Origin of the sequence: Erythrobacter dokdonensis DSW-74 (assembly GCF_001677335.1) — a bacterium.
In the GTDB taxonomy this organism is placed as follows: domain Bacteria; phylum Pseudomonadota; class Alphaproteobacteria; order Sphingomonadales; family Sphingomonadaceae; genus Erythrobacter; species Erythrobacter dokdonensis.
The window spans coordinates 1-221,957 of sequence record NZ_LZYB01000001.1 but is presented as its reverse complement, the minus strand read 5'-3'; the positions used below and the strand labels follow the sequence as shown (position 1 = coordinate 221,957).

General features: G+C 65.2%; 225 protein-coding genes, 4 tRNA genes and 2 other RNA genes (1 of these 231 running past the window's edge). 97 read left to right on the top strand and 134 right to left on the bottom strand.

What is annotated here, in order from left to right; genetic code table 11:
- Positions 1-4 carry the 5' portion of an A/G-specific adenine glycosylase gene (locus I603_RS01130; protein WP_068861986.1) on the bottom strand. It extends 1,034 nt beyond the left edge of the window, so 4 of the gene's 1,038 nt are visible here — the first part of the coding sequence; its start codon is at positions 2-4; its stop codon lies off the left edge, out of view.
- 29 nt (positions 5-33) lie between these two features.
- Here I603_RS01130 and I603_RS01125 point away from each other — a divergent pair, with 29 nt between their 5' ends.
- From I603_RS01125 to I603_RS01110, 4 genes are all read left to right on the top strand, one after another.
- A complete protein-coding gene (locus I603_RS01125) occupies positions 34-573 on the top strand; it encodes a DUF721 domain-containing protein (protein ID WP_068861985.1) in 540 nt (179 codons plus the stop codon).
- 11 nt (positions 574-584) lie between these two features.
- Positions 585-1,343, top strand: a complete 759-nt coding sequence (locus I603_RS01120; RefSeq protein ID WP_068861984.1) for a DsbA family protein — start codon at positions 585-587, stop codon at positions 1,341-1,343.
- Between the two features lie 89 nt (positions 1,344-1,432).
- Positions 1,433-2,179: a DsbA family protein gene (locus I603_RS01115; RefSeq protein WP_068861983.1), complete on the top strand. Its 747-nt coding sequence runs from the start codon at positions 1,433-1,435 to the stop codon at positions 2,177-2,179.
- 7 nt (positions 2,180-2,186) lie between these two features.
- Positions 2,187-5,609, top strand: coding sequence for a chromosome segregation SMC family protein (locus I603_RS01110; protein ID WP_068861982.1), 3,423 nt, complete (start codon positions 2,187-2,189; stop codon positions 5,607-5,609).
- Between the two features lie 9 nt (positions 5,610-5,618).
- On the opposite strand, the gene I603_RS01105 is transcribed toward I603_RS01110, so the two are convergent.
- The 5 genes from I603_RS01105 to rpmF all read right to left on the bottom strand — a co-directional run bounded on the left by I603_RS01105 (position 5,619) and on the right by rpmF (position 8,790).
- Positions 5,619-6,050, bottom strand: a complete 432-nt coding sequence (locus I603_RS01105) for a MerR family transcriptional regulator (RefSeq protein WP_068861981.1) — start codon at positions 6,048-6,050, stop codon at positions 5,619-5,621.
- A 20-nt stretch (positions 6,051-6,070) separates the two neighbouring features.
- Complete coding sequence (locus tag I603_RS01100) at positions 6,071-6,370, bottom strand: integration host factor subunit alpha (RefSeq protein ID WP_198157200.1); 300 nt, start codon at positions 6,368-6,370, stop codon at positions 6,071-6,073.
- Between the two features lie 139 nt (positions 6,371-6,509).
- Positions 6,510-7,484 carry a beta-ketoacyl-ACP synthase III gene (locus tag I603_RS01095; RefSeq protein WP_068861980.1) on the bottom strand — a complete coding sequence of 325 codons (975 nt, stop codon included), beginning with the start codon at positions 7,482-7,484 and terminating at the stop codon, positions 6,510-6,512.
- Complete coding sequence (gene plsX, locus I603_RS01090) at positions 7,481-8,575, bottom strand: phosphate acyltransferase PlsX (RefSeq protein WP_068861979.1); 1,095 nt, start codon at positions 8,573-8,575, stop codon at positions 7,481-7,483. Before plsX ends, I603_RS01095 begins: the two co-directional genes overlap by 4 nt.
- A 38-nt stretch (positions 8,576-8,613) precedes the next feature.
- A complete protein-coding gene (gene rpmF / locus I603_RS01085) occupies positions 8,614-8,790 on the bottom strand; it encodes a 50S ribosomal protein L32 (RefSeq protein WP_068861978.1) in 177 nt (58 codons plus the stop codon).
- Between the two features lie 239 nt (positions 8,791-9,029).
- Between rpmF and I603_RS01080 the strand changes: the two genes are divergently transcribed.
- Both I603_RS01080 and I603_RS01075 read left to right on the top strand, forming a co-directional pair.
- Complete coding sequence (locus I603_RS01080; protein ID WP_068861977.1) at positions 9,030-9,425, top strand: MAPEG family protein; 396 nt, start codon at positions 9,030-9,032, stop codon at positions 9,423-9,425.
- 1 nt (position 9,426) lies between these two features.
- On the top strand, positions 9,427-9,927 hold the full coding sequence (locus I603_RS01075; RefSeq protein WP_068861976.1) for a lipocalin-like domain-containing protein: 501 nt from the start codon (positions 9,427-9,429) through the stop codon (positions 9,925-9,927).
- Position 9,928: 1 nt separating this feature from the next.
- Here I603_RS01075 and I603_RS01070 read toward each other — a convergent pair whose 3' ends face one another.
- Both I603_RS01070 and I603_RS01065 read right to left on the bottom strand, forming a co-directional pair.
- Positions 9,929-10,594, bottom strand: coding sequence for an MBL fold metallo-hydrolase (locus I603_RS01070; RefSeq protein WP_269747000.1), 666 nt, complete (start codon positions 10,592-10,594; stop codon positions 9,929-9,931).
- 11 nt (positions 10,595-10,605) lie between these two features.
- On the bottom strand, positions 10,606-11,286 hold the full coding sequence (locus I603_RS01065; protein ID WP_068861974.1) for a LexA family transcriptional regulator: 681 nt from the start codon (positions 11,284-11,286) through the stop codon (positions 10,606-10,608).
- A gap of 124 nt (positions 11,287-11,410) precedes the next feature.
- Here I603_RS01065 and I603_RS01060 point away from each other — a divergent pair, with 124 nt between their 5' ends.
- Positions 11,411-11,614 carry a hypothetical protein gene (locus I603_RS01060; RefSeq protein ID WP_068861973.1) on the top strand — a complete coding sequence of 68 codons (204 nt, stop codon included), beginning with the start codon at positions 11,411-11,413 and terminating at the stop codon, positions 11,612-11,614.
- Positions 11,611-12,027: a hypothetical protein gene (locus tag I603_RS01055; RefSeq protein WP_232305206.1), complete on the top strand. Its 417-nt coding sequence runs from the start codon at positions 11,611-11,613 to the stop codon at positions 12,025-12,027. The genes I603_RS01060 and I603_RS01055 overlap by 4 nt, the downstream gene beginning before the upstream one ends.
- A 132-nt stretch (positions 12,028-12,159) precedes the next feature.
- Here I603_RS01055 and I603_RS01050 read toward each other — a convergent pair whose 3' ends face one another.
- From I603_RS01050 to fsa, 7 genes are all read right to left on the bottom strand, one after another.
- Positions 12,160-13,602, bottom strand: coding sequence for an aldehyde dehydrogenase family protein (locus I603_RS01050; protein WP_068861972.1), 1,443 nt, complete (start codon positions 13,600-13,602; stop codon positions 12,160-12,162).
- Between the two features lie 111 nt (positions 13,603-13,713).
- Positions 13,714-15,396 (bottom strand): acetolactate synthase large subunit, encoded by a 1,683-nt coding sequence (locus I603_RS01045; RefSeq protein ID WP_068861971.1) that lies wholly within the window; start codon positions 15,394-15,396, stop codon positions 13,714-13,716.
- A gap of 165 nt (positions 15,397-15,561) precedes the next feature.
- Entirely contained in the window at positions 15,562-16,500 is a 939-nt protein-coding gene (locus tag I603_RS01040; RefSeq protein ID WP_068861970.1) for a D-2-hydroxyacid dehydrogenase, read from the bottom strand.
- Positions 16,497-17,933, bottom strand: coding sequence for a cysteine--tRNA ligase (gene cysS / locus I603_RS01035; protein WP_068861969.1), 1,437 nt, complete (start codon positions 17,931-17,933; stop codon positions 16,497-16,499). The genes I603_RS01040 and cysS overlap by 4 nt, the downstream gene beginning before the upstream one ends.
- 32 nt (positions 17,934-17,965) lie before the next feature.
- Positions 17,966-18,640 carry a nitroreductase gene (locus I603_RS01030; protein WP_068861968.1) on the bottom strand — a complete coding sequence of 225 codons (675 nt, stop codon included), beginning with the start codon at positions 18,638-18,640 and terminating at the stop codon, positions 17,966-17,968.
- Positions 18,637-20,475, bottom strand: a complete 1,839-nt coding sequence (gene cobT / locus I603_RS01025) for a cobaltochelatase subunit CobT (protein WP_068861967.1) — start codon at positions 20,473-20,475, stop codon at positions 18,637-18,639. The genes I603_RS01030 and cobT overlap by 4 nt, the downstream gene beginning before the upstream one ends.
- 3 nt (positions 20,476-20,478) lie before the next feature.
- Positions 20,479-21,132, bottom strand: coding sequence for a fructose-6-phosphate aldolase (gene fsa, locus I603_RS01020; RefSeq protein ID WP_068861966.1), 654 nt, complete (start codon positions 21,130-21,132; stop codon positions 20,479-20,481).
- A 59-nt stretch (positions 21,133-21,191) separates the two neighbouring features.
- On the opposite strand from fsa, the gene I603_RS01015 reads away from it, so the two are divergent.
- Complete coding sequence (locus I603_RS01015; protein ID WP_068861965.1) at positions 21,192-21,848, top strand: DUF2490 domain-containing protein; 657 nt, start codon at positions 21,192-21,194, stop codon at positions 21,846-21,848.
- A gap of 34 nt (positions 21,849-21,882) precedes the next feature.
- On the opposite strand, the gene I603_RS01010 is transcribed toward I603_RS01015, so the two are convergent.
- A complete protein-coding gene (locus I603_RS01010) occupies positions 21,883-22,581 on the bottom strand; it encodes a DUF4197 domain-containing protein (protein WP_068861964.1) in 699 nt (232 codons plus the stop codon).
- Positions 22,582-22,635: 54 nt separating this feature from the next.
- On the opposite strand from I603_RS01010, the gene I603_RS01005 reads away from it, so the two are divergent.
- The 3 genes from I603_RS01005 (at position 22,636) to I603_RS00995 (ending at position 27,577) form a co-directional block, all read left to right on the top strand.
- Positions 22,636-24,801 carry a primosomal protein N' gene (locus I603_RS01005; RefSeq protein WP_068861963.1) on the top strand — a complete coding sequence of 722 codons (2,166 nt, stop codon included), beginning with the start codon at positions 22,636-22,638 and terminating at the stop codon, positions 24,799-24,801.
- 35 nt (positions 24,802-24,836) lie between these two features.
- On the top strand, positions 24,837-26,396 hold the full coding sequence (locus I603_RS01000; protein WP_068861962.1) for a cryptochrome/photolyase family protein: 1,560 nt from the start codon (positions 24,837-24,839) through the stop codon (positions 26,394-26,396).
- A gap of 110 nt (positions 26,397-26,506) precedes the next feature.
- A complete protein-coding gene (locus I603_RS00995) occupies positions 26,507-27,577 on the top strand; it encodes a hypothetical protein (protein ID WP_068861961.1) in 1,071 nt (356 codons plus the stop codon).
- A 13-nt stretch (positions 27,578-27,590) separates the two neighbouring features.
- Here I603_RS00995 and I603_RS00990 read toward each other — a convergent pair whose 3' ends face one another.
- The gene (locus tag I603_RS00990) at positions 27,591-27,968 is read right to left on the bottom strand and encodes a nuclear transport factor 2 family protein (protein ID WP_068861960.1); all 378 of its coding nucleotides are present in this window, start codon (positions 27,966-27,968) and stop codon (positions 27,591-27,593) included.
- Positions 27,969-28,080: 112 nt separating this feature from the next.
- Between I603_RS00990 and I603_RS00985 the strand changes: the two genes are divergently transcribed.
- Both I603_RS00985 and I603_RS00980 read left to right on the top strand, forming a co-directional pair.
- Positions 28,081-28,716 (top strand): glutathione S-transferase family protein, encoded by a 636-nt coding sequence (locus tag I603_RS00985; protein ID WP_068861959.1) that lies wholly within the window; start codon positions 28,081-28,083, stop codon positions 28,714-28,716.
- Between the two features lie 22 nt (positions 28,717-28,738).
- A complete protein-coding gene (locus I603_RS00980) occupies positions 28,739-29,677 on the top strand; it encodes a c-type cytochrome (protein WP_068861958.1) in 939 nt (312 codons plus the stop codon).
- A gap of 12 nt (positions 29,678-29,689) precedes the next feature.
- Here I603_RS00980 and ada read toward each other — a convergent pair whose 3' ends face one another.
- Positions 29,690-30,739 (bottom strand): bifunctional DNA-binding transcriptional regulator/O6-methylguanine-DNA methyltransferase Ada, encoded by a 1,050-nt coding sequence (ada, locus tag I603_RS00975; RefSeq protein WP_068861957.1) that lies wholly within the window; start codon positions 30,737-30,739, stop codon positions 29,690-29,692.
- 91 nt (positions 30,740-30,830) lie between these two features.
- Here ada and I603_RS00970 point away from each other — a divergent pair, with 91 nt between their 5' ends.
- On the top strand, positions 30,831-32,411 hold the full coding sequence (locus I603_RS00970; protein ID WP_068861956.1) for a S1 family peptidase: 1,581 nt from the start codon (positions 30,831-30,833) through the stop codon (positions 32,409-32,411).
- Positions 32,412-32,435: 24 nt separating this feature from the next.
- On the opposite strand, the gene I603_RS00965 is transcribed toward I603_RS00970, so the two are convergent.
- Positions 32,436-33,263 (bottom strand): TauD/TfdA dioxygenase family protein, encoded by an 828-nt coding sequence (locus tag I603_RS00965; protein WP_068861955.1) that lies wholly within the window; start codon positions 33,261-33,263, stop codon positions 32,436-32,438.
- A gap of 205 nt (positions 33,264-33,468) precedes the next feature.
- On the opposite strand from I603_RS00965, the gene I603_RS00960 reads away from it, so the two are divergent.
- From I603_RS00960 to I603_RS00920, 9 genes are all read left to right on the top strand, one after another.
- Positions 33,469-34,023 (top strand): F0F1 ATP synthase subunit delta, encoded by a 555-nt coding sequence (locus tag I603_RS00960; protein ID WP_068861954.1) that lies wholly within the window; start codon positions 33,469-33,471, stop codon positions 34,021-34,023.
- A gap of 12 nt (positions 34,024-34,035) precedes the next feature.
- Positions 34,036-35,565, top strand: coding sequence for a F0F1 ATP synthase subunit alpha (gene atpA, locus I603_RS00955; RefSeq protein ID WP_068861953.1), 1,530 nt, complete (start codon positions 34,036-34,038; stop codon positions 35,563-35,565).
- Positions 35,566-35,577: 12 nt separating this feature from the next.
- Positions 35,578-36,447 carry a F0F1 ATP synthase subunit gamma gene (locus I603_RS00950; protein WP_068861952.1) on the top strand — a complete coding sequence of 290 codons (870 nt, stop codon included), beginning with the start codon at positions 35,578-35,580 and terminating at the stop codon, positions 36,445-36,447.
- Entirely contained in the window at positions 36,447-36,980 is a 534-nt protein-coding gene (locus tag I603_RS00945; protein WP_068861951.1) for a hypothetical protein, read from the top strand. Before I603_RS00950 ends, I603_RS00945 begins: the two co-directional genes overlap by 1 nt.
- A 36-nt stretch (positions 36,981-37,016) precedes the next feature.
- A complete protein-coding gene (atpD, locus tag I603_RS00940; protein WP_068861950.1) occupies positions 37,017-38,474 on the top strand; it encodes a F0F1 ATP synthase subunit beta in 1,458 nt (485 codons plus the stop codon).
- 90 nt (positions 38,475-38,564) lie between these two features.
- The gene (locus I603_RS00935; protein WP_068861949.1) at positions 38,565-39,299 is read left to right on the top strand and encodes an FkbM family methyltransferase; all 735 of its coding nucleotides are present in this window, start codon (positions 38,565-38,567) and stop codon (positions 39,297-39,299) included.
- A 35-nt stretch (positions 39,300-39,334) separates the two neighbouring features.
- Positions 39,335-39,592, top strand: a complete 258-nt coding sequence (locus I603_RS00930; protein WP_068861948.1) for an ATP synthase F1 subunit epsilon — start codon at positions 39,335-39,337, stop codon at positions 39,590-39,592.
- A gap of 128 nt (positions 39,593-39,720) precedes the next feature.
- Complete coding sequence (locus tag I603_RS00925; RefSeq protein WP_068861947.1) at positions 39,721-41,868, top strand: prolyl oligopeptidase family serine peptidase; 2,148 nt, start codon at positions 39,721-39,723, stop codon at positions 41,866-41,868.
- A 244-nt stretch (positions 41,869-42,112) separates the two neighbouring features.
- Positions 42,113-42,352, top strand: a complete 240-nt coding sequence (locus I603_RS00920; RefSeq protein ID WP_068861946.1) for a DUF1153 domain-containing protein — start codon at positions 42,113-42,115, stop codon at positions 42,350-42,352.
- 15 nt (positions 42,353-42,367) lie between these two features.
- Here the strand turns inward: I603_RS00920 and I603_RS00915 are convergent, their stop codons facing one another.
- From I603_RS00915 to glmU, 3 genes are read right to left on the bottom strand one after another with little or no spacing between them, the layout of a single operon-like run.
- Positions 42,368-42,652: an HNH endonuclease gene (locus tag I603_RS00915; protein ID WP_068861945.1), complete on the bottom strand. Its 285-nt coding sequence runs from the start codon at positions 42,650-42,652 to the stop codon at positions 42,368-42,370.
- The gene (locus I603_RS00910) at positions 42,642-43,304 is read right to left on the bottom strand and encodes a hypothetical protein (protein WP_068861944.1); all 663 of its coding nucleotides are present in this window, start codon (positions 43,302-43,304) and stop codon (positions 42,642-42,644) included. The genes I603_RS00915 and I603_RS00910 overlap by 11 nt, the downstream gene beginning before the upstream one ends.
- Before the next feature lie 5 nt (positions 43,305-43,309).
- Complete coding sequence (gene glmU / locus I603_RS00905; RefSeq protein ID WP_068861943.1) at positions 43,310-44,680, bottom strand: bifunctional UDP-N-acetylglucosamine diphosphorylase/glucosamine-1-phosphate N-acetyltransferase GlmU; 1,371 nt, start codon at positions 44,678-44,680, stop codon at positions 43,310-43,312.
- Between the two features lie 76 nt (positions 44,681-44,756).
- On the opposite strand from glmU, the gene I603_RS00900 reads away from it, so the two are divergent.
- Both I603_RS00900 and I603_RS00895 read left to right on the top strand, forming a co-directional pair.
- Positions 44,757-45,452 (top strand): HAD-IA family hydrolase, encoded by a 696-nt coding sequence (locus I603_RS00900; RefSeq protein ID WP_068861942.1) that lies wholly within the window; start codon positions 44,757-44,759, stop codon positions 45,450-45,452.
- A gap of 135 nt (positions 45,453-45,587) precedes the next feature.
- Positions 45,588-46,517, top strand: a complete 930-nt coding sequence (locus tag I603_RS00895; RefSeq protein ID WP_068861941.1) for an SDR family NAD(P)-dependent oxidoreductase — start codon at positions 45,588-45,590, stop codon at positions 46,515-46,517.
- 66 nt (positions 46,518-46,583) lie between these two features.
- Here I603_RS00895 and I603_RS00890 read toward each other — a convergent pair whose 3' ends face one another.
- The 4 genes from I603_RS00890 to I603_RS00875 are packed head-to-tail and all read right to left on the bottom strand — an operon-like array spanning position 46,584 to position 49,644.
- A complete protein-coding gene (locus I603_RS00890) occupies positions 46,584-46,949 on the bottom strand; it encodes a DUF2794 domain-containing protein (protein WP_084439742.1) in 366 nt (121 codons plus the stop codon).
- Entirely contained in the window at positions 46,946-47,677 is a 732-nt protein-coding gene (epsC, locus tag I603_RS00885) for a serine O-acetyltransferase EpsC (protein ID WP_068861940.1), read from the bottom strand. The genes I603_RS00890 and epsC overlap by 4 nt, the downstream gene beginning before the upstream one ends.
- Before the next feature lie 47 nt (positions 47,678-47,724).
- Positions 47,725-48,384: an HdaA/DnaA family protein gene (locus tag I603_RS00880; RefSeq protein ID WP_068861939.1), complete on the bottom strand. Its 660-nt coding sequence runs from the start codon at positions 48,382-48,384 to the stop codon at positions 47,725-47,727.
- An 18-nt stretch (positions 48,385-48,402) separates the two neighbouring features.
- The gene (locus I603_RS00875; RefSeq protein WP_232305205.1) at positions 48,403-49,644 is read right to left on the bottom strand and encodes a heavy-metal-associated domain-containing protein; all 1,242 of its coding nucleotides are present in this window, start codon (positions 49,642-49,644) and stop codon (positions 48,403-48,405) included.
- Between the two features lie 121 nt (positions 49,645-49,765).
- Here I603_RS00875 and purM point away from each other — a divergent pair, with 121 nt between their 5' ends.
- The 3 genes from purM to I603_RS00860 are packed head-to-tail and all read left to right on the top strand — an operon-like array spanning position 49,766 to position 53,050.
- On the top strand, positions 49,766-50,887 hold the full coding sequence (gene purM, locus I603_RS00870) for a phosphoribosylformylglycinamidine cyclo-ligase (RefSeq protein ID WP_068861937.1): 1,122 nt from the start codon (positions 49,766-49,768) through the stop codon (positions 50,885-50,887).
- Entirely contained in the window at positions 50,880-51,845 is a 966-nt protein-coding gene (gene purN, locus I603_RS00865; RefSeq protein ID WP_084439740.1) for a phosphoribosylglycinamide formyltransferase, read from the top strand. Before purM ends, purN begins: the two co-directional genes overlap by 8 nt.
- A complete protein-coding gene (locus tag I603_RS00860) occupies positions 51,845-53,050 on the top strand; it encodes a sulfotransferase family protein (protein ID WP_068861936.1) in 1,206 nt (401 codons plus the stop codon). The genes purN and I603_RS00860 overlap by 1 nt, the downstream gene beginning before the upstream one ends.
- 63 nt (positions 53,051-53,113) lie before the next feature.
- On the opposite strand, the gene ndk is transcribed toward I603_RS00860, so the two are convergent.
- The 5 genes from ndk to I603_RS00840 form a co-directional block, all read right to left on the bottom strand.
- The gene (gene ndk, locus I603_RS00855) at positions 53,114-53,536 is read right to left on the bottom strand and encodes a nucleoside-diphosphate kinase (protein WP_068861935.1); all 423 of its coding nucleotides are present in this window, start codon (positions 53,534-53,536) and stop codon (positions 53,114-53,116) included.
- 135 nt (positions 53,537-53,671) lie between these two features.
- Complete coding sequence (locus tag I603_RS00850) at positions 53,672-54,181, bottom strand: hypothetical protein (RefSeq protein WP_068861934.1); 510 nt, start codon at positions 54,179-54,181, stop codon at positions 53,672-53,674.
- Between the two features lie 59 nt (positions 54,182-54,240).
- The gene (locus tag I603_RS00845) at positions 54,241-54,675 is read right to left on the bottom strand and encodes a DNA polymerase III subunit chi (protein WP_068862472.1); all 435 of its coding nucleotides are present in this window, start codon (positions 54,673-54,675) and stop codon (positions 54,241-54,243) included.
- The gene (locus I603_RS14200) at positions 54,672-54,824 is read right to left on the bottom strand and encodes a DUF2256 domain-containing protein (RefSeq protein ID WP_084439738.1); all 153 of its coding nucleotides are present in this window, start codon (positions 54,822-54,824) and stop codon (positions 54,672-54,674) included. The genes I603_RS00845 and I603_RS14200 overlap by 4 nt, the downstream gene beginning before the upstream one ends.
- A gap of 75 nt (positions 54,825-54,899) precedes the next feature.
- A complete protein-coding gene (locus tag I603_RS00840; RefSeq protein ID WP_068861933.1) occupies positions 54,900-56,360 on the bottom strand; it encodes a leucyl aminopeptidase in 1,461 nt (486 codons plus the stop codon).
- 120 nt (positions 56,361-56,480) lie between these two features.
- Here I603_RS00840 and I603_RS00835 point away from each other — a divergent pair, with 120 nt between their 5' ends.
- The 4 genes from I603_RS00835 (at position 56,481) to rsmA (ending at position 62,118) form a co-directional block, all read left to right on the top strand.
- The gene (locus I603_RS00835; protein ID WP_068861932.1) at positions 56,481-58,757 is read left to right on the top strand and encodes an LPS-assembly protein LptD; all 2,277 of its coding nucleotides are present in this window, start codon (positions 56,481-56,483) and stop codon (positions 58,755-58,757) included.
- A 169-nt stretch (positions 58,758-58,926) separates the two neighbouring features.
- Positions 58,927-60,294, top strand: coding sequence for a peptidylprolyl isomerase (locus tag I603_RS00830; RefSeq protein WP_068861931.1), 1,368 nt, complete (start codon positions 58,927-58,929; stop codon positions 60,292-60,294).
- Positions 60,291-61,298 (top strand): 4-hydroxythreonine-4-phosphate dehydrogenase PdxA, encoded by a 1,008-nt coding sequence (pdxA, locus tag I603_RS00825; protein WP_068861930.1) that lies wholly within the window; start codon positions 60,291-60,293, stop codon positions 61,296-61,298. The genes I603_RS00830 and pdxA overlap by 4 nt, the downstream gene beginning before the upstream one ends.
- On the top strand, positions 61,291-62,118 hold the full coding sequence (gene rsmA / locus I603_RS00820; protein ID WP_068861929.1) for a 16S rRNA (adenine(1518)-N(6)/adenine(1519)-N(6))-dimethyltransferase RsmA: 828 nt from the start codon (positions 61,291-61,293) through the stop codon (positions 62,116-62,118). Before pdxA ends, rsmA begins: the two co-directional genes overlap by 8 nt.
- A 6-nt stretch (positions 62,119-62,124) precedes the next feature.
- Here rsmA and I603_RS00815 read toward each other — a convergent pair whose 3' ends face one another.
- From I603_RS00815 to I603_RS00805, 3 genes are all read right to left on the bottom strand, one after another.
- A complete protein-coding gene (locus tag I603_RS00815; RefSeq protein WP_068861928.1) occupies positions 62,125-62,487 on the bottom strand; it encodes a hypothetical protein in 363 nt (120 codons plus the stop codon).
- Positions 62,488-62,500: 13 nt separating this feature from the next.
- Positions 62,501-63,025: a hypothetical protein gene (locus I603_RS00810; RefSeq protein ID WP_143736722.1), complete on the bottom strand. Its 525-nt coding sequence runs from the start codon at positions 63,023-63,025 to the stop codon at positions 62,501-62,503.
- Between the two features lie 74 nt (positions 63,026-63,099).
- Entirely contained in the window at positions 63,100-65,196 is a 2,097-nt protein-coding gene (locus I603_RS00805) for a malate synthase G (protein ID WP_068861926.1), read from the bottom strand.
- Between the two features lie 137 nt (positions 65,197-65,333).
- Between I603_RS00805 and I603_RS00800 the strand changes: the two genes are divergently transcribed.
- The 4 genes from I603_RS00800 to I603_RS00785 all read left to right on the top strand — a co-directional run bounded on the left by I603_RS00800 (position 65,334) and on the right by I603_RS00785 (position 69,260).
- Positions 65,334-66,530, top strand: coding sequence for a hydrolase (locus tag I603_RS00800; protein ID WP_068861925.1), 1,197 nt, complete (start codon positions 65,334-65,336; stop codon positions 66,528-66,530).
- Complete coding sequence (locus tag I603_RS00795) at positions 66,527-67,543, top strand: arginine N-succinyltransferase (protein WP_068861924.1); 1,017 nt, start codon at positions 66,527-66,529, stop codon at positions 67,541-67,543. The genes I603_RS00800 and I603_RS00795 overlap by 4 nt, the downstream gene beginning before the upstream one ends.
- Positions 67,544-67,663: 120 nt before the next feature.
- Positions 67,664-68,911, top strand: coding sequence for an N-succinylarginine dihydrolase (locus I603_RS00790; protein WP_068861923.1), 1,248 nt, complete (start codon positions 67,664-67,666; stop codon positions 68,909-68,911).
- 91 nt (positions 68,912-69,002) lie between these two features.
- Positions 69,003-69,260 (top strand): hypothetical protein, encoded by a 258-nt coding sequence (locus I603_RS00785; RefSeq protein WP_068861922.1) that lies wholly within the window; start codon positions 69,003-69,005, stop codon positions 69,258-69,260.
- A gap of 17 nt (positions 69,261-69,277) precedes the next feature.
- Here I603_RS00785 and I603_RS00780 read toward each other — a convergent pair whose 3' ends face one another.
- From I603_RS00780 to mscL, 3 genes are all read right to left on the bottom strand, one after another.
- Positions 69,278-69,934 carry a hypothetical protein gene (locus tag I603_RS00780; RefSeq protein ID WP_068861921.1) on the bottom strand — a complete coding sequence of 219 codons (657 nt, stop codon included), beginning with the start codon at positions 69,932-69,934 and terminating at the stop codon, positions 69,278-69,280.
- 105 nt (positions 69,935-70,039) lie between these two features.
- Positions 70,040-70,393: a transfer-messenger RNA gene (gene ssrA / locus I603_RS00775) on the bottom strand.
- 31 nt (positions 70,394-70,424) lie between these two features.
- Positions 70,425-70,853 (bottom strand): large conductance mechanosensitive channel protein MscL, encoded by a 429-nt coding sequence (gene mscL, locus I603_RS00770; protein ID WP_068861920.1) that lies wholly within the window; start codon positions 70,851-70,853, stop codon positions 70,425-70,427.
- Positions 70,854-71,029: 176 nt separating this feature from the next.
- On the opposite strand from mscL, the gene I603_RS00765 reads away from it, so the two are divergent.
- The 5 genes from I603_RS00765 to I603_RS00745 all read left to right on the top strand — a co-directional run bounded on the left by I603_RS00765 (position 71,030) and on the right by I603_RS00745 (position 74,618).
- Positions 71,030-71,632, top strand: coding sequence for a LemA family protein (locus tag I603_RS00765; RefSeq protein ID WP_068861919.1), 603 nt, complete (start codon positions 71,030-71,032; stop codon positions 71,630-71,632).
- Positions 71,633-71,637: 5 nt separating this feature from the next.
- The gene (locus I603_RS00760; protein WP_068861918.1) at positions 71,638-72,507 is read left to right on the top strand and encodes a TPM domain-containing protein; all 870 of its coding nucleotides are present in this window, start codon (positions 71,638-71,640) and stop codon (positions 72,505-72,507) included.
- Between the two features lie 3 nt (positions 72,508-72,510).
- Positions 72,511-73,185 carry a TPM domain-containing protein gene (locus tag I603_RS00755; RefSeq protein ID WP_068861917.1) on the top strand — a complete coding sequence of 225 codons (675 nt, stop codon included), beginning with the start codon at positions 72,511-72,513 and terminating at the stop codon, positions 73,183-73,185.
- Positions 73,186-73,297: 112 nt separating this feature from the next.
- Positions 73,298-73,819, top strand: a complete 522-nt coding sequence (locus tag I603_RS00750) for an NUDIX hydrolase (RefSeq protein WP_068862471.1) — start codon at positions 73,298-73,300, stop codon at positions 73,817-73,819.
- 1 nt (position 73,820) lies between these two features.
- Positions 73,821-74,618: an SDR family oxidoreductase gene (locus I603_RS00745; protein WP_068861916.1), complete on the top strand. Its 798-nt coding sequence runs from the start codon at positions 73,821-73,823 to the stop codon at positions 74,616-74,618.
- Between the two features lie 90 nt (positions 74,619-74,708).
- On the opposite strand, the gene I603_RS00740 is transcribed toward I603_RS00745, so the two are convergent.
- From I603_RS00740 to I603_RS14630, 3 genes are read right to left on the bottom strand one after another with little or no spacing between them, the layout of a single operon-like run.
- A complete protein-coding gene (locus I603_RS00740; protein ID WP_068861915.1) occupies positions 74,709-74,924 on the bottom strand; it encodes a PspC domain-containing protein in 216 nt (71 codons plus the stop codon).
- Positions 74,925-74,956: 32 nt separating this feature from the next.
- Entirely contained in the window at positions 74,957-75,070 is a 114-nt protein-coding gene (locus I603_RS14635; protein ID WP_198157199.1) for an enoyl-CoA hydratase, read from the bottom strand.
- A gap of 42 nt (positions 75,071-75,112) precedes the next feature.
- Positions 75,113-75,226 (bottom strand): enoyl-CoA hydratase, encoded by a 114-nt coding sequence (locus I603_RS14630; RefSeq protein ID WP_198157198.1) that lies wholly within the window; start codon positions 75,224-75,226, stop codon positions 75,113-75,115.
- A gap of 241 nt (positions 75,227-75,467) precedes the next feature.
- Between I603_RS14630 and recF the strand changes: the two genes are divergently transcribed.
- Entirely contained in the window at positions 75,468-76,556 is a 1,089-nt protein-coding gene (recF, locus tag I603_RS00735; protein ID WP_068861914.1) for a DNA replication/repair protein RecF, read from the top strand.
- 128 nt (positions 76,557-76,684) lie between these two features.
- On the opposite strand, the gene I603_RS00730 is transcribed toward recF, so the two are convergent.
- On the bottom strand, positions 76,685-77,398 hold the full coding sequence (locus tag I603_RS00730) for an arylesterase (protein ID WP_068861913.1): 714 nt from the start codon (positions 77,396-77,398) through the stop codon (positions 76,685-76,687).
- A gap of 59 nt (positions 77,399-77,457) precedes the next feature.
- On the opposite strand from I603_RS00730, the gene I603_RS00725 reads away from it, so the two are divergent.
- Positions 77,458-78,168: an ABC transporter ATP-binding protein gene (locus tag I603_RS00725; protein WP_068861912.1), complete on the top strand. Its 711-nt coding sequence runs from the start codon at positions 77,458-77,460 to the stop codon at positions 78,166-78,168.
- The gene (locus I603_RS00720; RefSeq protein ID WP_068861911.1) at positions 78,165-80,690 is read left to right on the top strand and encodes an ABC transporter permease; all 2,526 of its coding nucleotides are present in this window, start codon (positions 78,165-78,167) and stop codon (positions 80,688-80,690) included. Before I603_RS00725 ends, I603_RS00720 begins: the two co-directional genes overlap by 4 nt.
- Before the next feature lie 22 nt (positions 80,691-80,712).
- Here I603_RS00720 and I603_RS00715 read toward each other — a convergent pair whose 3' ends face one another.
- Positions 80,713-81,159, bottom strand: a complete 447-nt coding sequence (locus I603_RS00715; RefSeq protein ID WP_232305204.1) for an RDD family protein — start codon at positions 81,157-81,159, stop codon at positions 80,713-80,715.
- Positions 81,160-81,280: 121 nt separating this feature from the next.
- A complete protein-coding gene (locus I603_RS00710) occupies positions 81,281-83,917 on the bottom strand; it encodes a TonB-dependent receptor (RefSeq protein WP_068861909.1) in 2,637 nt (878 codons plus the stop codon).
- A 416-nt stretch (positions 83,918-84,333) separates the two neighbouring features.
- On the opposite strand from I603_RS00710, the gene typA reads away from it, so the two are divergent.
- The 6 genes from typA (at position 84,334) to I603_RS00680 (ending at position 90,377) form a co-directional block, all read left to right on the top strand.
- On the top strand, positions 84,334-86,172 hold the full coding sequence (gene typA, locus I603_RS00705; protein WP_068861908.1) for a translational GTPase TypA: 1,839 nt from the start codon (positions 84,334-84,336) through the stop codon (positions 86,170-86,172).
- Between the two features lie 153 nt (positions 86,173-86,325).
- Positions 86,326-87,795 (top strand): sodium/proline symporter PutP, encoded by a 1,470-nt coding sequence (putP, locus tag I603_RS00700; protein WP_068861907.1) that lies wholly within the window; start codon positions 86,326-86,328, stop codon positions 87,793-87,795.
- A 122-nt stretch (positions 87,796-87,917) separates the two neighbouring features.
- Positions 87,918-88,322 carry a thioredoxin family protein gene (locus tag I603_RS00695; RefSeq protein WP_068861906.1) on the top strand — a complete coding sequence of 135 codons (405 nt, stop codon included), beginning with the start codon at positions 87,918-87,920 and terminating at the stop codon, positions 88,320-88,322.
- A 12-nt stretch (positions 88,323-88,334) separates the two neighbouring features.
- On the top strand, positions 88,335-89,054 hold the full coding sequence (locus I603_RS00690) for a cytochrome c biogenesis CcdA family protein (protein ID WP_068861905.1): 720 nt from the start codon (positions 88,335-88,337) through the stop codon (positions 89,052-89,054).
- A 62-nt stretch (positions 89,055-89,116) separates the two neighbouring features.
- Positions 89,117-89,530, top strand: a complete 414-nt coding sequence (locus I603_RS00685) for a VOC family protein (RefSeq protein ID WP_068861904.1) — start codon at positions 89,117-89,119, stop codon at positions 89,528-89,530.
- Positions 89,531-89,648: 118 nt separating this feature from the next.
- Positions 89,649-90,377: an extensin family protein gene (locus I603_RS00680; RefSeq protein WP_068861903.1), complete on the top strand. Its 729-nt coding sequence runs from the start codon at positions 89,649-89,651 to the stop codon at positions 90,375-90,377.
- A 210-nt stretch (positions 90,378-90,587) separates the two neighbouring features.
- Here the strand turns inward: I603_RS00680 and I603_RS00675 are convergent, their stop codons facing one another.
- From I603_RS00675 to I603_RS00645, 7 genes are all read right to left on the bottom strand, one after another.
- Positions 90,588-91,208, bottom strand: a complete 621-nt coding sequence (locus I603_RS00675; RefSeq protein ID WP_068861902.1) for a response regulator transcription factor — start codon at positions 91,206-91,208, stop codon at positions 90,588-90,590.
- 142 nt (positions 91,209-91,350) lie between these two features.
- The gene (locus tag I603_RS00670; protein WP_068861901.1) at positions 91,351-92,097 is read right to left on the bottom strand and encodes a proteasome-type protease; all 747 of its coding nucleotides are present in this window, start codon (positions 92,095-92,097) and stop codon (positions 91,351-91,353) included.
- A gap of 92 nt (positions 92,098-92,189) precedes the next feature.
- Positions 92,190-93,041 (bottom strand): transglutaminase family protein, encoded by an 852-nt coding sequence (locus I603_RS00665; RefSeq protein ID WP_068861900.1) that lies wholly within the window; start codon positions 93,039-93,041, stop codon positions 92,190-92,192.
- Between the two features lie 5 nt (positions 93,042-93,046).
- The gene (locus tag I603_RS00660) at positions 93,047-93,991 is read right to left on the bottom strand and encodes an alpha-E domain-containing protein (RefSeq protein ID WP_068861899.1); all 945 of its coding nucleotides are present in this window, start codon (positions 93,989-93,991) and stop codon (positions 93,047-93,049) included.
- Between the two features lie 18 nt (positions 93,992-94,009).
- On the bottom strand, positions 94,010-95,440 hold the full coding sequence (locus tag I603_RS00655) for a circularly permuted type 2 ATP-grasp protein (protein ID WP_068861898.1): 1,431 nt from the start codon (positions 95,438-95,440) through the stop codon (positions 94,010-94,012).
- A 101-nt stretch (positions 95,441-95,541) separates the two neighbouring features.
- The gene (locus I603_RS00650) at positions 95,542-96,375 is read right to left on the bottom strand and encodes an esterase/lipase family protein (protein WP_232305203.1); all 834 of its coding nucleotides are present in this window, start codon (positions 96,373-96,375) and stop codon (positions 95,542-95,544) included.
- Between the two features lie 83 nt (positions 96,376-96,458).
- On the bottom strand, positions 96,459-97,001 hold the full coding sequence (locus tag I603_RS00645) for a DUF3617 domain-containing protein (RefSeq protein ID WP_068861897.1): 543 nt from the start codon (positions 96,999-97,001) through the stop codon (positions 96,459-96,461).
- A 132-nt stretch (positions 97,002-97,133) separates the two neighbouring features.
- On the opposite strand from I603_RS00645, the gene uvrB reads away from it, so the two are divergent.
- The 3 genes from uvrB to I603_RS00630 are packed head-to-tail and all read left to right on the top strand — an operon-like array spanning position 97,134 to position 101,433.
- Positions 97,134-99,329 carry an excinuclease ABC subunit UvrB gene (gene uvrB / locus I603_RS00640; protein WP_068861896.1) on the top strand — a complete coding sequence of 732 codons (2,196 nt, stop codon included), beginning with the start codon at positions 97,134-97,136 and terminating at the stop codon, positions 99,327-99,329.
- Positions 99,330-99,376: 47 nt separating this feature from the next.
- Positions 99,377-100,876, top strand: coding sequence for a S10 family peptidase (locus I603_RS00635; protein ID WP_068861895.1), 1,500 nt, complete (start codon positions 99,377-99,379; stop codon positions 100,874-100,876).
- The gene (locus I603_RS00630; protein ID WP_068861894.1) at positions 100,876-101,433 is read left to right on the top strand and encodes a hypothetical protein; all 558 of its coding nucleotides are present in this window, start codon (positions 100,876-100,878) and stop codon (positions 101,431-101,433) included. Before I603_RS00635 ends, I603_RS00630 begins: the two co-directional genes overlap by 1 nt.
- Here the strand turns inward: I603_RS00630 and I603_RS00625 are convergent.
- Entirely contained in the window at positions 101,360-103,462 is a 2,103-nt protein-coding gene (locus I603_RS00625) for a protein-disulfide reductase DsbD family protein (RefSeq protein WP_068861893.1), read from the bottom strand. The two genes, I603_RS00630 and I603_RS00625, sit on opposite strands and share 74 nt — an antisense overlap.
- Before the next feature lie 50 nt (positions 103,463-103,512).
- Between I603_RS00625 and I603_RS00620 the strand changes: the two genes are divergently transcribed.
- Positions 103,513-104,739 (top strand): UbiH/UbiF/VisC/COQ6 family ubiquinone biosynthesis hydroxylase, encoded by a 1,227-nt coding sequence (locus tag I603_RS00620; protein WP_068861892.1) that lies wholly within the window; start codon positions 103,513-103,515, stop codon positions 104,737-104,739.
- Between the two features lie 8 nt (positions 104,740-104,747).
- Here I603_RS00620 and I603_RS00615 read toward each other — a convergent pair whose 3' ends face one another.
- From I603_RS00615 to hemC, 4 genes are read right to left on the bottom strand one after another with little or no spacing between them, the layout of a single operon-like run.
- Complete coding sequence (locus I603_RS00615) at positions 104,748-105,107, bottom strand: hypothetical protein (RefSeq protein WP_068861891.1); 360 nt, start codon at positions 105,105-105,107, stop codon at positions 104,748-104,750.
- 14 nt (positions 105,108-105,121) lie between these two features.
- Positions 105,122-106,051 (bottom strand): hypothetical protein, encoded by a 930-nt coding sequence (locus I603_RS00610; RefSeq protein WP_068862469.1) that lies wholly within the window; start codon positions 106,049-106,051, stop codon positions 105,122-105,124.
- A gap of 49 nt (positions 106,052-106,100) precedes the next feature.
- On the bottom strand, positions 106,101-106,811 hold the full coding sequence (locus I603_RS00605) for a uroporphyrinogen-III synthase (RefSeq protein WP_068861890.1): 711 nt from the start codon (positions 106,809-106,811) through the stop codon (positions 106,101-106,103).
- Between the two features lie 2 nt (positions 106,812-106,813).
- Positions 106,814-107,755, bottom strand: coding sequence for a hydroxymethylbilane synthase (hemC, locus tag I603_RS00600; RefSeq protein ID WP_084439737.1), 942 nt, complete (start codon positions 107,753-107,755; stop codon positions 106,814-106,816).
- A 44-nt stretch (positions 107,756-107,799) separates the two neighbouring features.
- Here hemC and tsaD point away from each other — a divergent pair, with 44 nt between their 5' ends.
- The 11 genes from tsaD to I603_RS00545 all read left to right on the top strand — a co-directional run bounded on the left by tsaD (position 107,800) and on the right by I603_RS00545 (position 119,226).
- The gene (tsaD, locus tag I603_RS00595; protein WP_068861888.1) at positions 107,800-108,885 is read left to right on the top strand and encodes a tRNA (adenosine(37)-N6)-threonylcarbamoyltransferase complex transferase subunit TsaD; all 1,086 of its coding nucleotides are present in this window, start codon (positions 107,800-107,802) and stop codon (positions 108,883-108,885) included.
- Positions 108,882-109,898, top strand: a complete 1,017-nt coding sequence (locus I603_RS00590) for an NAD(P)H-dependent glycerol-3-phosphate dehydrogenase (protein WP_068861887.1) — start codon at positions 108,882-108,884, stop codon at positions 109,896-109,898. The genes tsaD and I603_RS00590 overlap by 4 nt, the downstream gene beginning before the upstream one ends.
- Complete coding sequence (locus I603_RS00585) at positions 109,895-111,439, top strand: lipopolysaccharide biosynthesis protein (RefSeq protein WP_068861886.1); 1,545 nt, start codon at positions 109,895-109,897, stop codon at positions 111,437-111,439. The genes I603_RS00590 and I603_RS00585 overlap by 4 nt, the downstream gene beginning before the upstream one ends.
- A gap of 69 nt (positions 111,440-111,508) precedes the next feature.
- Positions 111,509-113,170 (top strand): vWA domain-containing protein, encoded by a 1,662-nt coding sequence (locus I603_RS00580; RefSeq protein ID WP_068862468.1) that lies wholly within the window; start codon positions 111,509-111,511, stop codon positions 113,168-113,170.
- 101 nt (positions 113,171-113,271) lie between these two features.
- Complete coding sequence (locus tag I603_RS00575; protein WP_068861885.1) at positions 113,272-113,832, top strand: hypothetical protein; 561 nt, start codon at positions 113,272-113,274, stop codon at positions 113,830-113,832.
- A gap of 74 nt (positions 113,833-113,906) precedes the next feature.
- On the top strand, positions 113,907-114,263 hold the full coding sequence (locus I603_RS00570) for a response regulator (protein WP_068861884.1): 357 nt from the start codon (positions 113,907-113,909) through the stop codon (positions 114,261-114,263).
- 132 nt (positions 114,264-114,395) lie between these two features.
- Positions 114,396-114,716: a phage tail protein gene (locus I603_RS00565; RefSeq protein WP_084439735.1), complete on the top strand. Its 321-nt coding sequence runs from the start codon at positions 114,396-114,398 to the stop codon at positions 114,714-114,716.
- Positions 114,717-114,804: 88 nt separating this feature from the next.
- Positions 114,805-116,010: an acyl-CoA dehydrogenase gene (locus tag I603_RS00560; protein WP_198157196.1), complete on the top strand. Its 1,206-nt coding sequence runs from the start codon at positions 114,805-114,807 to the stop codon at positions 116,008-116,010.
- Positions 116,010-116,657: a maleylacetoacetate isomerase gene (gene maiA / locus I603_RS00555; RefSeq protein WP_068861883.1), complete on the top strand. Its 648-nt coding sequence runs from the start codon at positions 116,010-116,012 to the stop codon at positions 116,655-116,657. The genes I603_RS00560 and maiA overlap by 1 nt, the downstream gene beginning before the upstream one ends.
- Complete coding sequence (locus I603_RS00550) at positions 116,654-117,664, top strand: fumarylacetoacetate hydrolase family protein (protein ID WP_068861882.1); 1,011 nt, start codon at positions 116,654-116,656, stop codon at positions 117,662-117,664. The genes maiA and I603_RS00550 overlap by 4 nt, the downstream gene beginning before the upstream one ends.
- A gap of 110 nt (positions 117,665-117,774) precedes the next feature.
- Positions 117,775-119,226 carry an NAD-dependent succinate-semialdehyde dehydrogenase gene (locus tag I603_RS00545; RefSeq protein ID WP_084439733.1) on the top strand — a complete coding sequence of 484 codons (1,452 nt, stop codon included), beginning with the start codon at positions 117,775-117,777 and terminating at the stop codon, positions 119,224-119,226.
- Positions 119,227-119,491: 265 nt separating this feature from the next.
- Here the strand turns inward: I603_RS00545 and I603_RS00540 are convergent, their stop codons facing one another.
- From I603_RS00540 to I603_RS00490, 12 genes are all read right to left on the bottom strand, one after another.
- Positions 119,492-120,658, bottom strand: a complete 1,167-nt coding sequence (locus tag I603_RS00540) for an alpha-hydroxy-acid oxidizing protein (RefSeq protein ID WP_068861880.1) — start codon at positions 120,656-120,658, stop codon at positions 119,492-119,494.
- 132 nt (positions 120,659-120,790) lie between these two features.
- Positions 120,791-121,135: a thiol-disulfide oxidoreductase DCC family protein gene (locus tag I603_RS00535; protein ID WP_068861879.1), complete on the bottom strand. Its 345-nt coding sequence runs from the start codon at positions 121,133-121,135 to the stop codon at positions 120,791-120,793.
- Positions 121,132-121,266 (bottom strand): DUF2474 domain-containing protein, encoded by a 135-nt coding sequence (locus I603_RS14195; RefSeq protein ID WP_084439731.1) that lies wholly within the window; start codon positions 121,264-121,266, stop codon positions 121,132-121,134. Before I603_RS14195 ends, I603_RS00535 begins: the two co-directional genes overlap by 4 nt.
- Complete coding sequence (cydB, locus tag I603_RS00530) at positions 121,266-122,261, bottom strand: cytochrome d ubiquinol oxidase subunit II (RefSeq protein WP_068861878.1); 996 nt, start codon at positions 122,259-122,261, stop codon at positions 121,266-121,268. Before cydB ends, I603_RS14195 begins: the two co-directional genes overlap by 1 nt.
- Complete coding sequence (locus I603_RS00525) at positions 122,261-123,712, bottom strand: cytochrome ubiquinol oxidase subunit I (RefSeq protein WP_068861877.1); 1,452 nt, start codon at positions 123,710-123,712, stop codon at positions 122,261-122,263. Before I603_RS00525 ends, cydB begins: the two co-directional genes overlap by 1 nt.
- A gap of 125 nt (positions 123,713-123,837) precedes the next feature.
- Positions 123,838-124,467, bottom strand: a complete 630-nt coding sequence (locus I603_RS00520) for a peroxiredoxin (RefSeq protein WP_068861876.1) — start codon at positions 124,465-124,467, stop codon at positions 123,838-123,840.
- A gap of 191 nt (positions 124,468-124,658) precedes the next feature.
- On the bottom strand, positions 124,659-126,416 hold the full coding sequence (locus I603_RS00515) for a SulP family inorganic anion transporter (RefSeq protein WP_068861875.1): 1,758 nt from the start codon (positions 126,414-126,416) through the stop codon (positions 124,659-124,661).
- Positions 126,417-126,419: 3 nt separating this feature from the next.
- On the bottom strand, positions 126,420-127,646 hold the full coding sequence (locus I603_RS00510; RefSeq protein WP_068861874.1) for an NAD(P)/FAD-dependent oxidoreductase: 1,227 nt from the start codon (positions 127,644-127,646) through the stop codon (positions 126,420-126,422).
- Between the two features lie 24 nt (positions 127,647-127,670).
- Positions 127,671-128,090, bottom strand: a complete 420-nt coding sequence (locus tag I603_RS14625; protein WP_068861873.1) for a protein tyrosine phosphatase family protein — start codon at positions 128,088-128,090, stop codon at positions 127,671-127,673.
- On the bottom strand, positions 128,090-128,509 hold the full coding sequence (locus tag I603_RS00500) for a DUF6691 family protein (protein WP_068861872.1): 420 nt from the start codon (positions 128,507-128,509) through the stop codon (positions 128,090-128,092). Before I603_RS00500 ends, I603_RS14625 begins: the two co-directional genes overlap by 1 nt.
- Entirely contained in the window at positions 128,506-128,955 is a 450-nt protein-coding gene (locus I603_RS00495; RefSeq protein WP_068861871.1) for a YeeE/YedE family protein, read from the bottom strand. The genes I603_RS00500 and I603_RS00495 overlap by 4 nt, the downstream gene beginning before the upstream one ends.
- Positions 128,952-129,884: an MBL fold metallo-hydrolase gene (locus I603_RS00490; RefSeq protein WP_068861870.1), complete on the bottom strand. Its 933-nt coding sequence runs from the start codon at positions 129,882-129,884 to the stop codon at positions 128,952-128,954. The genes I603_RS00495 and I603_RS00490 overlap by 4 nt, the downstream gene beginning before the upstream one ends.
- A 73-nt stretch (positions 129,885-129,957) precedes the next feature.
- Between I603_RS00490 and I603_RS00485 the strand changes: the two genes are divergently transcribed.
- Positions 129,958-130,608 carry a peroxiredoxin gene (locus I603_RS00485; protein WP_068862465.1) on the top strand — a complete coding sequence of 217 codons (651 nt, stop codon included), beginning with the start codon at positions 129,958-129,960 and terminating at the stop codon, positions 130,606-130,608.
- Entirely contained in the window at positions 130,605-130,952 is a 348-nt protein-coding gene (locus I603_RS00480) for an ArsR/SmtB family transcription factor (protein WP_086621816.1), read from the top strand. Before I603_RS00485 ends, I603_RS00480 begins: the two co-directional genes overlap by 4 nt.
- Positions 130,953-130,956: 4 nt before the next feature.
- Here the strand turns inward: I603_RS00480 and I603_RS00475 are convergent, their stop codons facing one another.
- The 3 genes from I603_RS00475 to I603_RS00465 are packed head-to-tail and all read right to left on the bottom strand — an operon-like array spanning position 130,957 to position 136,724.
- The gene (locus I603_RS00475) at positions 130,957-132,381 is read right to left on the bottom strand and encodes an efflux transporter outer membrane subunit (RefSeq protein WP_068861868.1); all 1,425 of its coding nucleotides are present in this window, start codon (positions 132,379-132,381) and stop codon (positions 130,957-130,959) included.
- Complete coding sequence (locus I603_RS00470; protein ID WP_068861867.1) at positions 132,378-135,548, bottom strand: efflux RND transporter permease subunit; 3,171 nt, start codon at positions 135,546-135,548, stop codon at positions 132,378-132,380. Before I603_RS00470 ends, I603_RS00475 begins: the two co-directional genes overlap by 4 nt.
- Positions 135,549-135,551: 3 nt before the next feature.
- Positions 135,552-136,724 (bottom strand): efflux RND transporter periplasmic adaptor subunit, encoded by a 1,173-nt coding sequence (locus tag I603_RS00465; protein ID WP_068861866.1) that lies wholly within the window; start codon positions 136,722-136,724, stop codon positions 135,552-135,554.
- A gap of 299 nt (positions 136,725-137,023) precedes the next feature.
- Between I603_RS00465 and I603_RS00460 the strand changes: the two genes are divergently transcribed.
- From I603_RS00460 to I603_RS00435, 6 genes are read left to right on the top strand one after another with little or no spacing between them, the layout of a single operon-like run.
- On the top strand, positions 137,024-137,311 hold the full coding sequence (locus tag I603_RS00460; protein WP_068861865.1) for a BufA1 family periplasmic bufferin-type metallophore: 288 nt from the start codon (positions 137,024-137,026) through the stop codon (positions 137,309-137,311).
- A gap of 18 nt (positions 137,312-137,329) precedes the next feature.
- Positions 137,330-138,250: an MNIO family bufferin maturase gene (gene bufB, locus I603_RS00455; RefSeq protein WP_068861864.1), complete on the top strand. Its 921-nt coding sequence runs from the start codon at positions 137,330-137,332 to the stop codon at positions 138,248-138,250.
- Entirely contained in the window at positions 138,237-138,980 is a 744-nt protein-coding gene (locus tag I603_RS00450) for an HvfC/BufC family peptide modification chaperone (protein WP_068861863.1), read from the top strand. The genes bufB and I603_RS00450 overlap by 14 nt, the downstream gene beginning before the upstream one ends.
- A gap of 17 nt (positions 138,981-138,997) precedes the next feature.
- Positions 138,998-139,456 (top strand): DoxX family protein, encoded by a 459-nt coding sequence (locus I603_RS00445; RefSeq protein WP_068861862.1) that lies wholly within the window; start codon positions 138,998-139,000, stop codon positions 139,454-139,456.
- Positions 139,453-139,977, top strand: coding sequence for a sigma-70 family RNA polymerase sigma factor (locus I603_RS00440; protein ID WP_068861861.1), 525 nt, complete (start codon positions 139,453-139,455; stop codon positions 139,975-139,977). Before I603_RS00445 ends, I603_RS00440 begins: the two co-directional genes overlap by 4 nt.
- A 4-nt stretch (positions 139,978-139,981) precedes the next feature.
- Positions 139,982-140,626, top strand: coding sequence for an NrsF family protein (locus I603_RS00435; protein WP_068861860.1), 645 nt, complete (start codon positions 139,982-139,984; stop codon positions 140,624-140,626).
- A 62-nt stretch (positions 140,627-140,688) separates the two neighbouring features.
- Here the strand turns inward: I603_RS00435 and I603_RS00430 are convergent.
- The 6 genes from I603_RS00430 to aspS form a co-directional block, all read right to left on the bottom strand.
- Positions 140,689-140,765 (bottom strand) — tRNA-Met (locus tag I603_RS00430).
- Positions 140,766-140,878: 113 nt separating this feature from the next.
- The gene (locus I603_RS00425; protein ID WP_068861859.1) at positions 140,879-141,409 is read right to left on the bottom strand and encodes a 2'-5' RNA ligase family protein; all 531 of its coding nucleotides are present in this window, start codon (positions 141,407-141,409) and stop codon (positions 140,879-140,881) included.
- Between the two features lie 65 nt (positions 141,410-141,474).
- On the bottom strand, positions 141,475-142,440 hold the full coding sequence (gene mltG, locus I603_RS00420) for an endolytic transglycosylase MltG (RefSeq protein WP_068861858.1): 966 nt from the start codon (positions 142,438-142,440) through the stop codon (positions 141,475-141,477).
- A 4-nt stretch (positions 142,441-142,444) separates the two neighbouring features.
- Positions 142,445-143,704: a beta-ketoacyl-ACP synthase II gene (gene fabF, locus I603_RS00415; RefSeq protein ID WP_068861857.1), complete on the bottom strand. Its 1,260-nt coding sequence runs from the start codon at positions 143,702-143,704 to the stop codon at positions 142,445-142,447.
- A gap of 136 nt (positions 143,705-143,840) precedes the next feature.
- Positions 143,841-144,077: an acyl carrier protein gene (locus I603_RS00410; protein ID WP_017666217.1), complete on the bottom strand. Its 237-nt coding sequence runs from the start codon at positions 144,075-144,077 to the stop codon at positions 143,841-143,843.
- Between the two features lie 132 nt (positions 144,078-144,209).
- Positions 144,210-146,000 (bottom strand): aspartate--tRNA ligase, encoded by a 1,791-nt coding sequence (gene aspS / locus I603_RS00405; protein ID WP_068861856.1) that lies wholly within the window; start codon positions 145,998-146,000, stop codon positions 144,210-144,212.
- Positions 146,001-146,191: 191 nt separating this feature from the next.
- On the opposite strand from aspS, the gene rnd reads away from it, so the two are divergent.
- Positions 146,192-147,394 carry a ribonuclease D gene (gene rnd, locus I603_RS00400; RefSeq protein WP_068861855.1) on the top strand — a complete coding sequence of 401 codons (1,203 nt, stop codon included), beginning with the start codon at positions 146,192-146,194 and terminating at the stop codon, positions 147,392-147,394.
- 9 nt (positions 147,395-147,403) lie between these two features.
- A complete protein-coding gene (locus tag I603_RS00395; RefSeq protein ID WP_068861854.1) occupies positions 147,404-148,300 on the top strand; it encodes a hydrogen peroxide-inducible genes activator in 897 nt (298 codons plus the stop codon).
- A 24-nt stretch (positions 148,301-148,324) separates the two neighbouring features.
- Here I603_RS00395 and I603_RS00390 read toward each other — a convergent pair whose 3' ends face one another.
- Entirely contained in the window at positions 148,325-148,591 is a 267-nt protein-coding gene (locus I603_RS00390; protein ID WP_068861853.1) for a hypothetical protein, read from the bottom strand.
- A 155-nt stretch (positions 148,592-148,746) separates the two neighbouring features.
- On the opposite strand from I603_RS00390, the gene I603_RS00385 reads away from it, so the two are divergent.
- Complete coding sequence (locus tag I603_RS00385; RefSeq protein ID WP_158093652.1) at positions 148,747-149,139, top strand: PilZ domain-containing protein; 393 nt, start codon at positions 148,747-148,749, stop codon at positions 149,137-149,139.
- A gap of 25 nt (positions 149,140-149,164) precedes the next feature.
- Here the strand turns inward: I603_RS00385 and I603_RS00380 are convergent, their stop codons facing one another.
- Positions 149,165-149,503 (bottom strand): hypothetical protein, encoded by a 339-nt coding sequence (locus tag I603_RS00380; RefSeq protein ID WP_068861851.1) that lies wholly within the window; start codon positions 149,501-149,503, stop codon positions 149,165-149,167.
- Between the two features lie 39 nt (positions 149,504-149,542).
- Complete coding sequence (gene pgsA, locus I603_RS00375; RefSeq protein ID WP_068861850.1) at positions 149,543-150,151, bottom strand: CDP-diacylglycerol--glycerol-3-phosphate 3-phosphatidyltransferase; 609 nt, start codon at positions 150,149-150,151, stop codon at positions 149,543-149,545.
- Between the two features lie 153 nt (positions 150,152-150,304).
- Here pgsA and I603_RS00370 point away from each other — a divergent pair, with 153 nt between their 5' ends.
- On the top strand, positions 150,305-151,621 hold the full coding sequence (locus tag I603_RS00370) for an MFS transporter (protein WP_068861849.1): 1,317 nt from the start codon (positions 150,305-150,307) through the stop codon (positions 151,619-151,621).
- Here the strand turns inward: I603_RS00370 and I603_RS00365 are convergent.
- Positions 151,614-151,862, bottom strand: a complete 249-nt coding sequence (locus I603_RS00365; protein ID WP_068861848.1) for a hypothetical protein — start codon at positions 151,860-151,862, stop codon at positions 151,614-151,616. The two genes, I603_RS00370 and I603_RS00365, sit on opposite strands and share 8 nt — an antisense overlap.
- Before the next feature lie 154 nt (positions 151,863-152,016).
- On the opposite strand from I603_RS00365, the gene I603_RS00360 reads away from it, so the two are divergent.
- Positions 152,017-153,708 carry a thiamine pyrophosphate-binding protein gene (locus I603_RS00360; RefSeq protein WP_068861847.1) on the top strand — a complete coding sequence of 564 codons (1,692 nt, stop codon included), beginning with the start codon at positions 152,017-152,019 and terminating at the stop codon, positions 153,706-153,708.
- A 106-nt stretch (positions 153,709-153,814) separates the two neighbouring features.
- Here the strand turns inward: I603_RS00360 and I603_RS00355 are convergent, their stop codons facing one another.
- Positions 153,815-154,237, bottom strand: a complete 423-nt coding sequence (locus tag I603_RS00355; protein WP_068861846.1) for an EVE domain-containing protein — start codon at positions 154,235-154,237, stop codon at positions 153,815-153,817.
- Between the two features lie 191 nt (positions 154,238-154,428).
- On the opposite strand from I603_RS00355, the gene I603_RS00350 reads away from it, so the two are divergent.
- The 5 genes from I603_RS00350 to I603_RS00330 are packed head-to-tail and all read left to right on the top strand — an operon-like array spanning position 154,429 to position 159,692.
- Complete coding sequence (locus I603_RS00350) at positions 154,429-156,087, top strand: putative bifunctional diguanylate cyclase/phosphodiesterase (protein WP_068861845.1); 1,659 nt, start codon at positions 154,429-154,431, stop codon at positions 156,085-156,087.
- 53 nt (positions 156,088-156,140) lie between these two features.
- Positions 156,141-156,950, top strand: a complete 810-nt coding sequence (dapF, locus tag I603_RS00345; RefSeq protein WP_068862464.1) for a diaminopimelate epimerase — start codon at positions 156,141-156,143, stop codon at positions 156,948-156,950.
- Complete coding sequence (locus tag I603_RS00340) at positions 156,947-158,122, top strand: MiaB/RimO family radical SAM methylthiotransferase (protein ID WP_068861844.1); 1,176 nt, start codon at positions 156,947-156,949, stop codon at positions 158,120-158,122. The genes dapF and I603_RS00340 overlap by 4 nt, the downstream gene beginning before the upstream one ends.
- Positions 158,119-159,042 carry a signal recognition particle-docking protein FtsY gene (gene ftsY, locus I603_RS00335; protein ID WP_068861843.1) on the top strand — a complete coding sequence of 308 codons (924 nt, stop codon included), beginning with the start codon at positions 158,119-158,121 and terminating at the stop codon, positions 159,040-159,042. The genes I603_RS00340 and ftsY overlap by 4 nt, the downstream gene beginning before the upstream one ends.
- Entirely contained in the window at positions 159,042-159,692 is a 651-nt protein-coding gene (locus tag I603_RS00330; protein WP_068861842.1) for an inner membrane-spanning protein YciB, read from the top strand. The genes ftsY and I603_RS00330 overlap by 1 nt, the downstream gene beginning before the upstream one ends.
- On the opposite strand, the gene I603_RS00325 is transcribed toward I603_RS00330, so the two are convergent.
- The 11 genes from I603_RS00325 to I603_RS00280 all read right to left on the bottom strand — a co-directional run bounded on the left by I603_RS00325 (position 159,689) and on the right by I603_RS00280 (position 168,534).
- Positions 159,689-160,099 carry a hypothetical protein gene (locus tag I603_RS00325; protein WP_068861841.1) on the bottom strand — a complete coding sequence of 137 codons (411 nt, stop codon included), beginning with the start codon at positions 160,097-160,099 and terminating at the stop codon, positions 159,689-159,691. The two genes, I603_RS00330 and I603_RS00325, sit on opposite strands and share 4 nt — an antisense overlap.
- A 46-nt stretch (positions 160,100-160,145) precedes the next feature.
- The gene (locus tag I603_RS00320; protein ID WP_068861840.1) at positions 160,146-162,068 is read right to left on the bottom strand and encodes a potassium transporter Kup; all 1,923 of its coding nucleotides are present in this window, start codon (positions 162,066-162,068) and stop codon (positions 160,146-160,148) included.
- A 137-nt stretch (positions 162,069-162,205) separates the two neighbouring features.
- Positions 162,206-162,853, bottom strand: coding sequence for a tetratricopeptide repeat protein (locus I603_RS00315; protein WP_068861839.1), 648 nt, complete (start codon positions 162,851-162,853; stop codon positions 162,206-162,208).
- Positions 162,850-163,296 (bottom strand): cytochrome c-type biogenesis protein, encoded by a 447-nt coding sequence (locus I603_RS00310; RefSeq protein ID WP_084439728.1) that lies wholly within the window; start codon positions 163,294-163,296, stop codon positions 162,850-162,852. The genes I603_RS00315 and I603_RS00310 overlap by 4 nt, the downstream gene beginning before the upstream one ends.
- On the bottom strand, positions 163,293-163,823 hold the full coding sequence (locus I603_RS00305) for a DsbE family thiol:disulfide interchange protein (protein ID WP_068861838.1): 531 nt from the start codon (positions 163,821-163,823) through the stop codon (positions 163,293-163,295). Before I603_RS00305 ends, I603_RS00310 begins: the two co-directional genes overlap by 4 nt.
- Before the next feature lie 7 nt (positions 163,824-163,830).
- Positions 163,831-165,807 (bottom strand): heme lyase CcmF/NrfE family subunit, encoded by a 1,977-nt coding sequence (locus I603_RS00300; RefSeq protein WP_068861837.1) that lies wholly within the window; start codon positions 165,805-165,807, stop codon positions 163,831-163,833.
- A 25-nt stretch (positions 165,808-165,832) separates the two neighbouring features.
- Entirely contained in the window at positions 165,833-166,297 is a 465-nt protein-coding gene (ccmE, locus tag I603_RS00295; RefSeq protein WP_084439726.1) for a cytochrome c maturation protein CcmE, read from the bottom strand.
- 13 nt (positions 166,298-166,310) lie between these two features.
- Positions 166,311-166,451 carry a hypothetical protein gene (locus tag I603_RS14620; protein ID WP_169711374.1) on the bottom strand — a complete coding sequence of 47 codons (141 nt, stop codon included), beginning with the start codon at positions 166,449-166,451 and terminating at the stop codon, positions 166,311-166,313.
- The gene (gene ccmC / locus I603_RS00290; RefSeq protein WP_068861835.1) at positions 166,451-167,212 is read right to left on the bottom strand and encodes a heme ABC transporter permease CcmC; all 762 of its coding nucleotides are present in this window, start codon (positions 167,210-167,212) and stop codon (positions 166,451-166,453) included. Before ccmC ends, I603_RS14620 begins: the two co-directional genes overlap by 1 nt.
- A 124-nt stretch (positions 167,213-167,336) precedes the next feature.
- Complete coding sequence (locus I603_RS00285) at positions 167,337-168,404, bottom strand: Leu/Phe/Val dehydrogenase (protein ID WP_068861834.1); 1,068 nt, start codon at positions 168,402-168,404, stop codon at positions 167,337-167,339.
- A gap of 53 nt (positions 168,405-168,457) precedes the next feature.
- Positions 168,458-168,534: transfer RNA gene (locus I603_RS00280), tRNA-His, on the bottom strand.
- A gap of 233 nt (positions 168,535-168,767) precedes the next feature.
- Between I603_RS00280 and I603_RS00275 the strand changes: the two genes are divergently transcribed.
- Both I603_RS00275 and I603_RS00270 read left to right on the top strand, forming a co-directional pair.
- On the top strand, positions 168,768-169,403 hold the full coding sequence (locus tag I603_RS00275; protein WP_068861833.1) for a prolyl hydroxylase family protein: 636 nt from the start codon (positions 168,768-168,770) through the stop codon (positions 169,401-169,403).
- On the top strand, positions 169,403-169,720 hold the full coding sequence (locus I603_RS00270; protein ID WP_068862462.1) for a TraR/DksA family transcriptional regulator: 318 nt from the start codon (positions 169,403-169,405) through the stop codon (positions 169,718-169,720). Before I603_RS00275 ends, I603_RS00270 begins: the two co-directional genes overlap by 1 nt.
- A 71-nt stretch (positions 169,721-169,791) precedes the next feature.
- Here I603_RS00270 and rpmE read toward each other — a convergent pair whose 3' ends face one another.
- From rpmE to rpsB, 13 genes are all read right to left on the bottom strand, one after another.
- Entirely contained in the window at positions 169,792-170,016 is a 225-nt protein-coding gene (gene rpmE / locus I603_RS00265; RefSeq protein ID WP_068861832.1) for a 50S ribosomal protein L31, read from the bottom strand.
- A gap of 215 nt (positions 170,017-170,231) precedes the next feature.
- A complete protein-coding gene (gene fabZ, locus I603_RS00260) occupies positions 170,232-170,705 on the bottom strand; it encodes a 3-hydroxyacyl-ACP dehydratase FabZ (RefSeq protein ID WP_068861831.1) in 474 nt (157 codons plus the stop codon).
- A gap of 34 nt (positions 170,706-170,739) precedes the next feature.
- A complete protein-coding gene (locus I603_RS00255; protein ID WP_068861830.1) occupies positions 170,740-171,423 on the bottom strand; it encodes an OmpH/Skp family outer membrane protein in 684 nt (227 codons plus the stop codon).
- A complete protein-coding gene (bamA, locus tag I603_RS00250) occupies positions 171,423-174,140 on the bottom strand; it encodes an outer membrane protein assembly factor BamA (RefSeq protein ID WP_084439724.1) in 2,718 nt (905 codons plus the stop codon). Before bamA ends, I603_RS00255 begins: the two co-directional genes overlap by 1 nt.
- Positions 174,141-174,350: 210 nt before the next feature.
- The gene (gene rseP / locus I603_RS00245; protein ID WP_232305202.1) at positions 174,351-175,478 is read right to left on the bottom strand and encodes an RIP metalloprotease RseP; all 1,128 of its coding nucleotides are present in this window, start codon (positions 175,476-175,478) and stop codon (positions 174,351-174,353) included.
- Positions 175,471-176,634 (bottom strand): 1-deoxy-D-xylulose-5-phosphate reductoisomerase, encoded by a 1,164-nt coding sequence (dxr, locus tag I603_RS00240; RefSeq protein ID WP_068861827.1) that lies wholly within the window; start codon positions 176,632-176,634, stop codon positions 175,471-175,473. The genes rseP and dxr overlap by 8 nt, the downstream gene beginning before the upstream one ends.
- A 7-nt stretch (positions 176,635-176,641) precedes the next feature.
- Entirely contained in the window at positions 176,642-177,397 is a 756-nt protein-coding gene (locus I603_RS00235) for a phosphatidate cytidylyltransferase (RefSeq protein WP_068861826.1), read from the bottom strand.
- A complete protein-coding gene (uppS, locus tag I603_RS00230; RefSeq protein WP_068861825.1) occupies positions 177,384-178,025 on the bottom strand; it encodes a polyprenyl diphosphate synthase in 642 nt (213 codons plus the stop codon). Before uppS ends, I603_RS00235 begins: the two co-directional genes overlap by 14 nt.
- A 66-nt stretch (positions 178,026-178,091) precedes the next feature.
- The gene (gene frr, locus I603_RS00225) at positions 178,092-178,649 is read right to left on the bottom strand and encodes a ribosome recycling factor (RefSeq protein WP_068861824.1); all 558 of its coding nucleotides are present in this window, start codon (positions 178,647-178,649) and stop codon (positions 178,092-178,094) included.
- A gap of 22 nt (positions 178,650-178,671) precedes the next feature.
- The gene (gene pyrH, locus I603_RS00220; RefSeq protein ID WP_068861823.1) at positions 178,672-179,391 is read right to left on the bottom strand and encodes a UMP kinase; all 720 of its coding nucleotides are present in this window, start codon (positions 179,389-179,391) and stop codon (positions 178,672-178,674) included.
- 98 nt (positions 179,392-179,489) lie between these two features.
- Complete coding sequence (locus I603_RS00215; protein WP_068861822.1) at positions 179,490-180,017, bottom strand: hypothetical protein; 528 nt, start codon at positions 180,015-180,017, stop codon at positions 179,490-179,492.
- 144 nt (positions 180,018-180,161) lie between these two features.
- The gene (gene tsf, locus I603_RS00210; protein WP_068861821.1) at positions 180,162-181,088 is read right to left on the bottom strand and encodes a translation elongation factor Ts; all 927 of its coding nucleotides are present in this window, start codon (positions 181,086-181,088) and stop codon (positions 180,162-180,164) included.
- Positions 181,089-181,228: 140 nt separating this feature from the next.
- Positions 181,229-182,014, bottom strand: a complete 786-nt coding sequence (rpsB, locus tag I603_RS00205) for a 30S ribosomal protein S2 (protein ID WP_068861820.1) — start codon at positions 182,012-182,014, stop codon at positions 181,229-181,231.
- 286 nt (positions 182,015-182,300) lie between these two features.
- On the opposite strand from rpsB, the gene I603_RS00200 reads away from it, so the two are divergent.
- A complete protein-coding gene (locus I603_RS00200; protein ID WP_068861819.1) occupies positions 182,301-182,564 on the top strand; it encodes a hypothetical protein in 264 nt (87 codons plus the stop codon).
- Here the strand turns inward: I603_RS00200 and I603_RS00195 are convergent.
- The 4 genes from I603_RS00195 to I603_RS00180 all read right to left on the bottom strand — a co-directional run bounded on the left by I603_RS00195 (position 182,500) and on the right by I603_RS00180 (position 186,337).
- A complete protein-coding gene (locus I603_RS00195; protein WP_407643890.1) occupies positions 182,500-183,372 on the bottom strand; it encodes a CDP-alcohol phosphatidyltransferase family protein in 873 nt (290 codons plus the stop codon). The genes I603_RS00200 and I603_RS00195 overlap by 65 nt on opposite strands.
- Positions 183,373-183,418: 46 nt before the next feature.
- Positions 183,419-184,171 carry a phosphatidylserine decarboxylase gene (locus I603_RS00190; protein WP_068861818.1) on the bottom strand — a complete coding sequence of 251 codons (753 nt, stop codon included), beginning with the start codon at positions 184,169-184,171 and terminating at the stop codon, positions 183,419-183,421.
- Between the two features lie 50 nt (positions 184,172-184,221).
- Complete coding sequence (locus I603_RS00185; protein WP_068861817.1) at positions 184,222-185,358, bottom strand: beta-ketoacyl-ACP synthase III; 1,137 nt, start codon at positions 185,356-185,358, stop codon at positions 184,222-184,224.
- Positions 185,359-185,440: 82 nt separating this feature from the next.
- The gene (locus I603_RS00180) at positions 185,441-186,337 is read right to left on the bottom strand and encodes a LysR family transcriptional regulator (protein ID WP_068861816.1); all 897 of its coding nucleotides are present in this window, start codon (positions 186,335-186,337) and stop codon (positions 185,441-185,443) included.
- 123 nt (positions 186,338-186,460) lie between these two features.
- Here I603_RS00180 and I603_RS00175 point away from each other — a divergent pair, with 123 nt between their 5' ends.
- Both I603_RS00175 and I603_RS00170 read left to right on the top strand, forming a co-directional pair.
- On the top strand, positions 186,461-188,029 hold the full coding sequence (locus tag I603_RS00175; protein WP_068861815.1) for a proton-conducting transporter transmembrane domain-containing protein: 1,569 nt from the start codon (positions 186,461-186,463) through the stop codon (positions 188,027-188,029).
- Between the two features lie 24 nt (positions 188,030-188,053).
- Positions 188,054-190,435 (top strand): YbcC family protein, encoded by a 2,382-nt coding sequence (locus I603_RS00170; RefSeq protein WP_084439720.1) that lies wholly within the window; start codon positions 188,054-188,056, stop codon positions 190,433-190,435.
- A gap of 10 nt (positions 190,436-190,445) precedes the next feature.
- On the opposite strand, the gene I603_RS00165 is transcribed toward I603_RS00170, so the two are convergent.
- Positions 190,446-190,805 (bottom strand): Arm DNA-binding domain-containing protein, encoded by a 360-nt coding sequence (locus I603_RS00165; RefSeq protein ID WP_068861814.1) that lies wholly within the window; start codon positions 190,803-190,805, stop codon positions 190,446-190,448.
- 235 nt (positions 190,806-191,040) lie between these two features.
- A tRNA-Tyr gene (locus I603_RS00160) sits at positions 191,041-191,126 on the bottom strand.
- A 171-nt stretch (positions 191,127-191,297) separates the two neighbouring features.
- Here I603_RS00160 and rlmB point away from each other — a divergent pair.
- Positions 191,298-192,092, top strand: coding sequence for a 23S rRNA (guanosine(2251)-2'-O)-methyltransferase RlmB (gene rlmB, locus I603_RS00155; protein ID WP_068861813.1), 795 nt, complete (start codon positions 191,298-191,300; stop codon positions 192,090-192,092).
- A 24-nt stretch (positions 192,093-192,116) separates the two neighbouring features.
- Positions 192,117-193,022, top strand: coding sequence for a hypothetical protein (locus I603_RS00150; RefSeq protein ID WP_068861812.1), 906 nt, complete (start codon positions 192,117-192,119; stop codon positions 193,020-193,022).
- 97 nt (positions 193,023-193,119) lie between these two features.
- On the opposite strand, the gene I603_RS00145 is transcribed toward I603_RS00150, so the two are convergent.
- The 4 genes from I603_RS00145 to I603_RS00130 form a co-directional block, all read right to left on the bottom strand.
- Positions 193,120-193,392, bottom strand: a complete 273-nt coding sequence (locus tag I603_RS00145; protein ID WP_068861811.1) for an HU family DNA-binding protein — start codon at positions 193,390-193,392, stop codon at positions 193,120-193,122.
- 238 nt (positions 193,393-193,630) lie between these two features.
- The gene (gene lon / locus I603_RS00140) at positions 193,631-196,039 is read right to left on the bottom strand and encodes an endopeptidase La (RefSeq protein ID WP_068861810.1); all 2,409 of its coding nucleotides are present in this window, start codon (positions 196,037-196,039) and stop codon (positions 193,631-193,633) included.
- A 352-nt stretch (positions 196,040-196,391) separates the two neighbouring features.
- Entirely contained in the window at positions 196,392-196,733 is a 342-nt protein-coding gene (locus tag I603_RS00135; protein ID WP_068861809.1) for a YbaB/EbfC family nucleoid-associated protein, read from the bottom strand.
- Positions 196,734-196,743: 10 nt separating this feature from the next.
- On the bottom strand, positions 196,744-198,522 hold the full coding sequence (locus tag I603_RS00130) for a DNA polymerase III subunit gamma/tau (RefSeq protein ID WP_068861808.1): 1,779 nt from the start codon (positions 198,520-198,522) through the stop codon (positions 196,744-196,746).
- Positions 198,523-198,624: 102 nt separating this feature from the next.
- Here I603_RS00130 and I603_RS00125 point away from each other — a divergent pair, with 102 nt between their 5' ends.
- Complete coding sequence (locus I603_RS00125; protein ID WP_143736720.1) at positions 198,625-199,731, top strand: hypothetical protein; 1,107 nt, start codon at positions 198,625-198,627, stop codon at positions 199,729-199,731.
- 7 nt (positions 199,732-199,738) lie between these two features.
- Here the strand turns inward: I603_RS00125 and ffs are convergent.
- From ffs to I603_RS00105, 4 genes are all read right to left on the bottom strand, one after another.
- Positions 199,739-199,833: signal recognition particle sRNA small type (gene ffs / locus I603_RS00120), an RNA gene on the bottom strand.
- Positions 199,834-199,970: 137 nt separating this feature from the next.
- Positions 199,971-200,249: an ETC complex I subunit gene (locus tag I603_RS00115; RefSeq protein WP_068861806.1), complete on the bottom strand. Its 279-nt coding sequence runs from the start codon at positions 200,247-200,249 to the stop codon at positions 199,971-199,973.
- Positions 200,250-200,360: 111 nt separating this feature from the next.
- Positions 200,361-202,787: an ATP-dependent helicase HrpB gene (gene hrpB / locus I603_RS00110; RefSeq protein WP_068861805.1), complete on the bottom strand. Its 2,427-nt coding sequence runs from the start codon at positions 202,785-202,787 to the stop codon at positions 200,361-200,363.
- A gap of 20 nt (positions 202,788-202,807) precedes the next feature.
- The gene (locus I603_RS00105) at positions 202,808-203,818 is read right to left on the bottom strand and encodes a polyprenyl synthetase family protein (RefSeq protein WP_068861804.1); all 1,011 of its coding nucleotides are present in this window, start codon (positions 203,816-203,818) and stop codon (positions 202,808-202,810) included.
- A gap of 68 nt (positions 203,819-203,886) precedes the next feature.
- Here I603_RS00105 and I603_RS00100 point away from each other — a divergent pair, with 68 nt between their 5' ends.
- Positions 203,887-204,189, top strand: coding sequence for a chorismate mutase (locus I603_RS00100; protein ID WP_068861803.1), 303 nt, complete (start codon positions 203,887-203,889; stop codon positions 204,187-204,189).
- 5 nt (positions 204,190-204,194) lie between these two features.
- Here I603_RS00100 and I603_RS00095 read toward each other — a convergent pair whose 3' ends face one another.
- The 8 genes from I603_RS00095 to I603_RS00060 all read right to left on the bottom strand — a co-directional run bounded on the left by I603_RS00095 (position 204,195) and on the right by I603_RS00060 (position 210,526).
- Positions 204,195-204,575, bottom strand: a complete 381-nt coding sequence (locus I603_RS00095; RefSeq protein WP_068861802.1) for a hypothetical protein — start codon at positions 204,573-204,575, stop codon at positions 204,195-204,197.
- A 215-nt stretch (positions 204,576-204,790) separates the two neighbouring features.
- Positions 204,791-205,342, bottom strand: coding sequence for a hypothetical protein (locus tag I603_RS00090; RefSeq protein ID WP_068861801.1), 552 nt, complete (start codon positions 205,340-205,342; stop codon positions 204,791-204,793).
- 125 nt (positions 205,343-205,467) lie between these two features.
- The gene (locus I603_RS00085; RefSeq protein WP_068861800.1) at positions 205,468-206,478 is read right to left on the bottom strand and encodes a hypothetical protein; all 1,011 of its coding nucleotides are present in this window, start codon (positions 206,476-206,478) and stop codon (positions 205,468-205,470) included.
- Entirely contained in the window at positions 206,475-207,080 is a 606-nt protein-coding gene (locus tag I603_RS00080) for a sigma-70 family RNA polymerase sigma factor (RefSeq protein ID WP_068861799.1), read from the bottom strand. The genes I603_RS00085 and I603_RS00080 overlap by 4 nt, the downstream gene beginning before the upstream one ends.
- Positions 207,081-207,170: 90 nt before the next feature.
- Positions 207,171-208,541 (bottom strand): sensor histidine kinase, encoded by a 1,371-nt coding sequence (locus I603_RS00075; protein WP_068862459.1) that lies wholly within the window; start codon positions 208,539-208,541, stop codon positions 207,171-207,173.
- Between the two features lie 76 nt (positions 208,542-208,617).
- Positions 208,618-209,295 (bottom strand): response regulator transcription factor, encoded by a 678-nt coding sequence (locus tag I603_RS00070; protein WP_068861798.1) that lies wholly within the window; start codon positions 209,293-209,295, stop codon positions 208,618-208,620.
- 110 nt (positions 209,296-209,405) lie between these two features.
- The gene (locus tag I603_RS00065; RefSeq protein WP_198157195.1) at positions 209,406-209,720 is read right to left on the bottom strand and encodes a PepSY domain-containing protein; all 315 of its coding nucleotides are present in this window, start codon (positions 209,718-209,720) and stop codon (positions 209,406-209,408) included.
- A gap of 50 nt (positions 209,721-209,770) precedes the next feature.
- Positions 209,771-210,526 carry an SIMPL domain-containing protein gene (locus tag I603_RS00060; RefSeq protein ID WP_068861796.1) on the bottom strand — a complete coding sequence of 252 codons (756 nt, stop codon included), beginning with the start codon at positions 210,524-210,526 and terminating at the stop codon, positions 209,771-209,773.
- 100 nt (positions 210,527-210,626) lie between these two features.
- Between I603_RS00060 and I603_RS00055 the strand changes: the two genes are divergently transcribed.
- Positions 210,627-212,471, top strand: coding sequence for an ABC-F family ATP-binding cassette domain-containing protein (locus tag I603_RS00055; RefSeq protein WP_068861795.1), 1,845 nt, complete (start codon positions 210,627-210,629; stop codon positions 212,469-212,471).
- A gap of 13 nt (positions 212,472-212,484) precedes the next feature.
- Here I603_RS00055 and I603_RS00050 read toward each other — a convergent pair whose 3' ends face one another.
- On the bottom strand, positions 212,485-212,964 hold the full coding sequence (locus tag I603_RS00050) for a DUF6456 domain-containing protein (RefSeq protein WP_068862458.1): 480 nt from the start codon (positions 212,962-212,964) through the stop codon (positions 212,485-212,487).
- A gap of 97 nt (positions 212,965-213,061) precedes the next feature.
- On the opposite strand from I603_RS00050, the gene I603_RS00045 reads away from it, so the two are divergent.
- On the top strand, positions 213,062-213,640 hold the full coding sequence (locus tag I603_RS00045; RefSeq protein WP_068861794.1) for a helix-turn-helix domain-containing protein: 579 nt from the start codon (positions 213,062-213,064) through the stop codon (positions 213,638-213,640).
- 25 nt (positions 213,641-213,665) lie between these two features.
- Entirely contained in the window at positions 213,666-214,850 is a 1,185-nt protein-coding gene (locus I603_RS00040) for a glycosyltransferase (protein ID WP_068861793.1), read from the top strand.
- A gap of 13 nt (positions 214,851-214,863) precedes the next feature.
- Here the strand turns inward: I603_RS00040 and secF are convergent, their stop codons facing one another.
- From secF to yajC, 3 genes are read right to left on the bottom strand one after another with little or no spacing between them, the layout of a single operon-like run.
- Positions 214,864-215,841 carry a protein translocase subunit SecF gene (secF, locus tag I603_RS00035; protein WP_068861792.1) on the bottom strand — a complete coding sequence of 326 codons (978 nt, stop codon included), beginning with the start codon at positions 215,839-215,841 and terminating at the stop codon, positions 214,864-214,866.
- A 13-nt stretch (positions 215,842-215,854) separates the two neighbouring features.
- On the bottom strand, positions 215,855-217,453 hold the full coding sequence (gene secD / locus I603_RS00030) for a protein translocase subunit SecD (RefSeq protein WP_068861791.1): 1,599 nt from the start codon (positions 217,451-217,453) through the stop codon (positions 215,855-215,857).
- Between the two features lie 52 nt (positions 217,454-217,505).
- Entirely contained in the window at positions 217,506-217,835 is a 330-nt protein-coding gene (gene yajC / locus I603_RS00025) for a preprotein translocase subunit YajC (protein ID WP_068861790.1), read from the bottom strand.
- Between the two features lie 196 nt (positions 217,836-218,031).
- Between yajC and I603_RS00020 the strand changes: the two genes are divergently transcribed.
- A tRNA-Pro gene (locus tag I603_RS00020) sits at positions 218,032-218,108 on the top strand.
- Positions 218,109-218,209: 101 nt separating this feature from the next.
- Here the strand turns inward: I603_RS00020 and I603_RS00015 are convergent.
- The 3 genes from I603_RS00015 to I603_RS00005 all read right to left on the bottom strand — a co-directional run.
- Entirely contained in the window at positions 218,210-218,746 is a 537-nt protein-coding gene (locus tag I603_RS00015; protein ID WP_068861789.1) for a sterol desaturase family protein, read from the bottom strand.
- The gene (locus tag I603_RS00010; protein ID WP_068861788.1) at positions 218,743-219,558 is read right to left on the bottom strand and encodes a fatty acid desaturase; all 816 of its coding nucleotides are present in this window, start codon (positions 219,556-219,558) and stop codon (positions 218,743-218,745) included. Before I603_RS00010 ends, I603_RS00015 begins: the two co-directional genes overlap by 4 nt.
- A 170-nt stretch (positions 219,559-219,728) precedes the next feature.
- Positions 219,729-221,957: autotransporter family protein (locus I603_RS00005; RefSeq protein WP_157090847.1), on the bottom strand; the 2,229-nt coding region annotated here is incomplete at its 5' end.

Genomic DNA, 221,957 nt, shown 5'->3' with positions numbered 1-221,957 from the left:
TCACGCCGCGCCTATGGCATGGCGGGTGGGACCATGGGAAGCGACAACACCGGCAAAACCCGCAAGACGTCCAAGGCGCGCCCCTATGAAAGGCCGCGCGGACAAGGTGTGCGCGCAATTGGCGACCTGATGCCGGAAATCGGGCGCACTGCCTTCCGCCGCTTTGGTTTTGTGCAGAGTTCGGTCGTTACCCGCTGGCCAGAAATCGTCGGTCCGAAACACGCCCGCGTATGCAGCCCCGAGGCGATCCGCTTTCCCCCCGGCGAAAAATCGGAAGGCATCCTGCAGCTCGTGGTGGTGCCTGCCCATGCCCCGCTGATCAGCCAAGTCATCCCCGAAATCATCGAGCGGGTAAACCGCTTCTTCGGCTACAAGGCGGTAGCGAGGGTCAAGCTGCGGCAGGGCGCGGTCAGTCCCGCACAGGCGGAAAAACCCGTCAAGGCGCCCCCCTCGCTCAAACCCATTCCGCTCGAACTTGGCGACAGTCTGCGGGACATTGGCGATCCCGAACTGCGCACCGTGCTCGAATCCCTCGCCCGCAGTCTGGGCGAGAAAGACAACCCGAAAACCTGACAGGACATGCCATGACCTTGCGTCTTTCCGCCCTTCTCGGTGTCGCTCTGCTTGCGGTAACAGTGCCCGGCGGGGCGCAGCAAAGCCTCGATACGCCGCGCAGCGCCTTTGATGGCATCGATGCACAGGGCAACTGGAGTGCGGCCATCAGCCGCACCGAACGCGGCCACCTTATCGGCAATCCCGACGCCGATGCTCGCCTCATCGAATTTGTCAGCTATACCTGCGGGCATTGTGCCAGCTTCGCGATGGAAGGCGAGCCGGCGATCGACCTCACGCTGCTGACGCCCGGGAAGATTTCGGTCGAGGTTCGCCCGGTGATCCGCAACGCGCTGGATCTCACCGTGTCATTGCTGGCCCAGTGCGGCGATCCGGCAGGCTTCAAGGATCGCCATCGCGCCTTCATGTACGGGCAGAAGGAATGGATCGCGAAATTCCAGAACGCGCCCCAGAGCCAGCAGGCCATCTGGGCTCGGGCCGACAAGGCCTCGCGCATGAATGCCGCCAGCGCACTCGGCCTTGCCGACATGCTGGTACAGCGCGGCCAGTCGATCGCCGATGTGAATGCCTGCGTGATGGATGATGCTGCAGCACAGAAGCTGATCAACAATGGCACAGCCGACCGGCTGGACTTCGAGGTGGCCGGAACACCCAGCTTCGCGCTCGACGGCAAGCTGCTTGAGAATGTGCATAACTGGGCCGGGCTTTATCCCGTGCTTTCGGCGCGCTTCGCGTCGCCCGCCGAGGGCGATTTATCCACCGGGTCCTGACCCAATTGTTCACAGCCCGAGCGCCCGGCCTTGCTGCTGATGCGCGAACGGCTATTCTCCCTTACCGACCCTCCAAGGAACTGTCTCCGATGAAAATCTCCCGCTTCCTAGCGCTCAGCCTCACCGCCGCCGCATCGATGGCGCTTGCCGCCTGTGACGATGCCGGCGCGCCCGGTGAAGTAGCCGAAGGCGAAGCCCTGCCTGCGGTCATGGCACCGCCGGGCACCAGCTGGACGAATACGGTCACTGTCACGCCGGAAGGCGGCTACATGATCGGCAATCCCGAAGCGCCGCTCAAACTGGTCGAGTTCGCCTCGCACACCTGCGGTGCCTGCGCCAATTTCGCGGTGACAGGCAAACCGACGCTCAAGGACAAGTATGTAGCGAGCGGGGTTGTAAGTTTCGAACAGCGCGAAATCTTTCTGAACCCGTTCGACATCGTCATCGCCAGCATGACCCAGTGCGGTGCCAAGGAGCAGATGCAGCCACTTTCGGACGAAGTCTGGCAGAACCTCCAGCAGGTCTTCACCGGACTGCAAGGCAACCCCGAAGCGGTTCAGGCCGCAGGCCAGCTGCCGGTGGACCAGCGCTTTGCGAAGATCGCGGAAGTGACGGGCCTGCTCGATTTCTTCGCAGCGCGCGGGCTCAGCGCGGATCAGGCGCGCACCTGCCTGACGGACGGCGCGAAGATCGAGGCAATGGTCAAGTCGTCCGAGGCGCAGGCGAAGGAGTTCAACGTCACGGGCACACCGACATTCGTGCTCAACGGCAAGAAGCTCGACGTCACCCAGTGGCCGCAGCTCGAACCGGCTCTCCAGCGCGCCGGAGCGCGCTGACGCCGCGATGCAGATCCACCGGCTCAAGCTCAGCGGATTCAAGAGCTTCGTCGAGCCGGCTGACTTGCGTATCGAGCCGGGGCTGACCGGGGTCGTTGGCCCCAACGGTTGCGGCAAATCCAACCTGCTTGAGGCAATCCGTTGGGTCATGGGGGAAACCTCGGCCAAGTCGCTGCGCTCGGGAGGAATGGAGGACGTGATCTTCGCGGGGACCTCGACAAGGCCGCCGCGTGATTTCGCCGAAGTCGTGCTCCATGCGCAGGACGATGGCGGCGAGGAACTGGTCGTCACCCGCCGGATCGAGCGCGGGGCGGGCAGTGCCTATCGCGTCAATGGCCGCGACGTGCGTGCCAAGGACGTCGCACTCACCTTCGCCGATGCGGCAACCGGCGCACATTCCCCGGCACTCGTAAGCCAGGGCAAGATTGCGCAGGTCATCGCCGCAAAGCCCGCCGAACGCCGCGCCATGCTGGAAGAGGCAGCCGGGATCGCGGGCCTGCACGTGCGGCGCAAGGATGCCGAGAGCAAGCTGCGCGGAGCCGAAGCAAACCTGGCCCGGCTTGAGGATCTAATGGCCGGGCTTGATGCACAGATTTCCTCGCTCAAGCGTCAGGCCAAGCAAGCCGAGCGCTACACCGAACTCACGAACCGCATCCAGGCAGCCGAAGCGCGGCTGTTGTTCGCTCGCTGGCGCGAGGCCGCGTTTGCCGCGAAGGAAGCGCGCACGGCGGCCGAAGCTGCCAATGCGCAGGTCGCCACCGCGCAGGCAGCCGTCGCCGAAGCGCAGCAGGAACAGGCCGCAGCCGCACAGGCGCTTACCAAAGCGCGCGATGAACTGGCCGACCGGCGCGATGATGCCAGCGCTCACGGCCACCGCATGGCGGCGTTGGCGGAAAAACTGGAGGCTGCCGAAACGCGTCTCGCCGACCTCACCCGCCAGCAGGAGCGGCTCGAGGAGGACCGCGCGGATGCCGATCGGCTGACCAGCAGCGCGGTAGAGGCGCTGGCGCGGCTGGAAAAGGAGGTTGTTGCCAGCCGCGGCGCTGTCGAGCAGGCCGAAGCCGCCCGCCCCGCCCTTGCCGCCCGCTCGGAAGACAGCGAGCGGGCCAGCCGCGCGGCAGAACTCGCGCTTGCCAAGGCAACCGCCGATCACGCCGGGGTCGAGGCCGAATGGCGTGTGGCCGAAGCCGCCGTCGAACAGGCCGAAGCCCGGCTGGCACGGGTCGTGTCCGACATGGCGCGGCTTGAGCGCACCCGGACCGAACTGACGCAAAGCGGCGACGCCGACGCGGAGGTGGCCGCCGCAAGCAACGCGGCGCAGGTGGCCGGGGAAGCACTTGCGGCTCTGCGCGAAAGGCTCGCTTTCGGCCAGGCACGCAAGAGTGACTTGCAGGCGGCGCGCGATGACGCGGCCAGCGCGCTTGCCGCTGCCCGGGCCGAACTCGCCGGAATCGAACGCGAACACGCTGCCCTTGCCCGCGACCGCGAGGCACGGGCGAAGCGGGAGGCGGGACGAGCGGGTCTTGCCACAGCGCTCGACCGGGTAACAGTTGCTCCGGGCTACGAACGCGCGCTCGCCGCCGTGCTCGGGCGCGACGGCAAGTCGCCGCTGGGCGCACCGCCAGCCGCGCAAGACGGACGGTTCTGGACCGGTGCCGGCGCGCCGCAGCCGGTCACGGACAGCCTGCTGGCGCACTTAACCCATTGCCCCGACGAACTGCGCGCCCGACTTGCCCTGGTGCATTGCATCGAGAGCGACGATGGCCGCAGCCTTGGTCCGGGCGAGTGGCTGGTAACCCGCGCCGGACACTTGCGCCGCTGGGACGGGTTTATCGCGCGCGGCGAAGGTGCGGCCGAAGCGGCCCAGCTTGAAGCCGCCAACCGATTTGCCGAGCTCGATGCCGCACTCACGCCGCTGCGAGAGGCCGCCGCAGCTGCCGAGGCCCGCGACAAGGCGGTGCGCGAAGAGCTTTCCGCTCTCCAGACCGCACTGGTCGCACAAGAACGGGCGATTGCGAACGCGATCGAAGCCGAGCGGCAGGCGCTCAGACGGCTCGATCAGGCCGAAGCCGCGAAAGAAAGGATTGCCGCGCGACTGGCGGAACTGGCGGCAACTGCGGGAGACATGGAAGCCCAGCTCGCCGCCGCGAAGGGTGATCTGGTCGCCGCTCGCGAGGCGCGCGAACGGCTGCCCGCGCGCGACGCCGGGCGGGCCGCGCTCGAAGCTGCGCAGGCGAGGAACGAGGCGGCACGCTCTGCCGTGCAGGCCGCGCTCGCCGAACTCGCTGCACAGGATCAGGCGCTTGCTGTGGCGCGAGAACGGCTTGCCGCGCAACAGGCCGAGCAGTCCGGCTGGAAGGCACGCTCGAGCGATGCCGAGCGCCGGATGGCCGAAGCTGCGCGCCGGCTCGCAGAGATCGAGGAAGAACGCGCCATCCACGCCGCCAAGCCCGCCGCGCTCACCGCCGAGATCGAGGCGGGCGAGGCCACCCGCACACGCCTGGGCGAGGAACTTGCCGCCGCGGAAAGCCAGATGCGCGAGGCCGATGCCTGTCAGCGCGCCGCCGATGCCGAACTTGCCGCGCGCACCGAAACTCTCGCCCAGGCGCGCGAGGGCCGCGCCAGTCTTGCCGCGCGGGCCGAGAACGAGGAATCGCGCCGCACCGAACTTGCCCGGATCTCCGGCGAGCGCTTCCAATGCCCGCCTCCGCTGCTGGGCGAACGCTTCGGCTTTGCCGAGGACGACGTCGCCCCCGCCAGCAGCGAATCCGAGGAACTCGAACGCCTCACCGCCTCCCGCGAGCGGATCGGACCGGTCAATCTCGTCGCCGCCGAGGAACTGGCGCGGATCGAGGCCGAACAGGGCAGCAATGCCGGGGAGCAGGCGGACCTCGCCGAGGCCATCGCCCGTTTGCGCGGCTCGATCGGCAGCCTCAACCGCGAGGGCCGCGAGCGCCTGCGTGCCGCCTTCGAGGAGGTGGACGGCCATTTCCGCGTGCTGTTCACCCGGTTGTTCGAAGGCGGGCAGGCGCACCTCGCGCTGATCGACAGCGACGATCCGCTCGAAGCGGGCCTTGAAATCTACGCCCAGCCGCCGGGCAAGCGGCTGCAATCCCTGTCGCTGCTGTCCGGCGGCGAGCAGGCGCTGACGGCCACGGCGCTGATCTTCGCACTGTTTCTTACCAACCCTGCACCGATCTGCGTGCTCGACGAGGTCGACGCGCCATTGGACGATGCGAACGTGGAACGCTTCTGCGACCTGCTCGATTCGATGGTGCGCACCACCACCACGCGCTACCTGATCGTCACCCATAATCCGGTAACCATGAGCCGGATGCACCGGTTGTTCGGGGTGACAATGGCCGAAAAAGGCGTGTCACGCCTCGTCAGCGTCGATCTTGGCGAAGCGGCGTTGATGGCGGCGGAATAACCGAACCGCTTACCCTTCCAGCGCTGTCGCCAGTTTCGAGCGAATCGCCTTGAGCGCCTCAAGGGTTTCCGCCATTTCCGGGGCCTCGGTCACCATCAACCGGACTCCCGGAGCAGCATCGCCCTCGACATCGGCACGACGGTCGCCCGCACGACGATCCTGGGTGCGGCGGTCGAAAACGCTCTTGGCCGAGACACGCAGCACCGCTTCGGCCCCCTTCAAGGTGTAGCCCTCGCGGTTGACCAGCCGGTCGATCGTCTCCACCATCGCCACGTCGCTGGGACGATAATAGCGCCGCCCCCCGCTGCGCTTCAGGGGCTTGAGAAGCGGGAACTGCTGTTCCCAGTATCGCAGAACGTGGGGCTTGATGCCGAGCGCCTCGCTGACCTCGCCGATGGTGCGCAGCGCACCTTCGTCCTTTCCGTCACCGAACTCGGCCATCAGCCCTCACCTTTCGTGGCTCACCCCTTGGCGATACGTTCCTTGAGCAACTGGCTCGCGCGGAATGTCATCACCCGGCGCGGAGTGATCGGCACCTCGACCCCGGTCTTGGGATTGCGGCCGATCCGCTCATTCTTGTCGCGCAGCACGAAGCTGCCGAAGCCGGAAATCTTGACGTTCTCGCCGCGGGCGAGTGCATCGCTCATCTTGCCGAGGATCGACTCGACCATTTCGAGCGATTCCGCCCGGCTGAAGCCCATCTTGCGGTTGATCGTTTCCGCCAGATCGGCGCGGGTCAAAGTGCCTACCGAACGCATCATGCGCCTTCTCCTTCGTTGGCGCGACCCATCGAAGACCTACAACTTACTATTTTCCGTCCGCTTTGCAACGCGATGGCCCGCTCAATCACGGGTTTTCAGCAATTGTGTTAGCTTTTTTGCAATGCGCCCCGCGCGCGCGTCACAGCCGGATCAGGCTGGCGCCCCAGGTGAAGCCTCCACCCATGGCCTCCAGCATCACCAGATCACCCGGCTTGATCCGTCCGTCCTTGCGCGCCACATCAAGCGCAAGGGGCACCGAGGCAGCCGAAGTATTGGCGTGGCGGTCAACGGTCACGACCACCTTTTCGGGCGCGATTCCGAGTTTCTTCGCGGTCGCATCAAGGATCCGCGCATTGGCCTGATGCGGCACGACCCAGTCGATCTCGTCGGCCGAAACACCCGTTTCCTCAAGCACTTCCTTGAGCACGTCGGAGAGGTTCACAACCGCGTGGCGGAATACCTCACGGCCTTTCATGCGGACATGACCGGTAGTCTGGGTGGTGGACGGCCCGCCATCGACATAGAGCAGATCATGCTGCGCACCGTCGGCATGGAGGCGCGTGCCAAGGATACCGGGGGCATCCTTGCCCTGTGATTCGCCCGAGGGTGCCTCGAGCACTACCGCCCCGGCTCCGTCGCCGAACAGTACGCAGGTCGTGCGGTCCTCCCAGTCGAGGATACGGCTGAAGGTTTCCGCCCCGATCACCAGCGCGCGCTTCGCCATGCCGGTGCGCAGCATCGAGTCGGCAACGCTGAGCGCATAGAGAAAGCCGGAACACACGGCGGCGACATCGAAGGCGATGCCGCCATTGCACCCCAGCGCGGCCTGCACCTTGGTAGCGGTGGCCGGAAAGGTGTTGTCAGGCGTGGCTGTCGCCAGCACAATCAACCCGATACTCGATGCCTCGACACCCGCATCCGCAAGCGCGGCGCGAGCTGCCGCAGTGGCGAGGGTGGCGGTCGTCTCACCCTCGCCGGCGACATGGCGCTGGCGGATACCGGTGCGCTCGACGATCCATTCGTCGGAAGTTTCGACCCGTGCCGCAAGTTCGGCATTGGTGACGATCCGGTCGGGCAAGGCCGATCCGGTGCCCAGCAGACGCGATCCGGTCACGCCGCGGCCTCGCCGCTATCCTCGGCCCCACGCACCTTGCCGTTGCGGCCCAGCGCATCCTGGCCGAGTTCGGCAAGATCATGTGCGATCCGTTCGGTCAGCTTGTTTTCGAGCAGGCGCGCGGCGACGGCAACCGCATTGGCGACGCCCTTGGCATTGGCGCTGCCGTGGCTCTTCACCACCACGCCGTTGAGACCAAGAAACACCGCGCCATTGTGGTTGTTGGGATCGAGATGGTGCTTGAGCAGCTCGGTCGCGGGGCGCGAGACGAGGAAGCCGATCTTGGACCGCAGCGAAGAGGTGAAGGCCTGCCTCAGCAGGTCGGTGACGAAGCGGGCCGAACCTTCGATCGCCTTCAGCGCGATATTGCCGGAGAAACCGTCGGTCACGACCACGTGCGTTTCGCCGCGATTGATCTTGTCGCTTTCCACGAAGCCGTCGAATTCCAGCGCCAGCCCGCCCTCGCCCCCGGCAGAAGCGGCTGTGAGCATGGCGGCGGCATCGCGCAGTTCCTCGGTGCCCTTGATTTCCTCGGTACCGATATTGAGCAGGCGCACGACGGGCCGCTCGAAGCCGTTGACGATGCGCGAATAGGCCGCGCCCATCACCGCGAACTGGACGAGATTGCGAGCATCGGCTTCGGTATTGGCACCGAGATCAAGCATCACCACGTCATGCGCCTGCAAGGTCGGCATGATCGCAGCGAGCGCCGGGCGGTCGATACCGGGAAGGGTGCGAAGCGCAATCTTGCTCATCGCCATGAGCGCGCCGGTGTTGCCCGCGCTGACCGCGGCGCCGGCTGCGCCGGTCTTCACCGCGTTGACGGCGAGACCCATGCTGGTTGTCTTGGCGCGGCGAATCGCGCGGCTCGGCAATTCGTCGCCACCCACCACGTCCTCGCAATGGAGAATTTCGGACGCGCCGCGCATGTTCGGGTGGTTTTCCAGCGCCGCCTCGATGCGGGCCTGGTCACCCACCAGCAGGAACTTGAATTCCTCGTACCGGCGACGGGCGAGCGCTGCGCCTTCGACCATCACGCGCACACCTTCATCGCCGCCCATCGCATCCACAGCGATACGCGGCAGGCTCATGGTGCTTCTCTCCGGTCTATCGTGCAGGCCAGCGGCGATCAGCCGACGGCGAGGACCTGACGCCCGTTGTAGTAGCCGCAGTGGCCGCAGATGTTGTGCGGGCGCTTCAGCTCACCGCAGTTCGGGCATTCATGGAACGCCTCGACCTTGAGGGCATCGTGCGAACGACGCATGCCGCGACGGGAAGGCGATACTTTTCTCTTGGGGACAGCCATGGCGGCACCAATTCCTCAAATAACTATGCGTTTGCGCCATTGACCCTGCGGCTTGGGCGCCGGTGATTCTCGAAGGCCGCCCTTAGGGCAAGGAAGCCTCACGCACAAGCATAAGCCGATGCGCGCATTCCTTGGCCGACTGTGGCGGGAAGGCGCGCGCTATAGCGGAAAATTCGCGCGTTGCAACCCGCGCGGGTGCAGCCTAGCAATGGCGCGACTTTCTCCAGGGGGATCATGTCATGACCTTGCTGCCCGTTACCCTTGCCTCGGCTGCCGCTGCGGCCGTGCTGAATATCTGGCTGTCGATCCGCATCGGTGCGGTCCGGCGCGCGCTCGGCATCAGCGTCGGTGATGGCGGGAGCGAAGCGCTGCAACGCCGGATGCGGGCGCAATTGAACTATGTCGAGAACACCGCTTTCGTGCTGGTGCTGGTCGCGGCTGTCGAACTGGCCGGCAAGGGCAGCTGGTGGCTGGCTTACGTGGCTGCGGCCTATTTCATCGGCCGCGTGCTGCACGGCTTCGGTATGGACGGCGGCAACTGGGGATGGGGCCGGATGGTGGGCACGCTGGTGACGATGCTGGTGCAGCTGGGCCTTGCGGTGGTGGCTGCGCTGCTGGCGGCGGGGGTCATGTAAGGTGAGCCCGGTTGCCCTTGCGCTTGCCACTGCCCTGCTGACCTCGCAGGCGCAGTCTGAACCGAACGATCCTTGTCTTTTCGGAATTTGGGAAGTTGTCGAATGGTCTGATCTCGACAGCGAAGGCAATCCAATGCAGCCTGATCGCTCGGGCGCAAAGGGGCGGTTCATCTATACGCCTGGAGGACTGTTAAGCGTTCAGGTCATGCTTGACCCCAATTCTGCGCCCATAGAAGGTCGACAGGACGTTGATGGGCTGGCCGACGCGGCACGCTCTACCGTCGAATACTTCGGACAATATCAAGCCGATGCCGAGAATGGTTCGCTCACACACCATATTGTCGGATCGGGCATTCCCAACCGTCGCGGGACGGACGCTGTGCGCAGCTATGCGATGAAAGATGGCAAATTGCTGATATTCTGGAATGAGCCGGACGGACGCCGGTTCAGCAGGACGTTGGAGCTGCTTGAACGGCTGGGAGATATACCCTGCGAATTATAACTTACCCAAGCGCATAGTCGCTCACAAACGCATTGGTCTTGCGCTCGCGGCCGAAGGTGCTGGTCGGGCCGTGGCCGGGGATGAACATCACGTCCTCGCCCAGCGGCCAGAGGCGCTGGGTGATCGAATCGATCAGGTCCTGATGATTGCCGCGCGGGAAGTCTGTCCGCCCGATGCTGCCCTGGAACAGCACGTCACCGACAATCGCGAAGCGGCTGGGCGCGTGGTAGAACACCACGTGGCCCGGGGTGTGGCCGGGGCAGTGGATCACGTCGAGCGTCAATTCGCCAACCGTCACCGTGTCGCCATGCTGGAGCCAGCGGGTGGGCGTGAAGCTCTTGGCGACCATCCCCCAGCGTGGGCCGTCTTCGTCGAGCTGGTCGATCCAGAAGCGGTCATCCTCGTGCGGCCCTTCGATCGGCAGGCCCAACTCCTCGGCAAGCATCCCGGTCTGACCGCAATGGTCGAGATGTCCGTGAGTGACGAGCAGCTTTTCGAGCGTCACCCCCGCCTTGGCGACAGCCTCTTTCAGCTTGTCGAGATCCCCGCCGGGATCGACCAGCGCGCCCTTCATCGTCTTGGTGCACCAGATCAGCGAGCAGTTCTGCTGCAGCGGCGTCACCGGAATGATCGCGGCGCGCATGGGTAGTGTGGGTTGGTCGGTCATGAGCGGGAGGCTTAAATCTTCCCCCCCTTCCACACAACCCGGCCGATGATATCGACCTCGTCTGCCGCAACTTCAACCGGCGGGTAGGCGAGATTCTGCGACAGCAACGCCACCCGCCCTGCCCCCGCGCTCGCTACGCGCTTGACCATCAGCGTGTCGCCTAGGCGCACCACGTGGATGCCGTCGCGAAACGGACGGGGTGAGCGATCGACAAGGATCTCGTCGCCGTCGTTGAGCAGTGGCTCCATCGAGTCTCCCTCGACCCGGATCGCCGACAGGTGCGCGCGTTCCAGCCCCTGTTCGGCCAGCCAGCGGCGCGAGAAGCGGAAGGTGTCGAACGCATCCTCCTCGCCTGCCACGCGCCCCGACCCGGCTGACGCACCGAGATCGAGCCGCGGCACCTCGACCCACGCACCCGATTCGCGACGCTTAGGGGCTTTTACGTAGGAATTTTCCTGCGCCTCGCGCAATTCCTCTTCTCCCACGCCGAAGAACTGCGCCAGCGTGGCGCGGTCCTGTTCCTCCAGCTTGCGGGGCGAACCTTTGCGAATGAATTGCTGAAGATAGGATGGATTGCGCCCCAGCAATTCGGACAGGGCGGCGAGGCTCACCCCCCTCTCCTGGGACAATTCCAGCAGTCGCGCACGCGGCGCATCGAGGGTGAGGCGGGGGTTTTGCGGATCGATAACCATGAATCCTTCCTACACGTAGGATTTTTCCTAGACAAGTAGGAAATGAAGTGAAACAAATCAGGAACATCGAGCGATTCGCCCGGTGCATCGCCTTCGGCACAGCACTCTACAGGGACGCAAAACCATGCTGCTTCGGACCATCGAAACCTTCCTCAGGGAACACGCCATGCCCGCCACCAAATTCGGGCGGCTCGCCGCCCATGACCCGCGCTTCGTGCTCGATCTGCGCATGGGCCGCATCCCCCGCCCCGATACCGAACTGCGCACCCGCGCATGGATGCAGGGCTATGCAGATCGCGCCGCCGCCGAACAGAAGGAGGCTGCATGATGCTGCTGACCGAAAGCCACCGCGATCCCTTCGCTCACGCCTTTGCCGACCTCGAGGACTTAGAGGTCAAGTCCGCCCCGCTCGCCGGTTTCCGCGCACGCCGAACTACCGCCGACCGGGTACGCACCGCACTTACCGCGCTGGCGCAGGGGCACGGCACGCTGCTGTCGCATGACGAGAAGGCCTGGGCCTCAATCACCTTCTCGGGCACGCGCCACGAGGTGGTGCTGGAATTCTGCGGCACAGAGGCTGTCGCAGGCGGCGAGGAACTGATCGAGCGCCTGCCCGATCACGAATTCGCCCTGCCCGGCCAACTGGTCGCCGATGCCACCGTGACCAAGGTCGACCACCGCTTCGGCGCGATGGAGCGGCTGGAGGTGACTGCGGTATTGCTGCTGCTGGAGGAGGGGTGAGGCCGCGCTAGATAGGCGGTGCGCCTTCGGGCCGCAGATGCGGCCCGCAAGCGCGACCGCGCGCCCGCAGGTGCGCCTCAGCGAAGCGGAGGGAATAGCACCGAGGACAAGGCCCCGGAGGGGGCCTTGCAATCAGGACCTCCGCCGGATCACCAGGTTCCGGATCTCGCTCATATCCTCCATCGCGAAGCGGATGCCTTCGCGGCCCAGGCCTGAATCCTTGACCCCGCCATAGGGCATGTTGTCCACCCGGTAGCTCGGCACGTCATTGATCACCACGCCGCCGACATCGAGCCGCTCCCAAGCGTCGAACATCTGGAACAGGTCGCGGGTAAAGATGCCCGCTTGCAGGCCGAACTTCGAATTGTTGACCTCCTCCAGCGCGGCGTCGAAATCATCGAAGCGTTGCAGGATCGCCAGCGGACCGAAGGCTTCCTCGTTCTTCGCCTTGGCGTCGGCTGGCACGTTTTCGAGCAGCGTCGCCTCCAGCATATTGCCGCGCGTCAGCCCTCCGCCGCAGAGCAGGCTCGCACCCGCCGCCACGGCCTCGTCGATCCAGCCTTTCAGCCGCCTCGCCTCACCGTCGGAGATCATCGGGCCGATGAAGGTGTCGCGGTCCTTGGGATCGCCCGCGACCAGTTTCCCGGCCCGTTCGACCAGCATCGCCTTGAAGGCATCATAGACATCGCCGTGGATGAGGATGCGCTGCACCCCGATGCAGGATTGGCCCGACTGGTAGAATGCGCCGAAGATAACGCGTTCGAGAGCATCGGCGAGATCGGCGTCGCGGTCGATGATCACCGCCGCATTGCCGCCGAGTTCGAGCACGACCTTTTTCTTGCCCGCCTTGGCCTTCAGGTCCCAGCCCACGCCCGGCGAACCGGTGAAGCTGAGCAGCTTCAGCCGCTCGTCCTCGGTGAACAGGTCCGCCCCGTCGCGGGCAGCGGGCAGGATGCTGAACGCGCCTTCGGGCAGCACGTCGCATTCGGCCAGCACCTCGCCCATGATGATCGCGCCGAGCGGGGTTTTGCTCGCGGGCTTCATTACGAAGGGACAGCCCACCGCAATCGCGGGCGCGATCTTGTGCGCGGCGAGGTTGAGCGGAAAGTTGAAGGGCGAGATGAAGCTGCACGGCCCGATGGGAACGCGCTTCCACATCCCCTGATAGCCACGCGCGCGCGGGGAAATGTCGAGCGGCTGGACTTCGCCATAGTTCCTGACCGCTTCCTCGGCGGCGATGCGGAAGGTGTCGATCAGGCGGGAGACCTCGCCTTCGGCATCCTTGATCGGCTTGCCCGCCTCGACGCACAGGGCAAAGCTGAGTTCGTCAAACCGTTCGCGGAAGCGCTTGACGCAGTGCAACAGCACGTCCTGCTTCTCGTAGGAGGCAAGCCGCGCCATCGGCTCGGCGGCGCGCACGGCCCCCGCGATCGCCTCTTCGATCACATCGGGCGTCGCCAGCGCGGTGCGGAAGGCGACCTCGCCGGTGTATTTGTCGGTCACCGCCAGATCGGTGTTGGGCTGGGCGGCCTTGTTGTTGAGGTAGAGCGGATAGGTGGATTTGAGTTGGGGCATGGTGGCTACGTCTTCCTCGTCTTCCCGGACTTGATCCGGGATCCCGCTTCTTCTTGGGCCGCCGCGGGAGGGAAGCGGGGCCCCGGGTCAAGCCCGGGGAGACGCATGGGTTCAAAGCTCCTTCGACAACCGCTTGATGTCGATGTTCAGGATCTGGTCGTTCTCGGAATAGTCGACCGGGCAATCGATCAGATGCACCCCCGGCGTGTCTCGGCAATGGGCAAGCAGATCGGTGAGGTGTTCGGACGAGGTCACCCGGTGCCCGATAGCGCCGTAGCTTTCGGCATAGGCGACGAAATCGGGGTTGCCGTAGGTCAGGCCGAAATCCTTGAAGCCCATATTGGCCTGCTTCCAGCGGATCATCCCATAGGCATCGTCGCGCAGGATCAGCACAGTGAGGTTGAGGCCCAGCCGCACGGCGGTTTCCATCTCCTGGCTGTTCATCATGAACCCGCCATCGCCGCAGATCGCCATCACCTTGCGATCAGGGTAGAGCATCGCGCTCATCATCGCGGAAGGCAGGCCCGCCCCCATCGTCGCCAGCGCATTGTCGAGCAGCACGGTGTTGGGCAGGTAGGCGGTATAGCCGCGCGCGAACCAGATCTTGTAGACCCCGTTGTCGAGGCAGATGATCCCGTCCTCGGGCATGCACCCTCGCACCTGCGCCACCAGATGCGGCGGGAAGATCGGGAAACGGTCGTCGGCAGCAAGCGGCGCGGTATGGGCGACCTCTGCCGCGCGATATTCAAGCATCCGCTTGAAATCCCACTTGCCTTGCGGGACGATGTCTTCCTTGATCTGCCAGATCGCGTTGGCGATATCGCCGATCACTTCGATCTGCGGGAAGTAGACCGGATCGACTTCGGCCGTGCGGGTCGAAACGTGGATGACTGTCGGCGGACTGTCCGAACCGACCGGGCCTTCCTCGTCGTTCTTCATGAAGAAGGGCGGTTTTTCGATCACGTCATGGCCGATATTGACGATGCAATCCGCATCCTCGATCGCGCGGTGGACGAAGTCTCCGGCAGACAGCGCCGCGCAGCCGAGAAACAGGGGATGGCGCTCGTCGATCACGCCCTTGCCCATCTGGGTGGTAACGAAGGGAATCCCGGTCTTGTCGATCAGCTGGCGCAGCATTCGACCGGTCATCTTGCGGTTGGCGCCCGCGCCGATAACGAGGATCGGCTTCTTCGCCTGCTCCAGCGCCACCACCGCCTGACGCACGGCCTTGGGCTCGGCACTGGGCCGACGCGCAAGACTGGGAGCAAGCGGGCGGCTGGTCGTGTGTTCCTCGGCAATGTCCTCTGGGAATTCGAGATGGACGGCGCCCGGCTTTTCCTCCTCGGCAAGCCGGATCGCCTCGCGCACGCGGCTGGGGATGTTGTCGGCGCTGGCGAGCTGGTGGGCGTACTTGGTGATCGGGCTCATCATCGCCACCACGTCGAGGATCTGGAAGCGGCCCTGCTTCGATTTCTTGATCGGCTTCTGCCCGGTGATCGCCAGCGTCGGCATCCCGCCGAGCTGCGAATAGGCGACCGCGGTGACCATGTTGGTCGCGCCCGGCCCAAGCGTTGCGAGGAATACACCGGTCTTGCCGGTGTGGCGGCCATAGGTCGCCGCCATGAAGCCCGCACCTTGTTCATGACGGGTCAGGATCAGCTTGATCTTGTCCGAATTCGACAGGCTTTCGAGAAAGTCGAGATTCTCTTCCCCCGGCACGCCGAAGATATATTCGACGCCTTCAGCCTCCAGACACTCGATGAAGAGGTCGGACGCTTTCTTCGGATCACTCATGTTGTTTCCCCCCAAAATGCTGCATCCCGGCGCGAGGGGCTCCCTTCCCCTGCCCCCGGCAACCGTTCCCGAGCGGCTACCAGCGAGATGTGACCGCTCAGTGATGTAGCGGTTGACACCGCTTGTATTGCAGAAAAGCGCCAAGGCGCAAAATCGGGGTGTGATTCAGTAGCCGAGGCGCGGGTCGAACACCGGTGCGACCGGCTCGCCGCGAAGATACTTGTCGAGGTTGTCGAGGAAGCGGTCCGCGCTTCGGACGAACATCTTGTCCTGTGCACGGCCGGAAAGGTGCATGGTCACATGCGCGTTGGCGAGCGACCATAGCGGATGGTCGGCAGGCAGCGGTTCGGGCGTAGTGACATCGAGGAAAGCGCCGCCAATTGCTTTCTTTTCAAGCGCTTCCACCAGTGCCGTCTGGTCGATCACGCTGCCGCGCGCGATGTTGACGATGACGCAATCGGATTTCATCGCCGCGAGTTCTTCCGCACCGATCATGCCTTCGGTTTCGGGCGTGGCGGGGACAGCAAGGATTACCCAGTCGAATTCACCGAGGCGCGCGCGCCATTCGTCGGGGCGCAAAGTGCCCTCGCCGCCCGAACGGCGCACCACCGATACTGCCACATCGAAGGCTTCGAGCCGCGGCTGGATCAGTTTGCCGATTGCGCCATAGCCAAGCAGCAGCGCCTTCGATCCCGCCAGCTCGCGCTTGCCCGGCGAATCGAGCAGCCATTCGTGCCGGTCCTGTGCGCGCACTACCTCGCGGTAGCCCTTGGCGATATTGAGCATGCCCATCACCACATATTCGGCGATGGTGATCGCATTGATCCCGGCCCCGTTGGTGACGGTGATCCCGCGCTCGATCAACACGTCCATCGGCAGGAAATCGAGCCCGGCATAGATCGAATTGAGCCACTTCAGTTTTTTCGCCGCGATCAGGGTTTCGGCCATGGCCTTCTGGTCGTTCATGTCGAACCAGCCGATCTCGGCATCGGAGACGGCTTCCATCGCTTCTTCGTGGGTCATGAACCAGCGCACATCGAGACCCTGCGGCAGGCGCGGTTCAAGCATCGGGCGGATCAGCCCGGAGATTGCCAGTTTCGTCACAACTTCCACTCCCATCCCAGCGGATCGCCGTCCATCACCTCGACGCACTGCGCCGCGAGTTCGTCGCGGATCGCGTCCGACGTGGCGAAGTCCTTGGCGGCGCGCGCTTCCTTGCGGCGGGCGAGCGCGGCTTCGATTTCGGCTTCGGTGATGGTCGCGGCCTTGGGGCGGATGCGAAGGTCGGCGCGGGTGAGATCGAACAGGTTCAGGCCGAGTAGTTTGTCGCACTCGGCTATCGCATTGAGCCGATCCCCTGCGTAGCCTTTCTCCGCCGAAATTGACTCTGCAATCACCAGCACCCTCGCAGTGTTAAGATCATCGGAAATGGCCTCATCGATCTGATAGAGACTCATGTCAGCCTTGCCTGCGGGTTCGGCATCAACTCGCTGCTTGAGCCGCTCGATGCCCATCACCATCCGCTTCAACCGCGTCAGGGCCGCGCCCAGGCCTTCCCAGCTGAACTCCAGCTCGGAGCGGTAATGGGCCTGCAAACACATCAGGCGGTAGGCGAGCGGGTGGTAGCCCTTGTCGACCAGCAGTTGCAGCCGCAGGAACTCGCCCGAGGACTTCGACATCTTGCCCGAGCGTTCCACCAGAAAATTGTTGTGCATCCAGATCTTCGCGCCCGAATTGCGCGGATCATCGAGCCCATTCGTGCAGCAATACGCCTGATTCTGCGCGATCTCGTTGGGGTGGTGGATTTCGCGGTGGTCGATCCCGCCGGTGTGGATGTCGAACGGGAAGCCGAGCAGCGCCTCGCCCATCACCGAGCATTCAAGGTGCCAGCCAGGCGCGCCCCGGCCCCATGGCGAATCCCATTCCATCTGACGGGTCTCGCCCGCCGGTGTCTTGCGCCAGATGGCGAAATCGGCGGCGTTGCGCTTGCCTTCGACGCTCTCGATACGACCTTCCCCGTCCTCGGTAACGGCCCGCGCCAGCCGCCCATAATCCGCCACCGTCGACACATCGAAATAGAGCCCGCTCTCCAGCTCGTAACAGTGCTTGTCGGCAATCGACTTGCCCCAGTCGATCATCGCCTCGACATATTCGGTCGCGCGCGGATGCTGTTTGGGCTGCACATTCAGCCGCGCCAGATCGCGCTCGAAATCCTCCTGATAGAAGCGCGCAATGTCCCATGCGCTCTTGCCCTCGCGCGCGGCCATGCGCTCCATCTTGTCCTCGCCCTCGTCCGCGTCAGAGGTGAGGTGTCCGACATCGGTGATGTTGACGACGTGGGTGAGGCTATAGCCCTTCCATTGCAGCACCCGCCCCAGCGTATCGGCGAAGACATAGGCGCGCATGTTGCCGATATGCTGGTAATTATAGACCGTCGGCCCGCAGGTATACACGCGCGCCTCGCCCGGATGGACGGGCTCGAACACCTCGATCGAACGGGTGAGCGAGTTGAACAGCTTGAGCGGCGTATCGGTCATGGCCCGCGCTTTGCTTGCGGACGGCGTGCGGGTCAATCCCAGCCGATGAACTTCACCTGCTCTTCCAGCGGCACGCGCTCGCGCTCGAAATTGTTCACCGGCGCGTCCGGGTCGCGGTAGCCGATCGCCATGCCGCAAAAGAACATGTAGCGTTCGTGATCAAGGCCGAGGAAGTCGCGGATCGTGTTGGCATAGAGCGCCATGAATTCCTGGAAGCAGCTATCCAGCCCCTCCTCGCGCAGCAGCAGGGCGACGGTCTGCAGCCACATGCCGACGTCCGACCACTGCGGCTCCTTCATCAGGCGCGGGAAATAGACGAACAGCACGGCCGGCGCATCGAAGCTTGTGGCATTCTTGGCCATCGCCGCCATGCGCCCGGCACCGTCGTCGCGGGCGATGCCCATGGCACCGAACATGCCCGCCGAAACCCCGTCGAGGCGCTTTTTGTAGGCCTCCTCCTGCCCCGGCGCGGCCCAATCGTATTCGGCAGTCTGCGGGCCGTTGGCGATGATCTTCGCCTGCAGGTCCTTGAGCGGCTGGCCGGTGACGATGCTCGCTTCCCACGGCTGGTAATTGCACCCTGAAGCCGCCCAGCGCGCCGTGTCCATCACGCGGGTGAGCGTGGCGAGATCGACCGGCTTGTCGAGGAACGCCCGGATGGAGCGGCGGGTGGTGACGGCTTGGGTAACGGTGGTCGCTTTCGTCATTGTCTCTTGATGCCCTTTTCGTCCTCGAACAGCTCGGCCAGCTGCTCCATGATCGTGCCGCCAAGCTGTTCGACGTCCATGATCGTCACCGCGCGCCTGTAGTAGCGCGTCACGTCGTGGCCGATGCCGATTGCCACGAGCTGCACCGGCGAGACCTTCTCGATCCACTCGATCACGCCCCTCAGGTGCGCTTCGAGATAGCCCGCCGAGTTCACGCTCAGGGTTGAATCGTCCACCGGCGCACCATCTGAAATCACCATCAGGATGCGGCGTTCTTCGGGGCGGTAGAGCAGGCGGGAATGCGCCCACATCAGCGCCTCGCCGTCGATGTTCTCTTTCAACAGGCCCTCGCGCATCATCAGCCCGAGATTGCGGCGCGCCCGGCGCCATGGCTCGTCAGCCTGCTTGTAGATGATATGCCGCAGATCGTTTAGGCGGCCGGGGTTCGGCGGCTTGCCGTCGGCCAGCCAGGCCTCGCGGCTCTGCCCGCCCTTCCACGCGCGGGTCGTGAAGCCGAGGATCTCGGTCTTGACCCCGCAGCGTTCGAGCGTGCGCGCCAGAATGTCCGCGCTGATCGCGGCGATGGAGATCGGACGCCCGCGCATCGAGCCCGAATTGTCGATCAAGAGCGTGACGATGGTGTCCTTGAACTCGACATCGCGTTCGACCTTGTAGCTAAGGGCAGTGCCGGGCGAAACGATCACGCGCGACAGGCGCGCGGCATCGAGCACGCCTTCTTCCTGATCGAAATCCCAACTGCGGTTCTGCTGCGCCATCAGGCGGCGCTGCAACCGGTTGGCGAGGCGCGTCACGACCCCCTGGAGCCCGGTAAGCTGGCTGTCGAGATAGGCGCGCAGCCGGTCCAGCTCCTCTGCATCGCACAGGTCGGGCGCAGCCACTTCCTCGTCGAAACGCGTGGTATAGGCCTTGTAATCGACGCTGGCGGGAATTTCGGCCTGCGGGCGGTTGGGGCGCACCGGGGCATTGGAGGCATCACCCTCGTCGCCCGGTTCGCCTTCGGACATTTCGCTGTCGGTTTCAGCCTCGGAGCTTTCGGAGCCCTCGCCATCACCTTCGGCCATGTCCCCGGCCATTTCCGCGCTCTGCGGATCGCCTTCGCCCTGGTTGTCATCCTCGCCCTGATCTTCGTCGCTGGGCGAATCCTCGTCGTCTGGGTCGTCCGATTCGCCTTCGTCGGGAGCGTCGGTCGGGCGGGTGAGATCGAGTTCGCGCAACATATCGAGCGCGAGTTTCTGGAAGGCTTCCTGATCGCCGATCTTGTCAGCAAGCCCCGCGAAATCACCTCCGACCTTTTCCTCAAGGAAGTCGCGCACCAGTTCAATCCCGCCCTGCGCGCGCGCCGGGACAGCCTCGCCGGTCAGCGCCTCGCGCACCAGCAGGGCGAGCGCGGTCTGCAAGGGGACTTCGGAGGAATTCTGCGCGCGCACGATCTTGTCGCCCGCGGTGCGCAGCTCGGTCGCGGCGTCGAGATTGGCCTTGATCCCGCCAAACCGGTTGGCGCCCAAAGCCTCGTAACGCACCTGCTCGATCGCGTCATAGCAGGCTCGCGCGACAGGTTCGGGCGGCGCGCTGCGGGCGTGGAGCGCAGGGTCGTGGTGACGCAGCTTCAACGCGAAGGAATCGGCGAAGCCGCGTGCCTCGCGGACCTGTTCGGCAGGAAGGTCACGCCCTGGCAGCGGCACGCGGAAACGGTTGCCCGCCGCGCCCGGCACATCGGCGCTCCACGCCACCTCGACCTCCGGGTCGCGCGCAATCGCCCGCGACGCGCCGGTCAGCGCCTGCTTGAACAGATCGAGCGGTGACTGGTCTGCCATCGCTTAGAGAATCGACTGTCCGGTCTTGGCCCAATCGGCGAGGAAGCCCTCGATGCCCTTGTCGGTCAGGACATGCTTGAACAGGGCATGGATCACGGCTGGCGGCGCGGTCATCACGTCGGCGCCGATCTTCGCGGCCTGGAGCACGTGGGTGACATGGCGCACGCTGGCGACGAGGATTTCGGTCTCGAAGCCGTAATTATCGTAGATCAGGCGGATGTCCTCGATCAGATCCATCCCGTCAAAGCCGTTGTCATCGTGCCGACCCACGAAGGGCGAGATGAACGTCGCGCCTGCCTTGGCTGCGAGTAGCGCCTGATTCGCCGAAAAACACAGCGTGACGTTGACCATTGTGCCATCGCCGGTGAGCGCCTTGCAGGTCTTGAGACCATCGACCGTCAGCGGCACCTTGATGCAGACATTGTCAGCGAGCTTGCGGAGGACTTCGGCCTCTTTCATCATGGTTTCATGGTCGAGCGCGACCACTTCCGCACTGACTGGGCCATCGACGATGGCGCAGATTTCGCGCGTCACCTCCATGAAGTCCCGCCCCGACTTTGCGATCAGCGAGGGATTGGTGGTCACCCCGTCAAGCAGGCCGGTGGCAGCCAAATCCCTGATCGCGTCGATCTCGGCGGTATCGGCAAAGAACTTCATGGGTCACTCCAGAGCTTTTCGCATGGCCAGCCGGGTCGCAGGAGCCTATCTGCACGGGCATGACCAGACTGTCGGTGTCATCTGCGCTGCTGCTTGCCGCCCTCGTGGCAGCTTGGCAACCGTCGAAAGCGCTGGCGGCGGAGGAAGACACGCAATTCTGGCTGATGACCTTCGCCACCGGAGAAGTGGCGGACGGCACCACCCTGACGGTGGACGGCTCCCAGCGCTGGCGATCCGACGGGCGCGGCGGCGACCAGCAGACGCTGCGGTTCAACATCGACCGCCAGCTTGCCAAGGGATTGCGTGTGGGCGGCGGTATGATGGTGCTGGATGCAGGCGGGCTTACCGAATTGCGGCCGCACCAGCAGATCACGCTGACGCGCGGGCGGTTCGAATCGCGGACGCGGCTGGAAGAACGCTTTTTCGACGGCGCGGACCGGATGGAGCTGCGGCTACGCCAGCGGATCCTTTACACCCAGCCGATCGCGCGGGGCTGGCGCGCCACGCTGAACGGCGAATGGTTCGCGCTGTTGCAAGGCCGCAATTCGGGGCAAGGTGCATCGACCGAACAGTGGCGCGCGCAGATCGCGGTCGTACACCGGCTGGACAAGCGGCTTGAAGTGGGGGCGGGTTACTGGCTCGTGGTCTTTCCGCGCGGCGAACGTAGCGACCGGATCAGCCATGTCCCGCTGACCACGATCACCTGGCATTTCTGACGCGTCACGCCAGCGCGCCGCACGACCATGGCCATTACAGCTGCGAACCCAGCCCGAACACGCCGATCAGCACCGGGTCGCGCGTGTCTTCAGGCCGCGCGCGGATGGCGGCTTCCTCGCGTGCGATCTCGCTCCAGATGGCGTCGTCGACCTCACGCCCGATCCGCGATGCGAGTTGGCCGGGGTTCACGCCCACCAGCGCGCCGAGCGCCTCACCGACCAGCGGATCCTCCGTCAGCCGGATCGCCTCGCCCAGCTCCGGCACCATCGCATCGAGCAATGCCGTGCCCATTTCCCCGCGCAGGAAGGTGCTCGCCGCCGTTGGCCCGCCACGCACCAGCTCGAGCGCGTTGGCGAAGCCGATCACCCTGACGGCATCAGTCACCACCGGCGCGGCGCGAAAGCTTGCCTCTATCGCGAAACCGGCAAACCGCTCCTCAAGCCCGTCCTTGAACAATTGCGAGGTCAGGATGCGCGACAGGGTGCCGCCGCGCGCGCCAAGGAACTGGTCGAGACCGATCCGGGCCACCTGCTCGTCCCAGAAACCGCCCGGCGCGGTCAGGCTTGCAAAGGCGTTCTCGGCCGACAGCAGCAGCAGGCGGCGCACCCCTTCCTCCATGGTGAAGGCAGGGCCGGTGTTTGCGCAGGCGGGCAGCAGCAGCATGGCGCCCGCCCCTGCTGCTCCTGCGAGCAAGGAACGGCGATTGGCAGAAGCGGCAAGAATTGTGGTCATTGGCGGGTCTCCATGCTTGCCCGACACTGATGCCGCCGCCCATATATCTCCACGATGAACCGCATTCGCCTGCTTGTGCTCAACGCTGCGCTCGGCCCGCTGGATTACCGGCTGCCCGATGGCGTCGGCGCGCCTGCGGGCAGCGTGGTGATCGCACCGCTGGGGCCGCGCAAGGTGACCGGGATCGTGTGGGACGAAAGCCGCTTGCCGGGCGAAGATATCGCCTTCGAACGGCTGCGCCCGATCGTCGAAGTGCTTCCCGTCCCGCCGCTTCCCGCAGCCCTCAGGCGGCTGATCGAATGGACCGCCGATTACTACTGCGCCCCGCTCGCCAGTGTCGCGCGCATGGCGCTGTCCAGCGGCGGCGCATTGGGCGGACCGGCGACGATGACCGAATACCGCCTGTCGGGCGGCCTGCCCGAGCGCATGACCGCGCAGCGCCTTGCCGCGATCGAGGCGCTGGAGGGCGAACAGGGCACGATAAGGGAGCTGGCGGGGATCGCGGGGGTTTCCGGAGGGGTGTTGCGCGGGCTTGTCAACCAAGGCGTGATCGAACCGGTAACAGTCGCCATCGACCGCCCCTACCCGCCCGCTGACCCCGATCATGCCCCGCCCGATCTTTCGCCCGAACAGAGCACCGTTGCCGCGCGGCTGATCGATGCGGTGAGGGCGGGTGCCTTTGCACCCTTCCTGCTCGACGGAGTGACCGGATCGGGCAAGACCGAGACCTATTTCGAACCTGTCGCCGAGACGATCCGGAGCGGTAAGCAGGTGCTGGTGCTGCTGCCCGAAATCGCGCTGACCGAAAACTTCCTTGCGCGCTTCGCTGCGCGCTTCGGAGCGCCGCCAGTGTTGTGGCACTCTTCCCTCAAATCGACCGAGCGCCGACGCGCGTGGCGGGCGATTGCCGATGGAAGCGCGCAGGTTGTAGTGGGCGCGCGCTCGGCGCTGTTCCTGCCCTATGCGGACCTCGGCCTGATCGTCGTCGACGAGGCGCACGAGGTCAGTTTCAAGCAGGATGACGGGGTGCGCTACAACGCCCGCGACGTATCGGTGATGCGCGCGCGCTTCGAAGGCGTGCCGGTAGTCCTCGCCAGCGCCACCCCCGCGCTTGAAAGCCTGCACATGGCCGAGATCGGGGTCTACGAAAAGCTCGAGCTGCCCAGCCGGTTCGGCGGGGCGAGCCTGCCGAAAGTGCGGCTGGTCAATCTCACCGAGGAAAAGCCCGGCAGCCAGCGCTGGCTGGCCAGACCGCTGGTCGATGCCCTGCGCGAACGGCTGGAGAAAGGCGAGCAATCGCTGCTGTTCCTCAACCGCCGCGGCTATGCCCCGCTCACCCTGTGCCGCAATTGCGGGCACCGCTTCAAATGCCCCTCTTGCAGCGCCTGGCTGGTGGAACACCGCCTCTCCGCCCGCCTCGCCTGCCATCACTGCGGGTTCGAGACGCGGGTGCCCGATGCCTGCCCCGAATGCGGCGAGAGTGACTGCCTCGTCGCCTGCGGCCCAGGGGTGGAGCGCATCGCCGATGAAGTGCGCGATCTCTTCCCGCAGGCGCGCATCGCACTCGCCACCTCGGACACGCTGAACACGCCCGAGCGTGCCGCCGAATTCATTGCGCAGGCCGAAGGCAAGGCGATCGATATCATCATCGGCACGCAACTCGTGACCAAGGGTTTCCACTTCCCCGAGCTGACGCTGGTGGGCGTAGTCGATGCCGATCTGGGCCTCGAAGGCGGAGATTTGCGCGCGGCCGAGCGCACCTATTCTCAGGTCGCGCAGGTCGCAGGACGCGCGGGGCGCGGAGCCAAGCCTGGCGAGGTGCTGATCCAGACCCGCCACCCCGATGCGCCGGTGATCGCCGCGTTGGCGGACGGTGACCGTGACGCCTTCTACGCCGCCGAGACGCAAGGCCGTCGCGATGCCGGCGCACCGCCTTTCGGACGCTGGGCGGCGATCATCCTGTCATCAGAAGACGAAAGGGAAGCCCGCGAGGCGGCGGTGCGGCTGGGCGACGTGCGCCCGCGGCTGGAGGGAGTGCAGATCCTCGGCCCCGCCCCTGCTCCGCTGGCCCTGCTGCGCGGGCGCTATCGCTACCGCTTTCTGGTGAACGCGCGGCGCAGCGCCAATCTGCAAGGCGTGTTGCGCGACTGGATCGCCAGCGTGAACTTCGCCCCCGGCGTACGCGTGGGCGTGGATGTCGATCCCTATTCCTTTGTGTAACGAAACCAAAGCGGGTCGCTCCGCGTAACCATCACATGACCTCTCCCATCCTCGTGCCCGTGCTCGGCGACCAGCTGTCGCGCAATATCTCCAGCCTCGACGGCCTCTCGCCAGCCCAAACCCGCATCCTGATGATGGAGGTGTGGGACGAGGCGACCTATGTGAAGCACCACAAGCAGAAGATCGTGCTGATCTTCGCAGCCATGCGCCATTTTGCCGCAGAACTTCGCGCCGAGGGTTGGCAGGTCGATTACATCCGCCTCGATGACCCGGAAAACACCGGCAGCTTCACCGGTGAAGTCGTCCGCGCGGTCGAGCGCCACGCGCCGAGCGAAGTGCGCGTCACTGAAAGCGGCGAGTGGCGGGTGGCACGCGCGATGGAAGAATGGGAGGGTCGCCTGCCCTGCCCCGTCACCATCCTGCCCGACACCCGCTTCATCGCCACACACGCCGATTTCCGAAACTTCGCAGACGGTCGCAAGCATCTGACGATGGAATATTTCTACCGCGAGATGCGCCGCAAGACCGGTTTGCTGATGCGTCGCGACGGAAACCCGGAAGGCGACCAGTGGAACCTCGATGCCGAAAACCGCGAACCGCCAAAGGAAGGCCTGCGCGCGCCGCCTGCGCCCAAGTTCACGCCCGACGAAACCACTCGCGCGGTGATCGAACTGGTGGGGACACGCTTTGCCGATCACTTCGGCGATCTCGAACCGTTCGGCTGGCCGGTGACGCGCGATGAAGCACTGGAAGCGGCCGAGGCCTTCTTTACCCGCCGCCTCGCTCTCTTCGGCCCCTATCAGGACGCGATGGTGCATGGCGAAGACGACCTCTACCACTCGATGCTTTCCACCAGTCTCAATATCGGGCTGCTGGACCCGCTCGAACTGTGCCGGCGCGCCGAGGACGAATACCGCGCAGGCCGCGCACCGCTAAACTCGGTCGAGGGCTTCATCCGCCAGATCATCGGCTGGCGCGAATATGTGCGGGGCTTTTACTGGCACCAGATGCCGGATCTGGCCGAAGCCAACGAACTCGCCGCCAACCGGCCCCTGCCCGAATTCTTCTGGACCGGCAAAACCGACATGCGCTGCCTCGCCGACTGCATCCGCACCACCCGCGAGGACGCCCACGCCCACCATATCCAGCGGCTGATGGTGCTCGGCAATTTCTGCCTGCTCGCCGGGATCAATCCGCGCGATGTGCAGGACTGGTATCTGGCGGTCTATGCCGATGCATACGAGTGGGTGGAGCTGCCCAATGTGAGCGGCATGATCCTCTACGCCGATGGCGGAAACCTCGCGACAAAGCCTTATGCCGCGTCAGGCAATTACATCAACAAGATGAGCAATTACTGCAAGGAATGCAGCTACTCGGTCAGCAAGAAGACGGGCGAAGGCGCCTGCCCCTTCAACCCGCTCTACTGGCACTTTATGGACCGCCACCGCGACCGGCTGGAAAGCAATCACCGCATCGGGCGCATCTATGCGACTTGGGACCGGATGGATGACGAGAAAAAGTCCGACTATCTGGAAAGTGCGCAGAAGTTTCTCGACAGCCTTGAACCCGCCCGAAAAGGCTGGGCGCGCGATTAGCACCTTCCGATGGGTCACAATCCCGATATGGTTAACCGCAATTAATTTTATTGACTCATTTTCATTTCTGTCCGCTATTACGGGAGGTTACTTACCAGGGGGGTGAGAAGATGAGTTTTCCCATTAGATTCGGCATTGCGATCACGCTGCTTTCGGCGTCAGGTGTCGCATGGGCACAGCAGGTTCCGGTGATCCCGGCGGAATGCGCGGCCACGAGCAACAATTGCGCGGTTGCCACCCAGACTGGCTCGAATGCCACCGCAACCATCAACCAGCCCGGCACCAGCAACACCGCGGTTGTGGAACAGACTTCTGTGACCGGCGCAGTCTCCACGGTTGAGCAATCAGGGTCGGTGAACTTCGCCGAGGTCGAACAGATCGATAATGGCCTGTCCTCTGTCCACCGTTCCACCATCGATCAGGGCGGAGACCGCAACACCGCGTTCCTCATCCAGAATGAACGCGGCAGCTCCGCAGGGCAGTTTTCGGACATCGATCAGTCGGGCAGCGATAACTATGCCGATGTTGCCCAGACCGGTTTTGCTGACGACTCCTTCGTGACCCAATCAAGCGACGGAAACAGCGCGATTGTCATTCAGGATAGCGTGCTGAATGGCGTCGGGTTCATCACTAACCAGACCTCAACCGTAATCCAGTCTGGAACGGGCGGTCACATAGCGAATGTAAGCCAGACGCAGGGGATATTAAGCAACAGCTATGTCGAACAGCAAGGCGACACCAACACGGCAACTGCCATTCAGATCGCGACCAGGCAGGACCTCGACATCATCCAGACCGGAAACGGCAACATAGCAACCGTATCACAAGGCCAGATCTTGTTTGGTCCCGGAGAAAATATCGCCTTCGTCGAACAGATCGGCAACTTCAATCAATCGACCATCACTCAGGTTCAATCGTCCAGTACCAACAATGCCCGGTCAACCCAATCCGGCGACAATGGCAGGTCAACCATTATTCAAGAAGGCGAGCCTGTCATGAACGCTCGCAACAACAGCGCGACCCTCAACCAGCTGCTCGGATCATCGGAAGCGGTGTCTCTGATCGACCAGATGGGCGAGGATAACATCGCCAGCGTCACCCAGGGCGGGATCGGAGATATGTCGACTGTCATACAGAACGGCAATGGCAACATGGCGACGGTGAGCCAGAACGTTCCTTGATCCGGGTGCGCGATTAGCGCCCCAGCGCCTTGAGCAGCCCCGCCGCCGCGCCGGTGTAGACATATTCGCGCAAGGTGGTGATCTTGCCGTTCGACACTTCGGCAACCACGCAGACCATCACCGACAATTGACCGCCATCAGGCCGGCTGGCGCGCACGAGGTGTTCCTCGACAAAGCCGCTGTCAGTTGTGGTGCGGATGGGGTTCTCATAGCGGAAGTCGGGCAAGGCGGCGTTCACCGCGCCTGCGAATTGCAACAGCGCATCGAGGCTCATCTCTGGCCCGCCATTCTGGCTCCCACGAAAATCGGGGGCGCAGCAATCGCGCGTGGTGTCCATGTCGTTGTTTTGAAGCGCGGTGAACAGGTGCTCGGCAAGGTCGGTGTTGCTCATGGGGCGCTGTGCTAGCGCGGCGCGCGCGGCTTGGAAAAACGTCCCCCCCATTGTGTCCGCCTTCCATGCGCGATAGGCGCGGGGGCAACGCTTTGAGGAGAGAACCCGAAACATGCTTACCGTCCACCACCTGCGCATTTCGCAATCCGAACGCATCGTCTGGCTGTGCGAGGAGCTGGGGCTGGATTACGAGCTGGTGCTCTACAATCGCGATCCCGAAACCCGGCTGGCCCCGCCTGAACTGAAGGCGCTGCACCCGATGCAGGTCGCACCAGTCATCACCGACGGCGATTTCGTGCTGGGCGAGAGCGGAACGATCATGGACTACATCGTGGCGAAATATGCGCCCGATACCGCCTTGGTGCCGGGCGCGGATCATCCCGATTTTGCCGACCACCTGTTCTACTACCACTGGGCCAACGCGACCTTCATGACCAATGGCATGATGGCGCTGGTGGCGCAGTTCATGGGCGCGAGCGAGCTTCCCCCCTTCGTCGCCGACCGGGTGCAGAAGGGCTGGGCGATCGTCGAAAAACGGCTGGGCGAGGCGGATTATTTCGGCGGCAGCCAGCTCACCACCGCCGACATCATGATGGGCTTCCAGCTCACAACCAGCCGTGCGATGAGCGGCATGGGCATTGAGGGAATGCCGAACCTGCAAGCCTACCTGAAGCGCATCGGGGAGCGCCCCGCCTACAGACAAGCAATGGCGAAATGCGAACCGGGGATGCCGCCGAAGCTGGACTAGTCGGCCACAAGGGGAGCGAGACATGGCGAAGGTCGGATCATTGCGCCGGGTTCTTTTCGGACTTGCGCTGGCGTGGACTGCGTCGGGTTGCAGCCAGCAGGACGAACAGCAAGGCAGCACGCCGCCCGGTCCCGCGGCGAGCGCGCCCGATCAGGCCTTTGCTCCGCCCGCGCTCGACAGCATCCCCGAAGGCCCCGAAGGCGATGCCATCCGGCGTGGGCGCGACATCTTCCTCAATACCGGCACGGCAGCGCGCCCCTATGTCGGCAGCGGGCTGACCTGCGGCAATTGCCATCTCGACGAGGGCCGCAAGCCCGATGCGTCGCCGATGTGGGCAGCCTGGGGCATGTATCCGGCCTACCGCGCCAAGAACGACCGGATCAACACGATGGAAGACCGCATCCGCGGCTGCTTCGTCTATTCGATGAACGCACAGGCCTCGCCCGCCGGTGTGCCCCCGCCCTATGGCGACGACATCTATCGCGATCTCGAAATCTATTTCGCTTGGCTCGCCAAAGGCGTGCAGGTGGGCACGCAAATGCCGAGACGCGGCTTCCCTTCCCTTCCGGAACCCGAACTTGCGCCCGACCCGGCACGGGGCCGGATTGTCTACGAAGAACAGTGCAGCGCCTGCCACCAGCCCGGAGGCGAAGGCGTGCGCAACGACGACGGCACCTATCTCTACCCCCCGCTGTGGGGCGATCATTCGTTCAACTGGGGGGCAGGGATGTCGCGGACCAAGGATGCCGCCGGGTTCATCAAGGCGAACATGCCCTTCGGACAGGACAATTCGCTCTCCGACCAGCAGGCATGGGATGTCGCCGCCTTCGTCACCACCCGCGAACGTCCGCGCGATCCGCGCCAGACCGGCAGCATCGAAGAGGCCCGCCAGCGCTTCCATGCGAAGGGCGACTATTACGGCCAGACGGTTGACGGCAATCTGCTGGGCGACGGGAAGTAACCGCAGGTCGTTCTATCGGGCCGGGTCGACACCCCCCTCGCGCCTGAGCAATTCCGCCTTGATCTCCAAGCCATAGGCATAGCCCCCCAGCGTGCCGTCGGCCGCGATCACACGGTGGCAGGGGATCAGCACCGCGACATTGTTCGCCCCGTTGGCCCCGCCGACTGCGCGGGATGCCTTGGGGTTGCCCAGCGCCGCCGCCAATTCGCCATAAGAGCGCGTCTCGCCGCAAGGAATGCGGCGCAGTTCTTCCCATACCCGCTGCTGGAAGACCGTGCCCCTGACGTCGAGCGGAATCGCGGCACTGCCCGTTCCCGGCTGTTCGACTGCCGCCACCACCTGCGCAAACAGTTGACGGAAATCATCGCCCGCAGGCACAAGGTCAGCCTTCGGAAAGCGTGCCCGCAATTCCTCCTCGCCCTCTCCGAAGGCGAGACAGCACACGCCCTTTTCGGTCGCGGCGACCAGAATCTGCCCCAGCGAGGTCGGCAGCACCGCCCAATGCACCTCGCGGCCCGCGCCGCCCCTGCTCCAGTCGCTCGCGCTCATGCCCAGCCTGCCTTTCGTCTGTGCGTAGAATTGTTTAGCCCCCCCGTAGCCTGCTTTTGACAGGGCCTCGGTCACGCTTAGGCCCGCGCTCAAGGCCTCCCGCACCCGCGCTTCACGGCACGCCTTGGCGAAGGCGGCGGGTGACAATCCGACGGTGCGCTTGAACAGGCGCTGAAAGTGGGTGGGTGCATAGCCGGTCAGCGCGGCAAGCTCGCCGAGGGTCATCGCGCCCCGCTCACGGATCGCCGCGAGCGCCGCCAGAACGCAGGCTTCCTCGGCGCTCTGCGTGGATGGGGAACAGCGCTTACAAGGCCTTAATCCGGCATCTTCGGCATTCTTGGAGGTAGGATAGAAGCGCACGTTCTTGCGCAGCGGCGGCCGCGCGGGGCAGGACGGACGGCAATAGATGCCGGTCGAATGGACCCCCGTAACGAAGGCGCCGTCATAGCGGCGGTCCTTGTCCAGCACCGCCCGCCATCGTTCCTCGTCACAAATGTTCTTGAAATGTTTCACGTGGAACACTCTGCCACAGCCACGCGCCCCGCACACCCCCGGTGTTTGCGTTCAATCTCGCTTGCGGCGCGAAAGGCGTTATAAGCCGCCCATGCCTCGCCTCATTCGCGCCATCGCTCTCCTGATCCTTGCCCCGCTGGCGATGATCTCCGCGCCCGCTGCCGCCGATCCGGCCGATATCGACGCTGCCGCGCGCGGCGTGGTGCGGGTGGTCCTGATCGGCGAACAGAACGAAACACTGGTGCCGGTCACACATGGCAGCGGTTTTGCCGTCAGCCCGACGCGGATCGTCACCAATGCCCATGTTATCCAGGAAGCGCTGCAGGACGACACGCTGCGGATCGGCGTGGTGCCGAGCGAAGGCGAAGGCGGCACCTTTGCCCGCGTGGTGGCAGTCTCGCCGCGCAATGATCTGGCACTGATCGAGATCGCTAAGGGCACCTTGCGCCTGCCTCCGCTGACGCTTGCGGGGGGGGCCGGGCGCGATCTCGGCGAGGTTTCCGCCGTCGGCTATCCGATGAATGTCGATCTCGCCCAGGGCCTTGATATCCAGGACATCTTCCGCGCCCAGCCGCCGGTCAAATCGCGCGGCTTCCTGTCGGGCGAGCGGCCCAGCCGCCAGTTCGACACCCTGCTTCACACCGCTCCGATCGCGCGCGGCAATTCTGGCGGGCCGCTGCTCGATGCTTGCGGGCGCGTGCTCGGGGTCAATTCCTTCGGCGCTGATTCGGGCGGGTCGGATGCCGAGTTCTACTTCGCCGTATCCTTGCGCGAATTATTGCCTTTCCTGCAGGGCAACGGGGTCGAGCCTGTCGTCAACGCCCTGCCCTGTCGTTCGATCGAGCAACTGAACGCCGATGAGCGCCAGCGGCTCGAGGCCGAACAATCGCTGGCGCGGGAGCGACTGGCGCTGCGCGCCGCGCGGGCGAGCGAGGTGCGCGAGACGGCGCGTCTGGAAGCGCAGATGGCGGTGCTCGAAGCGCGCGAGAACGCGATGGCGCTGGCGCTGATCGCGCTGCTCGCCGCAGCTGGCACAGGAACACTCGCTGTGCAGTGGCGGCGCGATCCGGCCACCGTCAAGCGCGCCGGTATCGCCGCAGGGGTGGCAGGGGCGGCAATGATTGCAGCGGTGCTGGTGTGGCTCACCCGGCCGGGCCTGGCCGAAATCGAGGACAGGGTCGCCGCCGCCCTCGCCGAAGCCGAAGGCAGCACTGGCGGGGATGCTGAGGGAGGCCAGCCCTCGCTCGCCGCCGAGGGCGCGCTGCTCTGCACTCTGCAACCCGATCGCAGCCGCGTTACCAGCGCGCGCACCGACGATGTCGCCTTCGACTGGGCTGCCGATGGCTGCGTCAACACCCGCACCCAGTACGGGCTTTCGGCTGGGGGAGCATGGAGCCGGGTCCTGGTGCTCGAGGACGAGGCGGCGGTGGCGGTCAATAGCTATGACCCTGATACCCGCACCTTCCGCACCGATCGCTACCTTCTCGGCAAGCAAGCGATGGACAAGGTGCTGGAAGCGCGCGCGCAATATGAACCGCCTGCCTGCGGGGTCAGCGATGCCGCCCGCACGCTGGGCGAGCAGCAATCCGCGCTGGTCGCCATGCTACCTGAAGCGCCCAATGAACGGCTGGTCTATAGCTGTACGACAAGACCTTCAGGGGCCGCGCAATGACGCGGACGCGGCCTACCGGTCCTGCTAGGCCGCCAGCGCCTCGCCCGAAAGGGTGATGCGGTGCATCTCGCGCGCATGGCCGTGGTAGTCGTTCAGCGCATTGTGCCATGTCGTGCGGTTGTCCCAGATCGCCACCGTCCCCGGCTGCCATTGCACCCGGCACTGGCTGTCTTCGCGCAGCGCGGCGGCGAGCAGCTTCGATAGCAGCAGCAGGCTCTCCTCGCGGGTCTGCCCGACGAAGTTGATCGTGAAGGCGCCGTTGACATAAAGCAGCTTGCGGCCCGTCACGGGATGGCGGATCACCACCGGATGCACCGCCCCGGTGCGGATGTCCTGTCCGCGCAGCGACGCGCCCTGATCGGTCTGGGCGTAGATGCCGCCCTCCTCATAGACATGATCGGCGGTGTGGAAGGCTTCGAGCCCCTCGATCGCGGCCTTGGTTTCCGCGTCGAGATCGTCATAGGCCGCACCCATATGCGCGAACAGCGTATCGCCCCCGGCAGGCGGCAGCACGCGTGCAACGAGGATCGATCCCATCGCGGGCACCTGGTCATATGAATGATCGGTATGCCACGCGCCGCCAATATTGGTGGTCTGGTCGGGCGCCTTGCTGACCAGAGCGATTTCAGGCCAGCGCGGATCGAGCGGGAAGTAGTTATTGAGATCGATCCCGCCCCAGGCCCGCGCGAAGGCGATATGATCTTCCGGCGCGAAGTCCTGATCGCGGAACACCGCCACACCGTGTTCATAGATCGCCTGCTTGATCGCCGCCATCTCGTCATCGCTGCACGAAGCGAGCGCAACGCCCGCAATCTCGACTCCGCAGCGCGGGGCCATGGGCCGCATTTCCATTTGTCCTCTCCCTCGGGCGATTGCCGCCTCTTCATCTCAATCTGTCCTTCGGGCGGCTGCCTGTCCAGAGAATCCGGTGCACCGGCTTGCAGGAACGGGAATCAATTGCTAGGCGCGCGCCAGCCTTGCAGGCGGCCTCTCCGCTCGCTCTGTATCCGAGGCCCAAGCAATTACCCTACGAAGCTCGCAAGAGGACTGCACGCGCGTGGATATTTCCGCCGGTATCAAGGCCAGCCTGGCTGGACGCTACGCCTCGGCCCTGTTCGATCTGGCCGCCGAGAACGGCAAGGTCACGGCCGTGGAGAGCGATCTCGAGACGCTCGCCGCGGCGCTGGCCGAATCGGCCGACCTGGCTGCACTGACCACCAATCCCGAGCTTTCGCGTGACGCGCAGGGCAAGGCGATGGCCGCTGTCGCCAAGAAGCTTAAACTGTCTGCGCTGACCGCCAATTTCCTCGGCGTGCTGGCCGCCAACCGCCGTCTGGGCAAGCTGCCGGCGATGATTTCCGCGTTCAAGGCGATTGCCGCAGCCCAAAGGGGCGAAGTCAACGCCACGGTCACGAGCGCCCACCCGCTGACCGCCACCCAGCTTACCGCACTCAAGAAAAAGCTGACAGCGCGCGAAGGCCGCACGGTCATGCTTTCCGCCACGGTCGATCCCGACCTTCTCGGCGGTCTTGTCGTCACCATCGGATCGCAGCGCATCGATGCCTCGATCCGCACCCGTCTCAACTCGCTCGCCAAAGCCATGCAGGCTTAAAGGACACGAAAAATGGAAATCCGCGCCGCAGAAATCTCCAAGGTCATCAAGGACCAGATCGCCAGTTTCGGCACCGAGGCCGAGGTCAGCGAAACCGGTACCGTGCTGTCGGTAGGTGACGGGATTGCCCGCATCCACGGCCTCGACAAGGTGCAGGCCGGCGAGATGGTGGAATTCGCCAACGGCGTGCAGGGCATGGCGCTCAACCTCGAAGCCGACAATGTCGGCGTCGTGATCTTCGGCTCGGACGCCGAGATCAAGGAAGGCGACGTGGTCAAGCGCACCGGCACCATCGTCGACGTTCCGGTCGGCAAGGGCCTGCTCGGCCGCGTTGTGGACGCGCTGGGCAATCCGATCGACGGCAAGGGCCCGATCGTGGCTGACGAACGTCGCCGCGTCGAAGTGAAGGCGCCGGGCATCATCCCGCGCGAATCCGTTTCCGAGCCCGTCCAGACCGGCCTCAAGGCGATCGACGCGCTGGTGCCCGTGGGCCGCGGCCAGCGCGAGCTTATCATTGGTGACCGCCAGACCGGCAAGACCGCCGTCGCGATCGACACCTTCATCAACCAGAAGGAAGTCAACCAGGGCGACGACGAGAAGAAGAAGCTCTACTGCGTTTATGTCGCGGTCGGCCAGAAGCGTTCGACCGTCGCGCAGATCGTCAAGCAGCTCGAAGAAAACGGCGCGATGGAATATTCGATCGTCGTCGCCGCGACCGCTTCGGAGCCCGCCCCGCTGCAATACCTCGCGCCCTATACCGGCTGCGCGATGGGTGAATTCTTCCGCGACAACGGAATGCATGCCGTGATCGTCTATGACGACTTGTCGAAGCAGGCCGTGGCCTATCGCCAGATGTCGCTGCTCCTGCGTCGTCCTCCGGGCCGCGAAGCTTACCCGGGCGACGTGTTCTATCTCCACAGCCGCCTGCTTGAGCGTGCGGCGAAGATGAATGAGGAAAACGGCCACGGCTCGCTGACCGCGCTGCCGATCATCGAAACCCAGGCGGGCGACGTGTCGGCCTACATCCCGACCAACGTGATCTCGATCACCGACGGCCAAATCTTCCTTGAAACCGGCCTGTTCTATCAGGGCATACGTCCGGCGATTAACGTCGGTCTGTCGGTGAGCCGCGTCGGCGGTGCCGCCCAGACCAAGGCGATGAAGAAGGTTTCGGGCTCGATGAAGCTCGACCTCGCGCAGTACCGCGAAATGGCGGCCTTCGCGCAGTTCGGCTCGGACCTCGACGCGGCGACCCAGAAGCTGCTCAACCGCGGTGCGCGCCTGACCGAGCTGCTCAAGCAGAAGCAGTTCTCGCCGATGCCGTTCGAAGAGCAGACCGTGTCGATCTACGCCGGCACCAACGGGTTCCTCGACTCGATCCCGGTCAATCGCGTCAACGAATACGAAGCGCAGATGCTCGACTTCATGCGCCGCGAACAAGGCGACGTGCTGGCCGAGATCCGCACCAGCAAGAAGTTCGAAGGCGAAGTCGCGGACAAGACCAAGGCCGCGCTTGAAGCCTTCGGCAAGCAGTTCGCGTAAGGACGCCCTGACGTGCCCTCACTCAAGGAACTCAAGGGCCGGATCAACTCGGTCAAGTCGACCCAGAAGATCACCAAGGCCAAGCAGATGGTCGCGGCGGCCAAGCTGCGCCGCGCCCAGAGCGCGGCGGAAGCAGCGCGGCCCTATGCGACCCGTCTGAGCGCGGTGATGGCCAGCCTCGCGGGCAAGGTTTCGGGCTCGGCTGCGCCCCGCCTGCTGGCGGGCACCGGCTCGGACCAGCGCAACCTCCTTGTTGTGGTCAACACCGACAAGGGCCTGTGCGGCGGTCTCAACTCGAACCTCGTCAAGGCCGCCAAGGCCAAGGCGCGCGAATTGCAAGCCGCTGGCAAGCAGGTCGAATTCTACCTCGTCGGCAAGAAGGGCCGCGCGCCGCTGAAGCGCGAGTTCCCGAACCTGATCGGCGAAGGCTTCGACACCAGCACGGTCAAGACGCCGGGCTTCACTGAGGCCGAAGCCATCGCGAACGAACTGATCGCGATGTTCGACGCCGGCCAGTTCGATGTCGCGCACCTGATCTACCCGACCTTCAAGTCGGCGCTGGCGCAGGAGCCGACCGTCACCCAGCTCATCCCTGTCCCGGCGCCTGCCGAAGCGGCCAGCGGGGACGCGGTGGTGCAATATGAACCGGGCGAGGAGGAAATCCTCGAGGAACTGCTGCCGCGCTACGTGCGCACCCAGCTGTTCGGCGCCCTGCTCGAACGCGAGGCTTCCGAACAGGGCGCCTCGATGACCGCGATGGACAACGCCACGCGCAACGCGGGCGAGCTGATCCAGAAGCTGACGATCCAGTACAACCGCAGCCGCCAGGCCGCGATCACGACGGAACTGATTGAAATTATTGCGGGCGCGGAGGCGCTTTGATGAAGCGCCTATCCGCCATCTCTGCCTTTGCGCTATTGGCGATGGTCAATCAGCCGCTTGGCGCAGAAATAACGTCCGACAACTTTGCGTCCGAGATGTTCGTGACGCATTGCCTTGTCATGCAGGGCGATGGACAGGCAATATCTGACGCGCTTGCGAACGCCCCCTCTCTCGCCATGACTCTTGATGGAGAGGGCCGGAAAAAGGTATTCGGAGAGACCGCTTCGACCGCTTGGCTACTTAGACCGGTAGCTGGCGCAGAACCAGTCTTTCTGGGTGTTTCTGATAGGTCATGTCATCTAAAGACCGTGGGTCAAATCGGCAATCAATCACAGCATCTTGAGGCTTCCATGGCTTCGATCGCTGCAACGCTGAGCGCGAAAAGCGGCCGACTTGGAAGCCTTGAACAAGTCACGGGGCGCAACGCGCCGGGTGCCGCATTCGGTTTCGAGACCCAAGACAGAAACTACACTGTTCTGATCTGGCAAAGCTCACAAGCAGCAGACCAAATCGAAATCCTCGCACTTTTTTAAGCAGTAAAGAAACTACCGTTTCCAGAAGGAACAAAAATGGCAACCGCACCCGTACTCAACCAGACCACCAACGGCACCATCAGCCAAGTGATCGGCGCGGTCGTCGACGTGCAGTTCGAAGGCGAACTGCCCGCGATCCTCACCGCGCTCGAAACCCGCAACGGCGACAAGACGCTGGTGCTCGAAGTCGCCCAGCACCTCGGCGAGAACACCGTGCGCACCATCGCGATGGATGCGACCGAAGGCCTCGTGCGCGGCGCCGAAGTGGTCAACACCGGCGCGCAGATCTCGGTGCCGGTTGGCCCCAAGGTTCTGGGGCGCATCATGAACGTCGTCGGCGAGGCGATTGACGAACGTGGCCCGATCGGCGCGGAAAGCACCGCCCCGATCCACGCCGATGCGCCGGCCTTCGTCGACCAGTCGACCGAAGCGGCGATCCTCGTTACCGGCATCAAGGTGATCGACCTTCTCGCGCCTTACGCCAAGGGCGGCAAGATCGGCCTGTTCGGCGGCGCGGGCGTCGGCAAGACCGTGCTGATCCAGGAACTCATCAACAACATCGCCAAGGGCCACGGCGGCGTGTCGGTGTTCGCGGGCGTGGGTGAGCGCACCCGCGAGGGCAATGACCTCTACCACGAATTCCTCGACGCGGGCGTTATCGCCAAGGATGCCGATGGCAATGCGACCTCGGAAGGCTCCAAGGTGGCACTGGTGTTCGGCCAGATGAACGAGCCTCCGGGCGCCCGCGCACGCGTCGCTCTGTCGGGCCTGACCATGGCGGAATATTTCCGCGACGTCGAAGGCCAGGACGTGCTGTTCTTCGTCGACAACATCTTCCGCTTCACGCAGGCGGGGTCCGAAGTGTCGGCCCTGCTCGGCCGTATTCCTTCGGCGGTGGGCTACCAGCCGACCCTCGCGACCGACATGGGCAAGCTGCAGGAGCGCATCACCTCGACCACCAAGGGCTCGATCACCTCGGTCCAGGCGATCTACGTGCCCGCGGACGACTTGACCGACCCGGCGCCTGCGACCTCCTTCGCGCACCTTGACGCGACCACCACGCTGAGCCGCGCGATTTCCGAACTCGGCATTTATCCCGCGGTCGACCCGCTCGATTCGACCAGCCGCGTTCTCGAACCGCGCGTCGTCGGTGCCGAGCACTACGAAACCGCCCGCCGCGTTCAGGAAACCCTGCAGAAGTACAAGAGCCTGCAGGACATCATCGCGATCCTCGGAATGGACGAGCTGTCCGAAGAGGACAAGCTGATCGTCGCCCGCGCGCGCAAGCTGCAGAAGTTCCTGTCGCAGCCCTTCCACGTCGCGGAAGTCTTCACCGGCATCCCGGGCTGCTTCGTGCAGCTCGAAGATACCGTGAAGAGCTTCAAGGCGGTGGTCGACGGCGAATATGACCATCTGCCGGAACAGGCCTTCTACATGGTCGGCGGGATCGACCAGGTGGTCGAGAAGGCCAAGAAGATGGCCGAAGAGGCTTGATAGGAGGTCGTCGTAGCTCGGTGTTAGTTGGAGCCAGCGACGTCTGATGTGGCATGCATCTGCCTGTAAAGGGCATAAAGGAGTTATCTTATGCTGGATGCAGTGCGACGCCTCGGACTTCATTACCTTTCCAGCGGCAGAACAATCCCGCAAGCATCGCAGCTTCAGCGTTTTCTGGACAAGGACTTTCTGATCCAGACACTCCGACAGCTGCAGATAGATTGTGTGCTCGATGTAGGGGCCAATCGTGGTCAGTATGCGGAGAGCCTCAGGGACATCGGATACACCGGCGAGATCCACTCGTTCGAGCCGATCCCCGGTATTTTCGACCTGCTCAGTCAAGCCGCAGCGTCAGATCCACACTGGCACGTGCACAATTTCGCTCTTGGTCAGACGGCGGGGACGAGCGAGTTCAACCTCGTAGGCGACGGCGGTCCGAACTCTGTGTATAGTTCGTTTCTCAGTCCTGCCCATTCAACGATTCCTGAGCGCGTAACGACAATATCGGTAGTGATAAAGACGCTGGATTCTCTTATCGACGTAATCGCTCCGCTCAATGATCCAGAGCGTCGGCTGTTCTTGAAAATGGACACTCAAGGCTACGACATTGAGGTATGCGAAGGGGCAAAGACACTGCTCCCGAGAATCCTTGGACTGCAAACGGAAATCTCTGTCACCCAGATTTATGCCGGGCAACCAGACTATATAGAAGCCCTGCGCTACTGCCGCGATCTCGGTTTCAGCCTGATGAATCTCTCCGTGGTTTCTCGCACGGAAAAATGCGCGGTGCTTGAGTATGACTGCGTCATGGCGCGGCTCGATTAGACAGTGACATGCCATAATTCAAAACGGATAAATCAATGCCTCTCCACTTCGAACTCGTCACCCCCGCCAAGCTCGTCCGTTCTGAGGATGTCCACATGGTGGTCGTCCCCGGCACCGAGGGCGAATTCGGCGTGCTCGAGGGCCACGCGCCCTTCATGTCCACCATCCGCGATGGCGCCGTCCAGGTCTTCGCATCAGCCAACGCAGCGCCCGAGATCATTCAGGTGCGCGGCGGCTTTGCCGAGGTCAACGAAAACGGCCTCACCGTGCTGGCAGAGCACGTCGAGGGGTAAGAACCCCGGCCAATCGACGAACGACTGACAAGGGCGGGCCAAAGGCTCGCCCTTTCTCGTTTCCACCTCTTTCCTTTCCGTCGCTTGCTCGGCACAACGGCACCAGATTATCCTTGAGGAGAGGACGCGTGAAACTTGTCTCAACCCTTGCCCTGGCGCTCGCAATGACGATCACCGCAACCACCGGCGCGGCAGCCGCCGATCAAGCCCCTGTCGATGGTGTTCCCGGCCCCGAACAGGACCCCTTCATCTGGCTTGAGGAAGCGCGCTCCAAGGAAGCGCTCGACTGGGTGGCCAAGGAAAACGAACGCACCCTCGCCGCGCTCGAAAGTGATCCTCGTTTCGCGCAGCTGAAAACCGAGGCACTGGCAATCTTCGACAGCCAGGACCGCATCCCCTTTGTCAGCTTCCGTCCCGACGGGCTCTACAATTTCTGGCAGGACAAGGATAACCCCAAGGGGGTGCTCCGCCGCACCACGCTTGCCAGCTACCGCACCGACAATCCGCAGTGGGAAGTGGTGCTCGACATTGACGCGCTGGCCAAGGCAGAAGGGCGGGAATGGGTCTACAAGGGCTCGACCTGCCTGCCCCCGGCGATGACCAAGTGCATGATCGCGCTGTCCGACGGGGGCGAGGACGCCACCATCATGCGCGAATTCGACACTTCGACAAAGCAGTTCGTGGAAGGCGGGTTCGTGCTCGACGAGAAAAGCCAGGGCGGCATCGTCTGGATCGACGAGAACACTCTGCTGGTCGGCCGCGATTTCGGCACCGGCACACTGACCGAAAGTGAATATCCCTTCACCAGCCGCGTCTGGAAGCGCGGAACGACGATCGCCGAGGCCGAGGAATTGTTCCGCGGCGAGGCGAGCGACGTATGGGCCAGCGCGACCCTGCTGCGCGACAATGAGGGCGTGATTCATGCCCGGACTGCCTATCGCGGGGTCAGCTTCCATGAAAGCCTCTACTACGTCTGGAAGGACGGCGCGTGGCTGCAGCTCGACATTCCGAAGAAGGCCCGGCTCTACGGGATCGTCGACGGCCACCTGCTGGTCTCGACCGATGTCGACTGGACGGTAGACGGCCAGACTTTCCCCGCCGACAGCCTCATCGCGATGGATCTGGAGGCGTGGAAGGCCGACCCCAACGGCGCGAAGAAGACGCTGGTCTGGGCGCCCGGCGAACGGCAGACCAAGCAGGGTGCCGCAATCACTGGCGACAGCCTGTTTGTCACGCTGCTCGACAATGTCGTGGGCAAGGTGCTCGAATTCCGCTTCGACGATGGCGCCTGGCGCAGCCGCGAGGTGGCTTTGCCGGACAACGCGACGCTCGGCATCGCGGCCTCCTCGGACACCACCGAAGAGATCATGTACACGGTGAGCGATTTCCTCAATCCCACCACGCTCTACTATACCGACGGCTCTACACCGCCCGCAGTGCTCAAGACCTCTCCCGCCTATTTCGACCCCGAGGGCATGGAGGTCGCGCAATACGAGGCGACCAGCAAGGACGGGACCAGGATCCCCTACTTCATCGTCAAGCCCAAGGGCATGACCATGGACGGCTCCACAGCCGCTCTGATGACCGGCTATGGCGGGTTCCAGATTGCGAGCCTGCCTAGCTATCTCGGCCCGACCGGCAAGCTGTGGGTTGAGAAAGGTGGCGCCTATGTGCTCGCGAACCTGCGCGGCGGGGGCGAATTCGGCCCCCAGTGGCACCAGACCGCAATCCGCGAAAACAAGCAGCGCACCTGGGATGATTTTATTGCGGTGGGTGAAGACCTGGTGAAGCGTGGCTTCACCTCACCCCAGCATCTTGGCATTCAGGGCGGCTCGCAAGGCGGCCTGCTGGTCGGCACTGCCTTCACCCAGCGACCCGACCTGTTCGGCGCGGCAATCGTGCAGATCCCGCTGTTCGACATGCTGCGCTATCACCTGATCGGACGCGGGGCTTCGTGGATCGGCGAATATGGCGACCCGCGCATTCCCGAACAGCGTGCCTGGATCGAGGGTTATTCGCCCTACCAGAAGATTGTGGAAGGTGTGGATTACCCCACGCCGTTCCTGTGGGCCTCGACCGCCGACGACCGTACCCACCCGGCGCACGCGCGCAAGGGGGCGGCAAAACTCAAGGCGCTTGGCCAGCCTTATTACTACTTCGAGGACACCACCGGAGGCCATTCCGGCGGGGTCGACAACGAACAGCGCGCCAAGCTGCAGGCGCTCCAGTTCGTTTACCTGATGCAGCGGCTGATGGACGACCGCAGCGGCGAATAGACAGCGCGCCTTGTCGCGTTGCAGAGGGGCAGCTCCGGCTAGGGAGCTGCCCTTTTTGCGTTATATAACAAGGCCAACTGCAAATACCTGTAAAGCAGACCGACACTTTGCGCTCGCTTCGTCGCACGCGCGGCACGGAACGGTTTGTGAAGCGGGAATTAACCCTGTTTTGCAGCCACTGGTTAAGCCTGCACGTCAACACTTGGTCCATCGGGGGCGATCAACCGATGAAGGACGAGACGACATGGCTTACCCAAGGGATATTTCGATCTCCGAAGCGATCAAGCGCTACGGCCTGCCCCGCAATCACCGCGTCCACTGGTCGAAGGCCCGCAAGGATGACGTGGTGCGCGCCGTGCGCGAGCAGGCGATCAGCTTTCACGAGGCGCGCCAGCGCTACCTGTTGAGCCGCACCGAGTTCGAACAATGGGAAGCCGATTATATCGCCAGCGGCGGCGAGGCGGCGCGCATGCAGGACGCGTGATGCGCTGATCTGGCCCTAGCGCGTCGGCGCGTTGAAATCGGCGGGCTTGTTCGCGATCCATGCGACGAATTTGGCGATGGCGGGATTGGCGCGGATCACTTCGGTATCGTCTCCGATCCGCGCCAGTTCGTTGTTGGTGAAGTTGGCGTGGATCGTCTTGTGGCAGATCGGGTGCACCGGCACCTTCACCTTGCCCTTCTTGGCCTTGGGCACCGGGTGATGCCACTGGACGATTTCGCCCAGCGGACGCTCGCACAGCCAGCAAGTGAGCGGCGCGGTTGCTTCGGTGTCAGGCGGCATACCAGTGGACCCTCCAATGAGCGAACTTCTTCGGCACGAAGGCCGTGCGATCCTCGTCGGTGATCACCGGAGGCGCCAGCGAATGGAGCGCAAAGCCGGGCATAGCCGCAGCCACGATCGGAGCGGCATCCTCATCGCGCATCACATCGAGCCATAGTCCCTGAATGCGGATAGGTCCCGAGAAACGAAACGGTTCAGGCGCGTCATTCGGATACCAGCGATATTGCGCCTGCCAATACAGCTGCAATTGGCCCGGCTCAGCGCCGGCGTGGAATTGCACCCGGTTGTTCTCGAAGTGCGGCGCATCATTGCCGTAGTGCGCTTCGAATTTGACCGGGTCCACGCCTTCGACAAACGTCTGGCCGGCAAGATCGGCGAAACTCGATCCCTTCCAGCTACCGGGCTTGAATATGATCCGCAGCACCGGGAACAGCGCGCAATCCTCGCCCGATTGATCGTCCACCTCGATCTCGAGCTCAAGGATCGCGACAGCGTGCTCGGGCCCGTAATCCCAATGCTTGCGAACAAAGGGGCCCCACCTTTTCGGAGCCCAGACCTGCGTGACGATCCCCAAATAAGCCTGAGTCGACCGGGGCGCGACAGCCCTGCCCTCAACCTCGATCAGGGTCGGCGTGACGTCCCGGACCAGCATCGCCGCTATGCCTTCTTCGCCGCCTCTTTCTTCTTCTTCATCGCATCGTGGAAGCGGTCGGCCCAGCCGGGTTTGACCAACTGCTCGGCTCGGACCATTCTGAGTTCCCCCGGAGCGACATCGCGGCTGACGGTCGAGCCTGCCGCGACGATGGCATCCGCGCCGATGGTGACGGGGGCGACCAGCGCCGAGTTGGAGCCGATGAAGGCGCGCTCGCCGATCACGGTCTTGTACTTGAAATAACCGTCGTAATTGCAGGTAATCGTGCCCGCGCCGATATTCGCACCCGCGCCGATGGTGGCATCCCCGAGATAGGTGAGGTGGCTGGCCTTCGCGCCTTCGTGCAGCACCGCGTTCTTCACCTCGACGAAATTGCCGACGAAACTATCTTCCTCCATCACCGTACCGGGGCGCAGGCGGGCGAACGGCCCGACTTTGACGCCGCTCGCCAGTTTGGCTCCCTCGATATGGCTATTGGCGCGCACCAGCACATTGTCGGCTACGGTCACGCCAGGGCCGAAGAAGACATTGGGTTCGATGGTGACATCGCGGCCCAATTGGGTATCCCAGGCGAAGAACACAGTCTCGGGCGCGATCAGGGTCGCGCCCTCGTCCATCGCCCTGAGCCGCCGCGCGGACTGCCAGCGTGCTTCGGCCTCAGCGAGTTCGGCGCGGCTGTTGATCCCCGCCACCTCGTCGGCGCTGTCAGCCACGATCACCGCGCAAGGCTTCCCGTCGGCAATCGCGATATTGACGATATCGGGCAGGTAGTATTCGCCCTGTGCATTGTCGTTGCCGACCCGCGCCAGCAGCGCGAACAGGTCAGCCGCGCGCGCGGCCAGCAGCCCCGAATTGCACAAGTGGCAGGCGCGCTCGCTCTCATCGGCGTCCTTGTATTCGACCATCTTGAGGATGCGGCCGTCATCATCCGCGATCACCCGTCCATAGGCGAGCGGATCCTCCGGCTCGAAACCGAGCACCACCGCGGCCGGGCTGTCCTCACCATGGAGCCGCTCGAGCATTTCGCGCATAGTCGCCGCCCTCACGAAGGGCACGTCACCATAAAGCACCAGCACGTCCCCGGAAAAGCCCGCCAGCGCGCTCTCGGCCTGCTGCACCGCGTGCCCGGTGCCGAGCTGGGGTTCCTGCAGGCAGGTCTGCGCCCTGTCTCCGACTGCCGCCTCGATCTGCTCGCGTCCGGCCCCGACCACCACCGCCAGCCGCTCCGGACCCAATTCCGCAACGCTCGCCATCAGATGTTCGAGCATCGCCCGGCCCGCGACTTTGTGCAGCACCTTGTGCATGTCGCTCTTCATGCGGGTGCCCTTGCCGGCGGCTAGGATGATCGCGGCGAACGAATGTGTGGTCTGGTCCATGTGAGCCCCTGTAGGTCATGGCGCATTTGCCAGCAATTGCTTGCGGAATGAAGTCGCATCCGGCACCGCACCGGTCATGACGGACATTCCCTTCGACGCGATCGGCTTCGACCTTGACGGCACCCTGCTCGATACCTTCCGCGATCTGGGCGCGGCGGTGAACCATGCGCTGGTGCTGGGCGGGTTCAGCGAGGTGTCGATCGAAAGCTCGAAAGACCTGATCGGCGGCGGGGCCAAGATCATGCTGGCGCGCGCGGTGGAGGCGCAAGGCGGCCTGCCGGAGGACGAATTCCGGCGGCTCTACAAGGCGATGCTCGGCTATTACGAGGCGAACAACGCCGTCCACACCGCTCCCTACCCCGGCGTGCGCGAGGTGCTGGCGACGCTGGCCGACAGCGGCGTGCGCATGGCGGTGGTCACCAACAAGTTCGAAGCCTTCGCGCGCAATGTGCTGACCCAGCTCGACCTGATCGACGCCTTTGAAACCGTGATCGGGGGGGATTCGATGGGCAAGGGCGAGGACGGCCAGTTTCTCGCCAAGCCCCACCCCGCACCGGTGCTGGCCGCGCGAGAGGCGACCGGTGACGGGCTCTTCGTGTTCATCGGCGATTCGACCTATGATGTGCGCGCCGCGCGCGGGGCCGGGGTTCCGGTGGTGGCGGCCGCCTATGGCTATTGCGACCGCCCGCCGCACGAATTGGGTGCCGATGCGGTGATCGATTCGTTTGCGGGGCTGATTCCGGCCCTGAATGCGCTTGGCGCAGCCAACTGACCTTACGGCATCCCGCGCCTTACAGTTCCACTGTTGCAAGCCGCTTCCGAAAGTGCCACGCAGCGCCCGCAATCGGGTTTACGCGGGCGTAAAGCATAGCCATGCCCGCACTTCGAGAAGACAGGAGAGACACGCATGAGCATCGATTTCAAGGACAAGGTTGCCATCGTCACCGGCGCCGGCGGGGGTCTGGGCAAGGCATACGCGCTCGAACTGGCGCGGCGCGGTGCAAAGGTTGTCGTCAATGACCTTGGCGGCGCGCGTGACGGCACCGGCACCTCGGATGCGGCAGCGCAGGTCGTCGCCGAAATCGAGGCGATGGGCGGCGAGGCGATCGCCAATGGCGCGTCGGTCACCGAATACGAGCAGATGGAAAAGATGGTCGCCGACGCCAAGCAGAAGTGGGGCGGCGTCCATGTTCTCATCAACAACGCGGGCGTGCTGCGCGACAAGACCTTCGCCAAGATGGAGCCGGCCGACTTCGAATTCGTCGTCAAGGTGCACCTCACCGGTTCGGCCTTCGCTACCAAGGCGTGCTGGGAAACTTTCCGCGAGCAGGGCTATGGCCGCATCCTGATGACGGCGTCCTCGACCGGCCTGTTCGGCAATTTCGGCCAGGCGAACTACGGCGCGGCGAAGCTGGGTCTGGCGGGCCTTACCAAGACGCTGGCGCTTGAAGGCGCGAAGTATAACGTGCGCGTCAACACGCTCTCGCCGGTCGCCGGCACCCGCATGACCGAAGACCTCTTCCCGGAAGAAGCCTTCAAGCTGTTCGCGCCCGAAAACGTCGTCCCAGCCGCGCTGTTCCTGGTCAGCGAAGACGCACCGACCAACGCCATCGTCGGCGCGGGTGCGGGCGGTTACCACTCCTCGTGGACGGTGATGAACGATGCCGTGTGGCTGCCGGAAGGCGAGCGCACCGTCGAAGGCTTCGCCGCTCACTGGGAGGAAATCAATTCCTTCACCAACCTCATCGCCCCGCAGTCGGGCAGCGAGCAGTCGGCCAACATCCTCAAGGCGATGCAGAAGGTCACCGGCACCGGCCCTTCGAGTGCGCGAGGATAAGCAGATCTGCCTTGATCTGGCTGAGGCCCGTCCCTGCAAGGGGGCGGGCCTTTGCTTTTGTAGGGCCTAGTCGACCGCCTTGAGCAGCCGCCGTTCCATCGGGGCCAGCACATTCGCGAGGTCGTGGCCGCGCTTCAGGACCTGTCCGTGTTCGCCGAAGAGCGTCCACATGCCCTGCCTTGAGCGCAGTGCGGGGCGCTTCTCCAGCCGTGCCTGGGGGCGTTCGGCAGCGCGGCGGAAGGCAGCGAAGGTCGCGGCATTGCGGTCGAAACTCATGGCATAGTCGCGCCATTCGCCGGCGGCGACCATCCGCCCGTAGAGATCGAGAATGCGCATCAGCTCCGCGCGCTCGAACCCGACCTGCTGCGCCCCGCCGCGCGGGAAGGCTACAACTTGCCCGGCAATTCCCGGGATCTGTCCGCTATTCTTCAATCTTCCGTCCCGCTCTTGAGCGGCAGTTCTTCCTGCGCCGCTGCGGCGCGATCGGCCAGCAGCGCCTTCATCTCGGCCAGTTCGGCCTTCACCATGACCAGTTCAGCCTCGAGCTTTTCCACGCAGTCGCGCCGCGGGCGGCCCTCGTCATCGCAGGGCGGATCATCGCAGGGCGTGCCATAGGGAATGAATTCGCGCAGCCATTGATCGGCCGGAACCAGAGTCGAACGGGCCTTCAAACCGACCATCGTCGCACCCGCAGGCACGTCCTCCGTAACGACCGCATTGGCCCCCACCCGCGCACGCTCGCCGACCACGATCGGACCGATGATCTGCGCTCCCGAGCCGATGATGACATTGTCCATCAGCGTGGGATGCCGCTTGCCGCCCTTGCCGCTGGTGGGATTGGTGCCGCCCAGCGTAACACATTGGTAGATCGTGACATTGTCTCCGATCTCGGCGGTTTCTCCGATCACGGTGAAGCCGTGGTCGATGAAGAAGTTCTTGCCGATCCGCGCGCCCGGATGAATGTCTATCGCCGTCAGCAGGCGCGACAGGTGGTTCACGAAACGCGCGAGGAAATAGAGCTTCGCCTCGAACAGCCAGTGCGCGACGCGATGGAAGCCCAACGCCAAGACGCCCGGATAAAGCAGGATTTCCCAGCGCGAACGCGGTGCAGGATCGCGCGCGCGCACCGAGTCCAGATAGCTGATCAGGCGTTCGAACATCGTCCCCTAAATCCCACCAAATGCCGCGCGATGCAACTCGTGCGGGGTCACAGCAGGCGCTGCTGCTCTGGCCCGTGCAGCGCCTCGAGCGCTGCGCGCCACACTGACATGGTGGCAGGCGACTGGCGTTCAAGGGAGATGCGGTCGATGGTCGCCACCAGCGCCTCGATCCCGGCAAAGCTGCGCGTGGTGCGCGGCACGAGATAGTCGGTCGCGCCGTCGGGCAAGGACAGGCCGCGTGCCTCGGCATGGGCATGGATCAGGTCGGCAGCCATGGCATCGTCGGGCGCGCCGATTTCAAGGTGGAGCGATCCGCCGATGCGCGAGGCGAGGTCGGGGAGCGCAATGCGCCGGCCACCATGATCTCGATCGGTATTGATGACCAGCAGCAACGCCCCGCCTTCCCTGACCCCGCCCTGCTGCACGGCGTTCCAGCGGTGGAAGAGTTCGGTCTCGTCCACATGTTCCGCATCATCAATGACCTCAAGCCGTTCCGCCCCGGCCAGCCCCTGCGCCCAACGCGCCAGCATGGACTTGCCTGAACGCGGCGGGCCGGTCAGCACAGCGACATGGAACGGCCAGCGCTCGGACGACTGGAGCGCCTCGATCACATGGGCGTTGGCATGGCCGACAACGATCCTGAGTACTCCGGAGGGGGATGGCACCGCTAGCGGGAGAGCGATCTGCGAGGGGGAATTGCGGCTCATGCCCGGCTCCGCCGTGCCTCAGCGGCTGATGGCGAGCGCGTTCGCTCCCCGCCGCACCGCAAAGCCCCGCCCTTCGAGTGCCGCGGCGAGTTCCTCCAGCGTGCCGGCATAGCTGACGCTCATGACCGAGGTACCGCCGATCGCCGTGCTGGTCACGCCAAGGCCGCGTACGCCGGCGACTGAGCGTACCGCGCCAAGCGCGCCATCGAAGGCGCCCGCATCGGGAGTGGCGAACTGGACCACGATTGAACGCACCGCTGCCTCGGCCGTATCGCCCCCGGTGACCGGCTGTATTTCGGTCCCTGGAAGATTGCCCGCAGCCGCAGCTGCAGCCTCGGCCGCCGCGCGCTCGCGTACGGCGCGGCCGATGGCGATAAGCCGCTCTATCGCAGGATCAATATCGCCCGCTCCGCCAAGTCGAAGGGTCGGATCGGGCCTGAGCTTTCCGCTTTCGAGTGCCGCGATGAAGATCGCATCCATCCGCTCGACCGCACGCACAAGCATTGCCGGAACCTCGTCCGGACCTTCTGCCTTGAGGGTAAAGCTCTCCAGCACGTGGCTGTCGGGCCCATAGCGGGCGGTAAAGGTCGCGCTGACCGGACCGCCGGGAAACTGGTGGTCGAGCCGCGCGAAGGCCATCAAGGCGTCCGCCGCGCCATACTGGTCCAATGTGCTGCGCCACCAGGCGCGGCTGTGCCGTCCGGTCTGGCCGAAATTGACCAGCAGCGAATCGCCCCCTGCCCCGCTCGGACGGACATAGTCGATCCGGCTGGTGCCGGGATTGAACTCGGCCCAGGCGCGCTGCCAGGCATTGCGCTGTTCGAAGGTGGTGTAGGTCCCGCCGCTGACTTCGACGGGGATAAGCAGCATGGGGGCCGAGCGTGCGGCCTGCTGCCCGCCGCCAAGATAACCGCTGGCGCGCTGGCGATCGAAAATCACGCCAAGCGTCGCGATGTAGCGCCGCGGGCCAAGTCTTTCGCGCTGGATCACAACAGCCGACACAAGCCCGTCGAGCTGGCTATCGGAAATCCTGGGGCCGTTGATTTTCTCCCACGCCTTGCGCTGCGCCTCGCGCCAGCCCTTGGCGCGGGCTTCCTCGGGGCTGTTTGCGGTGACATCGACCGCAATGCCCCGGACCTCGATATCGGCGCTAGCCGCGGTGGGCGCTATGCCGCGCTCGCCAGCGACCTGCGCCACCAGCGCATAGCCGCCGCCCAGAAGGGCCAACGCCAGCGCGATGCCGCCCAACTGGCGCAGCATCACCCGGGACAGGGCCGCATCATGGCGGGGAAGGGAAAGAGACGCGCTCATCGGGGAAAATCGCGCGCCTTTTGCCCAATGGCGAGTGGAATTCCAAGCGCGAAAGGCTAAAGCGGCGTGCATGACTACGGGGAAAAACCAGAGCGGCGCGCCTGAGGCGACCGGCTACACCTATGCCGATGCCGGCGTTTCGATCGATGCGGGCAACCGTCTGGTCAAGGCCATCGCCCCGCTGGCGAAGGCCACCGCGCGCGCCGGCGCGACGAGCGAGCTGGGAGGGTTCGGCGGTTTTTTCGACCCCAAGGCGGCCGGATACACCGATCCGCTGCTGGTTGCCGCCAATGACGGAGTCGGCACCAAGCTGAAGCTGGCGATAGAGCATGACCGGCATGACACGGTGGGCATCGATCTTGTCGCGATGTGCGTCAACGACCTGATCGTGCAGGGCGCCGAGCCGCTGTTCTTCCTCGACTATTTCGCGACCGGCAAGCTGGAGAATGGCGTTGCGGAACGCGTGATTGCGGGCATCGCGGAAGGCTGCAAGATGGCCGGCTGCGCGCTGATCGGCGGCGAGACGGCGGAAATGCCGGGGATGTATGCGGCCGGTGACTATGACCTGGCAGGCTTCTGCGTCGGCGCGGTGGAGCGCGGCGAACAGCTGACGGGCGACAAGGTCGCGGCCGGCGACGTGCTGCTGGGCCTCGCCTCGTCTGGCGTCCATTCCAACGGTTATTCGCTGGTGCGCAGGCTGGCGGAAGACAAGGGCTGGAAGATGAACCGCCCTGCCCTGTTCGATCAGGAACAATTGCTGATCGATGCGCTGATCGAGCCGACCCGCATTTACGTGGCTAGCCTGCTGCCGCTGATCCGAGAAGGCCACATCAACGCGCTGGCCCACATCACCGGCGGCGGGCTGCTCGAAAACATCCCGCGCATCCTGCCGGACGGCACCCATGCCCATGTCGATGCCGACCTGTGGCCGCAGCCGCGGCTGATGGCTTTCCTGCAGGCGCAAGGGAATATCGAGCCCGAGGAAATGGCACGCACCTTCAATTGCGGCGTGGGCATGGTGCTGGCAGTGGCGGCGGACAAGGCCGCCGATGTCACCGAGCGCCTCCAAGCGGCGGGCGAAAACGTCTTTCCGGTTGGCCGGATCGAGAGCGGCGACAAGGGCTGCACCGTGCGCGGCAGCATCGAGACATGGGCGGCCAAGAGCGACTGGAGCGCGACGCATCTTGGCTGAAAAGGCCCGCATCGCCATCCTCATTTCCGGCGCGGGCACCAATATGGCCGCGCTGCTCTATGCCAGCCGGTTGGATGCAAGCCCCTACGAGGTGGTGCTGGTGGCCAGCAATGATCCGGCCGCCCCCGGTCTCGCGCTAGCCGAACTGGAAGGCGTCCCGACCTTCGCACTGTCGCACAAGGGCCTGACCCGCGCGGATCACGACGCAGCGATGGAAACCGCCGTGCAGGAAGCGGGGGCGGATCACATCGTGCTGGCCGGCTATATGCGCATCCTTTCGGACGGCTTCGTGGAGCGCTGGGCAGGCCGGATGCTCAACATCCATCCCTCGCTGCTGCCCAAGTACAAGGGACTGGATACTTTTGCCCGCGCTATCGAAGCGGGGGACAGCCATGCGGGCGCGAGCGTGCATCTGGTCACGCCGGAGCTCGACGCAGGGGAAGTGCTGGCGCAGGCCCGCGTCGCCATTGCGCCCGATGACACGCCCGCCAGTCTTGCCGAGCGGGTGCGCTTTGCCGAACATCAGCTCTACCCGCGCGCCGTGGCCGACTATGTGTCGCGCTGGCGTGATCCGGCCGCGCTGCTCGCGCGTGTGCGCGCACTCGCGCTTGCCCTCCCCGAAACCGACGAGCGTGAGAGCCACGGCAGCCCCGGCTTCCGCGTCGGCGGCGAGAAATCGGGCAAGTTCTTTGCCTATTTTGCCGATCAGCATCACGGGACGCCGCATATCGCGCTGTTGGCGCGCACCGGCGGGATGGACGAGTTGCTCAACCTCGTCGAGAGCCAGCCGGAAATCTACTTCAAGCCGGCATATTACGGCGCAAGCGGGTGGGTGGGGATCATCCTCAACCACCCGGGCGTCGACTGGGACGAGGTCGCCGCATGGCTCCAGCGCAGCTGGCGCAACGTCGCGCCGAGGCGCCTCACAAGGCTGATGGACGCGGCGGACGAATTCTGATGGCTCCGGTACGCGACCATCTGCTGGCGCGCGGGGCGCTCGCACAACGAACGAACGATTTTCTGGGCAAGGCGTGGGACAGGGGATGGTTGCCCCCGCCCGACCTTGATCCGGACGCATTGTGGTCACTCGCGGCCAAGGCCCGCGGTGCAACCGCCGGTGCCGCCGAGCATGGCGGGCGCAGCGCCGAAGACGTGGCCGATTTCCGCGAGCGGCTGGAAAGGATGGTCACAGCGATAGAAGCCGAGGCCGATCTGATTCCGCTGGGCCGCACAATGGCCTGGGGCCAGCTTTCGCGGGTGGTGAAGAACCGCCTCGCCTTCGGGGCGCTGTGGCTGGACAAACCCGAGTTACTCGAAACGCCGCTCGCCGCGCCGATTATCATCATCGGCCACATGCGCAGCGGCACCACCCGGATCCACAAGCTGCTCGCCGCCGATCCGGCTTTCTCGCACACCCGCTACTGCGATGCCTATCATCCCGTGCCCTCTCGCTTCGGAATGAACCGGGTCAAGAGCGCGCTCGAACTGGCGCTGCTGGGCCTGCTCAATCCGTGGATGCAATCGATCCACCCCATGGCTCCGGCCGAAGTCGAGGAGGAACTGGCGTGGATTTCGGCAGCGCTGCACCATTCGATCTACGAATCGCAGTGGCAGATTCCGTCATTCTCGGCATGGAGCGAGGCGCGCGATCCTGCGCCGATCTACCGCGAATTCAGGCGCATGCTCCAGACCGATGCGGCGCATCGCCGGCTTGCCGACAAGCCGAGGGTACTGAAAGTGCCCGCCTTTGCAGAGGACCTTGACACGATCCTTTCCCTCTTCCCCGATGCAAGGCTGGTGCTGGCCCTGCGCGATCGGGATGCGGTGCTCAGGAGCGCGGTCAGCCTCGCGGCCAACCAGATGGCGGTGCAGTCTGACAGTTGCCAGCTCGACGACATCGAAGCACGCTGGCGGCACAAGATTTCGCTGCGTGAAGAACGGATCGCGGCAGCTCTCGCGAACTGGAAGGGTCCAGTGGCGCGGGCCTCGTTTGACGATCTCAATGCCGACTGGGAAGGCGTCATGCGGCGCTGCTATACCGACCTCGGCCTGACCTTGTCGTCCGAGGCTCTTGGTGCCATGCGCAGGACGATGGCCGCGAGTGCGGATGGCCACCACCATGCACACGCCGCCCAATTGGCGCGCTTTTCCGAGGTAAGGTGAGGCGCAAAGCAAAAGGGCCGCCCCTCGCAGGACGGCCCCTTGCATCGCGTCAAAGCCGGAAAATCAGCCGACGATTTCTTCGTCGCTGAAGAAGAAGGCGATTTCGATCGCGGCGTTTTCTTCGCTGTCCGAACCGTGGACGGTGTTCTCGCCGATCGACAGCGCCAGTTCCTTGCGGATCGTTCCCGGCGCCGCGTCGGCCGGGTTGGTCGCGCCCATCACTTCGCGGTTGCGGGCGACGGCGTCTTCGCCTTCGAGCACCTGCACCACCACCGGCTCGCTCATCATGAATTCGACCAGCTCACCGAAGAAGGGGCGGTCCTTGTGCACCGCGTAGAAGCCTTCGGCCTGTTCGCGGGTCATGTGGATGCGCTTGGAAGCGACGACGCGCAGGCCGGCGTCTTCCAGCATCTTCGTGACCGCGCCGGTCAGGTTGCGGCGGGTGGCATCGGGCTTGATGATCGAAAAGGTGCGGGTGACCGCCATGATAATGCTCCTGTGAACGTCTTTTTATGAGAGGGGGATATTGGCCGCGCCCCGTAGATGGTGCGGTGCAAAATGGCAAGCGTGTGCGAACGGGCGAGCCCGAAGGCCGTCCCGCAGGAGCGCTTAAGGCAGACTTCAGCCCTTCTTGCTACCGATGATCAGTTGTCCCGTGGTGGCGTCGCCTTCATTGACGCTGGCGGTGACCGACAAGGTCGAGCCGTCGCTCTTGCGCTCTCCGGCGATCATCAGGCTGCCGTTCATGTTGGCATCGATCTGGATCGCGAATCCCGCATCCGTCGCTTCCTTGCGGAAATGGGCGATGACCCTGTCAGCGGCGTCCCCCGTCTCGAACATCACCATCGTCCCCTGTCCGTCCGGCTGGTTTACAACCGTATTGGTGATGACCTTCGCACCGGGATAGAGGCTGAAGCCCTCCGGCAAGTCGACCGGGACATCCGCGCCTGATCGCAAGGTGGCAGTGCCGTTCTCGCTCTCGATTGTCATCGAGGTCTCGCCGCTGTCCTTGTCGATGGTGTATTCGGCAGTCTTGCCTTCCTCGGTGGTGAATTCACCCGAGGTTTCCGAACCGCAAGCCGCCAGCGTCAGAGCCGCGCCGCTTGCCAGAACCAGTGCCAGCTTACGCATAGTGTTCCCCTCCCTGTTCCTGCCGCAACATCTCCTATCGGCGGTCCTGCGGCAAGACCTCAAGCCTTCTTGACCCAGCGCCCGTTTTCCTGCGCGAAGTAGGAGCGGGTGATATCTTCCCGGCCGTCCTGCGCCCGCCAGGCAGCCCGCGCTTGCGGTGCAGCTTCAGGTGCAAACAACAGGAACACCCGCGCAAACCCTTCGCTCTCCCGGAACCGGCCATCGGCGATGACCAGATGAGTCGCGCCGTTAGGGGCGGCAAGATCAGCCGATAGCAGGATCGGCTGGCGATCGGCCCCGGGGCTATCTGCCGCGCCGTTGGCGAGAAAGCTGTCGGGTCCGGCCTCCCACAGCGCCCGTGCGATCGCGGTGCGCTGTTCGGTGTCCCCAGCGACCACCAGCAGCCGCTCACCCTCGCCCAGCACGCGCCGGGCGATGAGGGCGACGACCTTTTCGACCGGATCATCGGTCACCTGCCAGAAATCGAGCTTCACGCGGTGGCACCTCTTGAGCGGCGGCAGCGGTCGGAACAATATTTCACATTGTCCCAGTCCCGCTCCCACTTCTTGCGCCATGTGAAAGGCAGCCCGCAAGCGAGGCAGGTCTTGGTGGGAAGGTCGCCTTTCTTGCGCATCTTTGGCATCTTTGCTGGCCTATCGCCCCGCTACTTGAGGCCTGCCCACCCTACCGCTTCGCTACTTGAGGCCCAAAACGCGGCTCAGCCTTCCACGACATCCCGCACGAACTGGTCGAGCAGGCGCACGCCATAACCGGTCGCGCCCTTGTCCCATGTATGGCCGGGCTTGTTCGACCAGACCATGCCAGCGATATCGAGATGCGCCCAAGGCGTGCCATCCTTGATGAAGCGCTTGAGGAACTGCGCCGCCGTGATCGAGCCGGCCTCGCGCGGGCCGACATTCTTGATGTCGGCGACGGGCGAATCGATCATCTTGTCGTAATTGGCGCCCAGCGGCATGCGCCACAGCTTGTCACCGGTGGCCTTGCCCGCCGCATCGAGCTGGGCAGCGAGCGTATCGTCATTGGCGAACATCCCGCCGTATTCGTTGCCGAGGCTGATAATCATCGCGCCTGTGAGCGTGGCGAGATCGACGATCCGTGCGGGATCATACTGCTCCTGCGCCCAGTGCAGCGCATCACACAGCACCAGCCGACCTTCCGCATCGGTATTGAGCACCTCGACCGTCTGGCCGCTCATGGTGGTGACAATGTCGCCGGGACGCTGCGCCTTGCCGTCGGGCATGTTCTCGACGAGGCCCATCACGCCGATCACGTTCGCTTTGGCCTTGCGGCTGGCGAGCGCCAGCATCGCGCCCGCAACAGCGCCCGCGCCGCCCATGTCCCACTTCATGTCTTCCATGCCCGGCGGGGGCTTCAGCGAGATGCCGCCGGTATCGAATGTGACGCCCTTGCCGACGAAAACCGTCGGGTGTTCGTCCGCCGCACCGCCGTTCCAGCGGATCGCGAGCAGCTTCGATTCGCGCTCGGAGCCCTTGCCCACACCCAGCAGCGCGCCCATGCCGAGCGCTTCCATTTCCGCCTCGCCCAGCACGGTGATGCCGACACCGGTACCGGCAAAGGCTTCCTCGCAGGCCGCGACGAAGCTGGCGGGGTAGATCACGTTGGCGGGTTCGGTGACAAGCGTGCGGGCAAACTCGACCCCCTTGGCGAGCGCTGCCTCGCGCTCCCACGCGGTCTCCGTGCCCTCGGGGGCTCCGACGACGTGCACGGTTTCAAGGGTAGGACGCTTGTCGGCGGCGAGCCTGGTGCGATACTTGTCGTGCCGCCAGCCGCGCAGGCGCAGACCGAGCAGTACGGCGGCAGCATCCTCGGCCGAAAGCCCGGCCTGCCCGAGATCAAGCACCATCGCCGCTTCGCCGGAAACCAGATACCTGGAGGTCAGCGCCGCGCCGGCGCGTTCGAGGTTGAGGCGGCGATCATCCGCGCCGGTTTCGCCGGCACCGGCCAGAGCCACACGGCGCAGCGCCCCATCGACGCTCGCAAAACCTTCGAACACCTGCCCGGTCCGGCCGCCGAAGCGCGCGGCCGCCGCCCCCTGTTCAAGCGCCTGATCAAGCCCGCCAAGGCTCGCGCCCTGGTTCACGATGCGGGCATGAAGGCGAATGGTGGCGGAAGGTGTGGCGGTGAAGTGGATTTGCATGGGGTCTCCGCGAGCAAGGGATCGGGGCCGTAAAGAAGCGGACTGGGCCTGCCGTCAGGGGCGCGCACATGGCCGCAAACGCGATTGCGATTAGGCGCGAGCGGTGCAATAGGCAAGGCCATGTCGGGAGGCTTGATGAACGGATCGCGCAAGGCTGCGCGCCTTGCCTTGCGCTTCCCGGCGCAAGGACCCTCCACGCGTGCCGTTCTCGCCCTTGCGCTACTGGCTGCGCCGGCATCCCTTGCCGCGCAGGAACCGCCCGCCACGGTCGAAGCTTCCGCGGAGCAGGCCGGCCCCGTGATCGATTTCGAGGCCGAGCAACTCAGCTACGATAAGGAGACCGACACAGTTACCGCTCGCGGCAATGTGATCCTGCGTTCGGACGACCGTTCGGTTCGTGCCGACGAGGTCACATGGGACCGCGGTTCGGGCAGGATCATCGCCACCGGCAATATCAGGCTGGTGGATGAGGCGGGCAACCAGCTGTTCACCGACCAGGTGGAACTGACCGAAACCTTCGAGGCCGGCGCCATGTCCGAACTTCTGGTGGCACTGCGGGCCGGGGGACGGCTGGCGGCGCGCTCGGCAACGCGCGGCGAGGACGGGATCGCGCTCTTGACCGACGCAGCCTACACCGCCTGCGCGGTCACGGACGCCGAAGGGTGCGCAAAGAATCCCAGCTGGCGCATTACCGCCGACAAGGTCAGCTTTGACCAGAAGGCCAGCCGGGTGCGTTTTACCGGCGCAATGCTGGAGCTGTTCGGTGCGCGCATCCTTCCGCTGCCCGGCCTTGCGCTGCGCACCGACGGGAAGGCGGAAAGCGGCTTTCTCGTCCCCGATTTCCGGGTCAGCAATGTCAACGGGCTTGAGGTAAGCGGGGAATATTACTGGCGGCTGGCCGACAACCGCGACCTGACGCTGGGGGCCTATGTCTTTTCCGGCGTCGCCCCTATGGCGAGCGCCAAGTGGCGGCACCTTACCGACAAGGGGGCCTACCAGATCTCGGGCTACCTCACCGCCAGTGACAGGCTGACCGACTTCACGGGCGCGCAAGGGTTCCAGAACGAACTGCGCGGCTATATTGAAGGCAACGGGCGCTTCCAGTTCTCGCCCGAATGGAGCCTCACCAGCTCGATCCGTCTGGCTTCCGACCGGACCTTCCTGCGCCGCTACGATCTCAGCCGCGACGACCGGCTGCGTTCGACCATCAATCTCGAGCGGATTACCGACAAGTCCTATTTCTCTCTGGCGGGCTGGGCGACGCAAACGCTCAGGCTGAATGCGGACCAGGGGCAGATCCCGCTTGCCCTGCCCGCACTCGACTATCGCCAGATCGTTGCCGATCCGCTTCTGGGCGGCGGTATCGAGTTCCAGGTCAACAGCCTCGCGCTGCTGCGCAACGACGGGCAGGATACCCAGCGCGCCTTTGCCGGGGCCAAGTGGGACCTGCGACGCCTGACCGGAATGGGGCAGGTTGTCACGCTGACCGCGCTAGTGCGCGGCGACATCTACAACACTGACAACATCCTTGCGACCAGCACGCCCAGCTATCGCGGCACCGAAGGCTGGACCACCCGAGGCATCGCAACTGCCGCGCTTGACATAGAATGGCCCTTCGTGGGCGAGGCCTTCGGCGGAACGCAGGTGCTCAAGCCCCGCCTGCAAATCGTGGCAAGCCCGCGTTTGCGCAATCTCGATGTGCCCAACGAGGATGCGCGCGCCATCGACCTTGAGGATTCGAACCTGTTCGCACTCAACCGCTTCCCCGGCTACGACCGGGTCGAGGACGGAACGCGCGTGACCTGGGGGGTGGACTGGGAATTGCAGCGTCCGGGCTGGCGGGTATCGACCACGATCGGCCAATCCTATCGCTTCGACGATCCCCAGGAACAGATCTTTCCGGTCGGGACCGGCTTGTCGGAGCGTGTCTCGGACTTTGTCGGACGCACCCAGATCCGGTATCGCGATTATCTCAATCTCACCCACCGATTCCGGCTCGACAAGGACAACCTCGCGGTGCGCCGCAACGAGATCGACGCGACCATCGGATCGCGCCGGACCTATGTCGAAGTCGGCTACCTCAGATTGAACCGCGACATCCAGACGGTCGAGGATCTGCGCGACCGCGAGGAACTGCGGGTCGCCGCACGCCTGGCGATCCGGCGCCGCTGGTCGGTGTTCGGCTCGGGCGTGTTCAACCTTACCGATGCCACGGAGGATCCGATATTCCAGCCCGACGGATTCGAACCGATCCGCACTAGGCTCGGGATTGCCTATGCCGATGACTGTATCGAATTCGGCGCGACCTGGCGGCGCGACTTCATCGACGCGGGCGATGCGCGGCGCGGCAATGCCTTCCAGTTGTTCTTCGCGCTGCGCAACCTCGGGTTCCGATAGCGGCGGTGCGAATTGGCAGGGCGCCTGAAACGGGCTAAGGGGCCTTGCGCAGTGGTGGCAGAGCGATGGGGGACTCAGCTTCCATTCAGCCGCCATGCAGCAACTGCACAGCGCCATGCGTGAGGGGTCGCGCATAACCATATATAAAGGCGGGAATGAACGAGTGAGAATGAAGCTGCTTTCGAACAAGACCGGACGCAAAGCGAAACGCGGCGCGATTCTGGCGGGCTTGACGGCGCTCGCGCTGCTGCCTGTGGCTGCGCCCGCGCAAACTGTCGCCGTGCCGACCGCCGAGAACCCGTTTGGCTTGCCCGAGGACGTGACCATCTTCGGCAAGGCCGATCCCGACCGGCGCACCGCGACGGCTGTGGTAAACGGATATGTCATCACCGGCACCGACATCGATCAGCGTGTGGCACTGGTCACCGCCGCCTCGGAGGCTCCGATTGCCGACGAGGAGCTGCTGCGCCTGCGGGTGCAGGTTCTGCGCAACCTGATCGATGAAACGCTCAAGGTTCAGGCCGCCGAGCAAATCGAGCTCAAGGTCACAAGCGAGGAAGTGGAGCAGACCTACCAGCAGCTCGCCGCGCAGAACTTCGGCACCCAGCCGGAAAAGATGGATGAATATCTGCTCTCGATCGGTTCCTCTCCGGCCTCGCTCAAGCGGCAGATCGAAGGTGAAATCGCTTGGGAGAACCTGCTCCGGCGCAACATCATTCCCTTTGTCAATGTCTCGGCCGAAGAAGTGAATGACGTGATCGAGCGTCTGAATGAAGCCAAGGGAACAGACGAATACCGGCTCGGGGAAATCTACCTTTCGGCCACGACCGAGAACCGCGCCACCGTGCTCGCCAATGCGCAGGCCATCATGCAGCAGTTGCAGCAGGGCGGCAGCTTCGTCGCCTATGCCCGCCAGTTTTCCGAAGCCTCCACGGCGGTGGTCGGCGGTGATCTGGGCTGGGTCCGGCTCGGCCAGCTTCCTCCGCCACTCGCCGCAGCCGCCCGGCAGATGCAGGCAGGGCAGCTGCGCGGACCGATCGAAATTCCGGGCGGCTTTTCGATCATCTACCTCATCAACAAGCGCCAGGTGCTGATGGCCGATCCCAATGAGGCGGTGCTGAGCCTCAAACAGATCTCGATCGCCTTCTCACCCGACGTCTCGGATGCCGCAGCCGAGGCCAAGGTCAACCAATTCGCCGATTTCGTGCAATCGCTGCGCGGCTGCGGCGACGTCGAAGCCGGAGCGGCGGCAATCGGGGCACAGGTCGTCTCCAACGACCAGCTCAAGGCCGCCAACCTGCCAGAGCAGTTGCGTTCGATTGTGCTCAACCTGCAGATCGGCCAGACGACGCCGCTGTTCGGCGGGGTCGAGGAAGGCGTGCGCGTGCTCATGCTGTGCGGACGCGACGATCCCGAAGATGCGGGCGCGCCGACCTTTGCCGCAGTAATGGACCAGATCGAGCAGGAGCGGATCAACAAGCGCGCCCAGCGTTATCTGCGCGACCTGCGCAACGACGCCTATATCGAATACAATTGAGCGCACTTCCTGCTCCCCTCGCCATATCGCTGGGCGATCCGGCGGGCTTAGGCCCGGAGGTCATCCTCGGCGCATGGGCACGGCTCAGATCGGATAACCGCGCGCCGCCGGCATTCGTTGTCGGCGGCCCGTCAGTGCTGGGCCATGTTGCCGAGATGCTGGGTATCGATTTTCCGCTGGTGCCGATTGCCGAGCCGGACGAGGCCCTGTTTGCCAGCGCGGCGGGCCTGCCGGTGATGGCCGGACTGGATGCCGCATGGACACCGGGTGCCGCAACACGTGACGGCGCGCGACTGGCGCTCGCCTCATTGCAATGGGCAACCAGATTCACGCTTTCCGGCATCACGTCGGGCCTCGTCACCGCACCTGTCGCCAAGAGCGCATTGGCCGCGATCGGCTGGGACTATCCCGGACAGACCGAGTTTCTCGCCGATGCCTGCGGTCAGCCCTATCGCGATGCGGTGATGATGCTCGCTGGCCCGTCCTTGCGCACTGTCCCGTTGACCGTTCACATGGCGCTGGCCGAAGTGCCCGCCGCACTGACGAGCGAATTGATCATGCACAAGGCGCGGATCGTAGCTGCCGGCCTCGCGAGGGACTGCGGGATTGCGGCGCCGCGGCTCGCAATTGCCGCGCTCAATCCCCACGCGGGCGAGGGCGGGAAGTTCGGCGATGAGGAAACGCGCATCATCGCGCCAGCCATCGCCGCCTTGCGGGCCGAGGGAATCGACGCTTTCGGCCCGGTCCCCGGCGACGCGCTTTTCACCCCCCGAATGCGCGCGACCTATGACGCCGCGCTGGCCATGTATCACGATCAGGCGCTGATCCCGATCAAGGCACTGGAAGTCGACGAGGGCGTGAATGTCACGCTCGGCCTGCCCATTATCCGAACCTCGCCCGATCACGGCACCGGCTTCGACATCGCCGGCAAGGGGCTGGCCGATCCCGGAGCGATGGCCGCGGCGATCGTGATGGCGGCCGAGATGGCAGCGGCGCGTGGTTGACCTCCCCCCCATCCGCGACGTCATCCAGCGTCACGGCCTGTCGGCCTCCAAGGCGCTGGGGCAGAACTTCCTGCTCGACGAACAATTGCTCGCTCGCATTGCCGCTCTGCCGGGCGATCTTGCGGGAGAGAAGGTGCTGGAGGTCGGGCCGGGCCCCGGCGGGCTGACGCGGGCGCTGCTGCGCGCGGGCGCGAAGGTGACCGCGATCGAGATGGACCGCCGCTGTCTCCCTGCGCTGGCCGAACTGGGCGAGGCCTTTCCGGGCCAGCTCACCGTGATCGAAGGCGACGCGCTCAGGCTCGATCATGGCGCGCTGATGGAGGGCGAGCCGTTTCACGTGCTCTCCAACCTGCCCTATAATGTCGGCACCGCGCTGTTCGTGAAGTGGCTCGGCGGCGAGGCATGGCCGCCGCAATGGCGCTCGCTGACGCTGATGTTCCAGCGCGAGGTGGCCGACCGGATCGTCGCCAGCGCCGGAGCGGACGCCTATGGCCGCTTGGCGGTGCTCGGCCAGTGGCGCAGCGAGGCCCGCCTCGCGATGAAGGTCCACCGCAGCGCCTTCACCCCGCCGCCCAAGGTGATGAGCGCGATCGTCCACGTGACCCCCGCCGCCATGCCCGAGGGCGTATCCGCGCGGATGCTCGAACGCCTCACCGAAGCCGCCTTCGGCCAGCGCCGCAAGATGCTGCGCCAGAGCCTCAAGAGCGTTCCCGGCGCGCTGGAGGCGTTGGCGGCGCTGGGGATCGACGAAACCCGCCGCGCGGAGACGGTGAGTGTGGCGGAGTTTGTTTCGGTGGCGCGGGCGCTGGGCCCCGTCTGAAGAGGCTCAGAATCCGAGCGCGCCGTAGCAGAAGTAAATCACCACAGGCGCCGCCACGGCGGTAGCGGCCAAGGCGCTGGCCCTGCGGGCGCGATCGGGCTCTTCGCGCTCGTGATGGCCGGCAGCCCGCCAAGCAAACCACAGCGCCGTGAGCGCCATACATCCGGAAAATGCCCAGAACAGCACCGCAAGCTGGGCATCGAACCCGCTGCCCTTTTCCAGCAGCCCGAGGCTACCAAGACCGATCCCGAGAGGCGCGATGATCGCGACGGCCACCACCAGCCCTCCCAGCGCGGCAAGCGGGCTGAGGGAGAACAGGATGAACCCCGCCAGAACGGCCAGATAGGCGCGGAAGGATGCTCTGGTCATGCCCCCGGTCTCGCTAGGCGCGCTGGAGTCCGCGGACCAGATCGGCGCGCTGGAGCATCAGTGCCAGAATGTCGGAATGCTCCGCCGCCCATTCCATCACGTTGGCGAACATCACGATCTCTATGCCGTCGACGCCCTCCATCTGGATGCCGAACGCCCGGTCGCTGAAATCCCACGCGGCGGGCTCGATCGTCATCCGGTCGAACGGCAGAAACAGATCGCGGCACCCGTATCTGAACGGCGGGACGATGGTGAGGCTCAGCCCGTCATGATGCACGCCAACCATGACCGGGGGGTGGCGATTCGACTTGAGATCGCCGGACAAGTGGCCCCAGCGAAATCCCGGCTGGGATATCCGCAGCATTCCGGCAAGCTTGCGAGTTTTGGTCTCGCGCGGCTCGATGGCGGCATAAAGCAATTCATATTCGCGCCAGCGCGAATTGCTGGCGTGGATGATGTAGAACGCAAGACCACCGAAAAAGGCGAGGCTGACCATACTGATGATGGTCAGATAAACCTGATCGATGATTCCGCCCATGCTGCCTTCTCCGGCTATCGGATCATGAATCATCCGAAGCCGAAAAGGATAATGCAAACGGGTAGATAAAGTGTTTACCCCGCCTTCTTGCGCAACCTCCATGCGTGCAGCAGCGGCTCGGTATAGCCGCTCGGCTGCTCCACGCCCTTGAAGATCAGGTCCCTCGCCGCGCTGAAGGCCGCGCCGTTCTCGTTGCCGGTGAGCGGTTCGTAGAGCGGATCCCCTGCGTTCTGGGCATCGACCTTGGCGGCCATGCGGGTGAGCGAGTCCATCACCTGGCCTTCCGAAATGACCCCGTGGAGCAGCCAGTTGGCGATATGCTGCGAGGAAATGCGCAGCGTCGCGCGGTCTTCCATCAGGCCCACGTCATTGATGTCGGGCACCTTGGAACAGCCCACGCCCTGATCGATCCAGCGCACGACATAGCCCAGCAGGCCCTGACAGTTGTTGTCGAGCTCCTCGCGGATCTCCTCTTCCGACCAGTTCGCGCCCTCGGCCAGCGGGATCGCAAGCAGCGCGTCGAGGCCGGCGGGATCGGGCAGGTCTTTCTGCACATCGAACACGTTGAGCTGGTGATAATGCAGCACGTGGAGCGTCGCGGCGGTAGGGGACGGCACCCATGCGGTGTTCGCGCCCGCCTTCAGGTGGCCGATCTTCTCGACCATCATCTGGCCCATCAGATCGGGCGCGGCCCACATGCCCTTGCCGATCTGCGCCTTGCCCGAGAGGCCGTGCTTGAGGCCGATGGCGACATTGCGCGCCTCGTAGGCGCGGAGCCAGTCCGAACCCTTCATCGCGCCTTTCCGCAACATCGGTCCGGCCCGCATCGAGGTGTGGATTTCGTCCCCGGTACGATCGAGGAAGCCGGTGTTGATGAACACGATCCGGTCCTTCACCGCATGGATGCAAGCGGCGAGGTTGGCCGAGGTGCGGCGCTCCTCGTCCATCACGCCAACCTTGATCGTGTGGCGCGGAAGCTGAAGCAGATCCTCAACCGCGTCGAACAGGCCATTGGTAAAGAGGCATTCTTCCGGCCCGTGCATCTTGGGCTTGACGATATAGATCGAACCGCAGCGCGAATTGCCGAACCTGCCGTGCCCTTCCACATCGAGTGTGCTGATCGCCGAGGTGAAGACCGCGTCCATGATGCCTTCGGGGATTTCGCTGCCATCGGGCAGGCGGATCGCCGGGTTGGTCATGAGGTGGCCGACATTGCGCACGAACATCAGGCTGCGTCCCGGCAGGCTGTGGGCCGCGCCGGAGGCGTCCTTGTAGCTCTTGTCGCCATTGAGGGTGCGCGTAAGGGTGCGTCCGCCCTTCTCGAAGCTTTCCTGCAAATCGCCGCGGATGATGCCGAGCCAGTTGGTATAGGCAAGCAGCTTGTCCTCGGCATCGACCGCTGCCACCGAATCCTCGCAATCCGCGATGGTGGTCAGCGCGGCCTCGACCATGATGTCGGCAATGCCGGCCTTGTCCGAGGCGCCGACCGGGGTAGAACGGTCGAACACCACCTCGATATGCAGGCCGTTATTGCGGAACAGCAGACCTTTTTCGGTAAAGCCGACCCATTGGCTTTCGTCCTGCAGTTTGCCGTCATGCTCGTCCTTGAGATCGGCCCAGCTCTGGTCGACCAGCGGCAGAGCCTGGTCGAGGAACTCGCGCCCGCGCGCAATCACCGCGCTGCCTCGCTCCTCGTCATAGCCGCCGGGACGCGCAGCAGGCGCGTCGAGAACATCGGTGCCATAGAAAGCATCGTACAGGCTGCCCCAGCGCGCATTCGCCGCATTGAGCAGGAAGCGGGCGTTGAGAATCGGTACCACCAGTTGCGGACCGGCCATGGTCGCGATCTCGGGATCGACGTTTTGGGTGCCGATGGTGAAGTCACCAGGCTCGGGCACAAGGTAACCAATTTCTGTCAGAAATGCCTTGTAAGCTTCTGGATCGTGATGTTTTCCGGCGCGCTCAATGTGCCATCCATCGATCGCCGCCTGCAATTGTTCGCGCTTAGCCAGCAGCGCTCGGTTACGCGGGACGAAGTCGGCCAGCAACGCGGCGAAGCCCTCCCAGAAGGCACCTGCATCGCGCCCCAGCGGGGCCAGAACCTTGCCTTCAAGGAAGCTCGCCAGCCGGGAATCGATGGCAAGGCCGGCACGGGTAGTCATTTCAGTCATGCGTGTCCTCTTGGGCTCCGGTGATGCGGGTCCTGGGGAGGAGGACAATGGTCGAATCCGGCGCGCGCTATGGCGCACAGCAGGATGGATTGCAACGGGTTGGCCCCGCACGCGCGGGCGGCTAGAGGTGGAAGGCCATGACTGCAATAACCAGCCTTTCCGCCATCGATGCGGCCGCCATGCTGGCGCAGGTGCGGGCATGGAGCGCAATCAACACCGGTACCGCAAACCTTGCGGGTCTTGCCGAGCAGGCAGCCGCGCTGGCCGAAGCGTTTGCGGCGCTGCCCGGCGCGGTCGAACTGGTCGATCCCGCTCCAGTCACGGCGATTGCCGCAGACGGCAGTCCCTTCGACAAGCCGCACGGGCAGCATCTTGTGGTGCGCGTGCGCCCCGAGGCAAACCGGCGGATCCTGCTGACCGGCCACATGGATACGGTGTTCCCGGCCGATCACGCCTTCCAGCACCAGCGCTGGCTTGACGACGATACCCTGAACGGCCCCGGCGTTGCCGACATGAAGGGCGGGATAGCAGTTATGCTTCATGCGCTGATGGCCTTCGAACAAAGCGCCAGCGCATCGGCGCTGGGCTATGACGTGCTGATCAATTCCGACGAGGAGACCGGATCGCTCGCCAGCGCCGCACTGATCACCGAGCTGGCTGCGGGCAAGCTCGCCGCGCTGACCTATGAACCCGCGGCCCTGCCTGATGGCACGTTGGCCCACGAGCGGGGCGGAACCGGAAACTACTCGATTACCTTTACCGGAAGGAGCGCCCACGCCGGGCGCAACCCGCAAGAGGGTCGCAACGCGATTGTCGCGGCGGCCGATCTGATCCTGCGACTGAAGGCGCTGGAAAGCGACGAGCTGACGATCAACCCCGCAAAGCTCGAAGGCGGCGCGGCCAATAACGTCGTGCCCGATCACGCCGTGCTGCGTTTCAATATCCGTCCGAAAACGGCCGAGGCTGGCGCTGCCTTTGACCAGACCCTCAGTTACTTGCTGGCCGAGGTTGAGGCTACGCACGAAGTTTCCACCCACCGCCACGGCGGCGTAACCCGCCCGCCCAAGCCGGTCGATGCCCGGGCACAGAAGCTGTTCGATCTGGTGCGCGAATGCGGCGCCGAGCTCGGGCAGGACATCCGCTGGCAATCAACCGGCGGAGTGTGCGATGGCAACAACATCGCCGCCTGCGGCGTTCCCGTGGTTGATACCATGGGCGTATGCGGCGGCGCGATCCATAGTCCGAACGAATATCTGATCGTCCCCAGCCTCGCGACCCGCGCCGCCCTTTCCGCACGCGTGATCGAGCGTCTGGCACAAGGAGCCCTCAATTGACCTTCCGCCTGCGCGCCGCACGCGCCTCCGATCTCGAGGCGCTTTATGAAATGGCCAAGCTGACCGGGGGCGGGTTCACCAACCTGCCGCCCGACCGCGGCGCGCTAAGGGCCAAGCTGGAACGTGCCGAGGCAGCCTTCGCCAATGACGCCGACACCTTGTCCGACGAGCAGTTCGTGCTCGTACTCGAGAACGCCCGCAGCGGCGCGGTGCGCGGCACCTGCCAGTTGATGACCAAGGTCGGCCAGCGCTGGCCGTTCTACTCCTACCGCCTCAACACGCTCACCCAGTACTCGCAGGAACTCGACCGCACGGTGCGCGCCGAAATCCTCAGCCTCGTCACCGATCTTGAAGGTTCAAGCGAGGTAGGCGGCTTGTTCCTCCATCCCAACGAGCGTGCCGGGGGACTCGGCCTGTTGCTCGCCCGGTCGCGTTACATGTTCGTTGCGATGCATCGCAGGCGATTCGCTGACCGCATCATTGCGGAATTGCGCGGTATTATTGACGAGCGCGGGGGCTCGCCTTTCTGGGAGGGTGTCGCGGGCCGCTTTTTCGGGATGAACTTCCAGGACGCGGACTATTTCAACGCCATCAACGGCAACCAGTTCATTGCCGACCTCATGCCCAAGCATCCGGTCTATGTCGCCATGCTGAGCGAGGATGCGCGCAGCGTGATCGGGGTGCCGCATCCCACGGGGCGGGCAGCCATGCGGATGCTGGAAAACGAAGGCTTCCGCTACGAAGGCTATGTCGACATCTTCGACGGCGGGCCGACGATGGTGGCGCATACGGACAATGTCACCAGCGTGACGAGCTGCAACCAGGCACAGGTCACCGGGCTCGATGTCGCCGAGGGCGAGCGGGCTATTCTGGCGACGGGGCGGCTCGGCAGCTTTCGCGCCTGTTTTGGCGCGCGGGTGCTAGACGGCGAAGGCGGCATCGCGATCGATTCGGCCAGCGCCGACCTGCTCGACGTGCGCGAGGGCGATCTGGTGTGGAGCGTGACGCGGTAACCTGACCTGCAACCCGTTCCGGCTGAGTGTCCTCCGGCACAGCGGGATCAAGAAAAAACAGCCGCAGGGCGTTCGCCCACCTGCGGTTCCGACAGGCTCAGGGCGAACGGAGTTCAGACTTTGCTCACCGAAATCAATTTTGACGGGATCGTCGGCCCCAGCCACAACTATGCCGGCCTCAGCCTCGGCAATATCGCCAGCGCAAGCCATGCGGGCGATCCCTCCTACCCGCGGGCGGCGGCCTTGCAGGGCGTGGCGAAGATGCGCGGCAATCTCGCGCGGCTCGGCGTGCAGGGCTTCCTGCTGCCCCTGCCCCGCCCCAACGGCGCGCTGCAGGCCGCGCTGGCGCTTGACGGCAGCGAGCCGCCGCAGCTGCGTGCCGCACCGTGGTCGGCCTCGTCGATGTGGACTGCCAATGCCGCGACCGTCTCGCCCGCTCCCGATACTGCCGACGGGCGCTGCCACCTGACGCCCGCGAACCTCGTCACCATGCTCCACCGCGCGCAGGAATGGCCCGATACAAAGCGCCAGCTGGCCATCGCTTTCGCCGACACGAGCCATTTCGCCATCCATGATGCCGTTCCCCCGACCTTCGGCGATGAAGGCGCCGCCAATCACATGCGGTTATGCGAGGCACATGACGCGCCCGGCGTCGAAGTGTTTGTCTATGGCCGCACAGGAGGGCGTTTCCCGGCGCGCCAGCACGAACAGGCCAGCCGCCTTGTTGCCCGCGCCCACGGTCTCGATCCGGCGCGCACCGTGTTCATCGAGCAGAACCCCGAAGCAATTGCAGCGGGCGCCTTCCACAATGACGTGGTGGCGGTCGCCAATGGCCCGGTGCTGTTCACCCATTCCGATGCCTTTGCCGACCAGCAGGGTGCCTATGATGCGATCCGCGCGGTGTTTCCCGCGCTTGAGGTGGTCGAGGTACACTCCTCGAAAGTCAGTCTCGCGGAAGCGATCCGCACCTATCTCTTCAACGCCCAGCTGCTGACGCTGCCCTCCGGCGAGATGGCGCTGATCGTGCCCGAGGAATGCCGCGAAAGTCCCAGCGTATGGAGCTATTGCGAGGCCTTGATGGATTCGAACGGCCCGATCCGGCATGTGATCCCCGTCGATGTGCGACAGTCGATGGCCAATGGCGGCGGTCCGGCGTGCCTGCGCCTGCGCGTGGTGTGCGATCCGGCAAGGGTCGATCCGCGCTTCCTGCTCGACCCGGCCAAGGCCGATCTCATCGAAAGCGTCATCAGCCGCCACTGGCCTGAACAGATCGACCCTTCCGATCTCGGCTCGGAAACGTTGGAGGGCAGCGTGATCGCGGCGCGGCTTGCCCTGCTGGAGGCGCTCGATCTGGGACAGCTTGGTTAATGCATTTGCCGACTCGGACGCGATGGGTTTAGGGTTACCATTCTGTAAAGACGGTGCCCGCAGGGTGCCGAGACCGACCCCGGGAGAGCTCATGCTGCGCAAGATCGGTAGGCTGTTCGTGATCAAGACCCGGTTCGAGGCGTTCCTGATCATCTACGCTCTTGCTCTGGGTTCGACCGCCCGCGGCAGCGCCTATCTGGAACAGTTTCCCGGCGTCGGGGGGCAGTTGCTGTTCCTTGCCACCACCGGCGCGGTATTTCTGGCAGGGGCCAAGATGCTCGACTGCATCCGGCTGGAAAAGGAAGTGGCCGAATTGCGGGCGCGCGTTCCCGAAGACCGCGCCGATTGACCGGGCGCGGTGCCGGACTAACCGCCAAGCCCTTCAAGAGGCCCGTCGAGGATCGGGTTACCCTCGTCATCATAACGGGGCAGCATCACCAGATCATCGGCATGGCCAAGCATCAGCGTGACCTGCTTGTAACGCCGATCGCGGCGCGCGCCGGCAAATAGGACATCGAGCCGGGGCGTACCGCGCACCACGATCCGGCGGTTGCGGAACATCGCCTTTAGCGCGGCAAGCGAGGGCTTTATGAAGTCGCGGGTCCGGTCACCTTCGACAATGATGGCATCATCGCGCGCGATGGGCGCGTCGGACCCATCCGCGGGATCCGGCGCTTGCGGCACATTGAGAAGATCGAACAGGGTGCGCTCGTCCATCTCGATCAGGATGTTGTTGCGGTCCGAGATCGGACTCTGGTCGAGATGCGGCATCCCGAAGTCGAGTTCGGTCATGTCGTAAAGGTTGGGGGACTGCTGAAGCAGCAGATACTTGTCGCCGCGCACCGCCACATCGCCAATGTCGATAACCACCGCCATGTCCGGGGCCTCTCCCGGCGGCAGCTTGCGGGCCGTGCGCAGCAATTGCCGGGGCTGGAGGCACCCGACTTCGCAGATCGCACGCATCCGTTCGAGATAGGCCTCGCGGTTCTCGGAAGCAGCGGCAGGAGCAGCAGGAGAAACCATCACGGCGGCGATGCACCACCCGGTCAGAACGAGCAATCGGCGCAAGGCGACCTCCGATGCAGCATCAAGGGTGGGGGATTCTGTTGATAGGCTCCCCCGGGCCCCCGGAATCCGTTCTGGTGACCGGTCGGTCCAACCGCGCTCTAGGCTTTGTAAATTCAGGCCGTTAGGCCGTCACATTACGCAGCGAGAGCAAGTGCTTCGTTGTCGTTGGCACTTATGGTTTTGAGCCTTTAACGGGTTACTCAGCCCGGGCGAAAACACTGCCTTTCAACACACGTCGATCCTGGTTCGGCCCCATCAGGAGTTGCGGCCAGCCTTTGCAAGAGGCCGCCGCTTCTGGTGGAGCCGCCGGGTACTGCCCCCGGGTCCGTTGTGCCTATTGCACAGCACCATTTATCGCCATAGTCGGTTTCCCGACGCTGCCGATATAGCGAGCCAATCCTGAATGTGAAGTGTATCCCCCTCCTGCAGACTGGAGGAGCAAGGCTCACTTTTTCAGACTGTCCCGGATCTCGGTCAGCAATTCGATCTCGGTCGGGCCGGCGGGCGCGGGGGCGGCTTCTTCTTCCTGCTTCTCGAACTGCGCCGTGATCTTCGTGGCATAGCGCACCAGCATGAAGATGATGAAGGCGAGGATGACGAAATTGATCACCACCGAAACAAATGCCCCCAGGCCCAGCACATTGGCTCCGGCCTCGCGCGCGGCGGCGAGCGTCGTGCCCGGTTCGACCTCGCCCGCAAGCACGATGTAGCGGTCCGAAAAATCGATATTGCCGAAGATCGCGCCCACGACCGGCATGATGATCTCGTCGGTCAGCGACTTGACGATCCCCGAAAACGCGCCGCCGATGATCACCGCGACCGCCAGTTCCATCACGTTGCCTTTGGCGATGAAGGCCTTGAATTCCGACAGCATGAACGTCCCCTTCTTTGTGCTGTTTGCTTCCTTGTGACACTCTGGCGGGGACCTGCCAACCCATGGGATTTCCTTGTGCGCCTGCTTGAACCGGCAAGGCGGTGTGCTATATCGGCAATACAGGAACTAGCCGCGCTGCCCAGGCAAGTGGTCAGCGCCATCTGGAGGGATCGATAATGAAGCTCACCACCATGCTCCGCGGCGCGCTTGCCGCCGTCGCTGCACTCAGCCTTGCAGCTTGCGGAATCAACTCGGTGCCGACCGCCGAGGAAGCCGCCAAGGCCAAGTGGGCCGATGTCGAAGCACAGTTCCAGCGTCGCGCCAACCTCATCCCCAACCTCGCCGAAGTCGCCAAGGGCGCGGCCGAGAACGAGCGCAACATCCTCACCGAAGTGACCGAGGCACGCGCCAAGGCCACATCCGTCAACATCACCGCCGATGATCTCAATGATCCGGCCAAGATGGAAGAGTTCGCTGCCGCGCAGAGCCAGCTCGGCGCCGGTCTTGGGCGGTTGCTCGCCAGCTTCGAGGCCTATCCGCAGATCCAGTCGAACCAGAACTTCCTTGCGCTGCAAAGCCAGCTTGAAGGGACGGAGAACCGTATCGCTGTCGCCATCCGCGACTACAACGAGGCCGTGCGCCAGTATAACACCACCATTCGCACCTTCCCGGACATCATCGGTGCCAAGGTGGTCCACGGGGCCGAGCCGATGGTGCCCTACAAGGCCGTGACCGAAGGCGCCGAGGCTGCCCCGACGCTCGACATGACGTCGAACTGATCGGCGTGATCCGTCGCCTGATCCTTCTGCTCGCGCTGGCGGGGGCGCTGTTTGCGTCCCCGCTCGCCGCGCAGCCGCAGTTTCCCGAACTGACCGGGCGCGTGGTCGATAATGCCGACCTGCTCTCGCCCGAGGAAGAAGCGGCGCTCACGGCGAAGCTCGAGGCGCTGGAAACCCAGTCGCAGCGCCAGCTGGTGGTCGCCACGGTGCCCGACTTGCAGGGCTACGATATTTCCGATTACGGCTACCAGCTGGGCCGCGCCTGGGGCCTCGGCGACAACGAGCGCAATGACGGCGCGCTGCTGCTGGTCGCGCCCAATGATCGCAAGGTGCGGATCGAGGTCGGCTATGGTCTTGAAGGCTATCTTACCGACGCGCTGTCCGCGCTGATCATCCAGAACCAGATCCTCCCCCGCTTTCGTGACGGAGATTTTCCCGGGGGTATCGAGGCGGGGACGGATGCAATCATCGCCCAGCTGCAACTCCCGCCCGAAGAAGCGGCCAAGATAGCGGCCGAAGCGGGCAAGGCACGCGAAAGCGACGGCGGCTTCCCGATCGGCGTGCTGATCTGGCTTGCCTTCATGTTCTTCTTCTTCGTCCTGCCGATCCTCTCGTCGCGCGGAAGGCGGCGCAAGTACCGCTCACGCGGGAGCGGCCCCTGGGGCGATCGCGGGCGCGATGCCGCCGATACCGCAGCCGATATCATCCTGTGGGAAGTGGGCAGCGCGATTTTGCGCGGAGCATTGTCGGGCGACGACGACGACGGTGGCTGGGGGGGCGGCGGCGGCTTCGGCGGTGGTGGATTCGGCGGCGGCGGCGGCTTTTCGGGTGGCGGCGGCTCTTTCGGGGGCGGCGGCGCCTCGGGGGGATGGTGATCGATGGCGTGGCTTGATGAAGCGGGGCACCGGCTGATCAGCGAGGCGGTGACCGATGCGGAGGCACAAACCTCGGGCGAGATCGTGACCGTGCTGGCAGACCGCTCCGACGGCTATACCGACGTGGCGTTGCTGTGGGCGGCAGGTGCCGCTTTCACGATGATGAGCATCTTCGCGGCCTTCCCCCTGCCCTTTCTCCAGCTGTGGGATCGCCTGATCGGCGGCTGGGGCCACGAATGGACGACCGGCGAGCTGGCCAGCATGGTGATCGGGCTCGGGCTCGTCACCTTTCTCGTCGTCATGCTGTTGCAGCAATGGGAACCGCTCAAATTCGCGCTGGTGCCCGGTCCCACCCGCACCGCGCGCGTCCACGCCCAGGCGGTCCGTCAGTTCAAGGTCGGCGCGCAGGCCCGCACGACCGGCCATACCGGGGTGCTCATCTACCTTTCGATGCGCGAACACAGGGCCGAGATCATCGCTGACGAAAGCATCGCCGCCAAGGTGCCCGCGGAAGTCTGGGGCGAGGCGATGGGCGACATGCTGGCCGAAATCCGCAAGGGATGCGTGGCTGAAGGTCTTAGCGTGGGCATCCGCGATGTCGGCTTCGTCCTCGCCGAACATTTCCCGCGGGGGAGCGAGGATGTGAACGAACTGCCCGACCGGCTGATCGAGGTTTAGGCCCCTTCCCTCTTGACCCTCGCCGCGCGAAGCTGTCGAAGGGCTTTCCCCGACCGCCCCGACGGAGTTCCCCTTGCTCAAAGACCGCGACGCCGACCTTCCAGAACAGGTCATGTGGGAAGGCCGTTTCATCACCGCCAAGAAGCGCGGACGGTGGGAATATGTCGGGCGTGCGCGCGGCATCCGTGCCGCAGCGATCATCGCACTGGATGAAGACCCGGACGGCACCCGCCATGTCATTCTCGTCAGCCAGTACCGCGTGCCGCTGGGCCGCTTCAGCCTCGAGATTCCCGCCGGCCTGATCGGCGATGACGAGGGCAAGGAAGGCGAGGATGCGACACTCGCCGCCGCGCGCGAGCTGGAGGAGGAAACCGGCTATCGCGCCGGAAGGCTCGAGGTGCTCGGCGAATTCTACTCCTCGCCCGGCATGGTCTCGGAATGCTTTACCCTGCTGCGTGCCCGCGACCTGGAGCGGGTTGGCGAAGGCGGGGGGACCGAGGGCGAGAATATCATCGTCCACCGGGTTGCCCTGCGCGATCTTTCACGCTTCGTGGCCGAATGGCGGCGCGCGGGCCACGCGGTCGACGTACGCATCGCGATGTTACTGACACCGGAATACCTGGGAGAGGATTGAGATGACCGAAGTTTTGGGGAAAGGCAGAGTCGCGGGCAAGATGGCCCTCGTCACCGGCGGCGCGCAAGGGCTTGGCCGCGCGCATTGCATCCGGCTGGCGCAGGAAGGCGCGCGGGTGCTGGCGACCGATATCAATGGCGACGGCGCGGCGGAGACGGCGGCGATCGTCAATGCGGAAATGGGCGCAGGCACCGCTTTCAGCATCGCCCATGACGTGACCGATCCGGCTCAGTGGGAAGCCGCGGTCGACGCCGCACGCGAGCATCTCGGCGGGCTCAACGTGCTGGTCAACAATGCCGGGATCGGCGTTGCCGGCAATATCGAGACCTGCAAGTTCGAGGACTGGCAGCGCTGCTTCGACATCAACGTCAATTCGATCTTCCACGGCTGCCAGAAGGCCCTGCCGCTGATGCGCGAACACGCGCCGGGGTCCATCATCAACATCTCGTCCATCGCCGGGCTGATCGCCAGCGATACCATGCCCGCCTACAATGCCTCGAAGGCGGCGGTGTGGATGCTGTCGAAGTCGATCGCACTCCACTGCGCCAAGAAGGGCATGAACATCCGCTGCAATTCGGTGCACCCGACCTTTGTCGACACGCCGATCCTTGATGGCACAGCGAAAGCGCACGCGCTGGACAAGGAAGTGCTGATGGAAAAGCTCGCGCGGCAGATCCCATTGAAGTTCGTCGGCGAGCCCAACGACATCGCCAATGCGGTGGTCTATCTCGCCAGCGACGAAAGCCGCTTCATGACGGGCGCGGAACTCAAGCTGGATGGCGGCATCTCGGCCATGTAAAAAAGAAGGGGCCGATGTGGCCCCTTCCCGGTTTCTTCCAATCAGGTGCAGCGGCCCGATAAACCGGGAACCGCTTGTCTGGCGCTGCACTCAATCCGCAATCAGCGCGATTGCGAGGTAGATCAGCAGGAAGCTACCGAAGCCGAGCAAGGTGCCGGCAACGAAGCCGATCCGCACCAGCATCGGATCAATATCGAAATAATTGCCGATCCCGGCGCAGACGCCGAAGACCTTGGAATTGGTCTTGTCGAGGCGGAAGCCTGCGCGAGGCGGCTTGCTGCCGGGATCGCGGGTCACGTTGTTCATTTCAGTCGTACTCCTGTTGCTTGGGTGGGAACTTACGCCACCAGGCCGGGGCTGGCAGGAACGATCGCATAAGCGAAGCTTGCGACCGTCAGCAGCACCGCGAAGGCGGCAGAGGCGAAGCGGGCAGTGGTATCGGGGCCGAACATGGGAAACTGGTCCTTTTTCAAAGAGTGGATCGAAAGCCGGGCTCAGGCAACAAGGCTCGGGCTGGCGGGGATGATGGCGTAGGCGAAGAACGCGGCCGAAACGACGAGCGAGAAGGCGGCGGCGAACAGGCGGTTGGAAGCTTCGAGGGCAAACATGGGGTAATCTCCTTGGTGTTTTTTGCTATCCTGCGGGACCATCCCGGGGATGCCGAATACATTGCAGGAGGCGTGCCAAACTCGAAAAATGGCAGAATTCCGGCGTTCTTCCGCTTTCACTCCGCAAACAGTTCATTCACCTTCCCGAAAGGTTGGGAAATTTCCCCAAGGGTTGGCATCTGCGATTTGACGTGGGCCGGACTGGTCAAATCAGGCCCCTCCCGCTACCTGCGTGCCCACCATGGGCCTCAGCCGGATCAGCCTCGAGAACTTCCGCAACCACGCGGCCACACAGCTGGGCGAAACGGCGCATTTCAACCTGCTGGTGGGCGAGAACGGCGCAGGGAAAACCAACCTGCTCGAAGCGCTTTCGCTGCTCGGGCCGGGGCGCGGCCTAAGGCGCGCAAACCTCGCCGAACTGGCCCGCAGGCCCGCACCCGGCGATCATCTCCTGCCTTTCGCCATCGGCGCGAGCCTCACGGAGGCGGGCACGGTCTCGGCCCGGCTCGGCACCTATACCGAGGCCGGCCAGCCCGGACGACGGCTGGTGCGGGTCAACGGCGCACCCGCGAGCGCGGCGAGCCTCGCAGAGTGGCTGGCGCTGTCATGGCTGACCCCTGCGATGGACGGGCTCTTCACGGACAGCGCGGGCGCGCGGCGGCGCTTCATGGACCGCATGGCGCTCGCCATCGCGCCCGATCATGCGCGGCGGGTCAACGCACTGGAGGCCGCCTTGCGCGAACGCGGGAGGTTGCTCGAACATGGCGGCGATCCGCGCTGGCTCGATGCGGTGGAGTCCCAGGCGGCGGAGCACGGCGCGGCGGTGGCCGCCATCCGTGCCGAACTGGTGGCACGCCTTGCCGATGAGTTATCCGTCCTTCCTCCGGAGCCTTTCGCCCGCCCTGCCCTCGCCTACCACCCCGGCGGCCCGACCGACGAGACGGGCTTGCGCGCCGAACTCGCCCGCCAGCGCCCGCGCGACCGGGCGGCGGGGCGCGCCCTCACCGGCCCCCAGCGCGACGAGATGGAAGTGCTGATGGCCTCCACCCGCCAGAGCGCCGGCGCCTGTTCGACCGGCGAGCAGAAGGCGATGCTGATCGCGATCACGCTGGCCCACGGTATCCTCGCCTCGGCCGGGCGCCCTTCCGTTTTGCTGCTCGACGAGGTCGCCGCCCATCTCGATCCGGTTCGCCGCACCGAACTTTTCAACCGGCTCAGGAACGGCAAGGCGCAGGTGTGGATGACCGGCACCGAACTGGCCCCCTTCGACGCGATCCGCGCCGAGGCGGCGATCTGGCGGGTGTCTGGCGGGAGTGTGGAGCGGGTCTAGCGCGGCGTGAAAGGGGTCTGGCGGGGGTCTAAAGCGGGTCTAACCGCGTTCAAAAGGGTTCTGGAAAGCCCGTTATTTTCAGATATTTCCTTATTTCCCAATGCCTTGCAATCCCAAGCCGACCCGATTCACCCGGCCGGCGGCAAGGCCCCCTCGACCTCGTCAATCGTCGATCCCACCAGCCGCTCGATCCCCTCGGCGGTGGGATGGATGCGGTCGGCCTGGAACAGCTCGGGTTCGCGATAGATGTCCTCCAGCCAGAACGGGATCAGCGCCGCACCATATTCCTTCGCCAGATCGCGGTACATCGCATCAAACCGGGCCTGATATTCCGGCCCGTAATTGGGTGGCGCGCGCATCCCCATCAGCAAGACTGGCACGCCGCGCTCCTGTAGGACAGACAGCATCTGCGCCAGATTGGCCCGCGTTTCTTCCGGCGAAAGGCCGCGCAGCAGATCGTTGCCGCCCAGTTCTAGGATGAACAGGTCCGGGCTTTTCTCTTGCGCGTCGAGCGTGAAGGCCAGCCGTTGCAAGCCTGCGGCAGTGGTATCGCCCGACACACCCGCATTGCCGATACGGGCATTGATGCCCTTGGCTCGCAACGCCGCTTCCAGCCGCGCAGGATAGCTTTGCGCCGGCTCAAGGCCATATCCGGCAAACAGGCTGTCACCGAAGGCGAGGATGCGGCGCTCGGGCCCCATGACGGGTATTGCCGGCAGCGCCGCCTCGTCCCGCGCCGCTTCTGGCGCGCGGGCAACCTCGTCGGCCTCGCTTCCGCACGCAGCCAGCGCCATCGCCAGCGCGGCTGCAAGACAAATATTAGTGCCATAGCGCTTGTGCATCCGCGAGCCTTCCCTAGCTGTACCTTGTCGCATACCCTCACCTATGCCATCGGAACCTCGTGACAAGTCCCTCTCTCGCAATCTCGGCCCGCAACCTCACCCTCACCCTCGGCAGCGATAGCGCGCCGATAACGATCCTGCGCGGGATCGATCTCGATATCCCCCACGGACAGGTCGTGGCGCTGCTCGGCCCGTCGGGTTCGGGCAAGAGCTCGCTGATGGCGGTGCTTTCGGGCCTCGAACGCGCCAGCGGCGGGAGCCTGACGGTGGCGGGCGCGGATTTCGTGGGCCTTGACGAGGATGGTCTTGCCACGGCGCGCCGGGGCCGCATCGGGATCGTGCTGCAGGCCTTCCACCTGCTGCCCACCATGACTGCGGCGGAGAATGTCGCGACCCCGATGGAACTGGCAGGCATGGAAAATGCGCAGGCCCGCGCGATTGCCGAACTCGAAGCCGTCGGCCTCGGCCACCGCACCGGCCATTACCCGACCCAGCTTTCGGGGGGAGAACAGCAGCGCGTCGCCATCGCACGGGCCACCGCGCCGCGACCGGGCCTGATTTTCGCCGATGAACCCACCGGAAATCTCGATGCGGCAACCGGTGAGGAAATCATCAATCTGCTGTTCGCCCGCCGCGCGGAAACCGGCGCGACCCTGCTGATCATCACCCATGATGCAGGCCTTGCCGCGCGCTGCGAACGGGTGCTGACAATGGCCGACGGAGTGATCGTGTCCGACACGGCAGGCAATCCGGTGGCAGCCGGCGCATGAGCCTGCCGCTCAAGACCGCGTGGCACATCGCCCGGCGCGATCTCAATGCGCGCTTCAAGGGGCTGCGGCTGCTTTTGGTGTGCATCTTCCTCGGCACCGCCGCGCTCGCCGCGATCGGCACGCTGACCGCCGCGATCGAGCGCGAACTGGTGTCTTCGGGGCAGGAACTGCTCGGCGGCGATCTGGAAGTCGAGGTGTGGCAGCGCGATCTGAGGCCTGACGAACTGGCTGCGCTTGAAGAATATGGCGAGGTTTCCGGCGGCTTCCGCTTGCAGGCCATGGCGAGCACGCCCGATGCGGCCGCACCGATCGAATTGAAGGCGGTGGACGCGAAGTGGCCGATGTTCGGCACGCTCGTCCTGTCGGACGGGCGCAAGGTCGGTGCACCATCGGGCACCAATGCATGGATTGCCGAAACCGCGCTCGAACGGCTGGGCATCGCTGTGGGCGACAACTTCACTGTGGGCACGGTGACGCTGAAAGCCGCCGGGATCATCAGGGACGAGCCTGACCGCCTTTCCGAAGGCTTCCAGCTTGGTCCGACGGTGATCGTGGCCGAGGATGTTCCCGCCAGAGCCGGATTGCTGCAACCGGGCGCCCTCTACCAGAGCAAGCACCGCGTCGCCTTTGCCGATGCGGGCCGCAGTCCCGAAGCGGTGGAAGAAGCGCTCACCCAGGCCTTCCCCGAAGCCGGGTTCGACATCCGCACCCGTGATCGCGCCTCGCCCGGGGCGGACCGCTTCGTGCGCCAGATGAGCGATTTCCTGACGCTGGTGGGCCTTGCCGCACTGGTGATCGCGGGGATCGGGATTGCGGGCGGCGTGTCATCCTATCTCGACCAGCGCCGATCCAGCATTGCCACGTTGAAGGTGCTGGGCGCGACGTCGGGGGATATCGTGCGCCTCTATGCGCTGCAGATCGGCGCGGCGGCGCTGGTCGGGAGCCTTGCGGGGCTGGCGGCAGGCGTGCTGGTCACCCCGCTGCTGGCGAGCGCATTGCAGGGCCTCCTGCCGGTCGAGAGCGGCTTTATCATCGCACCCGGCCCGCTGGCACTGGCGGGCGCCTATGGCCTGCTGGTGGCCTTCGCCTTCGCGGCCGCACCCTTGCTGCGCGCGCGCACCTTTCCGGCGATGGCGCTCATGCGTTCGGGGATCGTGCCGCTGGCGCGTGACCGGCGGGCGCTGGCGGCAACCGGCCTGGGCCTTGCCGCGATCTGCGCCCTGGCTCTGCTGACCACCGACCAGCCGATGCTGTCGGGCGGCTTCCTGGTAGGCGCGGGGGCTGCGCTGGTGCTGCTGGGCGGGCTTGGCTGGAGCATCCAGACCCTCGCCCGCCGCCTGCCGCGCCCCGCCAACCCGCTGCTGCGGAGCGCGCTTGCAAACCTCCACCGCCCCGGCGCGCCGACGGCGGCTCTGGTGACGGCGCTGGGCTTCGGTCTTGCCGCCTTCGTGCTGCTGGCCGCGGTGCAGAGCGCGATCGACGGCAATATCCAGAGCCGCGTCCCGCGCGAGGCGCCGGATTACTTCGTGCTCGACGTGCCGCGCGACAAGGAAGCCCGCTTCTTCGAACTGGTACAGGAAGGCTTTCCCGAAGCGGGCATCCGCAGCGTGCCGACCATGCGCGGCGCGGTGCTGGCCTATGGCTCCAAGGACAAGCTGATCCGGGTCGCAGATCTCGAGGAAATTCCCGAAGGCGCCTGGGCGCTGCGCGGCGAGCGCGGGCTGACCTATGCCGACCGCCTGCCGCAGGGCAACCGCATCGTCGCCGGCGAATGGTGGAGCCCGATGCATGACGGCGAGCCGCTGGTCTCGGTCGATGCGCGCTTTGCCGAGGCGGTGGGTCTGAAGGTGGGCGACTATCTCACCATCGGCATCCTCGGGGTCGAGCGCACGGCGCGCGTTGCCAATCTGCGCGAGATCGACTGGGAGAGCATGGGCTTCAACTTCGCGCTGGTGTTCAGCCGCAATGCGATCAGCGATGCCCCGCACAATCTCGCCGCGACCATCGACCTTCCCGACAACCCCGATGCCGCAGCGCGCGGCACGCTGCTGCGGGCGCTGGTGAGGGAGCTGCCGTCAAGCTCGGTGATCGAGGTCGGGGGGATACTGGTCGAGGCGCGCAACCTGCTCCAGCAAGTCAGCCTCGCAACCCTGGCGGCCGCGGCGGTGACGGTGCTGGCGGGGCTTGCGGTGCTGATGGGTGCGATTGCCGCCGCGCGGGCAGCGCGCACCTACGATACGGTGATGCTGCGGGTGCTGGGCGCGAGCCGGCGGCAGGTGCTGCTGCTGCAACTGGCCGAATATGGCCTGCTCGCAGGACTGCTTGCAGCGGTCGCGCTGGCGCTGGGCGGCACTCTGGCGTGGGTGGTGATCACCCAGCTGTTCGAATTCGACTGGCTGCCCGACTGGGGGCAAGTGCTGGCCGTGCTGGGCCTGGGCGTCGCGCTGGTGCTCGTCTTTGCCCTTGCAGGCTCGCTGCCGCTGCTGCGCGCCAAGCCGGCGCGGGCGCTGCGGGAACTGTAACGCCCCCGCAGCGAGGCGCACCCTATTCGAAAACGGCGGGATCGTAGCCCACTTCGCCCGGCTTGCCCTTCACCACCAGCGTGCCGGCCATCAGGTCATGCAGCCCCTGCTTGCGGTCGGTGAAGGCGATCATGATGTAGCCGATCATCAGGATCAGGCCCGACAGGATCTTGCCGAAATAGCGGCCGGTTGCACGGGCCGCGGAGATCCGGCGCCCTTCGGTATCGGTCACGATCAGACCCAGCACACGCTTGCCGGGCGTGGCCTGCCAGGACGAACTTTCGAAGCCGACGAAATAAGCAATCCCGAGCACCAGGCCGATAAGGTCGGAGGCGCCCACGCTTGGCTCTGCACTGGTATCCACCAGCGGATCGCCGAAGGCGAAGGCCAGCACCACGCCGATCAAGACCAGCGGAACGAGATCGATGATATAGGCGACAACCCTGATCCAGAATCCGGCGAAATTCATAAGAAAGCTCCCCTGTTCGCTCATGCAGCCTCGTGAGATCATCACAATCAGCCGGAGCGCGCAATGAAAAAGGCCCCGCGCATCGCTGCGCGGGGCCTCTTCATGTGATCGGGTGCTGCCGTCAGAAACGGAAGCGCACGAGCCCGCCATAAGTGCGCGGCTGGTTCGGATAACCCGAAACCGTGTCTTGCTGCGCCACACCGTCAAAGACAGTGAGGATCCATTCCTCATCAAGCAGGTTGCGGCCCCAGATTCCGACTTCCAGACCGCTGTTCAGTGCAAGGGTGATCGCGCCATTCACGTTGTTGATCTCGCGACGGAAGATCTCCGGGTTCCGCCGGTTGTTGATCGGACCGTTGAAGGTCGGCAGACCATTGTTGATGTCCACGTTGCTCTCATGCTGGTAGTCGATACGCGTGATCAGCTTCGTGCCGTTATCCCACTCGTGCGTGTGGGTTGCGGAGGTCGAAATCGCCCATGCCGGAATACCCGCGGGGCGCACGCCCGAAAGATCGCCGACCACCGAGCCGGTGAAGTCATCGAACAGCGGATCAAGGTGCGTCACGGCAAAGGTCAGGACAAGTCCGTCAGTCGGCTGGATCGTGGTGTCGAACTCGAAGCCCTTGACCGACTGGCGACCTGCATTGCGAAGCGCAAAGCCGGTGCCGGTGAAGGCAAAGCTCTGAAACCCGTCAATCGCCTGATCGAAGACTGCAAGGTTGAAGCCAACGCCATCGAACTGGCCCTTCAGACCGATTTCATAGACTTCGGTTTCTTCAGGACCCGCAAAGCGCGTGCCGGCGACGAGATTCGGAACGGCGAGGCCTGCATCGAGGATCGGCGAGTTTGGCGCAGCAAAGGTCGAATTGACCGTGCCGGGCGTCACCGAAAAGTCGGTCCCCAGCGGACGGCTGTCACGCGAGAGGTTGATCGAGCTCGCCTTGAAGCCGGTTGAATAGCTGAAATAGACATTCAACTCGGGGCTGATCTCATACGAAGCGCGCAGGAGATAGGTAAACTCGTCATCGTTCGTGCGTCCGTCCTCGATCGCGTTGGGAACGTTGAGGAAAGGCGGCTGGAACTGGAACGGTGCCAGGGCCACAAACGGGTTACAGCCGGTGGTGACGCCCGGAGGGCACGGTGTCGTCGCAACTGCCAGCAACCCGGCCTGGTTGGCCGCAGGCAATGCCTGGAACTGGTCGCGCGTGGTCACGGCGCCTGCGGTTGCGAGCGTGATGAAGGCATCGACCAGGTTCACATTCGCCAGCGGATCGGGCATGTTTGCACTTAGGGCGAAATTCTTCCGGTCATCGGTGTAGTTGCCGCCAACCGTGAAGACGAGGCCGTCGATGGGCTCGAAATCGATCGTGCCGAAGATCGACCACGCCTCGTTTTCCATGCGGAAGTTTTCATCCGAAAGCAGCGCCGTGCGGAAGATTGTCTCCTGCTGCAGGCCCAGCCCGGCTTCCACGGCGTTGAAAACGCTCGGCTGCCCGGTCAGGATGTCGGCTGGATTGCCACCCGCGAGAAGCTCAAAGAAGTCGCGAATTTGCGAACCATTTTCCACGCGGCTCTGCTGAGTGATGGTTTCATCGAAGTAGAAACCGCCGAGCAGGAAGTTGATCGGCCCGTCGAAGTCCGATGCAACGCGGAATTCCTGCGTGAAGGTTTTCACGCCCTGGTCGCGCTGCTCGTTGGCGATGTCGGCAGCGGTGTAGTCAATGTCCGAACGGAAGAAGTTGTCCAGCTCGCGGTAGGCCGTGATCGAGGTGAACGAGAGGCCGTTGTCCATCTGGTAATCCATCTGGATCGAGCCGCCATAGTTGTCGACTTCGTTCTCCGGCACGATGTTGAGGTTTGTCGTGCGGTTGAAGAAATTGCTGAAGTCCTGCGTCTGGCCGCCCAGCAGATCGAGTGCCGGTGCCGTGGGTCCGCGCACAACCGTGCCGACCTGGCAGCACACTTCATCGATGCGCGAATAATCGGCGATCGCGCGGATGCGGAAGTCGGCCGAAGGCTCGATCAGCAGCTGGCCGCGCGTCGACCAGCGGTTGCGGTCGTTCTGGTCCACCCCGAGATTGACGATCTCGGCCGTGCCGTCACGCTTCTGGTAGGTGCCGTCGAGCGAGAAGGCGATGTTGTCCGAAATCGGCCCGGTCACGTCGCCACGGATGAAGATGTTGTTGAAGTTGCCGTAGTTGGCCTCGACGCTGCCGCCGAATTCGAACTGCGGCTCCTTGGTGATGATCGAAATCACACCGGCGGACGCGTTCTTGCCGAACAGCGTCGATTGCGGGCCGTTCAGCACTTCGATGCGCTGGATGTTGTTAAGGTCGGACAGCGCGCCGGCCGAGCGCGAGCGGAACACGCCGTCGATGAATACGCCGACCGAAGGCTCGACACCGAAGTTGTTGTCGCCGTTACCGAAGCCGCGGATGATGAAGGTCGAAGCGCTCGAGGTCTGCAGCTGGCTCACCCGCAGCGAGGGGGTGACGGTCTGCAGGTCGAGCACGTCCCGGATCTGCGCCTGCTCGATCACCTCGCCGCTGGTCACGCTGACCGCGATCGGGGTTTCCTGCAGCGTCTGCTCGCGCTTGGACGCGGTGACGATGATGACATTGCTGCTTTCGGGCGCCTCGAGCTCGGGCTCCTGATCCTGCGCCAGCGCGGCGCCCGGCATGGCAAAGGCAATGGTAGCAGCACCCGCAAGCAGGGTGAATCGGTGCGAGCCGGCACTGCCGGTCAAGGTCGAACGCATGGAAGCTCCTCTCCTCAAATCCCTCGGACCCCGGCGCCGGTTTCCGGCACGCATCCCGCGATACGCTCTCTCCCGTGGTCGTCGATGGTTTGATAAGCGAGTGACGGTTTCGCGACAAGCGCAAAGCCCGCGCTTTTCCGGGGCAAAACCCGCCTGTGTGGCGTGCGCGCAACAGTGGCTAACCCGTTGCCGGGCGCCGCAGACTCTCCGACGCTTGCCCCCGAGACGCTCTTGCGCTAGGCGGCGCGGCGATGTTGCATCGCAGCAAGCAGCGCGCCCGCGGCACCTTGCCGTAGCGTCGCGGCCTGTCGCCAACCCGTCACAACCCCGGCCTACTCCCGCGCGCCCGGCCGTGCGCCACGCTTTTCACCTGCCCGACGCCGCGCTGCCCGGGTGCTGACTGGAAAAACCGAAAAATGTCCTCCTCGCTGAGAAATATCGCGATCATCGCCCACGTCGACCACGGCAAGACCACGCTGGTCGACCAGTTGTTCCGCCAGTCGGGCACCTTCCGCGACAACCAGCGGGTCGAAGAACGCGCGATGGATTCGGGCGATCTCGAAAAGGAACGCGGGATCACCATCCTTGCCAAGTGCACCAGCGTCGAATGGACTCCGGAAGGCGGCGGCGAGACGACCCGCATCAATATCGTCGACACCCCCGGGCACGCCGATTTCGGCGCGGAGGTGGAGCGCATCCTCTCCATGGTCGACGGCGTCATCCTGCTGGTCGACAGCGCCGAAGGGGCAATGCCGCAGACCAAGTTCGTGACCGGCAAGGCGCTGGCACTGGGCTTGAAGCCGATCGTCGTCGTCAACAAGATCGACCGCCCCGACGGCCGCCCGCAGGAAGTGCTCGACGAAGTGTTCGACCTGTTCGTAAGCCTCGATGCCAATGACGAGCAGCTCGACTTCCCGGTGCTCTACGCGAGCGGACGCGACGGGTATGCCAGCGACGACCAGGAAGCGCGCGAGGGCACTCTTGCCCCGCTGTTCGCCAAGATCGTCGAACATGTGCCCTCACCCGGCCTTGATCCGGATGCGAAGTTCGCCTTTCTCGCCACCCTGCTCGATCGCGACAACTTCATGGGCCGCGTGCTGACCGGGCGGGTGCAGTCGGGCACGATCCGCGTCAATGATCCGATCCACGCCATCGACCGCGAGGGCAAGGTGATCGAGGCGGGCCGCGCGACCAAGCTGATGAGCTTCCGCGGGCTGGAGCGCGTGCCGGTCGAAACCGCGCAGGCCGGCGACATCATCGCGCTTGCGGGTCTCGAAAAGGCAACCGTCGCCAACACCATCTGCGATCCCTCGGTGACCGATCCGATCGCCGCCCAGCCGATCGACCCGCCGACGCTGGCGATGCGCTTTTCGGTCAACGACAGCCCGCTCGCCGGGCGCGAGGGCAGCAAGGTCACCAGCCGCATGATCCGCGACCGCCTGCTGCGCGAGGCGGAAACCAATGTCGCGATCCGCGTCACCGAGAGCGAGGACAAGGACAGCTTCGAAGTCGCCGGACGCGGCGAATTGCAATTGGGCGTGCTGATCGAGACGATGCGCCGCGAAGGCTTCGAGCTTGGCATCAGCCGCCCGCGCGTGCTGTTCCGCGAGGAAAACGGCCAGCGCATGGAGCCCTATGAAACCGTCGTGATCGACGTGGATGACGAACACTCAGGCACGGTCGTGGAGAAGATGCAGCGTCGCAAGGCCGACCTCACCGAGATGCGGCCCTCCGGCCTCGGCAAGACCCGCATCACCTTCTCGGCCCCCTCGCGCGGCCTCATCGGCTATCACGGCGAATTCCTGTCCGACACGCGCGGCACCGGGATCATGAACCGCCTGTTCGAGAAATACGGCCCCTACAAAGGCCCGATCGAAGGCCGCATCAACGGCGTCCTCATCTCCAACGGCGACGGCGAGGCGGTGGCCTATGCGCTCAATTCGCTCGAAGAGCGCGGCGAGCTGTTCATCTCACCCCAGATGAAGGTCTACGAAGGCATGATCATCGGCGAGAACGCCAAGCCCGACGATCTCGAAGTGAACCCGCTGAAAGCCAAGCAGCTCACCAACATCCGATCCAGCGGCAAGGATGACGCGATCCGCCTGACCCCGCCGCGCCGCATGAGCCTTGAGCAGGCCATCGCCTATATCGACGATGATGAAATGGTCGAGGTTACTCCGCAGTCGATCCGGCTGCGCAAGGCGCTGCTCTGCCCGCACGAGCGCAAGAAGGCGAAGCGCAAGAAGGACGATTGAGGCAGGGTCTGATCCGGGGGCGGAATCATATTCTTTCCCGGACAGCGCAAGTCATGAAACAGGCTTAGGCGGGTTGCCGGATCGCTTGGCAATCCTTGCGAATTCCGGGGCTGCGGTGGCCAAGCATGGCCCGGCTTGTTACCCCCGCTGCCCATGAACAGTGCAACCCTCGCTTCGCTTGCCGCCTATTTCGTCCTCATGCTAGCAATCGGGCTTTATGCCTGGAGGAAATCGACCGGAGATTCCGAAGGCTACCTGCTGGCCGGTCGCAATCTGCCGCCTTCGGTCGCGGCGCTCAGTGCCGGAGCAAGCGACATGTCGGGCTGGCTGCTGCTGGGCCTGCCGGGCGCGCTCTATGCCGCAGGGCTGGTCGAGGCATGGATCGGGATCGGGCTGTTCCTTGGCGCGGTCGCCAACTGGATCCTCGTCGCCCCGCGCCTGCGCGAACAGACAGAGCGGATGGGCAATGCGCTCACCATCCCGCAATTCCTGGCCAACCGGTTTCCGGCAAGCGGCACGACGCTGCGCGTAACCTCGGCCATCATCGTCGTCGCCTTCTTCACGGTCTATACCGCCGCGGGGCTGGTCGGCGGCGGCAAGCTGTTCGAGACCGCTTTTGCCGGCATTCTGCCCAATACCATGTTCAGCGACTACATGCTGGGCATTCTCATCACCGCCGGCATCGTGCTCGCCTATACCATGATCGGCGGCTTCCTTGCCGTCAGCCTGACCGATTTCGTGCAGGGGCTGATCATGATGGGGGCGCTGGTCATCATGCCGCTGGTGGTGATGTTCGGCGCGGGCGGCGAAGCGGGCGGCTCGCTCGCAGAGGTACCGGTCGAGGGTTTTCTCGATCTGACCCACGGCCTGACCGCGATCGGCTTCATCAGCGCGGTGACGTGGGGTCTGGGCTATTTCGGCCAGCCGCACATCATCGTGCGGTTCATGGCGATCGACAAGGTGAAGAACGTACCCCGCGCGGCCGCCTTCGGGCTGGGCTGGATGGGGATTGCGCTGATCGGCTCGATCGGGCTCGGCCTTGCGGGCCGCGCCTATGTGACACGCAACGGGCTGGTGATCGACGACCCCGAGACGATCTTCATCGTCATGGCGCAATTGCTGTTCCATCCGGCGGTCACCGGCTTCCTCTATGCCGCGCTCCTGGCGGCGATCATGAGCACGATTTCCTCGCAATTGCTGGTGTCGTCGAGCTCGCTCACGGAAGATTTCTACCGCCTGTTCCTGCGCCGTAACGCCTCCGAACGCGAGGCGGTGAATGTCAGCCGCATCGCGGTGGCGCTGGTCGCGATTGCCGCCTGCCTGCTGGCGAGCGATCCTGATAGCGAAGTGCTGGGCCTTGTCGCCAATGCCTGGGCAGGCTTCGGCGCGGCTTTCGGTCCGCTGATCCTGCTGGCGCTGATGTGGGAGCGGATGACTGGCGCGGGCGCGGTGGCGGGCCTCGTCACCGGCGCGGGCGTGGTCGCAGGCTGGATCGCGCTGGGCTGGAACAAGGCATTTCTGGGCGGCCCCGGCCTCTACGAGATCGTGCCGGGCTTTGCCGCCGCGATGCTGGCGATCATTGTGGTGAGCCTGGCGACAAAGAAAGAGCGGCCAGCCTTGTAACCGCCGCGCCGGTCCGTGCGAAATCTTCATGGTCAGGACCGCGTCGCTATCCCCCCTCCCCATCTGCCCCCGGAATGGCGGCACGGTCCTGCACCCTGTCATTCCTTCCCGGAGGTCATCGCATGCTACGTTTCGCTTCCCTCGTCGCCGCCATCGGCGCGCTGCTTGCCGCCGCCCTCACCGTCGCTGCCCGCGCCGAAACGCCCGCGGGCTGGCAGGCCTATGATGCCAAGGCCTTCGCCGCCGCACAGGCTGCAGGCACAACCATCGTTGTCGATGTCCATGCCTCATGGTGCCCGACATGCCGCGCGCAGGCCCCCATCCTCGATGAACTGCGCAAGGAACGCGCGAACGACAAGGTCGCCTTCGTCAAGGTCGACTTCGACAAGGAAAAGGCGTTCCTGAAGGCCAACCGCATCCCGCGCCAGTCGACCGTGCTGGTGTTCAAGGGCCGGCGCGAGGTCGCGCGTTCGATTGCCGAGACCGACCGCAAGCGGTTGCGCGCCGCCGTGCTCGGCGCCCTGTAAGGAGCGCGCAACATGGCCACCGGCCTGCTGCTGGCCTTCCTTGCGGGGCTGGTGACGATCCTCAACCCCTGCGTGCTGCCGCTGGTGCCGATCCTGGTCGGCTCGGCGCTGGGCAAGAGCCGCGCCGGGCCGCTGGCGCTGGCCGCCGGACTGGTGACGAGCTTCACCACCTTCGGCTTTGTTGCAATCGCCTTCGGCCATGCACTGGGGATCGACGAGGGTGCGGTGCGCTGGCTGGCGGGCGCGCTGCTGCTGGCGGCGGGTATCGTGCTGCTGGTGCCGCAGGCGCAGGCCGGGCTTAGCGCCGCTGCCGCGCCGGTTGCAGGGTTCGGCAACCGCCGCCTCGCGCAGGTCAGCGGCGAGGGCTGGCACGGGCAGGCGGCGATCGGCCTGCTGCTCGGTCTGGTCTGGGCACCCTGCGTCGGCCCGACGCTCGGCGTCGCCATCGCCGCCGCTGCCCAGGGCGAGAACCTGCTGGCGAGCTTCGGCATCTTCCTTGCCTTCGGACTGGGCGTGGCGATGTCGATCCTTGCCTTCGCCTATGGCTCGCGCCGGGCGCTGGGAGAAAAGCGCAAGACCCTCGTAACACTCGCCCGCTTCGGCAAGCCCTTGTTCGGCGCGGCGCTGGTGGTCGTCGGGGCGATGGTGCTTTCAGGCTTCGACAAGGTGCTGGAGACCGCGCTGCTCGATAGCCTGCCCGCCCCGCTAGTCGCCTTCACCACGCGCTTCTGAACGCATCGCCCTTTCCTCCGGTCGCACTATGGCGCATCATGGCCTGTAGGGAGGAAAGGGCGATGGCAGACAACAGGCATGGCAATGCGCCGCGGGTGACGGGGCCCAAAGTGACAGGATTGGGCGGTGTATTCTACGTGGTGCGCGATCCGGAGGCGACCCGCGCATGGTATCGCGACACGCTCGGCATCGACGGCCCGTATGGCCCGCAGCTCGCATGGGCAGGAGAGCCGCGCGACAACCCCTATTCGCTGATCAGCCATTTTGCCGACGACGAATATATCAAGCCCGGCAAGGGCGAATTCATGATCAACCTGCGCGTCGATGACCTTGACGGCTTCGTGGCGGGTCTCAAGGCCAGGGGCGTGCCCATCCTGGGCGAAGCCGACGAGGGATATGGCAAGTTCGCCTGGCTGCTCGATCCCGACGGCATCAAGATCGAATTGTGGGAGCAGGTCGCCGACCAGTTGCCCTGAGACCCGCCATCTTGTTGTCCGCAAAGGCTTTGCGGGCGGTGCTGTGGTCGCAGGCACGGCGCGCTTGAGCGCATTTGTTTTCGCTCCGTTAACCATTTCTGCCCAATATTCCTTGGTCATGACGGGAAACGCACTTCTTCGCGGATGGACATTGCTGGCCGGCGCGCTGGCGCTGGCGGGCTGCGGTTCGCTTGTGCCCGGCGGTGGCAGCGGCGCGGCGGCGGGTTCCGCCAGTCGCGCCGGTAGCACGCAGGCAAGCCCTGCCGCCCGCATCGCCTCGGCCCCGCAAAGCTATGCTCCGGATAGCGCGGAACGGGGTTGCCTTGCCGATCTCGGTGCGACCGGCGCGCGGTTCCAGCCCCTGCCCGACACCTATGCCGCGCCGGGCTGCAACAAGCTGGGCACGGTGCAATTGTCGGCGCTCGCCGGCGACCGGTCGACTTTCGGGGTCAGCAATCTCGGCCCGGTGCGGTGCGGCACGGCAAAGGCCTTCAGCGACTGGGCGCGCTTCGGCGTGGACCGCGCCGCGCGCCAGATCCTCGGCAGCCCGATCGCGCGGATCGAAACGATGGGCTCCTATTCGTGCCGCAATGTCGCGGGTACCGAACGGCGTTCAGCCCATGCCCGCGCCGAGGCGATCGATGTATCGGGTTTCGTGCTGGAGGATGGTCGCCGGATCATGCTGCGGCGCGATTGGCGGGGCGGCGATGCGGCCACCCGCGAATTCCTGCGCGTGGTGCACAAGAGCGCCTGCAAGCGCTTCGGCACGGTGCTGGGACCGGATTACAACGCCGCGCACGAGGATCATTTCCATCTCGAAGGCACGGGCGGCAAATTCTGCCGCTGAGCACGACCGGACAGCGATTGCACATCGGAACTCCGGGCCGGCCGGTCTTGCGAGGGACCGGTTTGGCGGCCCCAACGCTGCTGAACCACCAAAAGCATCGGGGCCGCCCGGGGGCACCGGGCCAACTTAAGTTCCTGATTGCTCTGGCCTGACTGAAAGCAGGTGGCGCTGCTGACCCGTGTTTCTGCACGGGATTGCCCGCTCTCTTCGTCAGGCCCGCAATTTCGGTTCGAGCTTGGCTTCCAGACGCAGCCGCACGGCCTCGGCAGCGTGGCGCGCACCAAGCTTGTTCATCATGTTGGCGCGATGGATTTCCACCGTGCGCGGGCTGATATCGAGCTCGCGCGCAATCGCCTTGTTGCTGCTGCCTTCGGCCAGCCAGTCGAGCACCTCGCGTTCGCGGGCCGACAGGGTCGAGATGCGATCACGCGCCTCGATCATGCGGCGGCGGGCGGCGCCGAACTGTTCGGCCTCCTTGCCGATCCTGGCGAGACAGCGGGTGAAGCGCTCCGGATCAAGCGGCAGGGCAAGATAATCCAGCGCGCCCGATTTTATCGCCTCGACAATCCGGCCCGGACGCGGCTGCACGTCCACGGCTATCATGGGCAGCCAGATGCCGAGACGGCTGAGACGGTCGAGGATCATCCCCACCCCGCCTTCCTCGGCCGTGTCACGGGCAATGATGATGCCCTCGCGCGGCGGGTGCACGGAAAGCTCCGACAGATCGCCGTAGACTTCGCAATGATGGCCGAGGGCAAATCCGACGCGCGCCAGTTCTGCACGCTGGCGGCTGCAGGAATCGATGAAATGGAGAGAGGCTTTGCGTGTCATGTGACGATGACTGCGCCAAGCCCTTACGCATTTCACGCAGGGTCGCCCCCGATCCGGAGGAATTACTATATCCCCGACCGGTCAAACCACTGAAAATCAACATGAAATTCAATCCAAAACGAACCTTGATCTGGCTCGCAAGTCAGGTCTCGTCACCGAATGCGTAAGGCGGGAGCGAATGGAAGGCCGAACGCAGCGCATCGCCCCAACCCGATGAGATCGTGGCGAAATAGGGATCCTCGGCGCTGACGCGGTGTTCGTGCGTGGCGGCAAACCTATCCTTGCCGATCACCAGCAGATCGAGCGGCAGGCCCACCGACAGGTTCGCCTTGATGGTGGAATCGAAGCTGACCATCATCAGCTTGACCGCATCCTCGAAGCTCATGTCGCGGTCATAGCCACGGATCAGGATCGGGCGGCCATACTTGGTTTCGCCGATCTGGAAGAACGGGGTGTCCCAGCTTGCCTCGATGAAATTGCCTTCCGGATAGATCATGAACAGGCGCGGCTGCATCCCGGCGATCTGTCCGGCAAGGATCATCGTGGCCGAGAAACGCCCCTTGCCGCCATCGCCATTGGCGCGCTGCACCTCCTCGATCGTGGTGCGCAGCAGGCGGCCGATCTCGGTCGCGACCTGGAACATGGTCGGCCCCTTGAGCAGCGTATTGTCGCGCTCGGACGGAGCCTTGGTGCGTTCCTCGAGCTGGCTGATGACCGCTTGCGTGGTAGCAAGATTGCCTGCGGTCATCACCGCGATCATGCGTTCGCCCGGCACGTTCCAGTGGAACAGCTTGCGGAAGGTCGAGATGTTGTCGACGCCCGAATTGGTGCGGGTGTCGCTCATCAGCACCAGGCCCTTGTCGAGCACCATGCCAACGCAATAGGTCATGTCGGTTCGTCTCCCCTGGCCCGGCCAAGCGGGCGCGCTGCCCTAGCCCAAAGCGGGCGCGCGCGCAAAGCTGCGTGTGGCCCCCTTGCGGCCTATTGCGTGGTCTGTTCCTGCTGCTGGCCCTGGCCGGATCGGGGCGCATGGGCCGACACCGCAACATCGACCCGCAGCACTTCCTCTGTGCCGCCGAAGCTGATGCCGGTCACCGGCGCGGCATCACGATAGTCGCTCCCCGTCGCCACGCGCACATAGCGCGGATCAGGACAGATGCCGTTCGACACGTCGAACCCGACCCAGCCCAGCCCCTCGACATGGGCTTCGGCCCAGGCGTGAGTGGCTTCCTGTTCGATCCGGTCGTCCATCATAAGATAGCCGCTGACATAGCGCGCCGGGATGCCGCTCGCCCGCGCCGCGCCGATGAAGATGTGGGCGTGGTCCTGGCACACGCCATAGCCATGGCCGACGGCTTCCTCGGCGGTGGTCGCGGAATGGGTCCGTCCGGTTTCATAGGCGATCCGTTCGCGGACCAGCGCGGACAGCGCATGAAGGAAATCGAGCGGTGCTTCCCCCGCCGAACCCGGCACCTCGCGCAGCAGGGCACGCAGTTTCGGCCCCGGGCGGGTCAGCGGCGTCTGGCGCAGGAAACTCCATAGCGGCAGGTGGCCCGAATGGCGGCCGATGACGCCGGCATTGTCCTCGGTCTCGACCACCCCCTCGCAAGTCACCGTCACCTCGCGCGCGCCCGGATCGATGCCGATCAGGGTGACGTGGTTGAAATGCTGGTCGTCATATTCAAGCTCGGCATGGGCGTTTGCGAAGGTCATGCGCCATTCGATGATGCGCTGGCCCTGCGTTTCCTTCGGCGTCAGCCGCAGCCGCTGGAGCGCGTGCATGACCGGATCGGCAAAGGCGTAATGCGTGGTGTGGCGGATCGCGAGGGTCATCCTGCTCATGCGTGAAACCTGTAATCTTCGGCAATCGCCTGCGAGATCGCGGCGTTGCGGGAGAGGAAATCGACAAGGAATTCGTGCAGTCCCTGATCGAAGATCTGGTCGACGGTGAGATGGTTTATCCGCGCGTCGGCCTCGTGCATCAGCGCATTGCAGCGCCCTTCGCGGGCGTGCATCCGCGCGAGCGCCGAAAGATTGTCGCGCAGCGCGTTGCGGCAGAAGGCAAGGCTCCTGGGAAAACGGTCGTCGAGCACCAGGAAATCGACAATCCCGCGCGCCTCGATCTGGCCGGCGTTGAGCCAGCTATAGACCCGCGCCCCGGCGACCGAGCGCAGCACCTGTTCCCACTGCCCGGTGTCGAGGCTCGACCCGACATAGGAGAGCGATGGCAGCAGCAGGAAATATTTCATGTCGAGAATGCGCGCCGTGCTGTCGGCGCGTTCGATGAAGGTGCCCGCGCGGCTGAAATGATAACCCTCGTCGCGCAGCATCGACCCGTCGAAGGCGCCGTGGACCTGCGTGCCCGCGCGCCGGATTGCGCCGAGCACTTCGCCCACTGCGGTCTGCCCCACGGGCCGCGCCAGCAGCTTGTCGAGCTTCATCCAGTTGTCGTTGACCGCTTCCCACACGTCGGAGGAGATGTTGATCCGCGCCATGCGCGCATTGCTGCGCACCGCGCCGAACATCGCCCGGACATTGCCGGGGTTGGATGGCCCGCGCAGCACGAAGTTCCAGACGGACGCCCCGTCATATCCCTCGTTCGCGGCCTCGTAGGGAGCTTGCAGGCCCAAGGTGGCGATCACCGAACGCCATTCGGCCTCGGCGGTCACCAGATCGCGGGTCAGCGCCATGCGCAGCGCCGCATCGAGCAGGCGCGCGGTGTTCTCGGCCCGCTCGAGATAGCGGAACATCCAGAACAGCCCGTTGGCGGTGCGGCCTAGCATGGTTTGTGTCCCCCCATCCTAGTCCTTGAGCACCCAGGTATCCTTGGTGCCGCCCCCTTGCGAGGAATTGACCACCAGCGACCCCTTCTTGAGCGCCACCCGCGTGAGGCCGCCCGGCGTGATGTCGATGCCTTCTGGCGAGACCAGCACGAAGGGGCGCAGATCGACATGGCGCGGCGCGAGCCCGGCGCGGGTGTAGATCGGGCAGGTCGACAGCGCGAGCGTGGGCTGGGCAATATAGTTTTCCGGCCGCGCCTTCAGCTTGTCGCGGAAGGCGGCGATCTCGCGCTTCGAAGCGGTCGGCCCGATCAGCATCCCGTAGCCGCCCGAACCATGGACTTCCTTGACCACCAGTTCCGCGAGATTGTCGAGCACATAGGCGAGGCTGTCCGCATCGGCGCAGCGCCAGGTCTGAACGTTGGGCAGCAGCGGCTTCTCGCCGGTGTAGAATTCGACGATCTCGGGCATGAAGGAATAGATCGCCTTGTCGTCGGCCACCCCGGTGCCGGGCGCATTGGCGATGGTGATGCCGCCTGCGCGATAGACATCCATGATGCCCGGCACGCCCAGCGCGCTTTCGGGATTGAAGGTCAGCGGATCGAGGAAATCGTCATCGACCCGGCGATAGAGCACGTCGATCGGTTTGTAGCCGCGCGTGGTGCGCATCTGCACCCGACCGCCGACCACGCGCAGGTCGCTGCCCTCGACCAGTTCGGCGCCCATCTGGTCGGCAAGGAAGGCGTGTTCGAAATAGGCCGAATTGTAGATGCCCGGCGTCAGCACCGCGACCGTGGGCTTGCCGCCGGCAAAGGCGGGCGGAACGCAGGCTGCAAGGCTGCGGGCGAGGCGGCGCGGATAGTTGGAGACGCTCTCCACCGCCACCCGGCTGAACAGGTCGGGGAACATCGCCATCATCGTCTCGCGGTTCTCCAGCATGTAGGAGACCCCCGAGGGCGTGCGGGCATTATCCTCCAGCACGAAGAATTCGTCCGGGCCGGTGCGCACGAGATCGATGCCGACGATATGGGTGTAGATTCCGCCCGGAGGGGTGAAGCCGACCATGTTGGCCAGCCACGCATCATTGCTTTGCAACAGGCGTTCGGGCAGGCGCCCGGCGCGCACGATCTCCTGACGGTGATACAGGTCGTAGAGAAAGGAATTGAGCGCCCGCACCCGCTGCTCGATCCCGCGCGACAGCCGCCGCCATTCGCTTGCGGTGATGATGCGCGGCACCATGTCGAAGGGGATCAGGCGTTCTTCCGCCTCGTTCTCGCCATAGACATTGAAGGTGATGCCGGTGCGGCGGAAGGTGTCGTCCGCCTCGCGGTTCTTGCGCTTGAGGAATTCTCCGGGCTGTTCTGCGAACCAGCGGCAATATTCGGCATAGGCGGGCCGCGTCTGGCCATCGCCATCGAACATTTCATCGAAAGTGCCGTTACCCGCGCTCATTGACCCCCGCATCACCCTTGGGTGCATTGCAGCAATCTAACCGGGGTTTTGCAAAAGAAAAGCGCTTGCTGTGCTGCGGGCGATCTTTGCCCGCGCCGCTGTCAGCGGGTGACTTCGAGCTCGGCCAGCAGGGCGGCGATAACCTGCGGGTCATAGGTGAAGCCGATATGCGTGCAGCGCAGGGCAATCGCACGGTCGCGCTCCCCGGCCCGCCCGGCAGCGCAGCGCGGAGCGATCACGCCGTCATTGGGGCTCCACAGCGCGACAGTTTCCATCGGCGGCTTGGCGGCAAGATCGGTCTCGACCGGCGGGGCATCGACCGAATGGCCGGCGATGAACTGGTAGGCCCGCCAGACATTGTTGGCGCGCGGGGAGCCGGAAAAGGGCGATCCCATGGTGATGACCTTGGCAACCGCGCCCGGCTGCCGCTTGGCGAGTTCGCGCGCGAACAGACCGCCGAGACTCCAGCCGAGCAGCACCACGGGCCGGCCATGGCGCGCGTGCAGATCGGCAAGCCTCGCCTCGAGCAGCTCGAAACGTTCCTCGTCCGCGCCCCAGTTGAACCCCAGACCCCAGCGTTTGGTGCGATGGCCTGCCGCTTCGATCGCCTGCGCGAGATAGCGCATGCGCACCGGATGGGTCGCAAAGCCGGGCAGGACCATCACCATCTGCGGATTGGCGGTGGCCGCGATGTCCAGCTTGCGGCGCGGACGGCGGAAAGGTTCGAGCAGCACATCGGCCTCGCCCAGCATCCGTGCCAGCTTGGGCTTGCCGGCCTCATGCTCCTCGGGAATGATTTCGCGCGCCAGCTCCACCCGGCGGGCAAGGCCGGAGGCGACATAGGCCTGCTGCGCGCGCGCGCCCACGGCGCCTGCCGCCGCGACCAGCGGAGCAGGCAGCACAGGACGATCAAGACCGATGCGGGGCTGCTTCATGACGCCCTACAAGCCAGAACCGGAATGAATGTTCAATTAATTGTAACGCGCGTAACAAATCCGACACATTCTACCGGGCTGGACTACTGGGCCGGACAGTCGCCGATCCTTTCGTGCTTTGCGGCAAAGGTCATCTTGCCCTCGCCCATTTCCGGCACATTCATTGCCATGGTGGCAGTGAAATCGGATGTGGTCGGGGTGGCGGTGCCCTCCATGCTCATGCGCGCATCGCCTTCGGGAGTGCGGCACACCATCACGGCATCGAAATTGCCGTCATCGAGATTGAAGCTTTCATAGGAACAGTCGCCGTTTTGGCCGCGCTTCATCATCTCCTCGAAGCCGTCCTGAACGTCTTCTTGCGTAAGACAGTATTCGGTGGTCGTGGTCATGCCGGTGCCGTGTCCTGCCATGTCGGCAGGCATCCCGGGGATTTCCATTGCGGTCATCGTGATGGTGGCCTTGTACTGGCCGGGTTCGGGCTTGATACCCTCGGCCTCGACCTTGGTGGCGATCTCCTCGGCGGAGACGGTGCCGTCACCGTCGGCATCGGCCCCTCCGCTATCGGCGCCGCCAGAACAGCCCGCCACCAGTGCGCCCATCAGCCCGATCATCGCCATCCGCTTCATTGCTGCATCTCCCTTGCCGGGCCGCCACCTCGGCACCCGCTGGAATTGCCTGCATAGCCGATTGCACGCCGGAGCGCGCAGGGAAAAAGCAAATGCTTGAGAAGCGCGGGGTGCGGCCTCATATGGCAGCCCATGGCCGAACTCGTGATCCGCCGCGGACTGGACGAACCCGAAACGGGCGCGGACTTCACCCCGCACCGCCCCCAGCGCCCCGACAAGTCGATGGGCGGGATCCCGTTCAAGCTGGTGTCGGACTACGAGCCGGCCGGCGACCAGCCGACCGCGATTGCCGAACTTACCGAAAGCGCGCTGGCAGGCGAGAAGACGCAGGTGCTGCTGGGCGTCACCGGGAGCGGCAAGACCTTCACCATGGCCAAGGTGATCGAAACCTTGCAGCGCCCGGCGCTGATTCTCGCTCCGAACAAGATCCTGGCCGCGCAGCTTTACGGCGAATTCAAGAGCTTCTTCCCCGAAAATGCGGTCGAGTATTTCGTCAGCTATTACGACTACTACCAGCCCGAAGCCTACGTCCCGCGCTCGGACACCTATATCGAGAAAGAGTCGAGCGTGAACGAGGCGATCGACCGGATGCGCCACTCGGCCACCCGCGCGCTGCTTGAGCGCGACGACGTGATCATCGTTGCCTCCGTGTCCTGCCTCTACGGCATCGGATCGGTCGAGACCTATTCGGCGATGATCTTCGACATCAAGGCGGGCGAAGTGGTCGACCAGCGCGAGCTGATCCGCAAGCTCGTCGCGCTGCAATACAAGCGCAACGACGCGGCCTTCACGCGGGGGTGCTTCCGGGTGCGCGGCGACAGCCTCGAAATCTTCCCCTCGCACTACGAGGACATGGCCTGGCGGGTCAGCTTCTTCGGCGACGAGATCGAAGCCATATCCGAATTCGATCCGCTGACCGGCACCAAGGGCGCTTCGCTGGAGAAGGTGCGGGTCTACGCCAATTCGCACTATGTGACGCCCGGCCCGACGATGAAACAGGCCATGGCCGCGATCAAATTCGAGCTGGAGGAACGGCTCAAGGAGTTGGAGGCCGAGGGCAAGCTGCTCGAACGCCAGCGGCTCGAACAGCGCACCAATTTCGATCTCGAGATGATCGCGGCGACAGGCTCCTGCGCGGGGATCGAGAATTACTCGCGCTTCCTCACCGGACGACTCCCCGGCGAGCCGCCACCGACCTTGTTCGAATACCTGCCCGAAAACGCGCTGCTGTTTGTCGATGAAAGTCACCAGACCGTGCCGCAGATCGGCGCGATGGCGCGCGGGGACCACCGCCGCAAGCTGACGCTGGCTGAATACGGCTTCCGCCTGCCAAGCTGCATCGACAATCGCCCGCTGCGCTTCAACGAATGGGACGCGATGCGCCCGCAGACCTTCGCTGTCAGCGCCACGCCGGGCGGCTGGGAGATGGAGCAGACCGGCGGGGTCTTTGCCGAACAGGTGATCCGCCCGACGGGGCTGATCGACCCGCCTGTGGAAATTCGCCCGGTCGAGGATCAGGTGCAGGACTGCATTACCGAGTGCAAGGCCACCGCCGCCAAGGGCTACCGCACACTTGTCACCACGCTCACCAAGCGCATGGCCGAAGACCTGACCGAATTCATGCACGAGGCGGGCGTGCGCGTGCGCTACATGCACTCGGACGTCGAGACGCTGGAGCGCATCGAGCTGATCCGCGACCTCAGGCTCGGGGTCTATGACGTACTGGTAGGGATCAACCTGCTGCGCGAAGGCCTCGACATTCCCGAATGCGGGCTGGTGTGCATTCTCGATGCCGACAAGGAGGGCTTCCTGCGCTCCGAAACCTCGCTGATCCAGACCATTGGCCGCGCCGCGCGTAATGTCGACGGGCGCGTGATCCTCTATGCCGACCGCATCACCGGCTCGATGGAGCGCGCGCTCGCCGAAACCGATCGCAGGCGCGCCAAGCAGCAGGCGTTCAACGAGGAACACGGCATCACGCCGCAGACCATCAAGCGCAACATCCACGACATCGTCGCGCACACCGCCTCGCAGGATGGCGTGGTGGTCGATACCGGCGACGAGGAGCGCAACAACCTCGTCGGACACAACCTGCGCTCCTACATCGAAGACCTCGAAAAGCGCATGCGCGAGGCGGCGGCCAATCTGGAGTTCGAGGAAGCAGGACGCCTACGCGACGAAATCCGGCGGCTGGAAGCAGACGAGCTGGGATTACCCGACGACCAGAAACGCGCGCCGATTGTCGGGCGCTCGAACGAGGGCAAGCCGGGCACCCGCAAGACCCGCTACGGCAAGACGCGCTACAAGCGAATGGGTGGGAAGCCATAGCTGCGCCCCTTGAACCGAGCGGTTAACCCTGCCACTCCCCTCGACCCATGAACATTCGAGTCATCGCCGCGCTGGCTGCCGCCAGCACCCTCGCCATCACCGTCCCCACCATCGCGCAGGACGCGCCCGCAAAGGCCGAGGCATCCGCGCCGGAGCGGCAGGTAAAGACCCGCGACCTTGCGGGCACCTTCGGCGGGCAGCGCATCGCCTATCGCGCCACGATTGCCGACACGATCCTGTCGGACGAGGAAGGCAAGGCGGAAGCGGTGATCGTCACCACCTCTTACGTCAAAACCCCCGTCGACACTTCGCGCCCGGTATTCTTCATCTACAACGGCGGGCCGGGTTCAGGCTCGGTGTGGTTGCAGATGGGGGCCTTCGGGCCGAAGCGCGTGGCGATCCCCTCCGACGCGCGCGACGACGGCGCGCCGCCCTATCCGCTGGTCGACAATCCGGACAGCCTGCTGGACGTTGCCGACCTCGTCTTCATCGATCCGCCCGGCACCGGCTTCAGCTATCTGACGCAAGGGACCGACGCGAAGAAGTATTATGGACTCAGGCAGGATGGCCGCGCGGTTGCGCAGGTGATCCGGCGCTGGATCAACGATAATGGCCGCTGGTCCAGCCCAAAATACCTCGGCGGGGAAAGCTACGGCACCAGCCGCACCGCGATGGTGGTCGATGAGCTTGAAGGCTCGACCTACAACGACGTGGGCCTCAACGGGCTGATCCTGATCTCCACCATCCTCGACTTCGCGGGGCGCGAGCCGACACCGGGCAACGAGATGGCCTATGTCGTCACCCTGCCCAACATGGCGGCGGCGGCTTACTATCACGGCAAGGTCGAGGCCCCCTCGGTCGAAGCGATTGCCGAGGAAGCGCGCCGCTTTGCCATCGGGCCGTTCGCCTCCGCCTTGCTCAAGGGGCAGGACCTGCCGCAGGCCGAACGCGAGGCCGTACGCCGCGAACTTTCCCGCCTCACCGGCCTGTCGGAGGAATATCTCGAACAGGCCAACCTGCGCGTCACCGACCAGCGCTTCTACAAGGAGCTGTTGCGCGACCGGGGCCTCACCATCGGCAGGCTCGACGCGCGCTATACCGGCACGGATTTCGACAACGCGGGCGAGACCCCCGATGCCGACCCGAGCTTTTACGGGATCGATGCAGGCTATACTGCCGCGATCAACCAGTGGGCCCGCGAGACGCTGGGCTACGAGACCGACCGCGTCTACCAGTCGATCGGCAATGTCGGCGGGCAGTGGGACTGGTCGCTGGGCAGCGGCTGGGGGCGCAATGCCTATCTCAACATCGCCCCGCTGATCGGCAAGGCGATGCGCCAGAACAGCGGGCTCAGGGTCTTCAACGCGCAAGGCTGGTACGATTTCGCCACGCCCTTCTTCGGCGCGGAATATTCGCTGAAGCGCACCGGCATCCCGCAGGACCGGATCACCTGGAAATATTATGACGCGGGCCACATGATGTATATCCGCGACGAGGACCGCGCGAAGCTTTCCGCCGACATCCGCACATTCATCAGGGCACGGTGATGACAGCAGCGCGCCTTGCCGGAATGATTGCGCTGGCGGCAGCGCTGGGCCTTCCTGCCTGCAAACCGCCGCCTACCGATGCCGGCATGGCCCGCGCTGCCAATCTGCCTGCGCCCGAAGGCCCGTCGGAGCCGCTCGCCTCGCCCGATACCGATGGGGCCGTCTGGGCACAAAGCGCAAGGGCTGGCCGGCTGGTCTACGGTATTCCAGGCGGGCAGGTGCTGGTCTCGCTTGAGTGTCTTGGTGCCGGCACGTCCGGGGCACGGCTGAAGATCGCCCGCCATGCCCCGGCTGACGAGGGCGCGGGCGCGCTGCTGGCGCTGATCGGCAATCGGCGGATCGCCCGTCTGCCGGTCGATGCGACCAAGATCGGCGGGGCAATGATGTGGCAGGGCGAAACGCCCGCCGCTGCGGAAGGCTGGGACGCGCTGGGCGGCATGCGGGAAGCGACCGTGACGGTTCCGGGCGCAGGCCTCGTGAAGCTCAATCCGAGCCCGCTGCCGATGCAGCTGGTGGAGGATTGCCGGATGCCTGCGCCACCAGCAGATCCGGCGTAAGCACCTGCGGCAATTGCTCGGGCGTGGCAGCGCCCGGCGCATACCACAAATAGAGCGGCACACCCGCCGCGCCCTGCTCGGTCAGAAAAGCGGTGATCGCTTCATCGCGCACCGTCCAGTCGCCCACCATCGTCACCACGCCCGCGGCCTCGAAGGCTTCGCGCACGCTTTCGCGCTCGATCGCAACGCTTTCGTTGACCTTGCAGGTCACGCACCAGTCGGCGGTGAACCACACGAACACCGGCTTGCCCGATCCGCGCGCCTCGGCAAGGCTCTCGCGGCTGAAGGCTTGCGGCGCGTGGATGCTCTCGCTGTCCTTGCTGCCGCCTCCGTCATAGAGATTGGGCAGCGCGATCAGTGCAAAGGCGAAGAAGGGCGCGGCGACGAGGCCGAAGGCGGGCCAGGCGAGCTTGCCCTTGCGCTGGAGCCTGCCGACCACCAGCAGCGCCAGCAGCACCCCCGCCACCAGCAGCAGCGCGACAAGGCCAAAAGGCCTCCCGCCAAGCTGCACCGTCAGCCATAGCAGCGCGAGCGCTGTCAGCCCCATCGGGATCGCCATGATCCGCCGGAACCGTTCCATCCACGGCCCCGGCTTCGGCAGCATCCGGCGCAGCGGCGGGACGAAGCCCAACAGCAGGAACGGCAGCGCCAGCCCCAGACCAAGCAGCGCGAAGAGCAGCAGCGCCTGCACCGTCGGCAGCAGCAGCGCCGCGCCGAGCGCCGCCGCCATGAACGGACCCGTGCAGGGCGTCGCCACGAAAGCGGCCAGCAGCCCGGTGGCAAAGGCTCCGCTGCGCTCGCCTCCCATGCTGACCGAGACCGAGGGCAGTTCGAACAGCCCGGCAAAGTTCGCGGTGATTGCGGCGGCCAGCACCAGCAGCGCGACCACCACGCCCGGCTCCTGCAACTGGAACGCCCAGCCAACCTGCTCTCCGGCCGCGCGCAGGGCCAGCATCACGCCGCCCAGCGCCAAGCAGGCGAGCACCACGCCCGCGGTATAGGCCAGTCCCTCGGCCCGCGCGCGCGCTTCGCTCTCGCCTGCGCGGGCAAGGCTCAGCGCCTTCAGGCTGAGGATCGGGAAAACGCAGGGCATGATGTTGAGCAGGAGCCCGCCCAACAGCGCGCCGAGCACCAGAGTCCACAGCGGCGGCACCGCCATCGCGGCAGGCCCAGCGATCAGTTCCCCGCCGGTCGGCACCGCGCCGGGTACCGCCATGAAGCGCACGCCCGCCCCGTCTCCGAAAGCGAGGATGCCGGACACCGCGCCCCCATCGCCCTGCCTGCGATCGTCGAGCGCAATCTCCGCCACCAGCATGTCACCCCGACGCCGGAACGTCTGCGGCTTGGCGTAATCGACCAGGCGTTCATTGGCGATGAAGACATGCGGAACGGCCAGCGCCACGCTCGCGGGCAGCGGAATCGCAACGCGCAGGGTCTGTCCGGTAATTGCGAAGCTGGCTTGCGCATCCAGCAGCGGAGCAACCTCGGCCCGCCAGCGCGCAAAATCGCCTCCCGCCCGCGCCGTCAGCACGGCGTCCTGCGGCACGCAGATCTGGTCGGTGCAGGCAAGATATTCGACCCGTCCGGTGATCGGCGGAGTGCGGGGCACATCCGCGCCCGCAGGCACCCTGATTGGCACCAGCACGGCATATTGCCCTTCGTAAATATGGTTCATCAGCCCGCTGATGGTGAGCTGCTGCGGGACGGGATAGAGCGGTGCGCCCATCTCCCAGCCTTCCGGCAGGCTTAGCTCCAGCCGCATCCCCTGCCCGGCATCTCCTGGGTTGGACCAGTAGCCGTGCCATTCCTCCGACTTCGGCGTAAAGCGCAGCGCGAGCATCCTCTCGCCGCCTGCCTTGGGCTTGCCTTCGGCGAACAGCGCGACGGCGATATTCTCATCGCCATAAAGCGCTGCCCGCTCCGCCTCCTGCGCGTGGCTCGGCCCTGCCAGCAGCAGGCTTGCGGCAAGTGCAAGCACCCATGCAGCAAATTGTCGGATCGGGGGCGGGAAGGTTCTTGCGCGGGACACGGGCTACCCTCTAGGCATAGCGCCTCAAATTCGCAATCGGAGCCGCCACGGTGACACAGCCTTCGGAAGAGACCCGCGATCTCGTGATCCTCGGCGGAGGGCTGGTGGGGATGACCCTCGCGCTGGCGGCGGCGAAAAAGGGCCTGTCCAGCCACGTCATCGACCGCGCCGACCCGGCGGAACTCACCGCCGAGGGCTTCGATGACCGCGCCACCGCGATCTCGACAGCGAGCTGGCACCTGTTCGAGAATATCGGCATCGCCGAGGGGCTCGAGAAATTCGCCTGCGACATCTCCGCCATCGCCGTCACCGACCAGAACAAGCCCGGGCGGCTCGATTTCGTCCCCGGCGAGGGCGACGGCACGCTGGGCCGGATGTTCCCCAACCGCCGCCTGCGCCTCGCGCTGTTCGAGGCCGCGGCGAAAGAGCCGCTGATCCACTGGACGAGCCTCGCCACCGTCACCGAGCGCCAGCGCAGCGAATATGGGGTCGCCGCCGTGCTGGCCGACGGCACCAAGCTGAAAGGCCGGCTGATGGTCGCCGCCGAAGGCCGCCAGTCGCCGACGCGCGATTCCGCCGGGATCACCATCGCCAAGTGGGATTACCACCACCGCGCGATCATCGCCGGGCTGACCCACGAAAAACCGCACGACAATGTCGCCTGGGAAATCTTCTACCCGGCAGGCCCCTTCGCCCTGCTCCCCATGAACGACGACGCGGACGGCACGCATCGCTCCTCGCTCGTGTGGACCGTGTCGGAGCGCGACGGGGCAGCGGTGATGAAGCTGGGCGAGCGCGCCTTTCTCGCCGAGGTCGAAAAGCGCATGGGCGGTGTTCTGGGCAAGGTGCTGAGCGTCGGCCAGCGTTCGTCCTGGCCGCTCGGCTTCCACCACACCGCCAAGATCACCGCAGAACGCCTCGCGCTGATCGGTGACAGCGCGCACGGCATCCACCCGATTGCAGGGCAAGGGCTCAACCTCGGCCTGCGCGACGTCGGCGCGCTGGTGGAGGTTCTGGCCGAAGGCGCGCGGCTGGGCCTTGATCCGGGCGATCCGGAAGTGCTCAAGCGTTACGAGAACTGGCGCGGGCTCGACAGCTTCATGGTGGCACTGGCGACCGATGGCCTCACTCGCCTGTTCGGTGTCCCCGGCAAGACCGCATCCGCCGTGCGCCGCCTAGGCATGGCGGCGGTGCAGCGAACGCCCATGCTCAAGCAGTTCTTCATGGACGAGGCGCGCGGGGTTTCGGGCGACCTGCCGGAATTGCTGAAGGCCTGAGCGGATTTTCAACCCGGCGTGCAATCCTCCGACCGTTCGTCCTTGTATTCCCAATAGGCGTCGCCTGGTCCAACCGAGACCATTTCCGAGCCGACAAGGCTGCGAAAGACGCCGCCCTCGCGCTGAGCCGGCATGGATACGCCGTTGATAACGATCCGGGTGTCACGCGGGTCGGCTTCGATGATGATCGTTCCGTAAGTCCTGAACTTGCAGACATAGACGGGCGGCCACGGGGCGATCGCAAGCTGCGGCTGGGTGCTTGTCTGCGCGCCGGTCTCCGGCATAGCAGGTTCGGCCGGATCGGTCCCGCAACCCGCGCACGCGAACAGCGCGGCTAGCGTCAGCCCTCCAATCGCGCGCCCCGCCATCTATGCCGCCTTCGCTAGCTCCCCACCACCAGCGGGCTCACCTGGCGCACCGGATTGCCTGCCCCGTCGCGCAGGCCCCGCTGGTCGAGCACGGCGGCGGTTTCGATCACTTCCAATGCCTCCATCGCCTTGGCATATCGTTCGGCATCCTTAATCCAGCTTTCGGCCTGATCGGCACCGGGCATGCCTTTCACCTCGTCGATCGCGTTCTGGTAGCGGCCCTGTTCGAGCGCCCAGCGCGCGCGCTCCAGCCGGCGTTGCGGTTGCGGCGAAGGCGTGCTTTCGCGGCGGAACACGAACAGCTGCGACATCTCGCGCTTGAATGCCCCCCACGAAGGCCCCTGCCCGCTTTCGCGCAAGGTGGGCCCGAGACCCTCGAGCCGCGCTACCAGCCCGTCAAGCCGCACCGGATCGCGCGAGAAGGTGATGATCGTGCTGACCGCATTGGGCCACTGGTCGCCGAAGCGCAGCCGCAACTGGTCGGCGAGATAGCCCAGCTCGGCCCCGCGTTCGACCGCGCGGCGGGTGGCGAAGGCGATCAGCAGGCTTTCGGCGCGCGCGGCATTGCCCGCCGCGGCCTGCGCCTGAAGATCAAGCTGGGTGAGGCGCTGTTCGGCGGCGGCGAGGCGCTGGTCGAGCCCGCCCTGCTGCTCGGCAACGCGGGTCACCGCCTCGACCGCCTGCTCGGCATTTTCGGGCGTGACCGGCTCGGACAGGGGGCTGGGCGAAGCGGAGGAGGGTGCGCTCGGCAGGGCGGTCGGGCTGGCCGAAACCTCTGCCACGACCGCGCTATCGGGCTGCGCCGCGCCGTTTCGCGCGGGCTGGAAGTTATACCACACCACCCAGCCGACCAAAGCGCCGCCGGCAATGAAGGCGGCGATAGCTGCCAGCACGATGCCGCGACCTGACGAAGGTTTGCGGCGACTTCCGAATTTCGATTCCATCGCGATCCGTTCTGCGACCTCGTTTGTCCCCGCCAAGCCGCCGCCGCGCTTACGGCTGTCCGGCACGGGGGGCGGGAATGGCGTCGCTCTTCTGGCACAAGTGGGAAGCCAATGCCAACAAGGCAACCTCGTCCGGGCGGGAGGCCGTGTGGACAGCGCGCCAGCCCTCGCCCGCCGCAGCGGCGATGCGCGGGCCGAGAGCGGCGAGCGTGATGCGGGCGCGGTACAGTCCCAGCCGGTCGCATTCGGCGGCAAAATGGCGCGCGGTGGCCGCCGAATGGAGCAGCACCAGCGCGCTTCCGGATTGCAGCACGATGGCAGCGGCATCAAGCGGCAGCATGGCGTTGCGATAGGCGATCACGGTGTCAAAGCTGACGCCCTCGGGCGGGGTGAGCGGCACGTGTTCCTCGCCCGCGATGCGCAGAAGGTGGCACGGACCGGATATCGCATCGAGCACGCCCTGCAAGCCACCGCTCCCCACCATTGCAACGGCCAGCCCCGCCGCGCGCGCCGCCTCGGCGGTGGCCTCGCCCACGGCAAAAACCGGCTTGTCCTTCAACCGTTCAAGGTGCGCGCCGCCGTTCAGGATCGCGTTGGCGCTGCCGATCAGCAACCCGTCGAAGGCCGCCGGATCGGGGCAGTCCCACGGCAGGGCGCGAATTTCCGACAGCGCGTGTCCGGCAATCGCCAGGCCTGCCGCGCGGGCCTTTTCCAGCGTCGCGGCCAGCCCCGGCTGGGGGCGCAGCGCGATCAGGTGCATGGTCAGCCCGCAGCCCGGAAATGCGGCGCGATGCCGGGCGTGGCGCGCGCCAGCAGATCGGCGGCCAGCGCCCTTACCGGCGCATGATCCCCGGGCGCGAAGCTGGCGCTGCCCTCGATCCGCTCGGCCCCGTCGGGGCTGAACAGCGCGGCGCGCATGGCAAGGTGCCCGTTCGCCAGCTCGCACAAGACCGCGACCGGCGAGTGGCAGGTGCCGCCCAGTTCCGCCAGCAGCGCGCGTTCGGCCTCCAGTTCGGCGCGGGTGGCCGCGTGGTCGATTGCGGCGAGGAGCGCGGTGGTTTCGGCATCATCCGCGCGGCATTCGATCGCGATCACGCCCTGGGCTGCGGCGGGGATCCATTCGTCCTGCGCCAGCGGGTGTGCGACCTCGCTCTGCCCCAACCGCTCAAGACCCGCTGCGGCGAGGAAGGTCACGTCCGCCTCACCCGCCTCCAGCTTGCCAAGCCTCGTTGCGACATTGCCGCGAAAGGTCACGACCTTGCAATCGGGCCTCAGGTTCAGCAGTTGCGCTGCCCGCCGGGGCGCGCTGGTGCCGATGATAGCGCCTTCGGGGATCGCAGCGATGCTTGCCGCCCCGACCAGACAATCACGCCGGTCGGCGCGCGGCAGGAAGGCGGGGAAATGGAATTCGCGCGGCCGGATCGTTTCGACATCCTTGGCCGAGTGGACCGAGGCATCGATCCGCCCCTCGCCCAGCCATTGATCGAGCTCCTTGGTCCACAGCGCCTTGCCGCCGATTTCCGCCAGCGGCCGGTCGAGCACCTTGTCGCCGCTGGCGAGTACAGGGACGAGTTCGACCTCCTCCTCGGCCCAGCCAAGGGCGGCGCACAGGCGGGTGCGGGTTTCGACGGCCTGCGCCATCGCAAGCGGGGAATTGCGGGTGCCGAGGCGCAGTCTCGGCGTCGATGTAGAGGCTTCTGTCATGGCTGTGCTTGCCCTAGCGGCCACAGCGACTAGATGGAAGCGCCATGGGATCGTCCGCTCACATCTCTGATACGCGCATCGTGCCCCCGCTTGTGCTGGGCATCGAATCGAGCTGCGACGAGACTGCCGTGGCGCTGGTCGCGGGTGACCGGACGATCATTGCCCAGGCCATCGCCAGTCAGGAGGCCGAACACGCGCCCTATGGCGGGGTGGTGCCGGAGATCGCCGCGCGCGCCCATGCCGAGCGGCTCGCCCCGATGCTCGAAAAGGTCATGGCCGAGGCCGGCATGACGCTCGATGATGTCGACGCGATTGCCGCCACCGCCGGGCCGGGGCTGATCGGCGGGGTGATGGTCGGCCTGGTAAGCGCCAAGGCGCTGGCGATGGCGAGCGGCAAGCCCTTGCTGGCGGTGAACCATCTTGAAGGCCACGCGCTGTCGCCGCGTCTCGCCGATGGCGGCCTCGCCTTCCCCTATCTGCTGCTGCTGGTCTCGGGCGGGCATTGCCAGATCCTCGCCGTGGAAGGCGTCGGGCGCTATCGCCGCCTTGCCACCACCATCGACGATGCGCTGGGCGAGGCTTTCGACAAGACCGCCAAGCTGCTCGGGCTGGGCTATCCGGGCGGGCCTGCGGTGGAACGCCTTGCGCTGGAGGGCGACGCGCGCGCCGTCCCCCTGCCCCGCCCGCTCAAGGGCTCGGCCGAACCCCATTTCTCCTTCGCCGGCCTCAAGAGCGCGGTGCTGCGCGCGGTCGAAAGCGGCGCGCACGCGCCTGCCGATATTGCCGCGAGTTTCCAGCAGGCGGCGGTCGAATGCCTGACAGACCGGCTCGACCATGCACTGGCCGCCGCCGGCCCCTTCCCGGCGCTGGTGGTGGCGGGCGGGGTCGCCGCCAACAAGACCGTTCGCGCAGCCCTCGAAGCTCTGGCGACGAAACACGCGATGCGCTTTGTCGCCCCGCCGCTCGCCCTGTGCACCGATAATGCCGCGATGATCGCATGGGCGGGCATCGAGCGGCTCGCAACCGAAGGGCCGGATTTCACCGGCGACCCGCTCGATGTCGCCGCGCGCCCGCGCTGGCCGCTCGACCCCGAAGCGGGCAAGGTGCGCGGTGCAGGAGTGAAGGCATGACCCAGCACGAAACCATTGGTGTCATCGGCGCGGGCGCATGGGGCACCGCGCTGGCGCAGATGCTCGCCTCGGATGGCCGCGACGTGGTGCTGTGGGCCTATGAGCCTGAAGTGGTCCAGGCGATCAATGCCGAACACCGCAACCCGCTCTACCTGCCGTCCGCCAGCCTTGCGCCGACGATCCGCGCGACCGGCGAGCTTGGCGATCTGACGGGGATCGACACCCTGCTGGTCGTCACCCCGGCGCAGGTGCTGGGCAAGGTGCTGGCAAGCCTGCCCCGCCCTCCGCGCGATCTGGTGCTGTGTTCCAAGGGTATCGAGGCAGGCAGCGGGCGGCTGATGAATGATGTCGCGCGCGAAGCCTCGCCCGGCAGCGCCATCGCCGTGCTTTCCGGCCCAACCTTCGCGCATGAAGTCGCCGCCGGCATGCCGACTGCCGTGACCCTCGCCTGCGGCGGCGGAGCGGAGCAGTGGGAACGGCTGGCCCCCGCCATCGCCCGGCCCGCCTTCCGGCCCTATTATTCCGACGATGTGACCGGCGCGGAGATCGGCGGCGCGGTCAAGAACGTGCTGGCGATTGCCTGCGGCGTGGTCGACGGCCTCGGCCTCGGCCAGAACGCGCGTGCGGCGCTGATTGCGCGGGGCTTTAGCGAGATGCTGCGCTTTGGCGAGGCACTGGGTGCGCAGACCGAGACGCTGACGGGCCTGTGCGGGCTGGGCGATCTGGTGCTGACCTGTTCAAGCGCCTCCAGCCGCAATTTTGCGCTCGGCAAGGCGCTTGGCGAAGGCGCATCCGCGGCCGACCTCATGGCCGACCGCCGGACCGTTGCCGAGGGCGCGCATACCGCGCCGGTGCTGGCCGATCTGGCCGAGCAGCGCGGTGTGCCCATGCCGATTGTCGCTGCCGTCAATGCCATCCTCGGCGGGGCAAGCGCGCGCGAGATCGTGGCCGAACTGCTTTCGCGACCCTTGCGGGCCGAGCTGGAAAGCGATGCCGGGGACATCGGGGCGTGAGCCTGCCGCCCGCCGACACGGCTCCCGCCCCGGAAAAGGGCGGCGATGACCTCGCCACGCTGGCCAAGGGCGGGCGCACCAACACCATGGGCTTTGTCATCCGGCTGGTGGCGCGCATCCCCTTTCTCGTCATCGCTACCCGGCTTTACGGGGCCGAGGCCCTGGGCCGCTTCGCCTCGGCACTGGTCCTGATCGAGATTGTCGCGCTGATCTGTTCGCTGGGCGAAAAGCGCGGGCTGGCGCAACGCCTGTCCGAAGGCGCGGGCGAGAACCGGTCGGCGGAGGTCAACCTCGTCTATGACGGGATGCTGCTGGCGCTGGGCTATTCCGCCATCGCCGCGCTGCTGCTTCTGGCATTCCCGGAGCCGATGTTCCCGAACGGCACCAACAGCCCCTATGATCTTTGGCTGGTCGCCACCATCCCGGCCTTTGCCGTGACCGAGATCCTGCTCGCGGCGCAGGCCTATCGCTTCGATATCGCCACCACGGTACGCACGCGGGCGATTGTCGAACCGTGGACGATCTCGATCGCGGCGGGACTGTTCTTCTACCTGCCCGGGACGCGCGATGCCGGGCTGGCGCTGGCCTTCATCACCTCGATCTATGCCGGCCTGTTGACCGCGCTCTGGCCGTTCCTGCGCACTTACGGGCTGCCGCGCGACTGGCGACCGGCCCCGCGCGCCATGCTCGGCATGTCGGCGAGTGCCTTCCCGCTGGTGGGTGCCGACGCGATCGAGCGCGGCACGCGGCTGCTCGATATCTTCATCCTCGGCCTGTTCGCGCCTCCGCAGGCGGTCGGCATCTATTACGCCGCGCAGCAGATCGCATCATTGCCGCAGAAGCTGAAGACCAGTTTCGAGCCGATCCTGTCGCCTGTCATCACCAAGAACCTGCGCATCGGCAACATGGAAGCGATTGCCGCGCAGGTGCGGCAAGTGGGCTTCTGGATCATCGCGGTGCAGCTTGGCATCGCACTGGTGCTGGCGATCCCGGGCGAAGCGGTGATGGGGCTGTGGGGGCCGGACTATGTCGCGGGCACCGCCACGCTCGCCTTCCTGCTCGCCGCCGAGGTGGTCGCCTCGATGGCGGTCGTCTCGGAAAGCGTGCTGGTCTACATCGCAAGGAAGCGCAATCTCGCCATATCGGTCGGGATCATTGCACTTCAGGCAGGGCTGACGGTGGCGCTGATCATGGCGGCGCGCAATGCAGGCTTTGGCGATGGCTATCAGGCGGCAGGGGCAGCCGGGGCGCTGATGCTGGCGCTGGCGGCATCGAGCCTCGTCAAGGCGCTGCTGCTGAAGCACCTGCTGGGCGCACCCGTTTCCAACTGGCGCTGGCCGCTGGTCTACGCCGCGGGTGCGGCGGTGGTGGTGGGCTATGCCTTCACCTTCCTGCCCGAATGGATTGAACTCGTCGTCGGCATTCCGGCGGTGCTCGCCACCTATGCGCTGGTGATCTGGCGGCGCGGTTTCGACGAGGGCGACAAGGTGCTGTTCCGCAAGAATGTCGTCCCCGCCCCGGACGCTTCGTCGCCGTCCTAGAGCGTTCAGTCGCTATTCACGGCCCGGACCGGATCATCTCGCTCGCCTTTGATGTGGGGAGACAAGATGATGCGAGGGACGAGACTCGCCGCCACTGCGGCACTGTGTGTGGTTCTGGCAAGCTGCGCGAGGGAAGCACCGGGCGATCTGGCGCAGGCACCGGCTCCGCGAGCCGAGAAACCCGCCCCTCCGGCGCCGCCGCCTCCCCCGCCGCCCGCCTATGCCGCGGGCGATGCGATGGCGGTTACCGTCACCGGCTCGCGGATTCGCGGCGGCGCGGTGAGTGCCGAGAACGCCTTTTACGCCGCACCGGTGATGGTCGCCACCGATCCGGGCCGCGAGAAGTATGACGGCAAGGAAGTCTCGCCCGTCAAGCTGACCAGCGCCGAGCCGGTCTCCACCTTCAGCGTCGATGTGGATACCGGGGCCTATGCCAACACCCGCCGGTTCCTGTCGCAGGGGATGATGCCCCCGCAGGACGCGGTGCGTACCGAGGAGATGGTCAACTACTTCCGCTACGACTATGCTAGGCCCAAGGATCGCAGCCAGCCCTTCACGGTGTCGACCGACGTGGCGAAAAGCCCGTGGAACGAGGGCACCTATCTGATGCGTATCGGCCTGCGCGGCTATGATATCGAGCGCGACGAACGTCTGCCCGCCAACCTCGTGTTCCTGATGGATGTCTCGGGCTCGATGAACTCTGCCGACAAGCTGCCGCTGGTCAAGACCGCGCTGGCCGGGCTGGCGGGTGAGCTTGGCCCCCGGGACAAGGTTTCGATCGTGGTCTATGCGGGCGCTGCGGGGCTGGTGCTCGAACCGACCAGCGACACCGGGAAAATCCGCCGCGCGCTCGACAGCCTTTCGGCGGGCGGATCGACCGCAGGCGGCGCAGGCATCGAACTGGCCTACCGCATCGCCGAGGACAACTTCATCAAGGACGGCGTCAACCGCGTCATCCTTGCCACCGACGGCGATTTCAATGTCGGCCTCTCGGACACCAAAGCGCTGATCGAAATGATCGAGAACAAGCGCGACAAGGGCATCACGCTGACCACGCTGGGCTTCGGCACGGGCAATTACAACGAAGCGATGATGGAGCAGATCGCCAATCACGGGAACGGCAACTACGCCTATATCGACACCGCGCTGGAAGCGAAAAAGGTGCTGGGCGAGGAGATGAGCTCGACCTTGTTCACCATCGCCAAGGACGTGAAGATCCAGGTCGAATTCAATCCGGCCGTGATCAGCCAGTATCGCCTTGTAGGCTACGAGAACCGGGCGCTGCGCGAGGAGGATTTCGACAATGACCGGGTCGATGCGGGCGATATCGGCGCAGGGCACCAGGTGACAGCGATCTACGAGGTCGTGCCCGTCGGCGGCAAGGGCTGGATCGCGCCGCGCCGCTACGAGGATGCGCCCGACAAGGCCGCCGCCGCGCGGCTCGCCGAGGCCGCCAATGTCAAACTGCGCTACAAGCTGCCCGACGGCGACACCTCGAAGCTGATCGAGCAGGCGGTGCCCTCCGCCGCGCTCAAGACAGCCGCTCTGCCACGGGGCGATTTCGCCTTCGCCGCCGCGGTCGCCGCGTTCGGGCAGGTGCTGCGCGGGGACGAGATGATGATGGGCTTCGACTTTGCCGACATCGACCGGCTCGCCGGCCAGCAGGACAATTACTGGCGCCAGGAATTCCTGCAACTGAACGCGCTGGCGGGCAGCCTGAAAGGCGGCTGACGCGGTGCCCGGAGGGTGCGCGACCCGAAGGGACTTGGGATTGACGCCTAGCCGCTGCTAAAGCGGTGCTCTTTTCCGATTCCCCCAGGAGACGCGTGCTCATGTCTGACCAATTTTCCGCTGCCCTGGCGCTGATCGTGCTGAGCCTTGCACTGCTGATCGTCGCGGTGTGGTTCCTGATGCGCGCCAACCGCAAGGCCAAAATTGTGGAAGACGGCAGTGCCCCGGCCCTCGCCCGCGATGTGCTGGCCGAAGGCGCGGCGCCTGCGCAGCGCAATCAGGCGCTGATTGATGCAGCTCCGGCGGTTGCCAAAGCTGCGCCTGCGCCTGCGCCAGAACCTATCTCTCAGCCGGCCCCAGCGCCCGAGCCCGCACCTGTTCCTGCGCCGGTTGCCGAGGCCCCCGCCCCCGCCCCGGTTGCCGCCGACGATCTGTCGCGCATCAAGGGTGTTGGCCCCAAATTGGTGGCACTTCTCGGAGAGCTTGGCGTCACCTCCTATGCCCAGATCGCAAGCTGGTCGGAGGAAGATGTCGCGCGCATCGACGACCAGCTCGGCCGTTTCAAGGGACGCATCACCCGCGACCAGTGGATCGAACAGGCAAAGCTGCTCAGCCAGGGCGACGAAACTGCCTTTGCTCAACGTTTCGGCAATAACGGATAATATTCCTGCAAGGCTTGCGCCGATTCCATGTTATTCTTGCGTCCGGGGAGAGTCGCGGATGCGGGAGAGGACGGATGGCCTTGCGAATATTGGTCGCCGAAGACGAGTATATTACGGCATTTGATCTGCGCGATACTTTTGAGGAAGCGGGGTACGAGGTCGAAGGACCCCATGCCGGAATTTCCTCGGCCATGCTCGCGTGCCAGAAGGAAAAGCCTGATCTTGCGATCCTCGATATCGAGCTTGCAGACGGGCTGACCTACGAACTGGCGCAGAAACTGCTCGATGATGATGTGCCGGTGATCCTCCATTCCGAACGCTCCGAAAGGGACGAGCTTGCCGCCCGTTTCCCGCGAGCGATGGCTGTGGCCAAACCCTGCCCTCCGGCGGTGCTGCTCGATGCCGTCGGCCGGGTGTTGACGACCTGCTGAAAAAATCCCGGCTCCGCCACTCCGCGCCGCGCTCGCGGAACTAGACCGCACCGGATTTTTCCCCGCTGGCGTTGGACACCCCTTCCCTTTCGGTCCAGTATGAACGCCTGTGACCAAGGGAGGAAACGGAAGATGAAAACGTGGCTCTCCGGCACCGGGCTTGTCGCTGCCACCCTGATGGCCTTCAGCACACCGGCTCAGGCGCGCGACGCATATCTGGGAGAAGTGTTCGTGTTCGCCGGGAATTTCTGCCCGCGAAACACGTTGCCAGCTGATGGTCGCCTGCTTGCGATCGACCAGAACACGGCCCTTTTTTCGCTGCTGGGCACCATGTATGGCGGCGACGGACGCACGACCTTTGCCCTGCCCAAGCTTGACGGAACGGGCGACAAGGAAGGCCGCAAGCTGAAATATTGCATCGTCACCCAAGGGATATACCCCGCACGAAGCTAAAGCTCTCGCGCGGCCGTGCGAAGGAGCCTTGCGAAGGATACGCGCACCTGCGAAGGCGGACGGAAACGAAAAACGCAGGAGCAACGCCATGCATGGCACCCCGGCACCCAAGAGCGGTATCGCCCCGTTCAACTGGGAAGACCCCTTCGACCTCGAAAGCCAGCTGAGCGAAGAAGAACGGATGATCCGCGACGCCGCGCACGGCTTTGCGCAAGGCGAATTGCAGCCGCGCGTGATCGATGCCTTTCGCGAGGAAATGGACGCGCCCGAACTCTTCCCGCTGATGGGCAAGGCGGGCCTGCTGGGTGCGACGATCCCGGAAGAATTCGGCGGCGCGGGCGCAAGCTATGTCGCCTATGGCCTCATCGCCCGCGAAATCGAGCGGGTGGACAGCGGCTACCGCTCGATGGCGAGCGTGCAGTCGAGCCTCGTGATGCATCCGATCTACGCCTATGGATCGGACGAACAGCGCCGCAAATACCTCCCCGGCCTTGCAGCGGGCGAGCTGATCGGCTGCTTCGGCCTGACCGAACCCGATGCCGGTTCGGACCCGGCGGGAATGAAGACCTGGGCCAAGAAGGACGGCGACGACTACGTCATCTCCGGCTCCAAGACGTGGATTTCCAACGCGCCCTTCGCCGATGTCTTCGTGGTCTGGGCCAAGAGCGAGGAGCACGGCGGCGCGATCCGCGGCTTCGTGCTTGAAAAGGGCATGGCCGGGCTTTCCGCCCCCAAGATCAAGGGCAAGATTTCCCTGCGCGCCTCGACCACCGGCATGATCATGATGGACGAGGTGCGGGTGCCGGCCTCGGCGCTGCTGCCCAATGTCGAAGGGCTGAAAGGCCCGTTCGGCTGCCTCAACCGTGCGCGCTACGGCATCAGCTGGGGCGCGATGGGGGCGGCGGAGTTCTGCCTTGCCGCAGCGCGCCAGTACGGACTTGATCGACACCAGTTCGGCCGCCCGCTGGCCGCGACCCAGCTTTACCAGAAGAAGCTCGCCGACATGATGAGCGATATTGCGCTGGGCCTTCAGGCAAGCCTCAGGGTAGGCCGGTTGATCGACGAGGGACGCTTTGCCCCCGACATGATCTCGATCGTCAAGCGCAACAATGTCGGCAAGGCGCTCGATATCGCGCGGGCCGCGCGCGACATGCATGGCGGCAACGGCATTTCGGAGGAATATCAGGTGATCCGCCACGCGGTGAACCTTGAAACCGTCAACACCTACGAAGGCACGCATGATGTCCATGCGCTGATCCTCGGACGGGCGATCACGGGGATCGCGGCATTCTGATGCGCCTGTTCGGCTACTTCCGCTCGTCGACCTCCTACCGGCTCAGGATCGCCTTGAACCTGAAGGGGCTGGCCTTCGAGAACATCCCCGTCAACCTCGTCACCGCCGAGAACAAGGACGCCGCCTTTACCGCCCGCAACCCCTTCGGCTCGCTGCCGATGCTGGAGGCGGACGGGCGCGACCGGGCGCAGTCGATGGCGCTGCTCGAATGGCTGGACGAGGCTTATCCGACGCCGCGCCTGCTGCCGGAGGGCATAGAGGATCGTTATACCGTGCGCGAACTCGCCTATGGCATCGCGACCGAGGTGCACGCGGTCAACAACCTGCCGGTGTTGAAATACCTGAAAGACCCGTTGGGCCACACGCAGGACGAAATCGACACCTGGTATCGCCACTGGCTGAAACGCACGCTCTTGCCCGTAGAGGCGCGGCTGGCGATGCTGGGCACGGGCGATTTCCTCCATGGCGATGCGCCCGGCCTGTTCGAGGTGGTGCTGGTGCCGCAGCTCTACAACGCGCGGCGGTTCGCGTACGACCTCTCGGCCAGCCCCCATCTCACACGCATCGAGGCCGCCTGCCTTGCCCTGCCCGCCTTCGCCGCGGCGCATCCCGATAACCAGATCGACTCCCCGGAGAATATTGCATGAAGCTTGCAACCCTTGACAATGGCACGCGCGACGGGCGGCTGGTGGTGGTCAGCAAGGACCTCACCCGCTGCTGCGCGGCCGGTTACATCGCGCCGACCTTGCAGGCCGCGCTCGACGACTGGGATCGCATCGCGCCCGAACTCGAAGTGCTCGCCCGCGATGTCGAGCATGAAGCGGTGCCGTGCGAGCGCTTCCATGAACGGCAGGCCCATTCGCCCCTGCCGCGCGCCTACCAGTGGGCCGATGGCAGCGCCTATATCAACCATGTCGAACTGGTGCGGCAGGCGCGCGGGGCCAAGGTGCCCGACAGCTTCTACCACGATCCGCTGATGTATCAGGGCGGATCCGACAGCTTCTTGCGCCCGCGTCAGGACATTCCCTTGGGCGATCCCGCATGGGGCTGCGACATGGAGGGCGAGATCGCCTGCATCACCGGCGATGTGCCGATGGGCGTTTCGCCGGAGGAGGCCGCAGGCCACATCAAGTTGCTGATGCTGGTCAACGACGTGAGCCTGCGCGGCCTCATCCCGGCGGAGCTGGAAAAGGGCTTCGGCTTCTTCCAGTCCAAGCCCGCCAGCGCCTTCTCGCCGGTCGCGGTGACGCCGGACGAGCTGGGCGAGGCGTGGGCCGACTGCCTCATCCACCTGCCGCTGATGGTCGACCTGAACGGCCAGCCCTTCGGCCGCGCCAATGCGGGGGTGGACGCGACCTTCAACCTCGCGCAGCTCGTCGCCCATGCGGCCAAGACCCGCAACCTATGTGCAGGCACGATCATCGGCACCGGCACGATCTCGAACAAGGGCGCGGACGGCGGAGCGGGCAAGCCCGTGGCCGAAGGTGGCGCGGGCTATTCCTGCATCGCCGAAATCCGCATGATCGAAACCATTGCGGACGGCGCGCCGAAAACGCCGTTCATGCAGGCAGGCGACACGGTGCGGATCGAGATGCGGGACAGCGCCAACCACTCGATCTTCGGGGCTATCGAGCAGCACGTCGTAGCGGTCTGAGGCGGCCTTGCAGGGGTCTTGACCCCCTCCAGACCCCGGCTAGACCCCGGTTAGACCCCCGCCAGAATGGTGTTTCGCGTGAAACATCCCGAGATTTCGAGGACCCTGTGATGACCGCCTACCCTACCCTCAAGATGCTGATCGATGGCCAGTGGATTGCAACTGGTGAGGCAGGAGAAATGGCGGTGGTCAACCCGTCGACGGGCGCGGAAATCGGCCAGTGCCCCAAAGCATCGACCGCCCAGCTCGACAAGGCGCTCAAGGCGGCAGACGATGCTTTCGCGACATGGAGCAAGACTCCGGGCGCCGAGCGTTACGCGATCCTGCGCCGCGCCGCCGATCGCTTGCGCGAGCGCGCGCCCGCCATCGCGCGCGTCATCACCGCCGAAATGGGCAAACCGCATGCGCAGGGGCTCGGCGAGATTCTCTCGGCCTGCGACACGATTGATTTTCTTGCCGAGGAGGCCAAGCGCCGTGGCGGCCGCCTGATCCCGACCCGCGGGCAGGCGCTGATCGCCCAGATGGTGACGCACGAACCGATCGGCCCCGCGGTGCTGCTCACCCCATGGAACTTCCCGGTGAACCTGCCCGCCAAGAAGATCGCCGGCGCGCTGGCGGCGGGCTGCACCGCGATCCTGAAGCCGGCGGAGAACACCCCGGCCTCGGCACAATTGCTGGTCGAATGCTTCACCGATGCCGGCCTGCCCAAGGGCGTGCTGAACCTCGTCTATGGCGATCCCGGACCGGTATCGGAACACCTCATCGCCTCACCCGTCACGCGCAAGGTCAGCTTCACCGGATCGACTGCGGTAGGCAAGCATTTGGGTGCCCTTGCGGCCAGCCTGATGAGACGCTTCACCCCTGAACTCGGCGGCCATGCGCCCGTGATCGTCAGCCGCCACGCCGATTTCGAACGGGCCGTCGCGATGTGCGCTGCGACCAAGTTCCGCAATGCCGGACAGGTCTGTGTCTCTCCCACCCGCTTCCTCGTCGACAAGGCGATCTACGACAATTTCGTGGCCGAATTCGCCGAGCGGGCTGCGAAGCTCAAGGTCGGCGATCCGGGCGCGGACGAGAGCGTCGACATGGGCCCGCTGGCGCACAGCCGCCGGATCGCGGCCATGGAGCAGGTGGTCGCGGATGTCGGTGGCAACCGCGGCGAGGTGGTGACAGGCGGTGCGGCCATTGCGGGACAGGGCTTCTTCTTCCAGCCCACCGTCATTGCCAATCCCGCGCCGGACAGCCGGCTCATGAACGAGGAACCCTTCGGACCGATCGCGGGCATCGTTCCCTATGACACGATCGAGGATGCCGTGCGGATCGCCAACAGCTTGCGCTACGGCCTTGCCGCCTATGCCTTTTCGGGCGATCTCGACGAGGCGCATTACCTCGGCAACAGCCTGCGCGCCGGTATGGTCGGGATCAACCAGCTGATCGTAGCCTCGCCGGAAACCCCGTTTGGCGGGATCGGCGACAGCGGGTTCGGTTCGGAAGGCGGCGAGGAAGGCTATCTGGCCTTCACCGACACCAAGCTGGTGATGATGGCGAAGGCTGGCGGCTGAGCGCGTTCAGCCGATCAGGCTGGCAATCCGGCCAAGCAGCGAGCGGTGGTTTTCCATCGGCCGGATGCGGCCGTAACGCGCGCGGCGCGCATGTTCGTCCTGGATGCAGACTGTCCGAAGCATGGGATCCGGCCCGCTGGACCAGATAGTTGGTCTTGCCATTGATCGTGTCCCCGATTCGCAGGTGGGTATGGGATCCAGATTAACAGCAAAACTGTGGATAAATTATGAAGAACATGGTTAATCGCCTTGCCGCAGCAACGGCTCACCGATCCGTGCGCCGCACCCCCGCAGCACGCACGTCGGCAAGGGTCGGATAACCGTTAACGGCCATCAGCAGGTCCGCCTCCGCGAGGATCGACCTTAACACCCAGGCCGCACCTTCGGCCCCGCCCAGCGCGAGTCCGTAAGTGTAAGGCCGGCCCACGCCCACAGCGCGCGCGCCCATTGCCAGCGCCTTTATCGCATCGGTGCCCGAGCGCACCCCGCTGTCGAACAGCACGGGCGTATCGCCCGATGCCTTCACCACCTCTTCCAGCAGGTCGATGGTGGCGATCCCGCCATTGGCCTGTCGCCCGCCGTGGTTGGAGCAATAGACCGCATCCGCCCCGCTATCGACCGCGCGGCGCGCGTCGTCGGGGTGGCAGATGCCCTTGAGCACGATCGGCAGCTTGGTGACCGACTTGAACCACGCCATGTCCTCCCAGGTCAGCACCTGCCCGAAGGTCGCTGCCCAGGTGAAGATCGCCGCCGCCGGGTCTTCCTCAGGGGGCTGGGCCAGCAGCGAGCGGAAGACGGGGTCGGTGAAGTAGTTCTGCAAGACCTTGCCGCGCAATTGCGGGAAGTTCGACGCATTGAGATCGCGCGGGCGCCAGCCGGTTACCCAGGTATCGAGCGTCACCACCAGCGCCTTGTAGCCGGCATCTTCCGCGCGGCGGATGAGGCTCGTCGCCAGTTCGCGGTTCCTCGGCGTGTAAAGCTGGAACCAGGCAGGCGTATCCCCGCAGGCCGCCTTCACATCCTCCAGCGGATCATTGGCAAGGGTCGATGCGCAGAACGGCACCCCCGTCATCGCCGAGGCGCGCGCGGCGGCCATGTCGCCATGCCGGTCCTGCGACGCCTCGCCGTTCAAACCGATCGGGGCCATGAACAGCGGGGTCGGATAGCGATGGCCGAACAGCTCGATGGACAGGTCGCGGGTAGAGCAATCGACCATCATGCGCGGCACCATGCCCCAATGGTGGAATGCGGTCGCATTCTGGTCCTGCGTGTGCTCGTCGCCGCAGCCGCCCGCGACATAGTTGGTGAGACTCGGCCCCAGCGCCTCGTGCGCGCGCTTTTCCAGAGTGGCGAAATCGACCGGATAGGTGGGCAGGATGCCCTTGAGCCCGGCATTGTAGATCTCGTTCTGCATCGCGCCGAAATAGGTCATGGCGTATCGTCTCTCCCGTGGTGTTTGGGAATAAGATCAGCCGAAGCAGCGCTTGAGGGCAAGCGGTTTTCGGGAGCATCGCGCGGAAAAGTGGGCACCGGTTTTCCGCTGAGGCGATGCGACATCCAAAGGCTAGAACAGGCGTTGCAAGCGCGGACGGACCTTGAGGAAGCGCAGATAGGCCGCCTCGAGCAAGCGCAGCACATGGGGGTTCCTTGCCGCCAGCCCGAGCGGGCGCAGCAGCGGGATCGCCCGCCACATCGCCGCAAAAGCGGCCGCGCCGGAATGGATGACGCCGTTCTCTTCGGCGTGGAAGCGAGCGAGCAATTGCGCACGGTCGACGGGGCAGGACGGATCGCCTCCCTCAGCCACATCGACAAAGGTGATCGCCTCGCGCTTATCCAATCGCCGCATCAGCGCGATTTCGCGCAGGCACAGCGGGCAGGCACCGTCGTACCAGACTTTCACACGACTCAAGGCGCGATCCAAAGGCGGATGATGTAGGCGATCGTGCCCAGCACCGCGACGCTCGCCGCCCAGATGCCCGCCATCCAGAGGAGGCGCTGCCACAGCGGACCTTCCGGCGGTTGTTCAGGCGGCGCAAGCATCAATGGTAACCTTCGTCAGCGACTTTCCCTCTGAACACCCAATAGGCCCAGGCGGTGTAGCCGATGATCAGCGGCATGGTCAGCGCGACGCCCACCAGCATGAAGATCTGGCTGCGTTCGGGCGCCGCGGCGTCCCAGATGGTGACGCCCGGCGGCACGACATTGGGCCAGATGGTGACCCCCAGCCCGCTCATGCCGAGGAAGAACAGCGCGATGCCCAGCCAGAAAGGCTTGGAGTTGCGGTCTTTCAGGATCGCCCGCAGCATCGACAGCGCAACGATCGCGGTCACGATCGGCACCGGCGCGACCCAGTAGATTTCCGGCGCGGTCAGCCAGCGCGCGGCATATTCGGGCTTCAGCGCGATGTTGTAGAGGCTCACCGCGCCCATCAGCACGATGGTCGCAGCGCCCCAGCGGATCGCCAGTTTGCGGGCGTGGGCCTGTTCCTCGCCGTCAAGCTTCCAGATCAGCCAGCTCGCCCCCAGCAGGGCATAGCCGGCGACCGTGCCGAGACCGGTCAGCAGGGTATAGGGCGTGAGCCAGTCCCACCAGCTGCCCGCATAGGCGCGGTCCACCACCTCGATGCCCTGCAACAGCGCGCCCAGCGTCATGCCCTGCGCCAGCGCAGCGACGAAGCTGCCGCCGGTAAAGGCCATGTCCCAGAACTTCTGGTGGCCGGGATCGCGCCAGCGGTATTCGAAGGCCACGCCGCGGAAAACGAGGCCCAGGAGCATGGCGATGATCAGCGGATAGGTCGCGGGCAAGATCACGGCATAGGCAAGCGGAAAGGCGGCAAACAGCCCGCCGCCGCCCAGCACAAGCCAGGTCTCGTTCCCGTCCCACACCGGCGCGATGGAATTCATCGCCCGGTCGCGTTCACGCCCGGCGGCAAAGGCGGGAAACAGGATGCCGATACCGAGGTCGAAGCCGTCCATCACCACATAGGCGAACACGGCAAAGGCGATGATGAAAGCCCAGATGACGGTCAGATCCATCACACCGGCTCCTTTTCCGGCCTGGCCGAAGGCAGAGCCTCCTCGCCGCCCGGATTCTGCGTCAGCCCCGGGGTGATCCCGGCGGTGCGGATCGGGCCGGTATCGCCGCGCTTGACGCCATATTCGCCCGCGTGCGGCGCCTTGCCCATCAGCTTGAGGATGTACCACACGCCGATGCCGAAGACGGTGAAATAGACGAGGATGAAAGCCAGCAGCGAGGCGGCGACCGCAGGCGCATCAAGCGGGCTCGCGGCGTCAGCCGTGCGCAGCAGGCCGTAGATGACATAGGGCTGGCGGCCGACTTCGGTGGTGATCCATCCGGCGAGCACGGCGGCGAAGCCCGATGGCCCCATCAGCACCGCGGCGCGGTGCAGCCACGGCATGTCGTAAAGCCTGCCCCGTACCCGGCCCCACAGGCTCCACAGCCCGATGCCGAGCATCGCAAAGCCGATGCCGACCATCACGCGGAAGCTCCAGAACACCATGCCAACCGGCGGTTCCTCGTCATCGGGGATGGTGTCGAGCCCGGCGAGCGGCGCGTCCCAGTCATGCTTGAGGATAAAGGACGATGCCTTGGGGATTTCGATGGCGTAACGAACCGTCTTCGCCTCTGAATCGGGGATGCCGAACAGGATCAGCGGCGCGCCGTCGGGGTGGGACTGGTAATGCCCCTCCATCGCCATGACCTTGGCGGGCTGGTGCTCGAGGGTGTTGAGCCCGTGCATGTCGCCGGCGAAAATCTGCAAGGGCGTGACGATTGCCGCCATCCACATCGCCATCGAGAACATCTTGCGTGCGTGCGGGTTTGCGCGGTCCTTGAGCAGGTGCCAGGCGCCCACCGCGCCGACCACGAAAGCGGTGGTGAGATAGGCCGCCATCACCGTGTGGACGAGGCGATAGGGAAAGCTGGGGTTGAAGACGATGGCCCACCAGCTGGGACCGGGCATGTATTGCCCGTTGGCGGCGATTTCATAGCCCGTGGGCGTCTGCATCCAGCTGTTGACCGACAGGATCCAGAAGGCCGACACGAAAGTGCCCAGCGCCACCATCAGCGTCGCGGCAAAATGCAGCTTCTTGCCGACCTTGTTCATCCCGAACAGCATGACGCCCAGAAAGCCCGCTTCGAGAAAGAAGGCGGTCAGCACCTCGTAAGCCATCAGCGGGCCGAGGATCGGCCCTGCGACATCGGAGAACACCGACCAGTTGGTCCCGAACTGGTAGGACATGACGATGCCCGACACGACGCCCATGGCAAAGGCGATGGCGAAGATCTTCAGCCAGTACTTGAACAGGTCAAGATAGACCGGTTTGCCGGTCTTCAGCCACAGTCCCTCAAGCACCGCAAGATAGCTGGCCAGCCCGATCGAGAAGGCCGGAAAGAAGAAGTGGAAGCTCACCGTGAAGGCGAACTGGATGCGCGCGAGCAGCAGGGCGTCGAGGTTTTCCAACATGATGATGAGCTAATCCCTTGGCTGCACCGATCAATTGCAATCGCTGCACCGAATATACGGTTGGAAGCGAAAAGGGTTGCACCGCCGGGCGGGGGGATGCCCGGCGGTGCATAGGGGCCGGGTCGCTAGGCGACCTCGACCAGCCGCAGATAGGGCTTGATGGTGGTGAAGCCCTGCGGGAACATTTCCCTGGCCTTTTCATCGGGGATCGAAGGCGGAATGATCACCTTGTCGCCCGGACGCCAGTCGGCAGGCGTGGCGATGCGCGCCTTGTCGGCGAGCTGCAGGCTGTCGATCACACGCAGGATCTCGTCGAAATTGCGCCCCACACTCATCGGATAGGTCATGGTCAGGCGGATCTTCTTGGCCGGATCGATGATGAACACCGAACGCACCGCCGCGGTTTCCGATTGGTCGGGGTGGATCATGTCATAAAGCTTGGCGATGGTCAGATCGGGGTCGGCGACGATCGGAAAGGTCAGGGTAACCCCCTGCGTCTCGTCCACGTCCTTGACCCATGCGAGGTGTTCTTCGACCGTATCGGTCGACAGGCCCAGCGGCTTGCAATTGCGCTTCTCGAACTCGGCGGCAAGGCGCGCGGTCATGCCCATTTCGGTAGTGCAGACAGGAGTGAAATCGGCCGGGTGGCTGAAAAAGAACACCCAGCTGTCACACGCCCAGTCATGCAGGGAAATCTCGCCGGTGGTGGTGGCGACGGTGAAATCGGGGGCGGTATCGCCGATATGCAGGCTCATGGTCTTTGCTCCTTTGCTTGGGTGCGATTGCCCTAGCAGGCGGCGCGAGTCGGGGATATATCAATTACTCGGTTTATGAAATCGATTTTTCCACTTGTCCAGATTTTGTCCGTTTCATGGCACGTTCAATCATGAAAGCCGCCTTCTAGGCGCTTTCGATTATAATTTTTCCGAAAGTGTAGTTGCCGGACTCAGATCAGCCCGCGCGCCAGCATCGGATCGGCCTCGCCCGCCTCCTCGCCGGTGTCATTGGCGAGCTCGGCAAAGGCCTGATCCTGCGACAGGAACACGCGGCCCGACAGATCGTCGAGGAAATGGGTGCGCTGCAGCCGGTCCATCACCGGGCCCTTCACTTCCGACAGGTGCAGCTTTACGCCCGCATCCTCGAGCCGGTGGTTTATCGCTTCCAAACTTTCGAGGCCCGAGGCGTCAATCGCATTCACCGCGCTCGCCATCAGCACCACGTGGCGCAAGGCCGGGCGCTCGGCGACCTGTTCGAGGACATATTCCTCCAGCCAGCGGGCATTGAGATAGGTCAGGCTTTCGTCGATGCGGATCGACAGCAGGTGCGGCAGGGTCAGCACCTTGTGGCGCTCGATATTGCGGAAATGCTCGGTCCCCGGCACCCGCCCGACAATCGCCGCATGGGGACGGCTTGCGCGCCACAGGTAAAGCAGCAGGCCCACGCCCACGCCCGCGATCACGCCCATCTCCACCCCTGCCAGCAGGGTAACCGCGATCGTCGCGGCGTGGGCGGCGAAATCGGCCTTGGAATAGGCCCAGAGCCGACCGGGGGTCTTGAGATCGACAAGGCTCAACACGGCAACGATGATGGTTGCCGCCAGCGTCGCATCGGGCAGGTTGAACAACAACGGGGTGAGGAACAGGCTGGCGAGCGCGATGCCGACCGCCGTGAAGGCTCCCGCCGCCGGGGTCTGCGCGCCCGCATCGAAATTCACCACCGAGCGGGCAAAGCCCCCCGTCACCGGATAGCCGCCGGACAGCGCACTGGCGATGTTGCTGGCTCCCAACCCGATCAGTTCCTGGTCCGGCGCAATCCGCTGGCGACGCTTCGCGGCCAGAGTCTGCGCGACCGAGACGCTTTCCACAAAGCCGATAATGGAAATGAGCAGCGCGGGCACCCACAGCGCCTCGATCAGCGCAAGGTCGGTCGAGGGCACTGCGAAGGGCGGCAGGCCTTGCGGGATCGCACCGACGATAGAGACGCCCTTGCCCTGCAAGCCGAAGCCGATCACCGCAAGGATCGACACCGCTACCGCCACCACCGGCCCGGCCTTGGCCGCCATGTCTGCCGCGCGCGCGCCCATGCCGAGGCGCACCAGCAGAGGTTTGAGCCCCTTGCGCACCCAGAACAGGAACAGAGTCGCCGGGATGCCGATGGCGAGGGTTGGAAGGTTCACCTCGCCGATCTTGCCCGCCAGCCCCGCCAGCATCTCCGGCCAGGTCTCGCCCGAGACCTTCACGCCAAGAATGTGCTTCAACTGGCTGGTGGCAATCAGGATGCCGCTCGCGGAAATGAAGCCGCTGATGACCGGATGCGACAGCAGGTTGGCCAGGAACCCCAGCCGCAGCAATCCCAGCACCGCCAGCATCACCCCGGACAATGCGGCCAGCGTGATTGCCGCTTCGAGATATTCCGCCGTCCCCGGCACCGCGACCGCTCCGGCCGCGCTCGCCGTCATCAGCGAGACCACCGCCACCGGTCCGACCGCAAGCGTCCGGCTGGTGCCGAAGATCGCATAGGCAATCAGCGGCATGATCGAGGCATAGAGGCCGACGACCGGCGGCAATCCGGCCAGCATCGCATAGGCGAGGCTCTGCGGGATCAGCATGATGGTGACGATCACCGCCGCCATCAGGTCGCTGGTCAGCACCTCGCGGTTATAGGTGCGGCCCCATTCGAGGATCGGGAAATAGCGCTGGAGCATGGTCTATTGTGCGATCAAACCGCCGGGCCCGGCAAGCCATTCACGGCCCTTGAGCATCCCGTTCCAGTAAAGCCAGGGCAGAAGATCGGCCTTGAGCATCCATGACAGGCGCGCAGGCTTGGTGCCGTCGACCAGCCAGGTCGGGAAGCTGGGCGCGAGCTTGCCGCCATAGGCGAACTCGGCGAGCACGATCTTGCCGCGCTCGACCGTCAGCGGGCACGAACCATAGCCGTCATAGCCCGCGGTCGGCCCCTTCCCGTCAAGTTGCCGCAGCGCGTTGACCGCGACCACCGGCGCCTGTTTGCGCGCGGCAGCGGCGGTCTTGGCATTGGGCATCGAGCCAGCATCGCCAAGCCCGAAGACATTGGGATAGCGCACATGCTGGAGCGTGTGCAGATCGACATCGGTAAAGCCGGTATCCGCTGCGAGCGGGCTGTCGGCCAGAAATTGCGGGGCGACCTGCGGGGGAACGACGTGGAGCATGTCGAAGCCGACCGTCTCCTCGCCCTCGGCGGTCTTGAAGGTCGCCTGCCGTGCGGGGCCATCGACCGCGACCAGATTGCTGCCGAGTTCCAGCGCGATGCCGTATTTCTCGACATAGCTCATCAGCGCGGGGACATAATCGGCCACCCCGAACAGCACCCCGCCGGCATTGCGGAATTCGACTGCGATATCTTTCAGCACGCCCCAGCGGCGCCAGTGGTCGCAGGCGAGATACATGGATTTCTGCGGCGCGCCCGCGCATTTGATCGGCATGGGAGGCTGGGTAAAGATCGCCCGGCCTTGCTTCAGGCCCTGCACAAGCTCCCAGGTATAGGGCGCAAGGTCGGGGCGGTAGTTGGAGGTCACCCCGTTGCGGCCCAGCGTCGCCTCGAGTCCCGCGATTTTCTCCCACGCGAGCCTTATTCCGGGGGCTACGATCAGCACTTCGTAAGTGATGGTGCTGCCATCGGCGAGGGTCACCTGATTGCTTTCGGGCTGGAAACTGGCGGCCGCCTGTTTCACCCAGCGCACGCCCTTTGGCATGACGCTCGCCATCGGGCGCATGGTGGTGGCGACATCGAACACGCCCCCGCCCACCATTGTCCAGCCGGGCTGATAGGCGTGGGTGTCGGATGGCTCGACGATCGCGATGTCGAGCCCCGGGCGGCGCTTGAGCATCGAGGCCGCCGTGGCGATCCCCGCCGCGCCGCCACCGATAATGACGATTGTGTGTGTGGCCGTGCTCATGTCCGATCCCTCCCGTATCCCGATCTAGTTGCTTGCCGCCATCCGGTCGGCGAGGGCCGACAGGTCGTATCCGGCAGCCTTGGCGTTGGCGATCCGATCTTCCACGCTCAGACCGCCGACATTGGCCAGCGCATCGAGCGTCGCGGCGCGGGTGCCGGTGCGGCAATAGGCCAGCACCTTGCCTTGCGTGCCGCGGCGGATCGCGGCGAAGGCGTCGACCGCGGCAGGCGGGAACACCCCGCCTGCAACCGGGATATGGTGGAAGGCGAGGCCCGCCTCCTGCGCAGCGCGGCGCATGTCTTCAAGCGGCGGCTGGCCCGGCTCCTCGCCATCGGGGCGGTTGCAGATCACTGCGGCAAAGCCCTGATCGGCAAGGCCTGCCAGCTCCTCGGGCGCCATCTGCGGGGCGACCGCCAGCGTCGCATCGATATTGCGCAGTTCCATCAGGCATTTCCTTCCACAAGGCGAACCAGCAGCATTCCCGCCAGCATCGCGGCAACGAAGATCGCCGCCGCACCCGGCGCGATCGCGAAAGAGGCAAAGCCGGGGCCGGGGCACAATCCGGCAATGCCCCAGCCGATCCCGAACAGCGCCGAACCGCCCACAAGGCGCGGGGTGAGGTCGCTGCGGTCGGGCAGGGAGAATCCCTCGGCAAACAGGGGACGCTGCATCCGCTTCTGCAGCAGCCAGGCCACCGCCATAACCAGCACCGCCCCGCCCATCACGAAGGCGAGCGTGGGATCCCAGTCGCCGAACAGGTTCAGAAAGCCGCGCACCCGTGCCGGATCGGTCATCCCGCCAAGCGTCAGTCCGGCGCCGAAGATCGTGCCCGAGGCGAGCGGAACGAGCAGGTCGCGGGTCATGGCAGCACCGCGATGCCGAGCGCGTTCATGGCCGCCACGGTCGCAAAGCCGGTTACCATGAAAGTCGCGGTGGCAACCAGCGAGCGCTGTGACAAGCGGCTCATCCCGCACACGCCGTGCCCGCTGGTGCAGCCCGAACCGAGCCGCGTGCCGACACCGACGATGAGGCCAGCAACCGCCAGCATAACCGGACTGGCGAAGGCCGGAGTGGCCGCGCCCGAAAGCCCTGCCACCGCCAGCGCGCCCAGCGGCAGGCCGATGATGAAAGCGAAGGCCCCGGCGCGCGACATTGAACCCGGCGCGATGCCGAAGGCGCGCGCGGCGATGCCGGAGACCCCGGCAATCCGCCCCGCGCCCAGCAGCATCAGCGCTGCCGCCAGCCCGATCAATACGCCGCCGCCGAGCCCGGCCAGCGGGGCCGCCTCTGGGAAACCCGGCAGGATCATACCGCGTTGACCGGCAGCTTGAGGTAGGTCACGCCGTTGTCGTCGGCAGGCGGCAGGTGCCCTGCGCGCATGTTGACCTGCACGCTCGGCAGGATCAGGCGCGGCATGTCGAGCGTCGCATCGCGCGCTTCGCGCATCTGCACGAACTCGTCCTCCGCGACCCCGTCATGGGCATGGATATTGCCTTCACGCTCGGCCGCGACAGTGGTCTCCCACACATATTCCGTGCGGCCCTTGGGCAGGTAGTCGTGGCACATGAACAGCCGCGTCTCGCCGGGTAGCATCAGGATGCGCCGGAGCGAGCGGAACAGCGTGCGCGCATCCCCGCCCGGAAAGTCGGCCCGCGCCGTGCCGTAATCGGGCATGAACATGGTATCGCCCACGAACACCGCCTCGCCCACGACATAGGCGATGCAGGCCGGCGTGTGGCCAGGGACATGCATCACCGTCACCGGCAGGGTGCCGATGGTGAAGGTATCGCCGTCCTTGAACAGATGATCGAACTGCGAACCGTCGCGCTCGAATTCGGTACCGGCGTTGAACAGCTTGCCGAACACCTGCTGCACCGTGGTGATATGCTCGCCGATCGCGATTTTCCCGCCCAGCTTCTCCTGAAGATAGGGCGCGGCCGAAAGGTGATCGGCATGGGCATGGGTCTCAAGCAGCCAAGTCACTTTCAGATTTTTTGAAGTGACGTAATCGATAACCTGGTCGGCCGAGGCAGTCGAGGTGCGGCCGGAACTGGGGTCGAAGTCGAGCACCGAGTCGACAATCGCAGCCTCCATCGTCGCCGGATCATGGACCACATAGGTAACAGTGAAGGTGGCAGGGTCGAAGAAACCTGCAACTTCAGGACGCAGGGCTGCATCAGCACGCGCCCGCTCGACCTGCGCGGTGGCCGCAGCAAGGATCGAATCATTGGCACTCATGGTCTTTCTCCATTTGTTTACATAAATTGTGTATATGTATTGCAATGTCGCTGTCAAGTGCTATGAGGCTTCCATGAACGACCCCAGCTCCATGCCTCCCCCCTGCGCCGGCCTGCGGATCGGCGACATCGCCCCCGACTTCGAGGCCCGCAGCACGATCGGACCCGTGCGCCTGTCGGCCTATCGCAAGCGCTGGCTGGTGCTGTTCTCGCACCCGGCTGACTTCACGCCCGTTTGCACCACCGAATTCGTCGCCCTCGCCCGCGAGGCAGAGGCCTTCGAGGACCGCGACTGCGCGCTGATGGCGCTTTCGGTCGACAGCCTGTTCTCGCATTTCGCCTGGCTGCGCATGATCCGCGACCGTTTCGGCGTGGAGGTGCGCTTTCCCATCGTCGAGGATCCGACGCTGGTGATCGGCCGCGCTTTCGGCATGGTCTCGCCACAGGACAACGACAGCGCCACCGTGCGCACCACATTCTTCATCGACCCTCAGGGCGTGATCCGGGCGATGACCTGCTATCCGGCCAATCTCGGCCGATCGGTGCCGGAGATGCTGCGCATTCTCGACGGGCTACAGGCGATCGACGAAAGGCACGCGCTGGCTCCTGCCAACTGGCAGCCGGGCGAGCCGATGCTGGCCGCACCGAGCCACAATCTCGACGAGGTCTATGCCGCAAAGGACATCACCGGATGGTTCCTGCGCGACAACGAAGGAAAGGCATGATGGCCGAGGAAGACCTGATCGAGGCGCTGAAGGCCCTTGCCCACCCGCTGCGCTTCCGCATTCTCTCGTCACTGTCTGCGGGCGAGCGCAATGTCGGCGAGATCGAACAGGTGACGGGCATCGGTCAGCCGGGCCTGTCCCAGCAGCTGGGCGTGCTGCGCAAGTCAGGACTGGTGGACACGCGCAAGGACGCCAAGCTGGTGTTCTATGCCATCGCGGGTGAACAGATCGGCGCGGTGACCGCAGCCATCGCCGCGCTCGCGCCCGGCATCGCCCTCACCACCGACCCAGAGCCCCTGCGCACGCCCGCGCCCGGGGTCGCCAATTTCGCCCGGATGTCCTGACGGCTCACTCGCCCGGAAGCGGCGCATCGGGGTTCCAGCCGCCGCCCAATGCCTGGTAGAGATCGACAAATGCAAGATCGCGCGCCAGCCGCGCGCGGGCGAGCGCCAGCTCGCTCGACAGGACCAGACGCTGGGCATCAAGCACCGAGAGGTAATTCACCACCCCGCCCTTGAAACGCAGCTCCTGCAAGTAAAGCGTGCGCGCCGCCGCCTGCGCCTGCTCGGCGAGCGGGGCCAGTTGTTCATCTGCCGCGCGATAGGCGTAGCTTGCGGCATTGACGTCAAACAGGGCTGCCTGCACCGCGCGGCGATAGCCGATCAGCGCCTGTTTCGTCTGCGCCCGCGCGGCCCGCACATTGCCGAGATCGCGCCCGACATTGAGGATCGGCAAGCCCACCTGCGGCCCCCATGAATTGATATCGGCCGATTGACCGCCGTCGAACAGCGAACCCAGTTCGGTAGCGCTGCGCCCGAACAGCGCACCGAAGCCGATGGTCGGGAAGGGAAAGCGGTTGGCAATGGCAACGCCCTCGTTGGCGGTCGCGGCGGCGAGCGCCTGTTCGGCGATAATCACATCGGGCCGCCGCGCGAGCAGTTCGCTCGGCACGCCGAGGGGAAGATCATAGGCCCCGATGCCGCGCGCCTGCGCCGCCGCATCGAAGGGCGCAAGCTCCATGGGCGAGGGATAGCGCCCGAGCAGCACCGCGAGCAGGTTCTCGGTGACCAGCCGCGCCTGCCGGATCTGGGGCAGGAGTGCGCGCGTGCCGGCGACCTGGGCGCGGGCCTGCTGTTCCTCGCTGTCCGACACCACGCCCTGGCGGTGGAGCAGCTGCACCAGTTCGAGGCTCTTCTGCTGGAGCGCGATATTGCGTTCGAGGATCGCTTCTTCCGCCTGCAATTCGCGGATCGTCAGCCAGGTGGTTGCCACCTGCTGCACCAGCACGGTGACGATTGCGGCCTGCCCCGCCTCGCTGGCGAGCAATTGGGCGCGCGCAGCCTCGTTCTGGCGGCGCAGCTTGCCGAACAGGTCGATCTCCCAGTTCAGCACGAGGCCGAGGGTGAACACCCCGTCATTGGCATTGCCCTGCGGCTGGGGCGCGGTCTGCAGCGCGCCGTCGAGCGTCGGGAAGAAGCGGCTCCGCGCCACCAGCAGCCGGGCGCGCGATTCCTCGATCCGGGCGTAGGCCTGCTGGAGGTCGAGATTGTTGGCGAGCGCCTCCTCGATCAGCGGGCGCAGTTCGGGATCGCCGTAGAGCGCGAACCAGGGCAGGTTCGCGGCCGAGCCTGCGGTCCCGGCATCGATCGCGACGGCGTGGCGTCCGGGCAGCGCCAAGCCGGGCCGGTCATAGTCGCGCCCGACAATCGTGCAGCCCGGCAGCGCGGCCGCCAGCGCGGCCAGCGCCCCGGCCTTCAGCAGCGCCGCTCTCATGCCGGTTGCTCCGCCGCTTCGCCTGCCGTTGACGGTTTCGAAACTGTCTTGGGCGGGCCGGCGTAGCGTTCCGTCAGGGTCTGGACGATGGCATAAAGCGCCGGAACCACCAGCACCGCCAGCACGGTCGAAACCAGCATCCCGCCGAACACCACCGTCCCCACAGATTGCTTCGACGCCGCCCCTGCTCCCGAGGCGATCAGCAGCGGCACCACGCCAAGGATGAAGGCGAAGCTGGTCATCAGGATCGGGCGCAGGCGCTGCACAGCGGCATCGCGCGCGGCTTCGGCAATGCCCATCCCCGCCTCGCGGTTGGCCTTGGCAAACTCGACGATCAGGATCGCGTTCTTGGCCGACAGGCCGACCAGCGTCACCACCCCGATCTGACCGTAGACGTTGAAATCGAGCCCGCGCAGCATCAGCGCAAGCAAGGCCCCCAGCACTCCGAACGGCACGGCGAGCAACACCGCGACGGGGATCGACCAGCTTTCGTAAAGCGCGGCGAGGAACAGGAACACCACCAGCACCGACAGCGCCATCACCACCGCGGCGGCATTGCCGGTCTCGACCTCTTCGCGCGTGACGCCCGCCCATTCATAGCCATAGCCTGCCGGCAGCACCTTGGCCGCGGTGCGTTCGAGCGCGGCCAGCGCCTCGCCCGAGGAATAGCCGGGCGCGGGCGCTCCGGTGATGTCGGCCGAACCGTAGAGGTTGTAGCGGCTGGTAAAGCGCGGCGCGGCGCCCTTCTCGATGCTGACCACGGCGGAAAGCGGCACCATCTGCCCGGTGGTGCGGCTCTTCACGTTGATCAGGCCCAGCGCGGCAATATCCTCGCGATAGGTCGCATCGGATTGCAGCATCACCTTGTAGTTCTTGCCGTAGCGGGTGAAGTCGTTGACCTGCGACCCGCCGAGCAGGATTTGCAGGGTCTGGTAGACATCGGTGAGCGCAAGGCCCAATTGCTTGGCCCGCTCGCGGTCGACGGTCAGCTGGTAGTTCGGCGTGCCCGCGTTGAAGCTGGAGGAAATGCGCCCGATTTCCGGCTGCTGGCTCGCCTCGGCGATGAAGGCGCGGGTCATGTCCGCGAGATCCTGGCTGGATTGGCCCGCGCGCGCCTGCAGCATCATCGAAAAGCCCGATGATGCGCCGAAGCCCGGCAGCGCGGGCGGACCGAAGCCGAAGATCATCGCCTGCGGGGTGATATAGCCCAGCATGTTGGCCTTCTGGATCGTCGCCGCGGCAGAAGTCTCCGCCCCGCGTTCGTGCCACGGCGCAAGCTTGGCGACCATCAGCCCCGCGCTCGGCGTGGCGGTGCCGGACAGGACGTCGAAACCGGAAATCGCCATCACCGATTCCACCCCGGGCAGCGCGCCCAGCTTGCCCGAGAAATCTTTCAGCACTTCATTGGTGCGCTGGCTGTTCGAGGCTTCAGGCAGCAGCGCCTGCACGAACACCGCACCCACGTCCTCGTCAGGGACAAAGCCGGTCGGCGTCACCCGGAACAGCAGCACGACGCCGCCGATCGCCAGCAGCAGGAACACCGCCACACGTTTCAGGCTGGAGGTGGTCATGCCGATGAAACGACCATATTTCTCGGTCATCCGGTCGAACCACGCATTGAAGCGGGCAAAGAAGCGGTCGAGCCAGCCGGTGCCGGGTTCTTCCGGCCGGGGCTTGAGCAGCAGCGCGCACAGCGCCGGGGTCAAAGTCAGCGCCACCACCGAGGAAAACAGCGTCGAGACCGCGATCGTCAGCGCGAACTGCTTGTAAAGCTGCCCGCTCACGCCCGGGATGAAGGCCATCGGCACGAACACCGCAGCCACCACCAGCGTCGTTGCGACAATCGGCGCGGACACCTCGTCCATCGCCAGGCGGGTAGCCTCGACCGGCGAGAGGCGTTCATGGAGCATCTTGTGCTCGACCATCTCGACCACCACGATCGCATCGTCGACCACGATCCCGATCGCCAGCACCATGCCGAACAGCGACAGCGTGTTGATCGAAAAGCCCAGCGCCTGATAGGCAATCAGCGTTGCCAGCAGGGATACCGGCACGGCCAGCATCGGGATCAGGGTGGCGCGCCAGGATTGCAGGAACACGAACACCACCAGCAACACCAGGATCAGCGCATCGCGCAAGGTATGCTGCACCTCGGTGATCGATTCCTCGACGAAGGTGGAGCTGTCGTAGACGATTTCGTAATCGAAATCGGGCGGGAAGCTCGCCTTCATGTCTTCCAGCCGCGCTTTCAGCTCCTCTGCTGTGGCCATCGCGTTCGCGCCCGGTGACAGGGCCACGCCGATCGCCGCGGCGGGCTTGCCGTTGAGGCTCGCCTCCTGCGCATAGCCTTTCGCGCCCAGTTCCACCCGCGCGACATCGCGGATGCGCACCTGCGAACCGTCCGGCCCGGTGCGGAGCACGATGTTTTCGAACTGGCTTGCGTCGTTGATCCGGCCCTGCAATTCGAGGCTGTACTGGAACCCGCTGGGAGTGGCCGTAGGCGGCTGGCCGACCGCGCCGGGAGCCGCCTGTGCGTTCTGTTCGCGCACTGCGGCAACCACATCCATCGGGGTGAGGCCGAGCGCGGCGAGCCGGTCGGGCTTGAGCCAGACCCGCATCGCAAAGGGCGAGCCATAGACCGCAACATCGCCCACGCCCTGCACGCGCTTCAGGTCATCGACGATCAGGTTGTCGAGATAATTGCTGATGAAGGTCCGGTCATAGGCCCCGCCGGGCGAATGAAAGGCGACATACATCAGCGTGTCGGAGGAAGCCTTGCGCACGGTGACGCCGATATTGTTGACCTCGGCAGGAAGCTGCGGAAGCACCTGGCTGACGCGGTTCTGGGTCTCGACCGCGGCGATATCGGGATCGGTTTCGAGGCTGAACTGCACCGTCACGACCGAGGAACCGTCGGCGCTGGAGACGGCCTTGATCGACTTCATGCCGGTAACGCCGTTGATCTGCGAATCCAGCGGCGCCGTGACCCCGTCCTCGACCACAAGCGCGCTCGCGCCGGGATAGAGCGAGGTGATGCGCACCGTCGGCGGGGCGATTTCGGGATACTGCGCGACCGGCAGGCCCGTCAGCGACAGAACGCCCGCCAGCGACAGGATCAGCGCGATGACGATGGCGAAGACCGGGCGATCGATGAAGAAGCGCGCCACGGCCTATTGCTTCCCTGCCGCTTTCTTCATCGCCTCTTGCGCATAGGCCTTGGAACCGCCCTGCGGCAGCGGCTGCACCACCATGCCCGGACGCACCTTGGCGAGCCCTTCCACCACCACCGCCTCGCCGGGTTTCAATCCGTCCTCGATGATCCACTGGCCCGCGGCTTGCGTTCCGACCGTGACCCGGCGCTGCTCGGTCTTGTTGTCCTTGCCCACGACCATCACGAAATAGGTGCCGAACTGTTCCATCACCGCGCGATCGGGCACGACCACAGCGCCCTTCCTTGTCTGCACCTTGATCTGCACCCGCCCGAACTGGCCGGGCAGCACCTGCCCGCCGGGATTGGGGAACACCGCGCGCAGGCGATAGGAGCCGGTGGTGGGATCGACCGCGCGATCGGCAAAGTCGATGGTGCCGTCCTGCGGCAGCACCGTGCCATCGGCCAGCACCAGCTTGATGCCGGTCTGCGCATCGGCCTTCTCCTGCGGAGAAAGACGCGCAAAGCTCAGCAGTTCTTCTTCGCTAGGGCTGAAATAGACCTCGATGCGGCCGGCATCGGAAATCCGCGCCAGTTCCACCCCGCCCGGCGCGACCAGCTGGCCGACACTGACCGAAGCCTTGCCGATCCGGCCCGAGATCGGCGCGCGCACCTGTCCGTAGCCCAGCGTAATCTCGGCATTGCGCAGCGCCGCGCGGGTGGCCTTGACCTGTGCATCGGCGGCCTTGGCGGTGGCGATGGCGTTGTCATAGACCTGCTGCGCGATCGCATCCTCGGCAACCAGCGGGCCGTAGCGCGCCACATCCTCGCCCGCGCGCGCCGCCTGCGCCTCGGCAGCCGCGACATTGGCGAGCGCCACGTCACGCGCCGAGACATATTCGCGCGCCTCGATCTCGAACAATAGCTGGCCCTGCCGGACCATGGATCCTTCGGTGAAGGCACGGCGCAGCACGACACCGCCGATGCGCGGGAATACCGCAACCTCGCTACCGGCACGGATATCGCCGATATATTCGGAATAGAGCGGGGTGTCCTGCGCGGCGGCCTTGACCACCTCGACCGGCATGGGCGGAGGGGCAGGCGGCGTCTCGCCCCCGCAACCGGCCAGCAAGGCTCCTGCAAAGCCCAGCGCGGCCAGACGCAGCGCAAAGCGTGATCCCCCCGGTTTGCCCATGTCGCTCCTCACTCCGCGCCGGGCCTGCCATTCGGGCAATGCCGACGTTGTCCCCCGTAGATGCGTCTTGCGCCCGCCTTGCCCCGCTTCACGCGGCCTTCAGGGCGGTCTCGGGGCGAGGTTCCCCCATGTCAGAGTCTTTTTCAACCCCTTTCAAGACACTGTTTCACGGGAAACATTCCGGCCTGCCGCGCCCGGTCGCGGGAAATCGCAAGAGCCGATGTAACCGCGCCGGAAGACCATCCGAACAAGCCGGTGTGAGCCAGCAAGGCCCACGCCTGAATTGGAAAGGACGGATCATGAAATCGACTCTCGCACTCGCCGCTGCCTCGCTGGCTGCCGCTTCCCTGCTCGCCACTTCCCCGGCGGTTGCCCAAAGCTCGGGTGCCAAGGAAAAGTGCTACGGCGTTGCGCTCAAGGGCAAGAATGACTGCGCCGCCGGGCCGGGCACCAGCTGTGCCGGAACTTCGACCGTCGACTATCAGGGCAATGCCTGGAAGTATGTCGGCAAGGGCGAATGCGTGAAGATGGGCGGCTCGCTCGCCGCCAAGAAGGGCAACGCCAAGCCCGTTCCGCAGAAGAACTGACCCAGTCTGCCAAATCCGATGCTGGCCGACACAAACATCCCGCAGGTCTCCCTGCCCCCCAACGCCGGGGTGAGCCTCAAGCCGCAGCACTATGCGCAAGCGCTTGAAGCCGTGTCGGCCAGCATCGTCGTCCCTGATGAAACGCCGCACTGGTTCGAGGTGCATCCCCAGAACTATTTCGGCGCAGGCGGCCCGCCGCATCGCTGGCTGACCGCCTTTGCCGAGGTCGCGCCGATCAGCTTCCATTCGGTCGGCCTGTCGCTCGGCAGCTGCGAGGGGGTGAACCTTGAAGAGCTGGAGCAGCTCGTGGCGCTGTGCGATCGCTATGCCCCGGCGATGGTGTCCGATCACCTGAGCTGGAGCGGCAGCGCCAGCAATCGCTATCCCGATCTGCTGCCGGTGCCCTATACCGCCGAAGTGCTGGATCACTTTTCGGCACAAGTCGCGCGGGTGCAGGACCGGCTGGGGCGCACCATGCTGATCGAGAACCCCTCGCGCTACCTCGCCTTCAGAGGCGACACGATGCACGAAGCCGAATTCCTCCACGCCCTGTGCGCCCGGACGGGGTGCGGCCTGCTGCTCGACATCAACAATATCGAAGTGACGGCGACCAATTGCGGGCTGGATGCCGATGCCATGATCGATGCGATCGATCCGGCGCTGGTCGGCGAGATCCACCTTGCGGGCCACGCCGCCGAAGAGCACGCGCTCGGCCCGCTGCTGATAGACGATCACGGATCGAAGGTGTCGGACGAAACCTGGCGGCTGTTTTCACGCTTCATCGAACGCGCCGGGCCACGGCCGGTGCTGATCGAATGGGACACCAACGTCCCTGCGTTCGACGTGCTGATGACCGAAGCCGGGGTTGCCGGTGCGATCATGAACCGCGCGGCCCGCCGACGGCAAGCCTTGCAGGGGCGGTCTCATGCCTTGGCTTGACGGCGGCGAACGCGCCATGATGATGGCGCTTGATCACGGTCCGGCGCACCTTCCCGACAATCTGTTCAGCGGCTCTCGGGAACGGGTGTTGGCCGGCATGAAGGTGCATGCCAACACGATCTCCCACGCCCGGCTCGTGGCACTGGAGGAGACGTTCGTGCGCACCCGCGCAGTGATCGGCCATGATGCATTCAACCGCCTTTCTCGCCTGTTCCTCGAACAGCCCGGAGTCACGGGGCAGCCGCTGGCGATGATCGGCACAGGCTTCGATGCCTTTCTGGCCGGGCAAGGCGAAGCGGTCGGCGCTGCCGGACTGGCGCGGTTCGAGTGGCTGTGGCTGGAGGCCTATCACGCGGCCGATGCCGAGCCGCTGGCCCTGACTGCACTGGCCGGACATGCGCCCGAGGCCCTGCTGGAAGTGACGCTCGCCGCTCATCCATCCGCCAGGGCCGAGCCCCTTGCACCGCCGGTGCGGGCACTTCTGGCGAGTGACGTGCCGGAACTGGAGCACGCCGAAGCGGTCCTGCTGGTGCGGCCGCACGCGGAGGTGCTGATATCGGCGGCGAGCCTCGAAATGGTCCGCATCCTGGCCCTTGCCCATAATCCGCAGACGATCGGTAACCTTCTGGCGCTGACCGGCGAACATCCCGGTGACGAGGAACAGCAGGCCGATGCGAACATGCAGGCGCTGGTTGCGCTCATCAATGCAGGCGCGCTGGTGCGGGCCTGAGAGACAGGGGAACAAGCGTGAAGGCCATCTTTTCCATCTATGACCGGGCGACTGCTGCGATATCCGGCCCACGGATGTTCAGCCTGACACTGCTGCTCACCCGGATCGCGCTGGCCGGCGTGTTCTGGCGCTCGGGCCGGACCAAGGTCGAAGAAGGCACCTGGCTTTCGATCAGCGACACAACCTATTATCTGTTTGCCGATGAATATGCCGGCGTCCCGTTGCCGAGCGATCTGGCGGCAGTGCTGGCGACCGTATCGGAGCACCTGTTCCCGATCCTGCTGGTGCTTGGCCTGTTCACGCGGATGTCGGCATTGGCGCTGCTGGGGATGACGTTGGTGATCCAGTTTTTCGTCTATCCCGAAGCCTGGTGGCCGGTGCATTCGCTCTGGGCGGCACTGGCGCTGATACTGATCATCCGCGGAGGGGGGATTTTCTCGCTGGACGCTGCCATGCTGAAAATGCGCGCGCAATGAGAGCGGACGAAGCCTCGCTCGCCCGGTTGATGGCGATGTCGCAAAAGGGCGACCGGCAGGCCTATGCCACGCTGCTGGCCGAATGCCAGCGCTGGCTGCGCCGATATTTCGCGCGCCGGATCGCCCCTTCGCAGCTCGACGATCTGGTGCAGGAGACGCTGATGGCGCTGCACAACAAGCTGGCGACATGGGATCCTTCGCGACCATTCCTGCCCTGGCTGGCAGCAATCGCGCGCTATCGCTGGGTCGATCACCTGCGGCGCCTCTACCGTGCGGATGAATGCGAGCTGGAAGAGGAAATCATCGGCAACGATGATGAGCCCGCCATCACCGCCCGGATCAGCATCGACCGGCTGCTGGGCACCTTGCCCGAACCGCAGGCGCGCGCGATATCGCTGGTGAAGATCGAGGGACTTAGCATCGCGCAAGCCTCGCAGAAGACCGGGCAAAGCGAATCCCTCGTCAAAGTGAACATCCACCGCGGCCTGAAGAAGCTGGCCGCCATGGTCGAGAAAGCATGATAGAATGACCTCCCCTGCAAATGATCTGATCGCCGAACTTGTTGGCAACCTCGAACCGGTGAAGCCGCTGAGCTTCACACGGGGACTGGGCTATACGCTTGCGGCCGCCGGCGTTTCGGCAGCCGGGATCGCGGTGACCATGGGTGTGCGCCCCGATCTGTTCGCAGGCAAGGTCGATCCGGTCTTCCTGCTTTCCGCCGGCCTGTTTCTGGTGCTCGGCATAGCGGCAGCGGCAACCGTGATCGTCATGAGCCGGCCGCAGGTCGGCAATGATCATGGCGGCTGGGTGTGGGCGGCAGCGATGGCGGGACTGCTCCCGGTGGCCGCGCTGATCGTCGCCATGGCGGGGGCCAGCGATCCCTTGTCGCGCGCCAGCATCGCCCATGGCCTCGACTGCCTGACCATCGGCGGCGCTGCATCCTTGCTGGTCTTTACGGTGCTCGTCGCCTGGCTGCGCAAGGGCGCGCCAACTTCGCCCGAACGCGCCGGACTGTTGAGCGGCATCGCAGCCGGAAGCCTGGGCATCTTCGCCTTCTCGCTTCATTGTGCGGACAACGACATCGTTCATATCGGGCTGTGGCACAGTGCTGTGGTGGTGATTGCCGCAGCCATTGGACGCAGCCTGGTGCCGCGACTGGTCCGCTGGTAGGCCGCGGCCGGATCACGCCTGGCCCGCAATTCCGGAAGATCGCGCTATTTCATGCGGATTTATGGTAGCGGAGGAGGGACTCGAACCCCCGACACGCGGATTATGATTCCGCTGCTCTAACCGGCTGAGCTACTCCGCCCCATGGGCATCCGGCGGCATGGGCGAGCCGGATTCGGCGCCGGGTGTTCCCTGCGCGAGGCGCGCATTTAGGGCGCGCTCCGGCGCTGGTCAACCATTCTCGCAGCCGGTGCATCAAAGTTTCTCGCGCCCGCGAAAGGCAAAGCTCCGGACCTTCTGCCACGGGCCGCCCTGATAGAGATGCAGGTCCAGTGCGGGGAAGGAAAAGGGACCCTTCGCGATCCACGGCGCCAGCACCCCTGGAAGACTGGCCTGGAGCGCGCGGGCCTCTTGCTTCGTCACCTTGTTCTGGATGGTGATGTGCGGGCGCGGTTCGTGCAGGTCCTGGCTCGTCAGGCTGCCGTGGAAGTGCTCGGCGATGATCGCGCGCAAGCTGAGGAGCTGCGGCGCGTGGAGCGCGATCGCGGTACCCTTGCCCAGATCCATCACGCCTTTCACCGCCCCCTGCGGCGGAGCGAACCCGGCCACCACCCGCGGCAAATAGCGCGCCAGTTCCTCCATCAGCGAGGGCGCGAAGGCGTGGAACAAGGTGACATGCGCGTGGAGATGGTTCTTCTCGGGCGGATAATGGGCGCGGCGCAGGCCCTCGGCAAATCCCGCGAGGTCGGGCGGCAAGACAGCGGTGAGGATGAAAGGCTGCGGCATATTTGTCTGGTCGCGCGGCCTAACCGCAAACCGGTTCCCCCTTTTGCTGGCCGCGCTCCGTAGGCCTACATCTCGCCCCGCTCGCGGCGGATCGCATACCATTTGGCGACGTTGGCGTTATGCTCTTCCAGTGTCTCGGCAAACCAGTGACCGCCCGTTCCGTCAGCGACCATGAACAGGGCGCTGGTTTTCTCCGGATTGAGCACCGCGGCAATGCTTTCGCGCCCGGGATTGGTGATCGGGCCTTCGGGTAGGCCGACACGGGTGTAGGTGTTGTAGCCGTTGACTGCGGCGATTTCGGACTGCTTGATGCGGCGGCCCAAGGGCTTGCCCTTGGTGATCGGGTAGATGATCGTCGGATCGGCCTGCAACAGCATGCCTTGGCGGACGCGGTTGGAATAGAGCCCGGCGACCATCCGGCGTTCTTCGGGCTTGCCGGTCTCCTTCTCGACGATCGAGGCAAGGATCAGCGCATCGCGCATGGTGTCAACCGCGATGCCGGGGCCGCGCTTGGCCCATTCCTCGGCCAGCGCCTTGTCCATCGCCGCCTGCATCCGCTCGACCAGCGCCTTGCGGCTTTGCCCGCGTTCGAAATCATAGGTGTCGGGCAGGATCGAGCCTTCGGGCGGCACGTCGATGTCGCCGGTCAGCAATTCCTCGGCCATCAGCCGTTCCCACACGAGGATCGAGGGCATGCCTTCGGGCACGGTGACGAAGCGGCGGATGACGTCGCCCGACTGGAAGGCGGCGAGGATGTCGCCCTGGCTCATGTCGGGGGTGAGCAGGAACTCGCCCGCCTGAATGGGCGCGTCGCTGCCGAAGATGCGCGCCTGAAGCACAAAGCCGGAGGCCGAGGAGATCAGCCCCTCGGACTCGAGCTTGTCGGCCACCGCGCTGACCGAAGCGCCCGCGGGGATGGTGAAGCTGGTGTCCTTTGCAATCGTGGCCGAGCCCATCAGGCTCCACGCCAACACCAGCCCGGCAAGCGCCAGCGCGACCAGCCCGAGAACGGCAAGACGCGCTCGGCTCACCGGATCAGTCGACCTTCTGCATGATCAGCGAGGCATTGGTGCCGCCGAAGCCGAAGGAGTTATTGAGCACCGCGCGCACTTCGCGCTTGCGCGCCTTAAGGGGCACAAGGTCGATGCCTTCGGTCCCATCGTCGGGATCATGCAGGTTGAGCGTCGGCGGCACGATCCCGTCGCGCATCGCGAGGATGCAGAAGATCGCCTCGACCGCGCCCGCGCCGCCCAGCAAGTGGCCGATCGCGCTCTTGGTCGAGGACATGGATGCACCCGACAGACCCTCGCCCAGGACGCGCTTGATCGCGGCGAGTTCGATGGTGTCGGCCATGGTCGAAGTGCCGTGGGCGTTGATGTAGTCGATATCGCCCGGTCCGAGACCGGCCTTGCGCATTGCCATGCGCATCGCCAGTTCCGCGCCCTTGCCTTCGGGGTGCGGGGCGGTGACGTGATAGGCGTCGCCCGACAACCCGTAGCCGGTGACTTCGGCATAGATCTTTGCGCCGCGTGCCTTGGCCCGCTCGTATTCTTCAAGCACCACCACGCCCGCGCCCTCGCCCATCACGAATCCGTCGCGATTGCGGTCATAGGGACGGCTGGCCTCGGTCGGGCGGTCGTTCATGCTCATGTTGAGCGCGCGCGCCTGGGCGAAACCGGCGATCCCCAGCGGGTTGATCGTGCTTTCCGATCCGCCCGCCAGCATCACGTCGGCATCGTCCATCGCGATCATCCGCGCAGCATCACCGATCGAATGGGCGCCGGTCGAGCAGGCCGTCACCACGGCGTGATTCGGGCCCATGAAGCCGTACTTGATCTGCACCTGTCCGGTGATGAGGTTGATCAGGCGGCCATGAACGAAGTGCGGTGAAACCCGGCCGGGGCCGCGTTCGTGCAGGTTGACGCTCTCGATCTCGATGCCCGGCAGGCCGCCGATACCGGAGCCGATCGAACAGCCGGTACGCTCCTTCTCGGCCTGCGTCATCTCGGTCAGGCCGGCATCTTCCAGCGCCTGGCCTGCGGCATCGATGCCGTAGACGATGAAGGGATCGACCTGCCGCTGGATCTTGTGATCCACGCGCTTGTCAGGGTCGAAGCCCCAGGGGTGATCCTTACCCTTCACCTCGCAGGCGATGGTGCATTTCTGGTTCGAGGCATCGAAGCGGGTGATCTGGCCCGCCCCACTCTCGCCAGCGATCAGGTTAGCCCAGGTCGTCTCGACATCGCCCCCGAGCGGGGTGACGAGGCCAAGTCCGGTAACAACCACACGGCGCATTCGCATTCTCCAAAACGCGCAACAGGCTCAACCCGTGAGGGCTGAGCCTGTCGGAGTCCCGCACTGCCTTCCGACGCTATGCGAACAGGAAGAACGGCCCTTAGACAAGCTCAGGGCGAACGGGAGAGGCGGGCTGTCAGCCCTTGTGTTCTTCGATGTACTTGGTGGCATCGCCGACCGTGGTGATCTTTTCGGCCGCATCGTCGGGGATTTCGACGCCGAATTCCTCTTCGAAAGCCATCACCAGCTCGACGATGTCGAGGCTGTCGGCACCGAGATCATCGATGAAGCTGGCATCCTGAGTGACCTTGTCGGCCTCGACGCCGAGATGCTCGACGACAATCTTTGCCACCCGATCGGCAGTATCGCTCATGGTATTCCCTCTTGAACTGGGGTTAGGAAAACTCGCCTTGGCCCTAATGAACGGCGCAGGCAAGCGCAAGTGGGCTTGAGAAGCGCTGCCCACAGCGGCGCGCGCCCCGCAAGGCCCGGTGAAACGTCAGACTCAGGCGCCTTCCTTCTTCGGCGGTTCGACCACACGCAGCGCCAGTTCACGCAACTGGCGCGGCTCCGGCGCGCTGGGAGCCCCCATCAGCAGATCCTCGGCGCGCTGGTTCATCGGGAACAGCGTGATCTCGCGCAGGTTCTTGGCCCCGCACAGCAGCATCACGATCCGGTCGACGCCCGCGGCCATGCCCCCGTGCGGCGGCGCGCCGTACTGGAAGGCGCGGTACATGCCGCCGAAGCGTTCTTCCACATCCGCCTTGGAAAGGCCCACGATCTCGAATGCCTTGACCATGGTTTCGGGCATGTGGTTCCGGATCGAACCGCTGGCGATCTCATAGCCGTTGCAGACCAGATCGTACTGGAACGCCTTGATGGTGAGCGGATCCTGCCCCTCCAGCGCCTCGATCCCGCCCTGCGGCATCGAGAAGGGATTGTGCGAGAAGTCGACCTTCTTCTCGTCCTCGTCATATTCGTAGAACGGGAAGTCGACGATCCAGCACAGCGCGAAACGGCTTTCATCGATGAGGCCAAGCTCCTCGCCGATACGGATGCGCGCGGCACCGGCCAGCTTGGCGGCGTCGGCTGCCTTGCCCGCGGCGAAGAACAGTCCGTCATTCTCGCCAAGGCCGAGCTCGGCGTAGAGTTCCGCCATGCGCTCCGGCCCGTGGTTCTTGGCGATCGGCCCGCCGAACTCCCCGCCCTTGCGGGTCACATAGCCGAGGCCCGCATAGCCTTCCTTGCGCGCCCAGTCGTTCATGTCGTCGAAGAACTTGCGGCTCTTCTCGTGGGTCGCGGGCGCGGGGATGACGCGCACGACGCCGCCCGAGCCGACGATCTTCTCGAACAGGCCGAAGCCCGACTGGGTGAAGTGCGCGGACACATCCGAGATAATCAGCGGGTTGCGCAGATCGGGCTTGTCGGAGCCGTATTTCAGCATCGCCTCGTCATAGGGGATGCGCGGGAATTCGCCTGCCGGGGTCACAGCCTTGTCGCCCGCGAAGGCGGCGAAGGTGCCCTGGATCACCGGCTCCATGGTTTCCCACACTTCTTCCTGGGTGACGAAGCTCATTTCCAGATCGAGCTGGTAGAACTCGCCCGGCAGACGGTCGGCGCGCGGGTCCTCGTCGCGGAAGCAGGGGGCGATCTGGAAATAGCGGTCGAAACCGGCGACCATCAGCAGCTGCTTGTACTGCTGCGGCGCCTGCGGCAGCGCATAGAACTTGCCGGTGTGGATACGGCTCGGCACGAGGAAGTCGCGCGCGCCTTCGGGGCTGGAGGCGGTGAGGATCGGGGTCGAAAACTCGTTGAACCCCGCCGCCGCCATGCGCGCCCGCATGTCGGCAATCACCGCCACGCGGGTCATGATGTTCTTGTGCAGCGTCTCGCGCCGCAGATCGAGGAAGCGGTACTTGAGGCGGATGTCCTCGGGGTAAGGCTGTTCGTCCGCCACCGGCATTGGCAGCTCTTCCGCCGCGCTCTGCACCGTCACGCCGCGCGCGAAGACCTCGATCTCGCCGGTGGAAAGGTTCTCATTGACCGTCTCGGCCACGCGCGCTTTCACCTCGCCTTCGATGGTAATGACGCTTTCGACCCGCAGGCCTTCCAGCACGGGCAGCGCCGGGCTGTCGGTATCGGCAACGATCTGGGTAATGCCGTAATGATCGCGCAGATCGACGAACAGCACGCCGCCATGGTCGCGCTTCCTGTGGATCCAGCCCGACAGGCGGACGGTCTCGCCGACATTGGCGGAAGAAAGCTGTGCGCAAGTATGCGTGCGGTAGGGGTGCATCTAAACTCTTGTCCTGTTCGCGGCTATGACGCTAGGGCGCGCTGGCGCGTGGCCGGAAGCTCTTGCTCCGTCGTCGGCGCGCTAACAGGGCAAGCCTAGCACTTTGTCAAGCCACGCTTGGTAGGGAGGCAGGCGCAAACTGGGTTAAAACCCGAGGGCGGCACTCCGCCTGCTAGCAATGAAAAGCAGATATGAAAATCCACGACCTGATCACCACCACCGAGGCTCTCTCCGACCTCTGCTCCCGTCTCGCCCAGTCCGAATTCGTCGCGGTCGACACCGAATTCATGCGCGAGAACACCTATTGGCCCGAACTGTGCCTGGTCCAGATCGCCAACACGCAAGAAGCGGCCGCGATCGATCCGCTGGCCGACGGGATCGACCTTGCCCCGCTGCTCGACCTGCTGACCAATAACGAGGACGTGCTCAAGGTCTTCCACGCCGGCGGGCAGGATGTCGAGATCATCGTCAACATGACGGGCAAGACCCCCCACCCCATCTTCGACACACAGATCGCGATGATGGCGATCAGCCAGTCCGAACAGATCGGCTATGCCAACCTCGTCGAGACGTGGATAGGCCTCACCATCGACAAGGGCGCGCGCTTCACCGACTGGAGCCGCCGTCCGCTGACCGACCGGCAGATCGAATATGCGATCGGTGACGTCACCCACCTCGCCACCATCTTTCCGCGTATCCTCAAGAAACTGATCAAGACCGGGCGCGGGGTGTGGCTCGATGCCGAGATGGAAAAGCTCGCAGACCCCGCCAACTACATCACCGACCCCGGCCTGGCATGGAAACGCATCCGCCAGCCGGGGCGCAATCCGCAGGTGCTCGGACGGATGAAGGCATTGGCCGCATGGCGCGAAAGCGAAGCGCAGCACAAGAACATTCCGCGCGGGCGCATCATGCGCGACGAGACGCTGGCCGACATCGCCTCGCACCCTCCGAAACAGCAGGCCGATCTGGCAAAGGTGCGCGGGCTTTCCGCGGCGTGGAAGGACAATGATATCGGCAAACGGCTGATGAAGGTGCTGGCCGAGGCCGAGCCGCTGTCCAAGGACGAAATGCCGGACAAGGCCGGTCGCGGCGCCCCGCTGGGCAAGGAAGGCGCGCTGGTGGCCGACCTGCTCAAGCTGCTGCTGAAGATCCGCGCCCGCGAGATCGACGTCGCCGCGCGCCTGCTGACCCGCGCCGAGGAGATGGAAGCGCTCGCCGCCGGGATGCGCGATCTGCCGGTGCTGCAGGGCTGGCGGTATGAAGTCTTCGGCAAGGATGCGCTCGATCTGGTCGAGGGCAAGCTCGCCTTCGCGGTCGAGAAGGGGCGATTGAAGATGACCCATATCGACGATGTCATGGCGCCCCAAGCCGATCCACTGGCGGCAGAGTGACGGCGGTACGTGAGCACTTACCTTCCCACTATCAAGCAGCTGCAATATCTGGTGGCGCTGTACGAGCACGGTCATTTCGGCCGGGCAGCCGATGCCAGTTTCGTGTCGCAATCGACGCTGTCGGCGGGCATCCGCGAGCTGGAATCGCTGCTGGGTGTGACGCTGGTCGAGCGCTCGCGCCGGGTAGTGCGCTTTACCGCGCTGGGCGAGCAGGTGGTGGCCAAGGCCAACCGGCTCCTGCGCGAGGCCGAGGAACTGGCCGATCTGGTACAGGCCGCAGGCAAGCCGCTGGTGGGCGAATTGCGCATGAGCGTGATCCCCACCATCGCTCCCTTCCTGCTTCCGCGCCTGCTGCCCCGGCTGAAGCGCGAACGGCCGGAACTCAAACTGATGCTGCGCGAGGAGACCAGCCAGGACGCGCTCGAATCGCTCCATCACGGGCGGGTCGATTGCGTGTTGCTGGCGCTGCCCTTCGACACCGGCGATGCAGCGATCGAACATATTGCCGATGATCGCCTGTTCGTCGCCTTTCCCAAGGACGACCCGCGCGATCCCCCCGCCACGATCAAGCCCGACATGATCGATACCGGTCGCCTGCTGCTGCTGGAGGACGGCCATTGCCTGCGCGACCATGCGCTGGCTGCCTGCAGCCGCTCGGAATTGCGCACCAGCGCGGCGATGATCGGCACGAGCCTGCACACGCTGGTGCAACTGGTAGACAATGACCTGGGCCTCACCATGCTGCCCGAAATGGCGCTGGAGGCGGGGATCCTGAACGGCACCGAGGTGGTTGCAAGGCCGGTCGACAGCCCCACCGCCAAGCGCGAGATCGTGCTCGCATGGCGGCGCAATTCCCCGCGCGAGGCGGATTTCAGGCTGCTGGCCGAGGAACTCAGGGCGGGTTGAAAACGCCGCTGCGACTGCGCGCGGTCACTCCGGAACCGCTTCGGCGGCGACCTCGTCCGCAAGCTCGCCCGCAGGCACGCCTTCGCCCCGATCGAGCCGGTAGTCGGCCATCGGGCCCTCGATATCGGTAACGATGTCGCGCGCGCAGCCGGGAAGCTCGGAACCGCGACACAGGCCGAGGCCGCCGGTGACATAGGAATCGAACTCGCGATCGAAATTCTTGCGGACGAGCGTCACCGAGTAGATCGTCGACCCGGCTGCTTCCTCTGCTCCGTCGATCGTCAGCAGCATCAGCTTCCAGCCCTCGTCGATATTCTCGGCGACCGACAGCGCAGGCCGTTGCAGGATTTCCTGGCGGACTTCATGGGCGAGCAGGGGCGCGGCGACGTAATTAAGATTTCATCAAGCCCGGCATGGCAATTTGGACCTTGGCGGGGAGTTTTGCGATGTTGATCACACTGCCCAAACGACGGCCCAAACGTGTGCGTGTCATGCTGCACGGCACCGTCGAGTTAGCCGCCGGTACGCAACCGGTGCGGATTCGCGACGTGTCGAAGAATGGCCTGCTGGTCGAAATGACGAACCCCGCTTCCGAGGGCGAGGCGGTGGTCGTGGTGTGGGAAGTGCACCGGTTCGAAGGCACGATAGCCTGGCAAAAGGATTCGTGGGTCGGCGTGAAGCTCTCGCAGGAACTGGCGCCGCGGATCTGGGACGCCTTCAGCGAGATGTCCCTGCGGGTCGGCGCGCCGCGCAATTACCGCCACGATGCCATCGCCGAAGACGATCCGATGGTGGAAGTGACACCGCGTCGCATCCGCCTGCGGGGCCTGCACCCCTGACCGGCCCTGTTCTGCGGCGGAGCCTTCAGAACTCCGAGAGGGCAAGGCTGATTGCCAGCCCCGCACCGATCATGGCCCCCACCCGCTTTGCACGCGCACCGATCCACGGTTTGCTGCGCCGGCTGGTCGCGGCAGCGTGTTGTTCGACCGCCAGCCGCATGAACTCTCCGGTCTGGCGCTCCTCCATCGCATCGACGAGATAGCGCACATCGGCGGCCAGTATTTCGGCCTGCTCGATCAGGGCCGCGGCGCGTTCATGATCGCCCTCGCGCAGCGCGACGCTCGCGTCGCGGCGCAGCCTGCCCGCATGGGTCACCAGATGCCTTACGAATTGCCCTGAATCGGGCGCAACGTTCAATCCCATGGGCAAACCATAGCGCAATTTCCGGCGCTTGTCCTGCACTCAATCCATATGTTTGAGACCTACGCGCAGGTAATCCCATCCGGTGATGCAGGTCAGCACGGCCGCGGCCCACAGGCTCGCCAAGCCCACCACGTGAACCCAGCTTTCGGCAAAGGTCTTGCACATGTCACCGACCGACTGGCACGGCGGCCCGTGCACCGCCCCGCCGAGAATCAGCGCGCCCAGCGCCACCAGTTGCAGCGTCGTCTTCCACTTGGCGAGCTTGGTCACCGGCACCGAAACCTGGATCCCGCCGAGAAATTCGCGCAGGCCCGACACCGTGATCTCGCGCACCAGAATCACCAGCCCCGCAATCACATGCATGTCGCCCACATATGGCCCGCGCAGGAAACCCTGTGCGGTCAGCACGAGGATCACGGCGGCGACCATGATCTTGTCGGCAATCGGATCAAGGAAGATGCCGAGCTTCGAGACGGCACCCTGCGCGCGCGCCAGATAGCCGTCGAAAAAGTCGGTGATGGCGATGATGCAATAAAGCCCGAAGCCGACCAGATAGCCCAGCCGCCATTCCGGCCACCACAGGAAGAAGGCCAGCAGCGGCACCGCGAAGATGCGCGACAGGGTGAGGATGTTGGGCAGGTTCAGCATCGCTTCCCGACCCTCTAGCGCGGCCGGACGCTGCGCAAAAGCCCATGCGCGCCGCCCATGCACGGCGGCATAAGGTTCGCGCGGGGCTTGTGCGCAAGCGCCTTGGCGCTATGTCCCGGCAATCGCACAGGGAAGCAGCAGTACACCGAGAGCATGACCACCTCGACAAACCTCATGCGCCAGCGGCGCTTCCTGCCGCTGTTCCTGACCCAGCTGCTCAATGCGCTGAACGACAATCTCTACAAGAACGCGATGGTGCTGTTCATCGTGTACCAGGTCTACGATTCGCCCGAGATGGAGACCCTGATCAGCGGCATCGCCACCGCGCTGTTCGTGCTGCCTTTCGTGCTGTTTTCGGCGACCTCGGGCCAGCTTGCCGACATGCGCGACAAGACCAGGATCATCCGCTGGATCAAGTTTGCCGAGATCATCATCATGTCGGTCGGTGCAACCGGGCTGCTGCTGGCCGCGCGCGGGGTTTCGGTCGATAGCCTTGCCATCCCGCTGATGTTCACTGCCCTGTTCGCGATGGGCGTGCATTCGACCTTCTTCGGCCCGATCAAATACGCAATCCTGCCGCAGCACCTGCACAAGGACGAAGTGCTGGCCGGCACCGGCCTCGTCGAGGCAGGCACCTATGTCGCAATCCTCGTCGGCATGATGCTGGGCGGGGCCATGCCGATCATGTGGAGCATCGTTGCGGTGATCGTGATTGCGCTGGTGGGCTATGCCACCTGCCGCTGGGTGCCGCCGGCCCCTGCACAGACCGACGAGACACAGGTCGACTGGAACCCGGTGCGCGCGTCGAAATCGCTCGTCGCCTTTTCGATGGGCAATCCAGAGCTGCGCTATTCGGTGCTGGCAATTTCCTATTTCTGGACGATTGCCGCGATCCTTTCGGTGCAGTTCATCCCGCTCGCCAAGAACGTTCTGCTGGCCGACAAGCAGGTTGCAGCGGTCATGCTGGTGGCCTTTTCTGCCGGGATCGCGATCGGATCGGTGTCGATCAATGCGCTGCTGAAAGGCGATATCTCGGCGCGCTATTCAGCGGCCTCGGTGCTGGCGCTTGGCGCCTTTCTGGTGACCTTCTACCTGCTTTGCCGGATCTGGAACCTGACCCCGGCGGGCGAATTGTTCACCGTCGGCGAATTCCTCGTCCAGCCGCTGGCGTTGGCGCTGTTGGCCAACCTCGTCCTGATCGCGGTGGCGGGCGGCATGTTCGTGGTGCCGCTCTATGCCTTTCTCACCACCAAGGTCGACAAGTCGGAAGCCTCGCGGTCGGTCGCGGCCAACAACCTGATTTCCTCGATCTTCATGGTGATCGGTGCCGGCGTTGCGGGCGGGCTGGGCTTTCTAGGTATCCCGCTGCAGGAACAATTGCTGGCAAGCCTGTTCCTGTGCCTGCTCTCGGCGCAGCTTGCACGCAAGCTCCACGCGCTCGAGGTGCCTGCCGGCGAGGCGTTCAGATGATGAAAACGAGGATCGCCGCGGTCGCCGCCACGTAGACGCTGGCAAAGCCGCGCACATCGGCCAGCGTCAGGCGCCACAGGTCTTCGGCCGGGATCGGGATCAGGTCGCGCTTTACATGCGGCGGCAGCAAAGCCCGGAACGGATGGCGGGCGCTCTCTTCGGTGAGAACAAGGCTACGGCGACGCTGGTAACCGCCGCGCGGGTGGGCAATGAGGTCGCTGACAGGGGGTTCGCGAGTCATGGCTGCGGTTTAACATTTTCTTAACCTTTGGAAACGCCCCTTGCGCAACCTGTCACAGCTTGGGACAGGCCTTCCACGCCTGTGAATTGGTGGCGGTTTGCGCGCTCCCCCGCGCGGATGTAGAGCCGGATCGGACAAGAGGGGAGTTTGACACGTGCCTGATAGCTTCAGGAGCGCTGCAGCGCTGCTGGTCGATTGCCTTGCCGAACAGGGCGCGACGCGCATTTTCACCGTGCCCGGAGAGAGCTTCCTGGCGGTGCTTGATGCGCTGCCCGACCGGCCTGAAATCGACGTCGTCACCTGCCGCCAGGAAGGCGGCGCGGCCTTCATGGCCTGCGCCGACGGGGCGATGAACGCCGCAGGTTCGGGGCGCCCGGGTATCGCCTTCGTCACGCGCGGGCCGGGGGCTACCAATGCCGCGATCGGCGTGCATGTGGCGCATCAGGATTCGCAACCGATGATCCTGTTCGTGGGCGATGTCGCGCGCACGGCGCAGGGCCGCGAGGGGTTCCAGGAGGTCGATTTCACCGCCTTCTTCGCACCCGTTTGCAAATGGGCCGCACGGATCGACGATCCGCTGCGCATCCCCGAATACATCGCCCGCGCCCATGCGACAGCGATCAACGGGCGCCCCGGCCCGGTCGTGCTCGCCCTGCCCGAAGACATGCTGGTGGAGCAGGTTCCCGCCAGCCTCGCCCCGCGCCCCTTCGTCACGCGTACCGCACAGGCCGCCTGCCCCGATGCGATGCAGGCGTTGCTGGGTCTGATCGCCGATGCCGCAAGCCCCATTGCGATCATCGGCGGCGCGGGCTGGAACGCCAAGGCACGCGAATATTTCCAGCAGTTCGCCGAGAGGATCGGCCTGCCCGTGGCGACCGCTTTTCGCCGCCAGGACGCGATTGCGCCCGCCTCGCCGGTCTATGCCGGAAACCTTGGATATGGCCCCAATCCCAAGCTGGTCGAGCGGGTCAGACAAGCCGATCTGGTCATCGCGGTCGGCGCGCGGCTGGGCGAGGCGACGACCGATGGTTACGCCGTGCCGACCCTCGAACACCCCGGCCAGACCCTTGTCCACATCCACCCTGACCCGGAAGAGCTGGGCCGTGTCTACCGCACCGATCTGGCACTGTGCTGTTCGGTCGACGAATTCGCCGAAGCGGCCGCTCTGTGGGAAGATACCGACATCATCCCCTTCGATGCGGGGGCACAGGCCCATGCCGAATGGCTGGAATGGTCAACCCCGCAGCCTTCGGAGGCGGGCATCGACCTTGGCGCGTGTGTCGCGGCGATGCGCGAGAGCCTGCCTGCCGACACCATCATCTGCAACGGGGCAGGCAATTTTGCGGGCTGGTGGCACCGTTACTGGCGTTACGAGGCCTATCCCGGACAGCTAGCACCCACCTGCGGCGCGATGGGCTATGGCGTCCCCGCCGCTGTCGCCGCCGCCTTGCGCTATCCGGAGCGTACCGTTGTCGCCGTGGCAGGTGACGGGGATTTCCTGATGAACGGACAGGAACTGGCAACCGCCGCGCAATATGGCGCAAGCCTGATCGTGGTGGTGGTGGACAACGGCGCCTACGGCACGATCCGGATGCATCAGGAGCGCGAGTATCCGGGACGTGTCTCGGCCACGGCGCTGGCCAATCCCGACTTTGCGGCGCTCGGTGCAGCCTACGGGGCGTGGAGCGCCCGGGTGGAGACAACGGGCGAATTCATCGCCGCGCTGGACGAGGCCAGGGGCCGCACGGGGCTGCGGCTGATCCATGCGCTGACCGATCTGGAACGTATCGCGGCAAGCGGTGCGACGATCAGCGGGCTGCGGGCGAGAGCCAAACCGGCAGGGTGATGTGACGGGGTGGTTGCGTGGCTCCAGAGGCCTCTCGACCCTGCCCAGACCCCCGCCAGCCCCCCGCCAGACCCCTGCTTGCGCGGCGTTTCACGTGAAACAGCGGCTATCCCTGCGCCATTTCGCAGATGACGCGCCATTCTTCCGGCGTGACCCCGCATACCGACAGGCGCGACTGGCGGATCAGTTGCATCTCGGCCAGCCGCGGCTCGGCCTTGATCGCCGTAAGCGTCACGGGATGGACGAATTTCTCCTTAGGCTTGACCTTCACCGCCGCCCACTTGCCGGTCTCGTCGGTGGGATCGGTGATACCCGCGACGCTGATGGTGCAGATACCAACGATTTCAAGCCCTTCGCGCGAGTGGTAGAAGAACGCCTCGTCCCCCACCTGCATCGCGGCGAGGTTGTTCCTCGCCTGATAATTGCGCACCCCGTCCCAGGTGCCCTCGCCCTCGGCCACGAGATCGTCCCAGCTATATTTGAACGGTTCGGACTTCATCAGCCAGTAGCTCGGCGCGGGACGGGTCATGGGACGCTTGCTCCTTGCAGGTTCGACATAATCGCACCTGTCGATAGCCCGCCGGCTCGGCCACGCTCAAGCCCCGCTGTGGCCCAAGTCCCGATTAACCCGATATTTATCCCGTCCTGCGAGACTTTGCGTGATTTGGGGAAAGAGAAAACAAGAGTCGCCCGCTCGCCCGCCCCATGACGCAAGCAGGAATGACGGCCTTGATAGATCAGGAAGACGACAACCCACTGCAGGCCGCCGAGCGCGATTTCGTGGCGCTGGGGATTGCAGCTGCGGCCATACTGCTGATGCTTGCAACGGGCGGCATAGTATTGCCCGACGCAATCCGGTCGTTGTTCGGCGCGGGGCATGCGCCCGACCACCTGCTGGCAAGCGCGCTGTTGCTCAACATCGCCCTGACCGTGTTCGGCTGGCGGCGCTACCGCGAGTTGACCAGCGAGATTGCTGAACGCCGCCGCGCGGAAGATCAGGCGCGGCTGCTGGCAGCAACCGATCCGCTGACGCAATGCCTCAATCGTCGCAGCATGATCGAGGCGACCGAAGACCTGCGCAAGCGGGCCGCGCAACGCGGCGAAGCGATCGCATATTGCATGATCGATCTCGATCATTTCAAACAGATCAATGACATGTATGGTCATGGCTGTGGCGATGAGGTGCTGATCAGCCTGTGCCAGAAGATCCGCACCCTGCTGCCGCGCGAGGCGCGTCTGGCGCGACTTGGGGGTGATGAATTCGCTTTCGTGATGCCCTACCCCGTCGGCCATTTCGAAGTGATCGACGATCTCGTCATCCGGCTGTTCGCCACAGTGGCCGAGCCCATGCAGTTGCGCGAGTTCACTGTTGAAATGACCGTCTCGGTCGGGCTTTCGACCGATCACGACGCGGACGGAACGCCCGGCACCGTGGTCGACGCCGGAGTGTTGATGCACCGTGCGGACATGGCGCTCTACCATGCCAAGAAGCAGGGACGAAACCGCCATTTCTGGTTCGAATCCAGTATGGAAAACGAGCTGCGCTTCCGTAACCAGCTCGAATCGGGCATCCGGCGCGGGCTCGCCCAGCAGGAATTCGTTCCCTATTACGAACAACAGATCGACATCGACACCGGCCAGTTGGTCGGTTTCGAGATGCTGGCACGCTGGCATTCCGAACAGCTCGGGCTTGTCAGCCCCGAAATCTTCATTCCCATCGCCGAGGAAATGGGACTGATCAGCCAGCTTTCCGAACAGCTCATGGACCGCGCCTTCATGGATGCGCGCGAGTGGGATGACGATCTTACACTCGCGATCAACATCTCGCCCGTGCAGCTGCGTGATCCCTGGTTTGCCCAGCGCCTGCTCAAGCGGCTGATAGAGACCAACTTCCCGCCACGAAGGCTGGAGATCGAGATAACCGAAAGCTGCCTGCACGAGAATATCGGACTGGTGCGATCGATGATCATTTCCTTGCGAAATCAGGGCGTGCAGGTCAGCCTGGACGACTTCGGCACAGGCTATTCGAGCCTCGAACAGCTGCGCAACCTGCCCTTCGACCGCATCAAGATCGACCGCAGCTTTGTCAGGGAATTGCGCGAGCCCGGGACCCGTTCGCGCCTCATCGATGCAATCGTGGCCTTGGGTCGCGAACTTGAACTGCCGCTTACCGCGGAGGGTGTGGAAAGCGAGGAAATCCTCACTGAACTGCGATCAATGGGCCAGATCAAGGCGCAGGGCTATGTCTATGGCAAGCCCGAAAGTGCGCAGAAAGTGCGCGAACGGCTTGCAACGCAAGGCAGGCTCGCGCGGGTCACGCCCGATGTCGCAGAGCCGCACAATCAACAACCGGGGATACCGCGCGCGGCCAGCTCCTGACCCGCCAGCACTGGACGCGCGCGCCGCGCATGCATAGATGCGGGGCCGTGACGCTGCCTGTTCCCTTCATCAAGATGCACGGTCTCGGCAATGATTTTGTCGTGATCGACGCGCGGACAGCGCCGGTGCCGCCCATCACCGCAAAGTTGGCGCGGGCGCTGGCTGACCGGCACACCGGGATCGGTTGCGATCAACTCGTGCTGCTGGAGCCCAGCGAGACCTGCGCTTTCCGCATGCGGATCTTCAATTCGGACGGCGGCGAAGTGGAAGCCTGCGGCAATGCATCGCGGGCGGTTGCCCTGCTGCACGGCGAGCCGGTGACGATCGAAACCGGCGGCGGGCCGATTGCACTGGAACCGGAAACAGGCGGCGCGCGGGTCGACATGGGCAAGCCGCGGTTTGAATGGGACGCGATCCCGCTTGCCTATGCGATGGATACCTTCTCCATGCCCGTCGGCTGGGATAGCCTCGATGCGCCGATGGCGGTCAATGTCGGCAATCCGCATGTGATATTCTTCGTCGAGGATGCCGCCGCGGTGCCGCTCGAGACGCTCGGCCCGGATATCGAACACGATCCGCTGTTCCCCGAAAGGGTGAACGTCAATGTCGCCAGCCTTGCCGGGCGCGACCACCTTGTCTTGCGGGTGTGGGAACGGGGGGCGGGTCTGACGCGGGCCTGCGGCACCGGTGCCTGCGCTACGGCAGTAGCGGCAATCCGGCGCGGACTGGCAAAGAGCCCGGTTCGCGTCAGCCTGCCTGGCGGCGATCTGATCATCGCATGGGAGCCGCACGGCTCGATCCTGATGAGCGGGCCTGCGGCAGAGAGCTTTCGCGGCAGCTTCGTATGGGAAGATTACGCATGAACGCGCCGCAGATCATCTCGCTCGGCTGCCGCATGAACATCGCCGAAGCTGAGCGCATGCGTGCGATGCTGGCGGGCGAGGAAAATCTCGTCGTGGTCAATTCCTGCGCTGTCACGGGAGAGGCGCTGCGCCAGACCCGGCAAGCGATCCGCCGCGCGCGCCGGGATCATCCCTCAGCGCGCCTTGTCGTCACCGGCTGCGCGGCAGAGATCGACCGCGCGGAAATCGGCGCGATGGTTGAGGTGGACGGGCTGGTTGCGAACGCCGCCAAGCTCGACCCAAGGGCGTGGAACGTGCCCGCCGAGGCACCGCCGCTAGCCCCGGCACGCACCCGCGCCTTCGTCGCGGTGCAGAACGGCTGCGACCATGCCTGTACCTTCTGCGTGATCCCGCAGGGACGCGGGACGAGCCGTTCCCTGACCGTGGCCGCTGTGCTGCGCGAGGTCGAAGCGCATCTGGCAGCAGGTGCAAGCGAAGTCGTGCTCACCGGGGTCGATCTGACCAGCTGGGGGCATGATCTGGATGGCGCGCCCCGGCTGGGCACGCTAGTCGCCGCGATCCTTTCCGCCTTCCCTGCCCTGCCACGCCTGCGCCTGTCTTCGGTTGACGGGGTGGAGATCGACCCTGCCTTGTTCGAGCTGCTGGCGCATGAGGAGCGGGTGATGCCGCATCTCCACCTGTCCTTGCAGCACGGCGCCGACCTGATCCTCAAGCGCATGAAGCGCCGCCATTTGCGCCGCGATGCGGTGGAACTGGTGGGCCGGCTTAAGGCACTACGCCCCGGTATCGCGATCGGCGCCGACCTGATCGCCGGCTTTCCGACAGAGGATGCGACTCACCATGGCGACAACCTGTCGATCATCGACGAGCTTGGCATCGTCCATGCTCACATCTTCCCCTTCTCGCCCCGCCCCGGCACTCCGGCGGCACGGATGCCTCAGGTCGCCCGCGAGGTAGTAAAAGCGCGTGCGACCGAATTGCGTGTCCGCTCGGCCGCGGTCCGCACCGCCTGGCTCCAGAGCCTTGTGGGGGAAAGCCTGCCTGTCCTCGTCGAACGCGACGGCACCGGCTATGCCCCGAATTACGCTCGCGTCGCCCTGCCGGAAGGGGTTTCGGCGGGGGCGATCATTGACGTGACGATCCGCGAGGCCAGGGAGGGCCTGCTCGCATGAGTGAAACCAGCTGGACCCAGCGCATCTTCGGCGGCTTCGCCAAGACCTCCGAACGCCTCACCGCGAACCTTGCGGGTGTAGGCGGCACGGCGAAGCTCGACGATGCGACCTTGGACGAGGTCGAGGACGCGCTGATCATGTCCGACCTCGGCCCCTCGGCGGCAGCGCGCATCCGCGCACGGCTGTCGGACAAGCGCTTCGGCCTCGAAATCACCGCACGCGAACTGAAAGAGGCCGTGGCCGAGGAAATCGCCGCGATCCTGCGCCCCGTCGCCAAGCCGCTAGAAATCACCGCCTTCCCGCGCCCGCAGGTGATCCTCGTGATCGGGGTCAACGGAAGCGGCAAGACCACCACCATCGCCAAGCTCGCCCACCTGTTCCAGGAGGATGACTACGGCGTGCTGCTGGCGGCCGGCGATACCTTCCGCGCTGCGGCCATCGGTCAGCTGGCGACCTGGGCGGAACGCATCGGTGTCGACATCGTGCGCGGGCCGGAAGGCGGCGATCCGGCAGCGATCGTGTTCGATGCCGTAAAACAGGCGACCGACACCGGGATCGACGCGCTTATCGTCGACACGGCAGGCCGCCTCCAGAACAAGAAGGAGCTGATGGAGGAGCTGGCGAAAATCCGCCGCGTTCTCGGCCGGCTCAACCCCGAAGCGCCGCATGATGTGGTGCTGGTGCTGGATGCAACCAACGGCCAGAACGCGCTGTCGCAGATCGACGTGTTCAAGGAGGTGGCGGGCGTAACCGGCCTCATCATGACCAAGCTCGACGGCACCGCGCGCGGCGGCGTGCTGGTGGCGGCAGCGGAACAATATGGTCTGCCCATCCACGCCATCGGCGTCGGCGAGAAGATGGAAGACCTCAGGCCCTTCGACCCCGATCTGGTAGCCCGCGTGATCGCGGGGGTGGCGTGATGAGCGAGAGCGAAGGCAAGAAAGCCGCCTCGAGCTGGCTCAACGTCGCGGTCGATTACGGCCCGCTGCTGGTATTCCTCGGCGTCTACCGCTGGATGTCGCCGGAAGAGACAAGCGCCGGGGGCGAGCTCATTGCCATCACATATGGCACCGGTGCCTTCATGGTCGCCGCGGTGGCCGCGCTGGTATTCTCCAAATGGCGGCTGGGCAAGGTTTCGCCGATGCTGTGGTTCTCGACTGCGCTGATCGTCGGCTTCGGCAGCCTTACCATCTTCTTCGGCGATCCGACCTTCGTGCAGATCAAGCCAACCATCATCTATGCGACTTTCGGCGTCGCTTTGCTCGGCGGGTTCTTCGCCGGCAAGGCGCTGCTCAGGATCCTGCTCGAAGCCGCTTTCGAAGGCCTCTCGGACGCGGGCTGGCTCAAGCTGTCGCGCAACTGGGGCGTGTTCTTCCTGTGCCTTGCCGGGCTGAACGAGATACTTCGGGCCCAGCTCGATTTCGAAGGCTGGCTATGGGCCAAGTTCTGGGTGTTTCTGCCGCTGACCTTCCTGTTCACCTTCAGCCAGATCCCGATGCTGCTGAAGCACGGGCTCAGCTTTGAAGAGCGCGACGAGCCGCTCAAGAACGAGCCGCCGACGGGGAGTTAGCGCCAGGTCCTGCGATCCTTCGCGAAGCGGGTGAGTGGCATAAGCGCGGCAGGCAAGGCTCCAGCTATTGCCAGCGCTAAAGTCACGTAATTGGCACCGAGCCCAAACTCCGCTCGTTCGAAGAAAAGGAGTCCGCCCATCCACAGAACCGAAGCGGTGGCACCCAAGGCGACCGTCGCCGCGAGGCTGCGCCTCGATCCCCAATGCCGGAAGACGAACTCAAAGCCTGCCGCCGTCACGAAGGCAGGAGCTGCTCCCGCCGTATAGATGAAGGGCAACAATCCGAAACCGAGGAACAAGCCAAACAATGGGATGATCGTCAGAATTCCGAAGATCGGATAGCCCAGCAGCGGCAACACCGCTGTCCAGCCCAGCACGAGCAGCAATCGGAAGGCCACGTTCTTCATAGCCCGGCGGCTGTAGGGCAAAGCTATTAAGTCGCTCCTAAAGCGCCTAAATCTCCACCTGACTCCCCAGCTCCACCACACGGTTGGTGGGGAGCTTGAAGAAGTCCATCGCGCTCGCCGAATTCCTCAGCAGCCACGCGAAGATCTTCTCGCGCCACAGCGGCATCGCCGGCTTTTCCGAAGGCAGCAGGGTCTGGCGGGACAGGAAAAAGCTGGTGTGCATCATGTCGAATTCGCCGCCGCAGCGCTGCATCTTCTTGAGGCCGAGCGGCACGTCGGTTTCCTCCATGAACCCGTAATTCAGCACCGAACGGTAGAACCCGTCGCCCAGATCGGTCATCGTGCAGCGCGCCTCGGGATCGACATAGGGTTCATCGACGATGTTGATGGTGAGGATCACCACGCGTTCGTGCAGCACCTTGTTGTGCTTGATGTTGTGCAGCAGCGCGCTCGGCACGCCCGCCGTGCTCGATGCCATGAAGATCGCCGTGCCGGGCACGCGCACGGCGGAATTCTTGGCCGACTTGGCGAAGATTTCCAGCGGCAGCGCGCTTTCGCTCATCCGCTCGCGCATCAGCTTGCGCCCGCGCGCCCAGGTGGTGAGCAGGGTGAAGGCAACGAGGCCCACGACCAGCGGGAACCAGCCTCCGGCGGCAACCTTGGTGAGGTTGGCGGCAAAATAGGCACCGTCGACAATCAGGAACAGCAGCACGACCGGCGCCGCATACCACCAGCGCCATTTCCAGACGCCTACCAGCAGCACCGCCATCAACAGGGTGTCGATCGTCACCGCCCCGGTCACCGCGATACCATAGGCATTGGCAAGGTTGGACGAGGTCTGGAAGGTCAGAACCAGCACGATCACTGCGACCATCAGCGCCCAGTTGACCACCGGGATGTAGATCTGCCCGCCTTCCGTCTCGGAGGTGTGGCGGATATTGAGGCGGGGGATATAGCCCATCTGGATCGCCTGATGGGTAATCGAGAAAGCGCCCGAAATCACCGCCTGGCTGGCGATGAAGGTCGCCACCGTGGCCAGCAGCACCAGCGGCAGGCGCCATTCCTCGGCGGCGAGGAAGAAGAACGGATTGAGGATCGCCTGCGCAGCCTGTTCGGGCGGCAAGCCGATGATCATCGCTCCCTGCCCGAAATAGTTGAGGAGCAGGCAGGGCATGACAAAGCCGAACCAAGACAGGCGCATCGGCCCGCGCCCGAAATGGCCCATGTCGGAATAGAGCGCCTCCGACCCCGTGACCGCCAGCACCACGCTGCCCAGCGCGAGGAAAGCGAGCCAACCGTCGAGGATGAAGAAATTGATCGCGTGCCAGGGGTTCAATGCCCAGAGGATCGCAGGGGTCTGGACGATCTGCCATGTGCCAAGTGCCGCGATCACCGAGAAGTAGACGATCATCACCGGCGCGAACAGCGCGCCGACCTTGGCAGTGCCGCGCTTCTGGATGACGAACAGGAACACCAGCAGCACAAGCGCGATCGGGATCACGAAGCGCTCGAAGCGGGTATCGACCACGCGCAACCCCTCGACCGCCGAAAGCACCGAGATGGCCGGGGTGATCATGCTGTCCCCGTAGAACAGGCTTGTGGCAAACACGCCCAGCAGCACCGCCATCCAGCCATATTTCGACTGCGAGATGCTGCGCGAAATGAGCGCCACCAGCGCCAGCGATCCGCCCTGCCCCTTGTTGTCGGCGCGCATCAGGATGGTGACATACTGGATCGAGACGACCAGCGTCATCGACCAGAAGATCAGGCTGACCACGCCCAGCACATGCGCATTGTCGAGCGCCAGCGGATGGGCGCCGGCAAAGGTCTCGCGGAAGGCGTAGAGCGGGCTGGTACCGATGTCGCCGAACACGATCCCGATCGCGCCCACGGCAAGCGCGGCCTTGGATGCACTGTGGCTCTTGCCGCCGGGAGGCGGCTGATGGGCAGGCGCTGCGGTATCGTTCATCTCAAGCGGATTTCCCGTCTGGCCGGTACTGCCCATCTCGCCGGTGCGACTCCGGCAGGTGAGGCGGCGCGCCTAGCACTGTCCGTTCGCACCTGCAACACGGCGCAGGAGGTCGATACGTACAAGACACAGGCGGTTCACTGTCCCTGAAGCATCGGCGCGCGCGCGATCATGTCGTCGAGCCGGGCAACATCCGCCTCCAGCCCCTCGCGCCAAGGGGCATCTGCGGGCGTATTCGCAAGCAGCCCCGCCCAGACATTGCGCGCCGCGACAATTTCGCCGCTCTGGAGATAGGCCGAGCCGAGGAAATACTCCGCTCCCGGATTGTCGGGTTTAAGCGCCTTGGCGCGCCCGAAGGCCTGAACCGCAGCCGGCGTCACGAAGCCGTCGGCATGACCGACCAGCGCGAGGCCAAGCGCCAGCCAGCCCTCCACGTGTTCGGGATTCTCCTCCAGCCCTTTGCGCAGCAGGCCGGCCGCATCGCCGAAACGCCCGCGCCGCGCAAAGGCATCCGAGGTCAGCAAGTAGTCGGGCGGCGGCCGGGTGCGGTCGAACAGCGCAGCGCGGCCTTCCACCATCGCCTCGCCCTGAGTGGAGGCCTGCACTTGCTGCGGCTTGGGGGAGGCAGGCTGTCCGGGAGAGCCCTGCCAAGCATAGCCGGCGAGGCCGAAGATCAGGACGGCGCCGAACAGCGCCAGCCCCTCGCGCGGGAGGCGCAGCAGGAACGCCGCAAGCGCAAAGGCCGCGAGCGCGAGCGCGCCGATCGCCAGCCAGCCCTCGATCATTCGCCCGCCTCCGCGCCCGTCTCGCCGCGCCGGCGACCGAGCCGCCGGAGCAGCACGCCCGCGCCGATCAGGATGACCAGCAGAGGAATGGCAAAGAGCGGCCAGGTGGTGGCGCTGACCGTCGGCTCGTAGCTGACATAGTCGCCATAGCGCGCCACCAACCAAGCGCGGATCTGGTCGGGGCTCTCGCCCGCCAGGATGCGGCTTCTTACCTGATGGCGCATGTCGCCCGCCATCGGGGCATCGGAATCGGCGATGCTCTGCGACTGGCACTTGAGACAACGCAGCGTGTGCATCAACGCACTCGCCTCGGCCTCGAGCGCCGGGTCTTCGAGCTGGGTATAGGCATAGGGCGCAGGCGGCATGGTGTCCTGCCCAAGAGCAGGAACCGCGCCCGGCAGGGCGAGAAGCGTAAGCAGCAGGGCCAGAACCGAGCGGATCATTTCGCCTTCTCCAACTCGGCGAGCAGTACCGCCACGTCGTCTGCGCGGATATCGCCGATATGCTGGTAGCGGATCACACCCTCGCCATCGATCACGAAGGTTTCCGGCACGCCCGACGAACCGATCGCCAGCTGCACCTCGGAAATGCGGTCGCTGCCGATGCGGGTATAGGGATTGCCGTAGCGGGCGAGAAAGCGGGCGACATCTTCGGGCCGGTCGCGAATGGCGATGCCGATGATCTCGACCCCTTGCGCCTTGAGCGCCTCAAGCTGCGGCGCCTCCGCGATGCAGGGCAGGCACCAGCTTGCCCAGATGTTGAGCAAGCGTGGTCTGCCCCCGGCGAAGTCTGCCTTGGCCGCGCCAGGCAGGCCGCCGAAGGCCGGATCAAGCGCAAAATCGGGCAGCGGTTCGCCGATCATCGTGCTTTCGACGAACTGGTCCTTGGGTTGGGTCAGCATATAGCCGGCCAGTCCCGCGAAGAAGGCGAACAGGGCCAGAGGCACCCACAGCCAGAGACGGGTCTTCATGGCGGGCCTACTCCGCCGGCTGCGCTTCGAGCGCTTCGAGATCGGCGCGGCGCGCGTCGGCCTTGGCGACAGCGCTGCGGCGCTTCACATCGACCCGCACCCGGCCCGCAATCGCCAGCACACCGCCCAATGCGATCAGCAGCCCGCCATACCAGATGAAGGTGACAAAGGGCTTCCACCAGACGCGGATCTGCCAGCGCCCGTCCTCGGCCTGATTGCCGATAACGGCATAGAGCTGCCCGTCCCAGCGGGTCAGCAGCGCGCTTTCGCTCGTGGCCTGCGGAGGCGACCAGAAATTGCGCGCCTGCGGAGCGAGGATGACCGGCGCACCGCCATTCTGACTCACCGCCAGACGCGCCTCGAGCGCTGTCCAGTTCGGCCCGGCAACCGGCGTTACGCTTTCGAGCGTGACGCTGAAATCGCCAACCTGTTCGGTCCCGCCCGGCGCTACGGCCGCGAGGCGCTCCTCGGTGAAGGCGCCCTCGCAGGCCATGCCGAACAGCGAGACCGCGACCCCGAAATGGGCAATGACCATGCCCCATGTCGCCACCGGCACGCGGGTCAGCTTGCGCCCGCGCAGCGGCAGGATCGCAGCCACCGCCAGCGCGGCGGCAAGGCCAAGGCCGAGCAGCGGCAGGAAGGGGAAGCTGCCGAAGAAGGACACCGCCGCGATCACGCCGATCAGCAGCGCGGCGACCAGCATCACCTCGAACTGGATGCGTGCCGGCTTGTCGTCCTTCCAGCGCAGGATCGGGCCGACCGCCATGACGAGAAACATCGGCACCGCGAAGATCGCGCTAGCCGGATTGAAATAGGGCGGACCGACGCTGACGCGCACATTGAAGGCCTCGGTCAGCAGCGGGTAGAGCGTGCCGAGCAGCACGATCGCAAGGATCGCGGAAAGCATCACGTTGTTGAACACCAGCGCGCCCTCGCGGCTGACGGCGGCAAAGCGCTTGCCCTCGGCCACTGCCCCGGCACGCAGGGCAAAGATCGTGAAGGCCCCGCCGATGTAGAGCCCCAGTAGCGCCAGGATGAAGCTGCCGCGTTCCGGATCGACGGCAAAGGCATGGACGCTGGTGAGCACGCCCGAGCGCACGAGGAAGGTGCCGAGCATCGACATCGAAAAGGCCAGCACGCCGAGCATGATCGTCCACGTCCGAAGCGCATCGCGCGCGGCCAGCACGCTCACCGAATGCATCAGCGCGGTCGCCGCCAGCCATGGCATGAAGCTCGCGTTCTCGACCGGGTCCCAGAACCACCAGCCCCCCCAGCCGAGCTCGTAATAGGCCCAGTAGCTGCCCGCCGTGATCCCCAGCGTCAGCAGCACCCACGCGCCCAGCACCCAGGGGCGCATCACGCGGGCGAAGTTCGGATTGACCTCACGCGTCAGCAGCGCCCCCATGGCGAGGCTGAAGGCGACCGAAAGCCCGACATAGCCTGCATAAAGCGTGGGCGGATGGATCGCGAGGCCGATGTCCTGCAGCAGGGGATTGAGCCCCGTACCCTCTACCGCAGGCACCGGTAGCCGCTCGAAAGGGTTGGAGGACAACAGCAGGAAGGCATAGAAGCCGAGCGCAACGAAGCCCTGCACCGCCAGCGTCGCGCCCATCGTGTTTTGCGGCAAGCGCTTTTCAAACGCTGCCAGCAGCCCGCCCGACAGCGCCAACACGCCCACCCACAGCAGCATCGACCCCTCGTGATTGCCCCAGGTCCCGGTCAGCTTGTAGATCAGCGGTTTCATCGAATGGGAATTGGTGGCGACCAGCTTGATCGAAAGATCGGTGATCGCGAAGGCCCACAACAGCATCAGGAAGGCGAGCACCGCCAGCACGGCCTGCACGATGGCGGCAGGCCGGGCATAGATCGCCAGCGGATCAACCGCACCTTCGCCCGCGCGCAGCGCCGCCGCGCCCGATACCATCTGCAACACCGCCAGCGCCGCAGCGAGCCACAGGGCGGCAAGACCGATTTCGGCGATCATCGCGCAATCCCTCGCCCGCTAGCGCTCACTGGACGAGGCCTACCGTCGTCTCGGCCGCGACCTTGGCGGCCTGTTGGGTCCCCATGCCTTCAAGCTCCTTGGGCACGTAATTCTCGTCATGCTTGGCGAGCAGGTTGGTGGCGAGGAACACGCCGTCGGGCCCAAGGCTGCCTTCGGCGACCACACCCGAACCTTCGACGAACAGATCAGGCAGGATGCCGCTGTAGCGCACGGGAATGGCATCGGCGGTGTTGCCGGTAACCATGAAATTGACCGTCACCCCGTCCGCCTCGGTCCTAATCGAGCCGGGCTGCACCATGCCGCCGAGCCGAACCGCCTGACCGATGTCGGGCGGAGTCGCTGCCATCTGTTCGGGCAGATAGAAATAGTTCGCCTGGTTGCGCAGCGACCAGGCCGCGAGCAACCCCGCGCCGACAATCGCCAGCAAGGCGATCACAACCAGCACGAGACGTTGATGCTTGGCCTTCATCGCATGTGTCCTCTCAACGCCGCCGCATCGCATCGCGCCGGGCCTCGGCGTTGACCATCGTCCGCCACGCCCAGAGCGCAAGCACCGCGAGCGCCACCAGCCCCACCCCGTAGGCGAGAGCGACGAAATCCCACTGGGCCAGTTCCTCGCGCATCAGGCCTGCTCCATCACGGCCGCCGCACCCGCCAGCGGCACATCATCATCGAGCGCCCGCCGCCGCAACCGCGCCTCGACCTGGGCGTCGGCAATCAGGGCGCGCATCCGCATCAGCACGATCCCGCCGAACAGCAGGGAAAAGCCGATAACCGCCACCAGCAGCGGCGTCAGATAGGCCGCGTCGATCGCGCTCTTACCCATGGTAATGCTCGGCGGCTGGTGGAGCGAGTTCCACCATACCACCGAACGGTTGATGATCGGCACGTTGACAGCGCCCACCAGCCCGAAAATCGCGGCGATCTTGGGCGTGGTGCCCTCGCGGCTCGCGGCCTGGGTCAGCGCAATATAGCCGGCGTAGAGGAACAGCAGCACCAGCATGCTGGTCAGCCGTCCGTCCCATTCCCACCATGTACCCCACGTCGGCCGGCCCCAGATCGAGCCGGTGGCAAGGCAGACCGCACAGAACACCATGCCCGGCAGCGCGATCGCGCGCGCGGCAATGGCGGCCAGCGGATGCTTCCAGATCAGCAGCATGGCCGAGGAAATCGCGATCCCCGTCCAGCCGCCCATGCCCAGCCATGCAGCCGGCACGTGGATGAACAGGATACGCACCGTTTCGCCCATCAGCCGGTCGGGCGGCACGAAGAACAGACCCCACGCCATCGCGCCGAGCGCCAGCGAAAGCCCGCTCCAGAAGCAAAGCGGCATCAGCCACTTGGCAAGAGCGAGGAATCGGGTGGGGTTGGCGTAGATGTGCATAAGCGTTCGGGTCTGGCGGGGCTTGTAGCCTTACACCGGGCGGGGACAAGACTGCAATTGACGCAAGGGACAATTCGTTCCCGCGCAACCTGCCACCGCAACGCGCCGCGTCAGCCGCTCCCGATCAGCTGCGTCCGATAAGTTTCTGGGCCATCCGGTCGGCGACCACGTCGGACGAGATGCCGGTCGCATCGCTTTCCTGCCAGATAGTCTCAAGCCGTTCGGGGATCTGGGCGAGACGCTTGCGCACCTCGTTGATGTCGGCCGGCGCGCCCTCGGCCCGGGCGAGATATTCGAGCGCGACCGAAATGATCCCGCCCGCGTTGATGACATAGTCGGGCGCATAGAGGATTCCGCGCCCTGCCAGCAGCGCGCCATGCTCTGCCTTCGCAAGCTGGTTGTTCGCCCCGCCGGCCACAATCGCGCAGTCGAGCCGGGCAATGCCCTCTTCGTCGAGAATCGCACCGAGCGCATTGGGACTGAACACATCGCAGCCAACCGACATGATCGCCTCGGAGGCGACCACATTTGCGCCAAGTTCACGCGCGAGATCAGCCGCACGCTCGGCATGGATATCGGCAAGGGTCAGCTTCGCGCCGTCCTGTGCCAGCAACCGTGCTACCCCGCTTCCGACAGAGCCGGTGCCCTGCACCGCGACATGCACGCCCGCGAGACTGTCCCTGCCCAGCTTGTGGCGCACCGCAGCCTTGATACCGTGATAGATACCGATTGCGGTGAACGGCCCCGGATCTCCGCCCGCGCTGCCCTCACCGGCCACCGGAAGACCGGAAACATAGGCTGTGCGCTGCGCGACCGCGACCATGTCGGCCTCGGTGATGCCGACATCCTCGGCGGTGACATAGCGCCCGCCCAGCGCATCGACGGCATCGCCGAAGGCGGCAAGCATTCCGGGGGTCTTGGTGCGCTGGCTGTCCCCAAGGATAACCGCCTTGCCGCCACCCATCGGCAGGCCCGCCATGGCGTTCTTGTAGCTCATCCCGCGCGACAGCCGCAGCGCATCGCGCATGGCTCCGGCGGGATCGGGATAGTTCCAGAAGCGGGTGCCGCCCGCTGCCGGGCCGCAATGGGTCGAATGGATCGCAATGATCGCCGTCAGCCCGCTTGCCCGGTCATGCACCAGTTGCACGCATTCGTGTTCATCGAAATCCGGCTCGGCCCAGAAAGCGGTCATCTGCTTTTCCCCGTTTCGGGCGCAGGACAATCGGCATGACGGGGGAAGGAAGATGGGGCGATCGACGGGGTTCGAACCCGCGACCTCCGGTACCACAAACCGGCGCTCTAACCAACTGAGCTACGATCGCCACACGCCCCTGCCCGAAAACAACCCGTCCGGTCGCTGCCAAGCCCGCGCGAAGAACGCGCGATGTACGCAAGGCACGCGCCCGGTCAAGTGCGGTTTGGGCGGGCTCGCGCCTCTTGCACAAAGCCCCGTGAATGGGAAGTGAAAACTGCGTCAACGCCACGTGAGCGCAAGATTGTTGCGCGGGCTGCGAGAGCATTGCGCAGTCGCGGAGCCCGACTATCCTTGCGCCCCATGAAACTGACCAACGAATCCGTTGCAAGGCGCCTTGACGAACAGGCCGGTCTGCAGCGCCTGCCGAGCGATCGCTTGCAACTGTTCCAGATGCGCGGTTTCTGTCCACCGGACCTGTGCGCGGAGCTGATCGCGCTGATCGAGCGGGATCGCCGCCCCTCGACCATCGCCGACGACAATGGCGATGCCTATTTCCGCACCAGCGAGACCTGCGACCTTGCTGCCGATCTGCCCGCAGTGCAGCGGATCGAGACGATGCTGACGCAGCTTTGCGGCATCCCTCCGATGTTCGGCGAACCGCTTCAGGGACAGCGCTATGCCGAAGGGCAGGAGTTCAAGCCGCACACGGATTATTTCACTCCGGGCGGACGCGACTTCGAACGCTTCTGTTCGCTTTCCGGCAACCGCACCTGGACCTTCATGATCTATCTCAATGACGTCGCCGCTGGAGGGGCTACGCGGTTCAAGATGGCTGGAAAGACCTTTCAACCCGAAGAGGGAAAATTGCTGTGTTGGAACAACCGCTTGCCTGGCGGCGGGGTCAATGCGGCGACGCTCCATCACGGGATGAAGGTGCGCAAGGGCGTCAAATATGTGATAACCAAATGGTATCGGGAAAAGCCATGGAGGGGCTGATGAACGAGTTTGCTGGAATCGAGGAACAACTGAAGGCGCGGCTGGCCGACATCATGGGGCGCAGCCGGGAGATCGAAGATGATCTGCGCCATCCGCTCGACGATGATCTGGAAGAACAAGCCATCGATCTCGCCGATGACGAGGCACTGGAAGGCATCGACGATGTCCTCCTTGCCGAAGCGCGGCAGATCCGCTTTGCGCTCGCCCGGATCGCCAACGGCACTTACGGCACCTGCGCCAATTGCGGCGAGGCGATCGCGCCGGAGCGGCTCAAGGCCCGCCCGATCGCGACCCGCTGCATCAAGTGCGCGGCGTAAAACGAAAAAGGCGACCCCGTCGGGCCGCCCTCCTCGTTGCGGCCCGCAGGCCGCGCAGCTTGTAGCGTCGCTTACTTCTTGAGGGAAAGCCCGCCGAAACGCTTGTTGAACGCGGCCACGCGGCCACCTTCCGACACCTGCTGACGCCCGCCGGTCCAGGCCGGGTGGCTCAGGGGGTCGATTTCAAGCGACATCACGTCGCCTTCCTTGCCCCAGGTCGAGCGGGTCTGATACTCGGTGCCATCGGTCATCTTGACCGTGATCATGTGGTAGTCGGGGTGCCCTTCGGCCTTCATGACGTATTCCTTTGCAGCAAGGCGCCGGTTCCGACCGGCACAGCTATGAAATGGAGAAGGCGCGCGCCTAGTCGGAAACGTGCCGCATTGCAACCTCAGATATTCGCCTAACCATCGGTCGCGCCAGCGACTGCAAGGGCGACCGCCCGCCCGCAGCGGGCGCAGCTATGCTGCGCATCTAGCGAGGACCGCACCCGCGGAGGCGGATGCGGAAATCACACAGCATCCGTCATCATCGCGGTGAATTCGACCTCGCAGGTGGTCTTGCCCTCCACGCTCGCCACACCCTTGAACTTGTAGACGCGGCTGCGCTTCTGGGTGAATTCCACGTTGAGGTCGAGCAGGCAGCCGGGCGTCACCGGAGCGCGGAACTTGGCGTTCTCGATCCCCATGAAAATGACGAGCTTGCCCGTCCCCGCCAGTTCCATCGTCTCGATCCCGAGGATGCCGGCGGCCTGCGCCAGCGCCTCGATCTGGAGAACGCCGGGCATGATCGGGGCGCCGGGGAAATGGCCCTGGAAGAACTGCTCGTTCATGCTCACGGCCTTGACCGCATGAATGCGCTCGCCGAGCGTCATTGCCTTCACCCGGTCGACCAGAAGGAGCGGATAACGATGCGGCAAGGCCTTGAGGATCTTGCTGATATCGTAGTCCAGCGCGGCAGGAGCCGCGTTTTCAGCCTCGCTCATCGCTTGCTCTCCCGCGGGCAGGATGCGGCAGGCCTCAACGGCCCGCCGGCGCCTGCTGGTTGCCCTGCTGCTGCTGTTGCTGGCGCTGCTGGAGAAGCTGCGCGGTCATCAGACGCTGCTGGATGTCCTGATAAAGCTGCACGCCTTCGCGGCTCGGCTGCCAGCCGGACGGCGGGACGATCCCTACCGAGGGTACCTTGGCGTTGAGGGACGTGGTCACGGCCTGAGTGATATCCGCCTCGGGAACAGCGAAGAGCAGCGAGCCCGGATCGATCACCAGCTTGACCTGCTGCTGCGTGACGACTTCCTGCAGAGCCGCGCCATACTGGACGATGATCTGCTCGATCGCGTAGATGCGCGCGGCATCGATCTGGCTGGTAAGGCCCTGGATTTCCTGTTCCAGTGTCTGCAGCTTGGTGAAGTCGGGCGAATTCTGCTTGGCCTGAAGTTCGGCATCGTCGACCTGCTTATCGCCATTGGTATCGAACGTCTGCAGCAGGGTCTGGCGCTCTTGCGCCTTGGTGCGCCGGAGTTCGTTCTGCTGGGCATAGGTCGTGTTGACCTGTTCGTAAGCCGTCTGGAATGCGGTGCTGCCGATCACCGTGCGCGAGATGTCGACGGTGGCGATACGCCCTTCGACCTGGGCATTGGCGGGCAGCGCGGCAAGCGCGCACAGCGCGACACCGGCCGAAGCGGCGAACTTGGAGAAGATGGTCATCAGAATTGTGTTCCTACGTTGAATGTGAAAGTTCGCTCGTCATCGCCCTCGACCTTGCGGATGGTCTGGGCGAAGTCGATGCGGAAGGGGCCGAAAGGTGAATTCCAGTTGACCCCGATGCCCGCCGTAATGCGCGGGCTCGGCGAATCCCCGAAGAAGAATTCGCGGAAGTTGCTCCCCTGCTGGATCAGCCTGATGTTGGGCGAGCCGTCGGGTTGGGTCGGATCGGTCGTGATGCCGATCGTACCCGATGTACCCGGCACGCGGTAGAGCTGATTGCCGAGGTCATCAACGATCGGGATGCCGGTTTCGTTGTTGGTCAGGACCGGCGTTTCCACACCCCACAGCGCGCCGACATCGGCCCAGATCGAAGGCCTCAGGCCAAGTTCGCGCGCGCCCGTGCCGAGCGGAATTTCCAGCTCTGCGCGTCCGAGATAGTAGTTCCGTCCGCCGATCGCGTCGTCGCGAACCTGGCGGCGCTGGGTAAGGAAGGTGATGTCGCCCTGGTCATTCAGCACCGGGTTGTTGAACTGATCCAGCACTGAGAAACGGGTCACCACGCGCGGGCCGACACCGCGGATGCGGAAACCGCGGAACTGCGGCTCGCCAAGGAAGAAGCGGTCGGTAAGCAACACGTCGTCGACCCCGGCGCCGGGGCGCTCTTGCAGCGGGATGATGGTGCCGCCTTCGGCCAGGATCGAGAAGATGAAGCCCGAATTGCCGACATTCCAGAACTGCTGCGCCCGGCCGCGGAAGCGGACATAGCGCACATCGCCGCCAAGGCCCGCGAATTCACCGGTAAGCGACACGGTCTTGCCGCGGGTCGGGCGGATGCGCGAATTCAGGGAGTTGTAATTGAGGCTGATCCCCAGAATCGAGCTAAGACGCGTGCCGAGCGCGTCGCACAGGAACCGGCCCGCGCGCAGCGGATCGCACTCGAGCGTGCCGTCGCCGTCGAGATCGGAGAAGAACTGGGTCTCGTCCAGCGTCACGTCTTCGTAGTTGAGCGTGTAGCTGCCAACGAGCGACATGTATTCGGTAAGCGGTACGCCCGCCCGCATGGAGAAACCGGTGGTCGATTGCCGGAAGGTCGTATTGCGATCGCGGTTTGTGAAGTTGAAGCTGTTGAAATCGCGCCGGTAGATATCGATACCGGCCGAAATGTTCCGATCGAACAGATAAGGCTCGGAAAAGCTGATCTGTGCCGAGCGCGAGAACTGCGAGTAGTTGACCGAAAGCCCGATCGTCTGCCCGCGTCCGCGGAAATTGCGCTGGCGGATGGAGCCGGCGAGGATGAACTGCTCGATCGACGAAAAACCAGCCGAGAACTGCAATTCGCCGGTCGGCCGCTCTTCGATATTGGCTTCAAGCACGATGCGGTCTGGCGCGCTGCCTTCGACCTGGGTGACCTCGAAGTTTTCCTGGAAATAGGCCAGCGAGTTGATGCGCGCCGTGGTGCGCAGCACGCCGAGCGAGTTGAACGCATCGCCTTCCGCCAGACGGAACTCGCGGCGCACGACCTTGTCCTGGGTCAGGGTGTTGCCGTTGATGTCGACCCGTTCGACATAGACGCGCGGCGCCTCGCGCAGGATGAACGTGATGTTCATCGTCAGGTCGTCCTTGTTGGCCCGGAAGCGCGGCTGCACATCGGCAAAGGCATAACCGAAACGGCCCGCAAGCTCGGTCAGCTGTTCGACCGTGTCTTCGACCGTCTTGGCGTTGTACCAGTCGCCGCCCTTCATCGGCAGATTGGCGCTCATGGTATCGCTGTCGAAGTCGCGCAGCTGGCTGTCGACCTCGACATTGCCGAACTTGTAGCGCTCACCCTCTTCCACCACGTAGGTGATGATGAAGTCCTTCTGGTCCGGGGTGAGTTCGGCCACTGCCGAAACGACGCGGAAATCGGCGTAGCCTTCGGTCAGGTAGAACTGGCGCAGCTTCTGCTGGTCGAACGCCAGACGATCGGGATCGTAGCTCGTGTTCGAGCTGAAGAAGCTGGTCAGGCGCGCCTGCTTGGTCACCATCTCGCCGCGCAGTTCGCCATCGGAGAACTTCTCGTTGCCGAGAATGTTGATCTGGCGGACCTTGGACTTGGGGCCCTCCGAAATCTCGAAAACGATATCGACGCGGTTCTGCGGCAGTTGCACCATCTTTGGCTCGACCTGGGCGGCGAAACGGCCCTGGCGCTTGTAGAGCTCGATGATGCGGGCGACATCGGCGCGCACCTTGGAACGGGTGAAAATCTGGCGCGGCGCGAGCTTGATCTCGGGGACGATCTTGTCGTTCTTGAGCCGCTCGTTGCCTTCCAGGACGATACGGTTGATCACCGGGTTCTCGGTCACGGTGATGACGACATTGCCATTGTCGTTGCGGATCGAGAAATTGGCGAAGAGTTCGGTCGCGCCAAGATCCTTGAGCGCCTCGTCCGCCGCGGCTGAGGTATATTCCTGCCCTACGCGCAGGCGGATATAGCTAAGGATCGTGGTGGGCTCGAGCCGCTCGGCACCGACGACGCTGATGGTGCGGATCACGTTGCTCTGCGGCGCGGGGGCCGGAGCCGGATTTTGCTGCTGGCCCGCTTCCTGCGCCAGTGCGATGGCGGGCATGCCGGCAAGGATGGACCCGCAACACAACAGCGCCACCATCCGTCCGGTTCGCGACGGGACGGGACGGTGGCCAATCTGGCTAGTGACCGGCCGGTAGCCCGTCTCGCTCATTCGGTTCATGCAGCTTACGTCCCGTTCAAACCGTCTGTCATTCGCCCTTGCGACCCTGAATGCTTCATATCGAAGCCGTGAAAGGCTGCCTGGGCTCCCTCGGCGAAGCCTCTGCCCCATGTGCCCTGCGCAATCAAGCCGCGAGGCCCTGCATGACGCGCCGAGCCTTGCGCTTTCCACGGCAAACCGATGAACGGCGCTCTGCCGGCGTCAACTGCCGAACAGGGGTAGCGAAAAAAGGTCATTCACCGTCACCACCACCATCAAGGTCAGCACCAGCGCGATGCCGGTGCGGTAGGCCCATTCGGTCGCCCGGGGCCCCACCGGCTTCCGGCGGATCGCCTCGGCCGCGTAGAACATCAGGTGTCCGCCGTCGAGCGCGGGGATTGGCAAGAAGTTGATGAATGCCAAATTAAGCGAAATCAGCGCGGCGAATTCGATGAAGGCCGAGGGCCCGAGGCTCAGCCGTTCGCCGGCCACCTTGCCGATCTTGAGCGGCCCGCCCAATTCCTTGACCGAACGCTGGCCCACGAGGATCTGTTTGATCCCTGTCACCATCATGTCGACCAGCTTGCCCGATTGCTCCACCGCCAGCGGGATGGTCTGGAGCAATGGCACCGGCTCCCATTCGTATTCGAGCTCGTTGGGCGCTGGGCCTACGCCGATCACACCGCGATCGCCCTTGTTGCCGAAACCGTCGTCGGTGTTCTGGCGTCCGATGGTGACCGGCAGGGCCAGTTCGCTTCCGTCGCGCCGCACGGTTATGGTCACCCGTTCGCCGGGATAGAGCGCGATGCGCTGTACCAGTTGCTCGAAGGTCGGCGTCGGCGCACCGTCGACTGCAAGGATCTCGTCGCCCACCGCCATGCCGGCGGCCTGGGCGGTCGAGCCTTCAGAGAAATAGGCTACCGTTACCGCCTCGTCGCTATCGATATAGACCGGCTTGCCCTGAATGGCGAGAAACGCTGCGAGAATGGCGATGGCAACCAGCAGGTTGGTCACCGGCCCGGCCGCGACGATCAGCGCGCGCTTCCACAAGGCGGCGTGCTGGAAGCTGCCTTCCTCTTTTGGCGCATCCGGATCGGGCACGCTGGCGGGGTTCATGTCGCCCTGGAACTGGACATAGCCGCCAAGCGGCAGGGCCGAGAGCTTCCAGCGCGTTCCGTGGCGATCGGTGAAGCCTGCCAGCTCCTTGCCGAAGCCTACGGAAAAGGCCTCAGCCTTGACCCCGAACCAGCGCCCGACAAGCAGGTGGCCGAGTTCGTGAAGCGTTACCAGCGGCCCCAAAAGGAGCGGAAAGCCGATCACGTACATCCAGAAAGGCGGGGTTTCAAACAAGGGCGGAGGTCTCCAGAATCGCAGCCGCGCGGGCGCGCGCGTCGGCATCAAGCGCCAACACGTCCTCGAGCGACTGCGGCGCGGGCGCATTCATGTGCGCAAGTGTTTCCTCGACCATTGCCGCGATCCGGGTGAACCTGATCTGACCGGCCAGAAAGGCCGCGACCGCGACCTCGTTGGCGGCATTGAGGATTGCCGGCGCACCCCCGCCTGCAGCGATCGCCTCGCGGCACAGGCGGGTGGCAGGAAAACGCTCCTCGTCGGGCGGGAAGAAGGTCAGTTCACCGATTGCCGCCAGATCAAGCGGGGCGAGCGGCGTGTCCATGCGCTGGGGCCAGGCAAGGCACGAGGCAATCGGCACGCGCATGTCCGAAGGGCCGAGCTGCGCCAGGGTCGAGCGGTCGCGGAATTCGACCATGGAATGGATCACGCTCTGCGGGTGGACGACAATGCCGAGCTTCTCCAGCCCGACCGGAAAGAGGTGGAAGGCTTCGATATATTCAAGGCCCTTGTTCATCATCGTCGCGGAATCGACGCTGATCTTCGCGCCCATCGACCAGTTGGGATGCGCCACAGCCTGCGCGGGCGTCGCCGCATCGAGCTGCGCCTGCGTCCACGTCCTGAGCGGCCCGCCGCTGGCGGTGAGCGTGATCCGCGCGACATCCTCGATGCGGTTGCCGGCAAGGCACTGGAAGATCGCATTGTGCTCGGAATCGGTCGGCAGCAGCGTCGCGCCGTGGCGGCGGACCGCCTGCATCAGCACATCTCCGGCAGAAACCAGCGCTTCCTTATTGGCGAGCGCCACGGTCCCGCCGCGCTCGACCGCGGCCATGACCGGCCCCAGCCCGGCGCAGCCGACGATCGCCGCCACGGTCATATCGACAGGGCGCGCGGCCGCCTCGCACAAGGCCTTGCGTCCGCCTGCCGCTTCGATCCCGCTTCCCGCCAGCGCGGCGCGCAGTTGGGGCAGGCAGGCCTCATCGCCGACCACCGCCAGCTTCGCACCGAATTCGCGGGCGAGCGCGGCCAGTTCAGCCGCGCTGCCGTTCGCGGTCAGCGCCTCCACCTGCCAGAGATCACGATTGTGGCGCACGAGATCAAGGGTCGATGCGCCGATCGATCCGGTGGCGCCGAGCAGGGTAAGCGAGCGGGTCATTGTTCCATCATCCCAGCAAACGCATGGCGGTTGCAATCACAAACAGCATGAAGAACACCGCGAGGAAGCCGTCGAGCCGGTCGAACAGCCCGCCGTGGCCGGGGATGAGGTTGCTTGAATCCTTCATGCCTGCACGCCGTTTCATCCAGCTTTCGAAGAAATCGCCGGTCTGGGCGACCACCGCGATGACGCTGCCTGCGACCATCGCCAGCCCAAGGCTTGCCGCGTCGTAGCCCGGCGATCCGGCAGCCGGTCCGAAATCGGCCAGTTCGTTGCCGACCGCCACCAGCCCCGCCGCAAGCGCTCCTCCGCCAAGACCCGCCCACGTCTTGGACGGACTGATCCTGGGCGCAATCTTCGGCCCGCCGATCGCGCGCCCGGCGAAATAGGCTCCGGCATCGACCGCAATGATGGGCAGGATATAGCCGACCAGCACTTCAAGCGGCGAATAGCCCAAGCTTTGACCACTCACCGGAAGGAACTGCGCCCCGTTCCTGAGCGCCATCATCGCGAGCGCCGCACCGCCGATATAGATCACGCCCGCAAAGAACCAGATGGTCTCGGAAAGGCCAGAAACGCCGAAGCGGGAGACCAGACGGTTCCATTCCCACAACACGCCCGCCGCCAGCAGGCCGACAAAACCGGTCCACACCCAGCCTCCCAGCCACAGCGCACCGCCGGAAACAACCAGCATCACCACCGCCGAACCGAGCCGGACAGGCAGATCGGACACGTTCTGCTTGCGCACCTCAGCGCCCACCATATCGGCGCTCCCTCCGCGCAAAATCGTCGAGCGCGCGGGCCAGGTGCTGAGGCTCGAAATCGGGCCACAGCGTGTCCACGAACAGCATCTCGGCATAGGCCGATTGCCATAGCAGGAAATTGGACAGGCGGATTTCGCCGCTGGTGCGGATCAACAGGTCGAGCGGGGGCAGATCTGCCGTGTCGAGATGGGCGGCAATGGTATCGATCGTGACCTCGCCGGCGGCTGCCGCCTTGGCCGCGGCGCGCGCGATCTCGTGCTGGCCGCCGTAATTGAGCGCCACCGCGAGCGTCTGCTTGCCGTGGCGTGTCTGCGCCAGCGCGTCTTCCAGCATCGCAACGATATCGGGCGCCAGCGATTGCCAGTCACCGATGATCTTGAGCTTCACATTATTGGCAACGAATTCGGGCAAGTCGGATTTGATGAACCGCCGCATGAGGTTCATCAAATCATCGACCTCGTCTTCGGACCGCTTCCAGTTTTCCGAGGAAAAGGCATAGAGCGTCAGGCATTCGAGGCCGGTCGGCTCGAGGCTGCGCACCAGCCGCCGCACCGCCTCGACCCCGCGCTGGTGGCCGACCGCGCGCGGAAGGCCGCGCTTCTTGGCCCAGCGCCCGTTGCCATCCATGATGATGGCGACATGTCTTGCGCGATGCGAGTCCAAGCCTGTTCCTAACGATCCGGGCTGCCGACCTTACTGGGTCAGGATTTCCTGTTCCTTCTTGGCCGCTGCCTCGTCGGTTTCCTTGACGTAGGTATCGGTCAGCTTCTGGACCTCGTCCTCGGAACGCTTGCGCTCGTCTTCGGAGATTTCCTTCTTCTTTTCGTCGGCCTTGAGGCTTTCCATCGCATCGCGGCGCACGTTGCGGATCGCGATCTTGGCCTTTTCGGCATATTGCCCGGCGAGCTTGGCGAGCTCCTTGCGGCGCTCCTGCGTCAGATCGGGGATCGGCAGGCGCAGGGTCTGGCCGTCGACGATGGGATTGAGACCGAGATTGGCGTGGGCAATGCCCTTTTCCACCGCGATCAGGTTCGACTTGTCCCACACCTGTACGCTCAGCATGCGCGGCTCGGGCGCAGAGACGGTCGCCACCTGGTTCAGCGGCATCATCGAGCCATAGACCTCGACCACCACCGGATCGAGCAGGCTGGTATTGGCGCGGCCGGTGCGCAGGCCCTGCAGATCGCTCTTCAGCGCCTCGACGGCGCCCTTCATGCGGCGCTCGATATCGGCCTTGTCATATTGCGGCATGGGTCAGGCTCCCTTTATCCTGTCAGTTGTCTTGAACGATGGTCTGGACGCCCTTGCCCGCCAGCACGCGCGCAAGATTGCCCTTTTCGCGGATCGAAAAGACCACGATCGGAATCTGGTTATCGCGGCACAGCGCCACGGCAGAGGCGTCCATCACCTTGAGATTGTCGGCCAGCACCTTGTCGTAGGTGACAGTGTCGAACCGCTGCGCCTGCGGGTTGCGCTTGGGGTCGCTGTCATAGACCCCGTCGACGCTGGTGCCCTTGAGCAGCGCGTCGCAGCGCATTTCCGCTGCACGCAGCGCAGCACCGCTATCGGTGGTGAAAAACGGGCTGCCGACGCCTGCGGCGAAAATCACCACGCGGCCCTTTTCCAGATGCCGTTCGGCACGGCGGCGGATCACAGGCTCGCACACCTGGTCCATCTGGATCGCGCTCTGGACGCGAGTGTTCACGCCGAGCTGTTCGAGCGCGTTCTGCATCGCGAGCGCGTTCATGACGGTGGCCAGCATGCCCATGTAGTCGGCCTGCGCGCGGTCCATCCCCTGCGCCGCGCCCGCCATGCCGCGGAAGATGTTGCCGCCGCCGATCACGAGGCAGATTTCGAGGCCCGTCTCCTTGGCCGCCTTCACTTCCTTGGCAAGCTCGGCAACGAAAGCCGGATCGATCCCGAACTGCTGATCCCCCATCAGCACCTCGCCTGAAAGCTTGAGCAACACGCGCTTGATCGGGGGGAGAGGCATAGGTGCAGGATCTCTTCAGCGGAATTGTCGTTGGCGGGCCTTTATCTGCGCTGCGCGGCGATGTGAAGCGAAGAAGCGGCGCTACCATGTCCTTACGGTCATGCGCGGCGTCTACCCAGCCCCCGGACAGCAAGATAAACAAAGGTCGCCGCGAGGAGCACATTGGCGATATTGGCGATCAATCCCGCATCGGCAACGCCCAGGGTGATAAACAGGACAGCGCCAACCGGGATCGCTATTCCTGTCCATCGCGGGAACACACCGCAGCGCCAGATTGCGACGCCGAGCGCAATCATGCCAAACACATTGAGCAGGCCGCCCGCTATGAAATGGGGGTTCTGAGCGGCGAATTCGTTTGGCTCCATCCCCGATTGCATCAGTTGAAGCGGCAACACTACAACGCTGGCCAGACCGACCGATTGCATCACCGTGGCGATAGTGCTCACATTCAAGCCGGTATTGCTCTGCACGCGATGAATGCCCCATACCCCGATGGCCGCGAGAGCGTGATAGGCCGCAGTCAGGTAATAGACGGTCGGCGTCCGGGCGCCGGACAGGGCTTCGACGATGTCGGATACGGCCCAGGCGCCGAACCCGGCGATCGCAAACCACAGCAATAACTTCATAAGCCCGCCCCCAGGAACGGACCCCAAGCCCGCACACCCGGCCGCGTTACCAGTCTTCATCGCGCGGAACGATCAAAAAAAAGGGCCGCCGCATCACGAGGGATGCAGCGGCCCTTGTTTTGTTGTGCAATCGGGCGAGTGCGATCAGCCCGCGACCGCAGCAGCGACTTCCGCTGCGAAATCGGTCTCTTCCTTCTCGATGCCTTCACCGAGCTGGAAGCGGGCATAGTCGGTCAGCTTGACCGAACCGCCATTGTCCTTGGCGAACTTGGCGATCACGGCTTCGACGCTCGACTTGTTGTCCATCACGAACATCTGGCTGAGCAGCGCGTTTTCCTTGGCGAACTTGGCAATCGCGCCATCGACCATCTTGGCCTGCACTTCGGCGGGCTTGCCGCTTTCCGCGGCCTTTTCCTGGGCGATCTTGCGCTCGCGCTCGATCACGTCGGCATCGAGGCCGTCGGCCGACAGCGCCATCGGGAACATCGAGGCGATGTGCATCGCGATCTGCTTGCCGAACGGTTCGAGCACGTCCGCCGACAGATCGCTTTCGAGCGCGACGAGCACGCCGATCTTGCCGAGACCCTCGGCGGCGGCATTGTGCATGTAGGACACGATCGCACCGCTGCCGACCGAAACGGTCTTGATGCGGCGGATCTGCTGGTTTTCGCCGATGGTGGCAACGTTGTCGGTCAGCTTGTCGGCAACCGTGCCGCCATCGGGATAGGCGGCCGCCTTGAGCGCTTCGACATCGTCCGAACCGTTCGCCAGAGCGACCGCGGTCACCTTGCGCACGAAGTCCTGGAACTTGTCGTTCTTGGCGACGAAGTCGGTTTCCGAGTTGACCTCGACCGCGACGCCCTTGGTGCCTTCGACAGCCACGCCGACGAGGCCCTCGGCCGCGGTGCGGCTGGACTTCTTCTGCGCGGTGGCAAGACCCTTGGCACGCAGCGCGTCAACAGCGGCTTCGATGTCGCCGCCCGCTTCGGACAGCGCCTTCTTGGCGTCCATCATGCCTGCGCCGGTCATTTCGCGCAGCTTCTTCACATCGGCGACGGAGAAATCGGCCATGAGAGTTTCCTTTTCGTTTGCTTGTAAGGCGCCCGGCCCTGCCGGCTCCGAAGGGAGGGCAATGCCGGGCGCGCTAGAGGGGGATTGTGACGGGCGATTGACGGGCGCTTGCGAAAACGCGCGCCAACCGCTCCGCAAGATCAGGCTTCGGCGTCTTCCGCAGCCGGAGCAGCCTCTTCGGCCACGGCTTCGACCGGCGGCTCTTCCATCGCACCGAAATCGCTCGCCATGTCGGTCTGCTGCTTGCCCTTGCCGGCCAGCGCCGCTTCACCGATCGCCTGGCAGTAGAGCCGCACGGCGCGGGCCGCATCGTCATTGCCCGGAACCGGGAAGGCGATGTTCGACGGATCGACATTGGTATCGAGGATCCCGATCACCGGAATGCCGAGCACGGCAGCTTCCTTGATGGCAAGGTCTTCCTTGTTGGCGTCGATCACGAACATAACGTCCGGGATGCCGCCCATGTCGCGGATGCCGCCGAGCGACAGTTCCAGCTTCTCGCGCTCGCGGGTGAGCTGGAGCACTTCCTTCTTGGTGAAGCCCGAGGTGTCGCCCGAAAGCATTTCCTCGAGGCTCTTCAAGCGGCGGATCGAACCGGAGATGGTCTTCCAGTTGGTGAGCATCCCGCCCAGCCAGCGGTGGTTGACGAAGTGCTGGCCCGACATGCGCGCGGCTTCGGCGATCGGCTCCTGCGCCTGGCGCTTGGTGCCGACGAACAGCACCTTGCCGCCCGAACGCACGGTGGCTTCGACGAAATCGAGCGCGCGCGCGAACAGCGGCACGGTCTGCGACAGGTCGATGATGTGGACACCGTTGCGCGCGCCGAAGATGTACGGCTTCATGCGCGGGTTCCAGCGGTGGGTCTGGTGGCCGAAGTGAGCGCCGGCCTCGATCAATTGCTGCATCGTGACGACAGGTGCCGCCATAGGTATTTCCTTTCCGGTTGTTCCTCTGGAAGGCTGGAACCGCGCTTGCGGAGATCCCGCATGCGGCACCGGTATGAGCGCCTTCCATGTGACGTTGATGCACCCGGATGCGGCACGGCCGGTCCGGTTGCGAGCGCGCCCTTAGCCGTGCGTCCCGCGAAAATCCAGCCCTGAATCTGCAGGGCAAGCGGAACATAGCATGAAAATCCCCTTGACAGGCCGGAACGTGTAGGGAACAAAGCGCCTGGAACAAAAAACGAACACCGAATCAGCGAAGGATCCGGCCATGCTTGCTCTTGCCATCAACCTGCTTATTGCCACGGTCGCGGTCGCCGCCACCCTGTCGCTCGCCGACACGGCGCTCAAGGCGTACGGGGCCTACAAGCGGTTGCTGCGCGAAAAGGCGCTGATCGATGCGGGCTTCGTGATGCAGGTGGAACCGTCCGAGCAGCGGCTGCGCGTTGCCGACCGGCGTGCGGGCGCGGCTATGCTGCCGCGCCGGGCGGCGCTGCCGCGGCTGCAGCCTGTTCCTGTGCGCGGCGCCGCTTGATCCGGCCATATTTGACAAGACCATAGGGCATCAGCGCGAGATAGACGATCGAGATCGTCGCCAGCGTCCACCACGGCTCGAGCAATAGCGCGGCAAAGGCGAGCGCCACAAACGCGATGAGCCATAGCCGGATCGCCTTGCGCGGGCGCAGCGAGGCCCAGCTCAGTGTAGCCATGTTGGAAATCATCAGCACCGCAATGACGCTGAGCCAGAGCGCCATCACAACCGGATTGCGAAAGATTTCCAGCTGGGTTTCGTGCCACAGGTAGAACGGCGTGAAAGCCAGCCCGGCCCCGACCGGAGCGGGCACTCCGGTGAGAAAGCCCGCCGACTTGTGCGGCTGGTCGTCAACATCGATGCGCGCATTGAACCGCGCGAGGCGCAGCGCGCAGGAAATCGCGAAGGCGAGCGCGGCAAACCAGCCGAAGCGCGGCAGATCCTGCAGCGACCACAGAAACAGGATCAGAGCGGGCGCGACCCCGAAAGACAGCGAATCCGCCAGACTGTCGAGCTCGGCGCCGAAGCGCGACTGGGCATTCAGCAGCCGCGCGATGCGCCCGTCGATCCCGTCGAGCACGCCCGCCAGCACCACCAGCCCGATTGCATAGGTCCACGCGCCGTCGGTCGCGAAACGGATCCCGGTCAGGCCCGCGCACAGCGCCGCGGCGGTGATCGCATTGGGAAGCATCGCCCGCAGCGACAGGCCGCCGCTATCGCGCACCACCGGACCCTCCTCGTCCTCGGCCGCCTTGGGGCCGACCCGTGCGGGCAGGAAGGCGCCGCGCCGCAGTTTCGGCGGACGGCTCACGCGCGCTGTCTCTGTTGCACGGCGCCGAAGAAGATCCCTGTCCGGATCACTGCGCGATCCCTTCTATCAGGCCAGTCTCGCCAAGCTCGGCCAGAACTGTCTCGCCCGCGATCACGGTCTGACCGATCATTACCTTGGGATCAGTGCCTGCGGGCAGATAGACATCCACCCGGCTGCCGAACCGGATCAGTCCGATCCGCTGGCCCTTTGCCACCATGTCGCCCGGCTTGACGAACGGCACGATCCGCCGCGCCACCAGCCCGGCAATCTGGGTAAATCCCAGCTTCAGCCCGTCGCTGCGTTCCACAAGAATGTGCTGGCGCTCGTTCTCCTCGCTGGCCTTGTCGAGATCGGCGCTGAGAAAACGGCCCGGAATATAGACAACCCTGCGCACCGTTCCGCCCACCGGCGCACGGTTGATATGGACATCGAACACGCTCATGAAGATCGAGACGCGAGTCACTGGCCCGCGCGCCAATCCGGCAAACCCCGATCCATCCTCGATCTGCAGTTCCAGCGGCGGCTCGACTTCGGCGATCTGAGTCACCTGCCCGTCGGCCGGAGAGACAATGGCATTTTCGGTCTGCGGCACCACCCGCTCGGGATCGCGGAAGAAGGCGAACACGCCGAGCGACAACAGCAGTAGCGGCCAGCCGATGATGTCCCAGCCCGCAACCAGCAGGAAAAAAAGGCTGACGGCCAGCGCGATAAGGCCGAACTTGCGGCCCTCCGGATGGATCGCGGGCCATTGCCAGCCCGCTTCGCCGCGGCCCTTGTTGTCGAGAATTTCGCCTGCCATGGCCTCAGCATCTAGGGACTGGCGCGCCTGCCCGCAAGCAAGTCGGGCTCTCAGCCCATCTTGCGCACGAATACCGTACCAGCTGAATAGCCAGCCCCGAAGGAACAGATCAGGCCGGTATCGCCCGCCGCCAGATCATCGCTGTGCTGGTGAAAGGCGATGATCGAACCCGCACTCGAGGTGTTGCCATAGGTATCGAGCACGGTGGGGCTTTCGTCCTCGTTCGCCTCGTGGCCCAGCACCTTGTGCGCGATCAGCCGGTTCATCCCAGCATTGGCCTGATGGAGCCACAGGCGGCGCAGGCTTTCGGGATCGATGCCCAGCCGCGCGGCTTCATCGAGGATCATCTGCGCCACCATCGGCACGACCTCCTTGAAGACCTTGCGCCCTTCCTGGACGAACAGCTTGTCGGCCTTGCCCTCGCCTTCGGGCGCAGCGCGATTGAGGAAGCCGAAATTGTTGCGGATATTGTTGGAGAACACCGTCTTCAGTTTCGTGCCCAGGATTTCCCAGTGCTGCGCGGGGGCAATGGCGGCATCCTCCACCAGCACCGCGGTTGCCACATCGCCGAAGATGAAGTGGCTGTCGCGGTCGCGCCAGTTGAGGTGGCCTGACGTTATTTCGGGGCTCACCACCAGCACGCTCTTCGCGTTGCCGGCGCGGATATAGTCGGCAGCCGTCTGGATGCCGAAAGTGGCAGAAGAGCAGGCCACGTTCATGTCGAAGCCGAAGCCCTCGATGCCCAAGGCCTGCTGGATCTCGATCGCCATTGCCGGATAGGCGCGCTGCATGTTCGAGGCGGCGCACAGCACCGCATCGACATCCTTCGCTTCACGCCCCGCACGCTCCAGCGCCTGCCGCGCGGCGGCGACGCCGATCTCGGCCATGACCGACAGTTCGTCATTGGCGCGTTCGGGCAGGCGCGGACACATGATGTCGGGATCGAGGATCGGCGCCTTGCTCATCACGTGACGCGCCTTGATCCCGCTCGCCTTCTCGATGAACTCGACCGAGGAATAGGCCAGCGGCTCGGCCTCGGGGTTCGCCGCATTGTGCCGGTCGACAAAGGCGTTGAAGCTGGCGACCAGCTCTTCGTTGGTGATGCTGTCCGGCGGCGTGTACAGGCCGGTGGCGGAGATTACCGGGCGTCCGGTGCGAATGGCGGGGCTGGGTTGCGATTCCTGCATGGGTCTCTCTTGCCTGGGGAGGGCGGGCCTTAGTCGCCGCCCGCGCCGCCTGCAAGGGCCAGAGGCAGCCGGAAAATCGCCATCAACCCTCGTCGGGATCAGGGTCAGCACCGCCGAACACCTCGGCCAGAAGCGGATTGGGAAAGGTCCGCCGGACCGTGACTGCGCTGAACACCTCGGCGATGTCGGGGAGCTGGAACAGCTCGTAGAGCGTTCCTGCGGCGAGTTCGTCCTGCACCACGATCGGCGGAATCACCGCCACCCCGGCATCCGAGCGCGCAAGCAGGCGCAGCATCGCCATGTCATCGGCCTCGGCGGCGATGCGCGGAACGATGCCCATGCGTTCTGTCAGTGCGTCGAACCCCGCGCGCAGGGCAGTTTCCGGTGTCGGCAGGATCAGCGGGGCTTTGGTCAGCAAGGTGGCCATGCCCTGCCCCGCCAGGACAAGCCGCGAACGCGCTCCGACCAGACTTACGGGCTGCTGCGCCAGCCGCCGCACAAGATAGGGGCTCGCCGCGTCGCGCGCAGGGATCATGTTGGTCAGCAGCACGTCGATGCTCATCGCCTCCAACGCGCGCAGGAGCGTGGCATGCGTGCCCGAACGCATCACCACCTCCACATCCTCGCGCCCGATCAGCGGCCGGACGAAGCCGAGCTGGAAGTTGCGCGACAGGGTGGACAGCGCGCCGATCCTGATCACCTTGCGCTGCTCGCCCACGGCGCGGAAGGTGGCGGCGAGCTGGTCGGCGGTGCGGAAGATCTCGTCAGCATGGTCGAGCGCGATGCGTCCGGCCTCGGTCAGCACCAGATTGCGCCCGCGCCGCTCGAACAGGTCATGGCCGAGATCGGCCTCGAGCGCCTTGATCTGGGTCGAGACCGCGCTCTGCGAAATGTTGAGCGCCCTGGCCGCCGCCGTCAGCGTGCCTTCGCGCGCGGTCGCCCGGAACAGCCGCAGGTGATGGAGATTGAGATTCGACACAGTTCCATTTTTCCGAACGGTTTTCTAAAAAATATGTATTTTATTTAAATCTGTCCAGTCTCTATCCCTCCGGCACCCTAAACGCCCCTCGCTGTCCGGGCCCCCTTTATCCGGAGTGCCGCCATGCCGTCGCTTGCCTTCGCCCTTTCCTTCCTCGCCCCGCTGGCGCTGCTGCCTGCCGCCATTTTCGCGCTCGCCCGCCCCGGCAAGCGGCCCGGGAGCCTGCCGCGCTGGTCGGAGGCCTCGGCCCTCGCAGCCTTCGCGCTGGCGCTGGCGGGTCTGGTGCAGACCGCAATCGGCAAGGTGCCGGGCATCGGCATGCTCGAAGGCGCCGCGCAGCTGGGCCTGCGCGCCGATCTCGTCAGCACCGCGATGGCGACACTGGTGGGCTTCATCGGCTGGATCGTGATGCGCTACAGCCGCACCTATCTCGACGGCGAGGAGCGCGAGGGCGCGTTCCACGGCCTGATGCTGGTCACGCTCGCGGCGGTGCTGGTATTCGTCCAGGCGGCGACGCTCGGCACGGTGCTCCTCGCCGCGATTGCGGTCGGGGTCACGCTCAAGCGCCTTTTGCTGTTCTACCCCGGCCGCGCCGAGGCCCAGCGTGCCGCGACCAAGTTCGCGCTGGTCTGGCACGCGGGCGATGCCATGCTGGTGGTCGCTGCTGCCCTCCTCGCGTCGCACTTCGGCACGCTCGATTTCGCCGCGCTGGCCGATGCCGCAGGCTCAACGGGTCTCGGCCTTGCCGGCACCTTCGCCGTGGCCGCGATTGTCGCCGCAGCCGCGCTCAAGACGGCGTCCTTCCCGCTGCATGGCTGGCTGACCGAGGTGATGGAGGCCCCCACCCCCGTCTCGGCGCTGCTCCATGCGGGCATCATCAATTCGGGCGGCGTGCTGCTTATCACCGCCTCCGGTCTGGTCCAGGCCAGTGGCGGAGCGATGGCCGCGCTGGTGCTGCTGGGCGGCTTTACCGCGCTGTTCGGCGCCGCCGTGATGCTCACCCAAAGCGCGATCAAGACCGCGCTGGCCTGGTCCACCGTCTCGCAGATGGGCTTCATGCTGCTGCAATGCGGGCTCGGCCTGTGGACGCTGGCGCTGCTGCACATCATCGCCCACTCGCTCTACAAGGCACATGCTTTCCTGTCCTCGGGCGGAGCGGTGAGCGAGGTCGCCAATATTCGCCGCCCCGGCCCGGTCGCCGCGCCCAATGTTGCCGCCGTGCTCAAGAGCTTCGGCCTCGCGCTGATCATCTTTGCGGTCATCGCCGGCGGCTTCACCGCGCTGCTCGGCCCCAAGTCGCCGCAGGCTCTGGCGCTGGGCGCGATCCTGATCTTCGGGGTGGCTTACCTCGTTGCTCAGGGGCTTGCCGACCGGGCCCCTGCCCAGCTGACCAAGCGCACGGCAGTCTCCGCACTCGCCGCGGCGGTGGGATATTTCTCCTTCCAGGCCATCGCCCAGAAGGTGTGGGGACCGATCCTGCCGGTGGCCCCCGTTCCGGGCGATCTCGAATGGGCGCTGATCGTGCTTGCGGTCGCCTCCTTCGGTCTTGTCGCCTTCGCCCAGGCGCTGTTCCCGCTGTGGGCGCACCACCCCTCGACCGCAGGCCTGCGCGTCCACCTTGCCAACGGCCTCTATCTCAACGCCCTGCTCGACCGCGCCATCGGCGGCTTCCGCACCACACGCGCCCGCTGAACCCCGCTTCAAGGAGTAACACCCATGTTCATGAACCACGCGCAGATCACGCCGACCCGGTTCTCGCAGATCCTCGAAGCTGCAGAGCGGGCCGCGCGCGCGATCCCGCCCGCCTTTCCGCTGGATGCGACCGTGGCGGTCAACCCCTTCCTCGGCCAGACCGGCGAGGACTTGGCCACCGCCGCCGCCCGGCTGGGCCGGGTTGCCGGGGTGCGCGTGACCCGCACGGGCGCCGAATATGCCGCCGCCATCCGCGACGGCCGCATCACCGAAGACGATCTTGCCGAAGCGCTGGAAGCCTCGCCCTCGCCGCTGAAGCCCGCCGATGCCGCCGCCCTGCGCCACGCGGCCGAGCAGCTGGGTGACGGGCCGGAGCCGAGCGCGCTGCCGACCATCGCCGATCTCGCGGCGCAAGCGACCGGCATCGACTGGCCCGCGCTGATCGACAAGTGCATCGGGCTGTGGGCGGCAGGCCAGTTCGACCGCGGACAGGCACTGTGGTCGCCCGCCCCCGGCTCGGACGCCTTCGCCGCCTGGCGCGCCTGGGCGATGCATGATCTCACGCCCGAAATCGCGGGACTTGAAGGCTTCTGCGCCCATGTCGCCGCCGCCCCCGACACGCCCGAACGCGCGATCCTGTTCGCCGCCGAGGCGCTCGGCATCAGCGACGCTGCCGCCGAAACCGCTTTCCACCGGTTGTTCATGAGCATGGGCGGCTGGTCGCAGCATGCCCGATGGCTGCTGTGGCAGGCTGAACTCGCGGGGACGAGTGACCGGACCATGGCCGATCTGCTCGCCATCCGCCTGATCTGGGACGAGGCGCTGCTCGCCCATGCCCCCGAGGTCGCCGACCGCTGGGCCGCGACCGTCGCCGCCCATGCCGCCCCCGTCGCCGCCGGAGCAGACGAGGTGGCGCTCGCGATCTTGCAGGACGCTGCCGACCGTGGCCACCAGCGCCGCCTCGCCGCCGCGCTCGACGGCGAAACGCCCGCGACCGACCGCCCCTTCCTGCAGGCAGCCTTCTGCATCGACGTGCGTTCGGAAGTGTTCCGGCGCGCGCTGGAAAGCATCGATGCATCCATCGCCACGATCGGCTTTGCGGGCTTCTTCGGCCTGCCGCTCGCCCACCACGCCCATGGTTCGGACATCCGCGAGGCGCGCCTGCCGGTGCTGCTCAACCCCGCGGTCGAGACCACCAGCGCGGGCGATCCGGCGAAGGATCAGGCCAGCCGCATCAGCGCCCGCAGCAAGCGTGCCTGGGGCCGCTTCCGGCAGGCGGCGGTATCCTCCTTCGCCTTCGTCGAGGCGGCAGGGCCGGTCTATGCGGTCAAGCTGGTCAAGTCGGCGCTGGGTCTGGGCGACACGGCCAAGCCCGAGCCCGCCCCGCAGGTGGTCGGCGGCATGACCGCCGAGGCCAAGGCCGATACGGGCGCTGCCGTGCTCAAGGCGATGAGCCTGACCAAGGGTCATGGCGAGATCGTGCTGCTGCTCGGCCATGGCGGAAACGTCACCAACAACCCGCATGAAAGCGCCTATCACTGCGGCGCCTGCGGAGGTTACACCGGCGAGGTTTCCGCCCGCCTGCTAGCAATCCTGCTCAACGACCCTGAAACCCGCGCCGGTCTGGCCGAGCGGGGCGTCGAGGTTCCCGCCGACACCCTCTTCGTCGCCGGGCTGCATGATACCACCACCGACGCGATCACCATCTACGAGGACGGCTTGCCCGCCAGCCGCAGCGGTGATCTGGCAAAGGTCGGCACAATGCTGGCACAGGCAGCGAAGATCGCCCGCGCCGAACGTGCGCTGAGGATGCCCGGTGCGAGCGGCGAGAGCATTCCTGCACGCGCCACCAACTGGGCCGAGATCCGTCCGGAATGGGGCCTTGCCGGCTGCGCCGCCTTCATCGCCGCCCCGCGCGAGGCGACCACAGGCCGCGATCTGGGCGGGCGGGCCTTCCTGCACTCCTATGACTGGCAGGCCGATGCCGGCTTCGGCACGCTGGAACTCATCATCACCGCGCCGGTGGTGGTGGCGAGCTGGATTTCGCTCCAGTATTTCGGCTCTTCGGTCGCACCGGACATGTTCGGCGGCGGCAACAAGCTGATCCACAATGTCGTGGGCGGGATCGGCGTGATCGAGGGCAATGGCGGACGCCTGCGCCCCGGCCTGCCCTGGCAGGCGGTGCATGACGGCGATGCCCTCGCCCACGAGCCGCTGCGCCTCAGCGTGATGATCGAAGCCCCGCGCGAGGAGATCCTCAAGGTGCTCGAAAACCACCCCGGCGTGCGCGAATTGTTCGACAATGGCTGGCTGCACCTGTTCGTGCTGAAAGATGGCAAGGTCGATGCGCGCTATCGTCCCGGCCTCGAATGGGCTGACGCCGCCCCGGAAACCCTTGCGGCCTGAGGCGCGCACATCAAGGTTGCGCCGCATAGCCTTCGCTTTTCCAGCCGCCCTTGTTCTCGCCGTGATACCGCTCCGCCGCTTGCCGGAATGTCACGGCCTCTGCCCTGTCCTTGCGCCGCTCCGCGATAATGTCGCGGCCTTCGATCTTGATTGCCTTGCGCGCGAGCACGGCCATCCCCCGCGCCTCTGCCAGCGAAATCAGCTTGGCGCTCCCAAGCGAAACGTCCCGCCGTTTCTTGTCTCGCTGCACCCGCACATACCATGATGCACCGCCGCGCTTATCCACCTTTAGAAAAAGGCCGTCGCCATCCTGATAGGCTCCCGGCACTTTCAGCGCGTCTTTCACTTGCTTGGCAGTCAGCTTCCCCATGTCGATCTCCAGCCGATCGAAAGTGTGGGGGGAATTGGCCGAAAATGGCCGGGACGTTCTCACTCCCCCACATTTTCCACCCACACTTTACCGCTCACTCCCCCACATTTTCCACCCACACTTTACCGCGAATTGGGACGGCTGGCAATGAACGGGAGCGCGCACGGGTGGACGCTTTTTCCTTGGAAAACCGCGCTTTCCGGCGATGGGGGGAGATTGTCAGCCAAAGGGAAAGTGGTGGACAGGGCTGGATTCGAACCAGCGTACGCTTGCGCGGGCAGATTTACAGTCTGCTGCCTTTAACCACTCGGCCACCTGTCCACACAGTCCCCTGACGTCGAGGGGGGCGTTCCCGGGCGGAATTCCGCTCTGAAAATGCGCGAGTCCCGTGCCGGGCTCGCTGCCGAGAGGCGCCCCTTTGGCGAAGCACTGCTTGCCTGTCAATGGCCCTGCTGGCAGGGGCGCTGCTGACAGCGAGCCAAGGAGCACGAGATGGCCAAGAGTGGTGAACGCAAACGCGCATTGCGCGGACGTGCGGGACGGATGAAGGGCGGGCGCGGCTCGGGCCGGGCGAGCACGGGGCAAGTGCGCCTGTGGGGCCGCCACCCGGTCGAGGCGGCCTTGAAGAACCCCGAACGCCAGCACCGCAAGCTGTGGGCAACGCGCGAAGGCATCGCCAGCCTCGACGGCGAATTGCCGCCGGACTTTCCGGTCGAATATGCCGATGTCGCCGACCTTGCTCGGCTGGTCGCCAAGGATGCGCCGCATCAGGGACTGGTGCTGGAATGTGCCCCGCTGGAGGACGTGTTCCTCGACGAGGTCGCGCTGGGCGAGGCAGACCGTCCGGTGGTAGTGCTCGACCAGGTTACCGATCCGCACAATGTCGGCGCGATCCTGCGCTCGGCAGCGGCCTTCGGTGCCGCGGCGATCGTCACCCAGGACCGCCACGCCCCGCCCGAAGGCGGCGTGCTGGCCAAGGCCGCCTCGGGCGCATTGGAAACAGTGCCCTGGGTGCGGGTGGTCAACCTTGCCCGCGCGCTGGAGGAACTGGCCGAGGCGGGATACTGGCGGATCGGGTTGGCCGGCGAGGCGGACGCCGCGCTCGCTGACATCATGCCTACTGGCCCGCTCGCGATTGTGCTGGGTGCCGAGGGCGAAGGGCTGCGCCACAACATCGCCGCCCATTGCGACGCACTGGCCAAGCTCCCGATTTCCTCGGCGATCGAAAGCCTCAATGTCTCGAACGCAGCGGCGATTGCGCTTTATGCGGTCGCCACGCGCAGCTAGAAGTGCGCCGAGGGAGGGAATACCATGACCATGTTTTCGACCATCCGTCTGCGCGCCGCAGCATTGCTGGCGGGCTTTGCGCTCGCGCTGTCGGGCTGCTTCATGGCACCGGGCAAGTTCACATCCGAACTCGCGCTGACCGGTCCGGACAGCTTCACCTTCCGCTATGACGGCGAAATTTTCTTCCTCGGCCTTTCGAAGCTCGCCCAGATGGGCGCAGCAGCCGATACCGAGAGCTTCAGCGCCACCTGCTTCAACGATGAAACCTTCGAGGAGCGCGCCTGCACTCCCGAGGAAGAAGCTGACCAGCGCGCCGAGTGGGACGCGGGCGCGGCCCGACGTGCCGAAGAAAAGGAGAAGGAAGCCAAGCAGATGGCCGCGATGATGGGCGGGATCGACCCTGCCGATCCCAAGGCCGCCGAGGAACTGGTCCGCCTGCTCGAACGGCAGAAGGGCTGGAACCGGGTCGTGCACAAGGGCGACGGGCTGTTCGAGGTCAGCTACGCCGTCTCCGGCACGCTGGGCCACGATTTTCTGTTCCCGATGATCGAAGGGTTTCCCGCTACCAACCCCTTCGTCCAGATGATCCTGCGCGAGGGCGGCCAGGTGCGGATCAATGCCCCGGCTTTCGCCGCGCAGAGCGGGGATAATCCCATGGCGGCGATGATGGGCGGCGTGGCCCCGCTCGCCAATATCGCGGCGATGGAAGCGGCCGCGGAAAACGGTGTCAAGGAAGACGAGGAGCAGATCCCGGGCATGCCGGTCCTCGAGGGCACCTTCTCAATCCGCACCGCACCGGGGATGCGGATCCTCGCCAACAACACCGACGAAGGCCCGGAAGGCGCAATCGGCGCGGGGGAAGTGCTGCGCTGGGCCGTCTCGCCGCGGAGCGCTCAGGCTCCGACTGCACTGATCGCAACCGGCGGCTGAGACATCGCCACACGAGGGACAAAAAGAAACCCCGTTAGCCGAAGGGCTAACGGGGTTTTTGCTTTTCGAAGCGGCGACCCGCCTGCTGGTCAGGCGATCAGTTGACGGCGTCCTTCAGACCCTTGCCCGCCTTGAACTTGGGCTGGTTGGAAGCCTTGATCTTCATTTCCTCACCCGTGCGCGGATTGCGTCCGGTGGATTCCTTGCGCTTGCCGACCGAGAAGGTACCGAAACCCACCAGGCGGACTTCGTCGCCGTTGGAAAGGGCCTTGGTGATGGTGTCGAACACGCTTTCGACGGCGCTTGCGGAATCGCTTTTCGAAAGGCCGCTGGCCGCTGCCACTTCGCTGATAAGATCGTTCTTGTTCATCTAGGAACCCCCTCGGCTCGAGATTTCGTTCTTGCGGTGAATCGCCTCGTCAAAAACCCGAACTTGAGACTGTTTCCGCAGGGCTGTCAAAGGCAAATCGCCAGTGACCGAAAACGCCCACAAAGCTGGAGCGTCTCACGCCGGGATACGGTTCGGCGCGCTCTGCCTGAACGGCTCATCTTGTCCGGTTTGGACGCGACTCTGCCGCGAATCGCGGCAAGGGACACGTCCTAGCGTTTCAATGTGCGGTTGGCACGTCAGAAGCGAGCGGATTGGCTCCGGATGCGGTGCCGCCCGGCTGGCTCGCAAGATCGTCGGCCTCGGTCCATTCGATCGGCACAGGCGCCTCGACCAGAGCATGGGTAAGAACCTGGTCGACATGGCTGACCGGAATGATTTCCAGCCCTTCCTTGGCATTGGCCGGGATCTCGGCAAGATCCTTGACGTTTTCCTCGGGGATGAGGACGGTCTTGATCCCGCCGCGCAGCGCCGCAAGGAGCTTTTCCTTGAGACCACCGATCGCCAGCACCCGTCCGCGCAAGGTCACTTCGCCGGTCATCGCCACTTCGGGGCGCACCGCGATGCCAGAAAGGGTCGATACGATCGAGGTGACCATGCCGATGCCCGCGCTCGGCCCGTCCTTGGGCACCGCACCCTCCGGCAGGTGGATGTGGACGTTCTTGCGATTGAAGACGCTCGGCTTGATCCCGTAGGCGGGCGCACGCGCCTTGACGAAGCTGAAGGCCGCCTGGACGCTCTCGTTCATCACTTGCCCGAGCTTGCCGGTAGTCTTGATCTCGCCCTTGCCCGGTGTCGTCACACTCTCGATGGTCAGCAACTCGCCACCGACCGAGGTCCACGCAAGGCCCGTGACCGCGCCGACCTGCGGCTCCTCTTCCGACACGCCATGCTTGAACTTGCGCACGCCGGAGTAGTCACCGAGGTTTTCGGGTGTGATGGTGACGCTGTCGGTCTTCTTCTCGAGAATCTGACGCAGCGACTTGCGGCACAGCTTGGCGATCTCGCGCTCAAGCGTACGCACCCCGGCCTCGCGGGTGTAGTAGCGGATCAGGTCGCGCAGGGCTTCCTCGGTCAGCTCGAATTCGCCCTTCTTCAACCCGTGCGCCTTGACCTGCTTTTCGACCAGATGGCGCTGGGCGATCTCGACCTTCTCGTCCTCGGTATAGCCTTCGAGCCGGATGATCTCCATCCGGTCGAGCAGCGGCTGCGGCAGGTTGAGGCTGTTCGCGGTGCACACGAACATGATGTCGCTGAGGTCGAGGTCGAGCTCGAGATAGTGGTCCTGGAACTTGGCGTTCTGTTCCGGATCGAGCACTTCCAGAAGTGCCGAGGCCGGATCGCCGCGGAAATCCTGACCCAGCTTGTCGATCTCGTCGAGCAGGAACAGCGGATTGCTGGTCCCGGCCTTCTTCAGGTTGGCGACGATCTTGCCCGGCATCGAGCCAATGTAAGTCCGCCGGTGACCGCGGATTTCGGCCTCGTCGCGCACGCCGCCCAGCGACTGGCGCACGAATTCGCGCCCCGTCGCCTTGGCGATCGACTTGCCCAGAGAAGTCTTGCCGACACCCGGAGGGCCCACGAGGCACAGGATCGGCCCCTTGAGCTTGTTGGTGCGCGCCTGCACCGCGAGGTACTCGACGATGCGGTCCTTGACCTTCTCCAGGGCATAATGATCCGCATCAAGGATCTCCTGCGCCTTGGCGATATCCTTCTTCAGCTTCGACTTCTTGCCCCACGGCAGGCCGAGCAGCACGTCGAGATAGTTGCGGATCACCGTCGCCTCGGCGCTCATCGGCTGCATCGAGCGCAGCTTCTTGAGTTCAGCCTGTGCCTTGGCTTTGGCTTCCTTGGAAAGCTTGGTCTTTTCGATCTTCTCGGTAAGTTCGGCGATTTCGTTGCCTTCATCGCCATCCCCGCCGCCGAGTTCCGACTGGATCGCCTTCAACTGCTCGTTGAGGTAATATTCGCGCTGGGTCTTTTCCATCTGGCGCTTCACGCGCCCGCGGATGCGGCGTTCGACCTGGAGCACCGAAAGCTCGCCCTCCATGAAGGCCATGACGAGCTCAAGCCGCTTGAGAGGGCTTGCCTCGCTCAGCAGCGACTGCTTGTCCGACACCTTGGCCGAAATCGCGGCGGCGATCGTATCGGCCAGTTGCCCGGCATCGTCGACATCGGTCAGATCGACACCGGCATCCTCGCCCAGCTTCTTGTTGAGCTTCACATATTCGCCGAACTGTTCGACAACCTGCCGCATCAGAGCGGTGACCTCGCTGCCGGCCACCGTCTCGGGCAACAGCGGTTCCACTTCGGCAAGAATATGCGTTCCGAGATCCTCGAGTGCGGTTAGCCGCGCGCGGGTCTGCCCTTCGACCAGCACCCGCACCGTGCCGTCAGGGAGCTTCAGCAGCTGTAGCACTTGGGCGATGACCCCCACGTCATAGAGATCGTCGCCCTCCGGATCGTCGCAGCCCGGATCGAGCTGGGCCAGCAACATGATGTCCTTGGAGGCTTCCATCGCCGCTTCGAGCGCCGCCACCGACTTGTCGCGCCCCACGAACAGGGGGACGACCATGCCGGGGAAGACGACAATGTCGCGCAGAGGAAGGAGAGGGTAGGTCTGGGTCATGTTCTTGTATCCGCGGCGGCCATTTGGGCTCGCCTTTGAAGGGAATATGGGTAGGCCTCGGTCGGGCCGCAATGGGGGGTTGGGGCTAGGTTGTGGACGGCGCGGGTTGCGCCGCGAGCGCATCCACCATCATGCGGCCTCGCGATCCGGAACTTCATCGTCCCGGATCAGCAGGAACAGGGCGAGCGACGACCCCGCCGTCTCAATCGCGATCGGCGTCGGGACCAAGCATCACGGTCGTCAGCACCGTCAAGATCACCGGCCCGAACAGGACAAAGGCGAGGCGGTATCGCGGCACATCGCGCAATGCGCCAAACCCATCTTCAGGGCGAATTGGCCCCGTAGCCTGACCTCACCCGAGGCCAGGCAGGTTGAACCCCGGCGGGAGGCCCATCGAGCCCTGCATTTCCTTCATCTGCTCGTTCGAAACCCGGTCCGCCCGGTCGCGCGCATCGTTGAAGGCGGCGGCGACCAGATCCTCGACGATCTGCTTGTCTTCCGGCTTCATAAGGCTGTCGTCGATCGACACGCCGAGAATGCGGCCCTTGGCGCTCGCGCGAACCTTCACCAGCCCGCCGCCGGCTGTGCCCTCGACCTCAATGGAATCGAGCTTCACCTGCATCTCGTTCATCTGATTCTGGATGGTCTCGGCGGCCGCTTGTGCCGCCTTCATCATCTCTTCCATCGACTTCATCGGGGACTCCTCAATTCCATGGGGGACGGGCCGCGCGGGCGACATTGCCCTCGGTCCCTAGCAATTCGGCCTCGGGGAAGGCCGCAAAAGCTGCTTGCACCAGCGGATCAGACAGGATGCGCGCTTCCTCGGCCTGGGCCTCGGCCTCGGCGGTCTCGCGCAAGGACGGCTGCGCCGCGCCTGAGCCGCGCTCCACCTGCCAGCGCCTGCCCGTCACCTTGAACAGCGCCTCGCGAATCTCGGGGGCGGGATCATCGGGGAAGGTGTCGGCCTGTTCGAACACCAGCCGCTCCTGTCCCAGTTCGATCACCCGCACGCGGGCGCGCATCATCTCGGCGACATGCAATTGGCCCGAAGCATCGACCTGTTCGACCAGGGTCACCCAGTCCTGAGCGGGGGCCGCGAAGGGAGACGCCGGTGCCGGGGGTTCGGCAGAGGTAGCCGGGGCCGACGGCGCACCTGCCGCGAGTTCCTCGATCCGCCGCGCCAACTTGCCCGGATCCGGCATCTGCACTGCGTGAAGTATGCGTAGCAAGGCCATCTGCAGCGCCACCAGCGGATCCGGGGCGGCGCGAACTTCCTCGTGGCCCTTGAGCAGCAATTGCCACAGTCGGTGGAGTTCACCAGCACCCATCCGCGCGGCGAAATCGGCGAGCGCGGCGCGCTCCTCTTCAGCGGGCGCGTCCGGCTCGCTCCCCGAAACCTGCGCTAGGGTAATCCGGTGGGTGAGGTCCATCAGCGCGCGCATCAATGCCAACGGTTCCACCCCGAGCGCATATTGCTCGTCAACCGCGGCGAGCAAGGGCTTGGCATCGCCTGACAAAAGGTGGCCAAGCACGCGCCGCTGCGCGCTCTTGTCGGCCAGACCCAGCATGTCGCGCACGCGCCCGGCGGCAACCATCCCTTCCCCGTCTAGATCGGCGTGAGCAATCGCCTGATCGAGGATCGAGAGCCCGTCGCGCACCGATCCTTCGGCGGCAGAGGCAATGATGGAGAGCGCCTCGTCCTCGGCGTCCACGCCTTCGAGGCGGCAGATCTTGGCGAAGTGCTCTGCCAGCAGCGGGGCCGGAATGCGCCGCAGGTCGAAACGCTGGGTGCGGCTCAGCACGGTCACGGGCAGCTTGTCGACTTCAGTGGTTGCAAACAGGAACTTCACGTGCGGCGGCGGTTCCTCGAGCGTCTTGAGCAGCGCGTTGAAGGCGTTGCGCGAGAGCATGTGGACTTCGTCGATGATGTAGATCTTGTAACGCGCCGAAACCGCAGCGTAGCGCACCTGCTCGATGATCTCGCGCACGTCATCGACCCCGGTGTTCGAGGCCGCGTCCATCTCGATCACGTCGATATGCCGCCCCTCGGCAATCGCGGTGCAGGGCTCGCACTTCCCGCAAGGGTCGATCGTTGGTCCGCCCTGCCCGTCCGGTCCGACGCAGTTCAGCGCCTTGGCGATCAGCCGCGCGGTCGAGGTCTTGCCGACCCCGCGCACGCCGGTCATCAGGAAAGCGTGGGCCAGCCGGTCACGCGCGATGGCGTTGGCAAGGGTGCGCACCATCGCCTCCTGCCCGATCAGCTCGGAGAAGGTCTGCGGGCGATATTTGCGGGCAAGCACACGGTAGGGCTGATTGCTTGAGCCGGTAGAGGATGGCGCTGGCGCGGGCACAGGGGCCGGAGCAGGCGCGGGCGCTGGCGCCGGATCGCCGAACAGCGCGTTCTGTCCGGCAGCCTCCAGTTCGGCCGCCGTCGGGCCGCTGTCGTCATCGTGTTCGTCGAGATCGGGGTCGGAATCGTGCACGCCCGCAAGCTAGGCGCTGGGGGCCGCGATGTCGATTGCAAAGCACCCGCCTTTTGCACCATCCGCATTGCCTTGGCGCTGCGCGGAGCATGGGCCAAGGGCATGCATTTGCCCCTTGCCGCCGCCCCGATCCTGCTGGTTCTGAACGCCTTGCCCGCGCTCGCCCAGCCGCTTTCCGACAGCCCCGCCGATACCGAAGCGCAGAGCCTGCCTGCCCTGCCCGAACTCACCGCCGCGCGGCTCAACCGCATGTGCTCGCCTGCCGGAATGATGCAATATGCCTTCGGCGAAACCGGGGTGCCGGGCAGCACCAAGGTCGAACAGATCATCTCCCCCGGCTTCGCCATGCCCGCCAGCTTCGCCCCCTTCGAGCGCGCCAAGCCGATGGCGACGGCATGGAGCAACCGGCTGTTCCAGATGACCTATTCCTTCAAGCTCGCCGACGAGGATGAGGCGCAGGACATCATGTCGGCAATCGGCGACGTGCTCGAAGAGGAGGCCGGGTGGACCTATGTCGAGCGCGACTTCGACACCACGCCGCTGAGCATGATCAACGCGGTCGGCTGGCTGAGTTTCGAGAAGGCGGTCGAGGCCGAAGGCGCGCCGACGCGGGTATTCCTGGCGCTCGATCACGGGCTCGGCGAAGTCACGCTGACCTGTTCGCGCGAGGATCTGACCCGCGTCCAGTTCGGCGAGGCCTTCGGTCGCCTGCCGGAAGGCACGCCGCGGCCCGCCATGCCCGAAGTCGCCATCCCGCCCGCGCTCGATCCCGTCCGCTGCGCCGACGAGGCGGTGCTCGCCGAGATGCGCGATCTGATCGCCGACGCGCGCTTTGCCGACCGCTTCAGCGCCCGGATGCTGGAGCGCACCAGCTACCGCGACCGGCTGACGACGTGGATGATCTGGAAGCTCGACCAGTCGGGCAAGATCGACACGATGGAGATCGTCGGGCTGGTGATACAGGCCTCCGGCTATGCCAGCCCGGACGGCAATCCGCTCGCCGCGATGAAAAAGGTGCTGGACATGCTGCCGATCGTCAAGCGTATGGGAGAGGCGCAGAACGCTGGCGATCCGCAGGGCCTGTGTCTCGCACTGGCCGATTTTCAGATCTGGATCATGGAGGTCGACGCGCTCACCAGCAAGCAGACCGAGGCGGCGCACGCCGCGCTCGAGGCCAAGGCCCGCGAGCTTGGCGTTTCGCTGGACTAGGATGCGTGAAGAAGGAGCCGGGCGACCCGCCGCAATCCACCTGGGCTGCTGCCTTCCGGCCCTGACCCGGTGAGCAGACGCAAACGTCCACCCGACTCCCGAGCCGGCATATGGCCTCGCCGGGGCGAAAGGTCAACTGAGCGAAAAACCGGCCCGAAGGGCCACAAGGGCGACCGCCCTCTGCGGCCTATGCCGCAAAGCCAGGGCGGGCGGAGGCCCGTCGCCCGGCGTTCGAGGGACTATCTGAAATTATCCGCGTAGGCCTGCAGCTTGAGACGCTTGGGCGGGGTCGCATGGACACGCGCGGTAATGCCATGCCTCGCTGCATAAGCCTGTGCAGCGTCCTTCGAGGGGAAGGTCAGCCGCACCTGCGACTGGGTATCGCCCGTCCCCGTCCAGCCCATCAGCGGATCGGCAAAACGCGCCTCCGACTGCTCGAATTCGAGCACCCACTCGTCGGTGTGGGCCTTGCCGGACTGCATCGCGTGCTTGGTCTTCTGGTAAATTCTCGCGGACATTTTTGCTTTCGATCCTCGCTCATGCGGCCTGACGGCCGCGTCGCTGCGGGCGGGCAGTCGCCCTTGCGGGTCGCCTAAGCGCCCGGATTGCGCGTTCCCGTTAGCCCAAAGCTATTCGCGGTTGAAGGCGTTTTTGGTCTTCATGCTCGGCTTTTCCAGCCATGGCTGGTCGGGCCAGCGGTGCTTGGGATAGCGGCCTTTCATATCCTTGACCACATCGCGCCAGCTGCCGCGCCAGAAACCGGGCAGGTCGCGGGTCGACTGGATCGGGCGGCCAGCGGGGCTGGTGAGTTTGAGCAGCAGTGGTGTGGTGCCGATCAGCGGCTGCTCGTCGAGCCCGAACAGCCCTTGAACCCGCACCTCGACGCTGGGCGCATCGTCCCCGGCATAGTCGATGGCGTGGCGGGTATCGCCGGGGGACGTGAAATGGGTGGGTGCGGCGCGGTCGAGTGCCTGACGGGCGCTCCAGTCCAGCAGGCCGAGCGCCGCGTCAGCAAAGCGGTTCGGCGGCAAATCGAGATCGCGCCGCCCCGCGAGCAGCGGGACAAGCCAATCGCCTGACCGTTCGCGCAGAACCGATTCCGAAAGGGCCTCGACACCGGCAAAGCGGGCGCGGGCAAGAAAACCTCGAGGGAGCACTTCCCCCAGCTTCTCCAGCGCCTTTTCCACGAGGATATCCACACACAGCGCAGGGTCGGGAGCGGGTTCCGGAATGCTCGCCAAGACGATCGCGCCAAGCCGCCGCTCACGCCGCGCCTCGATCCGCTCCTTGTCGTTATTCCAACGGATTGTGATGCGCTCCTCAAGTTCCTTCGAAAACAACCTGGCGATCCGTTCGGGTGCGATTTCGCACCCTGCGGTGATGCGCGCACCTTTGGCCTGCCCCTGTGCATCACCGATCACGATCCATTCGGCCTGCGCCAGCGGCGAGGCGGGATCGAGCGCATAACCGCGCCCTCCTGCGCTGATCCAGTGCTCGCCCGAGGCATCGCGGCGGCGGGCGACGAAATCGGGGCGGGCGAGTGCCAGCGCTTCGGCAGCGTCGGTGGCCATGCTTTCGCCGATTGCGCCAGCCAGTCTGGCGGCTTGCTTGGCCCAGCCCTGCGCAATCCGTTCTGCGGCAAGACTGCGCGGGGCGCGGTCGGTGCGCCAGCGGGCAAGGCGTTGCAGATGGTCTTCACTCCGCCCGCCAAGCCCGCGCTCCTGCAACAGCATCACCAGCCGCGCCGCATCCTCGCCGCAGCCTGCCGCCGCACCGTGCAGGACAGCGGCAGCCTGATCGGGCGACATGGGCAGTGCGGCAATCGCCTCGCCGAGCGGAGTGATCCGGCCCTCGGCCAGCGCGCCCAGAGCCTCCAACGCTGCCCGCGCCGCCGCGACCGAGGCTTCGGGCGGCGGATCAAGCCATGGGAGAGCGGAGGGGTTCGCCGTCCCCCACTTCGCCAACCGTAATAACAGCGGGGCAAGATCGGCTTGCAAAATCTCGGCGGGCGTGAATTCCGGACGGCCGGCGTGCCCCGCCTCCTCCCACAGCCGGTAAGCCACCCCGGGCCCCTGACGCGCCGCTCGTCCCGCCCGCTGCGCTGCCGAGGCCTGCGAGGCGCGGCGTGTGACAAGATGCGTGGTCCCTGCCGCCCGGTCGAATTCGGCGAGGCGGGCAAGGCCGGAATCGACCACCACGCTCACCCCGTCGAGCGTCAGCGAGGTCTCGGCAATAGCAGTCGCCAGCACGATCCGGCGGCGGCCCTGGGCGTCGCGGCGGATCGCGGCGCGCTGGGCGGCGGGCTCGATCTGACCGTGGAGCGGGTGGATCGGCACGTTGGCGAGGCGCGGCTCCAGCCGCTCGCGCACCCGCTCTATCTCGCGCACGCCGGGCAGGAAGGCGAGGATATCGCCCGCCTCCTCGCGCCAAGCGGTCAGCACCGCGCTCGCCATGCGATCCTCGATCACCTGCGAAGCATCCCCGCCAAGCCACTTGATATTCAGCGGAAAGCTGCGCCCTTCGCTTTCGATCACTGGCGCGCTCTCGCCCAGCAGCCGGGCAAATCTCGCGCCGTCGATCGTCGCGGACATGACTAGCACCCGCAGGTCCTCGCGCAGCACGGCGCGGGTTTCGAGCGCCAGCGCGAGGCCAAGATCGCTGTCGAGCGCGCGTTCATGCGCCTCGTCGAACAGCAGCGCCGAAATACCGGGGAGTTCCGGGTCTTCAACCAGCCGATTGACGAGGATCGCCTCGGTGACAACGAGGATGCGCGTTCTCGCGGAAACCTTGCTGTCGAGCCGGGTCATGTAGCCTACGGTCTCGCCCGGCTTCTCGCCGACCATTTCCGCCATACGTTCGGCAGCCGCACGGGCAGCGACGCGGCGGGGGGAGATGAGGATGATCTGGCCGGTGCACCACGCCTCCCCCAGCAGATCGGGCGCGACCGCCGTGGTCTTGCCCGCCCCCGGAGGCGCGACCAACACGGCCGCCCCCTCGCCCGCCAGCGCGGCGCGGAGGTCAGGCAGAACAGCCGTTATGGGAAGGGCGGGGTGCATCGCCCCGGCCGATAGCTTGCTCAATGCCCGCGCGCGACCGCGAATTGCGCCGCTTCAGCCATCGCCGCGCGCGCCTTGCCATCGGGGAAGATCGAGATCGCGTCGATCGCCCGGTGCGCGAAGTGCCGCGCCCGCTCGCGCGTGTCCTCAAGCGCATTGTGCTTGCCGATCAGCGCAATTGCCTGGGCAAGGTCTTCGTCCGAGGAGCGATGGCCGATGATCGCGTCCTTCCAGAACTTGCGCTCTTCCTCATTGCCGCGTGCATAGGCGAGGATGACCGGCAAGGTCATCTTGCCTTCGCGGAAATCGTCGCCCTGTTCCTTGCCCATTTCGGCGGCATCGGAATCATAGTCGATCGCATCGTCGACCAGCTGGAACGCGACCCCGAGATTGCGGCCATAGGCTTCCAGCGCGTGCTCCTGTTCCTCCGAACATTCCGCCACCACCGCGCTGATCTGGCTGGCGGCGGCGAACAGGGCTGCGGTCTTTGCACCGATGATGTGGAGGTATTGTTCCTCGCTGGTGTTGATCTGGCGCTGGGCGGAGAGCTGCGAGACCTCGCCTTCCGCGATCACCGCGCTCGCGCGCGAGAGGATCGAGAGCACCTTGAGGCTGCCATCCTCGGTCATCAGTTCGAAGGCGCGGCTAAACAGGAAATCGCCCACCAGCACGGTGGCCGGATTGCCGAAGATGATGTTGGCTGCGGCCTTCCCGCGCCTGAGTTCGCTGCCGTCCACCACATCATCGTGCAGCAGGGTAGCGGTGTGGATGAATTCGACCGCCGCGGCGAGCTTGTGGTGGCGGGTGCCTTTGTAGCCTACCAGTTCGGCGCCCGCGAGCGTCAGCATCGGCCGCAGCCGCTTGCCCCCGCCCGAAATCAGATGGCCTGCCAGGCGCGGGATGAGCGGGATCTCACTCTGCATCCGGTCGAGGATCACGGCGTTGACCGAATTCATGCCAGCCGCAGTGAGCGACAGCATGGGATCCAGTGTCGGTGCCTTGCGCGGCAGAGGGACGATGTCGGCACTCATGATGGCTTGGCCTTAAGGCCGCCCCAGCGTGCTTGGCAAGCGCAGATTTGCTGCTAGTTTCGCAGGCCATGTCGCACGAAACGCAAGCGCCCGATCCGGTTCTCGCCGCCTATCGCAAAAGCATCGACAATATCGATGCGGCGCTGATCCACATTCTTGCCGAGCGCTTCCGCATCACGCAGGCGGTTGGCGAATACAAGGCCAGGGCCACCCTGCCCCCGGCCGATCCGGACCGCGAGGCGCGTCAGATAGCCCGGCTGAGGAAGCTCTCGGAAGAAGCGGACCTCGACCCCGAATTCTCCGAGAAGTTCCTGCGCTTCATCATCGACGAGGTGATCCGCCACCACGAAAAGGCGGCGCGCGGCGACTGAGGAGATCAAGGCGCTTCGTGTTCACCCGCAGTAGCCGGATCAGGTTCGGGCGGCGGTGGCGGAGGCGGCGGAGCCGGAGTGCGCGGCCGTTCAAGCAGTTCACCCCTTTCCCGCAAGATGCGGCGCTGGGCGCGGGTGAGGCGGATTGTCTCGCCATTGCCAAGCAGGACGTGACGGCCGCGGCCGGGATAGATCAGCGGCGTACCCAGACAGGTCGCATCGCGCCCGAAATCGACATCGCATTGCGGCCCGATCCCGCGCCGGTCGACCTCCGGTGGTCCGAGGGGATTAGTGAACACTGTTCGCTGGTCTTCGAGCCCGGCGTCAGTGGCGCAGCCCCCAAGTGCCAGAGCAATCGCCAGCACGGTACGCCTCGCGATGAACATGCCTGAAACCTCCTCCAAGCAATCATTCGATTTCAGTCGCTTGGCAGGCGTGAACCCTGTCTGAACCGATGGCAAAAAAGGGGGGCACGCAGCCGGTTGACAGGCTGCGTGCCCCAGAGGGGTGCGGGCCGCACCCTGCCGCCAGACGCGCTCCATCGGGTAGCAGGATTGGCGGGGCTGCAAATCCTGCAAAGACGCGCCTCGGTAGGAATGGTTCAGCGCGGACGCTTGCCGCCGCGGGGGCGAGGCAGCTTGGGGCCGGAACGCGAGACGTTTCGGTTAACCTGTCCATCGCTGCGCGTGGTGGTGCGGCTGCGCGAACCGACCACATTGCCGGCACTGTCGGTCACGGTCTGGCTGGCGGAGGAGTTGCCCTGACCGTCCCGGCTGCGCACGCCCGACAGGCCATAGGTTTCGCCTCCGCGTCCGGTGGCGGTGCCGGCAAAGGTCGAACCGTTTTCCGTGCGGGTGCGCTCGCCCGAAAGCGTGCGGGAATTTCCTTGGGGACCGGTCTGCACCACGTCGATGGTCGACCCGGTCTCGGTGCGCTGTCGTACGGCGGTGCTGGTTGCGGTGTTGCCGGTGTTGAGATTGGTCACTTCCCGTTCGCGCGTTGCCGTGCCGGTTTCGGGGTTCACCGTGGTCGTGGTCGAGCCACTGGAATTGGGGCCTTCAAAGGTGCGGGTGCGGGTCTGGTCCTGGGCTGCCGCCGGGAGCGCCATCGCCAGTGCGGTGAGCATGGCGAGCATCTGGGGGGTCTTCTTCATGGCGAATTCCTCATCCGTTTCGTGACTTGGGTGTGTCTTTCCGCCGCGTCGGGGGTATGCGACGGAAGACACAGTGGAAACGGGAGAAGCGCGCCGACCCTTCGCGCTTGAGGTGCCTTTTTCGCTCAGCGTGGCGGTTCGGCGGAAGGCGTATCGGTTTGGGAGGGAGACCCCGGAGTTTCCTGAGCCTCAAGCGCGGGATCGAGCGCGTCAGCCTCGGCCGGGCCGGTCTGGCGCAGCCTTTCCTCGCGGCGCTTACGCCAGGCTTCCATCAGCTCGCGGCGCTGCTCGGGCGGGAGCTGGCGGAACGCTTCGCGGCGCTGTTCGGGGCTCATCTGCCGCAGACGCTCAAGCCGTTCGCGCCGCTCCGGCATTTGCGCGTCATCGCGCATAGGCCGAACGATATCTTCGCGGGTCAGTGCCTCGCCCGCCTCGACCCGCTGGCGCAGCTCCTCGCGGCGCGCTTCGATACGCTCATCCAGCAGGCCTTCACGGCGGCTGCGCACTTCCTCTATGCGCGCCCGGACGCGCGCCTCTTCCTCGGGGGTGGGCAGCGGCAGACCGGCAGCGGCGCGACGCTCTTTCTCGGCCGCGATACGCTCCTCGATGCGCAACCGGCGCGCCTCGACCCGGCCCTGCCGCACCTCGTCGATCCGGCGGAAGGCCTCCCCCAGCTCTTCTGGGGTGTCGATCGGGCCCACTATCCTGACCGGCGCGAGCGCGGCGGGTGCAGGGTCGGCAGGCGGCGCGGATGCCGGATCGGGAGAGGTTGCGGCAGCGGTTGCGGGTACCTTTTCCTTGCCGGTGATGCTGGCCCAGACCTTCTCGGGAGAGGGTACCGGCAAACCGACCCGCTCCAGCATCCCGGTCGCAGCCGCCGCGCTTGCCAGCGCGCCGAAGCCGACCACGCCGATGGCGATGCGCCGTCCCAGCCGCCAGCCGCGTGCGCCGCCGCCGCCGGATCGGCGAAGCGGGGGCAGCGGTGCCAGCGTTGCAGGGTCGCGCGCTTGCGCAGCGGCCAACACCTTGTCGGCAAATTCGGGAGGCAGGTTGGGCACCGCGAAGGCATCGAGCGCGCCTGCCAGCGGGCTGCCGCGCGCGACGGGTTCGCCCTCGCCCTGTTCGTTCACGCTCATCGCGCTTCTCCCTGACCTTCGAAGGCCTGCCTCAGCGCCGCACGGGCGCGATGAAGCAGGCTTTCGAAGGCCTTGATGTTCATGTCCATCGCCTCGGCCGCCTCGGCATTGGGCAGGTCCTCGTAATAAGTGAGCACGATCGCGGCGCGCTGGCGCTCGGGCAGAGCCAATACCAGCGCGCGCGTTGCACCATCGCGCTCGTCCGCCTCGATCATCGCATCGGCAAGCGGCGCCTCGTCGGCCCGTTCGGGCACCTCCTCGCCCGACACTCGCCGCGCCAGCCGCAGCTTGTCGATTGCAAGATTGGTCGTCACCCGCCCCAGCCATCCGGACAGGCGCAGCGCCCCGCCGGCAGGCGTGCCCGCCGGGTGGCGCGCGGCAAGGCGCGGTGCGTGGTCCCACAATCTCAGCATCGCTTCCTGCACAATGTCCTCGGCCTCGTGGGGATTGCCGACCATCCGGTAGGCGATCCGGTTGAGTTGACCCGCGTAACCGGCGATCACCTCGCGCAGTGCCACCGGGTCGCGCGCAGCCAGACGCGCCACCAAAGCGGCATCATCGGCCCGGGAGGCCGGAGAAGAAGGCTCGCCGCTGGCGGTCATGTCTGCGCGCAATTGGCCCCGTGTCCGGTTGCTTTTGGTCGACTGCTTGCCGGATCTAACGCGGGACGCTGCGAAACCCTTCGCACCGCGTCACGCACGCGGCAGGCGCAGTTCGACCAGCAGCCCGCCAAGATCCTCGCTGGTGCCGAGAGTTACGCTACCACCGTAGATTTCCGCCACGTCGCGTACGATCGCAAGGCCCAGGCCCGTGCCCGGCTTGCCCGTATCGAGCCGCGCGCCGCGGTCGAAAATCCGGACGCGCTCGGCCTCGGGTATGCCGGGACCGTCATCCTCGATCCAGATCAGGCATTGGCCTTCGCGGGCCTCGGCAGTGTCTTCATCGGGATCGATCGTCACGAAAACGCTGCCCCCGCCATATTTGGCGGCGTTCTCAATCAGGTTGCCGAGCATCTCGTCGAGATCCTGCCGCTCAATGGCGACTTCGGCGCTGCGGTTGCCGGCAATGTCGAGCCGTCCGTCCGGATAGAGCCGTTCCACCGCGCGGCGTACCGCCTCTGCGCTGGCAAAGACATTCGTGCGCGAATGGCCGACCGCACGCCGGCCCACGGCGCGGGCGCGGGCGAGGTGGTGGTCGACATGGCGCTGCATCGTGCGGGTCTCGCGCATCACCGCCTCGCCGAGATCGGGCGCGCGCGCGGTCGCGGCATTGGTGAGCACCGTGAGCGGGGTCTTCAAGGCATGGGCAAGATTGCCCGCATGGCGGCGGGCTTCCTCGGCCTGGCGTTCGGTATGTTCTAGCAGCGCGTTCACCTCATCAACCAACGGCTGCACCTCGAGCGGAAGCGGCTCGGCGATGCGGTTGGCGCCGGTGGCGCGCAGGTTCTGGATCGCCGCGCGCACGCGTCTGAGCGGCGAAAGGCCATAGCGGATCTGCAACAGGGCCATGACCAGCAGACCCAGGCCGAGGACGGCAAAACTCCAGATCAGGATCAACCGCACCCGGGAAATCTGGGTGTCCATCTGCTCAGTCGCGCTGGCGACCGCAAAGGTCCAGCGGGTCTCGCTGCCGGGCAGGACAACCGTGCGCTCGGCGATTCTGAGCGGCTCGCCGGCGAACTGGCCGGAATTGTAGAAATGCACGTCGCTGTCGAAATGCTCGCCCTGAGCGGTCACGCCCTCGAGTTCCAGCGTCCGGTCCCACAGGCTGCGGGAAGGCCACGGTTCGTAATCGCCGCCGCTGATCTGCCAGTAGAGCCCGCTACCCGGTTCAAGAAAACGCTGGTCGCCGAGCGTACGGTAGAAATAGACCTCGCCGCTGGCGTCGATCTCCGCCGACGCAATCATCGCGGTAAGGATGTAGTCGAGCTGTTCGTCGAAATTGCTTTCGACTTCGGAGGTAAGCGTGCGTTCGAGCGCGATGCCGCCACCCAGCAAAAGGACGAAAATCCATCCCGCGGCGATCAGCACCATGCGCCGCGCAAGACTGGCGCGCGGACGCATGGCCGGGGATCGCGCCGTCAGGGCGGGCGCGCCGGTATCCTCGCCCGCAGGCAAGGCCGCACGCGCTTCGCCGTCCTTAGGCGCGGGGCGCGTCGGCGGGGTCGTCGAGGCTGTAACCGAGGCCACGGATCGTCGTTATCACGTCTGCGCCGAGCTTCTTGCGGATACGGGTGACAAACACCTCGATGGTGTTCGAATCCCGGTCGAAATCCTGGTCATAGATATGCTCGATCAGTTCGGTGCGGCTCACCACCTTGCCCTTGTGGTGCATCAGGTAGCTGAGAAGCTTGTATTCCTGCGCGGTGAGCTTGACCGGCTCTCCGGCAAGCGTCACGCGTCCCGAGCGCGTATCCAGCCGGACGTTGCCGGCGGTAAGTTCGCTTGACGTATTGCCAGAAGCGCGGCGGATCAGGGCGCGCAGGCGGGCGATCAGTTCTTCGGTCTGGAACGGCTTGGCGAGGTAATCGTCCGCACCCGCATCCAGGCCTGCGACCTTGTCCGACCAGCTGTCGCGCGCGGTGAGCACCAGCACTGGAAAAGTGCGCCCCTCGCGCCTCCACATGCCGAGCACGGTCAGCCCGTCGATCTCGGGAAGACCAAGATCGAGGATCACCGCGTCGTAATCCTCGGTAGAGCCCATGAAATGCCCGTCCTCGCCATCGGCCGAAAGGTCGACGGCATATCCGTGATGCTCCAGCGTCGACTTGAGCTGCGCGCCCAGCGTGGGCTCATCCTCGACGATCAGAATTCGCATGTTCCACCATTTCCTGCTGTCTTGACGACGGTTTGGTGCGCTTTTGCCGCGTCAGCGTCAAGCAAGCGCAGGAGCCTGACCCGTCGTCTGTCCCCCGATCGCGCCAGCTCTCAGCGCGAGCGACCGATGACGCGGCCCGTGCGGGCATCGACATCGACATAGGTCACACGGCCATCGCGGATGAACTTGAGACGATAGGCCCGCGCCGTCGGATCATAGGCTGGCCCAAGATATTCGCTGCCGCGCATCTGCGGCAGGATGCGCCGCTCGATCTCGCGCAGCGACAGGTGCGTTCCAGCCTGCGCCTCGCGCCGCGCCTCGCCCTGATCGTTGCGCGGCGGCTCGCGCCCCGCTGCCGGCGCGACAAGGCCGGCCAGCGCAAGCGCGGCGATCACGCCGGCAAGAAAGGAACGGATGGTCTTCATCACGCCTTCATGCCTAGCCGGCCAGCCTTGAACAAGGAGTGAATGAGGGCTCACTGGTCCCTGGAGGCCTCCTCGTTCACCAGTTCATAGGTGATGGCAATGCTGATCCCGGTTGCCACCATCCCGGGCTGGACCGGTGGCGGGGGAGCGGCCGAAGGCATGTCGGCCGCCGCGCGCATCATTACCCGCTCGGGCATCGGCCCGCTGTTTGTCAGGCGCTCGCTGACCGACAACACCCGCGCCCCATCATAGCCGAGCATTTCGGCGTAGGAGTTGGCGCGCTCGGCAGCGCGCTCGATCGCCCGCTTCCTTGCGGCATCCTTGGCAGCGGCATCATCCTCGATGCTGAAATTCGGGCCGGAAAGATCGGTCGCACCCGCCTCCACCAGCGCATCGAGCACCTTGCCGGTGTCCTCGATCCGGCGCAGGTTGACGCTGACCCGGTTCGAGGCCTGATAACCGCGGAAAATCTGGCGCTGGCCCTCGCGGTCGTAATCATAGCGGGCATTGAGATTGATGCCCGTGGTCTGGATGTCCTTCTCTCCAATGCCCAGCGCCTTGATGCGCGCGATCACCTTCTGCATCTCGACCGAGTTCATCCGCAGCGCCTCGACCGCGCTCGGCGCTTCGGTGGACACGCCCGCACCGATGGTGGCCATGTCGGGCGCGACGGTGACGGCTTCGTAGATGTCGAGCTCGATCACCGGGCCGCTCGCGTCGATCTCGACATTGGCGGCGTGAACGGGCAGCGCCGCGGGCAGTGCCAGCGTACCGGCGGAAAGCAGCGAAAGGGCAAGTCTGGTCATGGCAGGTTCCTCCAAAGCCCGCGCCATTGGCGCAAGCGAGCTTTCCGCGCACTGAACCGCCTTGGCAGGTTCCTGACAAGTCCCTAGGTGGCACGAGACCATGGCTCAACCCCCCATCCTCTCGCTCGAAGGGCTCGCGCTGCAGCAGGGCGGGCGCTGGCTGTTCGGCGGCCCGACGCCGACGAGCGGCGCAGCGCCGATCGATCTTCATGTCCTCCCCGGTGACCGGCTGGCGCTGATCGGGCGGAACGGCGCGGGCAAGACGACGCTGCTCAGGCTGATCACCGGCAGGATCGAGGCCGACCGCGGGGCACGCCGGTTGAAGCCGGGCACGCGCATCGTGTTCCTCGAACAGGAGCCTGATTTCGCTCCGTTTGCCACGCTGATGGACTTCGCGCTGGGAGGCGAGGATGCTCCTGCGGCACACGAGGTAGAGGCGATTGCCGGCCAGCTCGGAATCGATATGTCCCGCCCGGCTGCCACCGCCAGCGGCGGCGAAAGGCGCCGAGCGGCCATCGCCCGCGCGCTGGCGCAAGAGCCCGATCTGCTGCTGCTGGACGAGCCCACCAACCACCTCGATCTGGGTGCGATCGACTGGCTGGAGGACTGGCTCACCCGCTATCGCGGCGCGTTCATCACTATCTCCCACGACCGCACATTCCTGAAGCGCCTGACCCGCGCGACCCTCTGGCTCGACCGCGGCACCTTGCGGCGCAAGGAGGTCGGTTTCGGTGGCTACGAGGCGTGGGAAGAACAGGTCTATGCCGAGGAAGCCCGCGCGGCGGAACGCCTTGATGCCAAACTGAAAATCGAGGCGCACTGGTTAGAGCGCGGGGTCACCGCAAGGCGCAAGCGCAACCAGGGCCGGCTGGAGAAACTCCACCAGATGCGCGCCGCACGCGCGGCGATGATCTCGGGCGCGGGGACGGCGAAGCTGAAGCTCGCCAATGACGACGACTTCAAGTCCAAGTCCGTCATCGTCGCAGAGGCCATTTCAAAGACTTACGGGGAGCGTGCGGTCATCAAGCCGTTCTCCCTGCGCATCCAGAACGGCGACCGCATCGGGATCGTCGGCGCGAACGGAGCGGGCAAGACCACCCTTTTGAAATTGCTCACCAAAGAGCTCGAACCCGACACCGGCACCGTGACCCACGCGCGCACGCTTTCAGGGGTGATGATCGACCAGCAGCGCAAGCTGCTCGAACCCGATGCCACGGTGCGGCAGATCCTGGCCGAGGGCGGCGACTGGATCGACGTGCGCGGGGTGCGCAAGCACGTGCAGGCCTATCTCAAGGATTTCCTATTCGATCCCGGCCTCGTCGACACGAAAGTGGGCATCCTGTCGGGCGGCGAACGCTCGCGCCTGCTGCTCGCCCGCGAATTCGCGCGCACTGCCAATCTCCTCGTGCTGGACGAGCCGACCAATGATCTCGACCTTGAAACCCTTGATCTTCTTCAGGAGGTCATCGCCGATTTCGACGGCACCGTGCTGATCGTCAGCCACGACCGCGACTTCCTCGATCGCACGGTGACCATCACCCTGGGCCTCGACGGATCGGGCAAGGTGGATATTGTCGCGGGCGGCTATGCCGATTGGGAAGCCCGCCGCAAGACGCCGCAACCAGGGGGCAAAGCGGGGGTTAACGGGGGTCAAGCGCGGGTCAACACTGGGTCGGAAAGGGGTCAGAAGCCTGTTCCTACAAAGCCCTCCGCTGCCCCCAAACTTTCCTACAAGGACCAGCGCGATTACGAAATCCTGCCCAAGCGGATCGAGGAACTCGAAGCCGCCATTGCCAGGGGCGAGGCGCTGCTGGGCGATCCCGAGCTTTACACGAAAGACCCGCAACGCTTCGCGACCATCAGCGCGGGGCTAGCCAATGCCCGGGCCGAGAAGGACGCAGCCGAGGAACGCTGGCTGATGCTGGCGGAAATGGTCGAGGGCTAGCTCTCCCGACGCATCAGGTGATGCGATAGAATTCCGCCACACGCTCCAGCGCGATCCGGAGCACCAGCTTGCCGCTTCTTGCGGGCCAGCCGAGGGTCTTTTCCGCTTCCGGCAGGGCTTCGCCCGCACAGACCACACGCCACAGGATATCCTCCAGCCCCCTGCCGGCCGCGCGGATCGCCCCGTCGAACCGCTGGCGCGCCGCGATCTGCCTTTCACTGGACGCCAGCCCCCGTTCGCCGGTGGTCTTCACCCGCACCGGATCCCAGCGCATGGTAATGCTGGCGGAAAGCTGCGCGCGTTCATAATCGGCCCGCAGCGCCTCGCCCGCATCGAACAGGCGATCATCCAGATGTCCGCGGGCGTGCAGCCAGGCCAACGGGCTTTCGGCAAGGTTGACAGTGATCGTGCGGCGCGGCCTTGCCCCGCCCTTGACCGCCCCCCGGCGCGGGCCTTCGGGCGTCAGTTCGCGTTCGACCAATTGGCGCTTCATGATCTTTTCCTCCCTTGTGAACGCGAAGCGGCTTGCCAAAGCGGCATATCTGTAGGAAAGAAAAATCCATATTGGTTAATTCAGGGATGCTTACCCGATGCTCAACCGCATTCGCGACATCCGCAAGGCCAAGGGAATGACCCTCGCCGATCTCGCCGCCGCGTGTTCTCCGCCCACCACCGCGCAGACCATCGGGCGGCTGGAGACGGGGATGCGGCAATTGTCGCTCAAGTGGATGGACCGGATTGCCACCGCGCTTGAGGTCGATGCGGCCAGCCTGATGCGCGCCGACAGCGGCGAGAGCGCGCGGATCGTTGCCCGGCTTGCCGCAACCGGACCCGAGGCGCTCACAACCCCGCGCGAGGCCGTGCTGCCGAGCGAGCTGGTGACCGCCGACGGCCCTGCCCCGCTGGTGCTCGCCGTATCGGAGAGCGTGGGGGAATATCGCCCCGGCGATTTCCTGTGGCTGCGCCAGCTTGCGCCCGAGGACGCGGCCAGCGCGATCAACCGTGACTGCCTGCTGCCGCGGCCGGGAGGACGCTTTGCCTTCGGGCGGCTGATCGACCGGCGCGGCACGCTGGTCGGGTTGTTGCCGCCGGGCGCGGGACAGAAGCAGGTGGTGGTGGATAATCCGGCCTGGATTGCGGTCGCGGTGATGCTGGTCAGGCCGCTTTAACCGGCAGGGGGGCAGGACAACCGGCGTGAAGCACGTTGTGGCCATTTCGACGCTCTACCCCAACCCGGTCAATCCGCGGTTCGGGACCTTCGTCGCGCGCTCGCTGGAGACGCTGGCGAAACGCGGCGACTGGCGGGTAAGCGTTGTGAACCCCATCGGCCTGCCGCCGCTGGCGCTGGGCCGCTACCGCCCGCTCGCCGATCTGCCCGAGGTGAGCGAGGATGGCGGGATAACCATCCACCGCCCACGCTTCACGCTGGTGCCGCGCATCGGCGCGCGCCGCAACGCCGCCGCGATTGCCCGCGCCTGCCTGCCGCTGGTCGGGCGCATCCACGAAGCGACGCCGATCGACGTGCTCGACGCGCAGTTCTTCTTCCCCGATGGCCCCGCCGCCGCCGAAATCGCCCGCAAGACCGGCCTGCCGCTGTCGATCAAGGCGCGCGGGAGTGACATAAGCTTCTGGGGGACACAGGATTTCGCGCGAGCCCAGATGCTCGACGCGGCGCGCGCGGCCACCGGGCTGCTGGCGGTGAGCCGCGACCTTGCCGGGCAGATGGCGGCGATGGGCATGGATGAAGGCAAGATCACGGTGCATTATACCGGCCTCGACCGCGACCGCTTCCGCCCGCTCGAGCATACGCAGTTGCGCAGCCAGCTGAGCCGCGAGCTTGGGTTCGACATGCCCGACAACGCGCCGCTGCTTGCCTGCGTGGGCGCACTGATCGAACGCAAGGGACAGGCGATCGCAATCGCGGCGCTCCGGGACATTCCCGGCGCGCGTCTGGTGCTGGTCGGCAAGGGCGAGGACGAGGCGCGCCTGCGTGCGCTGGCCGCGAGCGAGGGTGTGGCCGACAGGGTGTTCTTTGCCGGATCGCTCGATCACGACGTGATGCCGCTGATCCTTTCGGCCGCCGATGTGATGGTGCTGCCGACGGTGAGCGAGGGGCTGGCAAATGCCTGGGTCGAGGCGCTTGCTTGCGGCACGCCGGTGGTCACCAGCGACGTCGGCGGCGCACGCGAGCTTATCACCTGCGACACTGCCGGACGGCTGGTGGAGCGTAGCCCCGAGGCCGTGGCGGCGGGCATCAATGCCGTGCTCAACGCCCCGCCCCGGCGCGAGGCCGTTGCCGCGCTGACCGAGGGTTTCAGCTGGGAAGCCAACGCGGCGGCGCTGGCGGCGCATTATGAAAGGCTGGCGGGCGCGGCCTGAACCGCGCCGCCCCTCACACCTCGCCGCGCGCGATCTTTTCCTGCCGGTCGGCGGCGCTTTCGGTCGGAACGAAACTGTTCGAGGTGACCCCCATCCAGATCAGCAGCGGCCCTGCCATGTAAATCGAGGAATAGGTGCCGATGAACAGGCCGGCGGTGATCGCCGCGACCATACCGAACAGGCTTGGCGGGCCGAACACCAGCAGCGGGATCAGCGCCACGAACAGTGTCAGCGAGGTCATGATGGTGCGCGCCAGCGTCTCGTTCACCGACAGGTCGAGCAGTTCGGGCAGCGGCATCTTGCGGAACTTCTTCAGGTTCTCGCGGATGCGGTCGTAGACGACGATCGTATCGTTCAGCGAATAGCCGATGATCGCGAGGATCGCGGCGACGATCTGCAACCCGAACTCCCACTGGGTGATGGCGAACAGGCCGAGCGTCACCGACACGTCGTGGAACAGCGCGAACAGCGCGCCGACGCCGAACTGCCATTCGAAACGCACCCAGATGTAGATCGCCACCGCCAGCATCGCCGCGACCAGCGCGAGGATCGCCGAATCGCGGAATTCGCCCGCGACCTTGCCCGAAACGGTGTCGTTCCCGTCAGTGCGGGCATCGGGATATTGCTTGGCGATCGCGGCGATGACTTGGTTGCCGATTTCGGTCGCGGCGCCGGGAGTTTCCTCCGCGCCTTCGGGTAGCGGCACGCGGATCGAGACCGATTGCGGCCCGCCGAATTCCTGCACCACCGGCTCGCCGTAACCGAGGCCGCCGACCAGCTCGCGCAAGGACGGGATCGGCGCCTGTTCGCGCTCCTCGAAGGTCAGGCGCACTTCCTGCCCGCCGGCAAAATCGACGCCGAAATTGAGGCCCTGCGTGAGCACCGCCGCCCAGCTGCCCGCGATCAGCACGATGCTGAGCACGAAGAATGGCACGCGCAGTTTCAGGAACTTGATGTTGGTATCGTCGGGGACGAGTTTCAGGAGTTTCATCTGTCTCGCTCCTTCAGATGGTGATGTCGCTGGGCCGCGCCTTGCGCAACCATCCGGCAACCCACATGCGGGTGAGCATCACGCCGGTGAAGACCGAGGTGAACAGCCCGCCCACCAGCACCACCGCGAAGCCCTTGACCGGCCCCGATCCGAAGGCGAACAGCGCGAGGCCGGCGATGAAGTTGGTGAGGTTGGCGTCCCAGATCGCGCGGCTGGCTTCCTTGTAACCGGTTTCGACCGCGGCGATGACCTTGCGGCCGCGCTTGCGTTCCTCGCGGATGCGCTCGTTGATCAGCACGTTGGCGTCCACCGCAGCACCGATGGTAATGACGAAACCGGCGATCCCCGGTAGCGTCAGCGTGGCGTTGAGCCCCGCCATGATGCCGAGCAGCATCAGCACGTTGAACACCAGCGCGATCGTGGAATAGATGCCGAAGCGACCGTAGCTCGCGATCATCAGCACCACCACCGCGAGACTGCCGATCGCCATCGCCAGCAGGCCCTTGCGGATCGAGTCCGCGCCAAGGTCAGGCCCGACGGTGCGTTCCTCGACGATCGCGAGGTCGACCGGCAGCGCACCCGAACGCAGCGAGATGGCAAGGTTGTTCGCGCTTTCGGAAGTGAAGCTTCCCGCGATCTGGGCGCGCCCGCCGAGGATCGGCTCGTTGATATTGGGTGCGCTGATGACCTCTCCGTCGAGAATGATGGCAAAGGGCTTGCCCACATTCTCGCGCGTCAGCTTGGCAAACTTGGCCCCGCCCTGCGCATCGAAGGTGATGTTGACGACGTTCTGGTTGTTGGTCGGATCGACCCCGGCCTGCGCGCCGGTGAGATTGCCCCCGCCGATGCCGCCCAGACGGCGCACCGCTTCGAACCGGCCCTCGAAGGGCGTGCCGGCCGCATAGGGAAAGATCTGGCTGCCCGGCGGGGCGATGCCGGCCTGCACGTTTTCGGGCAGGGCATTCAGATCGACCAGCTTGAATTCGAGCTTCGCCGTCTGGCCAAGCAGGCTTTTCAGCGCCTCGGGATCGTCGAGCCCGGGAACCTGCACCACGATGCGGGTGTCGCCCTGCCGGATGATGGTCGGCTCGCGCGTGCCGAGTTCGTCGATGCGGCGGCGCACGACTTCGGTGGCGCTTTCCATCGCATCGTCAAGCGCGGTGTCGATGCCGGCCGCCGTCGGCCTGAGCACGATCCGCTGCCCGTCGACCACCGACAGATCCCAGTCGCGGGTCAGGGTGTTGCCCTGCAGCACCGGTTCGAGCAGTCCGCGCGCACGGTCGATATCGCCGGCACTGTCGAGCATGAAGCTCATGCGCCCGTCGCCGGTCGAGACATCGCCGATGCGGATGCGTGGGCGCGCGTTGCGCATCAGCTGGCGGACGGTTTCTTCCATGTTCTCGAGCCGCTGGGCGCGGATGTCCTCCGCCTTGGCTTCGAGCAGCAGGTGCGAGCCACCGGCAAGGTCAAGCCCGAGATTGACCTGCGGGTTGGGCAGGCTCGACGGCCAGTCCAGTCCCGAGACGTTGAACAGCGAAGGCAGCGACAGGGCCGCGGCGGCCAGCGTCAGCCCCCACAACCAGAGCTTTTTCCATAAGGGGAATTCGAGCATTGCGTCAGAAACTCGCGCGGAGGTGTGCGGCAGCCGGCATCATGCGGGCCGATCAATCGTTGGCGGGGGTGCCACCGGGCGGAATGATGTCGCCAATGGTGGCCTTGACCGCCTTGACGCGGACATTGGTGCCCAGTTCCAGCTCGACGAAGGTATCGTCGACCTTGACCACCTTGCCGACGAGCCCGCCGGCAGTGACGACCTGATCGCCCTTTTTCATCCCGGCGACCTTTTGCTGGTGTTCCTTCTGCCGCTTCATCTGCGGACGGATGATAAGGAACCAGAAAATCGCGATCATGCCGACGATCGGCAGGAAATTGATCCATGCCGGCGGTGCTGCGGCAGCGCCCGTTCCGGCGGCGGCGAGAAGGTCGATTGTCATGCGATAAAGCCCGTCAGGATCCCGTAATTGCTGTGCGGAGCGCGCGCCCCTTCGTTCAAGTGGGCGCGCCTAGCAGCATTGCAAGCGGGCGGCAATCGCGCCCCTTGCGAGCGGTGCAATCGGGCAACACCGCATTCGCTGCCAAACCCGCTTGCAAGCCTTGGACGCGCGCCCTATAGGCGCCGCTCCACTGGAACGGGACGTAGCGCAGCCTGGTAGCGCATCACACTGGGGGTGTGGGGGTCGGAGGTTCGAATCCTCTCGTCCCGACCAGTGGAAAAATTCTCCGATATCGCGATGAACGAAAGACCGGTCGGCCTTGCGGGGCCGTTGGCCCCGATGTCGCCTATGAACGTGGATGCAGCTAGCAGCCCTTAAAGGTTGCGGCCCACGACCTCGAAGCTGTCGCCCGCCGCGCCCACGCTGTCGCGCACCACCGCCACGCCGGCTTCCTTCTGCGCTTTCAGTTCGGCCTTCAGCTTGGCCGGATCACGCGCGAAGACAAAGCCGAAGCTGACCCCGCCTTCCTTGCCGATGGTCGCATGGTGGAGCTTGTGCGCCTGCACCAGCCGCTTGGCATAGCCCTTCCTCGGAACCCACTTCCAGTAACGCTGGTGAACGAGGCCATCGTGAACCAGCGTGTAGATCAGGCCATAAAGGGTAACGCCAACCGCCACCCACCACAGCCATTCCCACCACAGCGAGCCGACGATATACATGACGGTGCAGATCGCACCGAATACGACGGCGAACAGATCGTTCTTCTCCAGCACATTGTCATGCGGTTCGTGGTGGTCGCGGTGCCACGCCCAGCCCCATCCATGCATGATGTACTTGTGCGCGTACCACGCGAACAGCTCCATCCCAATCAGGGCGGCAAGGACGATGGCGGCGGCTTCGAGCCAGCTCATGCAGGCACCTTCTCAATCAGTTCGGTCTCAATCACTTCGGGGCGCCCCACTCCGGCCCGGCGCGCGCCCGGCAGCGCCCACCACGGCACATCGGGGCGGCGATGGTGTTCGAGATGATAGCCGAAATGGAAACAGGTGGCGAGGCTGGCAAGCGTTCCGAAATCCTCGCTGCGGGTATTGTGGTGGTCGGAAAAGGGCATCGCTCCCGCGTTTTCCGCGCCCTCGCGGGACAGATGGCGGTGTGGGCGGAAGGTGCCGAAATAGAACAGCTGCAGCGAGGACCCGAGCGCCGGAAGGCCGTAAAGCAGCACGATCTGCACCATCGGAATGCCGATCACCAACCAGTAGATGCCCACCACCGTGTGGACGAACAGGATCGAACGCCAGCCGAAATAACGCCGGAAAAAGGTGGCATACCAGCGCCAGAAGTCGTCCGGATGCTCCTCGTCGAAATCGGGATCGCCCGCGTGGCCTGCGAGCCTGTGGTGGGTATGGTGCGCATCGCGCAGCCGCTCCCAGGCAAAGCCCGCATAAAGCGCCAGCAACACCGTGCCGATCGCACCGTTCAGCTTAGGCCAGCCGGGCACGAGTGTGCCGTGCATCGCATCGTGGCAGACGATGAACACCCCGACCGACAGCCAGCACTGGACAGCGGCCATGACCAGCGCGAGCGGCCAGTTGCTCCACGTCAGTTCGAAAACGAACATCGCATAGGCATGGATCGCCAGCCAACTGCCCGCGATCACCAGCGCCAGCACAAGGCCGACAGCGCCCAGAAAGCCGCGTGCAGGAAGGATGAAGTGCGCCTTCATATCAGGAGAATACGCAAGCTCTGCCCATGCAGATGCCTATAAAGCGGATGAGCGAAACAGCAATTGCGTTTGCGCAAACATGAAAAAGAGCGGGAGACAGATTGCTCCGCCTCCCGCTCCATTGGGCCGTTGGGATAATATTGGGTCGGCCCGACGGCGGCCAGCTGGGGCTACTTGCCGCCAAAAGTGATCACCAGCGAGCCATAGAAGGCATTGTCCCTGAGATCGGAAGCGAACCGCCCCTGGTAACCGATCCGGCCGGTCACCCGATCATTGAACAGTGCCGCAAGGCTCACCCCTGCCATGACCGAATCCCTGTCGGAGCGCGGCGATGACGTGGTGAAGAGAGCATTGCCCGGCGCATCGGCGAACGACTGGCGGGTGCTGAATACGCCGCTGTCATCGTGGCGATAGGCGACTTGGGCTTCGGGCACGACCATGCCGAACTTACCGGCCCACTTCACCCCGGCAAGGAACGAGGTGTCGTCCTGGCTCTGCCCGGCAAAGGCGAGGTTGGCGCCGCCCACGCCGGCTTCGTCAAAGGACTTCATCTTCACGTCGGTATATTCGAGCCCGAGGAAGGGTGTGACCCATGTCTCGCCCACGGCGAAGCGTGCCCCGCCTTCGGCATAGACCGATGTGACGCGGAAGTCCGGCCGGGCCGCAATCAAACCGGCGGTGCTGAGCACCCCGACCGACCGGACCGCATCGCCATCGAGCGCCGAATAACTCGCATTGGCGCGGATGTAGAAGTCGCCCGCGTCGTAACCGGCCAGCAAGCCGAGCTGATAGCCGTCGGTGTCCACCTCGCCGCCATAAAGGTCGAACTCGCTGTCGACGCTGCGATACCCGCCATAGGCGCCGAACGTGAAGTTGCCGGTGGTGTAGTTGACGCCCAGCAGCGCATGGCCGCCATCGCTGCGGTGCCCGATGCCGTTGCCGTCGCTCTGCACGCGGGCATCATGGATGGTGCCGAGGGCCCACAGGCCGAAACCGTCGTCCTGATCGCGGCAGGGATCGATACCACCCTTGTTCACGGCGCAGTCGATCTGGCCAGCCACCAGCGTGCTCAATTGCAGCGAGTTGTTGCGCAATGCCTGCATGTGGCCGGCATATTGCGAACCGCTGAGCTGGTTCATCGCGTCACCATAGGCCGCCGGATCATCGATCAGGAACAGGTTGCCCAGCAGCGTCCCGAAGTCGCCGCCCTGCATCGGGCTGTAGACCTGCTCGATCGCGCCGGCCGCAGCCGCCTCGTTCGGGCTCAAGCCGGCGACCGCATTGAATGCCACGCGGTCGATCCTGATATCGACGTTGCTCGACGCATCGTAGGACACGCTCGGTGCCAGCAGCACCGATCCGGTGTTGGTGGTGACCCCGGCAAACTGGCCGGTCAGCGTTGCCGCATCGATGATGTCCTCGAACACATAGGCATCTTCATACAGGCCGCCCGGCGTGTTCATCACCAGCACCAGATTGGCGCCGCCGATGCTCGCCGTGTTGGCGTTGACATAGGGATAGGCCATCTGCGCATCCGCCGCCATCGTCGAACTCGGCAGTTGCAATTGCAGCGTGCTGCCGCTTGCCAGCGTGAAGCTGTCGACATTGACTCCCGCCGGACCGCTATAGGACGCATTGCCCACCGGCTGATCGACCAGATAGAGCGTCGCACCACTGGCCACGGACAGGCTGCCGGTGAGCGAGCCGACCGGCCCCGCCGCAAGCAGCGAGAAGGCCTCCATCATCGGCATGCCGGGGTTGACGATACCGTCCAGCGTCGTCGTCCCGCTGGCGATCGTGACCGTGTCATCATCGCTCAGGACGATATTGCCGTAGACATTGCTGTTACCGGTAAAGCGGATGTCAACGCCGTTGGGCGCTTCCAGCGTGTCGATCGCGATGCCGCGCTGGAAGGTCGCGCCGCCATCATTGCTGACGCGGGCGATGATGGTGCCGCCGTCATTGACGATCGTCATGCGGTCGTCCTCGCCCGGCAGGATCGGCGAAATGTCGAAGTCGGAGACCAGGATACCCGTGGCCCGCGACAAGCCGCCATTGGTGATCGCGGTCACACGGATGGTGCCGGAATTGGTCATGGTCGCGGTGTTGACTGCCGAGCGGAAGTGCACACCCAGCGCCTCGGCGAAGGCGAGCGGCCCGTCGTCCATTCCGCCGGTCGCCGTGGCATTGACCGCGAGCGTGCCGCTGTTGGTGAGGGTGCCGGAAATCCGGTTGGTGAAGCCCTCCCAGGGATCTTCCACCTCCTCGGCCAGCGGCTGGACATCAAGCGTGGCGAAACCGGGCATGCTGGCGTCGAGCACCGCTGGCTCCTCGCCGCCATGGCCGCCACCGCCGCCGCCGCCGCCGCCACCGCCGCCGCCGCCGCCGCCACCGCCACC

What these genes read in the sequence shown, in the direction of transcription:
- I603_RS00190 (WP_068861818.1), bottom strand. Translation starts at nt 184,171, where the DNA reads ATGGCAGGCGAAATTCTCGACAACAAGGGCCGCGGCGAAGCGGGCTGG.
- I603_RS00525 (WP_068861877.1), bottom strand. Translation starts at nt 123,712, where the DNA reads ATGTTGGAAAACCTCGACGCCCTGCTGCTCGCGCGCATCCAGTTCGCC.
- I603_RS01105 (WP_068861981.1), bottom strand. Translation starts at nt 6,050, where the DNA reads ATGGCCGAGTTCGGTGACGGAAAGGACGAAGGTGCGCTGCGCACCATC.
- cydB (WP_068861878.1), bottom strand. Translation starts at nt 122,261, where the DNA reads ATGGATCTGACCGTCATCTGGGCTTTCATCATCGCCTTTGCCGTGTTC.
- atpD (WP_068861950.1), top strand. Translation starts at nt 37,017, where the DNA reads ATGGCAACCGCACCCGTACTCAACCAGACCACCAACGGCACCATCAGC.
- I603_RS00475 (WP_068861868.1), bottom strand. Translation starts at nt 132,381, where the DNA reads ATGAGAGCGGCGCTGCTGAAGGCCGGGGCGCTGGCCGCGCTGGCGGCC.
- I603_RS00985 (WP_068861959.1), top strand. Translation starts at nt 28,081, where the DNA reads ATGCTTACCGTCCACCACCTGCGCATTTCGCAATCCGAACGCATCGTC.
- pyrH (WP_068861823.1), bottom strand. Translation starts at nt 179,391, where the DNA reads ATGCCTCTCCCCCCGATCAAGCGCGTGTTGCTCAAGCTTTCAGGCGAG.
- typA (WP_068861908.1), top strand. Translation starts at nt 84,334, where the DNA reads ATGTCCTCCTCGCTGAGAAATATCGCGATCATCGCCCACGTCGACCAC.
- cobT (WP_068861967.1), bottom strand. Translation starts at nt 20,475, where the DNA reads ATGGCAGACCAGTCACCGCTCGATCTGTTCAAGCAGGCGCTGACCGGC.
- cysS (WP_068861969.1), bottom strand. Translation starts at nt 17,933, where the DNA reads ATGACCGATACGCCGCTCAAGCTGTTCAACTCGCTCACCCGTTCGATC.
- I603_RS01100 (WP_198157200.1), bottom strand. Translation starts at nt 6,370, where the DNA reads ATGATGCGTTCGGTAGGCACTTTGACCCGCGCCGATCTGGCGGAAACG.
- I603_RS00515 (WP_068861875.1), bottom strand. Translation starts at nt 126,416, where the DNA reads ATGCTCCAGCGCTATTTCCCGATCCTCGAATGGGGCCGCACCTATAAC.
- I603_RS00045 (WP_068861794.1), top strand. Translation starts at nt 213,062, where the DNA reads ATGCTCAACCGCATTCGCGACATCCGCAAGGCCAAGGGAATGACCCTC.
- I603_RS00425 (WP_068861859.1), bottom strand. Translation starts at nt 141,409, where the DNA reads ATGCCGCAGCCTTTCATCCTCACCGCTGTCTTGCCGCCCGACCTCGCG.
- I603_RS00945 (WP_068861951.1), top strand. Translation starts at nt 36,447, where the DNA reads ATGAAGCGCCTATCCGCCATCTCTGCCTTTGCGCTATTGGCGATGGTC.
- I603_RS00930 (WP_068861948.1), top strand. Translation starts at nt 39,335, where the DNA reads ATGCCTCTCCACTTCGAACTCGTCACCCCCGCCAAGCTCGTCCGTTCT.
- rpmE (WP_068861832.1), bottom strand. Translation starts at nt 170,016, where the DNA reads ATGAAGGCCGAAGGGCACCCCGACTACCACATGATCACGGTCAAGATG.
- I603_RS00730 (WP_068861913.1), bottom strand. Translation starts at nt 77,398, where the DNA reads ATGCACAAGCGCTATGGCACTAATATTTGTCTTGCAGCCGCGCTGGCG.
- I603_RS00690 (WP_068861905.1), top strand. Translation starts at nt 88,335, where the DNA reads ATGGCCACCGGCCTGCTGCTGGCCTTCCTTGCGGGGCTGGTGACGATC.
- I603_RS00200 (WP_068861819.1), top strand. Translation starts at nt 182,301, where the DNA reads ATGCTTGCTCTTGCCATCAACCTGCTTATTGCCACGGTCGCGGTCGCC.
- ccmC (WP_068861835.1), bottom strand. Translation starts at nt 167,212, where the DNA reads ATGCACATCTACGCCAACCCCACCCGATTCCTCGCTCTTGCCAAGTGG.
- I603_RS00125 (WP_143736720.1), top strand. Translation starts at nt 198,625, where the DNA reads ATGCATTTGCCCCTTGCCGCCGCCCCGATCCTGCTGGTTCTGAACGCC.
- I603_RS00315 (WP_068861839.1), bottom strand. Translation starts at nt 162,853, where the DNA reads ATGATCGAGGGCTGGCTGGCGATCGGCGCGCTCGCGCTCGCGGCCTTT.
- I603_RS00085 (WP_068861800.1), bottom strand. Translation starts at nt 206,478, where the DNA reads ATGAGCGTGAACGAACAGGGCGAGGGCGAACCCGTCGCGCGCGGCAGC.
- I603_RS00675 (WP_068861902.1), bottom strand. Translation starts at nt 91,208, where the DNA reads ATGACACGCAAAGCCTCTCTCCATTTCATCGATTCCTGCAGCCGCCAG.
- frr (WP_068861824.1), bottom strand. Translation starts at nt 178,649, where the DNA reads ATGCCGCAATATGACAAGGCCGATATCGAGCGCCGCATGAAGGGCGCC.
- I603_RS00920 (WP_068861946.1), top strand. Translation starts at nt 42,113, where the DNA reads ATGGCTTACCCAAGGGATATTTCGATCTCCGAAGCGATCAAGCGCTAC.
- I603_RS00710 (WP_068861909.1), bottom strand. Translation starts at nt 83,917, where the DNA reads ATGCGTTCGACCTTGACCGGCAGTGCCGGCTCGCACCGATTCACCCTG.
- I603_RS00685 (WP_068861904.1), top strand. Translation starts at nt 89,117, where the DNA reads ATGGCAGACAACAGGCATGGCAATGCGCCGCGGGTGACGGGGCCCAAA.
- I603_RS00575 (WP_068861885.1), top strand. Translation starts at nt 113,272, where the DNA reads ATGTCTGACCAATTTTCCGCTGCCCTGGCGCTGATCGTGCTGAGCCTT.
- bufB (WP_068861864.1), top strand. Translation starts at nt 137,330, where the DNA reads ATGCTGGCCGACACAAACATCCCGCAGGTCTCCCTGCCCCCCAACGCC.
- I603_RS00050 (WP_068862458.1), bottom strand. Translation starts at nt 212,964, where the DNA reads ATGAAGCGCCAATTGGTCGAACGCGAACTGACGCCCGAAGGCCCGCGC.
- I603_RS00740 (WP_068861915.1), bottom strand. Translation starts at nt 74,924, where the DNA reads ATGAACAACGTGACCCGCGATCCCGGCAGCAAGCCGCCTCGCGCAGGC.
- I603_RS00465 (WP_068861866.1), bottom strand. Translation starts at nt 136,724, where the DNA reads ATGGGCAAACCGGGGGGATCACGCTTTGCGCTGCGTCTGGCCGCGCTG.
- fabZ (WP_068861831.1), bottom strand. Translation starts at nt 170,705, where the DNA reads ATGAGCGAGGCTGAAAACGCGGCTCCTGCCGCGCTGGACTACGATATC.
- I603_RS00670 (WP_068861901.1), bottom strand. Translation starts at nt 92,097, where the DNA reads ATGACCTATTGCGTTGGCATGGTGCTCGACAAGGGCCTGGTGCTGATG.
- tsf (WP_068861821.1), bottom strand. Translation starts at nt 181,088, where the DNA reads ATGGCCGATTTCTCCGTCGCCGATGTGAAGAAGCTGCGCGAAATGACC.
- I603_RS00305 (WP_068861838.1), bottom strand. Translation starts at nt 163,823, where the DNA reads ATGAAGACCCGTCTCTGGCTGTGGGTGCCTCTGGCCCTGTTCGCCTTC.
- rnd (WP_068861855.1), top strand. Translation starts at nt 146,192, where the DNA reads ATGAAAATCCACGACCTGATCACCACCACCGAGGCTCTCTCCGACCTC.
- I603_RS00385 (WP_158093652.1), top strand. Translation starts at nt 148,747, where the DNA reads ATGTTGATCACACTGCCCAAACGACGGCCCAAACGTGTGCGTGTCATG.
- I603_RS00255 (WP_068861830.1), bottom strand. Translation starts at nt 171,423, where the DNA reads ATGACCATCTTCTCCAAGTTCGCCGCTTCGGCCGGTGTCGCGCTGTGC.
- I603_RS00010 (WP_068861788.1), bottom strand. Translation starts at nt 219,558, where the DNA reads ATGAAGGCGCACTTCATCCTTCCTGCACGCGGCTTTCTGGGCGCTGTC.
- fsa (WP_068861966.1), bottom strand. Translation starts at nt 21,132, where the DNA reads ATGAAGTTCTTTGCCGATACCGCCGAGATCGACGCGATCAGGGATTTG.
- I603_RS00550 (WP_068861882.1), top strand. Translation starts at nt 116,654, where the DNA reads ATGAAGCTTGCAACCCTTGACAATGGCACGCGCGACGGGCGGCTGGTG.
- I603_RS01055 (WP_232305206.1), top strand. Translation starts at nt 11,611, where the DNA reads ATGATGCTGCTGACCGAAAGCCACCGCGATCCCTTCGCTCACGCCTTT.
- I603_RS00965 (WP_068861955.1), bottom strand. Translation starts at nt 33,263, where the DNA reads ATGGAAATGCGGCCCATGGCCCCGCGCTGCGGAGTCGAGATTGCGGGC.
- I603_RS00070 (WP_068861798.1), bottom strand. Translation starts at nt 209,295, where the DNA reads ATGCGAATTCTGATCGTCGAGGATGAGCCCACGCTGGGCGCGCAGCTC.
- I603_RS00630 (WP_068861894.1), top strand. Translation starts at nt 100,876, where the DNA reads ATGACAGCAGCGCGCCTTGCCGGAATGATTGCGCTGGCGGCAGCGCTG.
- aspS (WP_068861856.1), bottom strand. Translation starts at nt 146,000, where the DNA reads ATGCACCCCTACCGCACGCATACTTGCGCACAGCTTTCTTCCGCCAAT.
- ccmE (WP_084439726.1), bottom strand. Translation starts at nt 166,297, where the DNA reads ATGAAGGCCAAGCATCAACGTCTCGTGCTGGTTGTGATCGCCTTGCTG.
- bamA (WP_084439724.1), bottom strand. Translation starts at nt 174,140, where the DNA reads ATGAGCGAGACGGGCTACCGGCCGGTCACTAGCCAGATTGGCCACCGT.
- I603_RS01030 (WP_068861968.1), bottom strand. Translation starts at nt 18,640, where the DNA reads ATGACGAAAGCGACCACCGTTACCCAAGCCGTCACCACCCGCCGCTCC.
- maiA (WP_068861883.1), top strand. Translation starts at nt 116,010, where the DNA reads ATGCGCCTGTTCGGCTACTTCCGCTCGTCGACCTCCTACCGGCTCAGG.
- ndk (WP_068861935.1), bottom strand. Translation starts at nt 53,536, where the DNA reads ATGGCGGTCACCCGCACCTTTTCGATCATCAAGCCCGATGCCACCCGC.
- hemC (WP_084439737.1), bottom strand. Translation starts at nt 107,755, where the DNA reads ATGACAGAAGCCTCTACATCGACGCCGAGACTGCGCCTCGGCACCCGC.
- I603_RS00340 (WP_068861844.1), top strand. Translation starts at nt 156,947, where the DNA reads ATGAACGCGCCGCAGATCATCTCGCTCGGCTGCCGCATGAACATCGCC.
- I603_RS00330 (WP_068861842.1), top strand. Translation starts at nt 159,042, where the DNA reads ATGAGCGAGAGCGAAGGCAAGAAAGCCGCCTCGAGCTGGCTCAACGTC.
- I603_RS00910 (WP_068861944.1), bottom strand. Translation starts at nt 43,304, where the DNA reads ATGCTGGTCCGGGACGTCACGCCGACCCTGATCGAGGTTGAGGGCAGG.
- I603_RS00485 (WP_068862465.1), top strand. Translation starts at nt 129,958, where the DNA reads ATGAACGACCCCAGCTCCATGCCTCCCCCCTGCGCCGGCCTGCGGATC.
- I603_RS00370 (WP_068861849.1), top strand. Translation starts at nt 150,305, where the DNA reads ATGACCACCTCGACAAACCTCATGCGCCAGCGGCGCTTCCTGCCGCTG.
- I603_RS01065 (WP_068861974.1), bottom strand. Translation starts at nt 11,286, where the DNA reads ATGGTTATCGATCCGCAAAACCCCCGCCTCACCCTCGATGCGCCGCGT.
- I603_RS00150 (WP_068861812.1), top strand. Translation starts at nt 192,117, where the DNA reads ATGACCATGTTTTCGACCATCCGTCTGCGCGCCGCAGCATTGCTGGCG.
- I603_RS00590 (WP_068861887.1), top strand. Translation starts at nt 108,882, where the DNA reads ATGACCCAGCACGAAACCATTGGTGTCATCGGCGCGGGCGCATGGGGC.
- I603_RS00175 (WP_068861815.1), top strand. Translation starts at nt 186,461, where the DNA reads ATGCCGTCGCTTGCCTTCGCCCTTTCCTTCCTCGCCCCGCTGGCGCTG.
- mscL (WP_068861920.1), bottom strand. Translation starts at nt 70,853, where the DNA reads ATGCTGTCGGAATTCAAGGCCTTCATCGCCAAAGGCAACGTGATGGAA.
- secD (WP_068861791.1), bottom strand. Translation starts at nt 217,453, where the DNA reads ATGCTCGAATTCCCCTTATGGAAAAAGCTCTGGTTGTGGGGGCTGACG.
- I603_RS01015 (WP_068861965.1), top strand. Translation starts at nt 21,192, where the DNA reads ATGACCAGACTGTCGGTGTCATCTGCGCTGCTGCTTGCCGCCCTCGTG.
- I603_RS00650 (WP_232305203.1), bottom strand. Translation starts at nt 96,375, where the DNA reads ATGAAGCAGCCCCGCATCGGTCTTGATCGTCCTGTGCTGCCTGCTCCG.
- I603_RS00755 (WP_068861917.1), top strand. Translation starts at nt 72,511, where the DNA reads ATGGCGTGGCTTGATGAAGCGGGGCACCGGCTGATCAGCGAGGCGGTG.
- I603_RS00610 (WP_068862469.1), bottom strand. Translation starts at nt 106,051, where the DNA reads ATGGAATCGAAATTCGGAAGTCGCCGCAAACCTTCGTCAGGTCGCGGC.
- I603_RS00075 (WP_068862459.1), bottom strand. Translation starts at nt 208,541, where the DNA reads ATGCGTCCGCGCGCCAGTCTTGCGCGGCGCATGGTGCTGATCGCCGCG.
- I603_RS00900 (WP_068861942.1), top strand. Translation starts at nt 44,757, where the DNA reads ATGACGGACATTCCCTTCGACGCGATCGGCTTCGACCTTGACGGCACC.
- I603_RS00560 (WP_198157196.1), top strand. Translation starts at nt 114,805, where the DNA reads ATGCATGGCACCCCGGCACCCAAGAGCGGTATCGCCCCGTTCAACTGG.
- I603_RS00800 (WP_068861925.1), top strand. Translation starts at nt 65,334, where the DNA reads ATGACTGCAATAACCAGCCTTTCCGCCATCGATGCGGCCGCCATGCTG.
- I603_RS00895 (WP_068861941.1), top strand. Translation starts at nt 45,588, where the DNA reads ATGAGCATCGATTTCAAGGACAAGGTTGCCATCGTCACCGGCGCCGGC.
- fabF (WP_068861857.1), bottom strand. Translation starts at nt 143,704, where the DNA reads ATGCGCCGTGTGGTTGTTACCGGACTTGGCCTCGTCACCCCGCTCGGG.
- I603_RS00540 (WP_068861880.1), bottom strand. Translation starts at nt 120,658, where the DNA reads ATGACCTATTTCGGCGCGATGCAGAACGAGATCTACAATGCCGGGCTC.
- uppS (WP_068861825.1), bottom strand. Translation starts at nt 178,025, where the DNA reads ATGGATGGCAACGGGCGCTGGGCCAAGAAGCGCGGCCTTCCGCGCGCG.
- I603_RS00720 (WP_068861911.1), top strand. Translation starts at nt 78,165, where the DNA reads ATGAGCCTGCCGCTCAAGACCGCGTGGCACATCGCCCGGCGCGATCTC.
- I603_RS00080 (WP_068861799.1), bottom strand. Translation starts at nt 207,080, where the DNA reads ATGACCGCCAGCGGCGAGCCTTCTTCTCCGGCCTCCCGGGCCGATGAT.
- I603_RS01120 (WP_068861984.1), top strand. Translation starts at nt 585, where the DNA reads ATGACCTTGCGTCTTTCCGCCCTTCTCGGTGTCGCTCTGCTTGCGGTA.
- I603_RS14195 (WP_084439731.1), bottom strand. Translation starts at nt 121,266, where the DNA reads ATGCTTGCGCCGCCTGAACAACCGCCGGAAGGTCCGCTGTGGCAGCGC.
- I603_RS00815 (WP_068861928.1), bottom strand. Translation starts at nt 62,487, where the DNA reads ATGACCAGAGCATCCTTCCGCGCCTATCTGGCCGTTCTGGCGGGGTTC.
- yajC (WP_068861790.1), bottom strand. Translation starts at nt 217,835, where the DNA reads ATGACAATCGACCTTCTCGCCGCCGCCGGAACGGGCGCTGCCGCAGCA.
- I603_RS00310 (WP_084439728.1), bottom strand. Translation starts at nt 163,296, where the DNA reads ATGATCCGCTCGGTTCTGGCCCTGCTGCTTACGCTTCTCGCCCTGCCG.
- rpsB (WP_068861820.1), bottom strand. Translation starts at nt 182,014, where the DNA reads ATGGCGGCACCTGTCGTCACGATGCAGCAATTGATCGAGGCCGGCGCT.
- I603_RS00410 (WP_017666217.1), bottom strand. Translation starts at nt 144,077, where the DNA reads ATGAGCGATACTGCCGATCGGGTGGCAAAGATTGTCGTCGAGCATCTC.
- I603_RS00520 (WP_068861876.1), bottom strand. Translation starts at nt 124,467, where the DNA reads ATGAGCCTGCATATCGGCGATACCGCCCCCGATTTCACCGTCGCCACC.
- I603_RS01070 (WP_269747000.1), bottom strand. Translation starts at nt 10,594, where the DNA reads ATGACCGACCAACCCACACTACCCATGCGCGCCGCGATCATTCCGGTG.
- I603_RS01110 (WP_068861982.1), top strand. Translation starts at nt 2,187, where the DNA reads ATGCAGATCCACCGGCTCAAGCTCAGCGGATTCAAGAGCTTCGTCGAG.
- I603_RS00440 (WP_068861861.1), top strand. Translation starts at nt 139,453, where the DNA reads ATGAGAGCGGACGAAGCCTCGCTCGCCCGGTTGATGGCGATGTCGCAA.
- I603_RS00510 (WP_068861874.1), bottom strand. Translation starts at nt 127,646, where the DNA reads ATGAGCACGGCCACACACACAATCGTCATTATCGGTGGCGGCGCGGCG.
- I603_RS01000 (WP_068861962.1), top strand. Translation starts at nt 24,837, where the DNA reads ATGACCTCTCCCATCCTCGTGCCCGTGCTCGGCGACCAGCTGTCGCGC.
- I603_RS00635 (WP_068861895.1), top strand. Translation starts at nt 99,377, where the DNA reads ATGAACATTCGAGTCATCGCCGCGCTGGCTGCCGCCAGCACCCTCGCC.
- I603_RS14630 (WP_198157198.1), bottom strand. Translation starts at nt 75,226, where the DNA reads ATGTTTGCCCTCGAAGCTTCCAACCGCCTGTTCGCCGCCGCCTTCTCG.
- I603_RS00980 (WP_068861958.1), top strand. Translation starts at nt 28,739, where the DNA reads ATGGCGAAGGTCGGATCATTGCGCCGGGTTCTTTTCGGACTTGCGCTG.
- I603_RS00745 (WP_068861916.1), top strand. Translation starts at nt 73,821, where the DNA reads ATGACCGAAGTTTTGGGGAAAGGCAGAGTCGCGGGCAAGATGGCCCTC.
- I603_RS00750 (WP_068862471.1), top strand. Translation starts at nt 73,298, where the DNA reads ATGTGGGAAGGCCGTTTCATCACCGCCAAGAAGCGCGGACGGTGGGAA.
- I603_RS00835 (WP_068861932.1), top strand. Translation starts at nt 56,481, where the DNA reads ATGTCGGGAGGCTTGATGAACGGATCGCGCAAGGCTGCGCGCCTTGCC.
- I603_RS00935 (WP_068861949.1), top strand. Translation starts at nt 38,565, where the DNA reads ATGCTGGATGCAGTGCGACGCCTCGGACTTCATTACCTTTCCAGCGGC.
- I603_RS00285 (WP_068861834.1), bottom strand. Translation starts at nt 168,404, where the DNA reads ATGACCGCTTTCTGGGCCGAGCCGGATTTCGATGAACACGAATGCGTG.
- tsaD (WP_068861888.1), top strand. Translation starts at nt 107,800, where the DNA reads ATGGGATCGTCCGCTCACATCTCTGATACGCGCATCGTGCCCCCGCTT.
- I603_RS00660 (WP_068861899.1), bottom strand. Translation starts at nt 93,991, where the DNA reads ATGCTAGGCCGCACCGCCAACGGGCTGTTCTGGATGTTCCGCTATCTC.
- I603_RS00480 (WP_086621816.1), top strand. Translation starts at nt 130,605, where the DNA reads ATGATGGCCGAGGAAGACCTGATCGAGGCGCTGAAGGCCCTTGCCCAC.
- I603_RS14200 (WP_084439738.1), bottom strand. Translation starts at nt 54,824, where the DNA reads ATGCCAAAGATGCGCAAGAAAGGCGACCTTCCCACCAAGACCTGCCTC.
- I603_RS00065 (WP_198157195.1), bottom strand. Translation starts at nt 209,720, where the DNA reads ATGAAGACCATCCGTTCCTTTCTTGCCGGCGTGATCGCCGCGCTTGCG.
- I603_RS00615 (WP_068861891.1), bottom strand. Translation starts at nt 105,107, where the DNA reads ATGGCGGGGCGCGCGATTGGAGGGCTGACGCTAGCCGCGCTGTTCGCG.
- I603_RS00060 (WP_068861796.1), bottom strand. Translation starts at nt 210,526, where the DNA reads ATGACCAGACTTGCCCTTTCGCTGCTTTCCGCCGGTACGCTGGCACTG.
- I603_RS00805 (WP_068861926.1), bottom strand. Translation starts at nt 65,196, where the DNA reads ATGACTGAAATGACTACCCGTGCCGGCCTTGCCATCGATTCCCGGCTG.
- I603_RS00645 (WP_068861897.1), bottom strand. Translation starts at nt 97,001, where the DNA reads ATGAAGCGGATGGCGATGATCGGGCTGATGGGCGCACTGGTGGCGGGC.
- I603_RS00095 (WP_068861802.1), bottom strand. Translation starts at nt 204,575, where the DNA reads ATGTTCATCGCGAGGCGTACCGTGCTGGCGATTGCTCTGGCACTTGGG.
- I603_RS00565 (WP_084439735.1), top strand. Translation starts at nt 114,396, where the DNA reads ATGAAAACGTGGCTCTCCGGCACCGGGCTTGTCGCTGCCACCCTGATG.
- putP (WP_068861907.1), top strand. Translation starts at nt 86,326, where the DNA reads ATGAACAGTGCAACCCTCGCTTCGCTTGCCGCCTATTTCGTCCTCATG.
- recF (WP_068861914.1), top strand. Translation starts at nt 75,468, where the DNA reads ATGGGCCTCAGCCGGATCAGCCTCGAGAACTTCCGCAACCACGCGGCC.
- I603_RS01050 (WP_068861972.1), bottom strand. Translation starts at nt 13,602, where the DNA reads ATGCCCCAACTCAAATCCACCTATCCGCTCTACCTCAACAACAAGGCC.
- I603_RS00165 (WP_068861814.1), bottom strand. Translation starts at nt 190,805, where the DNA reads ATGGGGAAGCTGACTGCCAAGCAAGTGAAAGACGCGCTGAAAGTGCCG.
- lon (WP_068861810.1), bottom strand. Translation starts at nt 196,039, where the DNA reads ATGACCCAGACCTACCCTCTCCTTCCTCTGCGCGACATTGTCGTCTTC.
- I603_RS00680 (WP_068861903.1), top strand. Translation starts at nt 89,649, where the DNA reads ATGACGGGAAACGCACTTCTTCGCGGATGGACATTGCTGGCCGGCGCG.
- I603_RS00970 (WP_068861956.1), top strand. Translation starts at nt 30,831, where the DNA reads ATGCCTCGCCTCATTCGCGCCATCGCTCTCCTGATCCTTGCCCCGCTG.
- I603_RS01010 (WP_068861964.1), bottom strand. Translation starts at nt 22,581, where the DNA reads ATGACCACAATTCTTGCCGCTTCTGCCAATCGCCGTTCCTTGCTCGCA.
- I603_RS14625 (WP_068861873.1), bottom strand. Translation starts at nt 128,090, where the DNA reads ATGGAACTGCGCAATATCGATGCGACGCTGGCGGTCGCCCCGCAGATG.
- I603_RS00235 (WP_068861826.1), bottom strand. Translation starts at nt 177,397, where the DNA reads ATGGTGGGCGCTGAGGTGCGCAAGCAGAACGTGTCCGATCTGCCTGTC.
- I603_RS00780 (WP_068861921.1), bottom strand. Translation starts at nt 69,934, where the DNA reads ATGGTTTCTCCTGCTGCTCCTGCCGCTGCTTCCGAGAACCGCGAGGCC.
- I603_RS00320 (WP_068861840.1), bottom strand. Translation starts at nt 162,068, where the DNA reads ATGAACGATACCGCAGCGCCTGCCCATCAGCCGCCTCCCGGCGGCAAG.
- I603_RS00215 (WP_068861822.1), bottom strand. Translation starts at nt 180,017, where the DNA reads ATGAAGTTATTGCTGTGGTTTGCGATCGCCGGGTTCGGCGCCTGGGCC.
- I603_RS00580 (WP_068862468.1), top strand. Translation starts at nt 111,509, where the DNA reads ATGCGAGGGACGAGACTCGCCGCCACTGCGGCACTGTGTGTGGTTCTG.
- I603_RS00570 (WP_068861884.1), top strand. Translation starts at nt 113,907, where the DNA reads ATGGCCTTGCGAATATTGGTCGCCGAAGACGAGTATATTACGGCATTT.
- purM (WP_068861937.1), top strand. Translation starts at nt 49,766, where the DNA reads ATGACTACGGGGAAAAACCAGAGCGGCGCGCCTGAGGCGACCGGCTAC.
- I603_RS00380 (WP_068861851.1), bottom strand. Translation starts at nt 149,503, where the DNA reads ATGGGATTGAACGTTGCGCCCGATTCAGGGCAATTCGTAAGGCATCTG.
- I603_RS00015 (WP_068861789.1), bottom strand. Translation starts at nt 218,746, where the DNA reads ATGAGCTGGCTCGAAGCCGCCGCCATCGTCCTTGCCGCCCTGATTGGG.
- secF (WP_068861792.1), bottom strand. Translation starts at nt 215,841, where the DNA reads ATGAAACTCCTGAAACTCGTCCCCGACGATACCAACATCAAGTTCCTG.
- epsC (WP_068861940.1), bottom strand. Translation starts at nt 47,677, where the DNA reads ATGTTCGAACGCCTGATCAGCTATCTGGACTCGGTGCGCGCGCGCGAT.
- I603_RS00840 (WP_068861933.1), bottom strand. Translation starts at nt 56,360, where the DNA reads ATGCAAATCCACTTCACCGCCACACCTTCCGCCACCATTCGCCTTCAT.
- I603_RS00090 (WP_068861801.1), bottom strand. Translation starts at nt 205,342, where the DNA reads ATGAAGAAGACCCCCCAGATGCTCGCCATGCTCACCGCACTGGCGATG.
- I603_RS00365 (WP_068861848.1), bottom strand. Translation starts at nt 151,862, where the DNA reads ATGACTCGCGAACCCCCTGTCAGCGACCTCATTGCCCACCCGCGCGGC.
- I603_RS00500 (WP_068861872.1), bottom strand. Translation starts at nt 128,509, where the DNA reads ATGACCCGCGACCTGCTCGTTCCGCTCGCCTCGGGCACGATCTTCGGC.
- dxr (WP_068861827.1), bottom strand. Translation starts at nt 176,634, where the DNA reads ATGACCCGCTCGCTTACCCTGCTCGGCGCCACCGGATCGATCGGCGCA.
- I603_RS00665 (WP_068861900.1), bottom strand. Translation starts at nt 93,041, where the DNA reads ATGACCCTCGCGATCCGCCACACCACGCATTACGCCTTTGCCGATCCG.
- I603_RS00325 (WP_068861841.1), bottom strand. Translation starts at nt 160,099, where the DNA reads ATGAAGAACGTGGCCTTCCGATTGCTGCTCGTGCTGGGCTGGACAGCG.
- I603_RS00115 (WP_068861806.1), bottom strand. Translation starts at nt 200,249, where the DNA reads ATGTCCGCGAGAATTTACCAGAAGACCAAGCACGCGATGCAGTCCGGC.
- I603_RS00170 (WP_084439720.1), top strand. Translation starts at nt 188,054, where the DNA reads ATGTTCATGAACCACGCGCAGATCACGCCGACCCGGTTCTCGCAGATC.
- I603_RS00545 (WP_084439733.1), top strand. Translation starts at nt 117,775, where the DNA reads ATGACCGCCTACCCTACCCTCAAGATGCTGATCGATGGCCAGTGGATT.
- I603_RS00460 (WP_068861865.1), top strand. Translation starts at nt 137,024, where the DNA reads ATGAAATCGACTCTCGCACTCGCCGCTGCCTCGCTGGCTGCCGCTTCC.
- rlmB (WP_068861813.1), top strand. Translation starts at nt 191,298, where the DNA reads ATGGCCAAGAGTGGTGAACGCAAACGCGCATTGCGCGGACGTGCGGGA.
- I603_RS01125 (WP_068861985.1), top strand. Translation starts at nt 34, where the DNA reads ATGGGAAGCGACAACACCGGCAAAACCCGCAAGACGTCCAAGGCGCGC.
- I603_RS00810 (WP_143736722.1), bottom strand. Translation starts at nt 63,025, where the DNA reads ATGGGCGGAATCATCGATCAGGTTTATCTGACCATCATCAGTATGGTC.
- pgsA (WP_068861850.1), bottom strand. Translation starts at nt 150,151, where the DNA reads ATGCTGAACCTGCCCAACATCCTCACCCTGTCGCGCATCTTCGCGGTG.
- uvrB (WP_068861896.1), top strand. Translation starts at nt 97,134, where the DNA reads ATGGCCGAACTCGTGATCCGCCGCGGACTGGACGAACCCGAAACGGGC.
- I603_RS00995 (WP_068861961.1), top strand. Translation starts at nt 26,507, where the DNA reads ATGAGTTTTCCCATTAGATTCGGCATTGCGATCACGCTGCTTTCGGCG.
- I603_RS00350 (WP_068861845.1), top strand. Translation starts at nt 154,429, where the DNA reads ATGACGGCCTTGATAGATCAGGAAGACGACAACCCACTGCAGGCCGCC.
- I603_RS00715 (WP_232305204.1), bottom strand. Translation starts at nt 81,159, where the DNA reads ATGAATTTCGCCGGATTCTGGATCAGGGTTGTCGCCTATATCATCGAT.
- I603_RS00055 (WP_068861795.1), top strand. Translation starts at nt 210,627, where the DNA reads ATGGCTCAACCCCCCATCCTCTCGCTCGAAGGGCTCGCGCTGCAGCAG.
- I603_RS00300 (WP_068861837.1), bottom strand. Translation starts at nt 165,807, where the DNA reads ATGATCGCCGAAATCGGTCTTGCCGCCCTGTGGCTCGCTGCGGCGCTG.
- I603_RS00135 (WP_068861809.1), bottom strand. Translation starts at nt 196,733, where the DNA reads ATGAAGTCGATGGAAGAGATGATGAAGGCGGCACAAGCGGCCGCCGAG.
- I603_RS00185 (WP_068861817.1), bottom strand. Translation starts at nt 185,358, where the DNA reads ATGCAGGAATCGCAACCCAGCCCCGCCATTCGCACCGGACGCCCGGTA.
- I603_RS00785 (WP_068861922.1), top strand. Translation starts at nt 69,003, where the DNA reads ATGCTGCGCAAGATCGGTAGGCTGTTCGTGATCAAGACCCGGTTCGAG.
- I603_RS00100 (WP_068861803.1), top strand. Translation starts at nt 203,887, where the DNA reads ATGTCGCACGAAACGCAAGCGCCCGATCCGGTTCTCGCCGCCTATCGC.
- I603_RS01045 (WP_068861971.1), bottom strand. Translation starts at nt 15,396, where the DNA reads ATGAGTGATCCGAAGAAAGCGTCCGACCTCTTCATCGAGTGTCTGGAG.
- I603_RS00880 (WP_068861939.1), bottom strand. Translation starts at nt 48,384, where the DNA reads ATGAGCCGCAATTCCCCCTCGCAGATCGCTCTCCCGCTAGCGGTGCCA.
- I603_RS00270 (WP_068862462.1), top strand. Translation starts at nt 169,403, where the DNA reads ATGAACGAGTTTGCTGGAATCGAGGAACAACTGAAGGCGCGGCTGGCC.
- I603_RS00765 (WP_068861919.1), top strand. Translation starts at nt 71,030, where the DNA reads ATGAAGCTCACCACCATGCTCCGCGGCGCGCTTGCCGCCGTCGCTGCA.
- I603_RS00655 (WP_068861898.1), bottom strand. Translation starts at nt 95,440, where the DNA reads ATGAGCGCGGGTAACGGCACTTTCGATGAAATGTTCGATGGCGATGGC.
- ftsY (WP_068861843.1), top strand. Translation starts at nt 158,119, where the DNA reads ATGAGTGAAACCAGCTGGACCCAGCGCATCTTCGGCGGCTTCGCCAAG.
- I603_RS14635 (WP_198157199.1), bottom strand. Translation starts at nt 75,070, where the DNA reads ATGTTCGGCCCCGATACCACTGCCCGCTTCGCCTCTGCCGCCTTCGCG.
- I603_RS00830 (WP_068861931.1), top strand. Translation starts at nt 58,927, where the DNA reads ATGAAGCTGCTTTCGAACAAGACCGGACGCAAAGCGAAACGCGGCGCG.
- I603_RS01060 (WP_068861973.1), top strand. Translation starts at nt 11,411, where the DNA reads ATGCTGCTTCGGACCATCGAAACCTTCCTCAGGGAACACGCCATGCCC.
- I603_RS00495 (WP_068861871.1), bottom strand. Translation starts at nt 128,955, where the DNA reads ATGATCCTGCCGGGTTTCCCAGAGGCGGCCCCGCTGGCCGGGCTCGGC.
- I603_RS14620 (WP_169711374.1), bottom strand. Translation starts at nt 166,451, where the DNA reads ATGCGCGAGGAACTGGCCCAGTGGGATTTCGTCGCTCTCGCCTACGGG.
- I603_RS00990 (WP_068861960.1), bottom strand. Translation starts at nt 27,968, where the DNA reads ATGAGCAACACCGACCTTGCCGAGCACCTGTTCACCGCGCTTCAAAAC.
- I603_RS00915 (WP_068861945.1), bottom strand. Translation starts at nt 42,652, where the DNA reads ATGCCGCCTGACACCGAAGCAACCGCGCCGCTCACTTGCTGGCTGTGC.
- I603_RS00105 (WP_068861804.1), bottom strand. Translation starts at nt 203,818, where the DNA reads ATGAGTGCCGACATCGTCCCTCTGCCGCGCAAGGCACCGACACTGGAT.
- I603_RS00695 (WP_068861906.1), top strand. Translation starts at nt 87,918, where the DNA reads ATGCTACGTTTCGCTTCCCTCGTCGCCGCCATCGGCGCGCTGCTTGCC.
- I603_RS00875 (WP_232305205.1), bottom strand. Translation starts at nt 49,644, where the DNA reads ATGCTGCGCCAGTTGGGCGGCATCGCGCTGGCGTTGGCCCTTCTGGGC.
- I603_RS00850 (WP_068861934.1), bottom strand. Translation starts at nt 54,181, where the DNA reads ATGCGTAAGCTGGCACTGGTTCTGGCAAGCGGCGCGGCTCTGACGCTG.
- I603_RS01115 (WP_068861983.1), top strand. Translation starts at nt 1,433, where the DNA reads ATGAAAATCTCCCGCTTCCTAGCGCTCAGCCTCACCGCCGCCGCATCG.
- plsX (WP_068861979.1), bottom strand. Translation starts at nt 8,575, where the DNA reads ATGAGCCTGCCGCGTATCGCTGTGGATGCGATGGGCGGCGATGAAGGT.
- I603_RS00435 (WP_068861860.1), top strand. Translation starts at nt 139,982, where the DNA reads ATGACCTCCCCTGCAAATGATCTGATCGCCGAACTTGTTGGCAACCTC.
- atpA (WP_068861953.1), top strand. Translation starts at nt 34,036, where the DNA reads ATGGAAATCCGCGCCGCAGAAATCTCCAAGGTCATCAAGGACCAGATC.
- I603_RS00355 (WP_068861846.1), bottom strand. Translation starts at nt 154,237, where the DNA reads ATGACCCGTCCCGCGCCGAGCTACTGGCTGATGAAGTCCGAACCGTTC.
- rpmF (WP_068861978.1), bottom strand. Translation starts at nt 8,790, where the DNA reads ATGGCTGTCCCCAAGAGAAAAGTATCGCCTTCCCGTCGCGGCATGCGT.
- I603_RS00450 (WP_068861863.1), top strand. Translation starts at nt 138,237, where the DNA reads ATGCCTTGGCTTGACGGCGGCGAACGCGCCATGATGATGGCGCTTGAT.
- I603_RS00390 (WP_068861853.1), bottom strand. Translation starts at nt 148,591, where the DNA reads ATGCTGCTGACGATCGACGGAGCAGAGGAAGCAGCCGGGTCGACGATC.
- I603_RS00145 (WP_068861811.1), bottom strand. Translation starts at nt 193,392, where the DNA reads ATGAACAAGAACGATCTTATCAGCGAAGTGGCAGCGGCCAGCGGCCTT.
- I603_RS00490 (WP_068861870.1), bottom strand. Translation starts at nt 129,884, where the DNA reads ATGAGTGCCAATGATTCGATCCTTGCTGCGGCCACCGCGCAGGTCGAG.
- hrpB (WP_068861805.1), bottom strand. Translation starts at nt 202,787, where the DNA reads ATGCACCCCGCCCTTCCCATAACGGCTGTTCTGCCTGACCTCCGCGCC.
- I603_RS01005 (WP_068861963.1), top strand. Translation starts at nt 22,636, where the DNA reads ATGAACCGCATTCGCCTGCTTGTGCTCAACGCTGCGCTCGGCCCGCTG.
- glmU (WP_068861943.1), bottom strand. Translation starts at nt 44,680, where the DNA reads ATGGACCAGACCACACATTCGTTCGCCGCGATCATCCTAGCCGCCGGC.
- I603_RS00275 (WP_068861833.1), top strand. Translation starts at nt 168,768, where the DNA reads ATGAAACTGACCAACGAATCCGTTGCAAGGCGCCTTGACGAACAGGCC.
- I603_RS00605 (WP_068861890.1), bottom strand. Translation starts at nt 106,811, where the DNA reads ATGCACCTGATCGCGCTGCGCCCCCAGCCGGGGCTGGCCGCGACGCTG.
- I603_RS00860 (WP_068861936.1), top strand. Translation starts at nt 51,845, where the DNA reads ATGGCTCCGGTACGCGACCATCTGCTGGCGCGCGGGGCGCTCGCACAA.
- I603_RS01080 (WP_068861977.1), top strand. Translation starts at nt 9,030, where the DNA reads ATGACCTTGCTGCCCGTTACCCTTGCCTCGGCTGCCGCTGCGGCCGTG.